This is a genomic window from Desulfurispirillum alkaliphilum (assembly GCF_055378285.1).
On sequence record NZ_AP042405.1, the window covers coordinates 1,452,501 to 1,683,186 of the forward strand.

Consider the following 230,686-nt stretch of genomic DNA (forward strand, 5'->3'; position numbering starts at 1 on the left):
ACCACCGAAGCTATAGGATCAACCAAGTTGTTGATCGGTAGAGGAGCGTTGTGTACAGCGATGAAGGTGTTTCGTAAGGAATGCTGGAGCGTACACGAGTGATCCTGCAGGCATGAGTAACGAAAAAATGGGTGAGAACCCCATTCGCCGAAAGCCTAAGGTTTCCTGTGCAATGTCAGTCAGAACAGGGTGAGTCGGCCCCTAAGGCGAGGCCGAAAGGCGTAGTCGACGGGAAACAGGTAAAAATTCCTGTACCACATATCAACACGACGCGGGGACGGAGAAAGGTATCCGAGAGAACTGATGGAAGTGTTCTTTGAAGGGTGTAGGCTCAGGTGTAGTGAAAAGCGCACCTGGTGAAAGCTGAGGCCTGATAACGAGAATCTTCTTCGGAAGATTCAAGTCGGAAATCCTCTGCTTCCAAGAAAATCCGCTAAGGTTCATTGATATGTGACCGTACCGCAAACCGACACAGGTAGGCAGGTAGAGAATACTAAGGCGCACGAGAGAACTCCAGCTAAGGAACTCGGCAAATTGACCCCGTAACTTCGGGAGAAGGGGTGCCCCATTATGGTGATAGGACTTGCTCCTTGAGCCAGAAGGGGTCGCAGAGAATAGTCCCAGGCGACTGTTTATCAAAAACACAGCACTCTGCAAACACGTAAGTGGACGTATAGGGTGTGACGCCTGCCCGGTGCCGGAAGGTTAAGAGGAGAGGTCAGCGCAAGCGAAGCTTTGAATCGAAGCCCCGGTAAACGGCGGCCGTAACTATAACGGTCCTAAGGTAGCGAAATTCCTTGTCGGGTAAGTTCCGACCTGCACGAATGGCGTAACGATCTGGGAGCTGTCTCGGCTGGAGACTCGGTGAAATTGCATTAGCGGTGAAGATGCCGCTTACCCGCAGCAAGACGGAAAGACCCCGTGCACCTTTACTATAGCTTGGCAATGATACTCGGTGTAGTATGTGTAGGATAGGTGGGAGGCGATGAAGCGTGTACGCCAGTATGCGTGGAGCCATCCTTGAAATACCACCCTTACTGCACTGGCTATCTAACTTACGCCCCTTATCGGGGTGAAGGACATTGTCTGGTGGGTAGTTTGACTGGGGCGGTCGCCTCCGAAAGAGTAACGGAGGCGCGCGAAGGTTCCCTCAGGACGGTTGGAAATCGTCCATCGAGTGTATTGGCATAAGGGGGCTTGACTGCAAGACCCACAAGTCGAGCAGGTACGAAAGTAGGTCAAAGTGATCCGGTGGTTCCGCGTGGAAGGGCCATCGCTCAACGGATAAAAGGTACGCCGGGGATAACAGGCTTATCTCCCCCAAGAGTTCACATCGACGGGGAGGTTTGGCACCTCGATGTCGGCTCATCGCATCCTGGGGCTGGAGCAGGTCCCAAGGGTATGGCTGTTCGCCATTTAAAGCGGTACGCGAGCTGGGTTCAGAACGTCGTGAGACAGTTCGGTCCCTATCTGCTGTGGGCGCAGGATATTTGAGAGGATTTGTCCCTAGTACGAGAGGACCGGGATGAACGAACCTCTTGTGCACCGGTTGTTTCGCCAGAAGCACCGCCGGGTAGCTATGTTCGGAATGGATAACCGCTGAAAGCATCTAAGCGGGAAGCCAGCCTCAAGATAAGATATCCCCATGAGAGTCCAGGAAGACGACCTGGTTGATAGGCTGGATGTGTAATCACCGTAAGGTGTTCAGCAGACCAGTACTAATTCTCCATTGTTCTTTTTCTGGCTTGATGCGCACCGTGCATTTTTTGATCTTGACGCTTCAGATCAAAAGAGATACAACCCTGAGTGTTTGAAAGAAACGCATATTCAACTCGACTGCCAGTCAGTCACGCAAAACCGTTTTTAACCGTTTTGCCTGGTACCTATAGGGCAGAGGCCACACCCGTTCCCATTCCGAACACGGAAGTTAAGCTCTGTTCCGCCTACGATACTTGGGCTTAAGCCCTGGGAAAATCGGACGGTGCCTGGCAAAATTTTTTTTATAGGGGGCCTGTAGCTCAGTTGGCTAGAGCTCCCGGCTCATAACCGGGCGGTCCTGTGTTCGAGTCACAGCAGGCCCACCATATACTCAAAGAGTTGACGATTGTATCGTTGGCTCTTTTTTTGTTGTAACTGAAGTTTCGTACCCCCGAAGCGGTAGGTTGTCGCCGCCGACCTGGATACCATACTTGGATGGCCAAAATGGTTCTGCACAGACTGCGTTTCCTGACATTGCCCTCAACTTGTTTGTGAGTTTCTTTTGCCACTTTTTACCCGCAAAAAGTGACTGGGAAGCGACCCCCAGTGCTATCCTTTTCAGCCGTCCGCTTGCCTGAACTGGGGACCGCAAACAACCGCCCTCCGTGGCCTTTGGTTTGCGGTTGCCGCCCTCGTGGCGGCAACCCTGCGGGTCCATAGCGTTATGCAGGCAATTGAAAAGCTCTCAGGTGCAAGGCGCGAGCAAGGTGAGGAGTGAGGCGTACTTCCTGTACGTCGCAATGACGAGCACTTGTGAGCAACGCCGCAGATGAGGCTTTTCAGCAGCCTGACAGTCGGCGCGTCCTGGCTGGGAAAGAACACGGGGGAGAGGCAGAAGCAGGCCGTTCCCCCCTGAGCCCGTCCGGTGAGTGCGACGCCTGGCTGGCAAGACCCGAACGGGACACTCACAGGAAGTGAGTGGTCCGGCAGCACTGCAGGGATGCAGGGGTCAGGCAACGCAAAGAGGCCCAGGTGCAAGGCGCGGGCAAAGCGAGGAGCGAGGCGTACTCCCTGTACGTCGCAGTGACGAGCGATGACCGGCAACGCAGCAGATGGGCCTCTTTGAGCAGCCTGCTGCCGGATCTCCAGAACAGGCGAGCAGGCGATCCGGAAAAACGGGCGTTCGGGGGGCGCGTTTTTGCGTCCTTTTTGCGCGGTCAAAAAGGACAATATCCAGAGGCGAAAAGTGGAATACCAGATAAGTCAAGCATTCAAAATCAATACAGTTTCCGCGCGATAAATGTCAGAATAATAGCACCTTAACCCAAGACAACAAGATGCGAAACTTGAGTAGCTCTTTACGGAGTGTTGATACTCGCGCCAGCATTCCTCCCAGAGACGCTCACTTTCGTCCGTGGCTCGAGTCTCTGCCGCTCACCATCCGGGCTCGCTCTCGGAATACTGGCGCTCCTGCTGAAAAAAAAGCAGGGTAGCCGTGAATGGTTACTTTTGTTTTTGTAATTCATGTTACTGCAGGGTTTGCGGTGAACCATAAAAAAGGCCACTGGTATGAATCACCAGTGGCCTTTTGACGTGTTTCTGTTTTGTGAAGCAGCCGTTTGCTAGAGGTTGTAGAAGGTCTGCAGGCCAGGGTAGAGGGCTTCCTCGTCAAGCTCTTCTTCGATGCGCAGCAGCTGATTGTATTTGGCGACTCGGTCACTGCGGGATGCTGAACCGGTTTTGATCTGTCCGGCATTGGTGGCCACGGCGATGTCGGCTATGGTAGTGTCTTCTGTCTCCCCGCTGCGGTGAGATATCACACAGGTGTATCCAGCTCTTTTGGCCATTTCAATGGCTTCAAGGGTTTCTGTCAGGGTACCGATCTGGTTTACCTTAATGAGGATGGAGTTGGCGATGCCGCGCTCAATGCCTTCAGCCAGTATACTGGTGTTGGTGACAAAGAGGTCGTCGCCAACGATCTGAATGCTGTCACCGAGCTTTTCTGTCAGGATAGCCCAACCGTTCCAGTCGGATTCATCGAGGCCATCTTCCAGGGATATTATCGGATACTTGTCGGCCAGAGACGAATAATAATCGACGAGCTCTTCAGAGGTAAAGGTTTTGCCTTCACCGCTGAGCACGTACTTGCCATCCTTGAAGAACTCACTGGCGGCGGCATCCAGGGCAAGGCAAATATCTTCTCCTGCCTTGTATCCGGCTTTCTCAATAGCCTCCATAATGACCTGGAGGGCTTCTTCATTGCTGGCCAGATTGGGGGCGAAGCCACCTTCATCGCCAACAGCGGTACTCAGGCCGCGATCCAGCAGGACTTTTTTCAGGGCGTGGAAAATTTCAGCGCCCATGCGCAGCGCTTCGCGGAAGCTTGGAGCTCCCACTGGCATGATCATGAATTCCTGGATGTCGACGTTGTTATCGGCGTGGCTCCCCCCGTTGAGGATATTCATCATGGGTACAGGAAGAGTGCGGGCGTTGACACCGCCAATATAGCGATAAAGGGGCATGCCGCAGTATTCAGCGGCAGCTTTGGCGCACGCCAGGCTTACTCCAAGGATGGCGTTGGCGCCCAGCTTGCTTTTGTTTTCCGTTTGATCCAGTTCGCGCATGACATTATCAATAAAGGCCTGTTCGCGAACATCGGTGCCTGCCAGCGCTTCAGCAAGAATTGTGTTTACATTTTCAACGGCACCTTCAACTCCCTTGCCCAGGTAGCGTTCCGTGTCATTGTCACGGAGCTCAACGGCTTCACGGGAGCCAGTGCTGGCACCACTGGGTACTGCGGCGCGCCCTATGTGTCCGCTTTCAAGGATAACTTCCACTTCTACAGTGGGATTGCCGCGGGAATCAAGGATTTCGCGAGCGTAAATGTCTTCAATAAAGGGCATGGAGTCCTCCGCTTGTCTGTAATGACAAAAAGTATATACGCTTTGCTGTAAGTTACAAGTGATTTTGCGGACCGGTGGAAGGGAGGCTGCCACTCTTTTCTTGGTGGGCAAGTCTTTGTCCTTTGCAAATGTAACGCGTTGCGATATAGTTACCTATCAACGTGAGGTGATGGATTGTGAAGGTCTTTGTGCGGCGATTTTGTGTGTTCATGCTTGTGCTCTGCAGCGGTATGGCGTGGGGTACGGAATACCATTTGGGTTTCGTCAGAGAACACTCTCTGCTCTCCTACCAGGTAGATGAGGAGATGCTGCACGTCGGGGCCTACTTTGAAACACCCTATTCGCTGTTCCACCGCGGCGCGAGTTCACTTCAGATACGCAGTGGCTACACGTACTCAGAGCCGCCGTTTTTCGGTGATAACCTGACGGGGAAAGCCGACAGACTGACCCATGAAGATCGCAGTGCTCTCAGTGCCTATTATATTCAACTGGACGACACGGTGCGTGAGGGTCGTCTCTCCCGTCAGCTCCGTTACCGTTACGACCGGGATAATGCCACAGACACCTCCTTTTCAGCAGCTCCTGTTGGAACGGCGTCAGCACCACAGCCAGTTGATTCCTCTTTGCCACTGAACGGTGCTCTTTATCGGCACACGCTTTCGTATTCGCTGGGATACGATGTGCTGGAACGCAAAAGCGCTTCTGTCCATATGAGTGGCAAGATGGGGGGGATTGCGGCTGGCATGACTGCCGATGGCGTCAGTGGAGTGCATGAGCCCTTGTCATTGTTTTCCGATGATGTGCATTTCGGGTATATGTATGGCGTCGAAGGTTCCCTGCGTATCCTGGACAGCGGTCGTTTCAGCCTGACCGGTGTTGCGTCACTGGAGTACTACACCCTGCTTTCTGACAATCACTCTGAGTCACGGTTTCTCGCTCTTGATCCCGGACTCATTCCCGGGCGTGATATGTCATTCTCCCTGAGTGTTCAGTATCGTTTCTGAACACCTCTGAATTTTTTCTCGTATTGGATCCCTGATGTCAAACATGGATATTTTTTTGTCTCAAGTGCAGAAACCATCACGTTATACGGGTGGTGAGCTGAACGCTGTTCTGAAAAAACCTGGTCCTGATGACCTGCGTATTGCCCTGTTCTTTCCTGATGTGTATGAAATTGGCATGAGCCATCTGGGGCTGAAGATCCTCTATCGCGTTCTGAACTCCATTGATGGAGTCTTTGCTGAGCGTGTCTATTCGCCCTGGTCAGATATGGAAGCTTTTCATCGCAGCAGTGGTGAAGGGCTGTACTCCCTGGAGACCCAGACACCTTTGGGCGCATTCGATATCATAGGTATCACCCTGCAGTATGAAGTCAGCTATACCAATGTGCTCAATGCACTGCAGCTCAGCGGTATTCCGATGCGCGCTTCCGACCGTGAAAAGGGGAGCTGGCCACTGATCATGGGTGGTGGTCCGGTGGTATTCAACGCTGAGCCGGTTGCTCCTTTCTTTGATCTTCTCTTTGTGGGCGATGCCGAGGAGGAGATATCTCACTTCGCCAGAGCTCTACTTGCCCACAAGCGAAGTGGTAAGTCGCTGAAATGGCAGGAGATATTTTCTGATTTTATGGGGCGAAAAGGCTACTACTTTCCGGCGCAGTTTGTCCCCTCCTACCGCGATGAGCGCTTCAGCGGGGTCACCCCCCTGATTTCCGGGTACGAGCAGGTAACCAAGGCGCTCGTGACCGACCTTGAGGAAGCGCCCTATGACACCAGGCCCGTCGTTCCCTACATGGAAACCGTTCATAATCGCGCCGTGGTGGAAATCTCCCGTGGCTGCACCCGTGGCTGCCGCTTCTGTCAGGCCGGCATGATCTACAGGCCCGTGCGGGATCGCTCCCCCCAGGCGATTGCCGAGCTGGCCCGCTGTACCCTTGACGCCTCGGGCTTTGATGAGTTGAGCCTGCTTTCACTTTCCGCTACCGATTACCAGCATATTTCTCCGTTATTGCGAGATCTGATGCTCGAATATGGCCGCAGCGGCGTTTCTGTCTCCCTGCCCAGTCTGCGGGCTGGAACTCTGAGCGATGCGTTGCTTGATGAGTTGCGCAAGGTTCGCAAGAGCAGTTTCACCATAGCCCCAGAAGCGGGTACACAGCGTATGCGTGATGTTATCAACAAGGGCATCGACGAAGAGGATATTCTGGCGACGGCCAGAATCATCTTCCAGGCAGGTTGGAAGCGGGTAAAGCTCTACTTTATGATCGGGCTGCCCCTGGAGACCACAGAAGATGTGGCGGGTATCGCGCACCTGGCCGTGAAAATCCAGCAGATTGCCCGTGAAGCGGCCGGCAGATCCGCGCAGGTGATAGTCAGTGTTTCCCAGTTTATTCCCAAGGCACACACCCCTTTCCAGTGGTGGACCATGGACGATCGTGAAACCCTGAAGGCCAAGCAGCGTGTCATTGAGGATATCCTGCGCCCCTATTCAACAGTGCAGTATAAATTTCACGATGCCCGCACCGGCTTGCTGGAAGCTGCCCTGGCCCGTGGAGACCGGCGCCTGGCCGATGTGCTGGAGAGGGCGGTGGAACTGGGCTGCCGTCTTGACAGCTGGAGTGAACACTTTCGCTTTGACCTGTGGCAGCAGGCTTTTGCCGACTGCGGAACAAGTCTTGATCGCTGGGCGTATCGACAGTATGACCTGAATGATCCCCTGCCCTGGGATCATATCGACAGCATGATCAGCAAGACCTGGATGCAGGAAGAGTGGCAGCGCGCGTGCCAGGAGCAGGTAACTCCCGACTGCCGTTTTGATCGCTGCAGCCAGTGTGGTGTCTGTGGTGGCGAGGTGCGGTTGCGTCTGAATCGACGCCAGGGGTTGGACATCAGTGAACGCGAAACCACTGCAGAAGAGAATCTGGCTCAGATGGCCATGGTGCCAGTGACCACCCTGCGCATTCGTTATAAGAAAGAGGGTATGGTACGCTTCCTCAGCCACCTGGAAACCGTGAAGTCGGTAACGTCCGCCATCCTGCGGGCCGACCTTCCCGTTGCCTATACCCAGGGTTTCAATCAACATGTGAAGCTCAGCTTCAGTGACGCGCTCGGCCTTGGCATCCAATCCTACGCCGAGTATATGGATATCGCGCTGGTGGAGCAGATCGACCCAACCGAAGCCATGGCGAGACTCAACCGTGAACTGCCACCTGCGCTGGCAGTGCTGGATGCCCGTACCGGCACCTTTGCCAAGCTCTCCGCCGCACACCACAGCACCACCTATCAGGTGAACCTGGACGTGGAGAACGGGCAGCACCTGCATGCAGCGCAGTGGCTGGTGCGACGGGAAAACAAAAAAGGCGTCCGTGAAATAGACATCAAGCCCCACTGCGCGATCATGGGGACCCGCCCCCTGCAGTTTGCTATCCACAGCAACCCTGACGGGGTTACGCCAAAGCCCGTGGAAGTGCTGGAGTATGTCAGTGCCCTGCCCCGTGAGCAGCTCAGCAGCTTTGTCATTACGAAGATGCAGGTGGTAGGCGAAGGCGCTTTCTGAAAATGCCCTGGCCATGACCACGCGGCACGTAACAGAAGAAAAAAGGGTCACACGCGAAGTCCGGCTGCCGGTTAGCGCGAGTAGATGAACTGCCCTCCCAGGGAGTAGATAAACACCCCGTTGATGGTCAGGCGCTCCAGCGGGTCGGGCAGGGGGGCATAGGGGGCTGCGTCGCGCACTGCTCGCAGAGCCGCGTTGGCCAGGTAGACGGACTGGCTTGGATTGCGCACCAGCTCAACCCCGTCCAGCTCGCCATTTTTTCTGATATGAAAACGCAGCAGGACAATCCCCTGTTCGCCCTCCTGGATGGCGGCGCGGGGGTAGATCCAGACGTTTTCGATCTTGCGTTTGAGTTGCCAGAGAAAAGAAGCGTACTCCAGGCGGTAAAAACCGTCCTCGAAGGTGATGACGTCTTCGCTTTCCGTTGCCGGATCCTGCTCGTGGCCGAAGAGGTCGTCCAGTTGACGTAAGTCAGCCTCGGACAGTCGGTAGGGATCGAAGGGGAGCGATTCATCGGCGCTGCTCTGCTCTGCCATCAGGTCGTCCATGGTGATGGATCGACGGGGCAGAGAGACAGTGGGAGCTTCTGCTGGTGGTTCTTCAGCCGCTGACTCTTCCGGCTGATCACGTTCAGGAAGGGGCTCAGGGTCCGCTGACTCCACAGACTCCACGGGAGGGCTGACGAGGGCAGGCGGCGCCACGGGTTCGAGCACGTGGGGCTCGACAACAGGGAATTCCGGAGTATGGCGGAAGTAATCAACTTCTATGGGAACCAGCCGATCTGCTTCCTCCGTGTCCAGAGGAAGCAGAAGGCCGATGATGATATGCAGCAGCAGTGAACATGCCAGCAGCCAGGAAAAACGCATGATAAAAAACCTTGCCCTCGTGTCGCATTACCCCGAGCATACGCAAAAAGGTGTGAGCCTGTAAAGGTCACGGCCTGCTTGGAGAGCCTCGCTGCTCTTGTGCTCCGGGTCAGAGAATATTGGCGGCCAGCTCAGCCAGCTCGCTGCGCTCACCTTTGATCATGGTGACGTGGCCAGCGATATGCTGCCCTTTGAAGCGTTCCACGATATTGGAGAGGCCGTTGGAAGAAGAGTCCACATAGGGGTTGTCGATCTGGTACGGGTCGCCCGTAAAGACGATTTTGGTGCCATTGCCCGCCCGGGTGATGATGGTCTTGATCTCGTGGGGCGTCAGGTTCTGTGCCTCATCCACAATAAAGTACTGGTAGGGCAGGCTGCGGCCGCGAATATAGGTCAGCGCTTCAATTTCCATAATGCCCTGGCTGAACAGCTCCTGGTAGCTCTTGCGTTCGTAGTCCATCTCCGGGGCACCGATCAGAAAGTCCACATTATCGTAAATGGGTGTCATCCACGGCTGCAGCTTGTCTTTGATATCTCCGGGCAGGTACCCGATATCCTTGCCCATGGGGAAGACCGGACGCGAAACCAGCAGCTTCTTGTATTTCCCTTCATCCGCCACTTTCTTCAGGCCAGCCGCAATGGCCAGCAGCGTCTTGCCGGTGCCTGCGATACCCACCAGGGAGACCAACTTGATATTGTCATCCAGGAGCAGGTCAAAGGCATAGCGCTGCTCTTTGTTGCGGGGGTGAATTCCCCAGATACCCTGTTCCGGGTAGTCGTCAAAAACCTTGCGGATCTCATCAGTATTTTTGAAATAGCGCCCCAGGGCGGAGTTCGAGGGGTTTGCCTCGTTCTGCAGCAGGAAAAACTGATTATCATAGAACGTCTGGTCCTTGGGCAGAATATCCGAAGCCTTGATCTTGCCCTGACTGTGCATTGCCTGAATCACATCGCTGGAAGTGAACATATCGTGGCTGCCCATGTACAGCTCACGGATATCGATCTTGTCTGATTCGTAGTCTATGGAAGGCACGCCGCAGGCGTCGCCTTTGATGCGCAGGTTGGTATCGCGACTGACGAAAACGACATTTTTGCCTTCCTGCTTCAGCTGCAGAGCCATGGACAGAATGATATTGTCAGCAGCATCGCCGCGAAGGGCCTTGGGCAGCAGGCGCATGGCCTCATCGGAAGCCATGAGGACAGAAATCTTGGCGTCATTGTCTTCGGGAAAGAGGACAACACCCTCATGAATATTTCCCTGGGAGCGTATCTGGTCCAGCATGCGGCTGAATTCTCGGGCGCTGCGACCAAGCTGATCCATGTTACGTTTGAACTTATCCAGTTCTTCGATCACGGAAATGGGAATGACCACATCGTTACCGTTGAAGTCGTAGATGGCGCGGGGGTTGAGCAGGATAACGTTTGTGTCCAGGATAATGGTCTTCTTGTCTGGCATGTTCCACTCCACGGAAATGGTATAGGCGCAGAACCGACTATAGCCCGAGATGCAGATGGAGAAAAGATAAACTTGCACACCCGGCCAGGAGCGAGCGAAAATACCGCGCTGGTGGGTCTTGGTGCAAAGCATGATTACCTGAATAACCAACATTTTGTCTTTGCGGCCCCCTGGGGCGACAGGGAGACAAAAAAGCATTGACAATGGCCAGGCAATACTGCTATAACCCCGTCCGTTGCCTGCAAGGGCGGCCTCTGTTCCCCGATAGCTCAGTAGGTAGAGCGAGTGACTGTTAATCACTTGGTCGCTGGTTCGAGTCCGGCTCGGGGAGCCATACTTACAAACCTTTTGGTTTATAGAAAAAGCCCGAAACCTCTGTTTCGGGCTTTTTGCGTACTGCTTCGATATCAAGCAGAGAACCACCGGTGGCGAGGTATGTTCGGTACCACCACGTACCTCGCACCGGGAGAATTTATGTTAACTGCTTGTAGTCGTTGTGCGTCTTGAACTCATCAGCCAGAGCGGTGGCATGCATTGCCTGGCGCTCCACCTCCGTGGTGTGCTCCACCAGTTCGCGGGCCGTCTCGGCACTTCTCTGGACCTCTTCGGTGATGCCGGCAATGGCAAGAGAGACGTTGGAAAGCGATTCTGTCTGGTTCTCTATCTGCCTTTGAGCCTGAGTGTTGACGGCGGCAATCTGTTCGAGTTTTTCCAGCACGGTGCTGAAGAATCTGTCCACAGCTTCAAAGCGCTCAACCCCTGTCTGCACATTGTCGCTGGTAGTTTTCATGCTGGCGTTGGCGATGGCGGCTTCACTTTGCAGGCCGCCAAGGATGGCGGATATCTCTGAGATGGCTTCCTGTGTCCTCTCTGCCAGCTTGCGCACTTCATCGGCCACTACCGCGAACCCTCGCCCGCTGTCACCGGCTCTGGCCGCTTCAATGGCCGCGTTGAGAGCCAGCAGGTTTGTCTGGTCGGCGATATCATTGATGGTGCCAAGGATCGTAGTGATCTGATCCGTTGACCCTGAGAGGTTGGCGACCGTTGCGGAAAGGGAACTGGCATTTTCGCGGATATTTTCCATGGAAAGTACCGCTGCGCTCAGATTCTCCTTGCCCTGCTGGGCCATGGAAAGCGTCTGGGAAGTGCTGCTTGCGGCATCACCCATGGCGTTGAGCACATCGCTGGAGGCGTTTCCGATCTGCTCTATGTGGTCAGCGCTTTGCTTGAGTTTATTGCTCTGGGCATCGAATGTAGCCGAGAACTCCGTCGCCATGGACGCGATGACGCGGTTGCGGTGCGCGACGTCGGAAAAGTTCTCCTTCAGCGTTTTCAGCAATCCACCAAGGCTGGTTATGAAATGATTAATGGCGCTGGCGATGGTGTGGATTTCGCGATGACTTGCCGCAGGCAGTTCAATGGTGAGATCCTTTTGTGACGACTGCAGGATGCGGGCGTACCTGGAAACGGGCTGGATGATTCCGCGCTCAAGGAAGAGGTGCAGAAAAAAGCTCAGCAGGAGAATGAAGATAACAATAACCAGAGCGGCGGTGATGAAAAGCGTCCGATGAAGGCCCTCAACCGATTCCCGCGCGATATCCAGTGGAACGGCCACCGAAATAATTCCCCGGTGATCGCCCTCGCGGAAATTGAACGCCCGATCGCCATAGTCCGCCAGCAGGCGATTATACAGCGGTGTCGGTACTTCCTGGTGGGGAATGCCGTGGCAGGTCAGACACGCCTTTTCCACGCGCAGTGGTAAAGCATAGAGAATGGCGTCGCGACCCTCGTGGACTCCCAGCTCCCAGTACTCGGGAAGCCCCTGATTCTGGATACGCTCAATCATGAGGAGCTCGTTTTCGTTAGGCGTGTTCTGGGGGTTGCGGTAACGCAGAGAAGTCTGCTTGATGTAGAAGTCGCCCATCTTGCTGAAGTTCTCCGCCACCTGACCAGCCGAAAAGGCAGGGGTCGCCGCCCACTGGTTTATGGAAGGATCTGAGAAGGTTACATGGGGGGCAATTCTGGCCATATAGTGGCGCATCACCGAAAGCTGGAGAGCCATTTTACGGGCTTTGTCGACATTCTCGTCAATGGAGTAGGTGTCAATGCGCTGTTGTCCGATGAATCCCAGTGTGCCAATTGCCAGAATAAGCATGGTCGCTACAATAATGGCCAGTTTAATTTTCATACCCATATTTTTTGCGCTCCGGAAAATTTTGCAGTTACACTGCAAGCGGACTGCCACTCAGTGATACTTATGGATAGGCGTTATAGGGGCAGCGGGCTGAATGAAAAATGACCGGCACCCGGGAGTTTTTCTCTCGCATCCGGGAAGTGCGTAATCGGAAAGTGGCAAAGGAGTATCCATCTGTACGCCTTGAAACCTCATGGGCGGTGCGGGTAACAGTTGACAAACTTTGTCATTTTCGGCAACACTGCCCCAAACGGAGGTAAGTATTGTGGCGCACACCAGCAACAGCCCGGAATCACCGGCAGTACTGTTGAGTCAGGCCCTTCTGCATGAACTGCTGGACGGGCTTCTGCCTGCCGGGGAAGTCTACAGCGCACTGACCCTGAACCCATCCCATGGCCGGGAAATCGACCAGTACTTTCCCAATGCCAAGACCGCCATACCACATCCCGAACAGCTTGAGTTCTTTTCCAACTCAGCGTACCCTCAGCATCCCCTGAACTTTCCCTCCAGCTCCTTTGATATCCTCTTTGCCGTTGATTGTTTTCAGCATTACTGCCGCCCCTCTGAAGCCTTTTGGGAGATGGTGCGTCTCCTGAAATTCGGTGGATTCTATGTGGTCAGCATGGCTCAGGGAAATGAAGGCATGCTCCCGCAGAAGTTCTGGACCCCTTTTCGCGAGTGTGTACAGGTGAGGGAACTTGATCACGGAACGGTGCGATTTTTCGTATTCCGCTGGGACCAGCCCAAAGTGAAGGCCTTCGAACCCGGCACCTTCCTGTGGCCCACCGTTATGCCCAAAGCCCAGCAGGTGGTGCTCGGACAGCGAGCCGATGCCATAAAGACCCCCTACTACTTTTTCTACGGCACCCTCATGGAGCGCTACGCCAACTATCGTCGCTATTTGCGCAATCAGGCCATCACCCGGCAGATAGCCTTCTGTCCCGGGAACCTCTATGCGCTGCCCATGGGTTTTCCGGGGCTCGTGCGTGACGACGACCTGCCGCCGGGACAGGTTGCCGGCGAACTGATGACCTTTGCCAATCCCTACAGCGTACTGCGGGCGCTTGATCGCCTGGAAGAGTACTTTCCCGATCGGCCTGGAAGCAGCATGTACACTCGTCAGCTGCTTCCGGTCAGGGTACTGGTGAAAGAGAACGGCAAAGAGCGTTTTGCGCGGAGGCTGGCCTGGGTGTACGTCTTCCCGGATCGCAGCCGGCACTTTATCTGTCAGGGGCAGGACGTGCACATCGCCTGTGGAAGCTGGAAAGCCTATCGGCAGCCCCTCCAGGGAGAGTGGCAGCGGGATGATATTCATCTGGCCAGGGATTTCTACCTGGTGGATCCCGATGGTGGCAGAGCAGGTGATGAAAGAATTGAAGTTCAGCAGCTCCCATGCTGGCGCAGATGCCAGAGCCGACGGCTCTGTCCATGGAACTCGCAGACGACAGCGTGAGAACTACTCAGGAAGTATCTTTTGTCGCTGGTGCAAAGTGGCGCGCAGAACCTCGCGGTACTCCGCCAGGTTCTGGTGGGAACCCTCCTTCGCAAGGCCATCGATGACATGGTTGCAGAAACGGTCGATTGTCTCAGCAGGAACCCGGCGCGGATCCCCTGACCACTGGGTGAGCCCGGCAATCACATTGAGATCCTCCTTTCTGGTGCGAAAGGCGAAGAGAAAACCCTTGAGGCACATCAACAGCACCTCCAGGGGGAAACTCTGCTGCCCCCTTGGAAGCAGCCGAATGAAACTGAACTCCACCACCGTGTGCAGAAGATTATCCCGCCCACTGCGATGCTGGCGTTTATGGGCCAGCCCGCGAATCTCATCCCGGCCAATGCGCCGCTCCATCAGGTGACCATCGGGACCAGGGCCGAAGTCTCCCCCCAGAATAAACAGACACTTGTAGTCCTCCAGCGTCGCCGGAATATCCAGACACCGGGAGTACTCCATATTGACATGCATGCTGAAGGGCGTGACATCATGGACAAACTCCATCAACTCTTCCACCACCTGGGCCAGCAGACCGATATCCCTGGTGAACGGCAAGGTGCGCTTGCGGGCGTAGTCCAGGCGTACCAGACTGTATTCAAAAAATCCCCCCACCCGGAAGATCGGCAGGTGCAGGTACTTGCGCCAGGTGATGTGGTGGTCCAGATACCCTCCAAGGCGCCAGCATACCTGATCCAGGAAGAAGTCGTGGTAGTACTGCATGTTGTGGAAGCGCGCATCATGGCGCCAGTACGCTGGCCCTTTGAAATTGGCAAAACGGATATCCATGGGAGCAAACTGGCCCAGGTTGCTCAACTCCAATTCCGCGCCCATGGGCGTGTTGCCCGGGCGCATACGCTGGCGCAGCTCAGAAATTGCTCGCTGCACCCCCTTGCGGGAAAAGAGCTTACGTGCAATATCAAAGGCCATGACGCACAGGATATAGTAGCAGCCCATGCGCTCATGCCAGGCACGCTCAACCGTGGCGCTGATCTGCTGATGCAGCTCCGTACGGTGAGTGTTCAGGAACCTCAGCGCCACGGTTATGGCCGCGCTGTCTCGCACACAACCAGTGGAAGGGCCGGGCAGCTCAAGGCCCAGGTGACGCTTGGTAAACATCACCGTGGCCCCCAGAATATAGTGACGCATGACCAGATTCAGATAGTTTTTCGCCACCGTGGCATCAATGCGCCAGGCAGATGGACGCAGTTGCAATCGGCGGTCAAGCTTGCGCATGGACTGTTCGAAGGTATCGGGACGGGTTTTGCGGCGCAGGTAGACACCCAGGAATTCCTGGCAGATCAGGCCGTGCTCCTGTGGGTGAAAGCTCTCGTACACGGTTTCATAGAAAGTATCAGTGAACTGTTGAGGAAAGTATCCTGGCATGGTGCCCTTCCTGAAAAGTTTACCAGTCAAATTAGTCATACGGCATACTTTCTGTGCAGTGTAACGCTTCACACCGGAAAGGTCGAGGGAATTCTGCAGAAAAGCCAAAGGCCACGAAACCGCAGGGAAAATGCAGAAGGGAGTTTACTGCAAATGAACGCGAATAGACGCGAATGGAAAGACAGGGGCAATTCAAGGGCAGGTAACCATTCAGGGTTTTGGAATGCAATAAAGGGAATTTCCTCTCGCAAAGCCGCCAGCCGCGAAGTCGCCAAGGAAAAGCAGCAACGAGTGACAGCTCAAAAACGAAGAGATTTTCACACAAAGCCCGCAAAGGCGCAAAGAAAGGCAATAAGGGAAAGGCAGTTTCTACCGCGAATGAACACGAATATGCACGAATGGGGGAAATTTCACGCAAAGACTGTGGGGAGGGGAAATCGGAAGAGCTTAACCACGGAAATCACGGAAGACACGGAAGTTACCGCGAATAGACGCGAATGGAGAGACAGAAGCAGGCCGTTCCCCCCTGAGCCCGTCCGGTAAGTGCGACGCCTGGCTGGCAAGATCCGAAGGGACACTCACAGGAAGTGAGTGGTCCGGCAGCACTGCAGGGAGGCAGGGGTCAGGCAACGCAAAGAGACCCAGGTGCAAGGCGCGGGCAAAGCGAGGAGTGAGGCGTACTCCCTGTACGTCGCAGTGACGAGCGATGATCGGCAACGCAGCAGATGGGGCTCTTTGGGCAGCCTGCTGCCGGATCTCCAGAACAGGCGAGCAGGCGAGCCGCAAAAACGGGCGTTCGGGGGCGCGTTTTTGAGTTCTTTTTGCGCGGTCAAAAAGGACAATACCCGGAGACGAAAAATGGAATACCAGATAAGTCAAGCATTCAAAATCAATACGGTTTCCGCGAGGTAAGTGTCAGTATGATAACAGTTTAACTCAAGGCAGCAAGGTGCGAAAGTTGAGTTGCAAAGGCAGAATCTCAAATGAGGGTCGGCGCAATGAAGAGATCGGCAGGCAATTGAAAAACCCTCATCTGCTGCGTTGCAAATGGGAATGCTGCAGCCTGTCAGTGGATCTGGTAGGTCAGGACAATATCCCCCAGGTCGGTGGCGTCAATGCCATTTTCCACACTGACCTTCAGGTAGTACAGGCTGTCCAGCAGGTTGCCGTCGATCAGTTCCACCAGGCCCATCAGGTAATTGATGGTGGGCATGTTCGGATAGCGGTTGAGGCCACGGAAAAGCTCCTCGCGGGCCATAAAGTGGCGGCCGTACATCAGGTGAATTTTCGCCAGATTGTAGTAGGGCATGGGGTTTGACGGATTAATTTTTGAGGCCACTTCAAATACTTCGCGGGCGAAGTTGTAGCGCCGGAACTGCTGATTGGCGTAAGCGTAGTTCATGGCGACGATAAAGTTGCCCTGGTCTTCTTCCAGGGCGCTTTCATAGGCTTTCTGCAGGTTTTCATAGTCGCCCACATCGGCGAAGCTGTTGCCCAGATTGTTCAGGGCGGCAATGGAGGGCTGGATGGCGGCCGCTTCACTGAAGTAGCGATTGCCGCGCTTATGCTGCTGCATGCGGCTGAAGGCTATGCCGATCTTGGTGCTGGAAAGGAAGTTGGCTTCCTGGTTATACAGACGCTGGAACGCTGCCATGGCTTCAGTATATTCTTCGCGCAGCAGGGCGCGGTCGCCGCTGAGCATGATAAAGCGCGGATTCACCTGGAGTCTTGGTGGAATGGCAAAGGTTTCTCCTGTGAAAACTTCCCGCATCAGCAGGCCCTCGTAAAATTCAGGGAACTGCTCAGGGAGATCCTGAAAGCGCTCGTCACGCGTGGCGATCTGATCATCCTGGTAGAGGAACTGGGCAATAGCTGCCAGCAGCGCCAGTCGGGGGTCGCTGATCTTCGGGTCATAATCTTCCAAAGAGCGCTCGCGCATTTCATTATAGGCGTTGACAATGCTGTTCTCCAGGCCCTGCATGGCAAAAACCACTGCCTCATCGTCGCCGCGGCGGGCATCCATGACGGCCAGATTGATATCCACTTCATAGAGCTGTGGAGCCGCTGCCTTTATCTCGTGGTACATTTTTTCCGCTGTGCGGTCAGATCCCATCTTCTGATAGGTCAGGGCGATATTGTACTGGATAATGGGATTGCCCCGCTCCTGGGCGGCCGCCTGCTGGAAGTACTCCAGGGCGCGCACCAGGTCGCCGGAGAGGCTGCGTTCCACACCCTTGTTATTCAGGCGAGCGGCGTCGGCGTGCTGGGTGGCACGCAGAAACTGGCGGTATGCCACCCGATAGAGAGACTGCTCATAGCTGGAAAGGGCGCTTTCCTGAATGCTCTGCATTCGATCCGTTTCCAGCAGGAAAGGACGCGCGTACTCCAGGTAGCGTTCCGTTACCGAGGTGAAAGGCGAAAAAGCGTAGGTCAGCCGGAAGGTGTAGCGATCGGATATCAGGAAGCGTGGCACATATTCGCGTTTCGCGGTGGAAACACCTTTGGCCAAAGCGCCCTCGAAGTGCTCCACGGCCTGGCTGATATCATAGCTGCCCAGATTCTCCAGCATCAGCGCGTAATGGGCTTTGGGCCCTATGGGGTTGGCCGTTGAGCGGGAGACCTGCTCCATCACGGCCCGGCCCTCTTCCTTGCGATTGCGTTCCAGCAGGAGTTTTCCCAGATAGTAGCGGGCGATGTCATTGTCCTGCTGGCGCAGGTGCTCCTCGGCCAGGTCGAAGGCCCTGAGTTTGCGCAGGTACTCGCCGCGCAGGGCGTTGCTGATGGGCTCATTGGGGTGGTATTTCAGCAGTGATTCCAGGGTATGGCGGGCTTCACGCAGATCTGCCTGAATCAGCTGCAGCGAGGTATAACCCCTCAGGGCATGCAGATTTTCAGGATTGCGGCGCAGAAGGCGCTTCAGGCGCGAAAGGGCCAGGCTCTCCTGCCCCTGCAGGAACTGCGCGTAGGAGGTCAGTTCTTCGCCACGGGGGAACCAGGGTTCCGTCGCGAAAATCTGCTCCAGCATCTCCTCCATTTCCGGGTAGCGCATCAGAACAAAAAAATACTCCGCCAGTTTTTTCAGCGGATAGGTGGAACTGGTGATATTGGACGCCGACACATAGGCGTTGATGGCGTCCTCGGGGCGATTCAGGTCGCGGAAGGTATCACCGATGCTGATGAAGACGTTGGGCGTGCGCTGCACCTGCTGAGCGCGGCGGAAAAACTCCAGGGCATCCAGCTGGTTGCCATTCTTGCGGTAGGCCATGCCCAGATTCATCAGCACTTCGTAGTTATCGGGATCGGCGCTGAGAATTTCCCGGAAGCCCTGGATGGCCGCGTCATAATCACCGGTGATCAGCAGCAGCGAGTTCTGATTGGCCATGGCCTGGGTGTTGGATGGATTGAGATCAATGGCACGGGTATAGTGGCGCCTGGCATTGGCGTAATCGCCCAGATACAGGTAGGCGTTGCCCACGTTGTTATGGAATTCGGAATTGTCCGGGTCAAGGCGCAGAGCCTGCAGGTGGTACTGCAGCGCCTCCACATTGCGACTGACCTCATGGAGGGCAAGCCCCAGAGCGGAATAGGACTCAGGCAGTGAAGGCCGTGCGGCAATGGCCCGCTGGAAGCTTTCAATGGCCTTTTCAAAGTCGCCCAGTTCGGTATAGATAACCCCCAGGTTATGGTAGGCCAGGGCGGCATCGGTGCCGATGGCCAGGGAGTATTCATTTATGGCGCGGCTGTAGTCGCCACTGAGGAAGTACTGATCGCCACGCTCCAGGTGAATACTGCGACCCCATGGCTTCTCGGGCTCCTCCCGCTGTCCGCTGACTCCCAGCAGCACCGTCTGTGGATCTTCCACCGGCTTTTCGTACTCAGGCTCTTTGGTCAGCTGAATGACAGCCATGATCAGACCCACAAGCACAGCAACCCCCAGCACCGAGCCGCCATAGATCAGCATGCCCTTGCGGCTGTGAGGGTCGGGGATTTTCAGAACGAAGCGCGTTACCCGCTCATTGTCCCGCAGAACCGGAACCTTCTGCAGCAGACGGTAGAACAGCGGCGCGTGATCGTCATCATCCAGAAAAGCCAGTTGGTCGTGGAGCTCCTGACGAGCCATGGTGTCTTCCTCTCTCTTCTATCGCAATTCCACCGCCGCAAAAGCCGGGCGCAGCACAGTGACTTTCAGGGCCCTGGCAATGTGCTGTGCGCTCACCCCATCGATGGCTTCCCAGTAATTGGCGTACTCATCCCACTGCCCGTAGACAAAGGCGCGACCCAGCTCGGAAGCCATGGAGCTGACCCGCTGCTGCCGGAAAATCTCCCGGGAACGCATACGGTCTTTGGCAGAGGATACTAACCTATCGGCTTCTCCCGTTAAAAGTTGAGCGTAAAGCACCTCCAGGCGATCAATCAGCATGGCGTGCACCTCGTGGGCGCTGAGCGCTTCGTCGTAGGCCGCACTCAGGAAGAATGTTCCCGCCACAGCCCCCGGACTGTAGCGGCCAATGGCGCTGTGCAGCAGGCCTGTGTCCACAAAATCTGTGGTGAATACGGCGTTGACACCACCGGAAAGTATCTCGGAGAGCACCGCCAGGGCGTAGGAGTCCAGCTCATAGGCCGCCGGTGCCCGGTAACCGATGGCAAGGGAAGGCACCTGCACCCCTGGATGCTCAATGGAGCTGAAGTGGGGGCGAACCAGCAGCGCAGGGCGCTGCACAGATGGACGCTCGCGCACCACGGGCACCGCAGCATCCTGCACCACCGCGTCAATGGCCGCCAGCACCGCGTCGCGCTCAAAGCCCCCCGCAACCACAATGGCCAGATTCGCCGGATGGTAAAGACGGCGGTGGAACGCCTGCAGCTGAGCCCTGTCAAAGGAGTTGACCGAATCAATCGTGCCCAGAATGTTGCGGCTGTAAGGATGGCCGCGAAACAGCTGCGCTGACAACGCCTCGAACTGACGGGCGTAGGGGTTATCCAGGGACTGTAGAATTTCTTCCACCACCACCGGCTTTTCCTTTTCAATCTCAGCGGGAATCAGGGCCGGGAAGAGCACCATATTACCCAGAATCTCCACCGAACGAGGGGCGAAACGATCCGCCGCCGTAATATGGTAGAAGACGAAGTCCTTGCCCGTGGCCGCATTCATGCGCCCGCCAAACCCCTCCACCAGGAGCTCCACCTCTCCCGGTGCCAGATCGCGGGCCCCCTTGAAGAGCACGTGCTCCAGGAAGTGGGACATGCCATGCTCCACCCCCTGTTCATACAGGGAACCCGCCCGCAGCCACAGATGCACCGAAGCAACCGGCCGCTCCGGCTCATGCTTCAGCACCACCGTAGCCCCCGACGGATGATGAATGACCTCGAAAGCCCCGGCGCTGAAAACCACACCAAGACAGATCGCAACCGCGAGAAGAGCTTTGCATATCACGTTCACATTTGACTCCTTAATTCCCCTTGAATATTCTCTGCGTTCGCCATCGGGGCTCGCTCGCGGAACGCCGGCGCTCCTGCTGGAAAACCCCCCAGCCTTCCAGGAATCGTCCGGCTTTGATTGCTCCCCGCACGGGTGCCGTGTACAATACTCCCCACGTTTTACTGTATTCCCGCCATGGAGGCAATGGCGAGTCCTTGCACCATTGGCAACCACGTACTCTCAGGAGGAGGCCAGCCATGTCGCTCTACCGCCTGTTCTTCTTTTCCCTGATCCTCTTTGCCGGCCTTGGACTGGGGCTCTTTTCCCAGCTTGCCGCCCAGCCGGAAGCCAGTTCGCCCCGCATTGTGGTCATTGACCTGGAAGGCCCCATCGGCCCGGCAGTTGGTGACTTTGTGAAACGCTCCCTGCAGAAAGCCGCCGATGAACAGGTGGACGCGGCCGTGCTGCGCATGAACACCCCCGGCGGGCTCGACAGTTCCATGCGCGATATCATCCAGGCCATTCTGGATTCCCCCGTTCCCGTTATCAGCTATGTGGCCCCCACCGGTGCCCGCGCCGCCAGTGCCGGTACCTATATCCTCTACGCCAGCCACGTGGCAGCCATGGCTCCCTCAACCAACCTGGGAGCCGCCACGCCCGTACAGATCAGTGGCGGAGGCCCCCTGGGGGGCGCCGACGATGACGACAAGGACGGCGAGAAAGCCGCCAGCGAAGACGCCATGGGGCGCAAAATCGTCAATGACGCCGTGGCCTATATACGCGGTCTGGCCGAACTGCATGGCCGCAACGCCGAATGGGCCGAAGAGTCCGTGCGCGAAGGCGCCAGCCTCACCTCGTCGGAAGCCCTGGAGAAAAACGTCATCGACATCATCGCCGAAGACCTGGACAGCCTGCTGTCCACCGTGGATGGCCGCACCGTCAAGGTACTGGGTAAAGAGCACACCATGCATACCGCCGACGCCCAGATTACCCATATCGAAGCCGACTGGCGCACCAAATTTCTCGCCGCCATCACCCACCCCAATGTGGTCTACATCCTGATGCTGGTGGGTGTATACGGCATCATCTTTGAACTGGCCAACCCCGGCTCCTTCGTGCCCGGTATCATCGGCACCATCTCCCTGCTGATCGCCTTCTACGCCTTTCAGGTGCTGCCCGTCAGCTATGTGGGCGTGGCCCTGATCCTCTTCGGCATGGCTCTTATGGTTGCCGAAGCCTTTGTGCCCAGTTTCGGCGTCCTGGGAATCGGCGGGCTGATCGCCTTCGTCTTCGGCTCCATCCTGCTCTTTGACACCGACATCAGCCCCGGCTTTGCCGTTTCCCCCGCCCTCATCGCCGCCTTTGCCATCCTCAGCATTCTGCTGCTGATCTTTGTGCTGGCCATGATCCTGAAAGCCCGCAAACAGAAAGTCGTCAGCGGAGCCGAAGAGATGATCGGCAGCATGGGCACCGTCAAGACCAGCAGCGGCACCACCGGCTACGCCTGGATACACAGCGAGCTGTGGAAAGTGCGCAGCCCGCAGCCCCTGCAACCCGGCCAGCAGGTGCGAGTCACCGCCATGGATGGACTGACCCTGGAAGTGGAGAGCATGGGAGAGGGAACCGGAAACAGGGAAGAGCGTTAACCACGAAACACTGACAGCCTGCTAATCATACCTTTGAAAACCTGAACATACTCTTGGAGGAAACACCATGATTTTCGAGTATCTGCTCTATCTCATCATCATCTTCGTCGGTCTTTTTCTGGCCAGTGCCATCCGTATTCTGCGCGAATACGAGCGGGGCGTCATCTTCATGCTGGGTCGCTTCTGGAAAGTCAAAGGCCCCGGCCTGATCATCCTGATCCCCGCCATCCAGCAGATGGTCAAGGTGGATCTGCGCATCATCACCATGGACGTACCCAGCCAGGACGTCATCTCCCAGGATAACGTTTCGGTACGGGTCAACGCCGTGCTCTACTTCCGCGTTGTCGACCCTCAGAGGGCCGTCATCCAGGTGGAAAACTACTTTGACGCCACCAGTCAGCTGGCCCAGACCACCCTGCGCTCCGTACTGGGCAAGCACGAGCTGGACGAAATGCTCTCCGAGCGTGACAAGCTCAACAACGACATCCAGGACATCATCGACGCCCAGACCGACTCCTGGGGGATCAAGGTCACCAATGTGGAAATCAAGCACGTGGACATCAACGAGAGCATGGTGCGGGCCATCGCCCAGCAGGCCGAAGCCGAGCGCGCCCGACGCGCCAAGGTTATCCACGCCACCGGTGAACTGGAAGCCTCGGAGAAACTGCGCCAGGCCGCCGATGTGCTCTCCGCCAATCCCCAGGCCATCAACCTGCGTTACATGCAGACCCTTACCGACATCGCCGGAGAGAAGAACAGCTCCACTATCGTCTTCCCCCTGCCCATTGACCTCATGAGCGCCTTCACCAAAGTCGCCAACGCCATGGGCGGAACGAAGAACGGCGACAAAGCCTGAGAAACCCTGATACCAGCAGCCCCGGTCACACCGACCGGGGCTTTTTTTTGTGGGTGAACCCTGGCGAGGCAAAGGCAGGGGGAAATACAGGCGGAACCGCAAATGAACGCGAATATACGCGAATGGGGAGAGAACAAAGGTCGAGTCTCATTCCAAGCCGTCCGGGAAAAGCGTAAGCCGTCGCATAGATGAGACCAGGAGATAGGGAAGAATTATCCGCAGATTGACGCAGATTCACGCAGATGGATACAGAGAAGCCGTGGAAGCAGGTTCTCGCCGGGGCGCAAAGACGCCAGGAAGAGAGTTGACCACGAAATACACGAAAGGCACGAGAAGAGAGGCACAGAAGGCGCTTTTTCATGAAGCTGCTGAAAAGTGCTGAGAGAAAAGGCAGGGGCAGACGCAAAAAAATCCCCCGCCAGAGTGGCGGGGGAGAGTGTGAAGACTCAGCGACTGCGTGAAGGAGTTGATCTGATGGCTGATGGGGTGATGCTTTCCCCGAGCAGGGGCGCGGTGCCCTTCTGGCGCACGATGCGCACGTCATCAATCAGCCAGCCTCGGAAGCCATTAAACAGCCCATCGTTGGTGTCGAAGTAGAAGCGCACCTTGATGGTTTTGCCCGCCACGTCATTAAGGGGGATATGCTCCTGCCACAACCAGGCCGGTGCCGAGTTAAAGCCGGTATTGCTGAATGGCAGTGGACTGCGATCAATAGTGCCGGTTTCCGGGTCACTGAAGGGATTCAGGCGGGCTATGGATTCCCAGGTGGTGCCATTGTCACGGGAGAGCTGAATGGTCATCAGGTCGAAGCCACTTTCGTTGGGATTGACCGACTCTATTTCCCACCAGGTCTGGAAGGTCAGGCTCACTTCCGTGGCGTTGGCAGGCATAGTGATGGAAGGGGACGTGAGGGCCCCACCATTGGACTCCATTGAAGTGCCTCCGTCGAAACTCCCTTGATTTGAATTGGTTTCACCCAAGAAGTTTCCGGTGCCAGGGTCTCCGTACCAGTAGGCGCGGCTGCCCTGTGCGGGCACGGGCACTTTCCCCTCGGAGCTGTCGTTGGGGGCCAGTTTGACCAGATCATTGGTAAATGCCTGGTTTGTGATTGCTGGTGTTGCGGAACGCAGGTTCCAGCGTGGTTGTTGATCGGTTGCGGCCACCAGGTTACAGGTGGAGTCGTAGTGGTGGTCATAATCGTACTCTTCTTCAGGAAAGAGTTCATCCCAAAGCGCGTCACATTGCGTATCGGTGAGTCCAGTGCAGTCAGGGTAATCGAACTCAAAGTCGTAATCCTCGTCAAAGTGAGAGTCCGGGTCACAAACCTGCACCAGCCACTGTCCAGCGGTGGTGGAGGTAGTTTCAAAGGTCTCCCGGAATATGGCGGTGGAGGTTGCCGTTGCCAGTTTGAAGTTTACTCCCGTCTTAGCGGTTCCCGAATTTACCTCAAAGTCGAGCTCCTGGGTGGTGTAGCCGGGGGCGCTGACAATCAGGGTGGCGTTTTTCAAGGCCTCTTCCAGGTTCGTGTTGGCATTTATCAGCAGGCTGTACTGCCCGTTGTTGATGGTGAGCGCCGATACAAATACTCCGTTGGTGGCGGCACCACCGGACAGGGCCACCTGGGCTCCAATGATGGCCTTGTTCTCTGTATTGGTGACGCTGCCCGAGATGGTGGCGATGATCGCGTCCACCTTGGTGTAGGTGTCATTATTCCCCTTGATCAGAGGTGTGGCTGCTTCTATGGCGCTGTTGAAGTTGTCTTCGCCAACCTCAATGGTTATGGTGACAGGGTCGCCTCCGTCGAGCTCAATGGTAAGGGTGTACTCCCCCGGTTCCAGGCCACCGGGAAGAATTATATTGCCATCGGCGTCAATCGGTCTGGCATTAATCTTTCACCAGCCCCGCCACCTTGGCGGGGCTGGTGAAAGATTAATGCCAGACCGATTGACCGGCGTTTGTCGCGGTCCATCCAAACCAGGCATCGAAGAGATCATCGTGCTCGCCGCTCAGTCCCGGGATAACTCCCCGTGCCTTGCCGTCGTGGGCTTGAACGTTGACGTTCGCACCATCGACGGCCCAGGTGCCAAAGCGCAGGTTATCCTTCACATTGCTCCAGGAGGTATTCTGGCCTGCCACAAAAGCCCGTGCGCCATAGTGGCCCACAAAGTAAATGCCGACGGGAGCGCTGAATGGCCCCTCACTGATGTTCACCACATTCAGAGGCTGGTAGTCTCCCTGACAGTTGGAGAATCTGAGAGCCAGTTCAAAGCTTCCGTTACCTTCCAGGCCCAGTACGGGGCGTGATTTTTCCTGAATGACCAGGGTTTCGACGATCCTGGGCCTGAGAGTGAATTTTTCCTGGTGGTTTATGTAGAGTTGGCAATTTCCATCATACAGAGCGTCAAATAAATCTACCTCTCCATCGGACAGATCCCAGATCAGATCATCAAGCTCCCATATGGCGTCTTCGGGCAGATCAGAAATGTTATCAGAGGTAAAGGTTCCCTCCAGATTGCCCTCTTCCGGGCTGAGGACATAGGTCTTACCTATGGTCAGGTTCAGTGGCACCAGTATATCCAGCTCCTCCTGGCCATCCCAGACGTCCATGAAGGCCAGGTACTGGACGCCATCCTCAACAACAATTTCATAGCGTGTTTGCCAGGAGTTTACGCCATAGCCAGACTCATGGGGGGCGATCAGGGTAGTTGGTGATGAATAAGAACTTGTCCATAAATAATCATTGACCCGAGCAATGTTTCGCTGTAGAATGATCCACAAAAGATCATTCATGGCGGTGATTTATGTCTAAAGTGCAATCATGGGAAGTTTCAGATGCCTTCTGGCAAAGAGTTGAGCCTTTACTGCCAATCCAGCAAAGAGATCCTGACAAGATCTACAAGCGCAAGCCTGGTGGTGGGCGCAAGCGACTTGACCCCAGGAAGGCGTTTTCCGGCATTGTCTATGTGCTGCGCACCGGTTGTCAGTGGAAAGCGATACCCAAGGAGCAGTTTGGTTGCGCCAGTGCAGTGCACAAGTACTTCATTGAATGGAGTAAGGCCGGTGTATTCGAAGCTATTTGGCGTCAGGGGCTGGCTGAGTATGACGAGATGGAGGGGATAGCTTGGGAGTGGCAAAGCATAGATGGCGGAATGTACAAAGCTCCAATGGCTCTTGAAACCGTAGGGAAGAACCCGACGGATCGGGGAAAAAAACGGGAGCAAGCGTCATGTCCTGGTGGACGGTCGTGGCGTCCCGTTGTCCATCGTCGTAACCGGAGCGAACCGGCATGATGTGAGCCAGCTTGAAGCCGTTCTTGATGGCGTAGTCTTCGAGAAGCCTGCAGAGCAGGAGCAGCATCTTTGCGCAGATTGTGGCTACAAGGGAAAGCCGGCGCTCAGCAGCATTCTTCAGCGCGGATACATACCCCATGTAAAGCAGCGAAAAGAAGAGATCGAGGACAAGAAGCGTGACCCATCAAAGAAGGCGAGGCGCTGGATAGTGGAAGCATCTATTTCCTGGTTCAACCGTTTCAGGAAGATTCATGTGCGCTTTGAGAAGCTTGAGGTCACTCACTACGGATTGACGTGTCTCGCGGCGGCGATAATCACATACAGGAAAATCGGCGTAATTTATGGATAAGTCCTAAGTGTAACCATAATAGGATTCATTGTAAAAGCCCTGTGCGTCCCAATCCCACTCCCATTCTCCATTGTCCTTCCAGCCTTCCTTGACGAAGTAGGCTGCTTCCCTCTGGATGCGATCACCATTGATTTGACTGTTGACAGAGAAGGTTCGCTCTTCCTCAAGCTCTTCACTATCAGAATAGCGGTCGTAGTTGATGGACCAGGTACCGGGGTTGCCGATGAAGTTGGCCAGGGAGATTACCTGAACCGTGCCGAAGTTCGGCTGTGTGGCTTCAACGGTACCACTTTCTGTTACGGCAATTTTCCCAGTGGTATCTTCAGTGACAAGGCTAGTAAAAGCCTCAGACCCTGTCTGGGGTGTCGCGTCTACGTTTCCAGTTGTTTCGTCAACTGCGAGGTCCACCCTATAGGTGCCACTGGATAAACTGAAGAGGCCGGTGTTTCCACCTACTCTCAGGATGCCCAGGAAGTTGAAGTTCGCCCCCATGATGTAGAGGGTGTAGCTTGCGCCTCTGGTCAGGCCATTGTCGCCGCTGAAATCGTAATTGCCCTCGCCGTCAGTTTTCACGACGAGCAGCCCGCCCTCGGTATCAAGAGCGGCGACAAAGCCATTAAAGCCGCTATTAGCACTTGAAGGGCCTGTACTTGCTGTTGTGACCAGACCGCTGAGCTGAACCGTGTCTCGCGGCGCGGGCTCACCCCCGCCTCCGCCGCCGCTGCTGCTTCCCCCGCAGCCAACCATGAACAGTGCTACTGCCAGCACGGAAAAACAGGTAAGTATCCATTTTTTCAATGAAACCTGGGTGTCCATGACTCTCCTCCATTTGTTTGGTGTGAAAATATAATGACGTTATTGCCATGGCTTCGAATGTACGCTTTGAGAGTAGGGAATTCAACATGAAAGTCACAATTTGCGGGTTAAAAAAATGTAATGGGCGCTCTGGCGACGTGAAACCGCGTTTCAAGGGAGTTTCAGCCAGTGAAAGCTCTTGGCGGTGGTGTTGGTAATCGTATACGATCTTTGGTTGAAGTTTGCGGTTGGCACGGGCATAATGCGGGGAGAGTAGAGAGTAGGCAAGCTGCTGAAAAACCCTCATCTGCTGCGTTGCCCGCAGTCGCGCGTCACTGCAACGTACGGAAAGTACGCTTCATTCCGCGCTCAGTGAGCGCAGCAACGGGCAAGAGACGGCTGTTTTTTACTCTTCAAATCTGCGGTAATCCGTGTAATCTGTGGATGGAAAAAGAAGTTGTCCACTTTCGCTGATTTTTGCAGATAAAGGCGAAAGGCTGCGGGGAGAATATTAACCGCAAATGGACGCCAATAAACGCAAATGGGATAACCTGGGCTTTTCAGACAGAAAGGCCGTTTCTCTCGCGGAGGCGCAGGGAAAAAGGGCAGTCAGATACATTTCCCCCCTTGTCTTTTCTCCGCGTGATCCTGCGCTTCGGGTGAGCAAAGCGAACGGGCGAGAGTCATTGCCTTTCTTTGTGCCTTGGTGAACTTTGTGTGAGCAGATGTTTTTCTGCCTTTCTGTGTATGATTTTTTCTGGATATATCTTTATTGAAAAGGAGTTTTGCATGGCTGCAGTGAAGAAGATTGCCGTTCTGCCCGGCGATGGTATTGGTCCCGAAGTGATGGATGTGGCGGTAAAGGTGCTGGACAAGGTGGCTGCCAAATACGGGGTGAGTTTTGAGAAGGAGTTCGCCGATGTGGGTGGTATCGCCATCGATAACCACGGCACGCCTCTGCCTGAGAGTACCCTGAGCCTGTGCAAGGCTTCCGATGCCATCCTGTTTGGTTCCGTGGGCGGGCCCAAGTGGGAGTCGCTGCCCCCCGAACAGCAGCCGGAGCGCGGTGCTCTGCTGCCCCTGCGCAAGATCTTCGGCCTCTACGCCAACCTGCGTCCGGCCATTATCTTTCCAGCCCTGACTGGCGCTTCCACCCTGAAGGAAGAGTGCATCAGCGGTGGGCTGGACATCCTCATCGTGCGCGAGCTGACCGGCGGTATCTATTTTGGTCAGCCCAAGGGCCGCGAGGATAAGCCCGAGCGCAAGGCGTTTGATACCCTGGTGTACAGCGAGTCGGAAATTGCCCGCATCGCCCGCGTGGCCTTTGAAGCCGCCATGAAGCGCAATAAGAAACTCTGTTCCATCGACAAGGCCAATGTCCTGACCACGTCGGTGCTGTGGCGCGAAGTGGTGCTGGAAGTGGCCAAGGATTATCCACAGGTAGAACTGAGCCACATGTATGTGGACAACGCCGCCATGCAGCTGGTGCGCAACCCAAAGCAGTTTGACGTGATTCTGGCCGACAACATGTTCGGCGATATCCTCAGCGACGAAGCGGCCATGCTGACTGGCTCCCTGGGCATGTTGCCCTCGGCTTCCATCGCCGAATCGGCTTTCGGCCTCTATGAGCCCTCCGGCGGCTCCGCGCCCGACATCGCGGGCCAGGGCATCGCCAACCCCATTGCCCAGATTCTCTCCGCCGCCATGATGCTGAAGTTCTCCTTCGGCATGATTGAAGCTTCCGACGATATCGAGGCCGCCGTGCGTAAGACCCTGGATCAGAACTTCCGCACCGGAGACATCTTCTCCGAGGGCATGACACGGGTGAATACAGTACAGATGGGCGAAAAGATCATCGCCAACCTGTAACTCAACTTTCGCACCTTGTTGTCTTGAGTTAAGCTGTTATTCTACTGGCGTTTATCTCGCGGAAACCGTATTGATTTTGAATGCTTGACTTATCTGGTATTCCACTTTTCGTTTTCCGGGTATTGTCCTTTTTGACCGCGCAAAAAGGACACAAAAACGCGCCCCCCGAACGCCCGTTTTTCCGGCTCGCCTGCTTGCCTGTTCTGGAGATCCGGCAGCAGGCTGCTCAAAGAGGCCCATCTGCTGCGTTGCGGGCATCGCTCGTCACTGCGACGTACAGGGAGTACGCCTCCCTCTTCGCTTTGCCCGCGCCTTGCACCTGGGCCTCTTTGCGTTGCCTGACCCCTGCCTCCCTGCAGTGCTGCCGGACCACTCACTTCCTGTGAGTGTCCCGTTCGGGTCTTGCCAGCCAGGCGTCGCACTTACCGGACGGGCTCAGGGGGGAACGGCCTGCTTCTGTCTTTCCCCCGTGTGCTGGCCCAGTCAGGACGCGCCGACTGTCAGGCTGCTGAAAAGCCCTCATCTGCGGCGTTGCTCACAAGTGCTCGTCATTGCGACGTACAGGAAATACGCCTCACTTCTCACCTTGCTTGTGCGGGACTTGTCTTCATAACTGCATTCCGGGGAGGATCATGTTTCGTCTGGCTACTCCTTCTTTTGTCTATCCCACGGGTCGCTGCTGTAATGCCTTGCATCTTGCGGGGATGGTGGACGAGGTGGAGCTGTTGTACTGTGAGCACGGTGAGCTGATTGATCCCTGGGAGATCGAGGTGCTGCGCCGTCTGCCCGTCGACTATCACATTCACCTGCCCATGGATCTTGAGCTGGACAGCCCGGCGGCCTGGCGGCGCATGCACGCCATGGCTGATATGCTGGAGGTTCTGAGCCCGACGACCTACACGCTGCATCCCGCCGCTGGCCCGGAATTTCTGGCCGGGGTGCGGGATTTTGCGTCGCGCTTTCCGGGGCGGGTCAGCGTGGAGAATGTCAATGGCGATCTGGAGGTTTTCTGGCAGCTGGAGCACGATGATCACCTGTGCTACTGCCTGGATGTGGGGCACGCGGTGCTCTTTGGCACTTCGGTGGCAGGCTTTCTGGAGCGTTGGGGCCACAAGGTCAGCCACTTTCACCTGCACGGTGTGGACGGGGATCGTGACCACCGGGAGCTGCGCCACCTGGATGAGGCGGTGCTGGCGACGGTGGTGGACTTCGCGCGCCGCCACCGGCGGGTCATCAGTCTGGAAGTCTTTGGCATGGAGCCTTTTGTAAACTCACTGCAACACTTAAGGAATTTCTGTGAGCAGAACCATAACCCTGATTAGTGGCGGCGTGGGCAGTGGTAAGACATCCCATGCCCTCGCCCTGGCGGCTCCTGCTGCCCGCAAGGCGTATATTGCCACGGCACCGCGCAACCTGGATGGCGAGATGGATGCCAAAATCCTGCGCCATCAGGCGGAGCGCGACGAAACCTACTTTACCATCGAGGAGCCTCTTGACCTGGCAGCAGCCTGTCGTCAGGCCGGAGTGGATGGGGCAACGCTGATCATCATCGACTGCCTGACCCTGTGGGTCAGCAATATTATTTTTCGTGAGGAAAATGGCGAAGCGCGGCTGGCAGATCTGCTGGAAGAACTTGGCAGGCTGCAGACTGACCTGGTGGTCGTCACCAACGAAGTCAATCTGGGAGTGATCCCCGCCGATGCCACCACCCGCCGCTACTGCGCGCTGCTGGCGCGCGTCAATCGCCGGGTCGCCGAAGCGGCAGACCGGGTACTCTTTATGGTCAGCGGCATTGCCATGGGGGTGAAATAGGGAAGCGTCCCCAGTGCTGTCCTTCTCAGCGCCCGCTTGCCTGGAATTCGCAATTCTTCGGGTTAAGAGCGTTCCAGTCTTCACGTCCTGGCTGGGCCAGCACATCAGCAGGCTGCTGAAAAACCCTCATCTGCGGCGTTGCCCGCAGGACGCTCACACGCTGCAACGTACAGGGAGTACGCTTCACTCTGAGCTGCACCTGAAGGTTTTTCAATTGCCTGCCTGGTTTGAGGTATTGCATAAGCTATTGGCAGAGGCAGGCTGTTCATTCCCCCCTGAGCCCGTCCGGTGAGTGCGACGCCTGGCTGGCAAGACCCGAACGGGACACTCACAGGAAGTGAGTGGTCCGGCAGCACTGCAGGGATGCAGTGTCTGCCGGATCTCCAGAACAGGCGAGCCAACGAGCCGGAAGAACGGGCGTTCGGGGGGCGCGTTTTTGTGTACTTTTTGTGCGGTCAAAAAGTACAATATCCGGAAACAAAAAGAGGAATACCCGATAGTCAAGCATGAAAAATCATTACGGTTTCCGCATGGTGACATCAGAACAATAATGTCTTAATCCAGGACAGCAAGATGCGAAACTTCAGGTAAAACACCGATGTGCTGTTTCAGGCGCGAACACGAGCCACGTGCTTGCAGCGTTCAGCGAGTACCTTGCGCCCGTATCACAGGGGTGTCCCCTGTCCCGGCAGGATCACCACGGCTGCCACAAAAAGCACCAGCTCGCATGTTTCACACAGGGCTCCCAGCATATCTCCGGTGACTCCACCGATCATGCGGCGGTACCACCAGAGTACCAGCGCCACAAACACCACGAATACTGCCAGGAGTGCCAGGGTGATCTGATGCCCTGCCCCCAGGAGGACAGACAGGGCCAGAAACTGCACCAGCAGCCAGGGTGTCCGTTTTCCGTAAAATGAGCTTGCCAGTCCTTCCCCGCGGGCATAGGGCAGCAGGTGCATGGCAACTACCATGGACAGGCGCGCCAGTACGGGTACTGCAACCAGAATCCACAGGTTCTCCAGGTGCATGAAGGCGTAGAGCTTTCCTCCCAGCAACAGCACAACTGCTACCACTCCCATGGTGCCCACATGCACATCCCGCATGATTTCCAGTTTGCGTTGGCGGTCGCGATGGGAGAAGAGGGCATCGGCGCTGTCGGCCAGGCCATCCAGGTGCAGCGCCCCGGTGATCACCACCAGGTAGAGCACCATCAGCAGGGGGGCGATTGATGCCGGAGCCAGCCAGTGTACCAGTGCCAGGCCACAGCCAATCAGCAGTCCCACCCAGCCGAATGAGCGCACCGACGCTGATCCATCAAAGGAGCTTCCCGGGATACGTATGATTGTCAGAAAACCAAGGGCACTGAGGAAACCCTTCATCCTATTCTCCTTTTGCAGGCTGCTGAAAAACCCTCATCTGCGGCGTTGCTCACCAGTGCTCGTCGCTGCGACGTACAGGAAGTACGCCTCACTCCTTTGCTTGCGCCTTGCACCTGGGCATTTTTCAATTGCCTGCGCGTTGGCGGCTCCTATACCTGGTGCAGGGACTCCCACTGGGCCATCTTCTCTTCCAGGGCTGCTTTGGCGCTTTCCCGTTCTTCGGAAAGGGTGCCGAGGCGCTGGAAGTCGCTGGCGCAGTTTTCAATTTCCTCTTCCAGCCGGGCTATGCGCTCTTCCAGCTCCGCGATTTCCTCTTCCACACTGGCGACTTTGTAGCGATCCACTTTTTTGGTTTTGCGGCCGGGCTCTTCGCTGGGTGTGGTTGCTGGTGTACTGTCGGTGGGTGAGCCTTTCAGGTGGTCCTGGTACTCCTGGTAGCTTCCCCGGAATATCTCCAGCTTGCCCTGATTGATGATAAAGAGGCGGGTGCAGACGTTTTCCAGAAAATAGCGATCGTGGGAGACGGCCAGCACGGTGCCGGGGAATTCGCGTATGCCTTCAATGACGGCTTCGATGCCTTCTATGTCCATGTGGTTGGTGGGCTCGTCCAGGATGAGCAGGTTGCCGCAGTCCATTTCCAGGCAGGCAAAGCTCAGGCGTGAGAGTTCGCCGCCGCTGAGGACGCCCACGTGCTTGAAGTGCTCTTCGCCCCGGAACTGGTATTTGGCCAGCAGGGTGCGCAGCTCCTGGTCGGTGGCCAGGGGGCGGATCTCCCGCAGCTGCTGAATGAGGTTGAGCTGGGGGTTGAGTTCGCGGTGTTCCTGGGAGAAGTAGCTGATGCGCACCAGGTTGCCCAGGTGAATGGTGGCGCTGTCGGCTTCTTCGGCTCCGGCCAGGATGCGCAGCAGGGTGGATTTGCCACTGCCATTTGGCCCGATGATGCCGATGCGTTCGCCGTTGTCCACCTCCAGGTCGATGCCGCGCAGGATGGGGGTGGTGCCGTAGGTTTTGGTAATGTGGCTGGCTTTGAGCACGGTCTGGGCGCTGGGGAGGTATTCCGGGGTGAAGCGGGTGCTGAAGCTCTTTTTCTGGTCGATTTCCACATCATCGTGGGCGTTTTGCAGGCGTTCCAGCTGCTTCTGGCGGCTTTGGGCCTGGGTGTGGTTGCGCCAGGACTTGAGTCGGCGGATCAGCTCCTCTTCCTTGCGCACTTTCTCTTCATAGGCCTGCTGATTGCGCTGGATGTCCTTGTAGCGCACTTCCCGCTGCTCCAGGTAGTGCTGGTAGCTGCCGCTGTAGCTGTAGAGGTTGCCGCCGTCCAGCTCCACAATGCGGGTGGCGATGTTCTCCATGAGCTTGCGGTCGTGGGAGACGATGAGCAGGGTTTTAGGGTACTGGCGCAGGAACTGTTCCAGCCACTGGATGTTGCGGATGTCCAGGTGGTTGGTGGGCTCGTCCAGAATCATGATGTCCGGTGACTGGGCGATGAGGCGGGCCAGGGCCAGGCGGTTCTTCTGTCCGCCCGAGAGGGTCTGGGGATCGCGCTGGAAGTCGTCGTTGCCAAATCCCATGCCGTGGAGGACGCTGCGGGTGACGGCGTCGACGCGGTAGCCGCCGTAGGTGTTAAAGGTGTGCTGCAGCTGATCCATCTGCTCCAGCAGCCGGATCATCAGTGCTTCGTCATTATAGACTTCCGGACGGGAGATGCGCTCCTGCAGCGCGGTCAGTTCCTCTTCCTTTTCCAGCAGCCAGGCGAAGGCGTTCTGCACGGTGGCGTAGACGGTTGGGCCGAAGTTTTCCAGGCGCTGGTCAAGGTAGCCGATGCTGCCTCCTGCACGGACGGAGCCGCTATCGGGCAGTGTCTGGCCGGTGATGATTTTGAGGAGGGTGGTCTTGCCGGAGCCGTTGATACCCACCAGGAAGGCTTTGTCGCCGGGGTGAATGCGCACATTGCACTGGTGGAAGAGGTCGCGGTTGCCCAGAAACTTTTCCAGTTCCTGTATTTCAAGCATGGTTTCTTCTCTTTCGCAGGTTGAGTTTTCGTGCTACGGAAACAAGCCACAAGGGATCTCCCTTGTGGCTTGCGGGGTTTGTGCAAAGAGGTGGGCAGGATGCTCAGTTTTCCCGCTTTACCATGCGCTGGGCGGCGCGCAGCTGAGCGGCTGAGGGTCTGCCCTGGAAGCCCTTCTGGTGGCGGGTCATGGCGGGGCCGGTGGGCAGCTCCAGCATGAACTGGTACCAGTTTTCGCCAAAGGCTTTCATCTTCATCTTCCTGCCGTTCTGCAGGGCGGCGAGGTTCTGCTCCAGCGCCTCCGATGTGGGATTTTTCTTGTTGCCTTTGCTCAGGATTTCGATAGCCGCTTCCCGTTCGCCGATTTCCACGAGGCACCAGGCATAGACGGCCCAGATGATGGGGTGCTTGGGGTTGCTCTTCACGGCTCTGTTGAAGACGTTCTTCATGGCAGTGTAGTTTTTTTCCCGGAAGTAGATGACCGCCAGCATGGCCACACCGATCCAGTGGCGGGGAATGCCCTTGTTGAGGTACTCCTTGGCCTTTTCATACTCTTTCTGCAGGTAGTAGATGACGCCGATCTGGCTGTTCATCTGCTTGTCCAGATGGAGCTGCCAGTTCTTGAGGCGTTTGCCGTCCTCAAGAATGCGGATGGCGCGGGCGTAGTTGCCTTTCTGCAGGGCTTTTTGCGACTCTTCAAAGGGCTTTGTAAGGAAGGTCATGAATTTCTTGCCGAGGAAATACATGATGATGGCGGTGATGACTATGGAGAGAATAGAGGCCAGCCACAGGGGCATGAAAAAGTTCAATCCGGCTCCGATGGCAAGCCAACAGATGATCATGATAGCAATTGTGTACATAGTGTTACCGTATCCTGAGGTTTATAAGGTCGTTCCCGTGTCTACGGGTTGAGGTCATCAATGTAGATTATGCCCTTTGTTTCCGGCAGCTTCTCGTCACTGGCGCTGCTCTGGCCACCACTGCGGGGTGTCGGGGATGCGGGTTCCGCACTGCGGGCGGGGGGGCGTGGTGGTGTGGCCGCGTTGCTGCTCCTGGGGTTCAGCGACGAGTAGCGTATGCTCACCGATGAGCCACCGAATCTGGTGGTAATGGTGATCAGCGCCATGGCGCCATCCTTGTAGTAAAGCTTGTTTATCTGGTTGGCCGAGATGGAGGTTGAGTCCAGGGTCCAGCCGTTGCGGGGCATTTCCCGGCGGTAAATGGCCACGACGGATTCAGAGGCGATGCGCCCGTCGTAGGTGCGTCCGGCGAGGATCATGCCGTTTTTGGTTTCGAAAAGGTAGGTCTGATCCTCCGCCAGGCGGTAGTCGGCGGGAACAGGGATATCCCGCAGGAAGGTGTCGCTGACAATAATGGGCGCGGTGGCTGTCTGGGTGGGGGTGCGGTCGTGGGTGCCGCTGCCCGTGGCAGTGGCTGAAGAGCGGCTGCTGCCCGAGGTGGCAGTGCAGCCCGCCATGATGAATGTGACCGTGAGGAGGCCGGCAATGGCTCCGGTGCGCAGCTGGCGTAGCATATGTTTCCTTTGTGCGGTTGAGGTGTGTTGTCATTTTTTTCAACCCTTACTTGTACCATGGAATAATGTCAGGGGCAAGATATCCACGCTGGCGCAGGATGGAATCCCGCAGGCCTTTGGCGCTGATTTTCTGGTTGCGGGGATTCTTTCCTTTCACGTGCCGAGGCGAAAGGAAAAACCGGGAGTGCCTGCTGCCTTTGGCGGCAGGTTCTGTGATTTCTGAGACATATCCGAGACAAACTGGCCTTTTCCATTGACTCGCTTTCAAGGCTTTCCGTAGAATGTATTATTTTGGTTGTTGCAATGGGTAAAACCTATCATTTTTGACATTGCACAACGGGATACAGTGAAAGTCAGGGTATTCGGTACATTATGGATGTTTTTCCACGCTCTTCCATGCCTCTGAAACAGCAGGTCTGGGTGGCGCTGCAGCACCTGGCGGTGTTCGCGGCGCTTGTTATTCTGATTCTGCTTTCCACCACGCATTTTCGCGAAACCCGCGTGAATGATTATCTGCGCTTGAAGAGTGAACACCTGCATCAGAGCTATCTGGCGGTATATCAGCATTTTCAGCAGCTTGGCAGTGCCATGGTTCTCTCCATGGGCACCGATGAAAAACTGCAGCGTCTCCTTGCGGATGAGCGCACAGCGCAGCAGGGCGATGCATTGGCCGCTCTGCTTGATTCTCGCCTGAAACAGCTGCGTGCCGAGGGCTTTTCGGCGCTTCACTTTGTGGATGCCAGCCGCCAGCCACTGTATTCGTTCCGTTTACGGTCTTCAGGGCCGTTTCAGGTGATGGTGGGGGACGATTCGGCTGGTGAGGTGAGGGCTGTGCCGGGTGCACTGCTGATCTTTTTCGGCGCCCGGGACGCTTCTGCGCCAGCGATTATGCTGGAGCTCCCCCTGGAGAGCGTTTCACGGGGGATGGAGAGTTTCTATCGCGGTTCTTTTGCCTTTACTCCGCCTCTGGCCGAGGTGCATGAGGTATCGGAGACGGCTCTGTGTCAGACGCTGCCCCCCGAGGCAAGCGCGATTACGGGAAAACGGAAAATGCGGGATTTTCTGCGCAGTATTGAGAGGCAGATGGGCAACCAGCGACCTTTTGCCACCAGTGTTCGCTTTGGACAGAAACGCTATACCTATACCTTTTTGCCAGTTCACCTGGCGCAATCTCCGGACTTTCTCTTCCACTATGAAGACGATGTCTACGTTATGGAGTACTACCACAACTATTACCTGCTGGTGTTCCTCTTTACGCTGATCGCGTTTACGGTGGTGCTGGCCAATTTCAGCCGGGTGCGCTCCCTCTACACCCTGCGACAGCAGCGTGATGAGCTGGCGCGTGTCGGGGGGCTGCTGAAGGGCACGACTGACAGTATGGTGGAGGGGTTGCTGATGATAGATGGCAGTCGTCGTATCACCTACTGCAACCGCGCGGCGACTCTGCTTCTGCATGCGACGGAGCAGGAGCTGCTGGGCAGAACCCCCGATGCCTTTTTCTTTCACGCATCCTCTCCGTGGGAGGTGCCCCAGGAGATTTTCTGTGTGGCTGACGCCGTGAGCGACGAGAGCATGGGAACCGAGTGCGAAGCGCTGGTGATCTCCGATGGTGGGCAGCGGCGCTATGTCTCCTATATTACGACACCCCTGCAGGATGGTGCGGGTATCAGTGGCGGCCATGTCATGGTCTTTCGCGATATCAGCCAGCAAAAAGATGATCAGGAGCGCATTCGCCTGCTGACAGAGGCATTCGTGCAGACGGACAGCATGATTCTGATTACCAACCATCGGGGCATCATCGAGTACGCCAATCAGGCGTTTTTTGCCCAGACGGGATATGACCGCGAAGAGGTTATCGGCAAGTCGCCACGCTTCCCCAGTCCCAGTGTGGAGTCGGAGATCTGGAGCGTGATCAGCGCTGGTCAGACCTGGCGTGGCGAGATGGAGAGTCGCAAGAAAAACGGCGAGAGTTACTGGACATCCATGTCAGTGACTCCCATCAAGGACACCCATGGGCATGTGACCCACTACGTGACCGTGGAAGAGGATATGACCGAGCGCAAGGCCATGGAGGACGCGCTGCGCGAGGCCAAGAATGTGGCCGAAGAGGCCAGCCGCGCTAAGAGTATTTTCCTGGCCAACATGAGCCACGAAATCCGCACCCCCATGAACGGGATACTGGGCATGACGGAACTGGCGCTGCAGACCGAACTTTCCACGACCCAGCGGCGCTACCTCACTATCGCCCACAATTCGGCGAAGTCATTGCTGGTGATTATCAACGACGTGCTGGACTTCTCGAAGGTGGAGGCTGGCGAAATCCGGCTTGAGCAGACCAGTTTCGATCCTGTTGAGACCGTGGAAAACGTCATGCAGTCCATTGCCTACAGCGCCTACAGCAAGGGCATTGAGCTGATGAGCCACATCGACCATCGCCTGTCGCACTACCTGGTGGGCGATCCCACCCGGCTGCAGCAGATTCTCAATAACCTGCTGGGCAACGCGGTGAAATTTACCGATACCGGCCACGTGCTGCTGGATGTGGAGGTGCAGGGGGAATCTGATAGTGAGGCGCATCTGCATTTCCGGGTCATTGACACGGGAATTGGTATTCCCGCCAATAAGGTCGACAGTATTTTCGAAAGCTTCTCCCAGGTGGAGGCCTCGGATAGACGCAAATTTGGTGGCACCGGGCTGGGGCTGGCCATTACCCGGAAGCTGGTGCACCTGATGAATGGGCGCATCTGGGTGGAGAGTCATATGGGAGAAGGCAGCATCTTCCACTTTGTCATCCCCTTCCGCAAAGGCGACAGGCTGCCCGATATTCCCTTTGATATCTCTGCCGAGCAGGCGGCCAGGACGCGTATTCTGGTTGCCGACGACAGCGAGATCAATCGCCGCATCCTGGTGGAGATACTGGAACGTCGCCAGCTGGGGGTCGTCGAAGCCATCGATGGTGATGACGCGCGTCAGAAGCTGCAACAGGCAGTGGATGAGGGGCGACCCTTTGATATGCTCATTCTGGATCATTTCATGCCCGGTATTCGTGGGGTGGATCTGGCCAGGGAGCTGCATCAGCATAAAGGGCATCGCAATCTCCCCATTCTCCTGCTGCCTTCATCCATGGACAGCGATGATCTGGTGCGCATGGACAATTGTGGCATGTGTTTTCACCTGCCCAAGCCCATTCGTTACCGGCAGCTGCTGCAGGCGGTCAACACCTGCCTGGACAAGCAGGGCAAACCGGGGCGCAGATCAGCAGCATCGGCCTCACGAGCCCTGGATGGCCAACTGCTGCTGCCGCTGAATCTGCTGGTGGTGGAGGACAATCCCATTAACCGTGAGCTGGCGGTGACCATACTGCGCCAGCAGGGCCACCGCGTGGTTGAGGCGGAAAATGGCTCCGAAGGTCTCAGGCGCATGACCCAGGAAAAATTTGACCTTGTCTTTATGGATATACAGATGCCGGTCATGGATGGCCTGACAGCGGTAAAGATTCTGCGCTCCTGCGAAAAGGGCATCGGCATGCCGGTGGAAGAGTATGGTGATGTGAGCGTTCCCCTGTGCAGTGCTGTAGCGGGAACCTATACTCCCGTTATCGCCCTGACGGCCCATGCGATAACCGGCGAACGGGAAAAGGGGCTGGCCGCAGGGATGGATGAGTATCTGACCAAGCCTTTCCAGGCGCGGGAGATTGTCGATATCCTCTGGCGCTTTGCTCCCGAAGAATGTCGGCAGTCAGCCGAATCCGGACAGCCGGAGGGCTGGCATGCTCGCAGTGAAAGCAGCATGTCCATTCCCCATGGCGCCACTGCCATCAATATGGAGCAGGTCAAGCGCCACCTGATGGAAACCTATTTGATTCCTGAGGAGAAAATCGATAACCTGCTGGCCATTACGGTGCGCTCTTTTACGACGCAGCTCGCTGCGTTGAAAGAAGCTTGCCGGGAGCAGGACAAGGACCGGATATCCACGGCAGCCCACACCATAAAGGGGGCGCTGCTGAATATCGGCCAGCGCCAGTGGGCTGAGGTGGCGGCCAGCATTGAGCGCCACAAGCCACGTGACATGGATGAGGGTCGCGTACTGGGCTGGATTGAGCAGCTGGAGACGGGCCTGAGTCGCATCGTGGAAAAAGGCACCCACGACGATCGCTGACCCTTGCCTTTACCGAAGCCATGCTGGTAACGGGCGAAGGGCTTTTGCAGCCTGTTCATGGCTGCGCAGGAGTTTAACTCAAAAATATGGAGATGTATCATGCTGAGAATGATTCAGGTTGTTCTGTTGCTGTTGCTGGCACTGCCCGCGTGGGCTGCCCAGGGGCAGGTGCTGCCAGTTCGCGAGAATCCCGAGAACCCCATTGCGCATATTCACACCACCATGGGCGATATCTATATTGAACTGTTTCCCGCCGCTGCTCCCCGCACGGTCCAGAATTTTATGGAGCTGGCCAGAACCGGTTTTTACGAAAACACGATTTTTCATCGCGTCATCGATGGCTTCATGATTCAGGGAGGTGATCCCACGGGTACCGGAACCGGCGGCCCCGGCTATTCTTTCGCCGATGAAATCAATGCCCGCGCCCTGGGGCTCGACAAGGAAAAAGTGGTTCAGGGCGGTTACCTGCCCCATCCCTCCCTGGGGGTCAATTCCCAGGAGGAGTTCCAGCAGCTGGTGGTTCTTCCCCTGATCTTCGCTTTGGGCATCAGCTCCCAGGAAGAACTTGACGCGCGCCGCGAGGAAGTGGAAAGGACCCTCTTCTCCATGAGTCTCAAAGACGCCTATGTGAACCTCGGTTACGAATATAGTGAGAATCTGCCTTCGCGTCCGCTGGTAAAGGGCGCCCTTGCCATGGCAAACTCCGGACCGGCTACCAATGGTTCGCAGTTTTTTATCACCCTGGATGGGACTCCCTGGCTGACGGGCAAGCATACCGTATTCGGTCAGGTGCTCTTTGGCATGGATGTGGTTGAGGCGATTGGCAAGGTGCGCGTGGATATGAGTAACCGCCCACGCCAGCAGGTGAGCGTGCGCTCTGTGGAAATCCTGGATCAGCTTCCACCCCTGCTGCTTCAACTGGGCAATGGAAATCAAAATACGCGTTCAACCCCTTGACATTGCATTGACTTGAGGATATAGTTTTTCGGTTTTACACAGGTGGGACCAGAGAAGAGTCCGATCTGGGCCGGTTTTCCCCCCGTTTACTGGCACAGTTCAGATGTACGGTAAATTATTGCCCATCATAAGAAGAGGTTGCGATGAAGACCTATGTTTCCAAGGGAGATATCGAGAAAAAGTGGTACCTGGTTGATGCCGAAGGCAAGAGCCTTGGTCGCCTGAGTACTGAAATTGCGCGTATTCTGCGCGGCAAGCATAAAGTTACCTTTACTCCCCACATGAATGACGGTGACTATGTTGTTGTGGTCAACGCTGACAAAATTGAAGTTTCCGGGCGCAAGGCCGAGCAGAAGGTCTACTACCACCACACCTGGTATACCGGTGGTCTGAAGGCAGAGGCCTACAAGGACCTGCTGGCCCGCAAGCCCGAAGAGGTAATCACCAAAGCCGTAAAGGGCATGCTGCCGAAAAACAAACTGGCTGACAAGATGATCAAGCAGCTGCGTGTATACGCCGGTCCTGAGCATCCCCATGCCGGTGCCAATCCCCAACCATTGAATTTTTAAGCCGAGGGAGCATACATGTCGGAACGATACTACGCTACAGGAAGAAGAAAAGCCTCCATTGCCCGTGTATGGCTTACACCGGGAAATGGCAAGATGATCGTCAACCATCGCCCTTTTGAAGAGTACTTTGCTCGCGAAACGGTCAAAATGGTGGCAAAGCAGCCCCTCAGCCTCACGAAGAACCTGGAGAAGTTTGACCTGTACGCCACCGTAAGCGGTGGTGGACTGTCTGGTCAGGCCGGCGCCCTGCGCCTTGGCATTGCCAGAGCCCTCTCCAAAATTACCAAGGATCTGCGCTCTGATCTCAAGCGCGGTGGCTTTCTTACCCGCGACGCGCGTATTGTCGAGCGCAAGAAGTACGGTCGCCACAAGGCCCGTCGGGGACACCAGTTCTCCAAGCGCTGATACGTTTTTCGCTGTATCCCACACAAAAAAAAGCCCGGTGGAGTTTCCACCGGGCTTTTTTACGTTCGGGAAAAGGGCTTCAGTGGCCGAAGATAAACTTGTCGGCCAGCTCAACCAGGCGGCCGATTTCCGGCTTGGTGATGGTGTCGTTGGCGCCGATGGCCAGGGCCTTGCGGCGGTTTTCTTCACTCATGATGGAGGAGAACATCAGAATAGGCAGATCCGCGTAGGCATCGCGTTCACGCAGGCGCTTGACCAGGTGCATGCCGTCCATGCGCGGCATTTCCACGTCACTGATGAGCAGGCTGACCAGTTCGGATATGGGCTGGTGTTCGGATTTGGCAGTCTGTTCAAATTCCATGAGAATATCGTAGGCCTCTGCGCCATCCTGGGCGGCCAGTACATTGTAGCCGGCGGTGCGCAGGGTGGTTTCAATCAGCTTGCGGATAAAGGCGGAGTCGTCGACAACCAGCAGGGTCTTGGCCTGGCGGCGCGAAACCATGGCTTCATCCTGGAGAATCCGCTTGTCCAGGGAAACGTCGTAGCGTTCCATGCTCTGTTCGGGGTTGATGTCGGCAATGATCTTCTCGAAGTCCAGAATCATGATGAGGCGGTTCTCCATGCGAACCACGGCAACGACACAGTCGCTCTCGCGGCTTTCCAGGAACTGGCTGGGTGATTCCACGTTTTCCCAGGAAATGCGGTAGATGCGGCTGACAGAGTCTACCAGGAAGCCGTTGAACATCTTGTTGAACTCGGTGACGATGACCCGTTTGCTCTGCAGGTCGTCGTGAACGGGAATTTTCAGCCAGTGGGCCAGATCCACCAGGGGAATGAGGCGGTCGCGCAGGTTAAAGATGCCGACAACGCTGGGGTGCGCGTTGGGGTACTCGGTGGTCTCAGGTACCTTGATGATTTCGCGCACTTTGGCGACATTGATGCCGTAGTGGGCGATTTTTTCCTGACCATCAGGCATCTGCTTGCGTAGCTGAAACTCAATGATCTCCAGTTCGTTGGTGCCGCTTTCCAGGAGAATGGCTTGTTTTTCTTGGCTCAGGCTGCTCATGTTCAACCCCTTGGTATTAATTTCATGCTGTGTTTTCGGGAATCATCATCCACTTTAAAGGCATCGAGATGATGCTGTACGTCTGCTGAGAGTCTGGCCAGGTCCCGGGACGCGAATGCCACCTCTTCCGAGGCCTTCGCGGTCTCTTCCGAGGTTGTTGATATGGACTGAACATCCTCGGTGATCTGCTCGGAAGTCTTGGCCATCTGTTCAACAGCGGCCACGTTCTGTTCTATAAGCTGCTGCAGGTTTTCCATGCCCTGCAGTACGGTGGTGAATGCTTCGTCAGCCTGACGGGAGAGAGACGCGCCGTGCTGAACGCGGTCGTTGACGGTTCCCATGGATCTGGTGACCTGATTAACGCCCGACTGAATGGTTTTGACGATCTCAATGATCTCCTGGGTGGAGTTGGTGCTGCGTTCCGCCAGCTTGCGAACTTCGTCGGCGACCACGGCAAATCCCCGTCCTGCGTCGCCGGCGCGGGCAGCTTCAATGGCAGCATTGAGGGCCAGCAGGTTGGTCTGATCGGCGATATCGTTGATGACCTGAATCACTTCCTCAACCCGCTTGCTCTTCTCTTCCAGGGATTGGGCGAAGGATGCGGTTTCATCTACTTCGCGGGCGATGCCCTCCATTTCGCTGGTGGACTGCTGGACAATTTCCCCACCCGCCTTGGCGGCGTCAAGGGCCATGTTGGCATTATTTTCCACGTCACCCATGTTACGGGAGACTTCGCCGACGGTGTGGGACATCTCGTGTATGGCCGAGGCAATCTGAGTAATGGTTTCTGACTGCTGCCCCATGCTGGATGACATCTGGGAGGATGTGCTGCTGAGTTGCTCGCTGGCGGAAGCGACACCTTCCACGGAGTTGCGCACGTTGATGACTGTCTGTTGGGTCTTTTCCAGGAAGGCGTTGATGAAGCGACTGACCTCGGTGAGTTCGTCGCGCCCCTGGAGGGGCAGACGGCGGGTCAGGTCGCCTTCGCCCTGGGAGAGTTCCATGGACACTGCGGCAATACGGTTGGCGGAGCCCATGATGGCGCGCAGCAGCAGGACCATGGGGATAAAGAAGACGATCACCAGGGCGGCTACGAATATGGTCATGCGTCCGACCTCTGACCAGAAGGCGGACTGGATATCGTCGTTATAGACACCGGTGCCGATGATCCAGCCCCAGGGCTCGAAACCGATGACATAGGAGGTTTTTTCCACGGGGGTGTCATGGCCGGGTTTGGGCCAGAGATAATTGACGTGACCCCGTCCGTTTTCGCGCACGGTGCGGACAAATTCCACGAAGAGGCGGTTGCCGGTGGGATCCTCAAAGGAGCTCAGATCCTGGCCGTCCAGGCGGGGGTTTATGGGGTGCATGATCATGCGCGGCTGCATGTCATTAATCCAGTAGTATTCCTGCCCCTCGTAGCGCAGGGATTTTATTGCCGTGAGAGCGGCGGTTTTCGCTTCGTCCATACTCATCTTGTTTTCGGTGGCCTGGCGGTGGTAGTGGGCCAGGACGCCGTGCCCCACCTCAGCCAGCTGCTTGATGGTCACCTCGCGGGTCTCTTTGAGGGTTCCATGGAGGGTGCTCAGGGAAATGCCGATCAGGATGAATGTTCCCATGGCGGCACAAACCAGGAAAAGAAAGAGTTTGCCTTTGATCGTTCTGAATATGTCAAGCATGGCGACTCCGAAAAAAGGATGGTGTGGCAGACTCATGTCCTGCGGAAACTATATTTTATAAGCGAAAAGCGTCATACTGTAAATGTTTTTTATGATCGCCACCCGGTGGTGGGGCGGACTGTGGAGATATGTGGAATTGCTCCGCGGAACCGCGAAATTTGGTGCATCGTGTCTCGTTCGGAATCGCTTGACATGTTTTAATATGTAAAGTAACTTAGCGCGCTGAAATAAGGCCGCGTTTTTGCGGCGATCTGTTTTCCGGTTAACAATTTAGCGCTCTGGAGGTGTATCATGAAGAAAATACTGTATTCTTTTCTGCTGGCTCTGGTCTGTACGGCGGTTGCCTGGTCCCAGGTGGTCAACGTCTACTCCTATCGTCAGACTCATCTGATGGAACCCCTGCTGGAGGAGTTTAAACGGGAAACCGGCATCGACTACCGTCTGCTGACCGGAGCGGCCGGCGGCCTGCTGGAGCGCCTGGTGCGTGAGGGTGCCAACAGTCCGGCTGACGTATTGATTACGGTGGATGCCGGCAATCTGGTGGCTGCCAAGCAAGCCGGCGTGCTGCGCTCCATAGAGTCGGACATTCTCGATGTCAGCATCCCTGCCCACTACCGTGATGCCGATGGCCAGTGGTATGGGCTCTCTGCCCGTTCCCGCGTTATCTTCTACGCCCCCGACCGCATTGACCCCGCGCAGATATCCAGCTACGAGGCGCTGGCTGATCCGAAACTGGGCAAGCGCATCTGTGTGCGCAGCTCGTCCAACGTCTACAACCAGTCCCTCATGGCAGCCATGATTGCGCACCACGGAGCCGCCAAAGCGGAAGAGTGGGCTCGCGGACTGGTAAACAACTTTGCCCGTCAGCCCCAGGACAATGACACTGCCCAGATTCGTGCCGTTGCCGCCGGACAGTGTGATGTGGGCATTGCCAATACCTATTACTTCGGTCGTCTGATTGCCTCTGACGCAGCGGCTGATAAGGATGTGGTGGAAAAGGTGGCGCTGCTTTGGCCCAATCAGGATGATCGCGGTGCCCATATGAACCTCAGCGGTGCCGGAGTGACCAAGAGCTCGCGCAATGTGGATGCCGCCATCAAACTCATCGAGTTCCTCGCCAGTGAAAAGGCCCAGACCATCTACGCCGAACACAATAACGAATATCCCGTCAATCCCAGCGCTGTCCTCTCCGGTCCCATTCAGAGCTTCGGCGAGTTCAAGGCCGATACCCTGAACCTCTCCGAACTGGAGAAATACCAGGCCGAGGCCGTGCGCATTATGGATCGGGTGGGCTGGCGTTAATTTCTGGTAATTTTCCACCTTTCCCTGTATAGTTTTGTGGTTTTCCGCTGGCTGGGTATTGCCCTGTCAGCGGATTATCATTTCTCCCGTACACTTCACGGGGAGATGCACCGCAATTACGGGTTACCTGGAATGAGCTTCCCATGAATATGCAACGTCGTCGCTTTTTTTCTCCCTGGGCCCTGGCCACCTGGATCGTTGCCCTGCTTGTGGCAACACCGGTTCTGGTGGTGCTGGGGTATATTTTTGTGCCTAACAGCGAACTGTGGAGCCACCTGGCTGCCACCGTACTGCCCCGCTATATCGCCAATTCTCTGTGGCTGATGGTGGGAGTCGGCTCAGGAACCCTGCTGATCGGCGTTGCCTGCGCGTGGCTGGTGACCATGACCAGTTTTCCCGGCCGTCGCTTCTTTGAGTGGGCTTTACTGATGCCCCTGGCAGTTCCGGCCTATGTCATCGCCTTTACCTACACCGGGCTGCTGGATTTTGCCGGGCCGGTGCAGACCCTGCTGCGGGAAACTTTCGGCTGGCGCAGCGCCGCTGAATACTGGTTTCCCGAAATACGCTCCCTGCCCGGTGCCATCATCATGATGACCCTCGTATTCTATCCCTACGTATACATGCTCTCCCGCGCCTCCTTTCTGGAACAGTCCATCAGTGTACTGGAGGCCAGTCGTACCCTTGGACGCAGCTCCTGGAGCAGTTTTTTCCAGGTGGCGCTGCCCATGGCCCGCCCCGGCATTGCCGGTGGCCTGGCATTGGTGCTGATGGAAACCCTCAACGACTTTGGCACGGTGGATTTTTTCGCCGTCGATACCTTTACCACTGGTATCTACCGCACCTGGCTCGGCATGTGGGAAGTGGCAGCCGCAGCGCAGCTGGGTGCCATGCTCATGGTGTTCATCTTCGTGCTCATCGCCCTGGAGCGCTGGTCCCGTGGCAAAGGAAAGACCACCAACAATGCCGGCTCCTATCGCAGCATCAGTCGCTATCAGCTCAGCGGCTTCAAAGCTGCGGCGGCCTGTATTCTCTGCTTTCTCCCCGTTTTTTTCGGATTTCTGCTGCCCGTGGGAGCCATGGCCTACTGGACCGTGATTTCCTGGGGATTTGTGGATAGCCGCTATGTGGTCATGGCCAGGAACAGTTTTGCCCTGGCGGGCATTGCCTCGCTCTTTGCCGTTGGGGTTGCCGTGCTGCTGGCATATGGCCAGCGACTGCAGCCTGGGAAGTCCATGGGCTTTGCCGTGCGCCTGGCCAGCATGGGATATGCCGTTCCCGGCGCGGTGATTGCCCTGGGCGTCATGATCCCCTTCGCGTTTTTTGATAACACCCTCGACAGCTTTATGCGCCAGTGGTTCGGCATTTCCACCGGACTGCTGCTGACCGGCACCTGGACCGCCCTGATCTTCGCCTATGTGGTGCGCTTTCTGGCGGTCTCCCTCAATACCATTGAAGCCAGCCTGGGCAAGATCACCTACAGCATGGATGGCGCCTCCCGCACCCTTGGCCACACAGCCGGGCAGACGCTGCGCAGGATCCATACGCCCATCATGCGTGGCAGCCTTCTCACCGCGGCCATTCTCGTCTTTGTGGACGTCATGAAAGAGCTGCCCGCCACCTTCATGATGCGCCCCTTCGGCCTGGAGACTTTAGCCATACGCTCCTATGAAATGGCCAATGATGGTTTTCTCATCGAATCATCCAGCTCTTCTCTGGCCATTGTGGCCGTGGGGATAATTCCCGTAATACTGATCAGCGTGGCCATAGCCCGCTCCCGTCCAGGAGGAAAACGCACATGAGCCAGAAAAGCGAAGCTCAGGTTCTCGATATACGCGGTGTAAACCACGCCTATGGTGATCTGAAAGTACTGAAAGGGGTTGACCTGCAGGTGGCCGCCGGTGAGGTCATCTGCCTGCTTGGACCTTCGGGCTGCGGCAAAACTACCCTGCTGCGCCTTATTGCGGGGCTGGAGGTGCTGCAGCAGGGGACCATCAGCATTGCCGGTTCCACGGTTGCCAGTTCCAGCGCTCATACCCCACCGGAAAAGCGTGGCATCGGCTTTCTCTTTCAGGATTTTGCTCTCTTCCCCCACCTCAGCGTCCTGGAGAACACCGCCTTTGGCCTGGTGAGTATCAGGTCGCGGGAGGAGCGCAACAACCGGGCCATGGAAGCGTTGAAGCGCGTTGGCATGAGCGCCTACGCGAAGTCTTACCCGCATCAGCTTTCCGGCGGGCAGCAGCAGCGGGTTGCCCTGGCCCGCGCCCTGGCACCACGTCCCAGTATCGTGCTGCTGGATGAACCCTTTTCCAGTCTGGATACGCGGTTGCGTTCCCAGGTGCGCGATGAGACCCTGCACGTGCTGAAACACAGTGGCGTCGCCACGGTCATGGTCACCCACGACCCCGAGGAAGCCATGTTCATGGGTGATCGCATCGCCCTGATGAACAAGGGAGTCATCGTCCAGGTGGATGGCCCCGTGAACCTCTTCTACCGCCCTGTCAACGCCTTTGTGGCAACGTTTTTCAGCGATGTGAACCGTATCGAAGGAGTGGTGTGCCAGGGGAAGGTCGCGACACCCTTCGGGGCTTTGGATGCTCAGCACATTCAGGACAATACCGTTGTGGATGTCCTCTTTCGCCCGGACTCCCTGCGACTGGACATCGCCCAGTGCGATATCCACGGGGTCATCGGCGAAGTGACCGCCTCGCGCATGCTCGTGGGCAGCACACTGGTGCACCTGCGCCTGGAATACTGCGCCCCTTCCTGTCCTATGCACGTTCACGCCCGTATCAGCGGGCGCTTCCCCCACCCAGACGGCACCAAGCTCTGCGTCAGCCTTGATCCCGACGATGTCTTTATCTTCCCCATTGAAGATGGAGATGAACACGATTGCCAGCCCTGCTGCGATGTGGCCGGGCAGAACGCGGGCCTGAACTGCCCGGTTTCGGCACATGTACCAGCGGGCCAGGGGCTGTAACGTACGTTTTTCATCCTTTGCTTTGGATGTAAAGCGTTAAATAACGGTTATTTGATGTGAGTAAATTGCTTCAATTTCTCCTGTCCTTTTTTGGTGCGGCCAAAAAAGGACCAAAAAAACCGCCCCCCGAACGCCCGTTTTTGCGGCTCGCCTGCTCGCCTGTTCTGGAGATCCGGCAGCAGGCTGCTCAAAGAGGCCCATCTGCTGCGTTGCCGGTCATCGCTCGTCACTGCGACGTACAGGGAGTACGCCTCGCTCCTCGCTTTGCCCGCGTCTTGCACCTGGGCCTCTTTGCGTTGCCTGACCCCTGCATCCCTGCAGTGCTGCCGGACCACTCACTTCCTGTGAGTGTCCCTTCGGGTCTTGCCAGCCAGGCGTCGCACTCACCGGACGGGCTCAGGGGGGAACAGCCTGCTTCTGTCTTTCCCCCGTGTTCTTTCCCAACCAGGACACGCCGACTGTCAGGCTGCTGAAAAGCCCTCATCTGCGGCGTTGCTCACAAGTGCTCGTTGCTGCGACGTACAGGAAGTACGCCTCACTTCTCACAGACATAGTGGCAGACTGAGCGTTGCGGTTTATTCCTTGCGCTCCACAAAGCATTTGTGCTTTCCCTTCTGAATCATTTTCAACGCCCCTTCCTTCTGCAGGCTGCTGATGGCGGCAATCACTTTCGCGTCGCCGTGCTGGCGAAATTTTCCCGCTATTTTCTCTTTGGTCTTCGGGTTCTGGCAGTATTCCAGTATTTCGCTGGCCAGCAGGCTGGTCGTTGAAGGGAGTGGTTTGCGGGGAAGGACGATGGTGGCGCCGGGGTTGCCTCCGGGGGCGGGCTCAAAGGTGAGGTGTTCAGGGTGGGCTGCCAGCAGGCGGTGCAGGTGTCGGCGGATCACGCCCCCTTCGCCACTGGAGCCATAGCCGTGGATGATTTCCATGGGGTGGCGTTCACCACTGCCAATGGCACGGTTATAGTGCTCCACAAAGAGATCGATGGCGGCTATGGGGCTGAGGTGGTGCAGGTCCAGGGACATGGCGACTCCTTGCCGGTGAAACGAAGGCGAGGGGGAGTTAGGGGGCTTCTTCCTTGTCCAGTCCGAATTTACGGCGCAGCCTCTCCGTCGCGCCATTTTCGCTGTAAGGGGTGAAGACGATCGTCAGGGTGCGGGTGATGCCGATGACCAGCAGGGTCAGGGCCAGCAGGCCGATCTCGGTGGCGCTGAGCTTGTGGGCGTAGACGGCGATCATGATTTCCCGCAGCATGAAGACGATGGCGACATCCATGATTGTGGTCAGCTTGAGGCGTTTGATTTCAAAATATTCCACAATGCTCTTGAACAGTTCGATGACGATGAACATGGACAGGATGTTGGTAACTACCACGGGAAACGCCTGGGCTACGGTGATGTCGCGGGTGAAGAGGCTGGAGATGTCGATGAAGATATTGGCGAAACCCAGTATCAGGGCGATGACCACCAGGGGAACCATGAGCTTGAAAATGAGGTCATTGACCTTCTGGAAAAAAAACAGGGAGGCGTTTTTACTGAAAATGGCCATTATGGAGTCCTTGTGGCAGAGGCGATGCACTGGTGCAGCGCTTCGTGAATATGTCCGTTGGTGGCGATGATACCATCGGTGAAGAGGTCGTGATCGTGGCCGGCGGTGTCGCTGACCCGGCCACCCGCTTCCTGCAGGATGACGATGCCGGCGGCAATATCCCAGGGTTTCAGGCCCCACTCATAGAAGCCATCCAGCACACCTCTGGCCACAAAGCACAGATCCAGGGCCGCGCTGCCGCAGCGGCGCACTCCCTGGGTGCCCTGCAGGACACGGTCCAGCACATCCAACAGCAGACGGCGGCGTTGCGGGGACTCCACCACGCTGTAGGGAAAGCCGGTGGCCAGCAGGCTCTGGCGGAAGACTTCAGTGGAGCTGACGCCGATGGCACTGCCATTGAGATAGGCGCCCTGACCGCTGGCGGCGTGGTAGAGTTCATCGTTATAGGGGTTGTAGACAATGCCCCATTCCGGCTGGCCATCGCGGAAGGCCCCCACGGAGATGGCCACGAAGGGGAAATCGTGGGCGAAGTTGGTGGTGCCGTCGATGGGGTCGATGTAGATGGCCCTGGCAGGGGCTTTGCCCGAGGAGATATCGGCGCTCTCTTCCGCCACAATGGTGTAGTCGGGAAAGAGTTCCGCCAGTCCACGCTTCAGGTACTCCTCCACGGCCAGGTCGGCGGAGGTGACCAGGTCGATTTCGCCCTTGAAGTGGATGTCCTTCGGCTTGCTGATGAAGTTGCGGATGATGGTGCCCGCCTGCCAGACCAGGTCGATGGTCTGGATGTTCATGGACGGAGTGTTCATATGGATGGTCCTTCCTGCGTTTCCAGGGTCTGATCCTCCCGAATCTCAAAGCCATTGAGCATGTCGATCAGCAGTCGCAGCCGGCCGAGGCTGCGGCGGTCAAAGTGCAGTTTCAGCCGCGGCAGGTGCAGGGTTCCGGCTTCTTCCTGTTCTTCGGGGAGCGGTCCGGTGGCTTCAATGGTGCCCGAGACGAGGATATCCTTGAAATCGTGGTTCAGGAAATCCAGCTGCTCTGCCGTCAGGGGCGAGTTCATGCGGATAACCAGGTGATCGCGTACGTAGCGGTAGGAGTGAAAGCGCTTGTAGAAGTGGAGTATTTCGCTGATGGCGTCATCGATGCTGTTCATGATGGTGTACAGGTGCATGTCGTCTTCGCTGATCAGGCCGGTGCGATAGAGGTGCACGCGCATGTACTCTTCCAGGCCGCGCCACAGGTTGTTGCCGGTGGGGTCGATGAAGATGACCGGAATGATATTGGACTTGCCCGTCTGCACCAGGGTCAGGGTTTCAAAGGCCTCATCGTGGGTGCCGAAGCCGCCGGGGAAGAGCACCACGGCACTGGCTTCCTTGAGGAAATTCACCTTGCGGGTGAAGAAATATTTAAAGTTGATGAGCTTGATGTCGTTGTGAATCCACTGGTTGGCCGACTGTTCAAAGGGGAGGTCGATGCCGACGCCGAAGGAGTTGTCGGTTCCCGCGCCCTCATTGCCCGCCTGCATGATGCCGCCACCGGCACCGGTGATGACCATGTAATCCCACTGGGATATCTTGCGGGAGAACTCCCGCGCCAGTTCGTAAGCGGGCTCATTATCCTTGATGCGTGCTGAGCCGAAGACGGTGACCTTGCGCTTGTCGGTGTACCTGGCGAAGAGATTGAAGGAGTAGCGCATCTCCTTGATGGTATTGTTGATAATCTTCAGATCACCTCGCCCCATGTTATCGCCGGCGGCTTTCAGGGCGCTGAGAATCATTTCGCGAATGATCTCGGTGTTTTTCTGGCAGCCTGTCATGGCGATCAGCCCTTCGATGAGCGTTTCTATTTCGCCATTGTGCTTGTCATAATTGAGTTTCATGTGGGTACCCTTGTGTGACGGTAGCGCGTGCGGTATCGCCCGACGTGCTGGCGTGCCCTGGAGTCAGCGGCAGCATGCGTGGGCAGCATACGCTTTTCCGGAGCACGAGTGAATATGGAATTGTAAAGAGAAAAAGAATTTCTACTGAACCTGCAGCAGAAATCCCTTGAGGTACTCCCCTTCGCGGTGGCCCAGGATTCGGGGATGATCCATGCCAGCGCCGAGCCGATGCAGAACTCGTACCGTCTTGCCGCTGTCCATGGCGGCCCAGCGCAGCACTTCCTCGAAGCGCTGAATATCCATGTGACCACTGCAGGAGAAGCTCAGCAGATGCCCGCCGGGGCGGAGTTTTCCCATGGCCAGCAGGTTGATGTCCTTGTAGGCGGCTTCAGCCTGGGCGATCTTGTCCGCGCGCTTCACGAAAGGGGGCGGGTCGAGGATGATGGTGTCATACTGCTCCTGATCACTGCGCAGGAAGTCGAAGACATCTTCCTTGACCATGATGTGGGAGGAGTCGTCCATCTGGTTCAGGCGTATATTGGTGCTGAGCAGGTGCAGGGCGGTGGCGCTGACGTCGACGCTTTTGACCAGGCTGGCTTCGCCTCTCAGGGCATTGAGGGAGAACCCCCCCGTGTAGCAGAAGCAGTTGAGCACCTCGCGCCCCTGGCTGAGCTGGCGCAGCAGAAGGCGGTTATCGCGCTGGTCAAGGTAAAATCCGGTTTTCTGTCCCTCCAGGGGCTGCACCACATAGGTGATGCCGTTTTCACGCACCTGCAGGCTTTCCGGCAGGGTACCCCACAGGACGCCGCTGGAAGGGGCCAGGCCCTCCATCTGGCGGACGCTGCCATCGCTGCGCTCGATAATGGCAATTGGCTGCAGAACCAGGCGCAGCTGTTCCACGATCTGGGTGCGTCGGGCGTCCATGGCCGCAGTTGTGATCTGCAGCACCGCCACGCTGTCGTAGATATCCACCACCAGGCCGGGTACACCGTCACCTTCGGAGTTCAGCAGGCGATAGCAGTTGGTCTGAGCGGGGTTCAGCAGTTCCAGACGCCTTGACTGAGCCTCGCGCAGCACCTGTTCGAGGTAAGCGCCGTCGCACTCGCGTTCAAGGCGGGAAAACATGCGGATGCGAATCTGGCTGTCGGGATTGTAGAGGCCGCAGCCAAGAAAGGCTTCGCCCTCGTAGACCGCCACCGTATCGCTGGCATCCAGGGGCTCTTCCGTGCGGGCAATGGCACCACTGAACACCCAGGGGTGGCCGCCTACAATGTGTTTACGTGCCTTGGGCTTGATCCAGACGCGTTTCATAAAGGGGAGGTGAGCACTTTGTCGACGCGGTGGATCTGCGTGCTTTCAAAGAGTCCTTCGCGGGTATAGGGGTCGTCTTCCATGATCTCCTTCACCATATCCAGTGAGTCGGTATGGAAGAGGATCAGGCTGCCGATCATGTTTTCGTTGCTGTCGTCCTTCAGGGGACCACCAAAGGCGATCAGTCCTTCCTCATGGAATTTTTTCAGGCGTTCCACGTGGGCCTGGCGGTTGCGTTGGCGGATGTGGGCCGAGTCAGCTTTGTCTTTTCCCATAAATACTATCATGGCGTACCTCGAAAAATATATTTGCTGCCAAAAAAATTGATGACCATGTGAATTGACGCAATCAAGCATGATAGCAGATTTTCCCTGAAAGGGGGAGGTGTGTTCGGGGATTTTCTGGCCAGTGGCGCGAAGAGAAGGACGTATCCGCACAGCAGCGCGCGGGTGAAACATTCCTACTGGCGCACCCCGCGCAGGATAATTCGGAAACGCGCGCCGTTTTCGGTGTTTTCGGCGCTGATTTCGCCGTTGTAGGAGTCTTCCACGATACGGCGGACCACATAGAGCCCCATGCCCTTGTCCCGTGATCGGAATGAGGTGGTGACATAGGGATCGAAGAGCTGGGGCAGGATCTGCTGGTCAATACCCCCCAGGGTGTCTTCCATGCATACTTGCACGTTCTGCCCATCAACGGTGGCTGCGATGGTTATGGCACCGTCCCGGATATTGCGTTCACCCATAGTGGAGACGGCATTGCGCAGGAGTTCCACGAAGATTTCAATGAGGTCATTGCGATTGACGGTGACGATCAGGGCTGGGTCGATCTGATTGTGTATCTGCAGCTTACGGGAGCCTTCACTGGAAAGGAAATGCGCAGCCTGGTCGCACAGGCTCGACAGCGCGAAGGCGCTGCGCTCGATGTCATTGGACTGGTAAAGCTCGGTAAACTGCGAAATGGTCTCCGAAAGGCGGAAGATCTCCTGCTGGCCCGCCCGAATGCGCTCTGTCAGAATTTCTGCGGTCAGCTCACCTTCCTGGAAGAGAATCTCTATCTCATCAAGGGTGAGGGAAGCTATATAGAGGGGCTGGCGCCACTGATGGGCCAGATTGACCATCAGATTCAGCAGCGAGTGGCGGCGGCTCTGTTCAAAGAGCATGCGCTCCTGCTGGCGCACCGTCTGCACCGCTTCGGCAATCTGGTCCTCCTGGCGCCGGAGAACCTGCTCCAACTCATCCTTCGCCCTTTTGCTCTCGGTGATGTCGCGCACCAGTGCCAGAAAGTGGCCGGGTTCGCAGGGAACGAGCCGGCATTCAAAGAAAGAGAGCTGACCGCTGATTTTCAGCTGGTAATGGAAAAGATGCAGCCGCTCGCCATTGCCGATACCGGCAATGGCCTCCATGGTCTGGCGGGCAGCCTCTGGCGGCAGAATTTCCGTGACAGGCCGACCCAGGAATTGCCGGGATGGCATAAGCTGTGGTCCGGCCAGGTCAGTGGCGTGAAAATCCAGAAACACCCCCTGTTCGTCCAGAGTAAAGATCATGTCGGGCATGGCGGCAAGCAGAGCCTGGTTATGGGCCTGGCTTTCGCGCAGTTCGTCAATGGTTGCTGTCAGGTGCTGCTCGTTGCGACGCAGCTGTGCTGTCTGGCTGGCCACCACCCGCTGCAGCTGAACGTTCCAGAGTACCACCAGGGCAATGCCGCCAAGGAGGGCCAGAGCGTAGGGCCACAGCTCAATCCAGTTGATGCTGCGCCCTGGAATACTGGTGCCGAGCCACTTCTGATTCAGCCTGTCCAGCATGCCGCTGGAGAAAGCATGGTCAATGCCTTTATTGAGTATCGATTGCAGCATGGCGTTGCCATTTTTGACGGCCATGCTGTTGAGGCCGATGTAGAGCGGCTCACCCACAATCTTCATGCGGTCGTAGAGATTGTGGCGGTAGAGGTGGTAGAGTACGATCTGTTCATCGCCGATGACGGCGTCTGCCCTGCCTCGAATCACGGCTTCCGCCGCCTCGGCAAAACTGCCCGTCGGCACGATCTCGAAGTCAATATTCTGCTGCTGCAGGAACTCGGCGGCGTAATCGCCGCGCTGCATGGCAATGCGTTTACCGTGCAGATCTCGCAGCCCGCGGATATCTGGACGGTCGGCGGCGATGAAAATGGAAGCGGGAACCTCGAAGATGGTCTGGGTGAAGTCAAAGGTCTCATCGCGCAGCGCACTGTAAAAAAAACTGGTCAGCACATCGGCCTCACCCGACAGCACCGCCTGTTGGGCTTCAAGAAACTCCATATCCAGAAAGCGTGCGTGAAAACCTATTTCTGCACTGATCCAGCGTGCCAGTTCGATCATCATCCCATTGCGGGTGCCGTAGTCGTCGCTGAATTCGAAGGGGGGGTAGTTGGTCTGGCTGACAAAGACGACCTCCTGGCGCTGAGCCAGGAAATCGCGCTCGTCATCGGAAAGATGCACGGCGCTGTGGGCGTTGACAGAAAAGACACCGCCATAAAGCAGCAGTGCGCAGAAGAAAGGCAGCAGGGTATGGAAATATAACCCGCGTATCTGCATGTTCTCCCACCGTAAGGTATGTTGATTCTTCCTTGTGACACATAAGAAAAGGTATGGTTAATTTGTAACACGGGTTTTGTGTTTCCACAATATGAATACCGAAGTGCTGATGTACATCTGAAGTTTCGCATCTTGTCGTCTTGGTTTAAGCGTCATTATTCTGATGTTTATCATGCAAGAACCGTATTGACTTTGCATGCTTGGCTCATCTGGTATCTTTTTTCGCTTCCGGATATTATCCTTTTTGACCGCGCAAAAAGGACTCAAAAACGCGCCCCCCGAACGCCCGTTTTTCCGGTTCGCCTGCTCGCCTGTTCTGGAGATCCGGCAGCAGGCTGCTCAAAGAGGCCCATCTGCGGCGTTGCCGGGCATCGCTCGTCACTGCGACGTACAGGGAGCACGCCTCGCTCCTCGCTTTGCCGGCGCCTTGCACCTGGGCCTCTTTGCGTTGCCTGACCCCTGCATCCTTGCAGTGCTGCCGGACCACTCACTTCCTGTGAGTGTCCCGTTCGGGTCTTGCCAGCCAGGCGTCGCACTCACCGGACGGGCTCAGGGGGGAACTGTCTGCTTCTGCCTCTCCCCCGTGTGCTGGCCCAGCCAGGACGTGCTGACTGGAACGCGGTAGACCCGCAGGGTTGCCGCCACGAGGGCGGCAACCGCAAACCAAAAGCCACGGAGGGCGGTTGTTTGCGGTCCCCAGTTCCAGGCAAGCGGACGGCTGAGAAGGACAGCACTGGGGGTCGCTTTTGCGCCACTTTTGGCGAGTCAAAAGTGGCAAGGAAAATTCCTGAGTAATGGAATCGGAATGTCAAAGACTCAGTCTGTGCAGAACTATTTCCGCCATTCCAGCATGGTATCCGGGTCGGTGCCGGCAATCTGCCGTTTCGGGGGCGCGAAAGTTGAGTTATACTTCCTTTACGTAAAGGCTTCGAGAGAGTGAAAGGGATGGAGTACTGCATGACAAGACGCTTGCTGAGCACATTGAGCCTTGTTCTGATAATGGCCACCGCTCAGGCGACTGCGCGGATGAATGAACCCTGGGATGAACCACGGCCATCGGGAGTGCAGCGCCCGGAGGTTTCAGATTCCTTTGGCAGCGCCATGGGGGTCAGTCTCATCCGCCTCTACCAGCGTACGGCTTCACGGGTGGATACGGACCGCAGCAAGAGTTACCCCGTATCCAGTCGCTATGCCATTCAGGCCTTTGAACAGCAGGGGTTCTGGCTGGGGATGTTCCTGACGGCGGATCGACTGATCCGCGAGATTGACCCCTCCACAAATCCCCATCGCATCTATGAAAATGGCCGTCAGTATATCTATGACCCACTGGAGGCCAATGTCTGGTGGTAGGTATCTTTCAGCGGCCTGCTCGAGGAGGAGCATATGACACCCGCAGTTCTGTCTGCCAGAAAAGCTGGCATTGAGTTTGTGATGCACGAGTATACCCACGACCCCTCCCATGCTTCCTACGGTGCCGAGGCCGCGCAAAAGCTGGGTGTTTCCGGAGAGCGGGTTTTCAAGACGCTGGTGGTCCAGCTGGATGGAGGAGGCTTTGGGGTCGCGGTGCTTCCGGTGGACTCCAGGCTGAGCATGAAGATGATGGCCCGTGCCCTGGGCGTCAAAGGAGCGGAAATGGCGGCCGCGCACGATGTGGAACGGGTGACTGGCTATGTGCTGGGTGGCGTGAGCCCCCTGGGGCAGAAAAAACGCCTGAAGCTGGTTCTCGACAGCTCGGCCCAGGAATTTTCCACGGTGTTTGTCAGCGCCGGGCGACGTGGGCTGGAGATTGAGCTGGCACCCGCTGACCTGCTGAGGCTGACGGGGGGAACGCTGGCAGCGATTATCCAGGGTTCCGGGTAAGCGGTGTGCTCGTTACTGTACAGTTTCACGCAGGCTGACTTCCACCACGAATTTCCCGATACCCTCCACCTCAAAGGGCAGGACAATGCACTGGGTGTTGCGTGGTGGCGTGAGTTTGTGATCGCGCCCGGTGATCACACTGGGGATGGATATTTTGAAGCGTACGCCAGTGGTGCTGAGCTCGCGCTTGGCACCACCGCTGACAATATTGGCGAATTCCCCCAGGGCGTCCAGTACCTCTTCGTTGATGGTAGACTTTTCTTCGCCGGTGAAGGAACTGACAAATCTGAGGGCCACCTCACGGGGGAAGCTGATGGCAACGGTTCCGTGCACATCGCCATTGACGCCGATGATGGCCGTGATGTCGTAGGTGGGTTGAACACCCTCTTTGAGAAATATTTTATCGCGCTTTGGCGGCACCTTGATGATGGATGCCAACACGCTGATGGTGGACGCTACAAATGGATTGATGAAGTTGGCATTCATGGTACCGATTCTCACCTTTGGTGTGGAAGTGCTTGTCCACATGGGTGTCATCGCCCCGGGGCGGCAATGGGTGCTGAGAATATAACACAGCAGTTCCATTTTGGGCGATGAATGAATCAATATACCATATTGCGTCAGTTGCAAAGAGATGAACCCGTGGAACAGTCCTGATAAATGTGCCGAAGTTCCCGATTGGTAAGATTGCGCTTGCGGCGCAGGGCTTCGGATTTGACACGGGGCATCATGCGGCTGATGGTCTCCGGTGTGCTGGTCAGGCCCAGCAGTTCCAGCTTGTGATGCAGCACGGAGCTGCCACTGTGGCTGCCTACCACAAGACGGCGTTTCAGGCCCACTTCTTCAGGGGTGAAGGCTTCGTAGTTGGCGGGATTTTTCAGGACGCCATCGGTATGGATGCCCGACTCGTGGGTGAACATGAACTGACCGATGACGGGCCGGTAGGGCTCAATAGTCCGCCGTGCCGCCTGGCTCACCAGCTCCGAAAGGGGGCGCAACTGGCGGGTGTCGTAGGGGCAGGGCTGTTTCCACACGTGCTTGAGGGCCATGATGACTTCTTCCAGGGGGGCATTGCCCGCCCGCTCTCCAAGGCCCATGACGGTGGTGTTGATATAACGGGCGCCAGCCCGCACGGCGGCCAGGGCATTGGCGGTGGCCATGCCGAAATCGTTGTGGGTGTGGATTTCCACATCGATGCCGCTGCGCTCGATGAGGGTGCAGATCTTTTCGTAGGTGCTGAAGGGGTCCAGTACGCCGACGGTATCGCAAAAGCGCAGGCGGTGACCGCCGTAGTTTCGGATGACCTGCGCGTACTCCACCAGAAAGTCCATATCGGCCCGTGAAGCGTCTTCACCGCCAACTGACACATAGAGGTCGTGCTTTACGCAGTACTCCAGCACCCGCTTGAGCTGATCCAGCACCCAGGCGCGGCTCTTTTTCAGCTTGCCCTGAATCTGGATATCCGAAAGGGGCAGAGAAATTTCCACTGCCCGCGCTCCGGCAGCCAGCGAGGCCTCTATGTCAGAAACCAGGGCGCGGTTCCAGGCCAGAATACGGGCCTTGAGCCCCAGTTCCATGATGGCGCTGAAGGTTCGACGCTCCTGCGCATCCATAACAGGAATTCCCGCTTCAATCTCTTCCACCCCCAGGGCATCCAGTTTGCGGGCAATGGCCAGCTTTTCATGGTGGCTGAAACAGACCCCCGGAGTCTGAGCGCCATCGCGCAGGGTGGTGTCGTCTATGTGGATGTGCATACGGTTCTCCTTATTTTTCTGGCAATTACCACGCGGGCGCAGTATTGGTTTTGCATGCTTGACTTATCTGGTATTCCACTTTCCGACTCCGGATATTGTCCTTTTTGACCGCGCAAAAAGGACACAAAAACGCGCCCCCCGAACGCCCGTTTATCCGGCTCGCCTGCTCGCCTGTGCTGGAGATCCGGCTGACACTGCTTCCCTGCAGTGCTGCCGGACCACTCACTTCCTGTGAGTGTCCCCTCGGGTCTTGCCAGTCAGGCATCGCACTCACCGGACGGGCTCAGGGGGGAAGCCTGCTTCTGCCTTTCCCCCGTATGCTGACCCAACCTGAACGCGCCGACTGTCAGGCTGCTGAAAAGTTTCATCTGCGGCGTTTTTTCGCTGCTTTCCTGGCGATGTTGCAGGCTTTGTGTGAGGCCGGGCTTTACCGCATGAGAGTACTGTAAAGGTGATTATTCAATCCCGATGCCAAATCGCGTTTCTCCTGCTGAAGCCCATTGCGGATCGTCAGCTTGTGTCATTTTTGTGACAATTGTCAGGAATTGTCAGCTTTGTCCCCCTGGGGGATAGTGCTCCATGTGATTATAAAATAAGGGAAAAACTGAATGGCACCGGGATTGCTCTCTTGTGGGGCACCTCCCGGCAGTGTGTCAGGGGGAATGACTCTCCTGGAGGACACCATGCCAAACGGACAATGTGAACAGCGCCATGCCAAAGAGCAGCAGCGGATGGCTGATATAAAAAAACGCATAGCCAACCATCCCTGCTTTTGTGCCAAAGCCCATGGAAAGTATGCCCGTATTCATCTGCCCGTTGCTCCTGCCTGCAATGTGCAGTGCAACTACTGTAATCGTAAATACGACTGCTCCAATGAGTCACGCCCCGGCGTGACCAGCCGAGTGATAACCCCGCAGCAGGCACTGGAGAGGGTGAAGCTGGTCCAGGAGAAGTTGCCGACTCTGAGTGTGGTGGGTATTGCCGGTCCCGGTGATGGCCTGGCCAATCCCGATGCCACCCTGCGTACCTTCGAACTGATTCGTGAGCACGATCCCAACCTGAAACTGTGCCTGAGCACGAACGGGCTGATGCTGCCGCGCTACGCTGCTGATCTGGTGCGCCTCGGGGTGGAGCATCTGACGGTGACCATGAACGCGATTGATCCCGCTATCAGTGCTTCCATCTACAAATGGGTGGCGCTGGACGGCAAACGGTATTACGGCGAAGAAGGTGCTTCCCTGCTGCTGGAGCGGCAACTGGAAGGCATTGGTCGCACGGTGGAGCTGGAGGGTATTGTGAAGGTGAATACGGTGTTGATTCCCGAAATCAACGGCAGCCATATTCTGGAGGTATCGAAAAAGATCCGCGAGCTGGGTGTCTTTATCCACAATATCGTGCCCCTGATCTGCAAGCCGGAGCATGGGACGTACTTCGGCGAGATCGGCCTGCGGGAGCCGGACACAGCGGAGTTGGATCAGGCTCGCGAAGCGGGCACGGCGGTCATGGGCAGTTTCTCCCGGGTCATGAAACACTGCAAGCAGTGCCGTGCTGACGCGGTGGGCCTGCTGGGTCAGGATCTGGAACTGAACTTTCAGGAGGTAGGACAATGAGCGGACGTGTGATGGAAGGCAAGATTATCAAAGGTGTGGTGGAAGACCTGGACCGTGGACATGGAATGGCCAGTGTCACCATCCGCTCCGGCAAACGCATTTTCAGTGTGTTGATGCCCACTTCAGAAGTGCTGACGGCCGGAGTTGAGCTGAACCGCGAGGTCTTCTGCATGATCGAGGGCAAGGATATCACGCTGTTCCGGGATGTTCAGGACTTCTTCCGCCTCTATGGACAGGGCCGCCACAATATGGAATTCCATTTGCCCCAGCCGCGTCTGTTGTAAGAGCGTCGGCTTTGCTGAACCTAATGCCAGGAGCTGCTGTCTTTGGGCTGCCGCAATATGGCATAACCCTGTGGGAGGTATGGTATGCCAGCCACCAATGTTATAGATCCACCAGTATCAAGATCACCCCAGCGAAGTGCCCCCATGAATAATCGCATTAGTTACTATAAGCTTTCTCTCGACACGATTTATGAAATCAGCCGGGTGCTCTCCTCATCCTACTTCCGCAACAACGCGCTGAAAAACGTGCTGGCGGTGCTGGCCAATGCCTTTAACATGAAGCGAGGCATGGTGCTGCTCTATGATGATGCCATCGACCAGCTTTCGGTGGCGGTTTCCATGGGTATATCTCAGCAGGAGCTGGAAAAACTGCGCTACCGTTCCGGCGAGGGCATTGTGGGCAAGGTGTTCAAGCTGGGCATGCCCATTCTGATTCCCGATATCAGCGAGGAGCCCACCTTCCTCAACCGCGCCGGACGCGACCTGAAAGATGAAAAACTCAGCTTCCTGGCGGTACCCATCGTGGGCGAAAAGTCCCGCATTTACGGTGTGCTGGCCGTGGACCGCAACGTTGGGGATATCTACAGCTACTCCAGCGAATTCAACCTGCTGAAGATGATATCCTCGCTGCTGGCTTCCTTTCTGGAGAAGATCAGGACCATCGAGGACGAACGTCAGAAACTGCAGGAGGAGAAGAGCCGCCTGCAGAACGAAGTGGTCAGCAAGTTCTCCTTCCAGGGGCTGGTGGGGCAGAGCAAACCCATGAAGCGGGTTTTCGAGAAGATCAACATGGTCGCCAGGGCCCGTTCCACTGTCCTGATCCGAGGCGAAAGCGGCACGGGTAAGGAGGTGGTGGCCAAGACCATCCACTTCAACAGTGACCGCGCCAGCAAGCCCTTTATTGCCGTCAACTGTGCCGCTATTCCCCACGACCTGGTGGAGAGCGAAATGTTCGGTTATGAGAAGGGCGCTTTTACCGGCGCGTCGGGCCAGAAGAAGGGCAAGTTTGAGCTGGCCGATGGCGGCACCATCTTCCTGGACGAGATCGGCGACATTCCCCTGGCGGCCCAGAGCAAGCTGCTGCGCATTATTCAGGAACGGGAAGTGGAGCGCCTGGGGGGCACCAGCACCATCGCGGTGGATGTGCGCATCATTGCCGCCACCAACAAGAATCTTGAAGATGAGGTGAAGGCCGGTCGCTTCCGCCTGGACCTTTACTATCGCCTCAACGTGGTGACCATCTTTCTGCCCTCCCTGCGCAAGCGCAAGGAGGACATTCCCCTGCTGGCCAACCATATCCTGCAGCGGCTGAACAAGGAGTACGGCCGCAAGCTGGATATCAGCCCCGCCGCCATGAGCGCCCTGGCTCGCTGCAACTACCCCGGCAATATCCGGGAGCTGGAAAACTGTATAGAGCGCGCCGCCCTGTCCGCCGAAGGCAACTCCATTCAACCCACTGACGTTTCCTGCATGCGTGGCGAAGTGTGCTACTCCCATATCATCGAGTCAGTCCTCAACGAGGAATTCAACCAGCCGGCTCCGCCTGTTGGCGGAGCAGCAGGAGCGTCCGCCCCTGCTGTCCCGCCAGCCATGGATCTGCCCCGCCAGGTGGCGCCGCCCCAGGCGGCGATTTCCGCCAATGAATATGAGCGGGTGCTTCAGGCCCTGGAGGAAGCCGGCTGGGTGCAGGCCAAGGCCGCCCGCTTGCTGGGCATGACCGTGCGCCAGCTCAACTACCGCATTAAAAAGTACGGTATCGAACTGCGCAGAATCTGATCATGGCGGGCTCCCGTACAACCTGTATCGTTGGCGCCGTGCGCCAGTGACCTTTCCACCTGCTGGTCCGATTCGGGTATTTCCGCATACCGTCAGCGCTCCAGAAATATTCGCGTATGGCGAAAAAAGAATTGATGCATTTTAATGAATGGCTATAATGTCATGAAAATGTTCGTGAAATGTCTCACGAAGGCAGTGCGTCTGAGCCCCCGCCAAGGGGGTATTCTTTATAATCTGGAGAGAGTGTATGAAGCGTGTGTTGTCGGTTTTTTCGGTCTTCTTTTTCGCACTGGCTCTGGCGGGTTTCGCATCAGCGGGACTTGACCATTCCATGTTTATTCAAGGTGAGTTCAAAAGTGGCCCTGAGGTCACCAAAAAGTGTCTTGAGTGCCACTCCCAGCAGGGCAGGGATTTCATGCAGACCGCGCATTGGAAGTGGGCCGGGAAGCCAAATCATGTCAAGGGAATGGAGTCATCCAAAGAGGAATACGGTAAGCGTAACATGATCAACAACTTCTGTATTTCCGTTGAAGGTGGCACCAATCCCCAGAATATGGCCAGCTGCACTGGATGCCATGCTGGTTATGGCTGGAGAGACAGCAGTTTTGACCACAGCAACCCCGTCAATATCGACTGTCTTGTCTGTCATACCAGTGAAGGCGACTACTTCGGTGCCAAGCGCAGTGGTGGAGCTGGTACGGTCAGTAAAGCCTATGTGGAAAGTGGTGGACTGTTGAAGGCCGCCCAGAGCGTGGGCAAGCCATCCATGATTAACTGCGGCACCTGCCACTTCTACGGCGGTGGGGGAGATGCTGTCAAACACGGCGGCTTGGATTCATCGCTGTACACGGCGAATCGCAGCCTGGACGTTCACATGAGTGCCCCAGCCAACATGACTTGCGTTGACTGCCATACCGCCGACAAGCACCGCGTCAAGGGAGCCTCCACCATGATGGCCACCCACGAGGGCCGGGTCAGCTGCACCGACTGCCACGCTGATGTGCACAAGAGCAACCCCCTGATGGCCAAGCACCTGGATGCCATCGCCTGCCAGACCTGTCACATTCCTGCCCACTCCCGTGGTCAGCACTCCAAGGTTCTGTGGGACTGGTCCACTTCCGGTAAGAAAAAAGATCCCGAATGGGAAGGCGACCACGACCGCGAAACCTACTATCCCACCAAGGGGACATTCGAGTGGGGCAAGGACGTGATGCCCGCCTATCTGTGGTATAACGGCCAGATAGAGCGTTATATGAAGGGTGACAAAATCGATCCCAAGCAGTTGACCTCCATAAACAAGCCTGTGGGCGACATCAAAGACAAGAAGGCCAAGATCTATCCCTTCAAGGAGCACCTGGGCAATCAACCCTATGACACCCGTCACCTCTACCTGCTGACGCCGCACACCTTCCAGGGTTACTGGAGCCACCTGGACTGGCAGAAGGCTCTGGTGGAAGGAGCCAAGGGGGCTGGTATGGAATACAGTGGTTCCTTTGATTTCGCCAGGACCATCGAGTATATCTCCGTCAGCCACCAGGTAGCTCCCAAGGAGCAGGCCCTGAAATGCGCCGATTGCCACAGCCCTCAGGGTCGTCTGGACTGGAAGGCGCTGGGATACGGCTCTGATCCCATGACCGGCGGTACCTCGCGGAATAAATGACCATGACCTGTTTTGCTTCGGGTGGGCCGTAAGGCCCACCCTTTTTTCGTTGGCATGGGGATTTTCCATAGTCAGCACCGGTATTTCATGGCATGATAAGCGGATATACTACTGTGCCCCAGGGCGAATTCAGCAAGAGAGTATGCTATGCAAACCTATACCTATGGCCCCTACGGTGGAGCCTATGTTCCGGAAGTGCTGCATCGGCCGCTGGCCGAGCTCACCGAAGCCTTTGGAGAAGCCCTGCGCGACCCCGCGTTTCTGCAGGAATTTCAGCATATCCTCACCCATTATGTGGGGCGCTCCACACCCCTTTTTCATGCCGCCAATCTCAGCCGTAAATATGATTGCCAGGTGTACCTGAAACGCGAAGACCTGGCCCATACGGGAGCTCACAAGATCAACAACACCATCGGCCAGGCGCTGCTGGCCAAGCGTATGGGAAAAAAACGGGTCATTGCCGAAACCGGTGCCGGTCAGCATGGCGTCGCCACGGCTACGGCGGCGGCTCTGCTGGGTCTGGAGTGTACGGTCTTCATGGGCAGCGTGGACGCCAGACGCCAGGAGGCCAACCTCTTCCGCATGCGCCTGCTGGGCGCCCAGATCCAGCTGGTGGAGTCGGGCTCCAAAACCCTCAAGGATGCCACCAGCGAAGCCATTCGCAACTGGATTGCCACGGCTGACGACACCTATTACATCATCGGCTCGGCCCTGGGCCCCTCACCCTATCCAAAAATTGTGCAGACCTTCCAGTCGGTGATTGGCAGCGAAATCCGCTCCCAGTTCTACCAGCAGCACCTGCGCCATCCCGATGCGGTCATCGCCTGCGTGGGTGGTGGCTCCAATGCCATTGGTACCTTCAGCGGTTACTATGAAGATCGCGATGTCAGGCTCTACGGTGTCGAGGCTGGCGGCTGCGGCCTGGCCAGTGGCCAGCACGCGGCCCCCATCAGCGAGGGCAACAAGGGTATTCTGCACGGGTTTTTCTCCTACTTCATGTGTGACGAAAATGGCAATATCCGTGACACCCACTCCGTCTCTGCCGGTCTTGACTATCCTGGTGTCGGCCCTGAACTGGCCTGGCTGGCCGACAGTGGACGGGTGGAGTATATCGACGCCACCGACGAACAGGCCCTGGCCGCCTGCATGGAGCTGGCCCGCTGCGAAGGTATCCTGCCCGCCCTGGAATCCAGCCACGCCATTGCGGCTATTCCTGTGGTTGCGGCCAAGCATGGCCCTGGCTGCCATATCGTGGTTACTCTCAGTGGCCGTGGCGACAAGGATATGGGTATTCTGCAGGAGAAACTTCAGCCATGAGCGCCGAGGGGCTGCCAATCTGGGGCGAAGGCTCGCCCCAGGCTCCGGCGGGATCGTCGGAGGAGCTCCTGCGGCAGCTGCGTGAACGCACCAAGGAACTGGAGTGCCTGCACTCGCTCTCTCGGCTTATCGCCGATAGCAGTCTTGATCTGGATCGCCTCTTTCAGCACACCTGTGAGCTGATCCCCGCCAGCTGGCAAAACCCCCACCAGACCAGTGCCTCAATTCAGTTTGACGGAAAAATTTTTCAATCGGGAAACTTTGCTGTCACCGCCACCTGCCTGCAGGCGCCTCTGTGGGTGCGCGGAGTCCTGCGCGGGCGCGTTGAAGTGTGCGTGATCGTCGCCGCCGATGAGCCCGGTGCCCAGGCAGCGTTTCTGCCGGAAGAGCGCTCCTTGCTGCAGACTATCGTCACCTCTCTGGAACGGGCGGTGCTGCAGGTGGAGTCGGAACGGGACCTGCAGTATCGCCAGGAGCTGGCCCGTCAGATCATGCTCCTGTCGGCACGTTTTATGGCCGCGTCCCCTGCCCGTCTCGATGGCACCATCGAGGACGCCCTGTCCCGTATTGGCGAGCTGTGTCGCGCGGATCGCTCCTATATATTCTTCTTTGATGACGCCATGACCACCATGGATAACACCCACGAATGGTGCGCCGCTGGCATTTCGCCGGAGCGGGAGAATCTGCAGTCGGTGCCCTGCTCCCTCTTTCCCGCCTGGATCAGTACCCTTGCCCGGCGGGAGAATATTCTTATCCCCGAAGTTGCCACCCTTGGCCCGGACTGGCAGGCGGAGCGGGAAATTCTCGAACCCCAGGGGGTGCTTTCACTGGCGGTGGTTCCCCTGTGGGGAAATCACGGGCTGATGGGCTTTCTTGGGTTTGACTCCGTGCGCAGCCTGCGCCAGTGGCAGGAGGACGAAGTATCCCTGCTGCGGGTTCTGGCCGACCTGATCGCCAGCGCCCTCGACCGCAGTCGCAGCGAAACCTTTCTGCGCCAGGTGCGCAGCACCACCGCCAGCAATATCATCACCGCCATCGCCCACCACTGGCGCCAGCCCCTGACCGCCCTCTCCCTGGCCCTGCAGGATATGATCGATACCCAGGATTACGGTGAAATGGATGCCCGGTATCTGCGGCAGGGAGTTGGTGAAGCCCTTGGCAAGATCGAGGAGATGTCGGAAGTTATCGACCGCTTTGACCACTTTCTGCGCCCCAGGTACGATGCGGGTGCCTTCTCCCCGAATACCAGTATTCATGAGCTCCTGAAACTGGTGGGCAGCCAGTTCAGCGCCGAACGCATTGAGCTGGAGTACGACGCGGAGCGCCCTCAGGCACTGGTCCGGGGGTATGAGTACGAGTTCACCCAGGCTCTGCTGGCAATTCTCTCCAACGCCCGCGAAGCCATAGAACGCTATCGGGCCAGGAAGCCTTCCGCTCCTGTCCGCATCCTGATTGAAAGTACTACCGACGCTGCTTTCATGCGTATCCGCATCACCAACACCGGAGAGCCCCTGGCGGCCCACGCCATGGAGCAGATGTTCATGCCTTATATCTCCAACCACCATATGATTCCTGGACGCGGCCTGGGTCTCTACTTTGCCAGAATCGCCATTGAGGAGAACATGGGTGGCACAATCAGCGTGGAAAATACCATCGGTGGCGTGCGCGTGAATATCAGCCTTCCCCTGTGCCCGGAGGATGGCACGACCTGATCAGCTCACCTCGCTTACGAATTTTCTCACCAGTTCGAAGTACTCAGCAGCATTCACCAGCATGATATCGTTGTGATTGCCATTGGCGAAAACGCGCAGCTGTTTTTTGCCACCCGCCCACGCATGCAAACGCTCCCCATGACTGACATCCACCAGCCCATCATGGCGCGTATGCAGAATCAGCGTCGGCCCCCCATAGCCGCCAATCTTGGCCCGGTGGTCAAGGCGCTGGCGAACCTCCAGCTGCAACTGTTCCAGAGTCGTGCCCATTTCACCGGGGCTGACCCGCAGCAGAATGCGCTCCAGGGGATCGGCAATACCGCTCTCCAGAATCAGACCCGCCGCCGTGGGGAAGCGGTGCGCCGCCTCCAGGGCAAAGATGGAACCCACCGAGCGGCCGAAGAAGATAAGCTTTTCGGCAGGCTCGCCGATGGCATTGACCATGGCCACCACATCGTCCAGCATCTCGCCAAGCTGGGGCGAACCATCGGACATGCTGTAGCCCCGGTATTCGGCGATAAACACATTGGCTCCCATGGATTCCAGAATATGCAGGAAGTCGCCCAGATAGTCGCTGACCACCTCGCCATTGCCGTGAAAGTGCACCACCGTAGGCGCACCGGGCAGGGGACGGTGGGAATAGCACGAGAGGCGAACGCCCTCCCGCTCCACCCAGAAGGGATTGGGGAAGGGAATCCTGGTGGGGAAGAAGTAGCGCTGGGCGATGAGAGGATGGTTCAGTACCTGGGGCATTCTGCTCTCCTTTTGCGGGCAATCAGTTTTTGGTTCACAGAAAAACGCCCAGCTGCGCTGCAGCGTCATTCAATCTTGTTCACACACGGTTCGGAGGCTGTCGCGCAACAAGGTGCTTCACTTTTGCACCTTGTTGCATTGGCTTAAGTCTTTTTTTGATGCTAATTAACGTGTGTTGGCAGTTTATCTTTCTGGATATTGTCCTTTTTGACCGCACAAAAAGGACACAAAAATGCGCCCCCCGAACGCCCGTTTTTCCGGCTCGTTGGCTTGCCTGTTCTGGAGATCCGGCAGACACTGCATCCCTGCAGTGCTGCCGGACCACTCACTTCCTGTGAGTGTCCCGTTCGGGTCTTGCCAGCCAGGCGTCGCACTCACCGGACGGGCTCAGGGGGGAACGGCCTGCTTCTGCCTCTCCCCCGTGTGCTGGCCCAGCCAGGACGCGCCGACTGTCAGGCTGCTGAAAAGCCTCACCTGCGGCGTTGCTTACCAGTGCTCGTCGCTGCGACGTACAGGAAGTACGTCGCACTCCTCATCTTGCTTGCGCCTTGCACCTGAGAACTTTTCAATTGCCTGCATAACGCGATGGACCCGCAGGGTTACCGCCACGAGGGCGGCAACCGCAAACCAAAAGCCATGGATGGCGGTTGTTTGCGGTCCCCAGTTCCAGGCAAGCGGACGGCTGAAAAGGACAGCACTTGGGGCCGCTTCCCAGCCATTTTGGGCGGGTCCAAAGTGGCAAAGGAAATTCCTGAGCAATGGAATCGGAATGTCAAAGACTCAGTCTGTGCAGAACTATTTTCGCCATTCCAGCATGACATCCGGGTCGGCGCCGGCAATCTGCCGTTTCGGGGACGCGAAACTTCAGAATGTTGTATTTTATTTCGAAACCGATATACACTGTAACATATTCCAAGCCCAAGCGGAGACCAGCGTGGCCATTTTACTGATTTGCACCTTTACCCTTCTCCTGAACATTCCCCTCGGCTATCTGCGCCAGAATTACGCAAAATTCAGCATCGGCTGGCTTGTCTGTATTCACGCCTCAATTCCCCTCATCATCTACCTGCGAGTCCTCAGGGATCTGGGCTGGGGATACATCCCCCTGACCATCGCCGCCGCCGTGGCCGGACAGATGGTGGGCGGCAGCCTGCATCGACGTCGCCATATGGCAGCTTGAAGGGTAATCGCCTCAGAGCCTTTCCGCGAACGCGCGCAAGAAGCACAAAGCCAATTCTCACGCAACGCCCACCAGGGAAGACCATTGGAAGAGTTCCTTCACCGCGAATAGGCTCAAATGGACAAGCGGCTGTATCTGTCCGTGGGGTATCGGTGAGCGTTGGTTATTGTACAACAGGTACGCAGACGGCTCTTTCTTTCGAGCGCCGCTTCACCTGAAGGTCAAACAGTGGTAGATTTTCCTTGCCCGTAAGGAGGTTTTCTCAATGGATATCCCACGAATTTTCAACATCAGCGAAAGCGCCCATCGCATCCATAACCCCTTCACACCGGAGAAGTTCGCCACACTCGGCGCCGTGCTGCGCCTGGAGCCGGGAACGCGCGTGCTCGACCTTGGCAGTGGCTCCGGCGAAATGCTGTGCACCTGGGCACGCGATTACGGAATTACCGGCGTCGGCATCGACATGAGCCAGCTGTTCAGTGAGCAGGCGAAACTCCGCGCCACAGAACTTGGCGTCGCCGATCAGGTCGCATTCATCCATGGCGACGCAGCCGGTTACGTAACCGACGAAAAATGCGGTGTGGCAGCCTGTGTGGGTGCTACCTGGATTGGCGGGGGAGTTGCCGGCACCATAGAACTCCTGAAAAAGAGCCTTCACACTCACGGAATCATCCTTATCGGCGAGCCTTTCTGGCGGCAATTGCCGCCGACGGAAGAGGTTGCGAAGGAGTGCTTTGCCACCGCCATCTCCGACTTCCTCACACTTCCTGAGCTTGTCGCGACTTTCGACGAACTCGGCTACGACCTTGTGGAAATGGTCTTGGCAGACCAGGAAGGCTGGGACCGGTACGAGGCAGCCAAGTGGCTCACCATGCGTCGGTGGCTTGAAGCAAACCCCGAAGACGACTTCGCGAAAGAAGTTCGGGTTCAACTGACCACGGCACCAAAGCGTCATGTCGCGTACACGCGCGAATACCTCGGCTGGGGCGTATTTGCTCTGATGGAGCGGTAATGGAGGCGCTTTCGGTGGAGAAGTCAAGTGCATGACAATGCGTGGTTCATCTCAAGACGGAAATATCATGCTGGAGATAGCGTTGGCTTTTCGGTGACCGCTCCAAATGGCCAAGACAATGCAAAGAGAGGAAAGTAGTTATCTGATGAAGTGTCTTGTCGTGAAAGCACATCCTCTTCCAGAAAGCCTGTGTTCGTTCTTAACGCAGCGCGCGATTCATATGCTTGAAACGGCGGGGCATTCGGTAGAGGTGGAAGATCTGTATGCTCAGGATTTTGTGGCTTCGCTTACAGAGGCAGAGCGCCACAGCTATTACGCCGTTCATGAGTACCATGTGCAGCAGGTGGCGCCTCAGGTGGAGCGCCTACTCAGTGCTGAGGCGATTGTGCTGGTGTTTCCCACCTGGTGGTTTGGTTTTCCCGCTATTCTTAAAGGTTGGTTTGATAGGGTGTGGGTGCCGGGAGTGGCGTATGACCACGAAGACCAGTTCGGCCCAATTCAACCGAGATTAGTGAACCTGCGCCATATGCTGGCGATAACGTCGCTCGGTGCACCATGGTGGGTTGATAAACTTGTGTTGAGGCAACCAGTTAAACGGATTCTGAATGCAGCCATCATCGGTGCTTGCGCTCCGCAATGCCGATTGCAGATGTTGTCGCTGTATAAGAGCGAGCAACTCTCGACGGCGCAAGTTGAAGCATTCGGAGCCCGTGTTGACAGGACGCTACAGCGCTGGCCTCTCTGATTCGTTTTGTACGTTGCAATGACGTGCGACTGCGAGTAACACCGCAGATGAGGGTTTTTCAGCAGCCTGCAAAAAAGATGGCATCAATGCCAAAAGGGGGACTCCCGATGAAACCACGTATCAGTATGCTCACACTTGGGGTGAGGGATCTGGAGAAGTCCATTCGGTTTTATGAGCAGGGTCTTGGACTGCCTCGCATGCCATCTCCACCGCAGGTGGCATTCTTCACCCTGAATGGCAGCTGGCTGGGTCTTTATGGTCGGGAAGCCCTGGCGGAAGATGCGGGTGTCTCTGCGGAAGGGAGTGGCTTTTCCGGCATTGCCATGGCCCATAACGTGGACAGTGAGTCTGCGGTTGACGATGTGCTGGAGCAGGCGGTGGCTGCCGGTGCGCAATTGGTTAAACCCGGTCGGAAGACGTCCTGGGGCGGCTATGCGGGGTACTTCGCCGACCCGGATGGCTACCTGTGGGAAGTGGCCCATAATCCCTTCTTCTGGGTTGGCCCGCATGATGAAGAGGGCTGAGAGGGCCTTCGTATGCTTTGCCCCCATGCGTGTTTTTTCTTTCCCATGCCAGGGAAAGGCGTGAGCCTGCCGATAATTTCTGGTACTCTGCGTGATCCCATATTTGAGAAAAGGAGCTTCGATGACTGAAAAAATTCGTATCGGCATAGTGGGCCATGGCAATCTGGGGCGCGGTGTGGAAGTTGCGCTGACTCACTGCCCGGATATGGAACTGGTGGGGATTTTCACCCGCCGCGAGCCTTCAGGTATAACCCCTGTGGGTGAGGCGGTCTCCGTCTATTCCCTTGATTCCATCGATGATTTTCGCAACGCCATTGATGTGCTTATCCTCTGTGGTGGTTCCAAGGACGATCTTCCCCGGCAGTCCCCGGCGCTGGCTGCCAGGTTTAATATTGTGGACAGCTATGACACCCACAACAAGATTCCGGAGTTTTATGCGGCTGTGGATGCGGCTGCCAGCTCAGCTGAGCGTACTGCTGTCATCGCGGTGGGCTGGGATCCGGGTATGTTTTCCATCAATCGTCTGTATGGCGAGGCCATTCTGCCCGAAGGGGAAACCTACAGTTTCTGGGGCAAAGGGCTGAGTCAAGGGCATTCCGATGCGGTGCGCCGGGTTCCCGGTGTTAAAGCTGGCGTCCAGTATACCATTCCTTCAGAGAAAGCTATCGCACGGGTTCGCGATGGTGAGCAACCAGCGCTGTCCACCCGCGACAAGCATGTACGTGAGTGTTTTGTGGTGCTCGAAGAGGGGGCTGATGCGGAAGCGGTCAAGCAGGCTATTGTCACCATGCCGGACTACTTTGCCGACTATGACACCATAGTGAACTTTGTCTCTCGGGAAGAGCTGCAGCGCGACCACTCAGCCATGCCCCACGGTGGTTTTGTCATCCATTGCGCCCAGTCGGCCAGCGGGGTGAAGCAGGTCATGGAGTTTTCCCTGAAACTGGACAGCAATCCCCAGTTTACCGCCAGCGTCATGGTTGCCTATGCCCGTGCCGCCTATCGGCTTCATTGCGCGAAGGAGTATGGCGCGCGTACCGTATTTGATATTGCTCCCGGCCTTCTTTCACCAAAGAGTCCGGCGCAGCTGCGTAAAGAGCTGTTATAATTTACAGCTGCCGATCAACCCCCACTGCTGCATGTCAGTTGGGGGTTGTTTTTTTGTGAGGGGGAGTCTTTATCTCTCCTGTTCTCGTCGATCGTGTTTATTGACGGAATAGTCCCCCCGTTCCCCGCTGATTTGCAGCGAATTTTTCCCATCACTTTCCCTTGTGCTATGCTGTGCAGAAATCAACCAACATATGGAGCAAGACCATGAAGCATGTTGTCATTACGGGTGCCAATCGGGGTATCGGGCTGGAGCTGGCAAAGCTCTATGCTGCCAAGGGCTGGAAGGTGACGGGAGTGTGCCGGGAGGGTTCGGCGGAGCTGTCGTCGGTTGCCTTTCAGGTTATCGATCATGTGGATGTGACCCGCGAGGCTGATGTACAGCGTCTGGCGGCAGCGCTGAAGGGGCAGGGGATCGACGTGTTGATCAACAACGCGGGACTGCTGCAGGATGAGGTGCTGGGCCAGCTGGATTTTGATTCCATCCGCCTGCAGATGGAGGTCAACGCCTACGCGCCTTTGCGGGTGACGGAGGCTTTGCTGCCGAACCTTGGCGAGGACGGAAAGATTGCCAATATCACAAGTCGCATGGGTTCCATTGCCGATAATGATTCGGGCGGACGCTATGGTTATCGTGCTTCCAAAGCGGCGTTCAATGCCTTCGGGCGCTCCCTGGCCATGGACCTGAAGCCCCGTGGCATTGCGGTGGCCCAGCTGCACCCGGGGTTCGTGAAGACGCGCATGGTGAATTTCGGCGGGCTGATTACCCCCGAGGAGTCGGCCAGCGCCCTGTATCAGCGTATTGAAGAGCTCAATCTTCAGAACACGGGGTCTTTCTGGCACTGCAATGGAGATGCGCTTCCCTGGTGATACAAACGCTGTGCTATTTCGCTGTCTTCTTCCTCGACATATCCACAAAGTTTCGTATACAATGTGAAGAAAAGTGCAGAATATGCATGGAATGTGAATTCCGGCAAACCATAAAGGAGTGACGCTATGCCCGATTTTGTGTATCAGGAGCCTTTTCCGCTCAGCAAAGACAACACGAAGTACTACCTCGTCCCCGATTCCAAGAAGTATGTGAGCGTTTCCGAATTCGATGGGAAACCGGTGCTGAAGGTGGCTCCCGAGGGGCTGACCGTTCTGGCCAAAAACGCAATTCGTGATGTTTCCTTCCTGCTGCGCGTTGAACACAACGAGCAAGTGGCGAAAATTCTCAGCGATCCCGAAGCTTCCATGAATGACAAGGGTGTGGCCATCGCCTTCCTGCGCAACGCGGAAGTGGCAGCCAAGTTTCAGCTGCCCACCTGCCAGGACACGGGTACCGCGACGGTTGTGGCCAAAAAGGGCCAGCAGGTCTGGACGGGAGCCAATGACGAGGAGCTCCTCTCCAAGGGTATTTACGAAACCTATGCCGAAGAGAACCTGCGCTACTCCCAGACGGTGGCTCTCAACATGTACGACGAGAAGAACACCGGCACCAACCTGCCTGCCCAGATCGACATCATGGCCAGCTCCGGCGATGAATACAAGTTCCTCTTTATGACCAAGGGTGGCGGCAGCGCCAATAAGACCATGCTCTATCAGGAGACCAAGGCCCTGTTGACTCCCGAGAAGCTGGAGAAGTTCCTGGTGGAGAAGATGAAGTCCCTGGGAACGGCGGCCTGCCCCCCTTACCATATCGCCTTTGTCATTGGCGGCACCAGCGCCGACTCCTGCCTGAAGACGGTCAAACTGGCCACGGCCAAGTATCTGGACAACCTGCCCACCACGGGCAATGAGCATGGCCAGGCTTTCCGCGATGTGGAGCTGGAAGACAAACTGCTCCAGGCGGCCCAGAAGCTGGGAATCGGCGCCCAGTTCGGTGGCAAGTACTTCGCCCACGATGTGCGCGTCGTGCGCCTGCCCCGCCACGGTGCGTCCTGCCCGGTGGCCATGGCGGTTTCCTGCTCCGCCGACCGCAACGTCAAGGCCAAGATCAACAAGGATGGCCTGTGGATTGAGGAGCTGGATCGCGACCCCGGACGCCTGATTCCCCAGCAGTTCCGTGGCAAGCACAGCCACGGCGTGAAAATCGACCTGAATCAGGGTATGGAAGCGGTGCTGGCCGAACTGACCAAGCATCCCGTCTCAACTCCCCTGCTGCTGAACGGAACCATCGTGGTGGGCCGCGATATCGCCCACTCCAAGTTCAAGGAAATTCTGGACGCGGGCAAACCCCTGCCTGAGTACCTGAAAAAATACCCCATCTACTACGCTGGCCCCGCCAAGACACCTCCGGGAATGCCATCGGGCTCCTTCGGCCCCACCACGGCCGGACGCATGGACAGCTATGTGGACCTGCTGCAGTCCCATGGTGGTTCCCTGGTGATGATCGCCAAGGGCAACCGCAGCCAGCAGGTCACCGACGCCTGTAAAAAGCACGGTGGCTTCTACCTGGGCTCCATCGGTGGCCCTGCCGCGCTGCTGGCCGACGAGAATATCAAGAAGGTCGAGTGCATCGACTTCCCCGAACTGGGGATGGAAGCGGTCTGGAAGATTGAAGTTGAGGACTTCCCCGCCTTTATTCTGGTGGATGACAAGGGGAATGACTTCTTCAAGCAGATTGGCTGCTAAAAACCTCCATCTGCGGCGTTGCCCGCAGTCGCTCGTCGCTGCAACGTACGGGGAGTACGCTTCGCTCCTCGCTCCTCGCTCCTCGCTCCGCTGGCGCCTTGCACCTGAAGGTTTTTCAATTGCCTGCGCGTTTTGAGGTATTTCAGCAAGCCGTTAAAGCATCCATCTTTAACACTGCCTGACTGGTACCGTTCGGAGAGACGCTTCACCCCCGGCCCAGCCGGGGGTTTTTTATTGCCTGATACCCCCAAGAGTGGTACATCAGATCTCAGTAGAGAATGATTACTGAAAAAGGATTGCATATGCAGCTCAAACCGCTTCTCTTCCCCACGACAGATCGCACCTTTCCCGGCAAACGCTGGGTGAAAATCGCCCTGCGCAGCCTGCACATCTGGGCGGTGGCCGTGGTGGTGGGGGCCTATCTCTTCGGCATTCCCCAGTCGGCCTGGTATCTGTGGCATCAGATGTTTATCCTGACCGGTTTCGCCATGATTGCCCTGGATGGCTGGAGCAATGGTGTCTATTTCCTGCAGCTGCGCTGGTATGTGGTCATGGTGAAGATGGCGCTGCTGGCGTTCCTGCACCCCTGGTACCCGGAGCCCTTTTATTTCCTGGCGGGCATTCTCATTGTCTCTTCGGTGATTGCCCACGCGCCGGGTGATGTGCGCTACTTCTCTCCCTGGCATATGCGCCGACTGGAGCGTTTGTAACGCTTCGACCCGATTATTCGCGATTCTGTTTTGGCGCTCACTGGGGCTTTTCTGTTACACGGTCCCGTGGTAAGGTGGTGCGAAAAGGACGCGAATAATTTCGGGAGGCTTCATGATACGATTTCTCGGTTCACTGTTGGTCTTTTTCGCTTTTGGAGCGACGAAGGGCCTTGCAGCTTCATCATCCCATGCTTCCGAACTTCACCACTTCCATGTGGAGGAGGTGGTGGGCGGTCTCAGTCATCCCTGGTCCATTGTCTTTCTGCCCGATGGGGAAGTGCTGGTGAGTGAACGTCCCGGACGCCTGCGCCTTATCCGCGATGGCAGGCTGGAATCCATTCCGGTGCGTGGTCTGCCCCGCATCGACCCCAACGGACAGGGTGGGTTGCTGGATCTGGCCCTGCACCCCGACTTTGCCGAAAATCGCTGGCTCTATTTCAGCTATGTGGATCGTACCTCGGCGGGCTTCACCACCAATATGGCACGGGGCCGCTATCTGGATGGTCGCCTGACGGAAGTGCAGGTGCTCTTCACCGCTTTTCCCCGCAGCAGTGGCGGACGTCACTTTGGTGGGCGCATTGTCTTTGATGCCGCAGGCTATGTCTACCTCAGCATTGGCGATCGTGGCCAGATGGAGCGGGCCCAGGACTTCAGTGATCACGCTGGCAGTATCATCCGCCTCCACGACGATGGCCGCATCCCCGCCGACAATCCCTTTGCAGATGAAGCTGATATGAAACCGGAGATTTATGCCACGGGAACCCGCAACGCCCAGGGCATGGCCATGCATCCGCTCAGTGGCGAAATCTGGATGCAGGAGCACGGCCCCAGGGGCGGCGATGAGGTGAATCGCCTCATCGCTGGCGCCAACTACGGCTGGCCCAAGGCCACCCACGGCATCGACTACGATGGCTCCACCATTACCCCCCACACCGAGCTCCCCGGTATGGAGTCGCCCCTGTGGCACTGGACGCCTTCCATCGCTCCTTCGGGCATGCTCTTCTACGCTGGCGACATGTTTCCCCACTGGCAGAATCAGCTCTTTATCGGTGCCCTGCGCGGCCAGCTGATTTCTCGTCTGGAGACCAGTCAGGACGAGATGGGCCAGTGGCAGGTGCAAGAGGTGGAGCAGTTTTTTGAAGGGCAGAGCCGCATTCGCGATATTCGCCAGGCTCCCGATGGAAGCATCTGGGTGCTGACCGACCACAATCCCGGACAGGTGCTGCGCTTGATCCCCGTTTTGCCGTAACGACTTTACCTGACATTAAAATGGCATTTTGTGACAAAACCCCTTGTGATAATTCATCCTGGGGCATACAATGATTTCAATGTCCTTCATTGTCTGCAGCTTATGACGCTATCGCGGGGGTATGCCATGCCGAACAGGTACAGGGAATTTGTTGCCGGAAAAGCGCTGCTGCTTTTCCTTTTTTTGACGTTGAACGCCCAGACAGCCCTGGCGGCCTTTAACCTGGGAGGGCTCGAAACGTACCATCCGGGGGCCGTGGGATTCCCCACCCCTGAGAGCCGGCTGCAGTGGGGCAGCACCTACGAGATCACCTGGGACACCAGCCGGCTGACCGGTGACAGGATCTGGATTTATCTGATTTCTGATTCGCACTATGGCCCGATGCCACACTATCTGCGCGACCTGGAAGACCATCCATCCCATGGCTATGATCCCGGAAATCAAGATGGCGAAGACGCTCTCCAGATCCTGGAGGGATTCTCGATTGGTGAGCTGGTTTACCCTGATCCGCCGAATACCGGCTCCTATGTATTCCTGCAGGACCCCAGTATCTATCCTGATGAGCAGAAGAAACTCCTCCTCCTGGACTCCGAAGGTAACTGGGCCATGAGTGGCGGCGTCTTCATGGTGGTGCCTCCCCTGCCTGACATCCGGGAGTACGGGATCCACACCTTTCGGTCAGAATTTGACGGTCACACTCCCGTCGCCCTTTGGAACACGACGCTCTTTATGGGGCAATACGAGGTTGACGAAATAACGGAAGTCACCACACTGAGCATAGGTCGCATGGACCTGGAGGATGTTGCTGAACCCGGTGCATTGGAACCTGTGTACACCTTTGACTGCGCAGATCCTTCCTGTGTATACGAGTACTTTTCCCTGCGCTCCCTGGAACTCGTGGGTGATCTGCTGCTGGCCAGCGTCAGGACCAATTACGGTACCTCTGAAGAAGAGGTGCGCCTCCTTCTCTTTGATGCCGCTGATCCAACTGTTCTGCCATACGAGCGGTTACTGGATTCCAGCGGGTTTAATGACGGCACCCTGGCGCTTTCCGGCAATCTGCTGGCGGTAATCACCCGCCAGGGGAGTGACAGCAGGGTTCAACTGCTGGAGGTGAGCTCTGGTCCACAGATTACTCCGGTCAGCACCATCATATTCCCCAGCGAATACCTCCATTCCCTGAGCTTTTCCGCTGATGGCAGCCTGCTTGCCATTGGCAGCCTGGGGAATCGTTTTTTCCTCTACGATGTCTCCAGCCCCGCTGAACCGGATCTCCTGGTCACGGAAGAGCTGGGAAGCCACAATCAGGTTACCGTCCGCTTTGGCGAGAGCAACTGGCTGATGGTGATGTACGATATCTACGATGGCATGGAGGGCAGCACTTATTATGTCCGCCTCTACGACACGGGGGATCCTGAAAGTATGATTCCGAGCGATGAGCTGCAATTGCCCTTGGGGCTGTATGCTACCCACATTGAGGTGGCCGGTGATCGCCTCTTTCTCCTGTATGATCAGGCTGAGTATTTTTTTGACACTGAAGGGGATACCGCAGAACGCGAATACGCCCTGCTCTCCGTTTATGCCTACGACCAGGGCCAGTTGCTGAAGCTGGGGGGGCAGGCCTATACTCCATCGACATCGTATGTCGATGTCGATGGCCTGTCTGTGGTAGCCAACGCGAACCGTCAGATGGTGTTTATGTCCCTGAGTCGCGAAGGTAATTCTTTCCTGCGCCTCTACGCCACTCCGGCTTTCTCCGACCCCTTGCCCACTTCGGGTGTGGATACTGCGCTGCTGAACTCCCTGCGTGGCGCCCTGGGCAAGAGCGATATCACCATGGCCGATGTGCTGAGTACCAGAACCCTCAGCCTCACTGGCGTTGAGATCAGTGATCTGAACGGGCTGCAGCACTTTGTCAACCTGCAGGAGCTGAATCTGCGCGGGAATCTGAATGTCAGCGATCTGCAGCCACTCACGTATCTGAATCAGCTGCAGTGGTTGAGCCTTGGCGGCAGTAGTGTCGACGATCTCAGTGCCCTGGCAGCCCTGCCGGGCCTGAAGACCCTGGCGGTGTGGGGCACCGGGCTGACGGCTCTGGATATTGGCGGCATGGCGCACCTGAAGAACCTCTATGCCAGCCACGGGGAGATTGCCGACGTCACTTCACTGCCTTCGGGGCTGGAGGAACTCTACCTGGACGGCAACAATCTGGAAGACCTGGACTTTCTGACGGGCCTGCCTCTGCTGCGGGTGCTCTACCTCGGGAATAGTCAGATCAGTGATCTTGCTCCCGTCTCTGGCCGTAGCGGTCTGGAAGTGCTGCAGATCAGCGGAAATGTTATTTCCGACCTGAGCCCCTTGAGCACACTGACCAATCTTCAGGAACTCTATGCCAGCGAAAATGACATTGCGGACATGGCGCCCCTGGTGGGGTTGAGTCAGCTGCGTGTGCTGGATCTGTGGGGGAATCAGATTGAGAGTCTGCCAGCAGGTCTCAGTGGCCTGAGCTCCCTGGAAACCCTGAATCTCGGCAATAATCAGCTGACGGATATTGGCGGCCTGGCCGCGCTTTCCACCCTGAGTATCCTGCACCTGGACAGCAACCAGATCAGCGATGCCAGCGCCCTGGTACCTCTGGCTCCACCGCTGCAGTGGCTGAACCTCTTTAACAACCCCCTCAGCGAGCTCTCCGGCGCTTCGGTAGACATGCTGCGCCTGACGGGGGTGACCGTGGTGCTGACGGACACGGAGGGTGCGGGCAGCAGTGGCAGGGCTCTGGTGGTTGATGGCGACGGGCAGAGCAGTCAGAGCCAGTGCTTTATCGCCACCGCCGCTTACGGTTCGGCCCACCATTTTGATGTGCAGATTCTGCGTCAGATGCGGGATCGCTTTCTGCTGACTCACCCTGCCGGTCGCTGGCTGGTGCAGGAGTACTACCGGCTCTCTCCACCCGTGGCGCGCGCTATTGACGGCAGTGACGGGATGATGCTGGCGACCCGCCTGCTGCTCTCCCCGGTGGTGGCCCTGGCCTACGGCCTGGTGTACTGGCAGCAGAGTCTGATGGTTCTGCTCTTCGGCCTGCTGACGCTTGGCTATCGGTGGCGGCGCGATCAACGGGTTGATGCGGTACTGTTGAGCGGGAGGTTCTCATGAGATATCTGTTCTGTCTGATCTTCCTGCTGATTCTTTTGCCCTTACCGGCTCTTGCCACTGCTCCCGCGCCCGTGGGTACGGTGATAGGCATGGAGGGGCAGGCCTGGGCTGCCACCGATGGCACGCGGCGCGGGCTGCGCCTTCAGGCGAAGGTCCATGCCGGAGAAGAGCTGCTGACGGGTGACAACAGTAAGCTGCAGATCCTCTTCAACGATGATTCCATCCTGAGCCTTGGCTCCCAAAGCAGCATGGTTATCGACCGCTATGTGTATGATCCGGACCGTGCCGTCAATTCGGGACTGGTGCAGCGCATGCAGCGGGGCACGTTCCGCACGGTCACCGGACGCATTGCCGAGCAGAATCCTGAAAACTTTGAAATTCAGTCACCCCTGGCCGTTATCGGCATTCGGGGAACAGATATCGTGGGTATGATCAATCCCGATGGCACCCATCAGGAAATCGGTACCATGAGCGGACGTATTCAGCATATGAGCCATGGGCAGATCCAACAGGTCACGCCTGGCAACTCTGTGGTGGCAACGCCCAGCGCCTTCACCTATGGCCCCATGAGCCCCGGTCTGCTGGCAGCTGCCATGGATCTTGGCAGCGTGGGTTTTGGCGATGCCGACAATGGAGGTGCTGCCGGGGAAGATGAAGCCACAGAAGAGGGCTCCTGGCCTGGGGATGAAAGTGACGATGGGGCCGAGGGTGATGGCTCCGATGGTCATGGAAGCCTGCTCCTGAAGGAGCTGGCTTCCATGGGGCAGCAGGCCGAAGAGATCAGCTCTTCCCAGAAAGGCATCGGAGTTCAACCAGTTCCGGTGCTGCATCCCGGAGGCAGTGGCCTTGCCTATGACCATGCCATTGCCGTGGCGGACCCGGAGGGTTCTCCCTGGAATCCCCACAGCCACTACACCTATGGAGAGACCGCCTTCATGGAATGGGGTTACTGGGCAGAAGAGCCTTCGTCCCTGGCGAATCGCGTCTATGATGTGCGCGGCAGCCTGATCTCCACGGAAGAGGTCAACCGCATGCGCGATGAGAATATCACGGCCACCTATTCGGGAACTGCCGAGGGCATCTACCGCGCCCTTGGGGAGACGGGGTACGCTGAGCTTGCCACGGGAAGTTTTTCGGGAGTGGTGAATTTCGGCAACAGCAGCCTGAGCAACTTCCGGGTGGAGTTCACGGGAGTGGACGGTTCCAGCATTGAACTGAGCGGCGGGCAGGGCGAACTGGTGAACGGTCAGTACCAGCTGAGTATCCATCAGTTCGAAACCGTGCGTCTGCCCCATGTGGACGTGAACGATGGCTTTCTCAAGGGCGGCATCTTTGGCCCAGGCGGAGCGGGTACCGGTGGAATCTGGGAGCTGCGCTCCGGGAACAGCTCCACTGACGCCCGGGCAACGGGTACCTTTGAAGGGGTGCGTCCATGATGCGTCGGATCACTGCTCTGCCATCGCTGCTGTTGTTGGGAAGGTCTCTGGTATGTGCCCTGGGTATCTTTGCCTCAGTGGCCACTGCGCAGCCTGCCTCGCAGCAGGAGCCTGCCCGCTCAATGGAGGAGATTCGTCAACTGCTGCAGGAGAATCAGGCGGAAAAAGCCTGGCAGCAGGCATCGGCCTTGATGCACCAGTATCCCCTGAACCACGATGTCAATTTCTACTATGGCCGGGCAGCCTATGCCACCGGGCGTTACGCCCATGCGCTTTTTGCCTATGAACGCCTGCTGGGACGCAATCCCCTGGCCCATCGGGTGCGCCTGGAGACGGGGCGCACCTATCTGGCGCTGAATCAACCGGAGAATGCCCAGCGACACTTCGAGGAAGTGCTGCGTCACGATCCACCACCGGCGGTGCGGCGCAATGTGGAGCACCTGCTGGAACAGGTTTCCCGCAAGCAGCAGCCGGGGCGACTCAGCGGCAGCCTTTCCGCAGGGCTCTTCCATGATTCCAACGTGAACTTCGGCCTGAGTTCTTCCCTGGGCAGTGATCTGGATCAGATTCTGGATTTTTCCTCTCTGAAGTCCCGCAGCGACCAGGGTGTTTTCGCGATGGCCGGCGTGGTGTACGATCACCGGCTGGCAACGGTTGCGCCCTGGTATGTCACAGGTGGCGCCCAGTACTACCATCGGGGACATCTGGACGAGGATGACAGCGATCTTGGCTACGCGCGCCTGTTTGGTGGCTTCTGGACGACGGGAGCGCGTTCCATGACCCAGATGCTTCTGAAGTACGAAGATATTCGACTTGGCTCGGAAAAGCTTTCCACCATAGTGGGCCTCGAGCCCACCTACGTCTACAGCATAGCGCCTGAGCTGCGTTCTCTTACGGCCCTGGTCGTGGAGCGCCGGGATCAGCGGAACAATGAACGCGACAGCGACTATCTGAGTCTGCAGGAGACCCTGCGCTGGCAGTACCACGAAGGTGGCGACAGCATCAGTGGCAGCCTGCGACTGGCTTTTGATGACGCCGAAGAAAAGGAATATTCATCGCGCCTGTGGGAAGTGCGCCTGGAGCATGAGCGGCGGGTGGATCTGTGGTCGGGGCGAGGGCTCATGGGTGCCCACTACCGTGAAGTGGTTTATGGGAGCGAAGGAAGGGTTCCCGTGGACAGTCTTGGCACCCTGGTGAAGCGCGACGACACCCAGATCGCCCTCTATGCCTCTGCGCAGCGTGAACTGCGTCTGGGGCTCCTGGGGGAGATCCGTCTGCAGTACACCGACAACGACTCCAACCATCCCCTGCAGCGCTATGACAAGACCGTGTTCAGTGTGGCGGCACACTATCGGTTCTGAGTGCAGGCTGCTGAAAAGTCCTCAAGCTGTGGCAAGTGTAAAAAAGCCGGATCTGATAATTCAGATCCGGCTTTTGGCGTATGTTGTACACAGGCAGAAACCGCTTTCCGCACAGCTCCCAGACCGCGCTCGCCATCCTGGCTCGCTCTCGCTGTGCGGGACGCGGTTTTCCATACTCTTTCTGTCAGCAGCACATGAGGTTTCTCAGCAATCTGCTATGCCTGTGACTGCTGTATGCGAGCGAAGGTTTCCAGGTTATGCAGTGAGCTCAGGTGAGCGGCGATCATGCGGAAGAGGCCGGTGGCCATGAGGTTGGCCTGGGCGTCCTGGGGCAGCCGGGCGATTTTTTCTTCACTGATGCGGCTGAATCCGGACAGTCGGCAGGTCTCGTTGCCCACTTTCAGGTCGGCGTGCATCTCTTCAAACAGATCGAGGCTTTCCATGTGGTTCATGAAGCGTCGGGTTCGCTTCTGGGCTTCGTGGTACTCCTTGAGCATGCCCAGCACCGCTTTCAGAAAATCGCTGGCTTCGCCGTTTTCAAGGAAGAGCGGGTGGCCATGCTCCCGGCTGACAGCCCTCGAGGCGTGGTCAATGGCGGGTACCACCTGCTCACCGCTTTGCATGAAGAGAAAGGGGTAACAGCGCACATAGGCGGGAATATACATGCCGGTGCGCCAGTTTCCTTCACCGTCCACACACAGGTTGCGGCTCTGCTGAATGCCCAGCAGGCACAGGGATGTCATGGTGCCGCTGGCGGGATCTTTCGTGAAGACAATGGGAACGGATTTGGCTGCTTCTTCATATTCATCCACGGCCAGGGTGGCGGAGTGCAGGCCGGCGGCATGGGGATAGGTGGAGAGAGGGGTGACCTTGAGGTCCTTGTCGCGCTGATTTTCAATGGGCATGGGCTGTACGAACATGGGATCTCCTTGGGTGAGGTGGTGCATGGACAAAAAAGGCCTGGTGTTCGGGACTACCGCTGTATGTTATGTGGAAGTGTCACGGGAAGTCTGCCAGGCGGTGACGATCATTTCAATACCCTGTTCAATGCCAGTGGTGCTCAGGTCGATTTCCCGCATCTGCAGTCGGTTGCGAAACCAGGTCAGCTGGCGCTTGGCGTAGCGGCGGCTGTTTTTTTTCACTTCTGCGATGCAGCTTTCCAGACTGGCTTCACCATCCAGGCAGGGCAGCAGCTCCGTATAGCCAACTACGGGAATCTGCCTGAAGTCGTAGCCGCGGTTGATGGCTTCGCGGATCTCTTCGATCAAGCCTTGCTCCAGCATGGTGTCTACCCGCTGATTGATGCGTCCATACAGCTCCCGGCGTTCGCGGGTCAGCACAAAGTTCAGGGCCGGGTAGCGGGGCTGCTGCCGGGTGATGTCGCGGAAAAAGGTGCTCATGGGGCGACCCGTCTGCAGGTAGATTTCGTACCAGCGTATCAGGCGCTGAGTATCGCCGGCCTTGAGCTTGGGAGCGTACTCGGGGTCCTGAGTACAGGCCAGGGCGTGAATGGCGTTGCGATCATGGGATACCGCTTCGGTGGCCTGGTTGCGGCAGACGGGATCAATGGCGGGGGTGGAGATCAGTTCAAACTGCAGCGCTTCATAGAACAGGCCGGTTCCCACCGTGAGAACCGGAACCACACCATTGTGCAGGAGCTGATTGATGGTCTGGGTGGCTTCGCGGGCGTAGCGGTGGGCGTGATAGGTCTCGCCGGGGCCTGCCACGTCCAGCATGTGGTGAGCAGTGCCGTCAAGTTCGGTGGCATCGGGTTTTGCGGTTCCGATGGAGAGGTGGCGGAAGACCTGGCGGCTGTCACAGCCCACGATGGCTCCACCAACGCGCCGGCAGACTTCCGTTGCCACCTGGGTTTTGCCGACGGCGGTGGGGCCAGCGATGACAATTATCTGAGGAACTGTTTCCACAATTGCTCTCTGCTGTAGGATATCAGGGTAGGTCTGCCATGGGGGCAGGTGTAGGGTTGGCGGCACTGAAAAAGTCGCTGCAGCAGTTCTTCCATCTGCTGGTGGTTGAGGGTCTTGTTGGCTTTGACGCTGCGGTGGCAGGCCATGGTCTTCATGACCAGCTGCCGGAAGGATTCCTGGGCTGATTCCGGCTGGTCGTCTTTCTCTTCGCCTGCCCTGCTGCAGATTTCCCGGATGGTGTCCATGGCCTGCTGGGGGGGGAGGTCGAGGGGTGCTTCCACCAGGCAGGCAGTGTCATCGATGATATCAATGGTGAAGCCCATGGCCTGCAGCTGGGGCATATGGGTGTTCAGGGTCAGTTGCTCCTGGGGCGTCAGTCCGATGGGGTGCGGGAAGAGCAGGGGCTGCTGTTCCACCCGATTATCGGCGTAGAGGTCGGAAATTTCCTCAAAGTTGATGCGTTCCATGGCGGCGTGCTGGTCCACCAGGATCAGCTCCTCGTCTTTGATGCCGACAATGAAGGTGTCCTGGAACTGTCCGAGGATCTGGAAATCGGCTGTCGATGGCGCGGCGGATTCCCACAGCGGCGTCTCGCCGTAGGGTGAGGCGGGTTGCCCGTGTCGGACGGGAAGGTGTGACGGTGGGAGTATCGCTGGTGCTGGTTCGCTGATCTGGCCACCAAAGTTTCGGTGGGGGGCGCTGCTGCTCCATCCACCGGTGCTGGGAAAGCCTCGTGACACGGCGGGTGCCGGGGGCTCCGGGCTGCTGTGGAAGGGAGTTTCGCCTTCAATGAGAACCTGGCGGATGGCCTGCTCAAAGAGTCGGCCCAGAGCACCTATATCGAAGAAACGTACTTCCGTTTTGGTGGGGTGGACATTGACATCCACCAGGGCGGGATCAATGTTCAGAAAGAGGGCGCCGAAGGGATGGCGTCCCTGGGGTATGAGGTGGCGGTACGCCCGCTGCAGCCAGGCTCCCAGCAGGCGGTCCTTCACGTGGCGGCGATTGACAAAGAAGTAGAGGGAGTCGCGGCGGCTGCGGGTGTTGTCGGGGCGCGAGAGGTACAGGTGGAACCCGGTTCCGTCGTCCTGCTGCGAGCGGCCTTCGCGCAGTGCGGCGGCGTTTTCGCGGCCGAATACCTGTCGGATGCGTTCGTCGATGGTGGCGGGTGGAAACTGGAACTGCGCACGGCCATCGACGCTGTAGCTGAAGGCGGTCTGGGGGTGAGCCAGGGCAAATGACTGCACCAGAGATGTGATGAGATTCTGCTCGGTCTGGGGGGTGCGTAGAAATTTTTTGCGGGCCGGGACATTGTAGAAAAGGTCGGCGATCTCGACCCGTGTACCGGGGTTGGCTCCCTCTTCCCGGACTTCCGTCATTCTGCCGCCCTCAATGTGCAGGCAGTGGCCGGTCAGCTCGTCTGGCTGGCGGGAGGTGATGTGCATGCGGCTGACAGAGGCGATGCTGGGCAGGGCTTCACCGCGAAAGCCCATGGAGTGAAGCTGGGTGAGGTCGTCAAAGGAGCGGATTTTGCTGGTGGCGTGTCGCTCCACACAGAGCATGAGGTCGTGTCTGGCCATGCCGCAGCCGTCATCGGTAATGCGGATGCGCTTGATGCCACCACCTTCAATGGCAATTTCCACCCGCCTGGCGTCAGCGTCAAGGGCGTTTTCCACCAGCTCCTTGACGACGTTGACCGGCCGCTCAACCACTTCTCCGGCCGCGATCTGGTTGATGACGGTGTCGGGGAGTACACCGATCTTCATGGAGAGAAGAGGGAGATGTCCAGGGTGCCGACATGGAAGAGCAGGCCGTACTGGGCCTTGATCATGTCGTAATGGGCTTCGGCCAGGGCGCGTTCCGCGTTGCTCAGGCTGAGCATGGCATCGAGTACATCCAGGTTGGTGGATTTGCCGACCTCAAACTGCAGGGTGGTCATGCGCAGATTTTCCCGGGCATAATCCATACGACTGGAAGCTTCTTCCAGCTTGTACTTCAGCACGTCGATAGTATTGAGTTCCTGATTGACATCCAGCCGCACGTTCTCTTTGCGCTGCAGGATGCGGTGGGAGCTTTCAATGATGTTAAATTTGGCCTCACGGTAGGAAGCGATGCGGGTGCCCCCTTCCAGTATGGGGATGGAAAGGTTCAGGCCTGTGTAGACGATGGATTCGGAGCTCTCCTCGAAGTCGGGTATGGAGTAGCGCACGAAGGCGTCCAGGCGGGGGTAGTAGGCACTGACCCGCGCGCGCAGATCGTCGTGGCTGTACTCCAGCAGCGCTTCTTCGGCCATGAGGTCGTTGCGGTTGAGGTTCGCCTTCACCAGCCAATCGTCAAAGCTGGAGGCAGGGAGCTCCGGCAGGTGCAGCTCACCGACGATGCGAATTTCGTGGGTGCTCCCAATGATATTGTTGAGGCGGGTGTTCAGGGTGGAAAGGTGGCTCAGGCTCTCGAAGTAGTCTGCCCGACCTTCGCTGAGGGCCATCTGGCTTTGCAGCAGGGCAGTGCGGGCGATTTCGCCGACTTCCAGGCGGATGCGCGACTTGTTGACGTGCTCCTCAAGTCGCTTCACATTCTCCTGGTTGACCCTGACCATCTCCTGGGCCTTGCGCAGGTCTGCGGTGATGTCGATCAGCTGTTTGAGGACCTGCTGCCGGGTGAAGCGCACGCTGAACTCGGCGGCTTCCTGGAGATGTTCGCTTTTGCGTCGTTCTGCGCTGGCTTTGCCGCCGGTGTACAGGGGCTGGGTCACGCCGGCTCCAAAGGTGCGTTCTTCACGGTCACCCTGGGTGTATTGCAGCTCGGCGCTGGCCCTGGGCAGCAGGTAAGAGCGGGCCTGAATTTCACTGAGCTGGGTTTTGCGCTGAGAAATCTCCTCCAGCAGGATGGCCTTATTGTTTTCCAATGCCAGGTGGTAGGCTTCCACAAAACTGACTTCCCGTACATGGCCGTTGGCCAGGGCTGTCGCGGCGCAGAGAAGGGCGAAGAAGGCAGCCGGAACAATGCGGTTTCCCATGGGAAAATCCTTTATCAGTTGGCAATCGCACGGGTTTTGCGGTGGTTTTCGATCATGTCGGCAAATCGTTTGAACAGATATTCACTGTCGTGGGGTCCCGCGCTGGCTTCCGGGTGGTACTGCACCGTGAAGAGGGGATACTCCTCGTGGGTAATCCCCTCGACGGTGTTGTCGTTGAGATTCAGATGTGATACGCGCACCTTGGGTGGAAGATTGGTGGGATCGACCGCGAAACCGTGGTTCTGGCAGGTGATTTCGATTTTATCGGTGGCCAGATCCTTGACGGGCTGGTTGGAACCGCGGTGTCCGAATTTCAGTTTGAAGGTCTTTGCGCCCAGGGCAGTGCAGGTGAGCTGGTGACCAAGGCAGATGCCAAAGAGGGGCAGCTTGCCGATCAGCCTGGCGATGTTGGCGTGGGCGTAAGTCACGGCGGCGGGGTCGCCGGGGCCGTTGGAGAGAAAGACGCCATCGTAATTGCCCTGCAGGATTTCCTCGGCGGGGGTAAATGCCGGAAGGACGGTGAGGTCAAAGCCGTAGTGGGTCAGCAGGCGCAGCATGTTGTACTTGATGCCGAAGTCGTATACTGCCAGACGGTAACGGTTGGGCGATTTGGATGGGGGAATAAACCCTTCCCCAAGCTTCCAGATACCCTGATCCCAGGTATAGGGCTTCTGGCAGGTGACCTTGGCTACCAGATCCTTGCCTTCCATGGGAGCAACCGCTGCCGCGCGCTTTCTGAGGTCGTCGATGTTGTGTTCGCCCGTGGCGATGATGCCTGGCAGGGCGCCTTTTTCGCGGATATGTCGCACCAGGGCACGGGTGTCAATACCATGCACTCCCGGGATGCCATGCTTTTTCAGGAACTGACTGAGGGTCTCCTGTGAACGGAAGTTGGAGGGGATATCCACATACTCCTTGACCACAAAACCCTGTACATAGGGGCGATCCGATTCCATGTCCTCTTCGGTGATACCGTAGTTGCCCATCATGGGGTAGGTCATGGTGACGATCTGGTCGACGTAGGACGGGTCGGTAAGTACTTCCTGGTAACCGGTCATGCTGGTGTTGAAGACCACTTCGCCTTCACTGATTCCTTCGAATCCGAAACCTTTTCCGGTGAAGCATCTTCCGTCCGCCAGGACTATATAGCCTTTCATGGTGTATTCTCCTTAAATGGTAAGTCTATCGGGGAACGCGAAGCGCGTATTTATCAAATCAGGAAGTATACGCCCTTGAAGGAGGTTGTTCAAGGTGCAAAGTATGATTTGCGCCAATCCCCTGCGGTTGACAGAAAATGCGGGGCGATGGGGGTTGCGGGCCGCCTCAGCGTGGCATTTTCCGGCTTTTGCGATCCTGCAGGAAGATGGATATGACCAGGGCAAATCCCCAGGCCGCGGCAATCACAAAAAAGACCATGGCGATGATGGGATAGCCGAAGACCGTGTGATCACTGGGAACATTGGTGAGCATGGCAGCGCCCAGGATAAGCGCCGCCAGGACGATTCCCATGGTTACGCGGTTGGTCATGCTTTGCAGGTGCCCCATCAGGCGGCTTTCGTCAAAGGCGCGCACCTTGACCTCGACTTCATTGCGGGAGAGGGACTCCGTGAACTCGTTGAGACGGCGGGGAAACTTTTCCATGAGTTCGCGGCCTTCAAGGAGGGAAGAGAAGGCCCTGGCGCTGGAGAAGCTCTTGAGCAGGTGACGGCGCAGGATGGATTCGCTGTGCTCTTTCAGTGCCTGCGCGGGGTTAAAGGCCGGGTCAAGCACGCGCCCGATTTCATCCAGGTGCAGCAGCGCCTTGCCCAGGGTGGTCAGCTCCGGTGCCGGCCGGATATTGTTGGCGGTGGCAATGCGAGCCAGCTCCATGACCACATGTCCGGCCTGCATCTGGGCTACGGTGGCGTCCTTGTACAGCAGCACCATATCGCCGACCTGGCGGATGAACTTGTTCTCATCCAGCCCTGGCAGGCGGGTGGCAATCTTGAGGGAGATTTTGGCCACTTCATGGCCATCGCCTTCACTGAGTGCCAGCAGCAGCTTCAGCAGGTTTTCCTGGCTGCGCGGGGCAATGCGGGAGACCATGCCCAGGTCCAGCAGTATCAGCTTTTCCGTGTCGGTGATGAAGATATTGCCTGGATGGGGGTCGGCGTGGAAGAACCCTTCCACCAGCACCTGGTCCAGGTAGGACTTGAAGAGCTGTTCCGCCAGCTCCCTGCCCTGGGGGAAACAGTTGTTGCGCAGCCCAGGGTGGTCCTGAAGGGGGACTCCCCGGACGTATTCCATGGTCAGGACTTTTGAGGTGCAGTGGCTGTCGATGGGTCTGGGAACGCCCATATCAGGGTAAGGCTGCAGGATTTTCCCCATGATAAGCAGATTCTGCTGCTCCAGGGTGTAGTCAAGTTCCCGCAGCAGTGTTTTGCGGAATTCGTCCACCATCTCCTCGAACATATATTTGCGGCCGATCTCCGTATGGCGATCCACCGTGCCGGCGATTTCCTGGATGATATCCAGGTCTTCCAGAATAATTGACTGGATAGCCGGGCGCTGAATTTTGACGGCTACCTGCTGGCCGGTATGCAGATGGGCGCGGTGAACCTGGCCAAGGGAGCCGGCGGCCATGGGTGTGGACTCAAAGTCGGCAAAGAGCGTCGCGATGGGGTGCCCGAGCTCCTGGACAATGGTTTTTTCCACATCATGCCAGGCAAAGGGCTCCACCTCGTCCTGCAGTCGGGAGAGGGCTTCAATGTAGGGTTTTGGCAGGAGGTCAGCGCGGGTGGAGAATATCTGTCCCAGTTTGACGAAGGTCGGTCCCAGCAGCTCAAGATCGCGCACAAACTGAATGGGATCACCCTTGAGCTTCTGGCTGCCGATGACCTCGCGCTCAAGGCCAGTGCCCCGGATGAAGTCGCGGTTGGCATGCTTGATGAGAAAACGCACGATATCTTTGTAGCGGCGTATCTTGCGTGGGCGGGGGAAGAACACGCTGACCTCCTTGGGTAGGGTTTTTGTAGATTACCTGACCTGTGGGCGCTGGTCAAATACTGCGATGCGCGAAGCGCTTCCCACAGAGGGCGGAGTCTGCTAGAGTATATTGGCCAGACTGTTGAAAAGCCCTGTCCGCGGCGTTGATCGCAGTCTTCTTTTCACCAGCAGTGAAAATCCCATCACCAGCCTTGGGAGAAGCCCATGACACGCTCAGCCCAATACGAAGTCTCTATGCAGATGGCCTTGAATCTCGCCCGCAAGGGGCTGGGGTTCACCTCCCCGAATCCGGTGGTGGGGTCTGTGATTGTCGATGCTGCAGGCGCCATTGTGGGAATGGGGTATCACGCGAAGGCGGGCATGGCTCACGCCGAGGTGGTTGCCCTGAAAGACGCTGGCGAAAAGGCACGGGGGGCGACCCTCTATGTGACCCTCGAACCCTGCTGTGTGCAGGGGCGCACACCTCCCTGCACCGATGCCATTATCCGCGCTGGTATTCAGAAGGTGGTCTATGCCGCGCAGGACCCGAATCCCGCCGTGGCCGGGCGCAGTCGCGCCATTCTCGAGGCGGCCGGCATCGCCGTTGAATCCGGCATCCTGGAGCCGGAGGCGCGCTACCTCAACCGTCACTTCAACAAGCATATCACCCGGCAGATGCCCTATATTACCCTGAAGTCGGCCATCACCCTCGACGGAAAAACGGCGGTGGCCAATGGGCAGTCCCGCTGGATTACCGGTGAAGAGGCCCGTCAGGATGGCCACTTTCTGCGGGGGATTCACGACGCCATCGCCGTAGGCATCGGAACCATCATCGCCGACGACCCTCTGCTGACCTGCCGTCATGGGGGCAAAACAGCGTTGCCGCACCCCGATGTGGTGATCTTTGACACCTTTTTGCGTACACCGCGCAACGCCGCCGTGCTGCGGCCTTCTGAGGCAGAGCGCCGCGTTATCATTGTCACTTCTTCCACCATGATGGAAAGCGACACGGCCACACGCCTTCTTGGAGCGGGTATCCAGCTGATTGGCCTGCCGCCGGCCAGCCAGGGGCTGCCTCTGCAGCAGGCATTTGCTGCGCTGTACGAACAGTACGGCATCACATCGGTGCTGGTGGAGGGTGGCGCGGGGCTGACCTCGGCTATTATCAAGGAGACACTGGAAGATGAGCATGTGATTTACATGGCACCAAAACTCTTCGGAGATGAGGGGATGACCTGGAGCGGATCCCTGAAGGTGCCGACGCCCGATAAAGCCTATCAGCTTCGCCTTCACTCGGTGGAGCGCCTTGGCAATGATATCAGGATATGTGCCCACAGGAGGGAACATGGAAATCTTTGAGCTGGAAGGCCATGAGTACATTGAACTGCACCATCTGCTGAAGATCATGGGATGGTGTGAAAGCGGCGGTCACGCGAAGTCGGAGATCGCCGGGGGAGCTGTCAGCGTGGATGGCGTTCAGGAGCTGCGCAAGCGCTGTAAGGTTCGGGCCGGGCAGCGGGTTGACTATGCCGGGCAGCAGATCCAGGTTCGCTGACGGTTGCGAGTCGCTTCCATCTGCAGGTCTGCCTGCGGAATCCGGGAGGCACTTTTCAATGCAGCGCCTGTTTGCTATGCTACGTTGTCGAATTCAGGTTTCGTATCCTTAAATACAGAAAAAGGAGAATCTGCCATGGGTGGAAAAGTCGCGAAAATAGGAATGCTGTTGATGATTCTGGCGGTGGTGGCAGGCTGTGGGAAAAAAGCCGGTGAAGTGCTGGAGTGCACCTATCCCGATGCTCCGACCGTGCAGGCGCCCTTGTGGGTTTGTGGCTATCCTGTGGAGGGCATTGAGGTCTCCGCAGTGGGATCGCATCCGGTATCGGCTGCCGGGGTGAACTTCACTCAGACCATGGCCGAGGCTGCTGCCATGGAGCGACTGGCCCGCTCCATGCAGGTGCATGTGGCTCAACGTATTCAGCGCTATACTGAAACCACGGGCGTCGGTGATGCCGAGACGGTAGACACTGTCAACCAGTCGGTTTCGCGTCTGCTGACATCCCAGAACCTTCATGGGGCCAAGCGGTACCGCATTATCACCAGCCCGGCCAATACCACCTATGTGCTGATGGGGCTGGACGCCGCCAGTCTGGAAGAGCTGACTCGCCAGACGCTGCAGACCAGCATGAATAATGATCAGGCGGCCTGGCAGCAGCTGCGTGCCCAGAAAGCGCAGGAAGAGCTGCTGCGTGAGCTGACCACCATGCCCTGATCTCAGGTTTCGCCTCTGTAAAAAAGCCTTCCCCAAGGGGAAGGCTTTTTTCTTTTTCAGGAACAGAAGGCTTCTGCGTCACAGAAGCGGTGTTTCTGCCGGCCATAAATCTGATACTTCTCGTGTCCCTTGCCGGCGATGACCACCAGATCATCGCCAGTTGCCAGCTCTCTGGCGCAGGTAATCGCGCGTAGACGCTCATGGATCACTGTTGTCCTGCCCATATCCATGGCGGCAATAATCTGGGAGATAATATGCTGGGGATCTTCGGTGCGCGGGTTGTCGTCGGTGACAATGCAGATATCCGCCAGCTCGCTGGCGATGGCGCCCATGAGAGGGCGTTTGGTTTTATCACGGTCACCGCCGCAGCCGAAGACGACAATCAGCCTGCCGTGGCAGATCTCCCGGGTCGATTTCAGCAGTTGCTCCAGAGCGTCGGGGGTGTGGGCATAGTCGATGATGCCATGGCGGCCATTGTGGGAAATGGGCATGAAACGCCCTTCTATGGGGCGCAGTGCTGCTATGGCCCGGGCAACCTGCTGGCGTTCCTGCCCTTCATGGTGGCAGAAAGCGGCGACGGCCTGGACGTTTTCCAGGTTGCCACGGCCTCGCAGGGGGCTGCGGTAAATCTGCCCCTGCAGGCAGAAGCGAATTCCTTCCGGGCTTACCTGCTGCTCCGTCGTGGGGATGTCAGCGTCTTCCCCGGGGCCGAAACTCAGGACGCCGGGCAGGGGGGGCAGCTTCCGGGGGATACGCCTGGTGTGCATGATGGCGTAGGGGGGAGCAGGTGTGAAGAGCCGGAGTTTTGTCTGCAGGTAGTCGTCCATGGTGCCGTGGAAATCCAGGTGATCCGGGGTGAGGTTGGTGAATATGGCGCCGTGGAACCTGATGCCCTGTACGCGGCCCAGGGCGATGGCATGGGAAGAGACCTCCATGAACACATACTCCACATGGTGCTGGAGGCACAGGTGCAGGATATGCTGGAGCGTGGTGGCACAGGGTGTGGTGTTGGCAAGCTCCGCGGACGGCCCACCATCAATGGCATAGCCGAGGGTGCCGATGGTGGCGGTTCGGCGGCCCAGGGCCTGGTAGACCTGACGGAGGTAGCTGATCGTGGAGCTTTTGCCGTTGGTTCCGGTGACGCCGACGACTTTCAGGGCGGCAGACGGGTTGCCATAGGCGGCCACGGCAATGGTGGCTTCCCGCTCCGCCAGATCGGGCAGGACCAGGGTGTTGGGCCCGTCAACGGGGTACTGGCACAGGGCTCCGGCGATTTTTCCGGAGCTCAGCAGCTCGGGCAGATGGAGGTGAGGGTCGAACTGGGAACCGGCTATGGCGATAAAAAGACAATCGGGGCTGATATCACGGGTATCGCGGCTCAGGCGGCTGAATTCCACATCCACTTGAGGATGAGGCAGGCCAAGCTGCTGGCAGAGTTGTTGAAGTCGCACGGGGAATTCCTTGGATCAGTTTGATTTACGGTCAGGTACGATGGTGTAGTAGTTGATATATTTGCCGGCAATATCGCGAAAAAGAGGTGCCGCAACCGCGCCGCCATAACTTGAAACATACACCGGGCCCTCGGCGTTCTGCTGTTTGACGGCGACTTTGGGCTCATCGATGAAGACGCCCATGACGACCTGCGGCTGCTCATAGGGAAAAAAGCCCACAAAGCTCGCCAGGTGGCGGTCGCGGGTATAGCCTTCCACCGGATCGAGCTTCTGGGCGGTGCCTGTTTTGCCACCGATAGTGAAGTACTTGTGGCTGGCATTGCGGCCCGTGCCTTTTTCCACTACGCGCAGCAGCAGCGATTTCATGGCGTCAGCGGTTTGCGGGTCAAGGATTGCCTCCCATTCGCGACCCTGGTTGGCTCCTTTGAGGATCGTTGGCTGCACCAGGTATCCGCCATTGATGGCGGCGGCATAGGCCCGCACCATCTGCAGGGCATTCACACTGATTTCATAACCCATGGAGAGGGATGTCTGGGAGAGTCTGCTCCACTGGCTGGGCGGCCGCAGCAATCCCGCCGATTCCCCGCTGAGTTCAATGCCGGTGGCAGCGCCGAAACCAAAGTCACGAATAGTGCTGTGAAAGACCTCTGCCGGGATCTGGGCGGCAATTTTCGAGGTGATGACATTACTGGACTGTCCAAAGGCTTCGGCCACCGATGCCCAGCCCATGGGGACCGTGTCGCGGATGGTGCGGTTGCCTTCGCGATATTCGCCGTTTTCGCCGAAAAAGATGTCCTGCAGGGTGATGCTGCGACTCTTGAGAGCGGCGGCGTAGGTGATCAGCTTGAAGGTGGAGCCGGGCTCAAAGGTGTTGGCAATGGCATCGTTGCGCCAGCGCTGGCGGGGATAGTTGCTGAAGTTGTTCGGGTCGTAGCTGGGCCATGAATAGATGCTGAGTACTTCGCCGTTAAAAGGATCCATGGCGACGACGCTGATGGCCTTGGCTTCGTGCTCCTGCAGAAACTGCTGGACGGAGCTTTCCACAAAGGCCTGCAGGCGGCTGTCCACGGAGAGGGTCAGCGGTGGTTTTTTCAGGGAGTTCTGCTGGGTGGAGATGGGCTCCAGCATAATGTCGCGGCGTCGGGCGTCGCGGTAGACGGCCACCCGGACTTCCTGTCCTTTCAGGCGTTCGTCGAAGCGGTGCTCGATGCCCTCCAGCCCCTGGATGTCAACACCGGTAAAGCCCAGAAGTTTGCCGAAAAGATCGCCATCGGGGTAGAAGCGGCGTTCTCCCTCCAGGAGTCCGACGCCCTTGATGGTGCCAATACGCGATGCTACCAGGGGATCCACATTGCGGGCAATCCAGAAAAAACCGGTCCTGCCTGCGATACGGTTATAGATGGGGCCGTAGTCCGCCATGCCCATGGCCTGGGCGATGCGGCTGGCTGCGTCACGGGTATTTTCGATTTCGGAACCGATACCGTAAATAGAGTAGGCCTTGGTGCTGACGGCTAGCTGAAAGCCGTGGCGATCGGCGATATGGGCACGATTCTGGCGTATGGTGAAGTCTTTGTCGTATTGCGCGGCCAGGCGACTTTTCCAGGTCTGGTGATTCACAAGCTGTTTTTCCGCCAGGTGGTAGCCGATGGCGAGAACCAGAAACGCCAGTACCAGGTACTGGGCAACCTTGAAGGTCTTAACGTGGGGTGTCTGCAAGTTCGTTGGCCCTGAGGATGGATTGGTTCAGCAGGTACTCAAGCTGATCGGCAGCAGGATAAACCATCCCGTGTTCTTTTGCCAGCATTTGGATGTATCCAGGGGAACCAAGCTGGTAAAGACGGGCTTCCAGTATGCCCAGGCGGCTCTCCTCCTCAAGGATCTGACGCTGGAGCCCGGCGACCTCGTAGCCTGTGGCGATGATGCGGGTCTTGACCCACAGGCTGAGGATAACCGTGGTGATGAGGATCAGGACAGTCGCACTGTAGGCGAACTTCCTGATTTTTGCCTCATGGGTGGGAGTGGTGCGGAAGGGGAAGACGGCCATATGGGCGCTTAGCGCTCCGCGCTGGCCAGTTGGATATCCAGCTCATCCAGTTGCGCCCTGAGCATGCCCCGTTTGGCCAGGAAGTCATTGCGATGCTCGCTGGCAACAGACTGGGCAGCTGAAGAGGATGCCAGCGCCTGCATGGGATCCTGGAGTCGTCCGTTGCGAATGACGCGGAAGTCCAGGTGTGGACCGGTGGCGACTCCGGTTGCGCCAACGTAGCCGATGATATCGCCCTGGCGAACCCGGCTGCCGTAGTTGACCGCATAGCGGCTGAGGTGCAGGTACTGGGTGTGGTAGCCGTTGGCATGGGAAAGGGTGATCATGTTGCCCGCTGGTCCCTTGCGTCCGCGGAAGATCACCTGCCCGTCAGCCACAGCGTAGACTGGAGTGCCGGTGGGGGCCACCAGGTCTACGCCACCATGGAAGTGCCGCGTTCCGTAAACGGGATGCACACGGTAGCCGTAGGGGCTGGAAACACGGGAGTAGTTGACTGGACGATTCAGGAAGAAGCGCTGCATGGAGTCTCCCTTTTCGTCATAATAGCCAACTACCCCCTGGGGATCCTGGTAACGATAGGCTGTGTAGGTATTATTGCGAATGGTTATTTCAGTTGCCAGTATGTTGCCGACGCCGACATACTGGTCGTTCAGCCATTTTTCTTCAAAAATGATCCGGTACTGGGAGCCCGGCTGGATGTCGCGGTTGAAGTCGATGCGCCAGGAGAGCACGTTCTCCAGCTGCGTAATCAGTCCGTAGCGACCATTGCGCTGGAGTTCATTGGCCAGATTGCTGGTGATGATGCCTGTCAGGTTGGACGTGCGGGTGTCATAATCCTGGACTTCCTTGGATACGTGAAATTCTTCGGACACCACATCCCATTCCACGTGCAGGGTGATGGAGCGGCTCTGGTGATAGGTGAAGCGGCGGAAATTTCCCTCATCATCCCGCGCTACCGAGTACTTCTGTCCGGCGCGGAAGCTGCGGGTGGAGAAAAGCCCGTCCAGTTGTGTGGTAATCCCGTGAATTTCCAAAGGCGAGAGCCCCTGGGCTGCCAGGATGCTGTAAAGAGAGTCACCGCGCTGCACGGTGCCTTCCGTAGTGTGCAGGGTTTCCGGGATTTCGCCTTTTTCAATCTCCACGAAATCCGGCTCTTCGGTGAAGCCCTGTTCATCCTCATAATCAATCAGGGCCGGGCGGTGGAGTTTATCGAGGGCGGAGAGCACGGGGTTGTCTCTGACAAAGGATTTGCGGATGTTCATTTCAGAGGAGATGATGATGTTGGCGCCGAATCCTATGATAAGACCGGTTCCGATAACCATGAAAAGCTTGAAAAGAATGTGTGGCTTATTCTTTCTCTGTCCCCTTTGTACGACGATCGGCTGCCTCGAAAACCTCATCCCCACTCCCCTTTTGAATGATTTGAAGCAATATGCCTCAAAAATCCGGGCAGAGCAAGAAATTTTCCGTGCCCGGATTTGAAACTGTCATGCGCGTTGCTGGTGTTCTATTCGCTGAAGACGCCGATCTTGCGGAACCGGTCATAGCGATCTTGTGTCAATTCATCGGCGGAAAGCTTCTGCAGCTCCTGCAGATGACGGTTGAGGGCCTCTTTCAGGTTGGCGTAGACGACGGCAGGATCGCGGTGGGCTCCACCCATGGGTTCCGGGATTACCTCATCGATAACACCCAGCTTCAGGAGGTTCGGAGCAGTCAGCTTCAGCGCCTTGGCGGCCTTTTCGCCCTGGGTGCCATCTTTCCAGAGAATGGCGGCGCACCCTTCCGGGCTGATAACAGAGTAGATGGAGTGCTCAAACATCAGCACGCGGTTGCCCACGGCCAGGGCCAGCGCGCCTCCGCTGCCGCCTTCGCCGGTGACGACTGATATGATGGGAACCTTGAGCCCAGACATCTCCAGAAGGTTGCGGGCGATGGCTTCGCCCTGTCCGCGCTCTTCCGCCCCTATGCCGGGATAGGCGCCAGGAGTGTCAACGAGGGTGATGATAGGCAGATTGAATTTTTCCGCCAGTTTCATGAATCGCAGGGCTTTACGGTAGCCCTCGGGATTGGGCATGGCGAAATTGCGACGGATATTCTCTGCCGTGTTGCGCCCTTTCTGGTGGCCGATAAGCATGACGCTCTGTCCTTCAAAGCGACACAGTCCGCCAACGATGGATTTGTCGTCGGCGAAAGCGCGGTCGCCATGCAGCTCCTGGAAATCGGTGAAAACGTGTTCGGCGAAATCCAGAGTGTAGGGGCGTGCTGAGTGGCGGGCTACCTGCGTGCATTGCCATTCGGTGAGATTGCCGTATATTTCCTCTTTGAGGGATTCCATCTTGCGGTTGAGTTTTTCAATCTCGGTGGAGAAGTTCAGGCCTTCCTGGGATGCGAATTTTTCCAGATCTTCTATTTTCTTTTCCAGCTCCACGATGGGGCGTTCGAATTCAAGGGCATTGGTTATCATTGCTTTTCGTCCTCCTTGTGGACATAATGTAACATAATACAATAACGGGAAAAAAGCGCGAAGTTGTGAAAAAAGGCTATTCCAGCCAAAAAATACTGATGAATGGGGCGTTTTTCTCTTAAGATGAGGGAAAAGCTCTTTGAGTGAAGGACAGAAATGAAACAAATCGCCCTTATCGTCACGGGAGCTTCAGGGGGCACCCTGGCGCTGGAGGCCATGGATGCGCTGGTTGCCCAGCATATCCAGTGCCATGTCATCTGTACGGAGCAGGCCCAGGTGAATTTTTGCATTGAAGCGGGAATGAGCATAGAACAGACGCGCTCCCTTGGCCAGGGCGAGCGTGAAACGCTGGTTCAGAAGCTGTTGCCCGACGGAGTGCACATCCATGATAACAGCAGTTTCTTTTCTCCCCTGGCCAGCGGCTCGGGAGTACCTGATGGCCTGGTGGTGCTGCCAGCCAGTATGGGCTATTGCGCGCGGGTCTGCCAGGGGCTTTCCGGGACTCTGGCAGAGCGGGTGTTTGACGTATGCCTGAAAGAGCGGCGTCCCATTGTGGTGGCACCCCGTGAAACCCCCCTGAATTCAATTCACCTGGAGAATCTGCTGAAACTCAGCCAGCTGGGCGTGGGCATTCAGCCGTTTATGCCGGAGTTCTACTCCCAGAGCCAGGGGATGCCTGGCCAGGTACGACGCTATATTGCGCGCCTGCTTGGTGGAATGGGCATAGAGCTGCCCCTGAATCGCTGGGCACTGGATGACGCCGTGGGCTGCTTTGCCTGCGGTCAGCACAATACCGTTGGACTGCAGCTGCAGTTTGAGGTTGATGCCCAGGAACTGCAGTCACAGGCAGGACTGCGGCTTTCCAAAGCGTTCGCCTCCTACGACGGCATTATTCATGGCGGCATCCTCAGTACGGTGCTTGATGAGGCCATGGGGAAAATTCCAGCCTCACTGGGGCATCCCATGGTGACCTGTGATCTGCAGGTAAAATTCTTGCGCCCACTGCGGGTACTGCAGCAGGCGTATGTCACGGGATCTTTCACTCACCGAAAATGGAAGACAGGACGAGGGGAAAGTACCATAACCTGTGGCCGTGGCGATGTTATTGCCACGGCCACAGGTCGGTTTCTGTGTAGAGTATAGAGGGCTGCTCAGCTGTGGCTGCCGCCCTGACAGCAGGAAGTCTTCTTGGGTTCACTGCTTCCAGTGGAGCAGCACCCTCCACCTGAAGCGCATCCGCAGCCACCAGTTGCCGTTTTGCGTCGAAAAACCCGCCAGTAAAGATAGGTGCCTGCAAGTGCTACTGCCGCAAGCGTTACCACGACATCAAGAATTTCCATGCTTTTCTCCTGTTACCGGTGCAATACAGCCTGTTTGTCCGATGAGAGTTTACTGTCCTGATCGCTGCAGGAACGCGCTATGGGAAACAGATCCTGCAGGTTGAGCATGACAGAGTTGTGGCACTCGTCACAGTTCAGATGGCAATCCATGTTCGCGCCCCTGACTCCAGTGTTTTTCATAAGTGCTTTGCGAAGGGTCATATTCTTTGCAACCATACTGCACCCCCACGTGTAAAGAATCAGCAAAGGTTACTCCCTTGCTGATTCTTTTTGTAGTGCACTTTTCGCTAGTTGTCAATCATTAAGTTAGCGATACCTAATAAATTATTTTCTGCGCCCTGGGCCCCGTGTGAGAATTCAGCGCATTTCGGCGATGCTCAGGGTGCTGCGGAATATGATAGTGCGCACCCAGCGGCCGTGGTCGCCATCCACTTCGGCTGCGCCGACACTGTGCCGAACTTTGATGATGGTGTTGCGGGAAGGATCAAGGGTGACGGTGACCCTGCCCTGCTGATCGCTGGTGGCACTCTGGTACTGTTTGTCATCATGGAGTGACTGATAGGTTCCCTTGGTACGGTCAACCTGAGTGATGATTTTCAGTTCGGCTCCGGCCAGTGGCTTGCCGAAGTAGTGAATCTGCAGGGGGACTTCGGTGACTCCGGGAGCAGGGAGTTCCAGGGGGGTGATTTCCAGTTCAAGGCCGGCGGGGGCCGGTGCCTCGGATGCGGGGCCTGCCAGCAAGAGAGTTTTGCCGAAATCACGGTACTGGCTCATGCGATGGCGGGCCGGTTCGCGGGTGGCCAGCAGAGTGTGGACGCCCTGCTGGGAAAACTCCCACTGCGCCTGTTGAAATGTTCCCTTGTGGTCAGTATTTACGGGGAGCACCTGGCCGTCAGGCTGCTGAATGCGCAGCGTCAGCTCCGGTGAGTCACGCTTTTCCACCGGTTCTTCAGGGTCAGCCCAGAACAGAGTGATCGCGGCCTCTTGGCCGGTTTCCACGCTGGCAGGAGCCTCAACCCAGGTGCAGTGTGCTGTGGCGCTGGAGACCAAAGAGGTGAGCAAGGTGATCAGAAATCCAAGGTGCAGGAGTTTTTGCTTCATGGGTGCGTCCTTTGTAGAAGAGGGTTGTTATGGGGATGGGGTTCTGGCGGGCACGCGAGCATGCCCCAGGCCCCAGTGGGCGAGCAGGTAGAGCGCGCTGATCAGAAAAGGCAACCAGAAGGTGACCAGCCGCAGGATGATGGCAAATGCCATGGACTGGTGCATGGCAATTTCCAGGGGTAGCAGCAGGAAGACGACCGTGGCCTCAAAAGTTCCCAGTCCGCCTGGAGTCAGGGGGATCATGGCCACCATATAGGCCAGGAAGGTGACCGTGGCAATGTTGATCAGATCTGCTTCCAGGCCCATGGACAGCGCAATGATGGCGGCTTTGGCTGGAAAGAGAAACCACAGGGTAACTGACAGGAGAAAGTGTCTGCCCAGGCTGCCCCTTTTTTTTACCTGTGACAGCGCGTTTTCCAGGGAATGCAGACTCTGGCTGAGGGTGTGTACCCATTTGGCGGGAAACACTTTTTCCAGCCAGACCGCCAGGCCGGCAGGGGCGATGAATACGGCACAGATCAGCAGGAAAACTGGGAGCAGGATCATGCCGCTGGTGGCCACCAGCCAGCCCTGGGGTGTGGAGATGCCATTGGCGATCACATAGAGGGAGAGGGAGACGCCTACCAGGAAAAGCAGCGGGCCGATACTGACGACTTTCTGCAGTCCAACCAGTGCCACTGACTGGACAGTGGTCCATCCGAAAGCGCGCTTGAGCAGATAGGCTTTGACGACCTCACCACCGGTTTTCATGGCCGGTGTGACACTTTCAAAGAACGTGCCCGACATGTTGATATGTACCATCTGGTGAAAGCGGCAGCCGCTGTGGATATGGTGACCCAGCAGTTTCCACTGCCAGGATATCATTGTTACTGTCAGCAGCTGCAGGGTAAAGGCAGCGACCAGCCATTCCGGCTTGGCCATCAACAGGCTGGTGAGAAACTCCTGGGAGTCAGCCTGCCAGATAAGCAGTGCGGTGAGCGCTATGCCTGTCGCCAGCAGCATGTATTTCACCGGGAAACTCCTTGCGGTTTTTTGTGAACAGGAGGGTGCCGTCGACTGCGTTCCCCTTGCGGTCGCACTGGGAGGCATATGCGCGGGGGAGACCGCAATAGCAGCTTTTCAGGAGGGCGTTGGGATGGCGCACCAATATACGGGCGCCGCGGGGAGCGACCGTCCATATGTTGCGCAGAATGGCCTCCTGAGGTTCAGCCTGGCGCGCAATATGGATGACCTGGAAGTGTGAGGCGTCGTAGCTGCACCCGTCACCCAGGCAGACCTCCACAGAGTTTTCCATTCCCATGACCCGGACAATCTGCTGCGCCGTGTGCACTGCTGCCGGATCGCAGTCTATGACCACCACATGGGCGCCCGTACAGCGGGCGATCTCTATGGCGGTGCAGGGGAGGGGGCCTCCTCCGATACACAGGACGTTGTCTTCGCTTGAAATAAGCCCGGAGCGCACTTCCTTGCTGACGATGCGATGATAGTACTTCTGCTGCAGTCTGATCAGCCATGGGCAGAGGACAAGGATTCGTTCTGTCGTTTTGGTAAGGCGCACCATCGCTTTCATGGCTGATTCCTGTTACAGCAGTACCAGCAGCAGCTGGCCGATCTTATTGAGGAGCCCGCCAAAGACAAAGGCTGCCAGGGTGGTCAGGAGAAGGATCAGCAGGCCGATCTTCAGGCTGAATTCTTTAATGATGATTGCCGTTACTGTCAGGCAGGGGAGGTAGAACAGGGCAACGACAGAGCCTACCATCAGCTGGAGTATGCTCAGGTCGAGTCCCAACAGGGGCAGTACCGCCAGTTCGCGTCGGATAATGCCGAGCATCAGTGCCAGGGTCGCTTCGGCCGGCAGACCAAGCCAGCCCACCACGATGGGTGCCATGAAACCTGATACCACGCCGAGGACTCCGGTTTCGGCAATCAGGGCAGCTGCGCCTATACCCAGGATCATGGGGATTTCCGCCTCCAGCAGAAACTGCTTGATGCGAATCCAGATTTTTTTCAGCAACGATTTGCCATCGGGCATGAGCAGGTTGGGGATTTCCATGAGCATGGGGGCTACAGTTCCCGGCAGCATTCTGGTCATCAGGCTGCCCACGAGAAACATGGCTCCGAAGGAGATGGCATAAACGCCCAGCAGTGCCGCCATGGAATGGTCACCCAGCAGGACGATGAAGGCTCCGGTCTGGGCGGTACAGGGGACGGCCAGGGCGACGAGTCCGGTGATCATCAGGCGCTCTTTGTTGCTGGTAGCAGCCTTGGTGCCGATAATGGCGGGCACGGCACAGCCGTACCCCATGAACATGGGGACTATGCTGCCGCCCTGCAGGCCCATGGCGCGCATGACGTTATCCAGCAGGACACCCAGGCGTGGCAGGTAACCACTGTCCTCCAGGAAGGAGAGCACGATGTAAAAGAGGGCCACGTAGGGCAGGATCAGGGCGATAGGCCATTCGATACCCTTAATGAGCATGCCGTATTCGCCAACGAGCACATTGCGCAGGATGCCCTCCGAGACCACGCTGGAGACGGCGGAGGTAATGGCGGGTGCCACGTAGTTGTTGAACAGAGGCAGCAGGATTACGGCCCGCAGAGCCTTTCCACCGCCTACCACGAGGCCCAGGGCAATGATCAGGACGATCAGGGCGATGGGGAGTCCGGGCAGGGGGCGAATCGTCATCTCTTCAAAGCGATCCCACAGGGTCATGGGGCGGGATTCGTTACGCTGGGCTATCCGGGCAATGCGGGATGCTTCGTCCCAGAAGCTCTGAAAGCTCTCAGGAAGAGTCACTGCCTTGATGGTCTGCCCTTGGGCAGCCTGCAGGGTCGTGTCCAGGAGAGTCTTCAGGCCTTCGCCCTTGACGGCCGAAGTGGCGATAACGGGAGCGCCCAGCTCTCTGGCCAGGGCGTCTGTGTCTATGGTGATTCCCTTGCGGCGAGCCACATCGCTGAGGTTCAGGGCGTACACCACGGGCAGCCCGGTCTGCCGTATCTGCAGGGCCAGGGGCAGATTGCGCTCCAGGTTGGTGGCATCGAGGACGCAGAGCACCACATGGGCTCCTTCTGCGAGGAGTTTGGTGGCAACCTCTTCAGCGGGAGATGTGGCTTCCAGGGAGTAAGTGCCGGGAACATCCGTGAGCAGTGCCTTTTTGCCGTGGTACTGGACGATGCCATGGGTGTAATTGACGGTGGTGCCAGCGTAGTTGGCGGTACGCACGTTCATGCCGGTCAGCCGAGAGAAGATAACACTTTTCCCCACATTGGGATTTCCCATGAGCAGGATTTTCAGGGCCTCTTCGCCGGGGGCCAGGGAAATGGGCTTCGGGTTGCCGTGGCAGTCCACTTAACCTACCTCCCGGATACTGATCTGCTCAGCTATGGACTTGGAGATGGCCAGACAGCGGTCACCGAGCTTAATGGTGACCGGACCGCCAAAGGGCTGGCGGGAGACGATGGAGAGTTCAACACCTGAGCGGATTCCGAGGGACTGCAGGAGCTTTTCGTCGGGGATACTTTCAAGGATGCAGCGTTTCTTTCTGGGAGCGGTGTACAGAGTGCAGGATTTCATATGTTTCTCCTGGATGACATTATTCATTAAGGGAAGAGTTCTTAGTTGATCTGAACATTTTGCATAAAATACTCTCGACTGCAAGAGTTAAGTTTCACTAATTCCGATAGTGGTTCCTGTTATTGATATAAGTGCTTCAGAGGCGGTTCTCTTCCCTAACAGGGAATTCTCTCACCTCTTTGGACGGTTTGACTGGCTGATAGAGCTGGTGGTGCCAGATGGAGCTGGCAACCAGGGCGATACCGGCACCTGTGTGCAGGCGTTTGGCCATTTTGCCTTTCATGAACAATGCGGTGATAACCGTCAGGCCGAGGCTTGCGGTCATGGCAAGTTTGGCCAGCTCACGCTGGGAATGTTTCGGAGGCTTCTTCATAGGGTTCACCTGTGGATGGTGCTTTGATGCTGTTTCTGGGGCTCTGCATGGCATTGCGGCCACCCAGGGCGGCATTCAGCAGGATGCCGATAGTGGTTCCGTTATGGAGCACTGCCGTTGCCATGGGTGAGATGCGCCCCATGGCGGCCAGCAGCATGATGGCGCTGTTGAGTCCAATGGTGAGGCGGTAGTTGGTGGTGACTCTTCTGAGCGTGGAGGCTGCCAGGGCGCGGATATCGCTGACCAGCAGAATGTCGTCGTGCAGCAGGGCGATGTCTGCGCTGATGCGGGCGATATCGGCCCCTTTCTGCATGGCGATTCCCACATCGGCCAGTGACAGGGCCGGGGCGTCGTTGATGCCATCTCCGACAAAGGCGCAACGGAGTCCACGATCTTTGTAACCCTGCACGATGGTGGCCTTTTGTTCGGGGTGCAGTTCATAGTGGCACTCGTCAAAGCCCAGTTCACTGGCTATCTCCAGAGCCTTTTCCCGGCGATCCCCTGTCAGCAGAACCATATACTGCACTCCCAGGGCGCGCAGATTGGCCATCAGGCGGGGGCTTTCCGGGCGCAGTTCATCCTTGAGGCAGATGATTCCCAGCAGTTTGCCGTCATAACCGATATAGAGGGGCGTTATGCTTTCGCCATAGTGGCACTGGATTCCGGTAGTGCTGTCGGGGAAGCGAATGCCTTCATCGTCTTCGAGGAAATGGCGGCTGCCGATGACGACTTTTTTGCCATCAACATAGGCCATGACTCCATGGGCTACGATAAATTCCACTTCGCTGTGGTGGAAGTGCTTGCGGCTGGAGGAGTTCTGCTGGGCGGCCTTGACCACTGCCTGGGCGATGGGGTGGAAGTAGTGCTCCTCTATGGAGGCTGCCAGATTGAGGACTTCCTCACTGCTCCAGCGGCTGTCCAGGGAGACGGTGTGCAGTACTTCCAGGTCGCCGGAGGTCAGGGTGCCAGTCTTGTCAAAAATAAAAACCTCCGCCTGGGCCAGGCTTTCCAGGGCGCTGGCACTCTTCACCAGCACCTGGTGGGCGCCGGCGCGGTACATGGAAGACTTGAATGCCACAGGAGTTGCCAGCTTCAGGGCGCAGGAGTAATCGGCCTGCAGAACGGCGGCCACTTTTGCCAGGTTGCGGCTGAGGACATAACTTGCCGAGGCCAGGCCAATGGAGAAGGGGACCAGGCGATCAGCCAGCCGGATGGCGTTAAGCTGCGCCTGGGACTTTGACTGCAGGGAGTTTTCCACGTAACGGGCGATGCGGAAGGAGACCCGCTCCTGCCCAACCTGTTCGGCGTAGACATGAACCCGGCCTTCCTCCACGATGGTTCCAGAAATCACGCGGTCTCCCCGCGCCTTGGCCACCGGCAGGGCTTCGCCGGTCAGGGAGACCTCGTTGATGGAGGCCTGCCCCTCCATGACGGTGCCGTCCACTGCCACAGTTTCCCCGGCCTGGGCGATGACGATGGTGCCCTTGGTAACCTGGGTAGCATTGACGAGGATGTCTTCGCCGTTGCGGTGAATCCAGACTTCTTCGGCTTCAGGTTGAACCAGGGAGAGCAGCAGTTCATCGGACTGGCGGTCGATGCGGTGGCCGATGTATTCCGCCAGGGAGATCAACAGGTTGGTCACATGGGCAGCCGTGTAGTCGCGACGACCGACAGAAATGGCGATGGCCGTGGCCTCCATGGCTTCCGAGGTCATCTTGCCCTTGAGCAGGTGACGCCCTCCCTGCAGAAGCGCTGCACTGCAGGCCATCAGGGTGAAGGCCGCCCGCAGGGGAGGGGGGAGCAGCGGAGTCAGGGCAAAGGCGACCAGGCCTTTAAGGACGCTGTGCACCTGCTCGGAACTCTGCAGATGAGCGGCAGTGTCCAAAGCGGCGAACGTATCGGAGCGGATCTCCCTCAGGAGGGTGAGAATATCCGGTACCTGGTGAACCTGGGGATCGAAGACGATGCGGATGGTGCGGTTGACCCGACCGAGCTCAACGCGATTCACCCCGGCTTTCAGCTCCAGCAGGCGCTTCAGGGAGTGCTTGTCGAAGGCAACCTGCTCTCGGTAGCGCAGGCGAACCCGTTGTCGTGTCTGGTGGATGATTTCCAGGGAGTGAAACAGTGGCATCAGTCCTCTTGCGCCATCCTCTCCTCTTGTGCTTCAGCCCGTGCGTCTTCGACTTTTTCCTTGAGTTCCTCGACGCTGGAGGCCACCTGGGTGAAGAGGGCGACGCCTGCTTTGATTATGGTCTGTTGCGCTTTTTCGTTCGTCAGCAGAAAAGTGGCTGCTGCGCCGATCAGCAGGCCCTTGATGAAGCGGTCGCTCTGGCTTCCGCCGAAAAGGGCTGAGCGGGCACCACCCATAAGGCCGCCGGCTTGAGCAGAGTGGTGCTGCAGGTAAGGGTTGTGCATGGTGGAGTTTCCGGGGTTGTAGCCGTAGGCTGAAGAATATTCCTGTTTATGGTCGGACATGGTGCTCTCCTGATGATATGGATTTAGGGGGTGACTTGGCGTTCGATGCGGATGGTGAGCGCAGGAGTCCCATGAGTGAAGCTCCGGTCAGCACCACGGCTACGCCCGCCATGGGTTCACGGGATGCAAAGCAGTTGTAGGCGAGGGCGCCGCTGCCAAGGGCTATGCCTCCCTGGAGTCCGTGGAGCAGGGCGTGCTCAGGGAGGCTTTTGTCGCGGGTTGGGTCATGGCGGGCAATTCCCAGGAGGCCATGGCTGATGACACCGGCCCAGAAGACAGCAGCGGGGTTAAATGGTCTATTCATCGGCAGCGGGTTTCCGGGTACGGCGGCTGCGCTTGGCTGGAGGCTGCTCCTCTGTGGTGGCGGGCAGTTCCGAGGCGGCAGAGGCGTCCGCAGCACTTTTGCTCTCCTGGTGCTCATCGTCCGGGGTCTGCATCTTTTCGCGAATGCATTCAGCCGTGGCTCTGGCGGCTTTGATTCCCTCATCCACGTTTTCCTTCAACAAAAGCTGTCCACGATCAAGGTACTCTCGTGTACGCCGGTTGTTGAGCAGCAGAACCGCTGCAGCTCCAACGACCGCGCCCAGTACAAAGTGATAGGCCATCGGGTTACTCCTCTTCCTGTTCCTGACGTATCAGGGTCTGTTTTAGCAGCCACAGGGCACCGGCACCCAAAAGGGCTCCGCCCAGCAGTGGTCCATTTCGACGGGTAAACAACTCTGTCAGACGCTGGGGATCGGGAGCGCTGATCAGCTTATGAACTTCTTCTATGAGTGCCCGCGGGTCGGGCGACTGCAGGTGATCGATCCCGCTGCGCAGGGAGGGCAGATTTTCCTCGGCGATGCTTGCCTGAATGCGAAAGAAAGTGTCACGGACAATCGTATCTTCCGTGCAGGGAAGAAGGCAGTCATAGAGGTGCATCGTCCAGGACTCAGCGACGACAGCGCTCTCCACCCACTCCAGCAGGTTTTCCTGTGCGTCCAGTGCCTCCGGGTATGGTGGCGGGGCCTGCGGTGAATGTTGTTCCAGAAGCCACAGCAAAGCGGCTTCCTGTTGCTGGCGACGGTATTGAATGGAGCGCAGAAGCTCGTCCGATCCCCAGCGACGAAGTGCGTTCCCATAAAAAACCAGGAGGAACCGAGTATTCTCCAGGGCTTTTTGCAGGGCCTGTTGCTGCGGGGAGCTTTCGGCGAGCGGATCGGGGCAGAAGCAGAAGACGGGATCTTTCACGATGGTGACACCTCCCTGGTGAAGTACTCCAGCAGAGGGGCTACATTGCCGCTGCGCAGAGCATCGAAGTGTTCAAAAGCCTCAGGGGTACGTTCGTAGGTGATAGTGGCCGAGCCGGCCAGTGGGTTGAGCTTTACCTGAAGCACGCCGCGCAGCGCCTCTATCTGGGTCTGCGTGCTGGCGGGGTCGCTGGTCAGCCATTGTGGAGCGCGTCCTTTGATTTTCAGGCGGATGCGTCCCGGTATATGGTGGGCAACCTGAACCCTTTCAAAAAGGGTCAGCAGTTCTTCGCGTCGGGTTTCCGAGAGGAGAGACATGAATTCACCTGTGGTGCCATTATCGTGCTCAATGCCCCTTGCCATTTTTGTGCTGGGGGAGAGACTTATAAGGGTATATCTCTGAGAGAGTAATTGCACGAAGTTAGTCTTGTCAAGCTCTATTCATGCGCGTGTAGATTTAAAGCTCGTCCTTGAGGTTGCCCGTTGTGGTGGATGGCTGGGGTATCCAGAGAAGAAGACGTGCTCCGGTGCCAGGGATGTTTTCGGCCCGCAGGGTCCCCTGGAGCTTCTCTTCCACGATGCGCCTGGCAAGGTGCAGCCCGATACCCATGCCCCGCTCCTTTGTGGAAGTGAATGGTTCGAACAGGCGCGATGGCAGCAGGTCGGGGTCGATGCCTCCGCCATTGTCGCGAAACTCAATGGAGATGAACTGCTGTTGCCCGCTGATGGTGATGTGGATGACGGGGTGCGGGGTGGCCCGTTCGCGGAAGACATCGATGGCGTTGTTCAACAGGATCATCACCACATGGCGAAATTCACCGGCGCTGCCCCGGATATTCATGTTCGGCTCTCCATGGAGGCGAACGACCACCTGGTGCTGCAGGAGCAGGTTTTTCAGCATTCCCAGGGTGATCTCGATAGCCTGTTGCGGGGCGAAGCACTCTCCCCCTGCACCCGGACTGGTGAAGTCGCGGAAGTCCTCCACGGTCTGGGCCATAAAGCGCAGGTACTCCATAATCTGGGAAACATTGCCACGAATGCAGGTTGCCGGAGTCGATTCCTCTTCGCAGATACAGGCCAGATGCTGCGCTGATACCCAGAGGGCGTTCAGGGGCTGCAGCCACTGGTGTGCGATGGCGCTGACCATCATGCCGACGCTGGCCAGCCTGGCCTGCTCGTCCAGGGTGGAGCGGAGTCTTTGATTTTCTGCCTGTAGTGCTGCCAGCTGTTTTTCCAGGTCCGTTGCGTGGTTCATGGTTGTGACACCTCCTTGTGACATGGGGAATGATTTATTAGCCCCGATTAACAATCGAGTATATCCGTGGAGTGATTGCCGGTCAACTGCAGAAAAGTGAAGGAATGCACAGGGTGATAGTGGCGAAAATGATCATTAGGGGCGACTAAATATATTCTTGACGTCAATCGACGTTATGGTATGTTGAATGTTCATTTCTGGACATGCGGCACCAGATGCACCGAAATTCCTTGTGGAGAAGCGTATGTTCCCTCATCAGGAAACTTCCCCCTGCCGGTGTGGCCGCGCAGCAGACGCAGCGCTCCCTGAGGTTCGCTGTAAACGCTGCAAACGACTGCTCTTTAAGGGGTATGTCGTGGAAGTTGAAATGAAGTGCCCCAAGTGCGGGGCCATACAGCGTTTTGACTACGCCTATCAGTGCAGGGAGCGTCACCCGGATCCGAGTTGACTATCGTTGCTGACCTGAGTGCTGCAAGCACCTCTTTCCCGAGGATTGTAAATCCCGAACCACTACCACGCGTCATCTGTTCAGCCTGTGCTGAGCCGGTGCTTCAGGGTCTGGATTATGCAACCACCTTCTCACGCGTCACCCATGTCGGGTGTATCACCAGTATCAGCTGTTATTGAACGTTTTTATGCGCGCACCGATGGCGACCCCCTTGCTGGCGCTTTTCAGAAAAAGGCTGCCGTGCACGCCGGCATGCAGATGCCCAACCTGGATGTCACAAAGTTTCAGGAGGTATTCCGCGCGCTCATGGCCCGACCCCGTTCCGGCAAAAGTGCAGCGTACATCAGTATTCCCTTCTGCAAGACCCGTTGCCTCTATTGCGGTTTTTTCAACCGCTTTCACCGGGATGACCTGGAAGCCGCCTATGTGGATGCCCTTATTGGCGAACTGAAGCAGAGCTCCAGTGATCCGGCCGTGACCTCCGGTCCTGTCCATGCCCTCTATCTGGGGGGAGGGACGCCCAACGCCCTGAGTGCAGAGAACCTCAGGCGGGTGCTGGATGCGGCCACCTGTTACCTGCCCCTGGCCAATGACTGTGAAATCACGGTGGAGGGGAGAATACACGGTTTCGGTCAAGACAAAATTGACGCCTGCCTTGAGGGGGGTGCCAACCGTTTCTCCATCGGAGTGCAGAGCTTTGACACCAATGTGCGGCGCAGCATGGCTCGCATTGATGATCGGGAATCCGTTCTGCAGGCACTGGAGCGCCTCATGGCCACCGATCAGGCGGCAGTGGTGATCGACCTGGTATACGGGTTTCCGGGGCAGACCATGGAAATATGGGAGGAGGACGTGCGCACTGCCGCTTCTCTGGCTCTTGATGGTGCCGACCTGTACCAGCTGAACGTATTGCCCCACAGTGAGCTGGCCAAGCGTATGGCTCAGGGTGCCATTGAGCCTGCCGCCGACATGACCCGCCAGGCCCGCATGTTTGCACAGGGGCTGGACGTCATGGAAGCCAATCGCTGGAGACGCCTTTCCGTCAGCCACTGGGGTCGCACCACCCGCGAGCGTAATCTCTACAATCAACTGGTCAAAAACAAAGCCCATATCCTGGCCTTCGGCTGTGGCGCCGGCGGCAGTCTGCACGGTCACGGCTATTTTGTCGAACGCGACCTGGAACGCTATCTGGACAGTATCCGGGAGGGCCGCAAGCCGCTGGCCATGGTTACCGCCCGTCCCGATACGGATCGGGAGGTGACGGGAGCGATCACCGGTGGCTTCGATGTGGCCGCCCTGAATCTGCAGCAGCTGGCTGCCCTGCTGGGAACGGAGCTTCTGGAGCGGTGCCTGCCCCTGTTTGAACAGTGGGGCAAGGCGGGCCTGCTTGAGCAAAGTGGGCACTGGGTGGTGCTGACTCGGGCCGGGCAGTTCTGGAATGTGACCATGGCCCAGTACCTGCTGGAATACCTTGCCAGTCTGCGAGAACCGACCATGCCAGCGGCAATGGGGCAGTGAACATGAGCCATGCCCGTTGCATGGAAATTCAAACGAGTGGAGTGTGGATATGAGTATCAAACGAGTCGGTGCCCTGTGTATGGCGGGGTTGATAAGCGCTGCAGCATTGCCGGTTCAGGCACAGGAGGAAACAGGCCAGCGTGGGGTGACGGTGACCGCTACCCGCGCTGAACGGGAGCTGCTGGAGGTTCCCGCGTCGGTAAGCTCGGTGAGTTCCGAGGAGATCCGGCGCGGCGGTGCCGCAGTGGTGGCTGAGGCCCTGCGGGACATTCCCGGCGTGGAGGTGCACGATGGTTCCGTCAGTGGTGCCAAGCGCGTCTTTATCCGCGGCGAGTCGGGAGCGCGGGTTCTGATCCTGATTGATGGCCAGAAAACTTCAGAGCAGAAGGCCATGACCGGTGCGGTGTTTCTGATGGACCCGGCCCTGATTGAGCGCATCGAGATCATCAAGGGCCCGTCATCGGTGCTCTACGGATCTGAAGCCATTGGTGGCGTGGTGAATATTATCACCAAAAAAGGCGGTGAACGCCCGGTGCAGGTTGATGTGGGACTCTCCTATGATTCCTCCACCGAGGGAACCCGCCAGCACCTTTCGGTCTATGGCAAGAGCGGCCGCATGGGGTACCGGGTGGGAGGCGCCTGGTCGGACCACGATGACCGCGACACCCCCGGTGGCACAGCAGATGGAACCGCCTATAAAGAATCCAGCATCTTTGCCTACATCGATTACCAGGGTGACGACTTCATCGTCGGTGGCCGCTATGACACCTACAATGGCGATTATCGCACCTATGTCCCGGAAGGCACCATCTCCGGAACCATGGAGCATTTTGCCCAGGATCTGCCCGAGTGGTCGCGGGAGAAAGTGTCGTTCTTCTATGAAGCGGAGCATCTCAGTGACGCCCTGGTGAAGCTGCGGACCGACGCCTACGCCCAGAACACCTATAAGGATTTCCGCATGGATATGGATGTCAGGCCCATGCCTGCGGTACAGATTCCCCTGCAGATGCGTAACCGCACGGAAAACGATCAGGACACCTACGGCCTGGCGGTACAGACCGACTGGCTGGTGGCCGATGATCACTATGTGATTGCCGGGGTGGAGCTCATCCAGGATCGCCTGAAGGCAGACGAGTTCAGGCGCCAACGGGGGCCATGGGCGCCTATGCCCCCGTTCAACGCGCAGCCGCAGGAATTTGTGGAGTCCAGCTACACCAATAAAGCCAAAAGTGACTTCTACGCCCTGTATGTGCAGGACGAGTGGAGCCTCAATCCCGATACCATTCTGACCCTGGGCCTTCGTCAGACCTGGGCTCGCAATGAGTTGACCTCCGCCGAGGAGCCGGGACTGGAAGAGGACTCCAGCCGCGACAGCAAACTGGTGTATTCCATCGGCCTGACCTGGCAGGGACTGGAGGACACGGCTCTGCGGGCCAGCTATTCCCAGGGCTACCGGCTGCCTACCCTGCAGCAGCTCTTTATCGGCACGGTTCACGGCAGTCAGAATCCCACCTACAGCAACCCGGATCTGGAGCCGGAGACCTCCGACAACGTTGAGATCGGCCTGCGCCACTTTGGCCAGAACCTGCTGGTAGACGCCGCCCTCTTTGCCAGCAAGACCGAGGACTACATCACCACAGCGGCTCACCCGACCATAAACAATGCCAACACCTTTGCCAATGTGGACAAGGCCTCCACCCACGGTATGGAGGTTGCGGTAGCCTATCTGGTGGAATCTTTGAACCTGACTCCCTACGGCTCAGCCACCTGGCTGAAGCGCAAGTTCGAGTCGGAAGACCTGAACACCTGGAAAACCGGGAATCCCGAGCTGCAGGGCCGCATCGGCCTGCGCCATGAGCGCGCCATCGCTGCTGGTGTGGACGCCAATCTGGACGCCTATGTGCGGGCAGCAGGCAAGGCGGAGCGGGAAAACTCCGATGGTACCATCGACACTGATGATTCCTGGCAGACCCTGAATCTGACCATGGGATTCACCTTCGGCAGTCGGCAGCAGTATGAGCTGAATCTCAACCTCAACAACCTCACCGATGAGAAGTATACCGTCTCCCAGGAGTCCATTCCCATGGCTGGCCGACACTTCGTCGTCGGTATCAGTGGGGCCTTCTGATGAGCAATGCCCAGGTTCTTACCCTCAATCGCTACTGGCAGGTACCGGATCTGGTGGTGGTGGGGATATTTGCCGCTGTGGTCAAGGTATCCAGTATTCTGGTGGCCCTGATGGGCGGCGGCATGAACCCCCTGACCCTGATCCTCAAAAATGTGATCTTCACGGCTTTGCTGGTGGTGATGCTCTACAAGGTGCGCAAGTTCGGTACCCTGACCCTCTTTCTCGTCATCAGCGCCATTATCTCAGCCCTGATGCTGGGGGGCAGCCTGGTGCTCATTCCCGCCTCCATTCTGGCGGGGCTGATTGCCGAGGGAGTCATCATGGCGCTGGGTGGCTATCGCTTCACCTGGAGCATCATGGTGGGGGTGGCTATCTATGACCTGCTCTCCAAGACCATTGGCCTTGGGTTTTCCTGGCTGATGATGCGGGAGGAGCCCCGCATCATCGCCATGGTCGCCGTTATCGTGGCCATCGGGTACATCGGCTCCATTATCGGTCTCTTTGTGGGCCGCTATTTTGTCAAGGAGTTGCGCCATGCCGGCATTATCCGCCACTGATATCCGCCGCGATGAAACCCCGCTGCACCAGCTGGATGTGCGCACCAAGATGCTGATCAGCCTGGTGGCCGCCATTGTGGTCATCATTCTCAGTAACCCCTGGATTCTGGCTTCCCTGGCTATTGCCAGTGCCATCTACGCCTTTTTGTCACGGCGCTTTGGCGTTATCGCCATTGCCTACGGAGTGTTGGGTCTCATGTGGCTGATGGCCATCGGCTTTCTCTACTTGATGGGCCTGTTCCTGCCGCGCTTTGGTGCGTCAGGGCTTGATAGCCTGCTGGTGCCCTTCCTGCGCTCCGCAGTGCTCATGAACACCTTGCTGGCCATGGCGCTTTCGTCACGGGTGCAGGGCATCATGACGGCGCTGAAGACCCTGCGTCTGCCCTACTGGCTCTATATCCCAGCCACGGTGATGATTCGCTTTATCCCTTCGTTTCTCGAGGATATCAAACAGATATCCGAATCCCTGAAAATCAAAGGATACCGTCTGAACCCCCTCTTTCTGCTGCGCCATCCCCTGATGGGCCTGCGCCTGCTCTTTATTCCCATCCTCTTTCGGGCTCTGCGCACGTCCGATGAACTGGGCATGGCGGCCGAACTCAAAGGAGTGGGCTACAGCAGGGACGTGAGTCGTTACCGCACCAACACCCTCACCTGGCGCGACGCCGTGGCCGGAGCGCTGTTTTTTGCCATGATCACTGCTTCCCTGGTGGCCCATGTACAACTGCCTTCCCGCAGCATCATGGGGATGTAAGGAGTATGTATGATTACCTTTGACGCCGTGAGTTATACCTATCCCTTTCAGAGTACCCCCGCTGTGCGCGACCTCAGCTTCCACGTGGCCCCCGGCGAAGCCGTGCTGGTCACCGGAGCTTCGGGCTCGGGCAAGTCCACCATCATCCGTCTGCTCAATGGCCTGGCGCCCTGGTACTTCCAGGGCGATCTGCAGGGCACAGTGAGTGTCAATGGTCACGACAATCGCCAGCGCTCCATTCACGGGATCAGTCGGGATGTGGGCACCCTGTTCCAGGATCCCGAGCAGCAGTTCTTCGCCCTCAACGTGGAAGACGAAATGGCCTTCGCCCACGAGTGGCGCAATACCCAGCCCAGCCTGATGCAGCGCCATATACAGGTGGCCATGGAGCAGTTTGGCATCACGAGCCTGGCGGGTGCCAGCGTCCATCACCTTTCGGAAGGACAGAAGCAGAAAGTGGCCCTGGCTTCGGTCATGTCCCTGGCTCCCCGGATTCTTATTCTGGATGAGCCCAGTGCCAACCTGGATCCTGAATCGACAGCAGAACTGGCCAAGACCCTGCTGGAACTGAAACAGGCGGGAATGACCCTCCTGATCGTTGATCATCGCCTGTACTGGCTGCGCGAAGTGGTGGACCGGGTGATTGTCATGGAAGGCGGGAGTATCGTCGAAGTGACCGACTACTGCCGCCTGGACGAGCGCGCGCTGCAGTCCCGCTACGGGCTGCGCAGCACCCGGGTTGATGATGTTCGCGCTTCCCTGGGCAGTGTGGCCGATACCGACCCGTTTATAGACGTGCAGGAGCTTCACTTTGCCTATCGCCGTAACCCGCCCCTGTTTCACGGCGAGTCCTTCCGCCTGCCCCGTGGCGAAATCATCGGCCTGCTCGGTCCCAATGGCGTGGGGAAAACCACTTTCGCCCGCCTGCTTACTGGCCTGCAGAAGATGGATCGGGGCAGTATTGCCCTTGGCGGGGAAAAGGTCAGCGCCCGCGAGCTGCTGCGCCGCACCAGCATTGTGCTGCAGAACACCGACCACCAGCTGCATATGAAGACCGTGCGTTCGGAACTGCACTCGGCCGCTGCCAGCTCCCACGCCGGTGTCCGTCCCGCAGAGGTGGAAAAGCTGCTGCGGGAGTATCGGCTGGAGCACCTGGCCGAGCGCCACCCCCAGTCTCTCTCCGGCGGAGAGCGCCAGCGCCTGGTCATCGCCTGCGGACAGATCCGCCAACCCTATATCTTTATCCTGGACGAGCCCACCAGCGGGCTCGACGGGGAAAATATGGCCATTATCGCCGACAACCTGGCCCGTTTTGCCGGGCTGGGGGGGTGTGTCCTGCTCATCAGCCACGACCTGGAGCTGCTGCAGCGGTCCTGCACCTGCAAGCTGGAGCTGGGCGCACCAGCAGAAAAAGACCTCGTGAACGTATCCTGAAAAATCCCATAAGGAGCCATGTCAATGACATCAGTGCCAGAAACCTTACAAGACGAAATACGAGCCATTGTTGAAAAGAACCCCAGCATCATGCTTTCCCAGCTGGCCCGCGAGCATGGCCTGGAAGAAGGCCAGATCATGCCCCTGCTGTCCCCGGACATGGCAGTTGCCGTACCCGCAGACCATTTTATGGATCTGTGGAAGGAAATATCGCAATGGAAACGCATTACCTTTATCGTCGTCAATGAAGGCATGGTGGTGGAGGTGAAAGGCACCCTGCCCCAGGGCAGCAGCGGGCATGGCATGTTTAATCTGCACGAGGCCGACAATCCCCTGGGCGGACATATCTTTATCGGCAAGCTGGGCTCCATCTGGCTGCTGTCCAAGCCCCACTTCGGGGTGGAAAGTCACAGCGTGCACTTCTTCACCCGTGAGGGCAAGCCCATGTTTGCCGTCTATGTGGGGCGTGATCCCGAAACCCGCCAACTGCTCGACGAGGTAAAAAACCACTTCCTCACGCTGAAAGCCAAATATGGAGACCATTCATGAAAGCCCTGGTTGCCTATTCCAGCCGCACTGGCAATACCCGCATGATTGCCGACGCCATTGCTCCGGTTTTGCCCGGTGACGTGGAAACCGTCTCCGTGGAGTGCGCCCCTCAGACCCTTGACCATGATTTTGTCGCCATCGGCTTCTGGGTGGATAAAGGGGTGCCCGATGAACAGGCTCAGGAATTCATGAAGCGTCTCCGGGGAACGGTGGTTGGCCTGTTCGGCACCCTGGGGGCCTGGCCCGACTCCGATCATGCCCGTGAGTGCATGGAGAGTGCCGTGCGCATGATGGAGGAGAATGACAACCGCGTCATCTGCCGCTTCATGTGCCAGGGCAAGGTGGATCCCAAGGTGGTGGAGGCCATGGCCCGCTACGCGCCGGAGCGCCACCCCATGACTCCGGAGCGCAAGGCGCGTCTGGAGGAAGCTGCCAAACACCCCGATGAAACCGATACCATGAATGCCGCCAAGGTCTTTTCTGCGGCCGTGAAAGAGTACTTTGCGCTGGCGGGACGCCCCTGATGGAATTTCTGCTGACCCTGGCGGGCTTCATTGGCCCCATTGGCGTTATCCTGGTGGTACTGGGCGGCATCGCCACCTACCTGTGCCTGCGCAACGGCATCTACCTGCACCTGGTGGGCCGGGATTTCTGCCGCCGCTTTGACAATCTGGGCAATCGCCAGCAGGGCTACATTGACGAGCTGTGCGGCACCACCACGAATCCCCTGACCCAGATTGTGGCCAGTGTGGTGAAAACCCACGCTGAGCACTCCCAGGATCTGCGGGCGGAAGTGGCTTACCTCTTCCACCGCAACTTTGAGCGGGTGAACAAGCACGTGACCTACCTGCGGTTGATTGCGGTGATATCACCGCTGCTGGGGCTCATGGGCACCATGGTGGGCATGGTGCGGGTGTTTCAGGAGATTGCCGCCAGTGCCGTTCCCCAGCAGGATATGCTGGCCGCCGGTATCTGGGAGGCCATTCTGACCACTATCCTGGGGCTGGGCATCGCTGTGCCCACCCTGGTGTTCTACTATGTGCTGAGCCTGAAACTTAAAGGCTTTCGCATTGAAGCCATTGAGCACAGCTACCGGGCAGTGGAGCTGCTGGACGTGCGCTGCCCGGTGGAGCGGGAGGCATCCTGATGCACTGTCCCTTTGATCATGACGACGATCTCATGGATGAGCGCATCGACCTGACCCCGCTGATCGATGCGGTTTTCCTGCTGCTTATCTTCTTTATCATGGCCACCACTTTTCTGCGCCCGGCCCTGGAAGTCAGCCTGCCCGACAGCGAGAGCGCGGCAACCCTGGAGCAGCGCGATTGGCTGGTAATCACCATTGCCAGGGATGGGAACATCTACCATGGCGATGACGTGATACCGCGCTCGGAAGTGGCGGCACTGCTTCAGCATCACCCCGACAAACCTCTGAACTTTTATGTGGATAAACATGCGCCTTTTGAATCTTTCGCCCATGTGGTGGATCAGGCTCAGGCCCAGGGAAGAGTGGACTTTGTGGTCACGACTCTTCCCCATGACCGACGCTGAGTCGTATGAACGCCTCAGCTCCCGTCTGGCCCTGCTGCTGACCGTCCTGCTTGGCATCAGCCTGCTGGCAGCCATGGCTGCCCCTGAGCCTGCGGCGCGTGAGCCGCTGCGCCCACCGGCGCAGCCACTCACCATGGCCTTCGCGTCACCACCTGCGTTGCCGGAGATTCCCAGTCCCCCACCGCCACCGGTCGTCAAGCCCGTGACCCTGCCCGAACCACCGGCAGAAAGAGTTCCGGTGAACCCCGTGCCGGTTCCCGCAGAGCCGATACCGGAAGTTGCGCCTGAACCCGAAACTGTCGTTCAGGAAGCTGAACAGGAACAGGTTCCGGACGAAGTAATTCCGGAAATTGCCGAAGTGCCACCAGCGGATTTTGAAGCGGTGGCTGAGGCGAATGCCCCCGTCAGCCAGGCTGCGCATGAATCCCACCGGCAGGCAGACCTGCTGGATGAATTGCTGCGCGCCGTGGAGTCGGAGAAGTTCTACCCCCTGCCAGCGCGGCGCATGGGCCTGGAAGGGGAGTTGATGATTACGGTCACTCTCGACGAACAGGGTCGCCTGGTGGAGTTTCTCATCGAAGAGCAGGGCAGCCACCGCCTGCTCAGACGTGCCGCCGAACAAACCCTGGAGCGGGTCGCCCGCTCCTTTGTGGCCGACCTTTCCGGGTCATCACCGGAGTCCCTGCGCTTCCCCCTGCGCTATGTGCTTGAGTGAGAAGCGTGGACTGCCCTGTTTTCCGGTGGGTTCAGCATTTTCCTTCAGGCCGTCACGATTACGATTGGCTGGCGGCCATTGCAGGACTCAGGGCTGAGCGCATGGCGGTGGCGGCGCTGACCATGTTATGAATGCTGGCGCGAACCTCTGGCCAGGTGCGGGTTTTCAGTCCGCAGTCCGGGTTTACCCAGAGGCGTTCTGCGGGAAGGATCTGCAGCGCGCGGCAGAGGAGACTGGATATCTCTTCCACCGATGGAATGCGTGGACTGTGGATGTCCCAGATACCGGGGCCGATGTCATTGGGATAGCGGACATTCTGGAAGGCCTGAAGGAGCTCCATGTGGCTGCGGCTCGCTTCAATGCTTATGACATCGGCATCCATGAAAGCCAGCCATTCCACAATGTGATTGAAATCGCTGTAGCACATATGGGTGTGAATCTGTGTGTGCTTCCGGACTCCTGAGGTGGTCAGTCGAAAGGCATCAACAGCCCAGGAAAGAGAGTCGCGCCACTGTTCCCGTCGCAGGGGAAGTCCTTCGCGCAAAGCGGCTTCATCAACCTGGATGATTCCTATACCAGCCTCTTCCAGATCAAGCACTTCAGCGCGCATGGCAAGAGCCAGTTGCAGGCACGTCTCGCGGCGTGGTTGATCGTCGCGTACAAAACTCCAGTTCAGCAGGGTTACCGGGCCGGTAAGCATACCTTTGACCGGTTTTCCTGTCAGGGATTGAGCATACTGGGTCCATTGTACGCTGATGGGATGCGGTCGCTCCACGTCGCCGTAGAGAACCGGTGGTTTGACGCAGCGGCTGCCATAGCTCTGTACCCAGCCGTGGCGGGTAAAACAGAAACCCTCCAGGTGCTCAGCAAAGTACTCCACCATGTCGGTACGTTCGAATTCTCCATGCACAAAAACATCAAGGCCGGACTCTTCCTGGAAGTCAATGACCTGACAGATGTATTCCTTGATCGTCTGTTGATAATCTTCCGCGGTTATGTGCCCCTGGCGGAAGCGATGACGGACTGCCCGGATTTCCGGTGTCTGCGGGAAAGATCCTATGGTCGTAGTCGGCAGCAGGGGCAGGTTGAAACGTTCACTCTGGGCGAGGCGCCGCTGATCAGAGGTCTCCTGACGCACAGAGATTTCGGGGGTGAGGGCTTCCATCTGGTGTCGTACGGATTGACGCCTGACGCGTTTGCTGCCTGCCCGTGCCGCCAACGCCTGGCGATTCTCCTCGAAGGATGCCGCGACTGGTTTGCCGGCAAGGGCGGAGCGCAGCAGATTCAGTTCGCCGCACTTCTGGCGGGCAAAGGCAAGCCAGTTGAAAATTTCCGGATCCAGCTCATGCTCCAGTTCAAGGTCAACGGGAACATGGAGTAAAGAGCAGGAGGTTCCCAGCATGACCTGCTCTTCGCCAATCCACTGTGACGCGTATTCGGCTACCTCGCGTGCCTGGTCAAGATCGGTGCGCCACACATTGCGGCCGTCCACCAGCCCCAGAGAGAGATACCTGGATGTTGGCCACTGGCTCAGGAGGGCGGGCAGCTGATCCGGCGCGCTTACCATGTCGACATGCAGGCCAGCGACAGGCAGATCCAGAGCCAGTTCCAGGTTTTCTTCCAGGCCGCCAAAATAGGTGGCTACCAGTATCCGCGCCGGGTTTGCCGCGTTTTGCAGGCGCTTGTATACGGCCGTGAATTCAGCACGGGCCGCCCTGGGGAGATCACTGGCCAGGATGGGCTCATCCAGTTGAATCCACTGGCAGCAAGCGGCAAGTCGGGTGAGAATAGTCTCGTACACTGAGACGAGGGCATCCAGATGCTGCCAGCGGTCAAAACCTTCCACCGTCTCCTTGCCCAGGGCCAGAAATGTGAAGGGGCCGGGGAGTACGGGCTTGGCGGGAAAACCTGCCTGGATCGCCTCTTCAAGGTGATCAAAAAGATCACTGCTGGAGAGCCGGAACTGCTGCTTTGGAAAGAACTCCGGCACGATATAGTGATAATTGGTATTGAACCATTTCGTCATTTCCATGGCTGGAGCACTCGCATTGCCCCTCACTCCACGTGCCATAAAGAAGCGCGTATCCAGGTCTGCCTGTTCACCTTCCCGGCGGAAGCGTTCAGGTACTGCACCCACCATGGCGATCATGTCGAGCATGTGGTCGTAAAAGGAGAAATCTCCTACGGGCACCAGGTCAATACCGGCGCGCCTCTGAAGTTGCCAGTGCAGACGGCGCAGAACGCGGCCATCGGCCTGAAGGCTCTCCAGGGTGGCTGTTCCCTTCCAGTAGGCTTCAAGAATGGTTTTCAGTTCACGGCGTGAACCCATACGGGGAAATCCAAGTGTGTGCGTCAGCATAGTCAGCTCCTTTTCTGGAATTGGTACCCAAAGTAAAGGCACTGACAGCGCTCAGCGTGCATATTCCCGATGACGGACATACACGCAGAAAACGCAAAACCCATCCCCTGCTGGCAGGAAATGGGTGTAAGGAAGAGTTATCGCGAATCTGCAGCGGTGTTCAGCCATGAGCAGAATTCGTGTACCCCTGCTCTACACCCTGGCGCGAGGTGCTGTCAGGCCTGAGAACAGGGCGTCTTCTGGCTTCCGGCTTTTTTCGCTCCATGGCCTTCCCAGATAACTATCCAGTGACCATGCAGCATGTGTCCGGTTACAGCGGCGCGTCCGCGACGGATTTTCACCGTCTTCCGTTTCCTGCTCTCGAATCTGTAATGGGAGGGAGGGTTTTCACCAGTAATACGGGATCTGCCCTCATCTGTCTCTATGGATACCGCACTCTGGCATGGCAGGTCAACCGGTAAAATGCAATTGGAATGGCGTGCCATTCCTGGAGTCACGCTTTGGTGGTTCTGCCTTCTGCGGGCATGGACATTCTCAACGGAGGAAGGTATGGTGAATTTTCTTAGGAGGCATGTTTGCCTGGAGGTGTCATGGGCTCTCTGAGTTTTTCAGGTCGCCGTGTACAAGTGTTGCGTTTTCTGTTGGTGTTCTCAGTGATCCTGGGAGTTTACGCCGAAGTGTCCGCTGGGAGCCACGCGGTGGATATTCACCTGCAGACTGCCACGGGTACGCTGCGCGGTACCCTGCAGTTGCCGGAAGCGGCGGGGAAAACGGCGGCGGTGGCGCTGATTATTGCTGGTTCCGGTCCCACGGATCGCGACGGAAACACCGTGGGGCTGCCGGGGCGAAACAACAGTCTGAAGATGCTGGCTGAGGAGTTGGCGCGTGCGGGCTATGCTTCCGTGCGTTATGACAAGCGGGGCATCGGGGCCAGCAACCAGGCGGCACTGGATGAGTCGCAGCTACGGCTGGACACCTATGTTCAGGATGCCGCCAGCTGGATGGAAATGCTTGTCGCCGATTCGCGTTTTGACTGTGTTGTGGTTATCGGTCACAGCGAGGGAGCCCTGATCGGCATATTGGCAGCTCAGCAGCAGCCACACTGCGCCCGTGTCACCCTTGCCAGCCCGTCAGGAAGTGCCGCAGATCTGCTGCGCCACCAGTTTCCGGGCTTTTGCCGACGGATCTTGAGCGTGCAGCGGCGGCGATTATCCGGTCCCTCGAAATGGGGGAGACGGTGCCGGTTGTGCCGCAGGAACTGGCCCTTCTGTTCCGTGAGAGTGTGCAGCCATACCTGATCTCCTGGTTTCCTTACCAGCCTGCCGAGGAGCTGCAGAAACTGAGTACTCCCGTTGCCATCTTCCATGGGCAGACCGACATGCAGGTGCCGGTCGCTGAGGCTCAGGCGCTTCAGGCGGCGAATCCCGACGCGCGGCTTCATGTGATTCCCGGCATGAATCATATTCTCAAGCTGGTTGAAGACGATCCGCAGGCGCAGCGGATTTCCTATGAAAATCCGGATGTGCCGCTGGCACCGGAACTGGTGCGGCAGCTGGTGAATTTTCTGAATGAAGCCCTCGTGCCAGCAGAGGAGCTGCCATAGGCTCTGCGAACCTGCAGAACCCAGATATCCCATCCGGGAGCCGGTATGGCTGCTGTTGCCAGAATATGCAGAGGAGATAGCCCGCACGTGTCTGCGTGTTCCGTGGTTGATTCCTCCGGCGGCCTGTGTCACTGTACGGTCTTCTGAAGGCAGAGGCAGGAGGTTTCGTGTGCGCGGCGGCAAAAGCGACTCGGGTTTTCACACCATGAAGAATATGGCGGAGCTGCCCGCCGATCTGCTTGACACTTACCTGGAGCGATGTCAACGGCGAACAGCTGACAAAAATGGCATCCTCTTCGGCCCTCACGAGGCTCCCGACTTTATCTACATGGTGTTGCAGGGCAGTGTGCGCATCTTCCTGAGCTGCCCCAACGGCAAGGAATTCACCATATCCGTTTTGCAGCGCGGCGGTGTCTACAGCGGTCATGCGCGGGGGTTCGGCATGGCCATGGCCGCGCAGACCCAGATTGCCCTGGTGCATGTCAGCGATTTTCGCGAAATCATGGAGCAGAACCCGGCCTTTATGCTCAGTGTGGTGGCCATCCTGGGTGATGCCCTGAAAAATACGGTAAATATTATTGAAAACCTGGCATTCCGCGAGGTGGACAAGCGGCTCATGCACTACCTGGCTGAAGCCATTCGCCGCAGTGGAGAGCCGGTGCGCGAAGGTATTCTCCTGGATATGGGTCTGACCCAGGAGCAGATTGCCACGGCCATTGGCAGCACGCGGCAGACGGTCAGTTCCCAGCTGCGACAGCTGGAGAACAAAGGCATTCTGCGAACCCGCAGCCGGAAAATCCTCATCCTTCAGCCCGCGTATTTTCTGGAGAGCACGGCGGATTCCCCCTCCCTGTAGCCGCTTGCAAAAAATCCCCACAAGTGTCGTGCCGGTGACATTTTTCCCTTTGGTGTCTGTGCTAGATGATGCGTAACTCGATTTCTCTTCAAAATCTGGAGGTTACGCCATGAAGAAAGCACGTACCGTCGAAGAAGTGAGTATGGATCCGGCCGTGCAGCAGCTGCTGACCAAAGCGCGCCAGGAAGGTGTGGAAACGGCCTTTGATCGGGCCGATGCCCATACCGCCTGCGGTTTTGGCGCTACAGGCGTTTGCTGTAACCACTGCCTGGAGGGCCCCTGCCGCATTGCGCCCAATGGAAAAGGCCCCCAGCGGGGAATTTGCGGAGCCTCCCTGGATACCATCGTGGCCCGCAATTTTCTGATGAAACTGACCGAAGGCGCGGCTCCCCATGCCGAACATGGCCGTGAAGTTGCCCTGGCTCTGCTGGAAGCCGCAGAGGGCAAGGCGCCCTACGAAATCCGTGATCCCCAGAAGCTGCTGCGCGTTGCCGATGGTTTGGGCATTGAAACCCATGGGCGCGAGGTGAATGAAATTGCCAGGGCGGTTGCCCTGAAGGCGCTGGAGGACTTTCAGCAGCAGACAGGTGTCCTCAACTGGCTGCGGTATCGTGGACAGAAGAAGTCTGTTGCCAAGTGGGAGGAACTTGGGCTGCTGCCCGTCAACGCGCACCTGGAAATCGCCCAGTCTGTGACCAGGACGGCCATGGGCTGTGACGCCGACCCGCTGAACCTGTTGCTGGGTGGCCTGCGCATGGGACTGGTGGATGGGTATTCCGGTCTGCACATGTCCACGGATCTGCAGGATATCCTGTTCGGCACCCCTACGGCAGTCAAGGCGGAGTACAATATGGGTGTCCTGGACGCGAAGAAGATCAATATCGCCGTGCACGGTCACCTGCCCCTGCTGTCGGAAAAGATTGTCACCTGGGCGAAGCAGCTGCGACATGAAGCGCTGGCAGCCGGTTCCGAAGGGATCAATCTGGTTGGGGTCTGCTGCACGGGCAATGAGCTGCTGATGCGCCAGGGTGTCCCCGTCGCCACCAGCTTTTCCAGCCAGGAGCTGGTGATTGTCTCCGGCGTGCTGGAGGCCATGGTGGTGGATGTGCAGTGCATCATGCCCGGTATTCAGCAGGTGGCGGAGTGCTATCACACGGAAATCATCACCACCCTGCCCTATGTGAAAATCCCCGGTGCCCACCACGTGGACTTCCATCCCGACAATGCCGATGAAGCGGCTCAGGCCATTGTGCGTCGCGCCATCGCCAACTATGGCAAACGCAATCCCGATAAGGTTGCCATTCCCACCGTGAAAACCGAAGCCTACGCCGGATTTTCCGTGGAGCAGATCGTCGGTGCCCTGAGTGCCCTCAATGAACAGAACCCGCTGGCCCCACTGCTGGATGCCATCGTCTCTGGCCAGATTCGTGGCGTGGCGGCTATTGTCGGCTGCACCAATCCCCGCGAGCAGCAGAACGTGGGCAATGTGGCCGTGGCCCGCGAGCTGCTGAAACACAATGTACTGGTAGTGGCTACCGGCTGCTCTGCCCACTCCCTGGCCAAACACGACCTGATGAATGAAAAGGGCCTGGAGTACTGTGGCGAAGGCCTGCGTACCGTGCTGAAAGCGGTTGGCAATGCCGTTGGCATGGAGAGTCTGCCGCCCACCCTGCACATGGGCAGCTGTGTGGACAACTCCCGTCCCGCCGATCTGCTGACGGCCATCGCCGATACCCTGGACGTCCCCATCGGACAACTGCCCGTGGTGGGAACCTGTCCCGAAACCCACAGCCCCAAGGCCCTCTCCATCGGAACCTACTTCCTGGCTCACGGCGTGGATGTCCATGTGGGCGTTTCCCCCCAGGTCAAAGGATCGGAGTGGGTGACCCAAACCCTGACCGGTGACCGGACAGACGAAGAGCTCAATCTGGACAAACTGTTCGGTGGCAAACTGATCTACGAAACCGATCCCTTTCTGGCAGCCCAGAAAATGCTTGATCGCATCGACCTCAAGCGCCGCGCCCTGGGGCTGTCCGTCGCCGGAGACGCCCCGCAACCAGAAGATACCGTGGAGCACCTATGAAAAGCGGATTGAAACTTGCCATCTCCGGCAAAGGCGGTGTCGGCAAGACCACCATTGCCTCATCCCTGTGCCATATTCTTGCCCGCCAGGGCAAACAGGTTTTCGCCATTGACGCCGACCCCGATGCCAACCTGGGCATGGCCCTGGGGTTTCCCCCACAGGCGCTGCAACAGGTGGTCACCATCGCCCACGATCGTCAGCTTATTCGAGAGCGCACCGGTGCAGAACCTGGCTCTGCCGGCCAGTGGTTTTCGCTGAATCCGTCGGTTGAAGATATTCCCGAGCGCTACGTGGTCAGCCAGGATGGCATTCGGCTGCTGCAGATGGGCGCGGTCTCAGCGGGGGGCAGCGGCTGTGCCTGCCCTGAAAACACCCTGCTGAAAACCCTGCTCAACCACCTGATCGTGGATGAGCAGGACGCGGTGGTCGTCGATATGGAAGCGGGGCTTGAGCACCTGGGTCGGGGTACGGCCCAGAGCGTTGACGCTCTGCTGATTGTGGTGGAACAGGGGCAACGCAGCCTCACCACGGCCAGAACCATAGTGAAACTGGCAGAGGATCTGGGCATACCCCGCGTCTACGGCATTGCCAACAAGCTGGTGGACACGACCCTGGATGTCCTGCAGGGACAATTGGGCAGTGAACTGGAGCTTGTGGGAGCCATTCCCTATACCCCGGCTGCTGTCACCTGCGACTTCCAGGGGCGCCGGGTGGTGGACGCCTGTCCCGCTCTTGTCAGTGAGGTGGAGCAGGTGCTGCACAGAGTCCAGATTCGCCTCTGATTCGCGTCACAGCCTCTGACTTTTCTTGACACTCCTTCCCCCTTTTGCTATAAGCCTCTGGTTTTGCGCCGGAGGCTTTTTTGAACCGGCAACGATGGTCCTGGGACGATCGGATTTCACACACCACAGGAGGCAGCGAACCGCAATGGACAGTTCCAGTAGCAGTTCCAACCCGCCGTTGCGAAGCTCCATGAGCTTTCGCGACCAGTCGATGAACCTCCCCGGCCACAGCTGCCGCGGTGGTGTGTGCCGTGCACGGGGTATTTCCAACCAGCCCCGAAGGTAAGGGCGTGCGCCGCCTGCAGCGGATTGTTGCCGGGCAACAACCGTGGAGGCGCCCATGCACAAAGAAACGCTCTACCTCACCTTTCTCGAACTCTTCCAGAATCAGTTTTCCCCTGAAGATGAAAAAAGCATTCTCGCGCTTGTGGAAAAGCACCACGCCGCTGACCTTGCCAGCGTGATGGATCAGCTTGAGCCTGACCAGGCTGCCCATGTGCTGCGGTGCATGCAGACCGTGAAGCAGGCGGAAGTCTTCGGCTACCTCAGTGCCAGTGTCCAGCAGACGCTGGTGGATCAGCTGGACATTCACCAGATTACCCGCATCATCAGCGCCATGGATGCCGACGACCGGGCCGACTTCTACAACAACCTGGACAGCGAGCACCAGCAGGCCATTCTCCCCGGCCTGGCCCAGGCGGAACGCGAAGATATCCGCAAACTCTCCTCCTATGCTGAGGGGACGGTCGGCGCCATCATGACCTCCGATTACGCGGCACTTCCCCTGAACCTGACTGCCGCGCAATGTATCGAGCGCCTGCGCCATGAAGCACCAGACAAGGAGACCATCTACCACGCCTTTGTCATTGACGGCGAGCGACGCCTGCTGGGGGTGGTGTCACTGAAGGATCTGATCCTGAGCAAGCCCGGAACCCCGGTGGCCGCGCTCATGAATACGGACGTTATCTCCATCAACGCCCGTGACCCCCAAAGCGAAGCTGCCCGCAAGATCGCCAAGTACGATCTGCTGGCCCTGCCCGTCATTAATGGCGACGACAAGCTGGCCGGGATCGTCACCCACGACGACGCCATGGACGTGGCCGAAGCCGAAGCCACCGAGGATATCCACCGCATGGGGGGTGTTTCCCACAAATCTCCTGGACTCAGCAATGTGAACATGCTGGAGGCCAGCACCTGGCTGATCGTGCAGAAACGCATCCCCTGGCTGCTGGTGCTGGTGTTTATGAACATCTTTTCCGGTGCGGGAATTGCCTATTTTGAGGATACCATCGAGGCCGTGGTGGCCCTGGTCTTCTTCCTGCCGCTGCTCATCGACAGCGGTGGCAACGCGGGCAGCCAGTCCTCCACCCTGATGATCCGCGCCCTGGCCACTGGCCGCGCCCATATGAAAGACTGGTTCCGGCTGCTGGGCAAAGAGGTTGGTGTGGCTCTGGTGCTGGGCGTGGGCATGGCTGTGGCTGTATCAGCAATCGGTATCTTCCGCGCAGGCCCTGAAGTGGCCGCCGTTGTCGCCATGACCATGGTATGTACCGTGCTCTTCGGCTCCCTGGTGGGCATGTCCCTGCCCTTCATTCTGAGCAGACTGAAGATGGACCCCGCCACTGCCAGCGCTCCGCTGATTACCTCCATTGCCGACATCGGGGGCGTATTGATTTACTTCTCCATCGCCACCTGGTTCCTGCGGGACATGATTGTGGCAGCTGGCGGATAGGAGCGCGCCATGATGGTCATGCAAACCGCTGGAAAAGCTGACCGTCGATTACGTCTGGATCCGTCAGTATGTGCTGCGGGTTGGGACGCCCATCTCACCTGAAGGCATCGCACGCTGTTAAAACGACTCCCGAAAGAGCCGTATCATGTCTTCCAGAGCGCTTTGGCACTTGGCACTCAGCCCCTCGCCCATTCCCATGTCAAAGGCGGGAATACGCGCCAGCCAGGCTGGCGGAGGCGCAGCGCCCAGCTGACAGGCCAGGGACAGGATCTCCTGGGGGCTCATATGGTGGCTGAAGGAGCCGGGTGAAGCCGAGGCGGCTGCCAGGGGTTCCAGGCGCGGAGTGGCGGTGTCCAGTGCGGCATCGGCAAAGATGATGGCCTCTGTGCCGGGTGTTGCCACCAGAACGGCCAGCTCGGGGGTGAGCTGGTGGCTGCGCTCAATGCGCAGCTCATGGGCGGGGTAGTGCTCTTCCAGGCGCTGTGCCAGTTCCAGCGCCGCGCCATCGTCGCGGCGCAGCGGATTTCCCCAGGCCACCAGCAGCTTCATCAGCGCTGCACATGCTGCAGGAGCCTGCCCTGGCTGTCCAGCAGCTCCACATCCAGGGGCATGCTGCCTGTGGCGTGGGTGGAACAGGAGAGGCAGGGGTCGTAGGCGCGAATACCGTGCTCAATGCGGTTGAGCAGACCCTCTGTGATCTCCTGGCCCCGCAGCTCCGCCTGGGCGATCTGCAGGACGGTGCGGTTCATGGCCCGGTTGTTCTGCCCCGTGGCGATAATCAGGTTCACATGGGTCAGCAGGCCGTTTTCATCCACCTTGTAGTGGTGGAAGAGGGTGCCGCGGGGGGCTTCGGTGACGCCGATGCCCTCTTCGTGGTTGACACTGGCATGGCTGCGCACGTGCTCCTCGCCGAGGACGGGATTCTCCAGCGCCTGCTGGATGGACTCCAGGGCGTGAAGGATCTCGATCAGGCGGGCCTGGTGGTAGAGAAAGCTCTGCAGAACCGGCCGGCCACCTTTGCCCCACTGGCGGAAACGGCGCAGTTCCCGGTCTGCCAGGGGCGTGCTGGCAAAGTCGGCCACATTCAGCCGTGCCAGGGGGCCCACCCGGTACATGCCCCGATCCTGTTCATAGCCAGCCGGTTTATAGTAGGGAAATTTCAGGTAGGTCCAGACCTCTTCCCCTTCACCGATCAGGGGCAGGAAACGCGCCGGGTCGCACTCCTCAACGTTTTTACCACTGCTGTCAATCAGTCGCAGGTTGCCGTCGTAGTGCTCCAGGGCGCCATTCTCACCCACCATTCCCAGAAACATGCTGTCAAAATTACCATAGGCTGCCGCTTCGCGCCCGTGCCGTTCCAGTACTTTATTGCCAAGTTCCAGAGCGCGGGTGGCAATCAGCAGGGCTTCCGGCAGATCCCGGGCGATGGTGTCCCGTCCGCTGGAGGAGAGAGGCTCGCGTACTCCGCCGGGAATCGCCCAGGCTGGGTGAACACTGCGATCTCCCAGCAGGCGGATAAGCTCCTGCCCGAACTGACGCAGGCGAATGCCGTCGCGGGCCAGGTCGGTATGACTTTCCATCAGACCGAAGATATTGCGCGTGGCTGGATCACTCTCCATTCCCAGCAGCAGGTCGGGGCCACTGAGGTGAAAAAAGCTCAGGGCGTGGCTCTGGACAATCTGGGCCCAGTTCATCAGGCGACGCAGCAGCTTCGCCGCTGGCGGTATGCGCACCCCCAGAATGGCATCCCCCGCCTTGGCCGAAGCCAGGGTGTGGCTGACGGGACAGATGCCGCAGATACGGGCCGTGATGCCGGGCATCTCCTGGAAACTGCGCCCGATGCAGAACTTTTCAAAGCCGCGAAATTCGGTGACATGGAAGCGGGCATCGGCCACTGCCCCGGCATCATCAAGCTGCAGGGTGATCTTGGCGTGACCCTCAATGCGGGTGACGGGTTCAATGGTGATGGTTCTGCGCATGGTGCCTCCGCTCGAATGGGTGACGTGCGGTTAAGGAAAAACGGCTTTTCACAGCCTCCTGAAATGCCTCAAACAAGCAATCTGTTAAAGTCTTTTTTGGCAGAGCTCTTGCGTGGGCTCTGTTGTTGGGTGAAAGAGTAGCATAGCTTACCAAAAAAGAAAAAACACTACTTCTGCAGCAAAGCGGTTTTGCTGAACCGCACTGCCGGTTGCGCAATCATGGTCAGTCCGGTTTCCTGTGCTTTGCGGAGGGTTTCGGCGAATGCGGTTTTGCTGACATGTATGGGCGGTTCCACGAGAAAAAGAAGGCCCTGAGGCTTGAGCAGAGTGCACAGATCGCGCAAAAGCAGCGTCTGGTCTGCGGCTTCGTGAACCATATAGAAGGCCAGAATGAAATCCACAGGTTCGGTGAGCCCTGTGGTTGTTTCGCGGCACTGGTGGAAAACAATGCGGCTTTCCAGGGCAGTTCCCCTGACCTTATGCCGCAGCTTCTCCAGCATGGCAGGCTGAATGTCGCAGGCGATGACCCGGCCGCGATCGCCAACCATGTCTGCCAGGTCAGTGGTAAAAAAACCGGGACCGCAGCCGATGTCAAGGACGGTCATTCCTTCCCGGACATAGGGAGACAGCATCCTGCGGGGATTCTGCAGCAAACGGCGGAAACGGTTATCGAGACTCCCAGCCCGCTGTGCCGGACAGACCCTGGGGGGTGCGCTTTCCATGGAAACTCCTTCTTGCTTTTTTAAATAGGGTTTATCAGTGATACACCCTTGCGGGGGAACAGAAATACCAGTTGACGCGCGAGCCGGGCCTTCCCGATCGAAATTTCTTCAGTTCCCCTGGTGAGCTCCTTCAGACAGAGGCTGGCGGCTTGCGCTGCATCCATGGCTCGAACCGTTCCGGGCAGCTGCCCCTTGTGGAAAGGGGTATTCACCAGGGGCAGTATAACCTCGTGAACGCGTATTGGTGTAGCGCGCAGTGACCAGCGCAGGCTCTGGGTGTAGGAGTGAAGTGCCGCCTTGGCAGCGCAGTAGAAGGGATATGAGGCTTTGGGGAGAAAAATCAGCCCGGTGGTGATGTTGACGATAGTTGCCGCACCCTGGCTGCGAAAGTGTGGCAGGAAATTTTCACAGAGGAGCACAGGGGCAAGAACATTCAGTTCAAAGTCGGAATACAGCGCGTCTTCGACCCCACACCGCTTTTGCGGATCAATGACCTGTCGCCCGCCAGCGTTGTTGATCAGGACACTTGTCTGGGGGAAGTCGGAAAGAACGCGGTCAACCAGGGTGTTCCGCTGTGCTGCCACGCTCAGGTCAGCCGATATGGTGACAATTCCCGGCAACGCTTTTTTTGCCTGAGCGAGCTTATCGGCGTTTCGACCACAGATGATCACCGTGTTCTCGTCTTTGAGTAAACGGGCGAGCTCAAAGCCGATACCTTCACTGCCACCGGTAAGCAGAATGGTTTTTCCAGAGATTTTCATCGGGAGCCTCCATGGGAGAGTTTGACCCGAAGTATAACGCTGAGGAGATACGGGGACATTATCCCTTGTTAATTTCGGTGTAACCCATGCGTCTGCGGATGCGCGAAAGGCTGACTTCGGTGATGCCGATATAGGAAGCTATGTGATAGTTGGGGATGCGGCTGGCAATATCCGCATATTCCTGCAGGAATTTTTGGTAACGCTCCTGCGCAGAGAGCAGCAGAAAATCCGCTTCCCGGCGCTCCTTTTTCAGCGCCAGCTGCTCCAGCAGGTATCTTACCAGCTCCCCCCATTCCGGGTGCAGACGGCAGAGCTCCTGCAGATCCTGATACTCCAGGAACAGGCACTGGCAGGGCTCAAGCGCCTGAATAAAAAAAGGGGATGGTTCACCGGCTACCAGGGAACTGATACAGCTCAGCACCTGCCCTTCTTTGGCAAAAGATTTATTGAACTCCTCTCCTGAGGGTGTCAGATAGTAATAGCGCGCAAAGCCCTGCAGGAGAAAACCAACGGTGCAGACGCGCTTCCCGGCCTCGATAACATGTTCACCAGCAGCAAAGCGGCGTGCCGAAAACCGCGCCCCGGCAGCCTTCCAGGCGGACGATGAAAAGCGGATCCGCTGCGCGAGCAGGGAGTGCAGATGTTCAAGCAACTCAGAGACGCTTCCAGCAGGAGTATCCTTCATGTCACCACCACCGTGTTTTCGGGAAATGTCGATTCAGAAGGAGATATGGAATGTTTCCGGGATCGTGTCAAGGGCCAGGGCCTTCAACCATGCCCCATGAAAGATTTGGGATGGCGCTGTGGTTTTGTAATGTCGCAGATGGAGATTTTCTGTAGTCTCCTAATGGATTGTTACCAGGATTCCGATAGGATACACTGTATCCATCGTGACCATAGTGTTTACAGGAGGATCTGTGAGCCTGCGACAGAAAATTCTGCTCTTGAGCTTCATGGCGATAACCGGCATGTTTCTTACCATTTGGCTGCAATACGGTAACTTTATCATTCAGACCCGCGCTGTGGAGCGGGTCAGCGCGAACGTCCAGACTGTCAGCGCTCTTTCAGGAGCCGTGCACGAACTGCAAAAAGAGCGAGGGCAGGCTGTCACAGGGCAATACCAGAATCTGGATCGCCAATTTCGCCACACAGATGCCGCCCTCGACACCCTGGAGAAGACACCAGTGCCGCTGCCCGGTTTTCGTGAACGACTTGACGCGGTTCGGCACAGCACGCTGCAGCAGTCAGCGGGCTTCGCTGACATACGGCTGGAGTACACACAGCTTCTGCGCCAGCTGCTGGACGCCATGGATACCCTTACCCATGAACCACGCCTGACCATTGCCGCCAGTGACATCGATGCCCATCGTCATCTGATTGAAGCCAAGGAGTATCTTGGTCAGCTCCGCGCCACCCTGGGACAGATTCTGGAAAGCGAACAGCCGGAACCCGTTGCGTTGCGCACGCTGTTCAGCCTGAAGGGGCTCTATGATGAGCAGGTGCGACGGCTGAGAGGCAAAGCGTCTGCCGAGCTCTCCCATGCCTTTGAGGACAAGTGCCGTGATCAGGCCAATGAGCGCATGTTTCAGGCTCTGGAGCATATCATGGCCCATGGAGTTGTCCCCACATCCCTGACCACCATGGGCTGGTGGACCACTTCGTCAATGGTTATCAATAACATGAAGTCCCTGGAAGAGCTCTCCCTGGAAATCATCAGACAGCACACCCATGAAGAACTCAGTCAGCTGCAGTCGTCAATGCATGTGGGAATGGCAGTTGTGTCTGTTGCCGCCCTCGCGGTGCTGTTTCTGACGATATCCGCCACCACCAGTCTTTTACGGGCACTGAGTGCCGTCTTGTCCAGTATTGACCGCATTGTGCGTAACCAGGACTTCAGCAGCCGCATACCCACCCGTGGGCCGAATGAAATTACCCATATTGCCACCACCTTCAACACCCTGCTTTCCCTGGCGGAGGCCCTGATACAGGAGAAAGAAACCCTGGCGATTACCGATCCCCTTACGGGCATCTCCAACCGGTTGCAGTTCACTCGGGTGCTGGATGACGAAGCCGCCAGAAAGCGACGCAACTCCACCCCCATGGCGCTGATCATGTTCGACATAGACCACTTTAAGCGAGTCAATGACACCTGGGGTCACAACACCGGGGATGCCGTACTGAAGGAAATTGCCAGGATTGTCAGCGCGGGGATTCGCGCAAGTGACGTCTTTGCCCGCTGGGGTGGCGAAGAATTCGTATTGCTGCTCAGGGACAATGACTGCAAAGCTGCCAGGATCGTTGCGGAAAAACTGCGGCAGCAGATAGAATGGCATCCGTTTCCCATCATAGGGAACCTGACCTGCAGCTTCGGCGTGACCGCGTGGCAGCCCGATGACGATGAAGCCGGGTTTCTGGCCCGTGCCGACAAGGCCCTGTACGCCTCGAAAGCCGCCGGGCGCAACCAGGTCTCCTGTGAAAAACATGGACGCCTGGATTGCAGCAGCGACGGGCTTTGCTGAAGGCTACTCTTGCCGCCCGTGCCCTACAAAAATAAGGTTGTCCGTATCAAACCCGCGAGCCCTTGCCGCCGACAGGAACTTCTCCATCATTTCCTGTTCCACGGTTGGCGTGCGCGACAGGAACCAGAGATACCCGGTGTTGGGACCAGAGATAAAGGCGTACTGGTAGTTCTCGTGATCCAGCTCGAAAATCACATAGGAACCGTAAAAGGGGCCAAAGAAGGAAACCTTCAGGAAACCCTCCGAATCACTGTTCACAAAATAGGCTTTGCCCACAGCTTCTTTCCACTGGTTTTTCGACTCCGAGAACCCGCGATTGAGCACCTGTATACCTCCATCGTCCCGCAGACAGTACTCAGCCGTAACCCCGCTTAAGCCCCGTTCGAACGAATGATCCAGACGCGCGATCTCGTACCAGGTTCCCAGATAGCGCTCCAGCTCAAAATCCGTAACAGGCTGGACAGCTTTCGGCATCCCCAGACACCCTTTGAGCAGAAGAGCACTGAAAAGCAGTAACAGTTTTTTCATATGAGATTCTCCATTCGCGATGCCTACAGGTATTCTCGCTGCCGCATTCAGTGAAGTTCTGCAGAATAACCGGCAGGGTGAATAAGCTGCCGGGTGACTCTTTTACGGGAGGACCTGCTTTATGGCGGCAAACAGGAAGAGTGGATAGGCACGCCTTTCTCCGTTCGCACCCTTTTTGACTATTTCGTGATAGCGCTCAGCGCTGTGAACGCGAAAGCCGCTTTCAGCTGCGATTTCGGACAGCTCCTCAGTATCAAATCCATTGTGACCACTGAATGATGACATGTGCTTGTGGAATGAACCGTCTTCCTTGGCCAGATCGGCAATAATCAGGAAGCCTTCCGGTTCGAGGGCCTGGTAGGCCTCAGTAAAAAATGCTTTCACATCGGCCATGTGATGCAGAACCATCAGCGTGGCGATCGCTGAATGGTGCGAAACCACATCGGTCAGACTGTCCCCGTGGCAGGTTTCGACATTGGTTATACCCTGTTCGGTGATCTTCTCGCGGGCCACCCGCAGCATTTCCGGCGAAGAATCGACCAGGAGAACGCTGGCGAAGGTATCCTTCAGCTGCAGGCCGAGCAGGCCGGTGCCACTGCCAAAATCCACCAGGCTGTTGCGATTGACGAAGGGGAGTTCCCGGATTCTTTCCGCTGTTACCCTTGCCCGCTCAACTTTTGCGGGGTCATGATCCCATTTGCTGGCGGCAGCGTCAAAGTGACTGCTCATAATGCCCTCCCTGCAGCGCCACTGGCGCATTGTGATGATGAAGCAGGGTAAGGTATCTGGCGACAAATGACCAGTTCCGTTTTCTGTGGCCCGTACCCAAGCAGGAGGTCGAGGTGAAAACCAGGGATGTTGACCGTGAATGAACGCGAATGAACGCGAATGGAAAGACAGAGTCTCACGCCCGTTCGCAGCGCTCACTCAAGGCGCAAAGCCGCAAGGGGGGCAAAGGGAGATTGCCTGTTCAGGGGAAATTTCTATGGAAAAACGCGTAGCCAAACGGCAAGCCACGTTTTTATTGAATTGCGACGAAAAAGCGTACTTTCATGAAAGGCGCTGCCAATCGCTGAATATTTCCGAGCAATAAACCCGCACATCGACAGGAGATCATGCCATGCCGGTAGTGAGCGCCAGTGAAGCCCGTGCCAATGTGTATCGGCTTACTGATGAGGACGCACACTCCCATCAGCCTATAACCATCACCGGGAAAAGGAATAAAGCCGTTCTTGTTGTCGAAGAAGACTGGGATTCCATTCAGGAAAGCCTGTACCTGCTCTCCATTCCCGGTATGCGCGAATCCATCCGCGAAGGCATGCAGACCCCGGTGGAAGAGTGCAGCGAGGAATTGGACTGGTGAATTGGAAGGTGGCCTTAAAACCAATTGGGCGGAGTTCTTTTACGACGCCCTGTCGCCGCAGAACAATCGCCTGGCCGTGCCGCTGCCCCGCACATAGTGCAGCCCCCGCTCCCTGGCCGCATCACGCAGGCAATGGTAGGCTCCCATGAAGGTGGGGAAACTGCCGCCCTCACCCCGCATCTGCCTGGTAAAGCGCTCACTGTCTATGCCCATGCGCACCAGAATCGGGGGCGCGTCCTCATCCATGGCGCAGGCCTTGTCAGCCCGCACATTGCGCGCTGTCCAGTCAACCAGTTCCATATAATCCACGGTGGTAAAGGGCAGTAGAGCGTCATCAGTCCCACTGTCGTTAAAACCCAGCAGAGGCGGACACTGAGCCGCTGCCTCTTCACCCAAAGTCTTTCCCCAGGCCTCTATGCGTGCCTGGATGGAGGAGAAGTCGGAATGCTCTGGCGAATCGGCAATCCCCGCCCGAATGGCATTCAAATCCACATAGGCCATGCACGTCAGCAAACCGTATTCATCCAGCAGCGCCTGGGTGCGAAATCTTCCCTCCCAGAAACGCCCCTTGCAATTATCCTCTTTGTTGGCCTGCCGGGCAATCCACTCATTGAGACTGCGCATAAACCAGGAAATATCATACAGGCGGGGCCGAATATCCCGAATCAAAGCCGCCAGCATCTGCTCCTGCACCGTGCTGAGCTTCTGCCCCGCCAGGAACATCCTGATCAGCGGATTACCGGAAAAAAGCACATTCCAGCGCCCAAGCACCTCATGGTCGGACATCGCTTCCACCCGCTCCCGGTCAACCCGCAGAACCAGGTGGTAGTGATTGCTCATCAAAGCATAAGCGCAGATATCAATGGCAAAGACCTCAGTCAGCATCCCCAGCCGATCCAGAATCCACTGCTTGCGATGGTCAAAACTCTGCCCCGTTACGCTGTCGGTGCCACACAGAAAGGCCCTCCGCACACAGCGACTGACGCAGTGATAGTAGGGCGTGGAATCCAGGGCAATAATCTGACTTCTGGCAATGGTCATGTGGCACCTCCTGCTGGGAATTTGGTGGTTGAGTGTATCGAATATATGGCGGAATCATCAAGGACAAAGTGGGTGTCCTTTAGTTTGCCCCCACACAGAAAGGCCCTCCGCACACAGCGACTGACGCAGTGATAGTAGGGCGTGGAATCCAGGGCAATAATCTGACTTCTGGCAATGGTCATGTGGCACCTCCTGCTGGGAATTTGGTGGTTGAGTGTATCGAATATATGGCGGAATCATCAAGGACAAAGTGGGTGTCCTTTAGTTTGCCCGTGAGGTGACCCTACCCTTGCTTAACGCATTCCAGCGGCTGGTCGATTTGCTTGCAGACGAACAGGACATCCCTATTCTTGCACCAACGATCCAGCGGGAAATCGTTTACCGGTTGCTTGTGGGTGATCAAGGCGCGCGTCTGCGCCAGATTGCATCGATGGGGAGTCCGAGCCAGCAAATCGCAAAAGCAATCGACTGGCTGAAAAGCAACTTCAAACAGCCGCTGCGAGTTGAAGATCTTGCGGCCAAGGCCGGGATGAGCACATCAACCTTTCATCACCATTTTCGATCCATGACCGCGTTAAGCCCTTTGCAGTTTCAGAAAAATCTGCGCTTACAAGAAGCCAGGCGGCTGATGCTCGCCGAGCGCCTGGACGCAGCGACTTCGGCCTTCCAGGTCGGATACGAGAGTCCTTCGCAATTCAGCCGCGAATACAGCCGCATATTCGGCGCACCCCCTTTAAAGGACATCACAAACTTGCGTCAAATGGCCTCCATCGCGAAATAATCGGGAGCCGGTCGAACAACCGAAGCGTGGCGTATCACTCTCCTGCTGTCTGCGGGTATCGGTCAGTAGATCGGCAGTGCCCCGGTCAGCACTTCGAGGGCTGGGAACCCGGCTCGATTTTGTGGCCAGTATCGATGCAAGCAGGAGCATTGATTGAACGTCAGGTATTTGTTGTAAATTCTCATCATCTGTGTATGTTTGAAGACGGTTCGCGATAAAGAGGCTCTATGGATTCGGCAACAACAGGTGCTGGAACTTGCCAAAGGGAAAGGGATTATTCGGGTCGAGGACGTCAAGGCAGTGGGGACTCCCCGAAATACCTGTACAAGGAGAAGGTTTCCTGGGGAAGAGTGCTGTAGGTATTCAGAAACATCTCATAAGCGGTGTTGCGGTTAAAGTCTGCAGTCCTGCGAAGACGGTGGCTGATTGCTTCAAGCTCCGAAACAAGATCGGCTTCGATGCCGCCATTAAAGCACTCCGCGAGACGTGGCGTTCGCGCAGGATCACCATGGATGAACAGGTCGAAGCCACCAGAGTCGACAGAATGTCGACAATCATGCGCCCATACCTGGAGACAACTGTATGAGCCAGAACAAGAAAAACCATTTACCTTCAGATTGCAAAGGTCACAGCGGACTGCGGCGCAGCGGTGCACCACCTGGGCCTCGAAAGGCTGACCTGAGACGCGCAGCCTTGGTTGAAGTCGCAGGGAAACTATTCGTGGAAAAGGGTTACGAGGCAACGACAATGGATGAGATCGCTGCCGCCGCCAATTTTGCCAAGGGGACGCTGTATCATTACTTCTCCAACAAGGCTGAACTACTTCGGGTTTTGCGTGAGGTTTTTGAAAACGATGTCATGGAGCGGGTCAGGGTACGCGTTGAAAGCTGTCCGGTCGGCGATTGGCGAGGACGCGTCATTGCCTGGATCGAGGCAACGGTCGAGGCTTACTTCGAGTTGAGAGAGCTTCATGACGTCGTGATCTACAGCCTGGGAATGCCGTTTCGACACACTATGGCCAAAGCCAGAATCACACGGTACCTTACAGAGCTGATTCGTGATGGTGGCGAAGCAGGGGCGTGGCAAGTTGATGACGAGCGCTGGACTGCTGTGGTCATGTTTTACGCCTTTCGCGGCGCCTGCGACGAGGCCATGATGGGTGCAGAGTCTGCCGAGGACGTCTCCAGAAAACTCAACGTTCTGTTTCTGAGAATTTTGCGTGTGAAAGGATGAGGAGCGGCCTGGATGGGATCAGGCTGTCTGGGAAGGTGCCACCTTCAAACCTGGGGATCCCCTTTGACAGATGATCCGCGCAAGCTTGAGGTGACATCCGAAGTGTTTTCTTTATTGCCTGGAGTCCTGAAGAGATTGCCAGATGGGACGCTCCAGAAAACTCCCTTCTACGTTGCTCTCCATCTCGAGAAAGAGTTCCCAGGGCATGGCAAACGTCAGATACTCCGCGCCCATGAGTTTGCGAACATACTTTCTGGCTGAAACGTCGGTCAGCCCCACGATTGCCCGGGGGTTCTCCGACTCGGCTTCGCGCCAGGGAAGAATGCCGATGGTCTGACACCCGGCAGCGTAGGGAATAGCAACGTTTTCCATCCCTTTTCTGGCGTAATTGGCAAGGATAACCAGGGCGGACAATTGATCGGCATCCACGGCAAACACTACGTTCTCCGGTTTCTCTGCCGCTGGATCTGTATCGGAAAGTGGCGTAAAGAGTACATAGCGGGATTTTGCTTCCGTCATAGGCAGATTTTCAAGCCACTGATCAACCAGTTCCGGGGTTTTCACATACCTTTCACCTTCCAGGAAGTCGTCAGCAAACTCTTTTCCCGCAGCGTCGGCAAGAGCCTCTCCAACTTGCTTCCCCTTTTCCCATTCCTTATTTCCAGATGACAGAAAACGGGTAAAACAATCGACTCCCCCCGGAAACTGTTCATAGGCATTGCCGAATCCCAGGCCAACGCCGCCACCCCAGCAGCCGTAGGTCTGTGCGTCAAAAACCGTGCTTCTGCCTCTGAGCGCATTGGCAAACATTGACATCACACATCCCCACTTGCCGGGCTTGAACTGCGGTGCACCTTCCGGCTTTTCATCAGTCAGCAGAATCGCCACTGGGTTGTGTTTGAGTCCAATGGCTTTAGCGATTTTTGATTCCATGGGTTTTCTCCTTCCCTGCTTGGGTTCTTAACGGATCATACACGTATCGATTGCACTCCAGGAGCTAAACCTACAGGAAAATCGACTATGAGTCAACTTAATGGGCTGCCAATGATGCAGCTTTCCGGACGAGCTTCGGACTTGATCCGGAGAAAACAGAGAATCAGGGGGCCAAACAGAGAAAGAAAGGCTGGAGGATGGGGGAAATCGATGGTGCGGAGAGGTGCTCTGGAAAGATGTGAAACGGGCGCAACCACTTTAGAAACAAGGGGAAAAAGAAAACCCGTCACCCCGGGAATGACCCCAGAGAGACGGGTTTGTCTTTTTTTCAAATGGTGGAGGGCGCGGCGACTTGGCGCAAAACAGTCTCCGCCCTCGACTTGCCCCGTAAGCTATTGATGTAACATCAGAAACAATGCTCGCCGACATCCAGCGGCGATTCATGTCAAAGGAAGTGTTTTTCTTCCCCGACTTCCCAGCACCGGACGACGGTAACGGGTTTGCTGTTCAGCCGGACACCGGAAATCGCGCTCCAACTTGCCCGTCTTATTGCCTCCCACCGACATCGTTTCGTTGTATTTTCACCCGATCCGTGGCATGGATTGTCGACCTCTTTCCGGTTGAATACGCCGGAGGGTTGAAACCGGGTCTTTCCTAGGAGTCTGTCGAACTCACGTGCTTTAGTTTGATATGAACTATAGTTTTGATATAATTCTCCCATATCCTTATTCCAATATCAGAGGCACTCCCATGGGCACAGACTTCGTTGATACCGATCGCAGTACACCGTTTATCATGCCCCCTTCAGTTGATGACTGGCTCCCGGAGGGCCATCTTGCCCGCTTTGTGGTTGAAATAGTGGATCAGCTTGATGTGCGCAACTTGACAGACCAATATGGCGGCAAGGGCGGCTCTAAAGCTTATCCGCCTCGCATGATGCTTGGTCTGCTTTTTTACGCCTATGCCACGGGCACCCATAGCAGTCGTCAGATAGAGCGTAAGACCTATGAGGATATCGCCTACCGCTATATAGCCTGCAACCACCACCCTGATCACGCCAGCATCTGCAACTTCCGCCGTCGCTTTCTGCGTGAAGTAGAGCAGTTGTTTGTGCAGGTTCTGTTAATTGCCCATCAGATGAGTGTGCTGAAGATAGGAGTAGTCAGTCTTGATGGCACGAAGATCAAGGCCAACGCATCCAAGCACCGTGACCAAATACATTGATTGCATAAAATTTATCTTTCGTAATAAGGGCAAAGAGTAGAGGGCCGGTTCTCTCAATGAAATTTCCGTTTAGCGCCTCGCCCAAATGAAAATGGTGGACTCCCCAGTCATTTAACAACGAACTCAAGTTTCGCACCCTTGAAAGAGCATGCTGACGACGCAGTCTTTGATTCTCTGCTGGAATGCAGCGATTTGTTCTACAAAGACAGCAGTGCTTGACTTCAATATCTCGCCGCAGAGCTCATAGACGAACTCAATGTACTGATCGAGATTAAAAAGCACACTGAGTGTTTGCAGCTCGCACTCGGTTTTCTCGAATAGGGTTCCTTTGTAGCGATAGTCTTCTTCTTGTCGCTGCATGATGGTGAACACGATGCTCCTGATCATGCTGATGGTTAAAAAGCAGATATTTGACTCAAAGTTGCGGCACTGGCTTTTGCCAAAGTCCCAGGTGTGCTTGAGCTCCTTAAAAAGCGTTTCTATGGACCAGCGATTGGCATAGGTATCTATAACTTCCTGCTCGCTGTGGTGGGTCAGGGTGCTCAGCAGGATAATAGGCTTGTAGTGGCTGCGCTTGTCTACAGGACGGCAGAACACCAGCTTTACCGGAGTATTGCCGAAGTCTGCTCTTATGGAGCGAACTTCCACCTCCACATTGCGCACGGTGATGACTTTTGCGCGCAGGCTGGGAACAACCGTATTCCAAAGCTGCTGTGTTGCGTAAGGTTTCCCTTGGCAGGTCACCATGATCGTCCTTGTCGCTTTGAGCTGAGCGCAGACGTTGTAGCCGATCTCGTGGTAAATCTTGCCCACCAGTTTGGGATAGCAATACCAGCTGTCAAAGAGTACCGCATCGGCCTCAACTCCCTGGTTCCGGGCTCTTCTCAGCATTTCCAGCACCAGGTCGGTTTTCTTCATTCCCACTTCCATGCGACGTCTTGCTGCATACGAGCGCCCATCAAGATCAGCAGGTTCCAAATGCTCACTGACCCGGTTCGCTGAAGACTTGATGGCAAAGTCCATGGGGATAGTGGAAGTTCCATCGGTGTAGCTCAGGCACGGTATTTCGAAACCCATGGTTGAGCGCTTCTTGCTCTTGTCGAATATCCAGCTCAGGTACTCAATACGCTTGCCGGTCTTTTCCAGCTGGGAGTCGTCAATAGTCAGGTAGCGTCCACTATCCGGATAGTATTTACCCAGGATGCCAACAGCGCGCATGGCAACACACAAAAGCAGTTTGCGCCAGTGAATGCACTGGCGCTGTGCATAGCGGTAGGCAGTGTCCTTCTTCAGGCTGAATACGGAGCCCTGTGCTTTACGCACAAACCTGGCTATCGTGCTGGAGGTAAATACTGCCATAAACAGGGAGACAAAGACCTTCACCCCATCTTCGCCCTGCTGCTTGTTCATGCCACACTTCCTGGCCAAACGCTGAAAGTCCAGCATGCGCAAAACCCGTAATACTTCGAACTGTTCAAGAAGACGCGCTTGCAGTTTTTCATCACTCAGGGTAACTTTTGCCATTGATGACCTCCTGTGGCTTGGATACTCGTTTTGTGTTAACTCAAGTATACCAAATTGCGGGGGTCATCGCTAGTTAAATGCTAGCTTTTAAAGACCTTGCGCTAGAATCAAAGGATGCGAAACTTCAGAACGAATCTTTATTATTTAGCCTGCCGACTAACTTGCTCAAATTTGGAGTGACATCTCCACCAGATTCAACTACGGCTCTCAAGCGTTCCCAACCAGCCTGAAGGTCTACCGGGCACGTAAAAGCATCAGAAACTTCAACGCTTCTTTTTCGGTTCATCCGGTTAAAGCGTACTTTGAGTGGTGGAGGGCCTTTATTCTGAGCTCGAAGAATTCCATATCTCTGTATCCATAGGCTTGCCTTTTGAGGGTATCAATTTTGTTGTTGATCCCCTCAAGTGGTCCTGTTGATATGGGGTGATCATACCAGTTCAGGATTCCCTCTCGGTGCTTCTCCAGCGTTTTGGCCATTTTCTTCAATCCTTTGATAGCTGATGCTTGAGCCCTGTTGATCCAGTCATCGAGGAATACCGTGGCAGTTACCTTGTCAGTTTGTTGCCATATCTGGCGGAGATCTTCTTTCATGTAATAGGCAACCGCCAATGGTCGATTGGCCTGCAGGGCAAGTTCAAGGCGTTCATGATCACTGGTTTGCTCGCCAATGCTCTGCGGATTTTTGAGAAGCATCCAGCGAGTGCCTTTGAGAATGCTCCTGTCATGCTGACTTGTGAGCTCATGGTACAGCTCGCGGCGAATATCGGTAAGGCGTTCATTCATAAGCTTGACGACATGGAAACGATCAAACACCAACGCAGCAGATGGAAGGTGTTCGAGCACTGCCGACCGGTAAGCCGGACTCATGTCAGCAGCAACGGCTTTGATAGATGACTTGCGACGACCAAGGCGTTTCCAGAAACCATCAAGCGCTTCTGCCTGTTTGCCTGCTCCAACGTATACGACCCTGGCTGAACCAAGGTCAATGACGAGAGTAATGAAGCCATGTTTGCGTCCGGTGTATTTCTCATCAATGGCGATATACTCAAGCCCAGCAAGTGAAGGGCTACTGTAGTGATGATGCAGATACTGCTTGAAAATGGACTTGACCAGGTCCCAGCCTATACCAAGAAGCCGTGCTACATCAATGAGGGTCATAGCTTGGGCAAGGGAGACCACATACCGAGCAAATGCATGGGTGTAGGAACACCGTGGAGAGGCTATTTTCAGACTCACCCGCCTGACGCTACCGCACTGAAGGCACTGGATGCGTGGAACGTGGACGTGCAACCAAGTGGACTTGATCCCCAAAGGCAAACCTCGTAACCGACGAATGCTACTGCCGCGTAATATGACAGAACGGCCAAGGCACGCAGGGCAGCGAATCAGCTTTTTACGGGGCCGGACATGGAAATTGATGGTATTGCCGCAATACTCTGTGCGGATGTAATCGTAGCCAGCAAGGCCGTATGCATGGTAAAGAACACTGGTGAGCATGGTGCTTCTCCCGGAATTATTTGGTTGTAATCCCGATAAGTGGCACCATGCTCACTTTTTTGTCAATGTATCCTCAATACGGAAGAGCCTCTTTTTCTTTGATCGGGCCTACGTTTTTCAGCGTTAAAGTACACATAAGGCAACTCCTCTTCCGTGACGCCAGAAATATCATACCCCCAGTGATTCTGAAGAATGTCTTTAAGGATATTTAACCAGTCACCAAAAAAATCTGAACTTAGCTGCATTGGTACTCCTTGTAGGCATAACTACAATTAGGCGTCAAAAGTGACGCTATGCACTTTCTCAAAAACCGTACAAAGTGACGGATAAAAATTCCCGCCAGGTTGTGCGCCTTGTAACTCTTTTATAATCTTCGATTTTCCTGTCAATCTTGCATCCAGGCAGGTTTCTCGGTCAAATCCACAACAAGAAAAACCGTATTGCTGAAGCGCTGGATTTCCCAGCCAGTCGATTCAGTCCGTATATTACCAGAATAAATGTTACAGTGAAACGGTTAACAACGACAGAATTGACAGATGTGTGACATATCCCCATTCGCGTATATTCGCGTCCATTCGCGGTTGTGATCGGTTGTTCCGTTTTTCCGCATCCGTCTTCATCCGAGTCCATCCGTGGTTACAAACGGCTGCCCAGATTTCCCCTGGCGTCTTTGCGCCTTGGCGTGAGGAACTGACTTTCTGTATTTGCCGCTATCTGCGTTCATCTGCGGATGAAACGCCTTTCCTCTTTCCGTGCCTATCCGTGCCCATCCGTGGTCAACTCTCTTGCAGGCCGTTGAAAAACCATGCTTGCTGGATCAAAGAGTATTGGGCTCCTCTGCTATTCGCGTCCATTCGAGTTCATTCGCGGTAGAAATCTTCCCCTGCCTTTCACCCAAACACCCTCTGCTCCACCTCAAGTTCCACTGGCTTTCCAGCCAGCAACGCTTCGACAGCTTGCCAGATGGCCTGGGGTTCTGGTGGGCAGCCGGGGATAAATCCATCCACTTTCACCACCTGATGGATGGGCAGTACTTTGGGCAGCAGGGCGGGGAGTTCCTTTACGGCTTCGCTGCCATGGGGGGCGGTGCCGGGTCCGGCGTGGTAGACGGCGTTGAGGAGGTCGCTGACGGGGAAGAAGTTGCGCAGGCTGGTGACGTTGCCGGTGATGGCGCAGTCGCCGAGGCTGACGAGGGTGGTGGTGTGCTGGCGCACTTGTTCCAGCAGTTCCAGGTTTTCCACGTTGGTGATGGCACCTTCGGCGATGGTGATGTCCACGGCCTTGGGGAATTCCTTGGTGTCGGCGAGGGGGCTGTAGACGACTTCCACGTGCTGGGCGAGGTCCAGCAGTTTTTCGTGGAGGTCCAGAAAGCTCATGTGGCAGCCGGAGCAGCCACCGAACCAGACGGTGGCGAGGCGCAGTTTTTTGTTCATTTCTCTTCCCCCTTTGCCTGCTTGGTGTGAAGTATTTCAGCAAATCATGTTATCGGCAGAAAGTATGGCTCCTGCGGAATGCTCGAAAACGTGTGATCATTCAGGATTTCCGAATACGCAAAAGATAATTTTCTCTCGCAAAGCCGCAGAGAACGCAGAGTAAAGCAGCGAAAAATCTCTTCCTTCTTCCCTCCGCGCCCTCTGCGCCTTGAGTGAGCGCAGCGAACGGGCGAGAGATATGGTTTTCGCTTGACTGCCTTTCTTGGTGTCTTTGAGGGCTTTGTGTGAAAACGGATTTTCCGCTTTCTGCGAAAATCTGCGGAGAATTTCTTCTCTTCCATGGCTTTGCGTTGTTGCGAGTTGTCCAGTTATTTCTTTTTTTGCCTGTTCCCCATAATCCTTTCCAGGAACGACTTTTCCTTCTGCATTTCACTGACGGTGGCGCCTTTGCGGAAGAGGGCTCCGGTGGGGCAGAGCTGGACGCATTTGCCGCAGTCGGTGCAGGTGGTGCTTTTGCCCCAGGGGCGGTCCAGGTCGGCGACGACGCGGCTGGTGAAGCCTCGTCCGGCGATTTCCCAGGTGCAGGCGCCTTCCACGTCGCGGCAGACGCGCACGCAGCGGGTGCAGAGGATGCAGCGGTTGTGGTCGAGGCCGAATCGGCTGTGGCTGGTGTCCATGGTGAGTTGGGGGAAGAGGTAGTCGAAGCGCACGTGGTCGACGCCGAGTCTGGCGGCGTTGCTTTGCAGTTCGCAGTGTCCGCTGAGGACGCAGACGGCGCAGGCGTGGTTGCGTTCGGCCAGCAGCAGTTCGATGATCATGCGGCGGTATTCGTTGAGGCGGTCGTTATGGGTGGTGATGACCATGCCTTCCTGGGCTTCGGTGGTGCAGGCGGGTTGGGGGCGTCCCCAGCCCTGGATGTCCACGACGCACAGGCGGCAGCCGCCCCACTCTTCCAGTCCTTCGGCGTGGCAGAGGGTGGGCAGATCGATGTTGTGTTCACGGATGACTTCCAGCAGGCTCTGGCCGCTGCGGGCGCTGAGGAGTTCGTTATTGATGGTGAGGGTGATAACGGACATCAGAGGGCCTCCCCGTTCAGTCGTCCGGCGGCAATACGCCGCAGGAGTTCGTCGGCCATGTGCAGGTGGGGGACTTCGCTCATGGAGCAGATTCCGGCGGGGCAGTGGCGTTTTTCAATGTGGGCCAGGTATTCGTCGCGGAAGTACTGCAGGGTTCCCAGCACGGGGTTGGGGGCGGTGATGCCCAGGCCGCACAGGGAGGTGTCGCGCACCATGGCGCACAGGTTTTCCAGGTGGTCCATGTCCTCGATGGTGGCGCTGCCGTTGCCGATGTTGGTGAGCAGCCGGTAGAGCTGGGCGGTTCCGGCGCGGCAGGGGGTGCACTTGCCGCAGCTTTCGTCGAGGCTGAATTCCATGAAGAATTTGGCGACGTCTACCATGCAGGTGTTCTGGCCCATGACGATCAGGCCGCCGGAGCCCATGATGGAGCCCAGTTCCTGCAGGCTTTCGTAGTCCATGGGGGTGTCCAGGTGCTGGATGGGGATGCAGCCGCCGCTGGGGCCGCCGGTCTGGGCAGCTTTGAAGGTTTTGCCTTCACCCAGGCCGCCGCCGATGTCAAAGACCACTTCGCGCAGGGAGATGCCCATGGGCACTTCGATGAGGCCGGTGTTTTCCACTTCGCCGCACAGGGCGAAGATTTTGGTGCCACGGCTCTTGGGGGTGCCGATGGCGGCGAAGGCTTCCCAGCCGTCGCGGACGATATTGGCGACGCTACCGAAGGTTTCCACGTTGTTGATGAGGGTGGGGCAGCCCCACAGGCCCCGCTGGGCGGGGTAGGGCGGCCTGGGGACGGGCTGGCCGCGTTTGCCGGTGATGGAGGCCATGAGGGCGGTCTCTTCGCCGCACACGAAGGCTCCGGCTCCGATGCGCACTTCCAGGGTGAAGGAGAAGCGGCTGCCCAGCACCTGATTGCCGAGGATTCCCGCTTTCTGGGCGTCCTTGATGGCTTTGCGCAGGCGCTCGGCGGCAACGGGGTATTCGCCGCGCACGTACAGGTAGCCGTGCTGGGCGCCGCTGGCGTAACCGGCGATGGCCATGCCTTCCAGCAGGCGGTGGGGGTCCGATTCCATGAGGGTGCGATCCATGTAGGCACCGGGGTCGCCTTCGTCGCCGTTGGCGACGACGAATTTGCGTTCGCCGGGGGCCTTGCGCACCAGCTGCCACTTGACGCCGGTGGGATAGCCGCCGCCACCCCGGCCCCGCAGGCCGCTTTTGGTGATGGCGTCGCACACTTCTTCGGGGGTCATTTCGGTGAGGGCGAGGGCCAGGGCGCTGTAGCCTCCGGCGGCGATATAGTCGTCAATGTTTTCGGGGTCGATGAGGCCGCTGTTCTCCAGTACCAGCTTGTGCTGCCGCTGGAAAAAGGGCAGGTCGGTGGAGACCTGCTGCTGGGTGGGAAGGGTGCCGGTGCGGGCGTAGTGCTGCACCAGCTCCACGGCAAATTCGCCGGTAACGTGCTCGTACACGGTGTCAGCAGCGCCAGGCTGTTGCACGGTGAGCACGGGTCCGCGACTGCAGGGGCCCATGCAGCCAGTGGCAACGGCTTCAATGGCCATGTCGGCCTGGTGTTCGGCCACGGCACTTTCCAGGGCGCTCTTGATGGCGGCTGCCCCCGAGGAGAGGCAGGGGGTGCTGCAGCAGACGAGGATGCGCAGCTGGCACTGCTGGCGTTTCTGGGCCAGCTCTTCGGCTCGTTCCTGCAGTTCCAGGCGGTTCATGTTGGTTCTCCCCTGCCTGCGGCTATGTGCTGGCGGAGCTTTTCCAGCGTTCCTTCAGGGGTTTCGCGGCCCAGCACTTCGTCATCCAGGGTCAGCATGGGGGCCAGGCTGCAGTTGCCCAGGCAGCGGGCCGCGCCCAGGCTCAGCTTGCCGTCGGGGGTGGTTTGTCCGGCATTGATGCCGTACTCCTTTTCCACGGCGCTGACGATCTCCCCCGCGCCTTTGACGTAGCAGGCGGTGCCGGTGCAGACGATGCAGCTGTGTTCGCCACGGGGGCGCAGGGAGAAGAAGTGGTAGAAGGTGGCCACGCCCATGACCTGGCTTTCGGGCAGGTCCAGCTCGCGGGCCACGTGGGTGAGGATCTCCTCGGGCAGGTAGCCGTAGGCCTCCTGGGCGGTATGGAGGACTTCAATCAGGGCGTCGGGCTGGCGGGCATAGCGCTTGAGGGTGCGCTCCACCAGGCGTATACGGGGATCATCGGTGGTGGCTGAACCGGGGGAGGGGGCGGTGTCTGGCATGAGCTCTCCTTCTGCAGAAAGCAGGACGCGTGACGTTGACCATTTTGTAATCGGGTCGCCAAAAGAAATTCATGTGTAACACAATTACCATGGGCGGTGGAAAGGGTCAACGCAGATCGGCGTTTGACTTTTATAGACGACTGGTCTATTTTTCCTGCATGGAAACTATACACGAACCAAAACGCCGGGGCCGCCCCCGCAAAGATGACACCAGCCGTGGGGATGTCCGCCAGGCTCTGATCCGCTCGGGCATGGAGATATTCACCGAGAAGGGATTTGCCACCGCCGGGCTGGACGAAATCCTGAAGCGGGTGGGTGTGCCCAAGGGGTCATTTTACTACTACTTCGCCAGCAAAGAGGAGTTTGGCCTGGCGGTGATTGACGCCTATGCCGCCTTCTTCCTGCACAAGCTGGAGCGCTGGCTGGGCAATGAAAAGCGCTCGCCCCTGCAGCGCATGGCGGACTTCGCCGCCGATGCCATGGCCGGGATGGAGCAGTACGACTTTCGCCGGGGCTGCCTCATCGGCAACCTGGGCCAGGAGGTGGGTTCCCTGCCCGAGCCGTACCGGGCGCGCCTGGAGGAAGTCTTCACCCAGTGGCAGCAGCGGGTCGCCCGCTGCCTGGAGGAAGCGCAGCAGCAGGGAGCCATTGGAGCCGATGCCGACTGTGAGCAGTGGGCGGAGTTTTTCTGGATCGGCTGGGAGGGCGCGGTGCTGCGCGCCCGGCTGGTGCGCAGCGTGCAGCCCATGGAGCAGTTCAGCGGGATGTTTTTGCGGATGGTGGCAGGTGGCAGGAATGTGTAACGTTGCATGAGCGCCAGTGCTCCTCCCAGACCAACTCGCTTTCATCCATGGCGAGACGGTCTGCCGCTCGCCGTCCAGGCTCGCTCTCGGAGCATTGGCGCTCATGCCGGAAATATCGATCGGGGCCGCTGTGTATGGTGGCCCATATGTTTCATATCAGGTGATCGTGTAAGGAGGAAATCATGCGAGCACTACTTATCGAAAAGGACGACCAGGGATATCGCGCTGCGGTGCAGAATGTGGATGAGGCTAACCTGCCAGCGGGTGATGTGACGGTGGAGGTGGCGTACTCGACCCTGAACTACAAGGACGCCCTGGCGATTACGGGCAAGGGGCCGGTGGTGCGCCAGTTTCCCATGGTGCCGGGGATAGACCTGGCGGGAAGGGTGACCCAGAGCGACAGCCCCGATTTCAAGCCTGGCGATGAGGTGATTCTCAACGGCTTTGGCGTGGGGGAGCTGCACTGGGGCGGCCTGGCGGGCAAGGCGCGCGTGAAGAGCGAGTGGCTGATTCCGCTGCCCAAGGCCTTCAGCGCCCGTCAGGCCATGGTGATTGGCACGGCGGGTTATACGGCCATGCTGTGTGTGATGGCGCTGGAGCAGCATGGAGTGACCCCTGAGCGTGGCGAAGTGCTGGTGACAGGGGCTGCCGGTGGCGTGGGCAGTGTGGCCATCGCCCTGCTGGCAAAGCGCGGCTTCACGGTAGTGGCCTCCAGCGGGCGTTCGGAAGAAGCGGAGTACCTGCGCACCCTGGGGGCGGCGGAAGTTCTCGACCGCTCCATACTGTCGGAGCCCGGCAAGCCTTTGCAGAAGGAGCGCTGGGCGGGCGTGGTGGACGCGGTGGGCAGCCATACCCTGGCCAATGCCTGCGCCAGTACCCGTTACGGCGGCGTGGTCACCGCCTGTGGCCTGGCCCAGGGCATGGATTTTTCCGCCACCGTGGCACCGTTTATCCTGCGCGGCGTGACCCTGGCAGGCATCGACAGCGTCTACTGCCCCCGTGAAAAACGCCTGCAGGCGTGGGATCTGCTGGCCCGTGAACTGGACCCCAAACTGCTGGAACTGGTAGCGCGGGAAATCAGCCTGGAAGAGGCCGTGGCCGTCAGTGGGGAGCTGCTGCAGGGGAAAGTGCGTGGACGAATTGTTGTGGACGTAACCCGCTGACATTCTGCTCGCTCGGTGAGCGTCTGGCATCTGGATAATTTTCTGTAAACGGATGTTTTCCTGAGCTTGTTTTTTGCGGATTATAAGCTAAGCTTCGCACCCTTAACATCGCGTGTAATCGCTTTAGTTGTGTATTGTCCTTTTTGACCGCGCAAAAAGGACACAAAAACGCGCCCCCCGAACGCCCGTTTTTCCGGCTCGTTTGCTCGCCTGTTCTGGAGATCCGGCAGACGCTGCATCCCTGCAGCTCTGCCGGACCACCTGCCTCCTGCAGGTGTCCCGTGCGGGTCTTGCCAGCCAGGCTTCGCACTCACCGGACGGGCTCAGGGGGGATTTGCTCCTTCTGCCTCTCCCCCGTGTGCTGTCCCAGCCAGGATGCGCAGACTGGAACGCGGTAGACCCAAGGGGTTGCCGCCACGAGGGCGGCAACCGCAAACACAAGCCAGGGATGGCGGTTGTTTGCGGTCCCCAGTTCCAGGCAAGCGGACGGCTGAAAAGGACAGCATTGGGGGTCGCTTTTGTGCCACTTTTGGCGAGTCAAAAGTGGCAGGAAACCCCTTGAGCAGTAGAACAAGCTACCCTGTATTCCATCAGGGTTACATCGAAATTTTACTGTTTTAGAGTGCGTAACTTGAGTTACAAAAAGAGGCCAGCTTCTTATTGGAAAGAGGAGCTGGGCTTTTGCGTTTGAAAAGGGGCGGCACGCGGGGAGGCCGGAGAAACGTTACTCCTCCGGCACACACAATTCCTTGCGGGCAGCGGCCTTGATGGTCCTGGTGCCAACGATGACGATGACCAGCGCCAGCAGTATCAGCAGGGTGCTTGCCAGTGTTGCGAAAAAGGCGCTGCTGGTGAGGCTGGCGTAGAGGAAGCTGGAGAGGGACGCGGCGGCCAGGGGGAAGGTGTAGGCCCACCAGGAGAGGAAGAAGGGCAGCCGCACAAAGCGGTCGGTGAAGGTGAGCACCAGCAGGGTCATGAACAGGCCGTGGAAGTAGAGCACCTGGGCGAAGGCGTCCAGGCTGCCGGTCAGCTTGATGTAGGCGATAAAGCCCACGGCGGGTGGGGCGATCAGGATAAAGAGGGTGGGCAGAAGCTTCGGCGGCAGGCCGTTGTGGAAGATCACCCGGTTGAGGGTGATGCCCAGCAGGGCGAGCCAGAAGATGATGCCGACGCTGAAGAAGAACCAGGAGATTTCCACGGGGGCGTGGCTGACACCGGCCACGGGCACCAGGATGGTGCCCACCACCGGGATAAACCAGGCGGGGTTGAAGGTCTGCATCTGCAGGCCACGGAAGAACCAGACCCGCAGGGTGCGCAGCAGGAAAAACAGGTGCAGCAGGGTTCCGGTGTACCACAGGATTGCTGAAAGTCCGTGGTGGCTCTCCAGGTAGCCGATGGACAGCAGCAGCAGGGATATGGATATGGCGGGGAAGAAGTTCATGCGCACGGGGTGCTGGTACTCCTTGTTGACTTCGGCGGGGTACCTGGCCCATTTGGCCAGGTAGGCGATGCTGAGCACCACAAACCAGGCGCTGACGGCGTACAGGAGTATCTGGGACCAGAAGGGATCACCATGGCGATGCTCGAAGTGGGCCAGCGCCATGGCCAGGCCGGTCAGGCCCATGACGGAGCCGTAGAGGGGTATGGGTAGATTTTCCAGGCAGAGATTGTTTTCCTGAGCGGACATGGATTCCTCCGGCAATGCAGAATGGGGCAGTGAAATTGAAATCTGCGTGTAAATATGGCGAAATAGCCATGTCAATGCAAGGGGAAAACATGGCCCCTGCTCTTCGTGACAGCAGGGGCGTGGCGGGTAAAGTCGAAAACTACGGGAAGCTCAGGATTACCCGGGCCTGTTTGCCCTCACGTACGCTAAAAGCCAGTCCCTGGCGATCACCGTTGGCGCGGGTCGCTGTCACGTAATAGTCACCGCTTGGCAGATCTGTAATGACCCAGGGTCCGTCAGCTTTTCCCTGAAGCTGCACATCACCATCGGATCGTCTGATAGTAAACGCCATGTTCGCCAGGTAGGGGCCGCTGCGCTGGGAAAAGATGATCAGGGTGTTGCCATCGGGGACATTCAGTCGTTCCTCTTCCCCTACACCTCCGCTCCAGTAGTTCCCATAGGCAACGTTTGCGGCGGTTGCCAGTGTCATCAAAAGGCAGAGAATCCACAATATACGCTGAGGGAAAACCATAACAGACCTCCATGGAAAGGGTTTGCGTTCTGGTTGTTTGTGCTGTTTCTTTGCTCCTGTAAACCCGGGTCGCGGTTGCGGAGTTGTGGGGGCGTTGATGCGTTCAGTTTTCGTCTTTCTCCAAAAAAAGCATAGGCTTCTGGGATATTCTCTCAAGGGTTTTCGGTGATATTCCCCGCAACCTGCATGTGGTTGCGGGTCAGGGGATAGTCATTCTGCAGGCCCTTACTGAAGAGAATCTGGTAGAGGCGGGTCTGGCCCCACTGGAAGGTGGCCTGGCAGTAGTGGAAGTAGATGCGCCACATGCGCACGAAGCTTTCATCGGTCATGGCCTGGATTCTGTCCACCTGTTGCTCAAAGCGGTGAATCCAGTGGCCCAGGGTCAGGGCATAGTGCAGGCGCAGGTTTTCCATGTCCAGGGCCACCAGGTCACGGTTGCCCATGGCTCTGAGTATCTCGTCCAGCAGGGGAATGTAACCGCCGGGAAAGATATAGCGGGATATCCAGGGGTCGCCTCTGTCGTTTTTGCCGATACCATTGTCCTTGCCGATGGTGTGGAGCAGGCCCAGGCCTCCGGGTTTCAGGAGCGCATGCACCTTTTGCATGTAGGTTGGTATGAATTTCTTCCCCACGTGTTCGAACATCCCGATGGAGACAAATTTGTCAAATTGGCCCTCAGTATCGCGGTAATCCTGCAGGCGCACTTCAAGTTGATTTCCCAGTCCTTCGCGCTGGATACGTTCGCGGGTGTACTCGTACTGTTGCTCTGAAAGGGTTATTCCCCGAACGTGCGCCTGGTAGTGGCGGGCGGCATATACCATCATGCCACCCCAACCGCAGCCGATATCCAGCAGGGTCTCTCCCGGCTGCAGGCGAAGCTTGCGGCAGATCAGCTCGTACTTCTGCTGCTGGGCCGCCTCCAGGCTGTCCTGAGGTGTCCGGAAATAAGCACAGGAGTAAGCCAGGCTTGTATCAAGCCACAGCTGGTAGAAGTCATTGCCGTGATCGTAGTGAGAGGAAATGTTGGTCCGTGACTGGTGAATGGTGTTAAGGGAACGCAGGTGTTCAAGGAAGATGCGGGCTTTGGTGCTGACGGGGATGCAGGTGTCCCGGAAGCGCCTGTCCATCCCCAGGCGCAACAGCTGCTGGATGTCGCCCTCTATGTCGATGGTGCCAGCCATGTACTCTTCGCCGAAGCCCAGTGAGCCTTCGCGCAGCAGGCGGCGTGCCGCCTGTTCGGAGTGGAGGTGCAGGGTAAAGCAGGGTGGATGGTTGCCGATGGTGACGGTTCTGCCGTTCCACAGTCGGAAGGCGCCGTTGACTTCCGGATAGCAGTGGGCCAGTGCCAGGACGACGTCCTCGAAGGTTTTGAGCATCTGAAGAACCCTCCGTGCGGTGCTTTGGACGGTTGTGCAGAGTGAAGATAGGACCATTCAGATTTCGGTGTCGGCAGTACGAGATTACCACAGAAAAATGGCCTTTTTCAATGGAAGCCCCCGGTCATTATCCGTCAAACGCTGTTCCATTTTTTCTCGACTGGTGGTGAACTTGTGCATGCAAAACGCGATTTTCATGGTATGATTCATGGATAGTTCACTCTGGAGGAGGCCTCGCCCATGCGCAAAATACTTTTGATTCTGTTTGCTCTGTTGTTTTTTCCCTTCCTGGCCATTGGTTCCGAAGATCCGACGGCTTCCTGGCAACCTAAATTCGACCCCAGTGGCGCCAAATACACCTATATTCTCTCCAATGTTTCCCACCCTGCAATTGAAGGCGTAGCGGTGGGCTATCGCATTCGCGACCGGGTGTGGGAGCGCACCAATGGTCAGCTTTATGTGGATTTCCGCCCCCTGGCCCAACTGGGTGGCGAGCGCGATGTGCTGAGTAAACTGCGCATGGGTGCGGTGCACGGTATGCTCTGTTCATCGGTGGCGGCGGCGAACCTGAATGACCGTCTGGGCCTGGTGAATCTGCCTTTCGTCATCAACAGCTTTGACCGCCTGGAGGCCTTCCGGGAAAATGAGGAACTGTTCAGTACCTTTCAGGAAGCGCCTCTGCAGCAGGGGGTGCTGGCTATCGACGTGACCACCTACGGCACCTACGGCTGGGCGTCCCGCACGCCGGTGAATACGCTGGAAGAGGCGCGGCGGGTAAACTTCCGCATTGCCGAGGCTCCAGTGAATATCGATATCTACCGCGCCTGGAACCTGCGCTTCACCGTCATGCCCTGGCCCGATGTCCCCCAGGCCCTGCAGACCGGCGTTATTGACGGGCTGGATCACACCCCCACCACGCTGAATATTTCGCGCAAGTTTGATATCGCCAAGCACTACACCCATGTGGATTACGCCCAGGGCCTCTATGTGCACCTGACTAACAAGCGCTGGCTGGACCGTCTGCCTGAGGATATCCGTGAGATATTCCTGGAAGTGGTGGCCGAGGAAAGCGCCATTGCCCGCCAGAAGGGTCGTCAGCAGCAGGAAGACCAGATCGCGGCAGCCAAGGCAAACGGAGTCACCTTTGTGCGCTTGGGTGAGGAGGATCTGCAAACCCTGGAGCGTATGGCCAAGCCGGTGTATGAGCAGTGGGAGCCCCGCATTGGCAGCGAGTACGTTCAGCAGGTGCGGGAGTACCTGAAGGACAAGTAGCCAAAGGCGCGACATGTTCCCGTGAAGAGAATACAGAAGGAATCCCCCGACGATTGTCGCCGGGGGATTCTTTTTTTGCAGGCTGCTGAAAAACCTCATCTGCGGTGTTTTCGTAGTCACTCGTCATTGCAATGTACGGGGAGTATGCTTCATAACTCGCTCCGCGAGCGCCTTGCACCTGAGTATTTTTCAACTGCCTGCTTGTTTTATGTATTTCAGCAGGCTATGAGAGGTGGATTTGTCGGTTGAGGCTGCGCAGGGCCAGGCTGTCCTCGTACTCCTCGATGATGGTCAGGGAGCAGTGGTCCACCCGCATATGGGAGAGGGCGCGCAGAGGGCAGTGCAGCAGGTGCGCCACGACGACGCGGATCACTCCTCCGTGGCACATGATCAAGGAGTTGCCGGCCGGGGCGCTGCGGCGCACTTCTTCCCAGGCGGTCTGCACCCGTCCGGTGAACTGGGCCAGGCTTTCGCCCTCTTCCACCTCCAGCCAGTTGCGTCCCTTGGGGTGCAGGTGCGGGTACTGCTGCAGCACCTGATGGAATGGCAGTCCTTCGGCTTTGCCCATGTTCTTTTCGCGCAGTCCCGGCAATACCAGGGGATCGGGAAGGCGAGCGCCGTGCAGGGCCATGGTCTGCAGGGAGTGGTGGCAGCGCTGCAGATCGGAGCTGTAGCAGGCGTCAAAGGCGAGCTCCAGGGTGTTCAGGTGGTGGGCCAGCCTGCCGGCCTGCTGGTGTCCGAGGTCTGAGAGTCCGGGGTCGAGCCAGCCGTAAAAGATTCCGTGGAAGGCTTCTTCCACTTGCCCATGGCGGGCCAGATAGTAGGTCTTGAGGGGGGCAGCCGTTGGCATATCATTTCCTGTTTGTGGTATATTTTCACAATGGTCAACGGTTTCCCGTGGACAGAAGGTCTGTTTCGGTTTACTGTTGGCGCATTTCAGGACAGGGGGTTGTCAGTGCTTTCCATACTCTCACGCAACGATGCTCAGTTTGATGCAAAGATATCTCACATTCTCTCCCGGGGCCAGTCGCAGGACCAGGCTGTGGAAGAGGTGGTTCGCACTATACTCGAAGATGTTCAGCAACATGGCGACGAAGCCCTTATACGGTATACCAGCCGTTTTGACAATCTGGATCTGAATGCCACGGGCCTTGCCCTCAACGGCGGCACCATCGAGGCCTGCCGCTCCGAAATCTCCACCCGGCAGTACCAGGCCCTGGAAAGGGCGGCAGCTAATATCCGCTCCTTCCACGAGCGGCAGAAGCGTAACAGCTGGATGGAGCAGGATCCAGTGAATGGTAATATCCTGGGCCAGCGTTACCGTCCGCTGGACTCCGTGGGGATCTATGTTCCCGGTGGCAAGGCCGCCTATCCCAGCAGTGTGCTGATGAACGCCATTCCGGCTCAGGTTGCCGGGGTTGAGCGGATTGTCATGGTGGTGCCAACGCCCGATGGGTATGTGAATCCGGCGGTGATGGTGGCAGCCCATATCGCGGGGGTGTCGGAGATCTACCGGGTGGGCGGAGCCCAGGCGGTGGGGGCCCTGGCCTATGGTACCCAGACCATTGCTCCGGTGGACAAGATTGTCGGCCCTGGCAATATCTATGTGGCTACGGCCAAACGCATGGTCTTTGGCCGCGTGGATATTGATATGATTGCCGGGCCCAGTGAAATACTGATTATTGCCGACAGGGGAGCGGATCCCCGTCATATCGCCATTGATATGCTCTCCCAGGCGGAGCACGATGAGCTGGCCTCGGCGGTATTGATTACCGACTGCGAAGAGCTGGCCCAGAAAACGGCCAAGGCCCTGGAGGACGAGCTGGCCATTCTGCCGCGTCGTGATATTGCCCGCAAGAGCCTGGAGAGCTATGGCGCCATCATTGTGGTTCCCGATCTGCTGGAGGCTGCCCGGGTCAGTAATCAGATTGCGCCTGAGCACCTGGAGCTCTCGGTAGCCGATCCTTTCTGGCTGCTGCACGCTATCAAGCATGCGGGCGCCATCTTCATGGGATACCACACCAGCGAAGCGGTGGGTGACTATATCGCCGGCCCCAACCATGTTCTGCCCACTGGCGGAACAGCGCGCTTTTTCAGCCCCCTCAATGTGGATGACTTTGTCAAGAAATCCTCGCTGGTGTACTACACGCCCATGGGCCTGGAAGAGGTGGCCCGCGATGTGGAAATTCTCACCGCCATGGAAGGGCTGGATGCCCATGGTCGCAGCGTCAGTTACCGGGTGAGAAAGTAGGGGGACATGGACTATCCCTCTTTGGTGGCCCTGGCGGAGGATATTGCTGCCAGGGCTGGCCGCACACGGGTGCGCGATATCATTATGGTGGACTGGCACCAGCTCTTCCTGCGCCTTGATGACGTGGATGTGCAGATCAGCGCCCACTCCCATCCCAACTTTATGGTTCTGGTTCCCCACTCCCCCCGGACTTCCCGTGAGTACCCCTTTGCCCGTGCCCTTGAGACACACCTGAAGGGTACCTACCTGCTGCGTTGCAGTGTGCGGGAGCATGAGCGGATTCTTCGCCTGAGCTTTGGTTCGGTGCAGGGTCAGATCAAACGCAAGTTCCACCTGGTGGTGGAAATCATGGGTCGCCATTCCAATGTGATTCTGCTGGATGAGGACAAGCTGGTACTGGCAGCCCTCAAGGAGAACTGGGATGTCTCCACCGCACGGCCACTGCTGACGGGGCAGCCCTATCAGTTTCCCCCTTCCCAGGGGCGCCGTTTTCCGGATTCGCCGGAGGACTTCCGCGATGGCGCCGTGGCCAGGCGTGAGCTGTGTTTCCCCCCCTGGCTGATCGATTACTTCTGCCGCTATCCCGAAGATTTTCCCGCTTACCGCGATGCCCTGGAGCGCCGGCAGTTCGATTTTGCGCGGGTGGATACGGGTGGGAAGCTCTGGGCCAGTGTGGTTTCCCTGCCCCACGCCCGGACGGTGGAGACCTTTGACAGTGTCAGCGCCATGGTGCTTGGCAGTGCGGTGGAACGCGAGGAAAGTGCCCTGGAGCGCCGCCGTCGCCGGCTTGTGCGGCGCATGGAAGATGCCATAGTGGCCCAGCAGGCGAAGATGGAGCTGTTGCGGCGTCAACTGGAGCAGCATGGTGACACTGGCGCGCTGCAGCGGGAGGCGCAGCTGATTAAGGATAACCTGCACCGCCTGCGGGGTGGTGGCCGGGTACGCTGCCATGACTACGCGCACAATACCGATGTCGAGCTGGAGCTGCCCCGCGATATCCTGCCCCGCGTCTATATGGAAAAGCTCTTCCGGCGTATCCGCAAATATCACCTTTCGCTGCCCCATCTGCAGCGTCAGTTGGAGAAATGTAAAAACAGTGTCACCTATCTGGAGCAGGAGCGTTACTATGCATCCTATCTTCAGAGCCTGGAAGAAGTGCTGCACAAGGAGCGGGAGCTGTTTCCCCGCCGGGGAGTCACCGAGCGTCCGGGGAAGCGTTCCGTCAGTCGTGAACGTGAACGGGTAAAAAAACTGGATTTTCGTGGATACCTGTTATATGTAGGGCTTTCCAGCGCGGCCAACGAAAAGGTGACCTTTGGTGCCCGTCCCGACGACTGGTGGTTTCATGCCAAGGATATTCCCGGTGCCCATGTGGTGCTGGCGTGTCACAACCGCCCTGCTCCCGACGAGGAGAGTATGGCCATGGCAGCGGCGCTGGCGGCCTTTTTCTGTCGAAACAGTTCTGAGGATAAGGTTTCCGTCGATTACACCCAGCGCAAACACGTGCGCAAACCAGCGGGCACACCGCCGGGAACGGTGTACTATACCCACTTCAAGACACTGCTGGTGGGGCGGGAACAGATGGACGCGGCCCGCGGGTTTCTGGAATCATCCAGCGAAACGGTGAGCTGATTGTCGATTGGTGATCATTCTGGTAAAACACGATACAATTGAAACACATCAACCTGAAGGGCGTTATATGGAACAAACAGCTTCGCACCTTTCTTCTGCTCCCCCCGTACGCCTCCTGATGGGCATTCACTGCCACCAGCCCTACCAGAATTTTTCCTGGGTTCTCGAAGATGCCTGTACCAAAAGCTATGAACCTTTCCTGCAGACCTGCCTGCGCTATCCCGATTTCCGCTTTGCCCTGCACTACAGCGGCTGGCTGCTGCAGTGGATTCAGACCAATCGACCTGCGGTCTTTGACCTGATCGGTGAGATGGCATCCCGTGGGCAGGTGGAGATATTCACCGGGGGCTTTTTTGAGCCGATTCTCGCCTCCATTCCCCACAAGGATCAGGTGGGTCAGATAGAGATGCTCAGCAGCTATATCCAGAGCAATTTCGGCCAGACGCCCAAGGGCCTGTGGCTGACGGAGCGTATCTGGGATAGTTCCATTGTGCCAGCAGTGGTGCAGGCTGGTGTGGAGTATGCCATTGTCGATGACTATCATTTTATCAGCGCCGGTTTTGAACCGGGTGCCCTGGACGGTCACTATGTGACGGAGGAAGGGGGGCGCTGCCTCAAGCTTTTCCCCATCAGTGAAAAACTGCGCTACACCATTCCCTTCAAGAATCCCGGACAGACCATAGATCACTTGCTGGAGCACGCCCGTGAGGACGGTTCATCGGCCCTGACCTTCTTTGATGATGGCGAGAAGTTTGGTGTCTGGCCCCAGACCAATGAGTGGGTTTTCGGCGAGCGGCGCTGGCTGGAGGAGTTCATCGAGACCGTTCTTGACCATCCGCGCGTGCGAGTGGAAAGCTTTGCCGACTATGTGTCTGATCAGCGTCCACGGGGTATCGCCTATCTGCCAGTGTGTTCCTATTACGAGATGGGAGCCTGGACATTGCCCTCACGCCTGGCGAGTCGCTTTGATGAGTTTTACCACAGGGTGAAAAAAGAGGACGAGGCCACGGCTACGGCCTTCGTCAAGGGGAGTATCTGGAAGAACTTCCTGGTGAAGTATCCCGAGTCCAATAATATTCACAAGAAAATGCTGCGTCTGGCATCCCTGCCCCTGGGGCTGGAGGCCCGCGAAGCGCTCTATCAGGGGCAGTGCAACGATGTCATGTGGCATGGGGTCTTTGGCGGTCTCTACCTGCCCAACCTGCGATTCAACGCCTATGAGGCGCTTAATCGCTGCGAGCGCCTGGCGGGGCGATCCGGTGTCTTCGTGGGCGACTTCAACTGTGATGGCTACCCGGAGGTGCTGGCACGCACCCAGGCATACTTCGCGTCTCTTTCCAGCCGCGAAGGCGCTCAGCTTTACGAACTGAGCTGCATGCGTTCACTGGTGAACGTGCTCAACACCCTGACCCGCCGCCATGAGGCCTACCACGACAAGCTGGGCAAGCCGGCAGCCGGTGAGGTGCCGGAGACGGTGGAAGATGCCGATGGTATCGCCTCCATCCATGACCTGGTTGCCGACGAGCAGATGGAGCTGCCGCCGCTGCACTATGACTGGCATCAGAAGTACTCCTTTGTGGACCACTTCATGGCGGAACTGCCCACGGATGAATCCTTTGTGGCAGCTGATCTGAAGGAGCAGGGGGACTTTGCCAATCAGCCTTTTGCCGTAATTCACCAGAATAGTGGTGACGTGCTGCTGCGGCGCTCTGGAGGCCTCTATCGCTGGGCGGAAAAACTGGCGGGCATCACTGTTGAAAAGCGCTACCAGTTTCTCAGCCAGAGCGTTCAGGTGGATGTGTGTGTGGAATCGGATCGTGATATTGAGACTTTCTACGGCTGTGAGTTGAACTTCCATATTCCTTCGGGTGTTGAGCAAAGCCATATAGAAATTCATGGAAATAAATTCCCGAAAGACCATACTTTTACCTTTGATGATGTGCGGGATTTCTGCCTGGAGGACGGGCTGTTTCACACTCCCCTGAGGGTGCATGCCTGCACGGCCCAGCGTCTGTTGGGCTTTCCGGTGATGACGGTGTCACAGTCGGAAGCCGGGTACGATGCCACCTACCAGGGCACCTCCTTCTTATGGTGCCGTCTCCTGACACTGCGCGCCGGAGAGCGCCAGAAAATGAGCTTTCTGCTCAGCTTCGGAGGGTGAAGCGATGACGACCAAGCTCAGACAGGATCCCATGGGACGCTTTGCGGTAGTCTACGAGCCTGGTCTTGCCCGGCTGCCGCTGCTTTCAGGGCCTGGTAACGGCAGTGCGGATGACGGGGAGCAGAGCGTGGCCTGCCCTTTTTGTCCTGGAAATGAGCGCTACTGCCAGTTTTCCATTGATCAGTTCGGGGAGAAAAAAGACTGGAAGCTGCGGGTGATTCCCAATCGCCTGCCGTTTTTTTCCGTTGAAGGTGGCGAAGAGGCTTTCCCCGACGGTATCTATGATATCAATGGTGGTGCCGGTGCCCATGAGGTCATCATCGAAAGTCCAGAACACGGGCTCACGCCCTTTGCCTTTACCCAGGCGCAGTGGTGCGACATTTTTACCATGACAGCGCGCCGTCTGACGGATCTGCGCCAGGACAGCCGCTTTCAGTATGTCAGTTTTTTTCGCAATTTCGGTGTTCAGGCGGGTGCCGCCCTCTCCCATCCCCACAGCCAGATTCTGGCGCTGCCACTGGTGCCGCCGGAGGTGCAGCAGAAGCTGCGGGCCTTTCACCGCCATCAGGAGCACAAGGGGCGATGCCTGGCGTGCGATATCGTGCACCACGAAACCTCGGCGCGCAAACGCATCCTTGCGGAAAATGAGTCCTTTGTGGCCATGGCTCCCTATGCTTCGCGCCATCCCTTCGAAATGCATGTCTACCCCCGCCGGCATCAGGGTTTTTTCGAGTCCATGAGTCCTGAGGAGCAGGTGCTGTTCAGCCGCATCATAGCTGATCTTATGCAAAAGTTGCAGAGAGTACTGGCTGAGCCGCCATTTCATATGATACTGTTCAATCGTCCGGTCCCTGCTGAGGGGAGCCGGTTTCACTGGCACATGGAAATTCTGCCCCGGGTGTTTGCGGCGACGGCGCTGCAGGAGGGGACGGGAATCTATATGAATCCGGTTACTCCTGAGGAGGTGGTCAAGGTGGCTGGGAGCCGCCCTGCCCAGGGTTTTGATGACCAGATCGATGACAATGGCATTGGATAAACTGTTGGTTCTGTTTCACGGATTGTTGTACCGGGTTTACCTCGAGAGCTGAGGAGGGTGATGTGGATAAATTGCTGGAGTTGCCGCGGGAGGATCTGATCAGGATAGCCAGGGGATTGAGCATCGCGGGACGTTCACGTATGTCAAACCGCGAGCTGGCCGAGGCCATTTATCGGCTTTCCCTGGAAGTTGGCGTTTCATCGTTTTTTCTTCACCGCTCTGATGACAGCCACCTGCGGGTGGAATACAACAATATATATCTCCCCATGGAGATTGGCCGTAACCGTGCCTGTCTACTCTATCGTGACCCACTGTGGGCCTATGTCTACTGGGAAATGACTCGGGATATTCTACCCGATGGCGACTCCTACAGTTTCACCCTGAAAATCATGGACAACCATACCCGGCAGGAGCACGTGCAGATTGGCGAGGTGGAGCGCGTCGGGCGCTGGTATCTGAACCTCAATGCGCCGGAACGTGAGTTTTACGCGGTGGTGGGTGTCACGTTCACCAATGGCGATTTTCTTGAGCTCGTGCGTTCCAATATCATCAAGATGCCGGCGGTTGGCTTTTCCGATGACGCGGAGCAGGTGGTCTTCTATAACCGTAAGACCGGATCGCGACAAGTTGTTGACAGTGATGGCGCCTCTGTGGGTGTTGGCGCAGAACTTGGCTTTTACCATGACAGCTCCATTGCTATCCACCGGCGCTTTCCCGGCTCATCAATGAACTTCAGTTCACGGGCTGAAGACGACGGGAGCGAACATGGCAACCAATAACCACCGTGGCTACCTTGGACTGGTGCTGCACTCCCATCTGCCCTTTGTGAAACATCCCGAACATGAGCGGTTTCTTGAAGAGAACTGGCTCTATGAGGCCATGACGGAAACCTATATTCCCCTGCTGATGGCCCTTGCCAGGCTGGAACGCGATGGGGTGCATACGGCCATAACCCTTTCAGTGACACCACCCCTTGCCAATATGCTGGAAGATCCGCTGTTGAACAGTCGCTATGAAAAACATATGCTGCTGATGCTCGAGCTGCTGGAAAAAGAGCGTCTGCGTACGGTTAACGACCCGGCAATGTCGGACGTTGTCCGCTTCTACCGTGAGCGTTTTCAGTCGATTCTCGACTACTACCGTCACGATCTGGCGGGCAATATTCTCAATGGCTACCGCCACTTTCAGGCTACGGGTGCCATTGAGATCATAACCTGTGCGGCGACCCACGGTTTTCTGCCGAATCTGCGCATGACACCGCGCAGCGTTCAGGCTCAGATTGCCCTTGGGGTCAAGTCCCACAAGCGTATTTTCGGCGTTCACCCCAGGGGAATCTGGCTGCCGGAGTGCGCCTACTACGAAGGCCTGGAAGAGGTTCTGAAGGAGCACGGTCTCGAGTACTTTCTCATGGATACCCATGGCGTGCTGTTTTCGCGGCCCCGCAGTATTTACGGAAACTACGCGCCCGTGTATACGCCCAATGGCGTTGCGGCCTTTGGACGGGATCAGGAGTCCAGCCGCCAGGTGTGGTCCAGCAAGGAAGGATATCCCGGCGATTTCCGCTATCGCGAGTTTTACCGGGATGTGGGCTGGGATCTGCCCTACGAGTATATCAAGCCTTACATCAACCCTGACGGACAGCGCATATTCGTTGGGCTCAAGTACTATCGCATCACTGGTGAAGGCGACCACAAAGAACCCTATGTGCGCGTTGAAGCCATGGAGGCGGTGGCTGAGCACGCCGGCAACTTCCTTTTCAATCGCGGGGCTCAGGTGAACTACCTGCACGATGTGCTGCGCAAGGAACCTCTGGTGGTCTGTCCCTATGACGCCGAGCTTTTCGGTCACTGGTGGTACGAGGGTATTGATTTTATCTACTACCTGCTGAAAAAAGCCCACTACGACCAGGATGCCATCGCGCCGATTACCCTGTCAGGTTATCTGGACAGGTATCCTGAGCATCAGGTGGTGCAGCCGGCGGCCTCCACTTGGGGCGACAAGGGCTATAATGAAGTCTGGCTCAATAACAGTAACGACTGGATTTACAAGTATCTGCATGATATCAGCATTCGCCTGAGTGAACTGGCCAACAAGTACCAGTACAGTTCTGACCAGACACAGGTCCGTCTGCTCAATCAGATGGCCCGTGAACTGGTGCTGGCAGAGGCCAGCGACTGGGCTTTCCTGATGACGACCCGCACCGCTGCCGAGTACGCTTCCAAGCGTACCGTAGAGCACATTGAAAATTTTCGCCGTCTGGCGGACATGCTTGAGGGCGGGCAGGTGGAAATGGATGCCCTGGAAGAGCTGGAGTATAAGAATTCGATTTTCAGCCAGGATATGGATTTTCGCCTGTATTGTCCCTGAGTGGAGATCAGACCACCCTGTAACCCGCCTTCGGTATCTCATCCGGGGGCGGGTTTTTTCATTCTTCTTATGGGCGACTCAGAAAACCTTTCCATGGATTGAAAATATTTCTGCTGGTGGGCTCCGGAAAGCAGGGTGATTCAACCTGGTTCCGCGCCGAAGAGGCTTGAGATGAGGCGACCGTAGTCACTGCCGGAAGAGGCGCCTGTGGACTCAAGGTACATCAGGTAGGCGTAGAGATGGCGGTAGCCTTTCATGCTGGGGATGATCTGGCCGTGGGATATGATGATATAGCGGTGTTTGGCCAGCTCAGCCAGTTCCGGGCGCTCAAGGCTCTTTTTATCGGAGAGCAGTTTCAGCAGCAGGGGGACATGGCGGTACTTTTCCCGGATATAGGTGCCCCGTTTTTTTTGTAACTCTTTGTTTTTCTGACCAATGGCTTTAAGGGTGTCCTGGATTACCTGCTGCCTGTTCATGTTGGCCTCTGTTTTGCACCTGTGAGGGGCATGTTCTGACAACCGGAGGAGTTGATACCATGATACCGGCTACTGTCAATGATATGTCCGTGGTCTCGCCGCACCACAGCAAGAAAAACGAGAACCTGACCGACGAGGAGCGGGGACAGATCCTGCGATCTGCCCAGCATTTTGAGTCACTGCTTGTGAACATCATGTTCACGACGATGAGGAAGACCATAGCAGATGGTGGACTGATTGAAAAGTCCAACGCTGAGGAGATCTTCACCTCGTTTCTGGACACCGAATTCTCCAAGACAGCCAGTACCAGCACTACTGGGGGAATGGGGCTTGCGGGAATGATGTACGAGCAGCTGACGGGTGAACCCCTGAAACACGCACCTTCCCTGGGGGATGTGAGTCAGTTTGACTCGCGGCTGAGTTTTGGCTTCTCCGGCGCGCCTGAGCGCTTTGGGGCGTCCCAGCCCCTGAAGGTGAACCAGAAGATGCTGGAGGACTTCTACCTCGCTCGTTGAGGTTTTCCCTGAACCCCGTGCCTGGGTGGCAGGTCATTGAAAACAATTTGTGTGTGTCAGCCGGAAAAGAATTCCGCTGGCTTTTGATGTGTTGTGTTTGTCGGATTTTCCGGAAGTGAATTTTTTTGAAAAAACAGGTAAAGTTTTTTATCTGGCTTCCGATAAGAGAGACAGGCAGGAATACAACAAAGGAGGCACACAATGAAAGTCAATGGCTACGGCTCTTCTTCTATTGACGCCTACCTGAAAAACAATCGCACCCAGGGGAAATCCCGTGGGGACGAGGCAGTTCAGGGTAAGGAAGGCGCTGGGGGAAATGCCGATAAAATTCACTTTTCCGGCACGTATATGGATGTCGCCAAGGCAACCAAAGTCGCTTCAGATGCGCCAGAGGTGCGTGATGAGCGGGTTGAGACCCTGAAGGCAGCCATTCAACGTGGAGACTATCGCTATAATCTCGATATGCTGGCGGCGAAACTGGCAGAGGTACTTGGCAAAAAGTAGCGGGTAAAAGGTGCAACCGATATGGAGGTGACCTTTGAGTACGCACAAGACTGGCTCGGCTACACTGGCGGAGCTCTATACCTATTATGCACAATTGCGCGATATGCTGCAGGAAAACCGCGAGCATATTGTCAAGGGGGATGTGCAGGGCGTTGATCGGGTAAGTAACCTGATGGAGACCCTGGTGCTGAAAATCCGCCTGCTGGAGGATACCCTTGACAGCTTTATGAAGGACTACGCTTCAACCCACGATGTGGAGTGCAAGCTGCTGGCGATAGCAGCCCACATGGAGCCGGAGGGTGGAGATTTCACCGATGAGCTGGTTCGCCTGAGCGAGCTGGTCAAGGATGTTGACCGTCAGACGTACATGAATCGTCAGATTCTGCACAGTGCCTTGAAGGTCAATGGACACTTTCTCTCCCTTGTGGATAACGAGCTGAAATCGTCGAAGCAGTATGCGTCCGATGGCGCAGTGACACAGAAGCGTCAATCACTTTTCATGAGCCAAAAAGTATGACCGTGGGCTGCTGATCCTTCGCGTGAAGGATTACAGCCTGCGGTTTTGTGTATAAGGAGCTGGTTATGGGAACCTTTCAATCCCTGAATGTTGGTCTTTCCGGTGTGCTCGCCAGCCAGAGCGCCCTGATGACCGTTGGTCACAACCTCAGTAATATGAACACCGAAGGCTTCAGTCGACAGAGAGTTGTGCTGCAGGCCAACCAGCCACTGCGTATTTCAAGTCTGCAGTACGGTCAGGGAGTCAATCTCAGCCAGGTGCAGCGGGTCCACGATGATTATGTGCAGCAGTCCCTGCGGGCCGCCATCACCAAGAGTGGGCAGTACGAAGCCAACTACATGGCCTATAATGAAATTGAAATGCTCTTCAATGAGACTGAAGGCATGGGACTTGGATACTCCCTGACCCAGTTCTGGGACTCATGGCACGATTTGGCCAATGCGCCCACGGACACCTCCCAGGAAGCCGCCTCCAAACGCTCCACGGTTATAGAGTCAGCCAATTTTCTGATCAATACCATCCAGGGTACCTACCAGCAACTCAATGACCTGCAGGCCCAGTACACCGGCCGGATCGACAGTATGGTCAACGATGTCAACTCGCAATTGCAGTCGCTGGCTGCACTGAACGTGCAGATCGGCAAGACGACGGCTCTGGGTAATCCGGCCCATGATCTGCTGGATCAGCGAGATATGATCCTGAACAAGCTGGCGGAGTACCTTGATGTCAAAGTGGACATCAATGACCAGGGGCAGGCGACGGTCTTCCTTGACGGCAAGACGCTGGTGGATCGTGACCACGCTGCGAAACTGGTTAATAAACGCACCGGTGAGTTCAGCAGCGAACTTCTGTTCGAAAGCCCTTCCGGTTACACCAGCAAGATTACGAACTTTTCCAATAATGGTCAGATCGGCGCGTATATGGAAATGCGCGATAAGACAATTCCTGGCTACATCGAAAAACTTGATGATCTTTCGCGTACGATTATCGAGGAGGTCAACAAGGTTCACGCCAATGGCATGGTGACCAAGCCTTTCGGTGCGGTATCTTCCCAGTACAGCGTTGAGAACAGTCGCACTCCGCTCAATGACAATACGCCCTTTCAGATTCAGAATGGCAGTTTTCAGCTCAAGGTCTTTGACCCTGCGGGGGGCGAACTGCAGACCTTTGAGATCCGCATCAACGAGGGCGACTCCCTGCGCCAGATTGCCATGAAGCTGGATCAGGCCGACGGGGTGGCGGAAGGCGGGCTCTTCAGTGCCAGCATTAATGCCGATAATCAGCTGGAAATCCGTGGTAACAACGGGAATACCTTTGTCCTGTACAACGACACCAGCAACGCGCTGACAGCCATTGGGCTGAACACCTTCTTCAAGGGGCACGACGCCAAGAGCATCGGGGTCAACAGCTATGTGGCAGAGGATACGACTCGCCTTGCCACCAGCTTCAGTGGTGAGCCGGGTGACAACCGCAATGCCAATCTGATTGCCGAGTTACGGAATGCCAAGGTCATGGGTGGCATGACCATTGGCGAAAACTATAATCATTTTGTCAGCAAGATCGGCATGGACGTGCGAATCAATATTGATTCACTCCAGACCACCCAGCTGATTCGCTTCCAGATCGAGGTGAAACGCGAAAGTATCTCCGGCGTCAATGAAAACGAAGAACTGACCAATATGCTGAAATTTCAACGCTCCTTTGAGGCATCATCACGCTTTATTACCACCATTGACCGCCTGCTTGACAATATCGTCAATCGAATGGGCGTATAGAAACCCGTGAAAGAGAACGGGTAAAGGGGAAAACATGCGAGTCACCAGTAATATGCTCTCCCTCAATTTTCTGGGGGGGATAAACCAGAGCCTGAACCGGATGCTGGAGAATAATCTTCAGATCGCCAAAAACCGCACATTGCTGGCTCCCAACAATGATCCGGTGCGCATCAGCCAGGCTCTCTCCTTCCAGAACAGCATTGATCTCTTTACCCAGTACCAGCGCAATATCTCCAATGCTCAGACGTGGCTGAATCTTTCCGATGGCAGCCTGCAGTCCATGAGCTCTATCCTGCAGATGGCCAAGAACAACTATGCCCTGGCTGGCGCCTCCGACTCCATGTCCCCCGATGCCCGCAAGGCGCTGGCCAATGATGTGGAAGCCATGCGCAACGAACTGATCAGCCTTGGCAATACCAAGCACCTGGATCGCTATATCTTTGGCGGCTATCAGACGCGCAATGAGCCATTCCAGGAGCGCAAACAGGAAATCGAAATCATCCGCCAGGGTTCCTATATTGGAACCGCTGGCGCTGGGTTATATACCAAGGGAGTTTTCTCTGATCTGCCTGAGCTCCCCAAGGGCGACTATGAAATCCTGATCAGCTATGACGAGAACTCCAAGGTAGCGACCGTGTCCATGACCGATTCCCAGGGGCGCGCGGTTTCCCTGGATTCCAATGGTTCGGACAACAGCGGCAACGGCAAGATGAATAATCTGACCACGGTTTCCCGTTACCAGGTGAATCCGGGTGATTTTATCGATACCGGTCGGGGAGTTGCCATCGAAATACCCAAGGGCTTCACGGGTGGGCAGCGTATCCAGTTCAGCTACAGCCCCGGTGACAGCCTCTCCTATCTCGGTGATGATGGCCTGATGAAGGCACAGGTAGGGGTCAACGACCAGGTGAACCTCAATGTGCCGGGCAATAATATCTTTTCCCAGACCGCCAAGCGCATAGAGACCACCTTTGTGAACTTTGCCAATGGCGCGCCCATTAAGAACATCACCCTTTTTAAGGATATCGATAACGCCAACGTGCAGAAGGGCGACACCATCTCCTTTAACGGCTTTGACCATTCGGGCAACCGCATTGGTGCTGCCCGCATCATGTCGCCCAAAGCCGCTTTGCTTGACCACACCAAGACGACCGCGGCAGAACGCAGCTTTTCCTTATACTACGGCAACAATCAGCTTGATGGTGTAACCAAGAACATCACCATACCTCAGAATGGCTACGCCAGCACCGATCGTCTGGCGTTTGCCATGCAGACCGCCATCAATGAAGCCATTGCGTCCCAGAACAACCATCCCGTGTACTTCAGCGGTGGTATGAACGCGGCAGGAGCTGCCGTTGGGCCGCTCTATGATGATGGCCTCGGCACGGTCAATAACCGGCTTTTCACGACGGGCAATATCGCCTACGACCAGTACAAGCAGATCACTATCAAAGCCGTCAATGATGCCGATATCGGCACGGGCGGCCCGGTCACTTTCCAGATCTTCGGCTTTGACGAGAAGACCCAGTATACGGACACTGGTGCCCTGAACTCTGCGTCTGCCAGCTTCCTGGGGGAGATGACCATCGACAACCCCCAGGTAGGCTTCAAGTACAGCATCAAGGATGATGGTATTGTCAGTGGTACGGATTTTGGTCTGAATATTGGCTTTCTGGGCGGGCAGACAATCAGTGCCGGCATGACCTTTGACTTTGCGGCAGCCACGGAGCCAGCCGTTGACAGCTTCGCCTACACGGGCGGTGGCGGCAACCTCGATGGCTTGCTGCTCAGTTACGACAACCTGCGCTACAATGGTTCGGCCATTCAGGATATCGTCTTCAGCAGCGCCGGCGATCTGGATATCCCTCCGGGCGGCAACCTGAACTACTTTATCACCACCGATACGGGAACCTATTCGGGTTCGCTGACCCTCGGCCCCGATGTGTATCAATATCCGGTGGAGATCCCCGGTACCGGGGCCACTATCCGTCTGGATCAGTCGGTGGGGAACTTCAGCTTCAGTGGCGGTGCCACGGCGACCTACGTCTTCGACAACACCCGCACCCTCAGTCCCAATCTCAATATCAGCGGTTATACCGGCGATGGCGAGACGCTGATTCTGCGCGCCCGTTCGGCGGTCACCTCGGGCGGCACCTTCCAGCCGGGCAACTACTCTGCGGCCGGGACTATTGACTTCAGCCTGGGTGGTGGGTTCTTCGATGTGATGGACAACTTCGGCAATGTCAAGGAGACGGTCTATATCTCCGGTGATGGCCGCACCAGCCTCAGCAATGGGGTACAGATATCCTTTGACCCGAATTCGGTCTTTGAGATTGGTCAGACCCTGAGCTTTAATGTGCTTCCCCAGGATATGGTGAATGTACGCTCCGATGGCAGCAATATCCTCTTTGAAAGCCGTGATGTGGGCGAGGATATCACCATGAGTATCTTCGCTGACCCCATGTCGAAGCTGGGGCTTGACCAGAACGTCATTACGGCGCAAGGGGCGAATATCAATTACGTCATCGATCCGGAAAAGCCCGTTGAGGATATGCTGCGCTTTGTGGAAAACCTCTATGGCAACACCATAGACGCCTACATCACGGAAAACGGCAAGCTGGCTTTTGTGGATCTGCACGCTGGTCCGAGTCGCCTTGAGGTCAATGTGAGCACCAATAACGAAGGTGTGCGCCATGTGACTCCGCTGACACGACTGAATCCCCTGGGAGGCCAGTTCAACGACTACTATATTAGCGGAAACTATACCGCCCGCGATGACAATCGCTGGAATATCAGCCTGCATATGGCAAGTGGCGCGGGAACCGCTGGTATAGTGGGTATGGATGAAGGCATTCTGCTGACCATTGAAGACAAGTACGGCAATAAACTGCTGGAAAACTATTCCCTTGACCCCAGTACCTACTACGGGCAACCGATCAGTGTGGCCAATGGTCTGAATATTCGCATCCCCATGGGGACGGCGGTGACAGAGGGCCTGACCACCAGTGAGATAGCCCTCAAAGGCAATGGCTCCCTGGCATTCGGCTCCTCGGCTACCACCCATGAAGGCTATGGGGTGGACATCTTCCGCAGCCTGACGAATCTTGAGGACGCCCTGAACCTGGATATCGGTCAGCCGGGCATCAAGGCTCCTTCGGAATGGGCGTTTGGCTCCACGACGGTGCCGGCCATGATGGGGGACTTCACGGGGAACTATAATACCCAGTGGACGTTCGATATTGACAAGATCTACGCCAGCAGCGAGAGCACCGAAGATATCAAACGCCAGGTGGAATACACCAGGCGCTCTGATCTCTCCAGTGCCGATGGCACCATCAGCGCCTTCGACAGCACCACCGGCCGTTACCACCTGAGCGCCATGGGTTCGCTGCAGATCACCTACTACAATCCTCCCTCGGCAAATGGGGGCGGCAATTATGTGACGACCCAGGTTCACCTCTCAAGCAGTCCTTCGGGGGGGATATTCTCTTCCCTCCAGGAGATAGAGGACTATATCAATTCCGAACTCAAAAAGGACTCCACGGCGGTTGCCAACAATATCCAGGTGAGCTTCAAGGGGTCGCAGGCCGGCGATAATGTCATGTTCAGTGTGACCGGGAACGGGAATACGAATATCCAGGGTGTGACGACCAGCTCACCAGCTTCCGCCTATGGCACCCTGGGCTACGACAATGGTCTTTTTGGTGGCTCCTATGCTTCGGCGGGGGGAACCGCGTCGAAATTTGATTTTGAGCTGAATTTCAACGGCTTCGAGGTGGACCAGCGGACCATGCGTATTCCCTTTGGCGATGAAGTGATCAGCATTGCCATGGAGGACTACACCAAATCCTCTTCCGCTGCCGCTACCCTGAAGCTGGACTTCACCCGCAATGAAGATGGCACCATGCGCACCACAGCGGAGATTCAGGCCGCCATCGCCACGTCACTGCAGATGGCGCTGGATGAGCACTTTGGGGGTGAAGGCAAATCCCCCATCGAAGCTTCGATAGTGGGCCTGGGCACCAATGCCGACCCCTTCAGCCTGCAGCTTGATCATGGGGGAGTGCCACTGCAGGGCCTTGACGACACCCATCTGGATTTGTTCGGCAAGCGAAGGCCGGGTGCCGCAGCGGAGATGGTGGTCTACGATTTCAAGGGCGACCATGTGCGGCGCATCACGGTGAACACGGCGCACGACGAAGTCTTTGTGCGCGATGGTGTGAGCCTCTCCTTGTCCGAAGGGAGCCTGGTGGCCAAGGACAAGTTTACGGTGGCCATGGGAACTGGCGCTGCCAGCGAAGTGGGTCAGCTGGAGCGGGCTCTGGATCAGGTGCTGGACGCGCTGGCTTCGGTGGGCTCAACCTCTCACCGCATTGAGCTGCTGGATCAGCGTTATGAAAATACCAATGTCATGCAGAAGGAATTCACTACCAAGGCTCTGGGCGGCACTATGGAAGACATGATCGCCGTGGCCACGAAGCTGGAACAGAACCGGATTGCCTATGAATCGGCTCTGGCAGTGCATGGCAACACTTCGCGTTTGAGCCTGCTGAACTATATCTGATTTTCTCTTTGCAGAGACTCAGGTGGGTAGCCAACCTTTTCGCGGGGCGAGGATTTCCTTGCCCCGCTTTTTCTTTTCCGCTACATAGAAACCCAGCAAAAATGAAGGAATTCCGTTGAAGCACGTTACCATGTATACTGACGGCTCCTGTCTGGGGAACCCAGGCCCGGGAGGCTATGCCGCTATTCTCCACTATCAGGATAATCGCGGTGCTGAACACGAGCGCATCATTTGTGGATCTGCAGAGCATACGACGAATAATCAGATGGAACTGATGGCGGTAATCGAAGGGCTCCGCGCCCTGAAATCCCCATGTTGCGTCGATATTTATACGGACTCAAACTACGTGCGCCAGGGGATCACGGCCTGGATATTCCAGTGGAAGCGCAATGGTTGGAAGACGGCGGGCAGAAAACCCGTTGCCAACCGGGAGCTGTGGGAAGAGCTGGATTCCCTGATAACGCAGCACCAGATCCAGTGGCACTGGGTCAAAGGACACAGCGGGCATGAAATGAACGAGCGATGCGATGACATTGCGCGCCAGCAGGCCCAGCAGATGAAAGACCAGATGTAACCAGAACGCCCGGAGATATGTGTGGATATTCACTGCCTTTTTCACCAGAATCAGCTGGATTACGACGGCACGCAGCTGCGGGAGCTCTTTGCCCGCACCATGGGGTGCCCCGCGGGGAACAGCGCCATCGTCTTTCGCGGGGCGTGTCATGTGGATGTGGCCCACCTGGTGGACAGTGCCGATGCCCTGGCACAGCAGCCCATCCATTCCGATGATATGCTGCATGTGATCATGGAGTTCTTTTCCGTCGATCTGCTGGCGACCGTCTACCTGCAGCGCCTGTTCATGGTCTGCGTGCTGGAAGAGTTGCTTGGGCGTGGTGTCCCGGCGCTCAGGCGCGGTGACGATATCTTTGTTGACCACCGGAAATTCTCCGTCTCCATTGCAACGGCTTCGCGGGTATCGACACTGATCCATGTGGGAATGAACATCTCATCCCGCAACACACCGCTGCCCACCGTGGCCCTGGGCGATCTGGCCATAGAGCCCTGGGAATTCGCCCGGCATGTTCTGGATCGCTTCAGCCGGGAGGTGCGCAGCTGCTGGGAGGCTCGCTGCAAGGTATGGGGGGTCTCATGAACGCCATGATCCAGGAGATGTTCTGGTCGGTGCAGGGTGAGGGGCCCCGGTGCGGACGCCCTCAGCTCTTTGTGCGCCTGCATGGCTGTAACCTCACCTGCTCCTACTGTGATACTCCGGCTTCTCTGATCCCACGGGCTCCGCAGTCTTTCCCCTGGCATGGCAGGACGGTGCCCAATCCGGTGCCCCTGGAGTTTCTCCAGACCCTGGTTGCCCCGGAGCTCCCCTTTGTGGAAAGTGTCAGCATCACCGGCGGTGAGCCCCTGTGCCAGGGGGATTTTGTGGCGGCTTTTGGCCGCTGGCTGTGCCAGGACATGGCCATGGAGGTGCTCCTGGAAACCAATGGGACTTTTCCTGGCTGGCTGAAGGAAAACACCGACAGCTTTTCGCTGGTTTCCGCGGATCTGAAATTCCCCTGGGCGCAGCAGCACCGGGACACCGCCGGCGAGTTGCTGGACTTTCTGCAATCCCGCCAGCAAAGCTGCCAGGACTACTGCAAGATCATCTGCGATGACGCTTTTCTCGCCTGTGCTTCCCACTGGCTTGATCATATGGTGGAGCGGGGAGCGCGCTTTCCCGTGGTGCTGCAGCCTTTGACAGCAGCCGATGGAAGCTGTCGAGGCGTCGAAGAGTCCATGAAGCTGGTCAGAACCTATACCGAACGTGGACTGCGCATCTGGCTTATTCCCCAGATGCACCACCTGCTGGGGGTACAATGAAGAAACTGTTTCTCTGCGCTGCTTTCATCCTGCTGTGGGCCACTGTCGCGGCGGGCATGTCCCGGGAACTGGTACAGGAGTCCTTCCGGGTGGAAAACGAAGTGGCCTACGTGCAACTGCGGGTCGATCACCTGTTTACCCAGGATATCGTGGACGCCATTACGGCCGGGCTGCCGGTGCACTATCAGTTTGAAATCCAGCTGCACCGGCGTCGCACCCTGTGGTTCAACGCTACTGAACGCACGGTGACCGTGCGCAAGGGCATTTCCTATGACGCCCTGCGCCGGGTGTACACGGTGACCACGGCCAAAAGCGGGATGGAGGATGTACGGGAGTATCGCGATCAGCAGCGGGCGTTCAGCTACTTTCAGAACAGTTCCATGGTCAGTATTGACGGCTTTACCGCCAATCACTTCCTTGTGGCTCGTGCCTTTCTGAAAGAGTTTTCCCACTGGTTTCCCCTGAATCTGATCGTACGGACCTTTGCCGACTGGGAGTTCAGCACCGGCACACTCACCATCCAGAATACGCAAGGGCAGGGACAAAGATGAAGAAGCGCACCATTGCCTTTTTTACGCTGACAGGACTGCTGCTGATTTCCCTGGTGGTATTCAATGCCTTTTTTGTGCTGGGTGAACGGGGCAGTACTCCCAGCATCTCCTTTCTCAGCTTTCTGTATGTGAACTTCTTTCTCTGCCTGGTTCTGGCGTTTCTGGTCTTCCGCAACTTTGTGAAGCTGCTGATCGAGCGTCGCAGCCGCTACTTCGGTGCCCGTTTTCAGACACGCCTGGTTCTTATATTCACGGCATTGCCCCTCTTTCCCACCGTTTTTCTCTTTTTTCTGTCCAGCGGTATCGTTTCCACCTCCATCGAAAAGCTGATCAACGAAAATGTCGAGCAGAGCCTGGAATACGGGATCAGTGTGGTGCAGATGTACTACGATCGACTGGAGTACGAAGTGCTTGCCAAGAGCCAGCAGGTGGAGGGATATGTGGACGCGGCTGCCCTGGAGGATCTGTCCAGGCTGGATGGACAGTTCCGTCAGGCGATTTTTCGCGAGGGGCTCTCCTCCGTGGTGCTGTTTAACTGGCAGGGGGATATGATCACCTTCATGGGAGACCCCCTGGCCAAGATTCCCAACTTCTGGAGCCAGGAGATCTACCCCTATACCTTTACCAGTGAAGGAGCTTCCGAGGTATTCGCGGTGCGCCGTCTGCTGCTGCCCGGACTTGAACACCCGCTGTTTCTGCTGACATCCATGCGCGCTCCCGAGGAGCTTTCGCGCCAGGGGTTCGCCCTGCAGGAGACCCTGAAGAACTACAAAGAACTCACCATCTACAAAAATCCCATGAAAGTGGGATACTACTTTGCCCTGGCACTCTTTTCCATGCTGGTGCTCTTTGGCTCCATGTGGGCGGGCATGTTTATCGCGCGCCGTATTACCGTGCCGATTCAGGAGCTGGCGGAAGCAACCCGCCAGGTGGCCGAAGGCAACATGAACGTCCAGATCAACGTACGGGCCGAGGATGAAATTTCCGTGCTGGTGGACTCCTTCAATCGCATGATCCGCGATCTGCGCCGCTACAAGGAAGCCATGGAGAGCAATAACCGCGAACTGATCAAGACCAACATTGTGCTGGAAGAGGTGCGTCGCTTTCAGGACGTGCTGCTGAAAAGCATCTCCACCGGCGTTGTCTCCATCGATGGCAAAGGGGAAATCTCCTTCATCAACGACACCGCCCGCCAGATGCTCGGCATCAGCAAGGAAGAGGAGATAGCCGACGATATCCTGCAGGAGAACTACCCGCTCTACCTGCTCCTCAGTGCCGTTGACATCATGAAGACCCAGGGTGAACCCTCCATCAAAGGGGAAGTGGAAATCATGGTCAACGAAAAAAAGCGCAACCTGATCTTCGAATCCATCGCCCTCTATACCACCGAAGAGAAACGCTATATCGGTGAAGTTATCGTCTTCGACGACATGAGCGCGGTGGTGCGCTCCCAGAAGGCCATGGCCTGGCGGGATGTGGCCAAGCGCATTGCCCATGAGATCCGCAACCCCCTGACCCCCATTAAGCTCAACGCCGAGCGGCTGCTGAAGAAGTACGACACCATGGATCCCGGCGAATTCCACCAGGTGCTGGAACGAAGCTGTGGTGCCATTATCGACCAGGTGGATACGCTGCGCATGCTGGTGGACGAGTTCTCCCAGTACGCGCGCATGCCCAGGGCCAGCCGGAAACCTGAATCCATAGTGCCCATTGTGGAGCGCTCCATCGAACTCTACCGCAATTCCCATCCCGCCATGACCTTCAAACTCACCATCCATGGTGAGATACCGCTGCTGATGCTGGACAAGGAGCAGGTGTCACGGGTTATGGTGAACCTGCTGGAAAACGCCGTCTTTGCCACCGCTGACAACGGCCAGGTGGATATTCTCATCGAACGCCGGAAGTATGCCGTGGAACTCAAGGTATGCGATTCCGGTGGCGGGATACCCGAAGGAGTGGCGGAGAAGATATTCTCACCCACCTTCTCCACCAACCCCAAGGGCAGTGGACTGGGGCTCGCCATCGTACAGCGCATTGTGGAAGACCATTCCGGAGTCATCAGCGTCAGCAACGAACCCCAGGGGGGAGCCTGCTTTACCATCGAGTTCCCCATTTCATCATCAGAACAGGAGCAGGGCCTTGAAGTATAAAGTACTGATCGTGGATGACGAAGTCTCCATCTGTGAAGTCCTCAGCGATATCCTGGCCGACGAAGGCTACCAGGTGCGCGCCTGCCAGAGCGGCGAAGAGGCCCTGGAGCTTTTTCCCCTGTTCACGCCCGATGTGGTGCTGCTGGATGTGTGGCTGGGCGGGATTGACGGCATCACCACCCTGCAGAAACTGCGGGCCATGGACAACACCCTGGGCGTGATCATGATGAGCGGGCACGGCACCATTCACACCGCCGTCAAAGCCACCCGCGAAGGCGCCTATGACTTTGTGGAAAAGCCATTCGCCATGGAGAAAGTGCTCATCAGCGTTAAAAATTTCCTGCAGTACCGCCATACCCTCAACGAAAATGCCTCTCTGCGCAAAACCTTCAACAGCAAGTACCGTATCGTGGGCAGCAGCCCGGCGATACGGCAGATGCAGGAAGTTATCAAACGGGCCGCCCCCTCCAATGGGCGGGTGCTCATTCAGGGAGAAAACGGCACCGGCAAGGAACTGATCGCCCGCAATATTCACTTCGGCAGTCGCCGAGCCGCCGGCCCCTTTGTGGCGGTCAACTGCGCCGCGATTCCGGAGAATCTCATAGAAAGCGAACTCTTTGGCCACGAAAAAGGCGCATTCACCGGAGCGGCCCAGAAAAGGCAGGGCAAGTTTGAGCTGGCCGATGGCGGCACCCTTTTCCTGGATGAAATTGCCGATATGTCACTGAACACCCAGGCCAAAGTACTGCGGGTGCTGGAAGACCAGATGGTGGTACGCCTTGGCGGCAGCGAAGTGTTCCCCGTTGACGTACGCATCATCAGCGCTTCCAACAAGAAGCTGACCGAACTGGTGCAGCGGGGGGAGTTTCGCGAGGACCTCTATTACCGGCTCAACGTCATCCCCATCGAGATTCCGCCCCTGCGCGAACGCCATGAGGACATAGAGTTTCTGCTCAACCACTTCCTGGAAGTCATCTGTGCCGACGAAGGAGTGCCACGCAAAACCGTAAGTTCCCAGGCCATAGAAGTGCTGCTGCGCTACCCCTGGCCCGGCAACGTTCGCGAGCTCAAGAACCTGGTGGAACGCCTGGTCATCATGGTTCAGGACAGCACCATCGACATTGGGGACCTGCCCGAAGAGTATCGGCAGACCGAAGGCGATCGCTCTGCGGGCAGTCTGACCGGAGCCGTCGAAGGGATCGACAACTTCCGCCAGGCCAGGGAGGATTTCGAGAAACTCTTTATCGCCGCGAAACTGCGCGAGTGTGAAGGCAACGTCACCAAGGCAGCGGAACTGATGGAAATCGACCGGGTCCACCTGCACAAGAAAATCAAGCAGTACGGCATAAAATAAGCCAGCGGATGAGCAGGTACCGGCTTTGGGTCCCCTGCTGCAGGCCAATCTCGGCTTGTCAAATTATGGGAAATATATAATGATAATGCCCGCGTTCAAAAGACCGGATGAAGATACTGTCAAGGAGAAGCCGCGTATGGAAAAGAAGATACTGCTCAGCGAATCGGAAATGCCCCGCCATTGGTACAACATCATTGCCCACATGCCCAATCAGCCGGCACCTCCCATGGACCCCTCCACCGGTCAGCCAGCGGCTCCCGAAAAACTGGCACGGATTTTTGCCCCCCAGCTGCTGGAACAGGAAATGGGGCAAGGCGGCGCGTACATTGAGATTCCTGAAGAAGTCTTCGACACCTACCGCATCTGGCGTCCAGCACCCCTGATCCGTGCCACCGAGCTGGAAAAACTGCTGGATACCCCCGCCAAAATTTACTACAAATACGAAGGCGTATCGCCAGCCGGCTCCCATAAACCCAATACCGCCATTCCCCAGGTCTATTACAATAAGCTCAACGGCATCAAGCGCATCGCCACCGAAACCGGAGCGGGCCAGTGGGGCACCTCCATTGCCTTTGCCACCCAGCGCTTCGGCCTGGAGTCCATCATTTACATGGTGAAAGTCAGCTATGAACAGAAACCCTACCGCAAGGCCATGATGGAAATGTGGGGCGGCAAGGTGATCCCCTCGCCCTCAACCACCACCGCCTGTGGCCGGGCCATGCTGGCAGAAGACCCCGACTCCAACGGCAGCCTGGGAGGCGCCATCTCCGAAGCCCTGGAAGACACCCTCTCCCGCGAGGACACCCGCTACTGCCTCGGCAGCGTGCTCAACCACGTGGCCCTGCACCAGACCATCGTGGGCGAAGAATCCATCAAGCAGATGGAAAAAGCCGGCGACTACCCTGATGTCGTCATTGGCTGCGCCGGTGGTGGCTCCAACCTGGCGGGCATCGCCTTCCCCTATATCCGCGAGAATATGCTCAGCGCCAGGAAAACCGAAATCATCGCCGTTGAACCCACCGCCTGCCCCACCCTGACCAAAGGCACCTACACCTACGACTTTGGCGACGTGGCCCAGCTCACTCCCCAGCTGAAAATGTACACCCTCGGCTCCAAATTCATGCCCGCCGGCATCCACGCCGGAGGACTGCGCTACCATGGCATGAGCCCCCTGGTCAGCCAGCTCTACCACGAAGGCTACATGAAAGCCGAAGCCTATAATCAGCTGGAGTGCTTTGAAGCCGCCGCCATGTTCGTGCGCACCGAAGGCATCCTGCCCGCCCCCGAATCCAGCCACGCCATCAAAGCCGCCATCGTCCAGGCCCTCAAAGCCAAAGAGGAAGGCACCTCGAAAACCATCCTCTTCAACCTCAGCGGCCATGGACACTTTGACATCGCCTCCTATGAGAAGTACTTCCAGGGCGAGCTGATCGCCTACGAACACCCCGAAGCCGAAATTGCCAAGTCGCTTGGGAAGTAAAGCAGTACCCTGTTGAACAACCAGGAAGGAGCTCAGAAGTTGCGCCTCCGGTGCCTCTTATTCCAGCTTGTCTGTTTGCCGGATCTGAAAGCCCGGCAACAGACTGCTGAAGAGCTCCAGTCAGCTGCCCCGTGTGGTTACTCACCTTACGGAGATGTGTGGGGAATGTGCTTTATTCATGGTTGCGTGGACTCAGGGAGGAGTAGCAGGTCGTGAGGAAAAGCGCCTGGCTTTTTGTGCTGTATTGTTTTTTTGTATCTGGGATAACGGGTGCCAATGCAGTTTCAGAAGACCTGAGTACCCAGGAGTATCTGCGTCAGCAGGAGCGAGAGCGCTTGCTGAGGGAACAGCAGGAACCACGGCAGGATATTTACCTGGATCCACAGCCATTGCCGATGGATGCGTATATTCCTGTCGAAGAGTCCCCCTGTTTTCTCATCACTCAACTTCTGCTTGAGGGCACTGGAAATGAAGCCTTCTCTTGGGCGCTGGCAGCTGCTAATCGACCAGATGACCCTGCAGTTGGGCGATGTCTTGGTGCGCAAGGCATTGCCCTGGTGATGTCGCGTGTTCAGAATGCGATCATTGGCCGAGGCTATATCACTACCCGTGTCCTTGTGGCGCCGCAGGATCTGACGCAGGGGATCCTCACCCTGACAGTCATTCCTGGATACGTTCACGAAATTCGGTTTACTATCAGAACGCCGAATCAGACCGTTCTCAGAAATGCCTTGCCCATCCGACCTGGTGATGTGCTGAATTTGCGTGACATTGAGCAGGGACTGGAAAACCTGAAGCGCTTGCCATCAGCAGATGCCGATATACAGATAACCCCTTCCGCCAGTACGGACCCCACCGGAGCAACAGGCCAAAGTGACCTTTTGATACACTACCAGCAAATTCGCCCCTGGCGCCTGTCCCTGTCGCTGGATGACGCTGGTTCGGATGCAACCGGAAAGTATCAGGGAAGCGCGACTTTGGCCTATGATAACTGGCTGCTGCTGAATGATCTGATGTATTTCAGCTTCAACCATGATCTCGGCGGCGGCGCTTCGGGAAGTCGTGGCCATCAGGGCAATACCTTCCATTATTCAATACCCTTTGGTTACTGGCTCTTTTCCACAACCCACTCAAGCAGCGATTATCACCAGTCGGTTGCTGGTCTGAATCAGACCTATGTGTACAGCGGTGAAAACCACCAGACGGAAATGAAAGCCGCAAAGCTGGTCTGGCGCAATACCTATAACAAGCTGACTCTCCACCTGCGCGGATTTCACCGCAGAGCGCGTAATTATATTGATGATACGGAAGTAGAAGTACAAAGGCGTATTGTCAGTGGCTGGGAAGCTGGATTGAATCACCGCGTCCATCTGGGAAGTGGCATACTGGATGGCAACCTGACGTACCGTCGTGGCACTGGTGCACTGGGTGCCATACGTGCGCCGGAAGAAGAATTTGGTGAAGGTACTTCACACTTCAGGATTGTTCATGCGGATTTTCACCTCAATATTCCCTTTCAGCTGGGAGAGCAGCCTCTGCGCTACAGCCTGTATGGCCGGATGCAACGTGAGCAGTCACGGCTGTTGCCCCAGGAACGCTTTTCTATTGGAGGGCGCCATACTGTACGGGGTTTTGACGGGGAGTCCAGCCTGATGGGTGAACGTGGACTCCTTCTTCGTAATGAACTGTCCATACCCCTCGGACAGTCAAAGCAGGAAGTGTACCTTGGACTGGATGCAGGCCGAGTGGACGGTCACACTACACGCTACTTACGCGGACGCGATCTGGCAGGCGCTGCCCTTGGAATCAGAGGGGTTTTGTGGGAAGTGCATTATGAGTTCTTTGCAGGCGTGCCGCTGCATAAACCAGACAATTTTAAGACAGCGGACGCAGCAGCGGGATTTAATTTTCGTTATACCTTTTGACATGGATTCAGGTTCGTAGTAAAACGGGAATGAATTGTGACAGTCGGCGCAACGGCAGGAATTCATTCATCTTACGTACATTGCTATGGGGCAGAACCATATGAATCACTGGAGTGTCCGACTTTTTGCCGCTATAAGTAGCTTACTGCTGAGTTATACTCTGGTCGCCGAAGCGCAGGTAATAGCAGATCCTGCTGCCCCTGGAAATCAGCAACCCACCATTCTCCAGGCCCCCAATGGCACTCCTCTCATCAATATCCAGACCCCCGGTGCCGGTGGTGTCAGCCGCAATACCTACCGCCAGTTTGATGTCCAGCAACAAGGGGTTATCCTTAATAACAGTCGTACGGCAGTACAGAGCCAGCTGGGTGGCTGGGTTCAAGGTAACCCCTGGTTAAATCAAGGCGAAGCTCGAGTCATATTGAATGAAGTCAGCAGCAACAACCCCAGTTATCTCAGAGGTTATGTTGAAGTAGCAGGGCGCAACGCAGAAGTCATTATTGCCAATCCCGCCGGTATTCAGGTTGATGGTGGTGGCTTTATTAACGCCAGTCAGGCCACTTTAACAACCGGTACACCCGTGCTGCAGGGTGGCAACCTGGAATATTACCGTGTTCATGGTGGTACGATCCGTATCATCGGGAAAGGTCTTGATACCAGCCAATCTGATTACACCCACCTGCTGGCCCGTGCTATTGAACTGAATGCGGGGGTCTGGGCCAGGAATCTCCAGGTAGTGACGGGTACCAATGATGTTGCGCACGCTACGGGTAAAGTTCTCCAGGTTCGGCCATCTGGAGCGGGACAGCCTGCAGGCAGCTTTGCGCTGGACGTGGCTCACCTTGGGGGCATGTATGCCGGTAAAATTACCCTGGTGGGCACTGAGGCGGGCCTGGGCGTACGCAATGCCGGGCATATCGGTGCCAGTGCTGGCCAGATTACCCTGACCTCCGAAGGTCAGCTGCTCAACAGTGGCACCCTTCTGGCTGCGACCCATGAAGCGACTTCCGGTCATGTGGTTATCGACACCCGTGACGGCATCACCAATGATGGTGGAACCCTCTACGCCGAAGGCAATACGCAGCTGAGCACTCGGGGAGATATCCACAATGCCCATGGTGGTATGATTGCGGCCATGGGCTATGTGGCGTTGCAGGCAAGCGGAAGCAGCAGTCGCATTCAGGGCGATGACGACTCAACCCTGGTTGCTGGCCTGCTTGGCTCAGGTCAGTTAGACAGCGCATCCCCTCCGCGTCACCTCAGCCTCGAGGCTACTCAATCCATTAATGTTGCCGGGCAGAATCTTGCCACCGGCAATATTACCCTGCGGGCAGGTAGCCTTAACCTTACAGACAGCCAGACCAGCGCCCAGCAGATTACCGCCACTGCCCTGACTGGCGATGCCCGCTTTACCCGCGCCCAACTGACAGCCAGTGAGCACCTGCAGGTGCAGGCGCAGAAAACGTTCCACACCAATCAGGCTGACATCATTGCCCCTGAATTACTGATCCAGGCGTACAGCCTTGATAACACCGAAGGCAGCATAATCCAGACCGGTAAGAGAAACCTGGAGTTGGATCTGGCAGGGGAGCTGACCAATATCAGTGGTTATCTGGCCACCAACAGCGATGTGCTGACCATCCAGGCTGACAGCTTAAACAACACCGATGGACAGATCATTGCCACTCAGCTGGCCAGCTTTCACACGCAGCAGCGTCTTAATAACTCGGCTGGCCAGCTTACCGCCAACCATGGACTGAGTCTCCGTGCTGGTGAGCTCATCAACCACACCGGCCTTATCCAGTCAACGGCTGCAGGCGCTGTCATCCAGGTCGACGGCCTGTTCGACAACAGCGGGCAACTCCAGTCCAGAGAAGATCTCCGTATTCAGGTCGGAAAACTGGACAACAGCGGCAATCTTTATACATCTGAGGGGAACCTCCAGCTTGACGTTACTAGCCTGGCAACGAACTCTGGCCTGATTGCCGCCCGGCAGGACATCGCCTTGTCGGCACAGGAGCTTCTTGGAAGCACCGGCAGTACCATGGTAGCCGGTTTACTGGCCGATGGCCTTCTTGCAGAAAGCGGAAGCCTGGAACTTCGTATCCAGGAAGGACTGACTCACCAGGGGCAATTACTGGCTCCGGATGCCCTGTATATCAGCGCCACTGATATACAGCTGGGTCCGGGGCAGCTTCATGCCGAAAACCTGGAACTGAATGCCACCGGACAGATCACCCTGCAGCAGGCCACACTCACCGCCGGCCAGACACTTGTCGTGCAGGCCCAGGAGTTCAGGAACCAACAGGGCCTCCTGCAGGCTGGAGATCAGGCGACCTTGACCAGCCAGGGCGACCTTGTCAACCAGGGCCATATCCTGGCTGCCGGCACGATGCTCCTGGAAGCCAAAAACCTCGAGAATACGGCAAATACTGCCTCAATACTCAGTGGCGATGCCCTGCATCTGAATGTTCATGGACAACTGATCAACTACGGACAGATCCAGTCAGTGGAAGACCTGCAGTTTCAGGGTGAATCCCTGGAAAACCGTGGTGCTGATGCAGCTATCATAAGTGGGAGCAACCTGCAGCTGTATACCACGGCGCATCTCCTCAATCAGGGGCAGCTTCAGACGGCGGGCAGTCTGAAGCTGGACGCTTCCTCCGTGGACAATCTTGGTGAAGATGCCACCATCAGTAGCGGCTCAACCCTAGATATTCGCCTGCAGGACAGGCTGACCAACCAGGGTCGGATTCACGCAGTGGGGGATGTGCACCTGGATGTCCAGACATTTGAAAATGCCGCTTCCGCCCTGTTGATCAGTGGGAGTGAAGTGCAGGTGAACATTCAGGAGCACCTGTCTAACCAAGGGCAGATACAGGCAGCAGGTAAGCTGCGACTGGATGCTCAATCTCTGGATAATCAGGGTGCTGATGCTGCCATCGTTGCCGGTGATACTGCAGACATTCGTTTGCAGCAAAGACTGTTGAATCAGGGCCAGATACTGGCGGCCAATCGCATGCAGGTAGATGCCAGAACGTTTGATAACGCAGTGTCTGCTTTGTTGGCGGGCGGCAGCAATGTGCAGTTGAATGTTGGAGAACAGTTGCTCAATCATGGGCAGATTCAGGCTCTAGATGGCGTACAGCTCGATGCCCGGACATTTGACAACACAGCCACTGCTTTGCTGATAAGCAGTGGAGATATCCGGCTGACCCTGCAGGACAGCCTGACCAATCGGGGTCAGGTTCAGGCAGTGGGTGACCTGCAACTGGATACCCAGACGCTGTCTAACCTGGGTGCAGCCGCAACTCTTACCAGCAGTGGTATCACCAGCATGCAGCTGGGTCAGACCCTGATGAACCAGGGGCAGATTCAGTCTGCAGGTGAACTGCTTCTGGATGCCCGAATACTTGAAAACACAGCAGATGCCCAAATTCTTAGCGGCAGTACTCTGACCCTGACGATCCAGCAGGAACTGGCAAATCAGGGCCAACTTCTGAGCGCAGATGACCTGCAACTCGAAGCCCGGATATTTGACAATGCGGCCACCGCTTTACTGGCCAGCGGTGGAGAAACCCGGTTGACCCTACAGGACAGCCTGACCAACCGAGGAAAGATCCAGGTGGTGGGAAATCTGCAGCTGGAAACCCAGGAGTTGAACAACCTGGGTGCAGCCGCAACTCTTACCACTGGCGGCACCACCAGTATCCAACTGAGCCAGACCCTGACGAATCAGGGACAGATCCTTGCTTCAGGCGATCTGCAACTGGAAACCCATTCACTGAGCAATGCCACCAGTGCGACCCTTGCCAGTGGTAGCGAAGCCACATTTATCATCCAGCATGGATTGGATAACCTCGGTCAGCTGCTGGCGTCTGGTGATCTGCTGATACAGGCCAGAGCGCTGGAGAACACTGCCAGTGGAGAAATAGCCAGTGGAGGCAGAGCCCAGTTGAGTATTCACAATGGCGTGGTGAATCAAGGGCAGATCCTGGCCGAGGAAGAACTGCACCTCACCGCTGAAGCACTGGATAACCAGTCCAGCGCCCTGCTTGTCGGTGGTGGCCAGGTCGCGCTTGCCATCAGCCAGGGACTGCAGAATTCTGGCCAGCTGCTGACTACCAGTAACCTGCAACTGCAGGCTGGAACATTAATCAATACCACAGGAGCGGAAATAACCAGTGGTGACAGCGCAACCGTGACGATCAGCCAGGGACTGCAGAATTCTGGCCAGATACTGGCAGCCAATAGCCTGCAGTTACAGGCCAGAACGCTGAATAATGCAGCAAACGCGGAAATCGCCAGTGGTGGTTCTGCCACCCTGAACATCCAGCAAACCCTGGATAACCGGGGATCACTACAGGCGCTCAACACCCTGTACCTGCATACACATTCCCTGATCAACCGAATTGAAGCAGACATTACCACCAATGGCAATGCTCAGTTGGAAATACAGGAAAATCTCACCAACCAGGGCGAAATTCAGGCTTTCGGTAATCTGGAACTCAACGCCAGGACGCTGCTCAATGACACCAATGGGAAGATCACCGCTGGTAACCTGTCTGTGACCCTGCAGGATAAGCTGACCAACCATGGGACATTGCTGGCTGCTTCACAACTGCATATCCGGGCTCGGGAACTTGATAACAGCAGTCAGCAAAGTGAAATAGCCAGTGGCAACAAGACAACTCTGGAAATTGAGGAGACCCTGACCAACCGTGGCCTGATTGACGGAGAGACTACCCACCTGCAGGCCAGTACCCTTGAGAATATCGGTACTGGACGAATTTACGGCAACCTGCTGGCCATTGCCGCCAACAGCCTTACCAACAGAGAGGAAACCCACGGTTCCGTGACAACAGCCGGCACCATCGCCGCCAGGGAACGCCTGGAGCTGGGAGTACAGAACCTTTACAACCGTGAGCAGTCCCTGATCTTCAGCGGCAATCACATGAATATCGGCGGTGCGCTGGACGCGGCCCTGAATGCCATCGGAGAAAGCACCCAGCTGCACAATGCCAGCGCCACCATCGAAGCCCTCGGTAACCTGCGCATCTCAGTCAATACCCTGCGCAACACCAATGAGCATTTTGCCATTGACCGCGTACAGACCATGTCAGACACGCCGATGGTCTTTATCCAGCCCAAAAATTCAATTCATAAAATCCCCCTGGAAGACCTGTTCTGGAAGAGCTGGAGCCGGGCCGGGGAATATCGCTATAAAACAGATAACTACGATGACGATGGCGGTATTCTCGGCGCCACCGCCATCCCCCGTGTTGGTGAACAGGACTGTGAAGGCGAAGATGAAGCCACCGAAGTCTGCTGGCCGATCCCCGGCTCGGAATACCCGCACGATGACCCTGCCTGGGAATACTTTCAGATTGCCGCCCCTGTCGCCGCGCCCACACCGCCAGCTCAGCCAGCTGAACCCAACTCTGCCGGTCAACAGGCCTGTGTGGAAGGTGCCGGCTACAACGCGCAGGCCTGCGCCGACTACACCCTGGCACTGGCCCAGTACACGGCAGACCTCCAGACATATCAGAGTGACTTGCAGGACTATCTCAACGCCTATGCCACCTGGGCAATGGAAACCGACGAACGTTACGAGCAACTGGACGCCAGGATCGAGACCTATAACGAAAGCTTTGCCAGCCACAAAATCCGCAGCTGGACCCAGTACGAAGTCGTCCGCAGCGAATGGGAAGACCAGGTGGTATCTTCGGCACCAGGCCAGATCCTCTCCGGTGGCAACATGCACCTGATCAGTAGTGGCAGTATGGTGAACGACAAGAGCCACATTATTGCCGGTGGTGCCCTGGCCGGCGAACTTGGCCGACTGGAAAACCTTGATGCCACGGGCTTGCGTATCATCAGCGAAAGTGGCACCAGCCGTGATAGCTGGAGCAACTGGCGGGGTGGAGTCAAACGCTATCATGAACGCAAATGGGGTTCACGGGTTGATTACAACCCCGTGGATGAGATCCAGACTATCACTTTACCCGTGACCAGGCAGCAGGCTAATGCCAATGACAACGGTACCGGTTATCAGGCAGGTGGCATTACCACAGTGGACATTACCCCGGGCAATCTTGTTGCGCCCGGCCGGAACATCGACATCACCCCAGTGGGCACAGTTGCTGCTCAGCCAGGATGGGAAGGATTGTCACAGGTACACGTCAATGATCCTGGCCGCCCCGATCTGGAAGCAATTGGTCACGACTCCCTCCAGTCAAATCCGACAGACATCAACCTGACCGGCATTGATCGACCTGCTCCACAGGCAATACAGGGCTTGTCCGGCCCTGGCACCCAGCTGCAGGTGCGTACCACCCCGCCGAACATCACACCACCCAGTGCGAGCCTGTACCGCCAGCAGCCCGACCCCTCGGCCAGCTACCTGATCGAAACCGACCCTCGCTTTGCCAGCTACCAGGATTGGCTGGGCTCCGACTACATGCTGGAAAAACTCAAAGTCGACGGGGACCAGACCCTGAAACGGCTTGGTGATGGTTTCTATGAACAGCGGCTGATCCGCGAACAGATAACCCAGCTGACCGGCTCCTCCTTCCTGGGTAACCACAGCAATGAACAGGCCCAGTATCAGGCCCTGATGAACGCTGGCGTCGCCTTCGCCCAGGAACACCAGCTGATCCCCGGCGTTGCTCTGAGCGCCGCGCAGATGGCGCAGCTGACCAGCGACATCGTGTGGCTGGTGGAGCAGCAGGTTACCCTCAGCGATGGCAGCATGCAGAGCGTACTGGTACCCCAGGTGTACGCCCTGGTGCGCGAAGGCGACCTGGATGGCAGCGGCGCCCTGCTGGCCGGCCACAGCGTCAACCTCAACATAGAAGGCGACCTGATCAACAGCGCCAGTCTGGCTGGTCGCACCAGCGTCACCATCGACGCCAGCTCCATTCAGAACCTCGGCGGTCAGATCCAGGGCGACGACCTGAGCCTGAGCGCCCTGGAAGACATCCACAACCTTGGCGGGCAGATCCGCGCCGACAACAGTATGAACCTGAGCGCCGGCCGCGACATCATCATCGAAAGCACCACGTACTCCGGCCTGAATGAAGTTGGCCGCTCCAGTTTCTCGCGCACCGACATCGACCGCATCGCCGGGCTGTACCTTGGCAGTAACGCTACCGGTGGCATGAACCTCAGCGCCGGCAACGACCTGACCCTGGTTGCCGCTCAGCTCATCAACAATTCGGACAGCATCACACAACTCAAGGCTGGTCAGGATATACACTTAGAAACCCTCCAGGTGAGCTATGCAGAAAACAGCATTCTGAACAGCAACAACCGTCTGCAGCAATCCAGTCTCCAGGATATTGGCACCCAGATATCAACACAGGGTGATATCCTGTTGCATGCTGGCCAGGACATCAGCCTGCAAGCCGCCAGCGTGAACACTGCGCAGGGCGATCTGACAGGTATTGCCGGAGGTGACATTTACATAAGTGCAGGCCAATATTCTCAGAGCTATGAAGAAGCTCGCCAGCATACTCACAGTGGAACAGTGCAAAACAGAACCCGTTCCAGCCTGAATGCCTTTGAGAGTACCAGCGCTATCGGCAGCAGCCTGGATGCAGCCAATATCACCCTGATCGCCGGGCAGGATCTGACCATTACCGCCAGTAGCCTGGTCGCGGACCACAACGTCACCTTGGCTGCTCTCGAAGGCGATGTCTCGCTGCTGGCCGGAGAAAATACCTACAGCACCAGTAATCTGCGAGGAGAAAAACGCAGTGGCCTGTTGAGCGGTGGCCTGAGCCTCACCCTTGGGAGCCAGGCGCTGACCCAGGCACAAACCAGCCAACATACCAGCGCCGCTGGCAACACCATCGGCAGCCTCAATGGAGACATCAATATTCAGGCCGGCGGACAATACATCCAGGTGGGTAGTGACCTGATTGCATTGGATGGCGATATCAGTGTTCTGGCCCAGAGTATTGCCATCAGCGAAGCACGGGAAACCAGTGAAACCACCCAGGAAACCCGTTTCAAACAAAGCGGGCTGACCCTGGCCCTGAGCAGTCCGATCATTGATGCCGCACAAACCGGTCAGCAGATGTATCAGGCCAGCCAGAACACCAGCAGCGACCGTATGCAGGCCCTGGCCGCCGGCGCTGTTGCCCTGAACCTGCACAACAACGCCGACAAGCTGTCCGAAGCCGGCCAGGCCCTGGCATCCGGTGACGTGGGCAACGCCATCAGCTTGAGCCTGAGTGTAGGCAGCAGTCGCAGCAACAGCAGCATGACCCGGACCAGCGACACAGCCAAAGGCTCCAGCCTCACCTCGGGCGGCGACATCAGCCTGATCGCCAGCGGAGCCGGTGAGGACAGCAACCTGCTGATTCAGGGCAGCCACATCCAGGCCGGCAATAATACCCTGCTCTTTGCCGATAACGCCATTGACCTGCTGGCCGCCGCGAACCACGCCAGTCAGGAAAGCGACAGCAAAAGCAGCAGCGCCAGCATAGGCATAGGCATCAGCCTTGGCAGTGACGGCTTCCGGGGCGGTATCACCGTCAGCGCCAGTGCCGCCCGTGGCAATACTGATGGCGAAGACCAGTACTACAGCAACAGCCATGTCAGTGCCGGCAACCAGCTACATATCCATTCCGGTGGCGACACTAACCTGGTCGGCGGCGTTGCCAGCGCCAACCAGGTATTGGCTGACATCGGCGGTGTACTCACCATCGAAAGCTTGCAGGATACGAGCCGCTACGACAGCAAAAGCCAGAGCGCTGGCGGTTCTGTCACCTTCGGTCCCGCAGGTGGCGTCAGCGCCAACTACGGCCAGGGCAACATCGACGCCAGCTATGCCAGCGTGAACGAACAAAGCGGCATCCAGGCTGGCGACGGCGGCTTCCAGATCAATGTGGTGGGTGACACCAGTCTGATCGGCGGGGTGATCGGCAGTACCCAGGAAGCCGTGGAAAGTGGAGTGAACCAGTTTGAAACCGGCGGAGAACTGCACACCTCAGATATCCAGAACCACATGCAGTACTCAGCCAAATCCATCAGCGTGGGCACCGGCGGCGCCGGCTATGGCAGTGAGAGCGCCAGCCAGCAATCCACCAGCCAGGCCGGCATCAGTGGAGTGGCAGGTAATGCGGAAGTTCGCAGCGGCGATGCAGGCAGCGGGCTGGCAAACACCTTTGATGCCAGTAAAGTTCAGAAGGAACTGGACGCCCACGCCGCAATTACCGCCCAATTTGGTCAGCAGGCATCCACCGCCTGGGGCGACTACGCGAACCAGCAGTTTCTGGATGCGGTCACTCATGGTGATGAGCAGAGCGCAACCTGCTGGGCGCCCGACGGGAGCTGCCGCGCCGCTGGTCACATGCTGGTTGGTGGTGCCACTGGTGGCCTGGATGGTGCCCTGGGTGCAGGCTTTTCCAGCGTGAGTGCTCCTCACGTGCAAGCATTCTTCATTAAGCAGGGCTTGCCCGCCGAAGCTGCCGCCGCGCTGACTGAACTTACTGCCCTTGGCGCGGGAGCGCTGCTGGGTGACGGTGAAGGCGCCGTGGCGGGTTACAACGAAGCCAGCAATAATGCGGTGCAGTTTATGATGCCTGCCGGTGGACCTGTAGCTGCCAAAATGTGCCTGAGCTCGCCAGCCTGCGTGAAAGCCGTGATTATGGTTGGAGGCGCAGTTGCCGTCGAGGCGATGGTATTGCTGCTGCCAGAGGATGAGTTGGGACAGATGCAGGTTCCTGGATTTGGTGAAGGTTTGAGCCCGCAGGAAACCTGGAGCACCATCCTGCTCATGGCGGATGTTTACGAATCTCTTCGCCTTGGCCTTGGCGGAAAACCTGCAACGAACGCTGAAGATGTATCCGGTACGCCTGGATATGGTGTGCAGGATGCAAGCCTTGGCGATCTCTCTTCCCCTCTTGCCGGGGATCAGGGGTTGGGGAATGTGTATAGTGAAAACCGCCAAGAAAGCGGTTCTGGAATGCTTGGACAGCATGGCACTCAAATAGGTGGTAGTATTACGCTTTGGCATGGGAATGGGAAGGAAAGGATAGATGTTGAAAATCCAAACCCGGGTCAACGTCCAGGTCAGATTCATTATCAAGATAATAAAGGAAATAAATATATGTATGACCATGTGACAAATTCTTTTCCTGATGCGCCGCGATCAGTGAATAAATTGTTGCATAACCCCGATTTTGTGCGTGCAATTGAAAAAGGGCTACATAAATATCTTGGAGAGTGAAATGGTTTTAATGAACAATAAGATGAGAGATGAGATTATTGCAATTAATCTAAATGGTAGGTCAATGCCAAAAAGACTCGCGAATATATTGAGCCATGGATTTTTAGAAGAAGAGGGTTGTTTTTTTCTCGCTTCACTAAAAAAAAAGTCGGGAAATGTTACTTTAAAAAGGTGCCATGACCATACTGGGTATGAATGTTTTGTTAATTCCATACATATTGATGACTATGTGAATGGTGATTATCTTGTATATGCTTTTTTATTTGTCGAGAAATGTTTTAATTATTGGAATAAATTAGGGAGAGATGAGGTATTAAACGCTGTAATATCAAAAAATAGATTTGGTTCTGTAGTGAAAATCCACTTAGTGAGAGAAGGGCAGTCATGGCTGAGTAATGATATTGAGGGGTATCGAGAAGAGGCTATTCTTTCAATACATTCAAGCGAATATTTGCGTTGTTTGTTATTGTGAGATTTGCACGAATGGGGCGTTGAAAGAAAAAGCAAAAGAAGCATTGGAGAGCAATAGTGTGCGTCCAGAAATATCACGCTGGCCGAGATGACTTATAGGAGGTGTTGTGCGTAGTAATGTGAAAAAATACTCTTTATTGAATGATATCGTGAAAAGCCTCGATAAGGATCATTTCGTTGGCAAAAATATCTATAAATACGAGAATTTTTTTATTTCATTCTCTCTAGGATTGGGAGTTCTGGATTAAAGAATAAAGATAATTTTTATATAGTTTCAATTCTTTGGGCAGTGAGTGATGGAGCTGCTAAAAGAGCTATTTCTATGTGTATAGAAGAAGATGATAATTCTCAAGCAAGCCCTCCTGCTGGCTTTATAGTTAACTTGTTTGATTTTAGGTATGGGTATATTGAAAAATGGGTTGATAGTGAGTGCTGTAATGTACTGGAGTCTGCGTTTTATCGAATGCAGGATGGGGTTTTTGTTAGTAGGAAAATTGAAACAGAAAAATATGTTTTTTACTTTAGAGATAATTGTTCTTCAAATATAGAGGATGTTGCCTATGCTACTCTTAAGAAATTATAGATATGCTAACTTTCTACAAAGCAGTTAGCGAAATTGCCGAACCAAGTAAGTGGTTAAAAGGGAATTAAACTGCTTCTCCTAATGATAGGGCAGCAGCAGAGGATTAAAGTGGGCCCAGTTGTCCAGACATATTTCAAGGAAGTTTAAGTTTTCTTATTGCAGCCTATGCCGCAAGCTTTTCCTCTTTTATTCTAAATACTGACATGTACATTTTGTCTGGTGTTCTGTAGTCAAGAGACTGATGAAACCTTCTGCTATTGTAGAAGGTGAATGTAACTCCTTCGTATACGCGACAGATAGAAACGAGGGTATTCTGCAATAATATGGAAATACATGACTAAGCGCATAAATTCCGTAATCAAGCAAGTCCTGTTCATTGCCTGCATCCTGTTGCTGTGGGCAGAGCCTGGGTTTTCCGCTGTTTCCAGGGTTCAGCTCGTTCGTGATTCGCTTGCTCAAAACGCCAACGCCGGCATCCAGCAGCATTATACCATCTACCATGACGAGAACTTGGGGTTCCTGAACTTTGCCGAAGCCCTTGACCAGACTGCCAAAGGCACCCAGCTCAAGAACGACCTGCTGCGCAACCCGGAGAACCATCACATCCTGGAAGGCCTGACCAGTGGCGATCCAGAGCTTTACGCTCAGGCCATGCAAGACCTGGGGCACCTGGCCCAGGCCAGATTCGGCCTCGATCTGAGTGACATCACCTTCTACGACGCCCAGCAAACCACGAGTCTCTCCCTGGCTGACACCATCCTGAATGATGTCAGGGGCGGCGCAGTTGCCGTCGAGGCGATGGTATTGCTGCTGCCAGAGGATGAGTTGGGACAGATGCAGGTTCCTGGATTTGGTGAAGGTTTGAGCCCCCAGGAAACCTGGAGCACCATCCTGCTCATGGCGGATGTTTACGAATCTCTTCGCCTTGGCCTTGGCGGAAAACCTGCAACGAACGCTGAAGATGTATCCGGTACGCCTGGGTATGTCGTCAATGATGAGGGTTTGGGGAGCGTTACGACCCCCATTCCTGACTCCCAGGGGCTGGGGAATGTGTTGGCGGAGGGTGGGGAAAACAGATTTTTGCCAGATCGTCCCTTGCCAAGAGACGAACATGGAAAAGCAATACCTGATGTTGAGTTACCGCATACTCAATTAGGAACCAAAGAAGGGAGAAAAGGTGATTATTTACAAGCACGTGAATGGAATTATGATACGAATGGGAATCTAGTGCCAAAACGAGATATTGACTTTACAGATCATGGAAGGCCACAAAAGCATGTGAATCCTCATCAGCATGACTATGTGCCCAACCCAACTGGTGGGACACTCCAGCGTAGTCGTAAGCCTAAACCTCTGGAGTTACCATGATGAGTTTTTACACGTTTCCATCCTTTAGAGATAATGGTACGTTAGTGCAACTAAATGACTTCCTGCGCATGATTCCAGAAAACGATTATATATGGAAAATAATATTTTTTGAGGGTATAGGAACTGCTCCTGAAAATTTGCGAATGGAAGAATTTGAAGCTTTAGTTGAAGCAAAACCCGATGGGTATAGTATGACATGGTCAGAGATTCAAATATTTGCTTGTTCACTAGAGCAAACTATTGATTGTTTGATTGTGGCTGGGAAAACAGACCCAAAAATTATTGGTGATAAATTGATGAAGGAAAGTTTTATTGATAGTGAGATAATCATTGAGGCATTCGACAGTACTGAGTGGGCAGTTTGGGCTAAGGATCAGAACTTAATGAGAAAGCTTAAGTCTACTTATTATCAAGCTGGTAGTCAACCTATAGGATTGCAATCGTATCGTGGGCCAGCTGTCCCTTTCTGAGATGAAAAGAAATAATGGAGTTGCTATTTTCTATTTCAGCTAATGCTGACACCCAATAGTTTAATCCCTCTCGACTCCAACACGAAGATCGTGCAATGAATCAAAAACCAAATTAAGATGAGTGCTGCCTAGTTGGAAGCTGGGTAATGAAAGATGGCGTTATGGTTCAAGACACAGTAGGCGAGCATATACAGTGGTTAATCGATTTTTTCTTCGAGCAGGTTGCAGTGGATGGAAAGAATTGGTCTACTTTGTATAGGGATCCTGATGATGGAAGTTATTGGGAATTGATTTATCCTCGAAGCCATATGCACGGTGGTGGACCGCCAGCACTTCAGCGTATAACTGAGAATGATGCTTGTGAGCGCTACAGTATTTCAAAGTGACATGGCGTCGCCTTGAAATAGTCAACTGGTAATAATAGTGTCAGTTATTACGTTGTGAACTCCTTCATAATTCAAAGTACGCTTTAACCGGATGAACCTAATAATCCATCAACAGGAGTAGATGGCTCCATATACCATGGGGGAGCTCATTCACAGACCCGTTTGCCAGTCGGTGATGGATTAGAGTCTCACTGTAAGCTTCCCCCTATACCCGACAGGTAGAAATTAGAGTATTCTGGAATTCTCCAGGAGGCTCATGATGAAGAAGTCCCGTTTCAGTGAATCGCAGATAGTGTCTATTCTCAAGGAAGTGGAAGCTGGCTTGCCGGTGAAGGAGGTATGTCGCAAGCACGGCATATCAGATGCCACGTACTATAACTGGAAATCCAAGTATGGTGGCATGCAGGCGTCAGATCTTCGTCGTATGAAGGAGCTTGAGCGAGAACTTTCCAAGCTTAAGCGAATGTATGCGGATATGGCTCTTGAGAATCACGCTCTTCGTGACTTGATCGAAAAAAAGCTCTGAGGCCGAGCGCGCAGCGTGATGCTGTAGAGCACCTTATCAGCGAACACCGTCTTTCTGTGCAGCGCAGCTGTCAGTGTGTCGGTCTGTCGCGCTCGGCCTGGTATTACAAGCCCAAAGAGAAGCCTTCTGATGATGCTGTGATCGAAGCTATTCATAAGGTACTGGAAAGCAAACAACAGTGGGGGTTCTGGAAAGTATGCCAGAGTCTTCGTAGAGAACACCCCTGGAACCATAAGCGCATTTACCGCGTATATCGCCTCCTGAAGCTGAACTTTCGAAACAAGGGGAAAAAGCGCCTGCCCGCTCGGGTGAAGATGCCACTGCTTGCTCCGCCACAGCCAAATCAGACCTGGTCTGCTGATTTCATGAGCGATGCGCTGTGCTCTGGACGGCGTTTTCGGACATTGAATGTCCTTGACGACTGTAACCGCGAAGTGGTTCACATCGAAATTGATACCTCAATAACTGGCAAACGGCTGATCCAGGTCTTTGAGCGCCTGCGCCAGGAACGAGGACTGCCGCAGGTACTGCGGACCGACAATGGCCCCGAATTTTTGCAGCATGAATTTGTGAACTGGGCGCAGGCCATGGGAATGAAGATGCAATACACACAACCGGGAAAACCAACCCAAAACGCTTACATTGAGAGGTTTAATCGCACCTACCGTAATGAATTACTCGACCTGTACATGTTCCGTAATCTCAACGAAGTGCGTGAAGCGACCTACTGGTGGATGATTGGCTATAACGAGGAGCGGCCTCATGACGCTTTAAATGGCATGACACCAGTGGAATACCTTGAAAAAATCAAAAAACAGGACTCTAATTTTAAACTGTCCTCTTGACAGGGAAGCTTACATCACCCATCTTCCTGCTGACTCTGTAACTTCAGTTCCACGAGCACAAGGACCTGCAATTCAAATGGACCCTGCTGATCACAGGGTAACTTCTAGTCATGGAAGTCAAGGTTTGGCTGGAGCAGAATATCGAGCAGAGATTGGTGATCTCATTGAGCAGGGCAGAATGCGTGATGCAATGGCTATTGAGATTCGAGATGTTCGTAGAGCGTCTAATGAGGTATCGGGGGATCAAACAAAATATAACCAAGCATTGCGTGAAATGTTAAACTATGCTCGCGAGCAAGGCCTTATTGATAAATAGGTGAAAAATGATTTTTGAATTGAAGCCTTATTCTGGAATTGGTCCTTTGCGATTTGGTATGTTGGAAGATGATGTACTAAGTCTTTTGGGAATGCCTATATCAAGAACAAAAAATAGAAGGAATGAGATTGAGGCAAGGTATAGTGATATTTTTATTCGATTTTCTTCTGATGGCCATGATTTGGTAGAGGTTGGATTTCTTGCTTCTTCGAATTTGATTTTTAATAATATTGATATTTTCAATGAAGATAACTCGTTAGAAAGTCTAATTGCTTTAGATGGGGATGTTCGTGAGTATCTTGGGTTTATTGTTTTTTTTAATCTTGGTTTGACGCTTACCGGGTTTCATGATGAGGATTATTTTCAGAGAGCTGCAACTTGCTTTTCTTACGGTCGTTGGGATCAGCTTAAATCAGCTATGCTTCCATTCGATACGTCCATTTGAAGGATCTACAAATGTGTAAGCTTCCCGGTCAAAGGGACGGTTTATGATTGGAGTCTTATTGTAATTTTCCTTTATATACGGCAGACAGAGACGAGAATATTTTATATTTGAGATTCTAGATATAGAGGCGAAGGGGAAACTATCCATCTTCCATTCCGGTATCAAAATTGAATTCTTGGATTTCTGATATAGTTGATGCAGTAAATGATTTGCCGGATGGGGTGTTGAAAGAAAACGCAAAAGAAGCATTGGAGAACAATAGTGTGCGTCCAGAAATATCACGCTGGTCGAGATGACTTATAGGAGGTGTTGTGCGTAGTAATGTGAAAAAATACTCTTTATTGAATGATATCGTGAAAAGCCTCGATAAGGATCATTTCGTTGGCAAAAATATCTATAAATACGAGGATTTTTTTTATTTCATTCTCTCTAGGATTGGGAGTTCTGGATTAAAGAATAAAGATGATTTTTATATAGTTTCAATTCTTTGGGCAGTGAGTGATGGAGCTGCTAAAAGAGCTATTTTTATGTGTATAGAAGAAGATGATAATTCTCAAGCAAGCCCTCCTGCTGGCTTTATAGTTAACTTGTTTGATTTTAGGTATGGGTATATTAAAAAATGGGTTGATAGTGAGTGCTGTAATGTACTGGAGTCTGCGTTTTATCGAATGCAGGATGGGGCTTTTGTTAGTAGGAAAATTGAAACAGAAAAATATGTTTTTTACTTTAGAGATAATTGTTCTTCAAATATAGAGGATGTTGCCTATGCTATTCTTAAGAAATTATAGATATGCTAACTTTCTACAAAGCAGTTAGCGAAATTGCCGAACTAAGTAAGTGGTTAAAAGGGAATCAAACTGCTTCTCCTAATGATAGGGCAGCAGCAGAGAATTTGATAAAAGACATGCGAAATGCATTGGGCTTAAGAGATGAATAAGCAATGTAATGAATTTGTAAATAACATTACTTCAATATCGGAAGGCCTAATGCTAGAAAAACAGAACTGTATACTTTACTGGCTACCAGATAGTCCGCCATTGACAACACTCTTTTCGTCTTTAGGTTATAGGATTGCTAAGGATTATATTTCAATGAGCATAGATGTCAAAAAATATATTTTTGAAGAAATTGAGAAGGCTATGAACAGTGGAGATGATGATTTAGAAACTGCAGTTGCAACCGGGTTGATTGAAGCAATAATATCTGAAAAACTCAATAATAAAGAATATAGTAATAGGGAATCTTGGGAATCTATGGTGAGGATGTTTGGAAAAAAAACATTGCATCATGCGAATGCTTGGATTGGATATTGAAGCTTCGGTTCTGAATTGCCAGTTTATCTTTGCCCGCAGGTTGTTTCTGTTGGCCTGCCAAGGGGTCTGTCAATAATTTTGTGTAAGTGGCGTCAGCGCCAACTACGGCCAGGGCAACATCGACGCCAGCTATGCCAGCGTGAACGAACAAAGCGGCATCCAGGCTGGCGACGGCGGCTTCCAGATCAATGTGGTGGGTGACACCAGTCTGATCGGCGGGGTGATCAGCAGTACCCAGGAAGCCGTGGAAAGTGGAGTGAACCAGTTTGAAACCGGCGGAGAACTGCACACCTCAGATATCCAGAACCACATGCAGTACTCAGCCAAATCCATCAGCGTGGGCACCGGCGGCGCCGGCTATGGCAGTGAGAGCGCCAGCCAGCAATCCACCAGCCAGGCCGGCATCAGTGGAGTGGCAGGTAATGCGGAAGTTCGCAGCGGCGATGCAGGCAGCGGGCTGGCAAACACCTTTGATGCCAGTAAAGTTCAGAAGGAACTGGACGCCCACGCCGCAATTACCGCCCAATTTGGTCAGCAGGCATCCACCGCCTGGGGCGACTACGCGAACCAGCAGTTTCTGGATGCGGTCACTCATGGTGATGAGCAGAGCGCAACCTGCTGGGCGCCCGACGGGAGCTGCCGCGCCGCTGGTCACATGCTGGTTGGTGGTGCCACTGGTGGCCTGGATGGTGCCCTGGGTGCAGGCTTTTCCAGCGTGAGTGCTCCTCACGTGCAAGCATTCTTCATTAAGCAGGGCTTGCCCGCCGAAGCTGCCGCCGCGCTGACTGAACTTACTGCCCTTGGCGCGGGAGCGCTGCTGGGTGACGGTGAAGGCGCCGTGGCGGGTTACAACGAAGCCAGCAATAATGCGGTGCAGTTTATGATGCCTGCCGGTGGACCTGTAGCTGCCAAAATGTGCCTGAGCTCGCCAGCCTGCGTGAAAGCCGTGATTATGGTTGGCGGCGCAGTTGCCGTCGAGGCGATGGTATTGCTGCTGCCAGAGGATGAGTTGGGACAGATGCAGGTTCCTGGATTTGGTGAAGGTTTGAGCCCCCAGGAAACCTGGAGCACCATCCTGCTCATGGCGGATGTTTACGAATCTCTTCGCCTTGGCCTTGGCGGAAAACCTGCAACGAACGCTGAAGATGTATCCGGTACGCCTGGGTATGTCGTCAATGATGAGGGTTTGGGGAGCGTTACGACCCCCATTCCTGACTCCCAGGGGCTGGGGAATGTGTTGGCGGAGGGTGGGGAAGGTGATTTTGTTGATTTAACAACTCCGCAGGGTAGAATACATATTTTGGATGGTGATGATAGAGGAGGTGGGCATAGAGCAGGCCGAAATGTTCCGGGAAAAAGTGAATTTCCTTCGGATTGGTCTGATGACAAAGTGATACATGTAATTGCAGATATTGCTACTGATCCTAATTCTCGACACACGAATCTTGCAAATGGTAGAGCTATTGTGGAGGGCGTAAGAGACGGTATTGAGGTACGCGTTATTGTGGGGAGCGATGGTAATATTGTTACTGGCTATCCAACAAATTTACTAAGGAATCCTTAATGAATAATTCTTTTGTTCACGATTATGACTCTGTAGAGTCGCTACTTTGTGAACTTTTGCGTATTATAGAAGACATCCCTTCAGATGGTGAGTCATTGACATTAATTCACCATTTTATTGGTTTTGCAGAGTATGGGCTTGCCTTTGAGCTAATCGTGGAGCTAGTTTTGGAAGAAAAAAAACAAATTCCATATTTGGTAGTTGATATATGTGAAAAACTGGTTGTTCTGATGAAGTATTCAGGTGATGAAATAGACTTATCGGCACTACGTGAACTTTGCTTAGATGCTTGATGTTTCATGTGTATAGTGGAATTCAAACTTCCCCTATGCGCGACAGACAAATACGAGGATATTCTGCAATAACTTGGAAATACATGACTGACTGCATAAGGCCTATGATGAAAAGAATTCTGCTCTCCGCCTGCATTTTGTTGATGTGGTAGAGCCGGGTATTGCCGCTGACTCCAGACTCCAATTGCCCGTGATTCGCTATTTGGAAATTCTCATGGTAGCAATAGTTAAGATTTAATACCTGAGAATTATGAAGGAAGAATAAGATCAGATAGTGCATGGGGCAGTGGTCAGGCGAGTATGTTAATAAAGTAACCGGAGGCAATAGCCATGAATAAATTTCGCAGTGTAAGTTATGCTGTTTTTTGTTTTATTTTCTTGTCGGGATGTCAATCTATCGAGGCAGTATATAGGTTTGGTGACATATTTATATTGGGTGCTCCAAGAGAACTGACCTGGGAGAAAAGAGATGCGCCTATATCCCAGGTTTATGCTGATTCGCTATGTAAGCTTCCCTGTCAAGAGGACAGTTTAAAATTAGAGTCCTGTTTTTTGATTTTTTCAAGGTATTCCACTGGTGTCATGCCATTTAAAGCGTCATGAGGCCGCTCCTCGTTATAGCCAATCATCCACCAGTAGGTCGCTTCACGCACTTCGTTGAGATTACGGAACATGTACAGGTCGAGTAATTCATTACGGTAGGTGCGATTAAACCTCTCAATGTAAGCGTTTTGGGTTGGTTTTCCCGGTTGTGTGTATTGCATCTTCATTCCCATGGCCTGCGCCCAGTTCACAAATTCATGCTGCAAAAATTCGGGGCCATTGTCGGTCCGCAGTACCTGCGGCAGTCCTCGTTCCTGGCGCAGGCGCTCAAAGACCTGGATCAGCCGTTTGCCAGTTATTGAGGTATCAATTTCGATGTGAACCACTTCGCGGTTACAGTCGTCAAGGACATTCAATGTCCGAAAACGCCGTCCAGAGCACAGCGCATCGCTCATGAAATCAGCAGACCAGGTCTGATTTGGCTGTGGCGGAGCAAGCAGTGGCATCTTCACCCGAGCGGGCAGGCGCTTTTTCCCCTTGTTTCGAAAGTTCAGCTTCAGGAGGCGATATACGCGGTAAATGCGCTTATGGTTCCAGGGGTGTTCTCTACGAAGACTCTGGCATACTTTCCAGAACCCCCACTGTTGTTTGCTTTCCAGTACCTTATGAATAGCTTCGATCACAGCATCATCAGAAGGCTTCTCTTTGGGCTTGTAATACCAGGCCGAGCGCGACAGACCGACACACTGACAGCTGCGCTGCACAGAAAGACGGTGTTCGCTGATAAGGTGCTCTACAGCATCACGCTGCGCGCTCGGCCTCAGAGCTTTTTTTCGATCAAGTCACGAAGAGCGTGATTCTCAAGAGCCATATCCGCATACATTCGCTTAAGCTTGGAAAGTTCTCGCTCAAGCTCCTTCATACGACGAAGATCTGACGCCTGCATGCCACCATACTTGGATTTCCAGTTATAGTACGTGGCATCTGATATGCCGTGCTTGCGACATACCTCCTTCACCGGCAAGCCAGCTTCCACTTCCTTGAGAATAGACACTATCTGCGATTCACTGAAACGGGACTTCTTCATCATGAGCCTCCTGGAGAATTCCAGAATACTCTAATTTCTACCTGTCGGGTATAGGGGGAAGCTTACAGCTATATTGTTTGAAATGGGCAGCTGTTGAGGTTCTTGATGAAGCAGATGTGCCCATGGTTGTATCAGATATCTCAAGCCTGTGTATGCTAAGATTAGGGTATCAATATATCAGACACCCAGAAGGGTATTCTGTAGAATGCCCCTATTTTTATAAAGGATTTTCGTATCATAGTGTTGGCTGTAGATCCCTTAGAGGAGAGTTATCATTAGGTGATTGGAGTGAGTATATTCCTGAGATAGATATTTTGATGAAAAATACGATTGATCGGTATGTTAAGCAGGGTCGCCATGACACTCCCACCTTCCCAGATGTTTATGGAAAAGTAATTGTTGATCCTCTTGATGATCCTCATCGTCATGATGGGTTTTATAAAGAAAAGATAATTCAGTATGAAAAGTGGATATCTCATCCGAAGTCAAGCTGGACTAGATTGAGAAAAGGAAAGCCCTACTATGACTCCACTTATTATCATACCTTTGCCCATGATCACTGGATTCACGAAGATTATAATAGGAAGCAGACTTTTCAACTTATATATGTCGATGATTATTGTGGTTATAATGATATATTTCCGCGTAGTGGCGATGAAATTCCTGATGATGAAAATATACGATGGTTAATATCAGAAAAACGAGTTTCTAATTTTGAGCAATGTATGATGAATCATGGTTTTGTTTATTATGATAATTTGCCTGGTGGATTAGGTGGTAGGTGTAGTTTTGAAAGGTATGAAAATTTGCCATCATGCAAGCATTTCGATAGCCAATTAATCGCTCCGCATCGTGGGGAAGTCTCTTCAATTGCGAATCCTTAGCAATGCCCTTGATCGGAGGTCAAGCTATATGGCAAAATTCTCTATTAAGAATGTCTTGATGCTTTTTATTGTTCTTATTTCCGGATGTTCTTCATTTACGCATCTTAGAATGCTTGCTGAAGCCTCTGATAACTCAGAAAGAGCAAGGTTGCGAGTCATTGCAGAGTACCCTGGGTTAATAATGGCAACGCCAAATAAGAATTGCTTTGATAGATCTGATCCAGATTCAGGATCTGTTGTCTTCGGTAGAACATTTGGCGGGCGTGCTTATCATAGCAAAAGAATAGGGATGCCTGATGCATCCGTAAAGGGAGATAGTATTTCATCAGGTGAGCTTTATGTTCTTGCAAATTTACCATTTACTTTAGCTTATGTTCACGGATTTTATCGTGGAAAAATTTATGATTGCAATATTTATGTAACATTTGTTCCGTTAGCTGGTCATGATTATGAAGTAAAGGCATCGCTTAACTCATCAAATTGTTTTTTATCAATAAGTGATTTAACTAATTCAAGACCTGTTTATTTTTATGACGCTAATTTGTGTGGGAAATGATACATAGAAAGAAGGGAAATGCTATCTTTTGGGCTCCTCAGTAGAATCTGTGGGTCGGTTTTGGTTCCGGTAAATCTCTAAGCTCTTGAAATGAAACAACTTTCAGGTGTAAGCTTCCCCCTATACCCGACAGGGAGAAATGAGAGTATTCTGGAATTCCCCAGGAGGCTCATGAGGGAGAATTTGCTGACGGTGCTCCCATTTGCAACTCTTCTCTTGACAGAAAAGCTTATATTAGAGGTAAAGTATTTTTCTGATGCGGAAGCACCTGTGGTGAAGATGCAGAACTTTTTCGAAAGGGCTACCATGCTAACTAAACGAATCATCCCCTGCCTCGATGTGGACAAGGGGCGGGTGGTCAAGGGTATAAACTTCGTCAACCTGGTGGATGCCGGTGATCCGGTGGAGGTGGCCCGTCGCTACGATCTGGCGGGGGCTGATGAGGTGACGTTTCTCGATATCACGGCTTCCAGCGATGCCCGTGGCATTCTGCTGGATGTGGTGCGCCGCACGGCGGATCAGGTCTTCATCCCTTTGACGGTGGGTGGTGGCGTGCGGGAGCTGGAGGATATCCGCCAGCTGCTCAACGCCGGTGCCGACAAGGTGAGTATCAACACGGCGGCGGTGAAAAATCCCGAATTCGTGCGCGCTGCCAGTGAGCGTTTCGGCAGCCAGTGTATTGTGGTGGCTGTCGATGGCAAGCGGGTGGGAGACCACTGGGAGATTTTTACCCACGGTGGGCGCAATGCCACGGGTATCGACGCGGTGGAGTGGTGTCAGCGCATGGAGTCCTACGGCTGCGGCGAGATTCTGCTGACCAGCATGGACTGTGACGGTACCAAGAATGGCTACGACCTGGAGTTTACCCGGGCGGTTTCCACGGCGGTGGGTATTCCCGTCATTGCCAGTGGTGGCGTGGGTAACCTGGAGCATATCTATGATGGCTTTGTGGAGGGTAAGGCCGATGCGGCCCTGGCGGCTTCCATCTTCCACTTCGGCATGTACACCATCGGCGAGGCCAAGGAGTATCTTGATCGCCGTGGCATTCCCGTGCGTCTGCCTCGTCCATGTGGCGCATAGAGGGCAAACGCTACATTGGCCTGAATGAATACTTCCGTTTCCACTTCGGCACCAGGGTCTACAAGGTGCCGGTGGATGCGGGTTTTTCCTGTCCCAATCGCGAAAGCCGCCAGCAGGGCGGCTGTGTCTACTGTTCCCCTTCCGGCAGTGCGGCGGCCATTGCTGCCGAGCATGATTCCATCACCGAACAGGTGCAGCGGTCCATTGCCTCTCTGCGTCGCCGCCACAAGGCGCGCAAATTCCTGGCCTACTTTCAGGCTTATTCCAATACTCACGCGCCGGTGGATGAGCTGCGCCTGCTCTATGACCGGGTGCTGTCTCTGAGTGAGGACTTCATCGGCCTGTCCATCGGTACCCGTCCCGACTGCATGGACCATGAGCGCCTTGATCTGCTGGAGTCCTACCAGCGCCGGGGCTGCGAGCTGTGGGTGGAGTACGGGGTGCAGAGCCTGAAGGAGGAGTCCCTGGAGTTTATTCGCCGGGGCCACGATGTGGATACGGCTCTGCGGGCTATCGAGGCGACTCGCCGGCGGGGAATCAAGGTGTGTGCTCATGTCATCTTTGGCCTGCCCACGGAGAGCCTGCAGGAGAGTGTCGAGGGGGTGAGGCGGCTGGGAGAGCTGGGCATCGACGGAATCAAGATCCATATGCTGCATATTATGGAGGGTACGGAGCTGGCCCGTATGTATCGTCAGCATCCTTTTCTCTTGCCGTCTCTTGAGGAGTATGCCGATGCGGTTGCGCAGGCTATTGGTGCTCTGCCTCCGGGCTGCATTCTCCACCGTCTGACGGGTGATGCTTCGTCGCGGGAGCAACTGGTGGCTCCAGCCTGGATTGAAAAAAAACAGCGGGTGCTTGACGCCATCGACAACTCCATGGCCCGCAAAGGAATATCGCAGGGCGATTGTCTGTTGTAGTGGTAATGTGGCGTGATTTTGAGACGCGCCTGAGACTTTCGGTTATTCACAAGTGCCTGTGTTTTTAATGAGTTATACTTCGATTCTTCGCAAATCCCCATGGATTCTTGGCCACGGAATGTGGCGTTTTTTTGGTTGTCCGGTAGCAGGCAAGATGATAGTATTTCCTTCCTTTGAGGGAACAAGGGGCAGGCCGATGGGCTTGCCCCTTTATTTACCTTATCTTCTGCTACTGGGCAGGGAATTCACCACGGAGGAGAGAAGTCATGACGGTAGAGACGCGGAAAGTATCACTGACGGAGACGGCGGAAACAGTTCTGCAGCGACGCTATTACCTCAAGGATGCCCAGGGTCATCCCGTGGAAAACTGGGAAAAACTCTGCCGCCGGGTGGCCAACGCGGTAGCGCTGCCTGATCGCGAACTGGATGATTACGAGGAAGTTCGCGATCATTTCTTCTCCCTTATATACAGTCTGGATTTTCTGCCCAACTCTCCGTGCCTGATGAATGCCGGGACCGGCATCGGCCAGCTCTCGGCCTGCTTTGTTCTGCCTGTGGAAGATTCCATGGAGGGGATTTTTACGGCGGTCAAGAACGGCGCTCTCGTGCACAAAACCGGTGGTGGCACTGGCTACTCCTTCTCGCGTCTGCGCCCCAGGAACGCCACAGTCAGCTCCACCCAGGGTGTGGCCAGCGGTCCCCTGAGCTTCGCGGCGGTGTTTGACGTGGCGACGGAAACCATCAAGCAGGGTGGCAAGCGCCGTGGTGCCAACATGGGGGTCATGCGCGTTGACCATCCCGATATCATGGATTTTATCTGCGCCAAGGAAGATCAGACGCGCTTTAATAACTTCAATTTCAGTGTGGCCATTACCGATGAGTTCATGCAGGCCCTCTATGACGAGCGGGAGTACGCGCTGGTTGATCCGGTCACCAAGGAGATCGTCAGTTCCCTCAATGCCCGCACGGTCTTCGACAAGATTGTAGACCTGGCCTGGCACAATGGTGAGCCGGGGGTACTCTTCATCGACGCGGCCAACCGTGCCAACCCGACTCCCCAGCTGGGCGAGTTTGAGGCCACCAACCCCTGTGGTGAGCAGTGGCTGCTGCCCTATGAGAGCTGTAACCTGGGCTCCATCAACCTGGGGAACTTCGTGGAGGGTGGCCGTGTTGACTACGATCGCCTGGCCAGGACAACCCGTCTGGCGACGCGCTTTCTGGATAATGTGATTGACTGCAATGTCTTCCCGATTCCCGAGATCAAAGAGATGACCATGAAGACCCGCAAGATCGGCCTGGGTATCATGGGCATGCATGATATGCTGATTCAGATGGGGCTTTCCTATGCTTCCAATGAAGGGCGCAAGCTGTGCGCCGAGGTGATGAAGTATATTCGCACCATCTCCGAGGAGACTTCCATTGAGCTGGCCAAGGTCAAGGGGCCTTTTCCGGCATTCGACCCGGCAATCAATACCTATACGCCCCGACGCAATGCCGCCCTTACGTCCATTCAGCCTACGGGAACGGTTTCCATGATCGCTGACTGCGCCAGTGGCTGCGAGCCTTACTTCTCCATTGTCATGGTCAAGCACGTCATGGATGGCGACAAGCTGTTGATGGTCAACAAGCATTTTGAGGAAATTGCCCGCGCGGAGGGCTTCTACTCCACCGAGCTCATGGCCCGCGTGGCCGACAGTGGCACCGTGGTGGGGCATGAAGAGATTCCGGTGAAGTGGCAGGAGATCTTCTGCACGGCCCAGGATATCACGCCTTCCGATCACATTCAGATGCAGGGAATCCTGCAGCAGAGCGGAGTGGACAGCTCCATCAGCAAGACCATCAATATGCCCAACACGGCCACCAAGGAAGATGTGCGCCTGGCGTACCTCATGGGCTATGAAATGGGCTGCAAGGGCCTGACGGTCTATCGTGATGGTTCGCGCGATGGGCAGGTGCTCAATACGAAGTCCGCTTCGGAGGCGTCCCAGAAGGAGGCCATGGTCAACTCCCAGGGCCTTATCGGCAAGCAGGGCCTGCCTGACGAACTGAGCGCCAAGCGCTACCGCCTCAAGGACCCCGACCATAATAATGTCTACATTATTATATGCTTCGATGAGAACGAGAAGCCCATGGAGGTCTTCGCCAAGTTCCCCTTTGAGAATCGCATTGACCTCAAGGACAAGTCCACCATGTGGACCACCACCTGCCGCCTGGTCTCCCTGGCGCTGCGCTACAACATTCCCATGGAAGAGATCATCAAGCAGCTGGACCGCTCCAGCGGTCATATGCTGGATCTGCCTGCTCAGCTGGGCAAGCTGCTGAAGTCGTTTATGGCGGGAACCCAGAATGGTTTCCACAGCAAGTGCCCCGATTGCGGCGGCATGCTGGCCTTTGAAGAGGGCTGCGAAACCTGCCACAGCTGTGGCTACAGCAAGTGCTCCTGATGGGCTCCGGTGGATGAGCCATGGGGTATAAAAATCTCCAGTCGTGTGTGGCGGATCTGGAACGCCATGGAATGCTGATTCGCATTGATGAGCCTCTCAGCCTGAATATGGAGGTTGGTGCTGTGCAGCGTCGGGTCTATGCCGCTGGCGGTCCGGCCTTGCTTTTCACCAATGTAAAGGAGACGGCGTTTCCCCTTCTGGGCAACCTCTTTGGTACCCTGGAGCGTACCCGCTGGATTTTTCGGGATACGCTGGATGTCATAGAGAGCCTGGTGCGGTTGAAGCTTCACCCCATGGAGGCTCTGCGGCATCCGCTGAAATTTCGTGGCGCGCCCATGGGGGCGCTGCATCTTCTGCCCCGCCGTGTATCCGGGGGGCCGGTGCTTGATCGCACCATTTCCTCTTCCGAGCTGCCGCAGCTGGTTTCCTGGCCCCGTGATGGCGGAGCGTTTATCACGCTGCCCCAGGTCTACTCGGAGAGCCTGCAGAGCCCTGGCCTGCGGGGTGGCAACCTGGGGATGTACCGGGTGCAGATCTCCGGCAATGAGTATTCCCCCGATCGTGAAATGGGAGTGCACTACCAGATACACCGCGGTATCGGAGTGCACCACCGTGAAGCCATAGAGCGTGGCGTGCCTCTGCCGGTCAATATATTCGTGGGGGGAGCGCCTTCCATGACCATGGCTGCGGTTATGCCTCTTCCGGAAGGTATGCCGGAACTCTCCTTTGCCGGGCTGCTCGGTGGCCACCGCGTACCAATGGTTACGCGGGCTGGAGGCCTGCCCTTTCCCGCCCAGGCGGATTTTGTGATCCGAGGGACCATTGATCCGGCCAAGGTAAAGCCTGAAGGCCCCTTTGGCGACCACCTGGGCTACTACAGCCTTGTGCACGACTTTCCGGTTCTTGATATCAAGGAGATCTTCTGCCGTCGCGATGCCATCTGGCCCTTTACGACGGTAGGGCGCCCTCCCCAGGAGGACACCTCCTTCGGTACCTTTATCCACGAACTCACCGGTGAGTTGATCCCGACGGTGCTCCCGGGTATCTGCGAGGTCCATGCCGTTGACGCGGCGGGAGTACATCCGCTGCTGCTGGCCATAGGCAGCGAGCGCTATACTCCCTATAATCCCCTGAGTGAACCCCAGGAGTTGCTTACGCAGGCCAATGCCATTCTCGGCCATGGCCAGCTGTCGCTGGCGAAGTTTCTGTTTATCGCAGCCCGCGAGGATAATGCCGACCTTGATACCCACAATATCCGCGAGTACTTCACCCATGTCCTGGAGCGCGTCGACTGGCGTCGGGACGTGCACTTCCAGACCATGACGACTATTGATACCCTCGACTATACCGGTCACGGACTCAATCGCGGTTCAAAGGTGGTTATCGCGGCTGCTGGAGCGCCACGGCGCTGTCTTGAGGGCACGCTGCCCGCCCAGATGGAGCTTCCGGCAGGGTTCAGGCGCCCTACCGTGGCCATGCCGGGCATTCTCGTGATCAGTGGGCCTGCCTGCACTGCTCGAAAGAAGCAGGGAGGTGATCCTGATATCAAGGAGCTCTGCCGCGTGCTGCGGGAGCACCCGCTGCCCGAAGCCTGCGCCATGGTTGTCGTGGTTGATGACAGTGAGTTTGCCGCCCGTACCGAAGAGAATTTCCTCTGGGTTACCTTTACCCGCTCAAATCCGGCCACGGATATCTATGGAGTGGGCGCCTTCACCGAAAACAAGCACTGGGGGTGCACCGGCCCATTGATTATTGACGCGCGTACCAAGGCGGGACATGCGCCTGGTCTGGAGGAAGACCCTGCTGTGACCAGACGGGTTGAAGAGCTGGCGGCACAAGGTGGCCCTTTATTTCAGGTAATTTAGTTGACACTTTGGGCAAGTTGTTGGATAACAGTGCAGACCGTGTCGCACCAGCCTGAACGGGGCTGGGTATGAAAGGCTGCGCAGGTTCCAAAAAAGGATTGACAGCGGGAAACTCCCTGGTATATACCTTGTCTGTTTTGTTTTTGGGCCCAAGTAGCTCAGTAGGTTAGAGTACGTCCTTGGTAAGGACGAGGTCGGCGGTTCGAATCCGCTCTTGGGCTCCACAACGCTGCTATATCAGATTCGCGATATATGGAACGATTATGTACTTGAACATTCGAGGAGGATTTACAGATGGCAAAAGCAAAGTTTGAGCGCACAAAACCGCACGTCAACATAGGTACCATCGGACACGTTGACCACGGAAAGACCACGCTCACTGCTGCGATTACAACGGTCTTGGCTAAAGCTGGCGGCGCTCAGGCCATAGCTTATGACCAGATTGACAAAGCTCCTGAGGAAAAAGAGCGCGGCATCACCATTTCCACGTCACACGTTGAGTATGAGACGGCAAACCGTCACTATGCCCACGTTGACTGCCCCGGTCACGCCGACTACGTAAAGAACATGATCACCGGTGCCGCTCAGATGGACGGCGCTATTCTGGTTGTTTCCGCAGCTGATGGCCCCATGCCTCAGACTCGTGAACACATCCTGCTGGCCCGTCAGGTTGGCGTTCCCAAGATCGTTGTTTTCCTGAACAAGGCTGACATGGTCGATGACGAGGAGCTGCTTGAGCTGGTTGAAATGGAAGTTCGCGAACTCCTCTCCGAGTACGATTTCCCTGGCGACGATACCCCTATCGTTACGGGTTCTGCTCTGCGTGCCCTGGAAGACCCTGAGGGCGACTGGGCTCAGAAAATCCTTGACCTGATGGCTGCGGTTGATGAATACATCCCGACTCCTGAGCGTGAAACTGACAAGCCCCTGCTGATGCCTGTGGAAGACGTGTTCTCCATTTCCGGCCGTGGTACCGTTGTTACCGGTCGTATTGAGCGCGGTATTGTCAAGGTTGGCGAGGAGATCGAAATCGTTGGTATCCGCGACACCCAGAAGACCGTAGTTACGGGCGTAGAAATGTTCCGCAAGCTGCTGGATCAAGGTCAGGCCGGCGATAACGTTGGTATCCTGCTGCGCGGCGTGAAGCGTGACGATGTTGAACGTGGTCAGGTTATCGCCAAGCCAGGTTCCATTACTCCTCACACCCAGTTTGAAGGCGAAATCTACGTTCTGACCAAGGAAGAAGGCGGACGTCACACTCCATTCTTCAGTGGATACCGTCCTCAGTTCTACTTCAGAACCACTGACATCACTGGTATCGTAACGCTGCCTGAAGGCACTGAGATGGTTATGCCCGGTGATAACCTCAAGGTTACTGGCGAGCTGATCAACCCCATCGCGATGGAAGAAGGCCTGCGCTTCGCTATCCGTGAAGGCGGAAGAACAGTTGGTGCCGGTGTTGTAACCAAGATCCTCAAGTAAACCTGACGGATAAACTATTCTGATAACAGGGGTGCGGTGCTCCGTGGAGAACGCACTCCTTCTTTTTGTGGAGAAAACACCATGCGAGATATTATTACCCTGGCTTGTGAGGTCTGCAAGAACCGCAACTACACAACCACCAAAAACAAGCGTACCATGACAGACAAGCTGGAACTCAAGAAGTACTGCAAGTTTGACCGGAAGCATACGCTGCATCGTGAAACGAAGTAATTGATCTGTTTTTTATGAAGTGGAAAAGAGCGGTACAATGAAAACAGTGGAATTTCTCAAAAGCGTCAAAAGTGAGTTCGGGAAAGTTGTCTGGCCGAAGAAGGATGAAGTCAAGGGCATGACACTGGTGGTACTGGTGCTGGTGGCCTTTATGACAGTGTACTTCGGTGCGCTGGATGCCGTGTTTTCCCGGATGATTTCACTGCTTATCGGATAATTCCTCAAGGAGACACGCTCAATGGCACTTTCTTGGTACGTGATACATGCATATTCCGGGTACGAGAACAAGGTACAGGAAGCTCTCGAGGAGCGGGTCAGCAGCCTTGGGCTTCAGGATAAGATCACTCAGATCCTGATTCCCACGGAAAATGTTGCCGAGTACAAGGGGGGCAAGAAGAAAATTGTCACCCGCAAGCGATACCCCGGGTACGTGTATGTGCAGATGGAGATGGATAAGACCACCTGGCACGTGGTGAAAAACATTCCCAAGGTGACCGGCTTTATTGGCGGGAACAAGCCTGTGGCTATTCACGACTCTGAAGTGCAGAAGCTGATCGAGTCTGACAAGCGACTGGTGGAACCGAAGGTGGAGTTTGTTGAACGGGATCCAGTGGAAGTGGTCGAAGGGCCATTCCACGGGTTTAATGGCGTGGTTACACACGTCGATCACGAGCGCAAGCGGGTGAAGGTGAACGTGAGCATATTTGGCCGCGAAACCCCCGTTGAGTTCGAGTACACGCAAATTCAGAAGATATAAATTGACATACAGGTAGTCCCAGGGGGCTACACGGAGGCAAAATTATGGCCAAAAAAGTAATTGGCGAAATCAAGCTGCAAATTCCTGCCGGTGGAGCAAATCCTGCCCCTCCCGTAGGTCCCGCCCTCGGTCAGAAGGGCGTGAACATCATGGCATTCTGTAAGGAATTCAACGCCAAGACAGAAAGCCAGAAGGGGATGATTATCCCCGTTGTCATCACGGTTTTTGAAGATCGCTCATTCACCTTTATCACCAAGACTCCTCCCGCCGCGATTCTGCTCATGAAGGCTGCCGGACTTGACAAGGGTTCAGCGGAGCCCAACAAGAACAAGGTTGGCAAGGTGACCAAGGCTCAGGTACAGGAAATCGCTCAGCTGAAGATGCCTGACCTGAACGCTCACACGCTTGAAGCGGCAATCGCAACAATCGAAGGCTCAGCGCGCAGCATGGGCCTGGTGGTGGAGGAGTAATCAATGGGAAAGAAATTTAACGCAGCTGTTGCGAAAGTAGATAAAGACAAGCGCTATACCCTGGAAGAAGCCCTGGAGCTCTGTAAGTCGCTGGCATTTGCCGGGTTTTCCGAGAGCGTGGACGTGGCAGTTAACCTTGGGGTCAATCCCCGTCACGCCGATCAGATTGTTCGCGGCAGCGTGAGCCTGCCCCACGGCACCGGCAAGGACGTTCGCGTTCTGGTTTTTGCCAAAGGGGAAAAAGAAAAGGAAGCGCGTGATGCCGGAGCGGATTACGTGGGTTCTGATGACCTGGCCCAGAAGATCACGGGTGGCTGGCTGGAGTTTGACAAGGCAGTGGCCACGCCTGACCTGATGGGTCTTGTGGGGAAACTGGGTCGTATCCTGGGGCCGCGCAGCCTGATGCCGAACCCCAAGCTGGGAACGGTTACCTTTGACGTGGCGAAGGCCGTCAAAGACCTGAAAAGTGGTATGATCGAGTATCGCACCGATAAAGCCGGAATTATCCATGCTCCTGTCGGGAAAGTGAGCTTTGAGCTTGACATGCTGCGTGAAAACGTGTTAGCTATTGTGGATGCCTTGATTAAGGCGAAGCCCGCTACCGCGAAAGGAACCTATGTTCGCGGGATCACCCTTTCAAGTACCATGGGTCCAGGGATCCGGCTTGATGTGAACGCGGTGCTCCAGAATCGATAATCTGATATCGCAGAACCAGGTGCGCAGTTCTTAATAGCGTAAGCTGCCTGGGGAGATGTCATCAATATAACATTGATGCCTCCATGCGTATGCATAGGAGGCATTTCTTATGGAGTGTGTTACTTGAAAACAGAAACTTTGGAAAAGAAGCAGAACGTCGTCAGCCTTGTGGCTCAGAAAATTGAGCAGAGCGCTGGTGTTATTCTGTGTAATTATTCCGGATTGACCGTTAAGGGTGCTGATGAATTTCGGAGTGAGCTGCGCAAGCTGGGTGCTGGCTACGGTGTTGTGAAAAATACCATGCTGCGTCGGGCGCTGCCGGATGTGGAAGGACTCGATGAGCATCTGCATGGGACCACTGGCGTGGTGTATACCGGTGACGACTTTGCCGCTGCTGCCAAGTACGTCAGCGAGTTTTCCACCAAGTCCAAGGAAGTTATTACCATCAAGTGTGGTGTGATGGATGGCGCGGTGCTCAGCCAGGCTGATGTCGTCGCTATCAGTAAGCTTCCTTCCCGCGAAGTGCTGCTGGCAAAACTGCTCGGAACGCTCAACGCACCTATCACAAACTTCGTCGGCGTTCTGGCTGGCGTGCCTCGCAAGTTTCTCTATGCGCTTAACGCGGTCAAAGAGAAAAAAGAGCAGGAATAAACGATTTTGTGAGTCAAATGCCTTAATCGCTGCATAAGCGTTTATTGATAAGATAATATACCCTGGAGGATATTCATGGCTATCAGCAAAGAAGATTTCATTTCTTACCTCGAAAACATGAGCGTTCTGGAACTGGCTGAACTGGTAAAGGAACTTGAAGAGAAGTTCGGTGTTTCCGCTGCTGCTCCTGTGGCTGTCGCTGCTGCCGGACCCGCTGCCGGACCCGCTGCTGCTGAAGAGGAAAAGACTGAGTTCGACGTTATCCTGGCCAACGCCGGTGAGAAGAAAATTAACGTTATCAAAGTTGTGCGCGAAGTGACCGGTCTGGGCCTCAAAGAAGCCAAGGATCTGGTAGAAGGCGCTCCCAAGGCAGTTAAAGAAGGCGTGAGCAAGGATCAGGCCAACGAACTGAAGGCGAAACTTGAAGAAGCCGGTGCCAAGGTAGAAGTAAAATAAGTGTTACTGCACTTTTAAGTTGAATGCCTTATGCGGCACAGGGGATGCGGCGGAAGCCGTCGCTCCCCCTGTGCTTGTTTGTGCTTGTAAAATTTGCCCAAACTGTTCATACTCACAGGTTGGCGCATAATGTGACAGGGAACGTTGTTCCTGATGTGATTCCCCCAACCCCATACCGTAACAGCAGGGAGTTACCATGGCGTTTGCTCAACAGCAAAATCGCAAAGTGACCTTTCGGAAACGGCACAACTTTTCCCGTATCCCCAATATTCTGGATATACCGGATCTGAATGCCATTCAAAAAGAATCATATGTAAAATTTCTTCAAATGGGCAAGGATTTCCAGCAGCGCAGTGACATGGGTCTCGAGGCGGTCTTTCGCAGCGTGTTCCCTATTCAGGACTACAATGAAACCGCCCAGTTGGAATATATCAGCTACTCCCTGGGAGAGCCGAAATATAATGTCAATGAGTGTCAGGATCGTGGTGCCACCTTCGCGGCTCCTGTCAGGATCAAGGTCCGCCTGGTACTCTTTGAGCGGGAAGGGTCAGCTGCTCCCGGCGAGCGTCCGGTCAAGGATGTCAAGGAGCAGGAAGTCTATCTGGGAGAACTCCCCCTGATGACCGACAAGGGGACCTTTATTATCAACGGCATTGAGCGGGTTATTGTCAGCCAGCTTCACCGTTCACCTGGTGTCTTTTTTGAAGACGATGGTGGCAAGGGCGGTGCCAATGCCAAGGTGATCTACTCTGCGCGTATCATACCCTATCGTGGCTCCTGGATGGATTTTGAATTTGATGCCAAGGATATCCTCTATGTCCGCATCGACAAGAAACGCAAGTTTCCGGCCACGGTTGTGCTCAAGGCACTGGGGTACAGCGAACGCGATATTCTCAGCCACTTCTACACCAATGAAACCATCCGCGTCGGTGAGGATGGTTCGGTTGAGAAACTGACCGACCTGGCAAATCTTTATAATCAGAAACTGATGCAGGATATCCTTCACCCTGAAAGTGGTGAGGTGCTGGTAAAGGCTGGACACAAGATAACCCGCGGCAATATTCGTAAGCTCACCAACGCCAATGTGCAGAGTATCCGGCTCGATCGCATGGAGGTAGTGCGTGACACGTCCTACTTCGCCGAAGATATTTACGATCCCTCCAGTGGCGAACTGCTTGCCTCCATTAACCAGCCTGTCACCGATGATATCTACGACCTGCTGCTTGAACGAGGGGTGCGCGAATTCGCCATTCTCTTTATCGACAATATCAAAAGTGATACCTCCATACGCGACACCCTGGCGGCTGACAGCAAGGTGACTTCGGCGGAAGAAGCTCTTATCGAGATATTCCGCAAGATGCGTCCAGGTGAGCCTCCCACGGTAGAAGCGGCTACACAGCTGTTTGACAACCTGTTCTTTGTCGCCAAGCGGTATGACCTCAGCCGCGTCGGGCGTCTGAAAATCAACCGTCGCCTCGGCCTTGAAGTTCCCATGGATGTCACTACCCTGACCCGTGAGGATATTCTGCAGGTCGTCAAGACCCTCTCCGATATCAAGAACGGAAAAGGTTCCGTCGACGATATCGACCACCTCAGCAACCGACGCATCCGCAGCGTGGGCGAGCTGCTGGAAAACCAGTTCCGCATCGGCCTGGTCCGCATGGAGCGCACGGTGAAGGAGCGCATGAGCATTCAGGATCTTTCGGAGCTTTCGCCCCAGGAACTCCTGAACTCCAAGCCCATCGTGGCTTCCATTAAGGAATTTTTCGGTTCTTCCCAGCTCAGTCAGTTTATGGATCAGACAAATCCCCTGGCCGAAATCACGCACAAGCGCCGGCTCTCGGCCCTTGGTCCTGGTGGTCTGACCCGTGAACGGGCGGGTTTTGAGGTGCGTGACGTTCACACCACGCACTACGGACGTATCTGCCCCATCGAAACTCCGGAAGGCCCGAACATCGGTCTGATAACCTCTCTGGCAACCCATGGACGTATCAACGAGTATGGCTTTATCGAAACGCCTTACCGGAAGGTTGAGAAGAAAAAGGTAACCACGCAGATCGATTATCTCAGCGCCATTGACGAGTATGGTCAGATCATCGCCCAGGCCAATGAGCCCCTCGACAAGGGCAACTGCTTTGTCAACGAGCTGGTTTCCGCCCGTGATGAGGGTGAATTCGTTATGACTGAAGCGGAGAATATCACCTACATGGACGTTGCACCGGTACAGATGGTGTCTGTGGCCGCCGGCCTGATTCCCTTCCTGGAGAACGATGACGCCAACCGCGCTCTGATGGGATCAAACATGCAGCGTCAGGCAGTTCCCCTGCTGCGCACCCAGTCGCCTCTGGTCGGAACCGGCCTTGAGCGCAAGGTGGCTGTTGACAGCGGCGCTGCCATAACGGCTACCCGTGGCGGAACCATTGTCAGCGTTGAAGCGGACAAGATCATTGTCCACGTCAATGAGAGCGAAATCGCTCCCGGCGAAGGTCGCGTTGATATCTACAACCTCATCAAGTTCCGACGCTCCAACCAGAATACCTGCATCAACCAGACGCCCATCGTATTTCCGGGCGATCAGGTCAAGGCGGGCGATGTCATCGCCGATGGTCCGGCCACCGAGTCTGGTGATCTGGCCCTGGGCAAGAACGTGGTTGTCGCCTTCATGCCGTGGATGGGCTACAACTTCGAGGACTCCATCCTCATCTCCGAACGCGTGGTGCTGGAAGATGTCTATACTTCCATTCACATCGAGGAATTTGACGTGGAAGCCCGTGACACCAAACTGGGTCCGGAAGATATCACCCGCGATATTCCCAACGTGGGTGAAGACGCCCTCAAGGATATTGATGACTCCGGTATCATCCGCATAGGCGCGGAAGTGAAAGCCGGCGATATCATGGTTGGGAAAGTAACTCCCAAGGGGGAGACGCAGCCAACACCTGAAGAAAAGCTCCTGCGGGCGATCTTCGGCGAGAAGGCTGGCGAGTTCCGCGACGCATCCCTGACCGTACCCCCCGGTATTGAGGGGACCATCGTCGACGTGAAGGTCTTCACCCGTCGCGGTACGGAAAAAGACGACCGCGTCAAGGATATCGAGGAAGAAGAAATCAAGAAGCTGGAAGTCGACTATCAGGATGAGTGCACCCTTATCCGCAAGGAGCGCCTCAACAAGATACGTCGCCTGCTGGTCGGCAAAAAGCTCGCAGACGACCTGGTGCTGCGTGGCAAGATACTTGGACGCGAAGGGGAAGCCATCACCATGGAAATGGTGGAAAAGCTCACCCTCAACGAGCTGCTGGAAACCCCCGTTGAAGACAGCGAAGGATTTATCCGCAAGGCCGAGTCCATCCGTGAAATTACGGAAGAGCAGCTGGAAAAAACCCACGAGATGTACACGGAGAAAAAATCCCGTGTCAACATGGGCGACGATCTGCCTCCCGGGGTCTTTAAAATGGTCAAGGTCTATGTTGCCGTCAAGCGTAAGCTGAAAGTCGGCGACAAGATGGCCGGGCGCCACGGCAACAAGGGTGTTGTTTCCCGCATCCTGCCCCAGGAAGACTTGCCCTATCTGCCAGACGGAACTCCCGTTGACATCGTGCTCAACCCCCTGGGTGTTCCCTCCCGTATGAACGTGGGGCAGATTCTTGAAACCCACCTGGGCTGGGCTGCCAAGGCTCTGGGTATGCACGTTGCCACCAACGTGTTCGATGGCGCCAATGAAGGCGATATCAAGGAACTCCTGCGCAAGGCCTATGATGGCAATGACACCGGTCAGACCGATCTCTACGACGGACGTACCGGCGAGAAATTTGACCAGCCGGTGACCGTCGGCGTCATCTACATGCTGAAGCTGCACCACCTGGTTGACACCAAAATTCACGCCCGCAGCACAGGGCCGTACTCGCTGGTTACCCAGCAGCCCCTGGGCGGTAAAGCGCAGTTCGGCGGACAGCGATTCGGGGAAATGGAAGTCTGGGCCCTTGAGGCCTATGGAGCCTCCCACTGTCTGCAGGAGCTGCTCACCGTGAAGTCGGATGATGTCAACGGACGTACCAAGATGTACGAGGCTATCGTCAAAGGGGAAAACACCCTGACACCTGGCCTGCCTGAGTCCTTTAACGTACTGGTGAAGGAACTGCAGTCTCTGTGCCTTGATGTGGAGCTTATCTCCACGGACGAGGCGGTGGAAGTTGAAGCCGGCGAAAGCAGTGAAGTGCTGACGGAAGAGTCAGGCGAGTAAGTCCTTTTAAAGACCTTATACAGCGGTTGGCGTAGCGACGCCGAACCAGGATATGCTGGAGGAAACCTTGGATATCCGAGCCATGAATGAAAAGAAAGCCTTGCCCTTTTTCGATGCCATACAGATACGCCTGGCATCGCCGGAGAAGATCCGCTCCTGGTCCCACGGTGAGGTGACCAAGCCTGAGACGATCAACTACCGCACGTTCAAGCCGGAGAAGGATGGCCTTTTCTGTGCGAAAATCTTCGGCCCTGTGAAGGACTGGGAGTGTAACTGCGGAAAATACAAGCGTATGAAGCACCGTGGCATTGTGTGCGAAAAGTGTGGCGTGGAAGTAATCCAGTCCAAAGTTCGTCGCGAGCGCCTCGGCCACATTGAGCTGGCGTGCCCAGTCAGCCACGTATGGCTTTTCAAGGGCTTGCCCAGCCGTATCGGTACCATCCTGGATATGACCCTGCGTGATCTGGAAAAGGTTCTGTACTTTGAGGAGTACATTGTCCTCGATCCCATGCAGACACCCCTCGAAGAGAAGCAGCTCCTCTCGGAAGAGGCCTACTACAATGCCGTCGAAGAGTTCGGCTATGGTTCCTTTGTCGCCGACATGGGAGCGGAGGCCATTCGCGAGATGCTGCGCAAGCTGGATCTGGACCTGCTGGCCATTGAGCTGCGCCAGGATCTGCAGGATGCCACGTCCGTGCAGAAAATCAAAAAACTGACCAAGCGCCTGAAAGTGGTGGAGGCATTCCGCAAAAGCGGCAACAAGCCCGAGTGGATGATCCTGGAAGTCATTCCGGTCATCCCCCCCGAGCTGCGCCCCCTGGTTCCCCTGGATGGCGGACGTTTTGCCACCAGTGATCTGAACGATCTCTACCGGCGCGTCATCAATCGTAACAACCGCCTCAAGCGCCTGATGGAGCTGCAGGCACCGGATATCATTATCCGCAACGAAAAGCGCATGCTGCAGGAAGCAGTAGACGCCCTCTTTGACAATGGCAAGCGTGGACGCGTTCTGCGCGGCCCCAACAAGCGTCCCCTGAAATCCCTGTCCGATATGCTCAAGGGCAAGCAGGGCCGTTTCCGTCAGAACCTTCTGGGTAAGCGGGTTGACTACTCGGGCCGCTCCGTTATCGTTGCTGGTCCCGAGCTGAAGATGTGGCAGTGCGGTCTGCCCAAGAAGATGGCGTTGGAGCTTTTCAAGCCATTTATCTTCCAGAAGCTGGAGCAGAAAGGCTATGCAGCCACCATCAAAAGTGCCAAGAAGATGGTGGAAAAGAATCGCCCCGAAGTATGGGATATCCTGGAAGAGGTTATCCGCGAGCATCCCGTGATGCTCAACCGTGCACCAACCCTGCACCGCCTTGGTATCCAGGCTTTTGAGCCGGTGCTGATCGAGGGCAAGGCCATCCAGCTGCACCCGCTGGTATGTACCGCCTTCAACGCCGACTTTGACGGTGACCAGATGGCGGTTCACGTGCCCCTCTCCACCGAGGCGATCCTGGAAGCGCGTATTCTGATGCTCGCCTCCAACAACATTCTGTCTCCGGCGAGCGGCAAACCGATTACCGTACCCACACAGGACATTGTTCTGGGGTGCTATTACATGACCCGTGAAAAGCGTAATGCCCGTGGCGAAGGCATGGCCTTTGGTTCTGTTGAGGAAGTGGAAACCGCTTACTCCCTGAACAAGATTGATCTGCACGCCAAGATTACCTGCCGTCTGAATGGCGGTCGCTTTGAAACCACCGTCGGGCGCGTTCTCTTTTCCCAGTGCCTGCCGGAGAACATGGGCTTTGAACTGATCAATAAAACCCTCAACAAGAAGGTACTGCTTGCCATCGTCGAGCGTTGCTACCGTGAAAACGGCAATGCTCAGACCGTTCTCTTCCTTGATCGCCTCAAGGAAATGGGCTACCGCTATGCCACCAAGGCCGGTATTTCTGTCTGCCTTGACGACATGCGTATTCCCGATAACAAGCAGGCCCTGGTGGAAAAGGGCATCAATGAAGTTGCCGAAGCCAACATCAAGTACCAGGAGGGTATCAGTACCTTCGGCGAGAAGTACAACCGCACCATTGGTATCTGGTCCGATATCACCGAGAAAATCGCAGACGAGATGATGAAGGCTCTGGGCAGCGAAGGTGGGGATGCCTCCTCATCCAACCCCCGTGAGCGCAACTTCAACTCCATCTACGTGATGGCTGACTCCGGTGCCCGTGGCTCCAGACAGCAGATGCGTCAGCTGGCCGGAATGCGTGGTCTGATGGCCAAGCCGGATGGCTCTATTATCGAGACGCCCATCATGGCGAACTTCCGCGAAGGGTTGAGCGTTCTGGAATACTTCATCTCCACCCACGGCGCCCGGAAGGGTCTGGCGGATACGGCTCTGAAGACAGCCAACTCCGGTTATCTGACCCGTCGTCTGGTGGATGTGGCCCAGGATGTAATCATCACCGAAGCCGATTGTGGCAGCAACCGTGGCATGGTGATCACCGCCTTCATGGAAGGCAGCACCATTATCGAAAGCATCGGCGAGCGTGTGCTCGGACGGGTCACCCTCGACGAGGTGGTGGATATCCATGGCGATGTCATCCTGCCCAAGGGCCACCTGATTGACGAAGACGATGTGCAGCGTGTTGAAGAAGCCGGAATTGAGAAAATCCGCGTGCGCTCTGTCATGAACTGCCAGGCCCAGTCCGGCGTATGTGCCCAGTGCTATGGCCGTGACCTCTCCCGTGGCAGCCTGGTCAGCATCGGCGAGGCTGTCGGCGTAGTGGCAGGCCAATCCATCGGTGAACCCGGTACGCAGCTGACCATGCGTACGTTCCACGTTGGTGGTGCTACCAGTCAGAAGGCCGAAGAATCCATGGCTCACGCCAAGGCTTCCGGTACCGTAAAATACATTGACCTGATGACCGTGACCAATCGTGCTGGCAAGACAGTTGCCATGAGCCGTAACGGACTTATGCTGATCCTGGATGAAGGCGGCAATGAAATTGACTCCCACAAGGTGACCTACGGTGCCCACGTACTCGTTGCTGACGGTGCCGCGGTATCCCAGGGGGAAAAGCTGCTGGAATGGGATCCATTTGCTGCGGTGATTATCACCGAAGTCAGCGGTATTGCCAAATTCGGTGACATTGTCGACGGTCAGACCGTTAAGGAAGATGTGGATGCGGTGACGGGCATCAGCCGCCGTACCGTACTTGAGCACTCCGAAGAGCGACGACAGCCCCGGGTGTCCATCAAGGGCAGCGGCGATGAGACGCTGCGTCGTTACTTCCTGCCCGGTGGCAGTACCATTCAGGTGGCTGAAGGCACGGAAGTGCTTCCCGGTGATATTATCGCCAAGATTCCGAAAGCGGCCACCAAGGCCAAGGATATCACGGGTGGTCTGCCACGGGTTGCCGAGCTCTTTGAAGCCCGCAAGCCCAAGGATCAGGCGATCGTCAGTGAAATAGATGGTATTCTGAATATTGGTGGACTGGTGCGCGGCATGCGCAAGGTCACGGTTCGCAACGATGATACCGGCGAACTGAAGACCTACTCCATCCCCCGTAACCGTTATATCAACTACCTTGACGGTGATATGGTCCGCGCCGGTGACATGATCGTTGACGGTGCCATGGATCCCCATGACATCCTGAGTATCAAGGGCGTCGACGCGGTGCAGGAGTACCTGACCAATGAGATCCAGGAAGTGTACCGATCCCAGGGCGTTGGCATCAATGACAAGCACATCGAAGTGATTATCCGTCAGATGCTCAAGAAGGTGCGCATTACCGATTCCGGTGATTCCGACTTCATGGTTGACGAAGAGCTTGAGTGGTTGAACGTTGAGAACAAGAACCGCGAGCTTGAGCTTGCCGGAAAGCTGCCGGCCAAGTACGATCGCATGCTGCTGGGCATAACCAAAGCCAGTCTGTCCACGGAGTCGTTTATCTCGGCAGCTTCCTTCCAGGAGACGACGCGGGTTCTGACAGAGGCCAGTATCTCCGGTAAGATCGACCACCTCAACGGCCTGAAGGAAAACGTCATCATGGGACGACTGATTCCTGCTGGCACCGGGGTGAAGTCAAATAAACGGTTTACGTACAGTAAAACATCCTAAGTCCTGCTGACGGGTCTGTGGTTGACAAGGAAAACAGCGGGCTCTCCTTTCGGGAGATGCCCGCTTGTTTTTTCAACCAGGGGCGCGCAGTGTCAAAGGCAGGCACCAGTGACCAGAATACCTTTGAGAGAGGTTACGTGTGACACCGAAGAAAATTGTTGAAGTATCAGTAATCGGTAAGGATAAAAAGGGCGTTATCGCCACCTTCACATCGCTGCTTTTTGACTGTGGCGTCAATATTGAAGACCTTGAACAGACGGTACGGGAAGACTTCTTCCTGATGCGTATCAAGGGCGATATCAGCGGTCTGACGGTCAGTCTGACCGGCCTCGAAGGGCTCCTGAGCGAGGCAGCCAAAAAGCTGGACATGGAAGTGTCCCTCAACACCCGGCAGTCCTCCGGCATCAAGCGCATGGCGCTGATGGTCACCAAGGAAGCCCATGCTCCCGAAGCCATTCTCGCGGAAATCAAGGCAGGGCGCATCCAGGCAGAGGTGGCCGTGATGATCGGCAACCGCGAAGAGCTGCGACCGCTCGCCGAGCGCGAGGGAATCCCTTTCTTCTGCTTCAGCTCCAAGATCAAGGAAGAGAACGAGCACAACATTATCGAGCTGCTGCGACAGCCCGAATACAACGTGGATCTGATCGTGCTGGCCCGCTATATGCAAATTCTCTCACCGGAGTTCACCTTCCGCTATGAAGGGAAAATCATCAATATTCACCCCTCGCTGCTGCCCGCCTATCCAGGAGCCCGTGCGTACCGTCAGGCCTATGACAATGGCTCAACGGTGGCCGGAGCCACCGCCCACTTTGTGACCATGGATCTCGATCGTGGCCCGATCATCTACCAGGAGGCCTTCTACATCGACAAGTCCAGCGATACGCTCCAGGATGTGGTGCGTCGCGGCCAGGATCTGGAGAAGCGCATTCTGTCACGGGCTGTGCGCATGTTTGTGGATGAGGAACTCTATATGCACTGGGGCAAAGTCTACTGGCGCAAATCCCCCTACAACGACGGTACCTGTCCGGAAGTCGGCCATCTTCCTTCGATTTCCTGACAGAAGTGCCGGCTGTTTGGCGGCAGCCGCAGAGTGTGGTATCCTCATTGCTGCAGGAAAATTGCGCTACGCGCATGACGCGCGCAAGGAGCTGAGTTCTTGTCTTATTTAGTGTATGCCAGAAAATACCGGCCGCGCACCTTCGCTGAAGTTGTCGGTCAGCAGCATATCTCGCGCACCCTGCTCAATTCCATTCGCGGCGGGCGGCTGGCCCATGCGCTGATTTTCAACGGTCCCCGTGGTGTGGGGAAGACCTCCATGGCGCGCATTCTGGCCAAGAGCCTCAACTGCATGGCGCCGGCTGAGGGGGAGCCCTGCGGCACGTGTGAAAACTGCGTCGCCATTGATCAGGGAGCATTTCTTGACGTGGTGGAGATTGATGCTGCTTCCAATCGCGGCATTGATTCCATGAAGACCCTCATTGAAGAGGTCGATTATGCCCCCGCCATGGGGCAGGTCAAGGTCTATATCATCGACGAATTTCACATGCTCACCCGTGAGGCTTTCAACGCTTTTCTGAAAACCCTCGAAGAGCCGCCCCCCCATACCGTGTTTGTGCTGGCGACCACGGATCTGCACAAGGTTAATCCCACCATACTCTCACGCTGCCAGCGTCACGATTTCCGGCGCATACCACGGGATGAGATGGTTCAGGCTCTGGCCCACATCCTGGGTAACGAGGGTATTGCATTTGAGACCGACGCCCTGCAGATCATCGCCACCACCAGCGAGGGCTGCATGCGCGACGCGGAATCCATCCTTGATCGCGTCGTCAGTTACTGTGGTGAACGTATCAGCGCCGCCGATGTCATGGAGCTGGTCGGCATTGCGACCCATGGCATGGTGTTTGGAGTCTTCCAGGCCATTGCCGCTGGCGACCTGCCACGCATACTGACGCTGATTGAACAGGCCAATGAGACCGGCGCCGATATGCGCCAGCTTTGCCGGCAGCTGCTGGAGACAACCCGCCTCGTCTACCTGGCGACCCAGGGCATTATACCCGTGAGTGATGAGGAGTCGGTGGAGCAGCTGCAGCAGCTGGGGAAAGCCTTTGATACCCTGCAGCTCGATGCCATCTACTCCATGCTCCGCGAATGTTTTGTGGAGATCACCCACTCTCCTTTTCCCCAGTACGATCTGGAATTCTGTCTGCTCAAGAGTGCGCGCCTGCTGCCCAGTGTGGAGGTTGAGCGGCTGATCGGCGCTCTGCAGGCTCCTGAACCATCAGTGGTGCCAGCCCCGGCCGCACCTTCCACGGAAAAAAAAACTCTAAAACCAGCTCAGCAACCCCCGCAGACCACGGAAGCACTGCACCGTGAGCTTGTCGGGATTCTTGATGAAACCCATCCCCATGTGGCCGCTTTTCTGCGCCACAGTCGTCTGGAACAGAAGGGCTCACAGCCCGACACCTATATTCTGAAAACGGCTCCATGTAACCACGACCTCATGGGGCAGGACAAACGCGGACTGCTGGCACAGCATATTGCGCAGTTGCTGGGCAGGCCCTGTCAGCTGGAAGTTCAGGTTGAAGCCGCTCCGGATACGCTTGCCAGGCAGGAAGAGCGCCAGCGTACCGATCTGCAGGAGCACTTCCGGCGGGAGCTGATGGGCGATGAAATCTACCAGGGCCTGGTGGAGCGCTTTCAGGGATCACTCATGGACCTGCGGGTTCTGGATGACGCCACGCCACCGGATATTGAAGATGAGAACGACTCGCAAACGGACCTTCACGGCGAAGGTACTTGAATACCTATGATACACAGGAGAATCACATGAAAGGTTTTGGCGGCGGTATGAATATGCAGGCCATGATGAAGCAGGCTCAGGCCATGCAGGAGAAGATCATGAAACTGCAGGAAGAAGTGGAACAGCAGACCGTGGAGGTCTCTGTTGGTGGAGATGTGGTGCGGGTAGTCGCCAATGGCAAGGGAAAGATCATCTCCATGGAAATTTCGCCGGATATCATCGATCCCTCGGATCCCGAAATGCTGCAGGATATTATTATCTCCGCAGTCAATGAAGCCCAGGAAAAGGCAGCGGCCCACACCCAGGAGCAGATGTCCAAGGTAACCGGAGGAATGAAGCTGCCCGGCTTCATGTAAGCGCCATGTACGCACTTCCCAGTGTAGAGTTGCTGGCGCAGGGGCTGGCGCAGATTCCGGGTATTGGTCAGAAGACCGCTGAGCGATTTGCCCTTGAGGTGGCCGCCATGGCCCCCGCGAAGCGACAGGCCATTGTCCGGGCTTTTGAAG

General features: G+C 56.3%; 188 protein-coding genes, 3 tRNA genes, 2 rRNA genes, 3 pseudogenes and 1 riboswitch (2 of these 197 only partly in view). Of the genes and pseudogenes, 122 read left to right on the forward strand and 74 right to left on the reverse strand.

Annotated features, from left to right (window positions below; all coding sequences use genetic code 11):
* The 3 genes from ACZ46I_RS06585 to ACZ46I_RS06595 all read left to right on the forward strand — a co-directional run.
* A 23S ribosomal RNA gene (locus ACZ46I_RS06585) occupies window positions 1-1,742 on the forward strand; it begins 1,148 nt to the left of the window's first position.
* 133 nt (window positions 1,743-1,875) lie between these two features.
* A 5S ribosomal RNA gene (rrf, locus tag ACZ46I_RS06590) occupies window positions 1,876-1,990 on the forward strand.
* Between the two features lie 17 nt (window positions 1,991-2,007).
* Window positions 2,008-2,084 (forward strand) — tRNA-Ile (locus ACZ46I_RS06595).
* A gap of 1,236 nt (window positions 2,085-3,320) precedes the next feature.
* Here ACZ46I_RS06595 and eno read toward each other — a convergent pair.
* The gene (gene eno, locus ACZ46I_RS06600; RefSeq protein ID WP_013506717.1) at window positions 3,321-4,601 is read right to left on the reverse strand and encodes a phosphopyruvate hydratase; all 1,281 of its coding nucleotides are present in this window, start codon (window positions 4,599-4,601) and stop codon (window positions 3,321-3,323) included.
* Between the two features lie 254 nt (window positions 4,602-4,855).
* On the opposite strand from eno, the gene ACZ46I_RS06605 reads away from it, so the two are divergent.
* Both ACZ46I_RS06605 and ACZ46I_RS06610 read left to right on the forward strand, forming a co-directional pair.
* The gene (locus ACZ46I_RS06605; RefSeq protein WP_156788068.1) at window positions 4,856-5,605 is read left to right on the forward strand and encodes a hypothetical protein; all 750 of its coding nucleotides are present in this window, start codon (window positions 4,856-4,858) and stop codon (window positions 5,603-5,605) included.
* 64 nt (window positions 5,606-5,669) lie between these two features.
* Window positions 5,670-8,156 (forward strand): TIGR03960 family B12-binding radical SAM protein, encoded by a 2,487-nt coding sequence (locus ACZ46I_RS06610; RefSeq protein WP_232218770.1) that lies wholly within the window; start codon window positions 5,670-5,672, stop codon window positions 8,154-8,156.
* Between the two features lie 71 nt (window positions 8,157-8,227).
* Here the strand turns inward: ACZ46I_RS06610 and ACZ46I_RS06615 are convergent, their stop codons facing one another.
* Both ACZ46I_RS06615 and ACZ46I_RS06620 read right to left on the reverse strand, forming a co-directional pair.
* Window positions 8,228-9,022 carry a TonB family protein gene (locus ACZ46I_RS06615; RefSeq protein WP_464281830.1) on the reverse strand — a complete coding sequence of 265 codons (795 nt, stop codon included), beginning with the start codon at window positions 9,020-9,022 and terminating at the stop codon, window positions 8,228-8,230.
* 109 nt (window positions 9,023-9,131) lie between these two features.
* A complete protein-coding gene (locus ACZ46I_RS06620) occupies window positions 9,132-10,478 on the reverse strand; it encodes a PhoH family protein (protein ID WP_041726914.1) in 1,347 nt (448 codons plus the stop codon).
* 258 nt (window positions 10,479-10,736) lie between these two features.
* On the opposite strand from ACZ46I_RS06620, the gene ACZ46I_RS06625 reads away from it, so the two are divergent.
* Window positions 10,737-10,812: transfer RNA gene (locus tag ACZ46I_RS06625), tRNA-Asn, on the forward strand.
* Window positions 10,813-10,950: 138 nt separating this feature from the next.
* Here the strand turns inward: ACZ46I_RS06625 and ACZ46I_RS06630 are convergent.
* Window positions 10,951-12,672, reverse strand: a complete 1,722-nt coding sequence (locus tag ACZ46I_RS06630) for a methyl-accepting chemotaxis protein (protein WP_464281831.1) — start codon at window positions 12,670-12,672, stop codon at window positions 10,951-10,953.
* 265 nt (window positions 12,673-12,937) lie between these two features.
* Between ACZ46I_RS06630 and ACZ46I_RS06635 the strand changes: the two genes are divergently transcribed.
* Window positions 12,938-14,125, forward strand: coding sequence for a gamma-glutamylcyclotransferase (locus ACZ46I_RS06635; protein WP_013506711.1), 1,188 nt, complete (start codon window positions 12,938-12,940; stop codon window positions 14,123-14,125).
* A gap of 3 nt (window positions 14,126-14,128) precedes the next feature.
* On the opposite strand, the gene ACZ46I_RS06640 is transcribed toward ACZ46I_RS06635, so the two are convergent.
* From ACZ46I_RS06640 to ACZ46I_RS06650, 3 genes are all read right to left on the reverse strand, one after another.
* Window positions 14,129-15,547 carry a hypothetical protein gene (locus ACZ46I_RS06640; RefSeq protein WP_464281832.1) on the reverse strand — a complete coding sequence of 473 codons (1,419 nt, stop codon included), beginning with the start codon at window positions 15,545-15,547 and terminating at the stop codon, window positions 14,129-14,131.
* Between the two features lie 1,066 nt (window positions 15,548-16,613).
* On the reverse strand, window positions 16,614-19,667 hold the full coding sequence (locus tag ACZ46I_RS06645; protein WP_464281833.1) for a tetratricopeptide repeat protein: 3,054 nt from the start codon (window positions 19,665-19,667) through the stop codon (window positions 16,614-16,616).
* Window positions 19,668-19,685: 18 nt separating this feature from the next.
* Window positions 19,686-20,987: a M16 family metallopeptidase gene (locus ACZ46I_RS06650; RefSeq protein WP_464281834.1), complete on the reverse strand. Its 1,302-nt coding sequence runs from the start codon at window positions 20,985-20,987 to the stop codon at window positions 19,686-19,688.
* A 236-nt stretch (window positions 20,988-21,223) separates the two neighbouring features.
* Between ACZ46I_RS06650 and ACZ46I_RS06655 the strand changes: the two genes are divergently transcribed.
* Window positions 21,224-22,612 (forward strand): NfeD family protein, encoded by a 1,389-nt coding sequence (locus ACZ46I_RS06655; protein WP_464280305.1) that lies wholly within the window; start codon window positions 21,224-21,226, stop codon window positions 22,610-22,612.
* A gap of 67 nt (window positions 22,613-22,679) precedes the next feature.
* On the forward strand, window positions 22,680-23,468 hold the full coding sequence (locus ACZ46I_RS06660) for a slipin family protein (RefSeq protein ID WP_226507929.1): 789 nt from the start codon (window positions 22,680-22,682) through the stop codon (window positions 23,466-23,468).
* 446 nt (window positions 23,469-23,914) lie between these two features.
* Here ACZ46I_RS06660 and ACZ46I_RS06665 read toward each other — a convergent pair whose 3' ends face one another.
* Window positions 23,915-25,159, reverse strand: a complete 1,245-nt coding sequence (locus ACZ46I_RS06665; protein ID WP_464280306.1) for a carboxypeptidase-like regulatory domain-containing protein — start codon at window positions 25,157-25,159, stop codon at window positions 23,915-23,917.
* Between the two features lie 238 nt (window positions 25,160-25,397).
* Window positions 25,398-26,258 (reverse strand): hypothetical protein, encoded by an 861-nt coding sequence (locus ACZ46I_RS06670; protein WP_464280307.1) that lies wholly within the window; start codon window positions 26,256-26,258, stop codon window positions 25,398-25,400.
* Window positions 26,259-26,269: 11 nt separating this feature from the next.
* Here ACZ46I_RS06670 and ACZ46I_RS06675 point away from each other — a divergent pair.
* A protein-coding gene (locus tag ACZ46I_RS06675; RefSeq protein WP_464280308.1) for an IS5 family transposase occupies window positions 26,270-27,107 on the forward strand; the annotation gives its coding sequence in 2 pieces (ribosomal slippage) (window positions 26,270-26,674 and window positions 26,676-27,107; 837 coding nt in all).
* A 3-nt stretch (window positions 27,108-27,110) separates the two neighbouring features.
* Here the strand turns inward: ACZ46I_RS06675 and ACZ46I_RS06680 are convergent.
* Window positions 27,111-27,923, reverse strand: coding sequence for a hypothetical protein (locus ACZ46I_RS06680; RefSeq protein WP_464280309.1), 813 nt, complete (start codon window positions 27,921-27,923; stop codon window positions 27,111-27,113).
* A 768-nt stretch (window positions 27,924-28,691) separates the two neighbouring features.
* Here ACZ46I_RS06680 and leuB point away from each other — a divergent pair.
* From leuB to ACZ46I_RS06695, 3 genes are all read left to right on the forward strand, one after another.
* Window positions 28,692-29,771, forward strand: coding sequence for a 3-isopropylmalate dehydrogenase (gene leuB / locus ACZ46I_RS06685; protein ID WP_013506703.1), 1,080 nt, complete (start codon window positions 28,692-28,694; stop codon window positions 29,769-29,771).
* Between the two features lie 632 nt (window positions 29,772-30,403).
* Window positions 30,404-31,093 (forward strand): cobamide remodeling phosphodiesterase CbiR, encoded by a 690-nt coding sequence (cbiR, locus tag ACZ46I_RS06690; protein ID WP_464280310.1) that lies wholly within the window; start codon window positions 30,404-30,406, stop codon window positions 31,091-31,093.
* A complete protein-coding gene (locus ACZ46I_RS06695) occupies window positions 31,068-31,583 on the forward strand; it encodes a bifunctional adenosylcobinamide kinase/adenosylcobinamide-phosphate guanylyltransferase (RefSeq protein ID WP_464280311.1) in 516 nt (171 codons plus the stop codon). The genes cbiR and ACZ46I_RS06695 overlap by 26 nt, the downstream gene beginning before the upstream one ends.
* Before the next feature lie 665 nt (window positions 31,584-32,248).
* On the opposite strand, the gene cobS is transcribed toward ACZ46I_RS06695, so the two are convergent.
* From cobS to ACZ46I_RS06715, 4 genes are all read right to left on the reverse strand, one after another.
* Entirely contained in the window at window positions 32,249-32,965 is a 717-nt protein-coding gene (cobS, locus tag ACZ46I_RS06700) for an adenosylcobinamide-GDP ribazoletransferase (protein ID WP_464280312.1), read from the reverse strand.
* Between the two features lie 149 nt (window positions 32,966-33,114).
* A complete protein-coding gene (locus ACZ46I_RS06705; protein WP_464280313.1) occupies window positions 33,115-34,977 on the reverse strand; it encodes an ABC-F family ATP-binding cassette domain-containing protein in 1,863 nt (620 codons plus the stop codon).
* Between the two features lie 103 nt (window positions 34,978-35,080).
* Window positions 35,081-35,836, reverse strand: a complete 756-nt coding sequence (locus ACZ46I_RS06710; protein ID WP_013506698.1) for a tetratricopeptide repeat protein — start codon at window positions 35,834-35,836, stop codon at window positions 35,081-35,083.
* Between the two features lie 41 nt (window positions 35,837-35,877).
* Window positions 35,878-36,510 carry a hypothetical protein gene (locus ACZ46I_RS06715; protein WP_226507923.1) on the reverse strand — a complete coding sequence of 211 codons (633 nt, stop codon included), beginning with the start codon at window positions 36,508-36,510 and terminating at the stop codon, window positions 35,878-35,880.
* A gap of 372 nt (window positions 36,511-36,882) precedes the next feature.
* On the opposite strand from ACZ46I_RS06715, the gene ACZ46I_RS06720 reads away from it, so the two are divergent.
* From ACZ46I_RS06720 to rpsI, 4 genes are all read left to right on the forward strand, one after another.
* Window positions 36,883-40,668 (forward strand): hybrid sensor histidine kinase/response regulator, encoded by a 3,786-nt coding sequence (locus ACZ46I_RS06720; protein ID WP_464280314.1) that lies wholly within the window; start codon window positions 36,883-36,885, stop codon window positions 40,666-40,668.
* 99 nt (window positions 40,669-40,767) lie between these two features.
* On the forward strand, window positions 40,768-41,625 hold the full coding sequence (locus ACZ46I_RS06725) for a peptidylprolyl isomerase (RefSeq protein ID WP_464280315.1): 858 nt from the start codon (window positions 40,768-40,770) through the stop codon (window positions 41,623-41,625).
* 143 nt (window positions 41,626-41,768) lie between these two features.
* Window positions 41,769-42,194, forward strand: coding sequence for a 50S ribosomal protein L13 (gene rplM / locus ACZ46I_RS06730; protein ID WP_013506694.1), 426 nt, complete (start codon window positions 41,769-41,771; stop codon window positions 42,192-42,194).
* A 15-nt stretch (window positions 42,195-42,209) separates the two neighbouring features.
* Window positions 42,210-42,599, forward strand: a complete 390-nt coding sequence (gene rpsI / locus ACZ46I_RS06735; protein ID WP_013506693.1) for a 30S ribosomal protein S9 — start codon at window positions 42,210-42,212, stop codon at window positions 42,597-42,599.
* Window positions 42,600-42,678: 79 nt separating this feature from the next.
* On the opposite strand, the gene ACZ46I_RS06740 is transcribed toward rpsI, so the two are convergent.
* Complete coding sequence (locus ACZ46I_RS06740; RefSeq protein WP_013506692.1) at window positions 42,679-43,665, reverse strand: chemotaxis protein; 987 nt, start codon at window positions 43,663-43,665, stop codon at window positions 42,679-42,681.
* A 2-nt stretch (window positions 43,666-43,667) separates the two neighbouring features.
* Window positions 43,668-45,344: a methyl-accepting chemotaxis protein gene (locus tag ACZ46I_RS06745; protein WP_464280316.1), complete on the reverse strand. Its 1,677-nt coding sequence runs from the start codon at window positions 45,342-45,344 to the stop codon at window positions 43,668-43,670.
* A gap of 291 nt (window positions 45,345-45,635) precedes the next feature.
* Here ACZ46I_RS06745 and ACZ46I_RS06750 point away from each other — a divergent pair, with 291 nt between their 5' ends.
* The 3 genes from ACZ46I_RS06750 (at window position 45,636) to ACZ46I_RS06760 (ending at window position 49,623) form a co-directional block, all read left to right on the forward strand.
* Window positions 45,636-46,646 carry a Fe(3+) ABC transporter substrate-binding protein gene (locus tag ACZ46I_RS06750; protein WP_464280317.1) on the forward strand — a complete coding sequence of 337 codons (1,011 nt, stop codon included), beginning with the start codon at window positions 45,636-45,638 and terminating at the stop codon, window positions 46,644-46,646.
* A gap of 143 nt (window positions 46,647-46,789) precedes the next feature.
* Window positions 46,790-48,445: an ABC transporter permease gene (locus ACZ46I_RS06755; RefSeq protein WP_013506689.1), complete on the forward strand. Its 1,656-nt coding sequence runs from the start codon at window positions 46,790-46,792 to the stop codon at window positions 48,443-48,445.
* Entirely contained in the window at window positions 48,442-49,623 is a 1,182-nt protein-coding gene (locus ACZ46I_RS06760) for an ABC transporter ATP-binding protein (protein ID WP_013506688.1), read from the forward strand. The genes ACZ46I_RS06755 and ACZ46I_RS06760 overlap by 4 nt, the downstream gene beginning before the upstream one ends.
* 575 nt (window positions 49,624-50,198) lie before the next feature.
* Here ACZ46I_RS06760 and ACZ46I_RS06765 read toward each other — a convergent pair.
* From ACZ46I_RS06765 to ACZ46I_RS06795, 7 genes are all read right to left on the reverse strand, one after another.
* Window positions 50,199-50,648 (reverse strand): Smr/MutS family protein, encoded by a 450-nt coding sequence (locus ACZ46I_RS06765; protein ID WP_013506687.1) that lies wholly within the window; start codon window positions 50,646-50,648, stop codon window positions 50,199-50,201.
* Window positions 50,649-50,685: 37 nt separating this feature from the next.
* Window positions 50,686-51,171, reverse strand: a complete 486-nt coding sequence (locus ACZ46I_RS06770; RefSeq protein ID WP_013506686.1) for a phosphate-starvation-inducible PsiE family protein — start codon at window positions 51,169-51,171, stop codon at window positions 50,686-50,688.
* Window positions 51,171-51,977, reverse strand: coding sequence for an inositol monophosphatase family protein (locus tag ACZ46I_RS06775; RefSeq protein WP_464280318.1), 807 nt, complete (start codon window positions 51,975-51,977; stop codon window positions 51,171-51,173). Before ACZ46I_RS06775 ends, ACZ46I_RS06770 begins: the two co-directional genes overlap by 1 nt.
* Window positions 51,974-53,050, reverse strand: a complete 1,077-nt coding sequence (locus tag ACZ46I_RS06780) for an LOG family protein (RefSeq protein ID WP_226507917.1) — start codon at window positions 53,048-53,050, stop codon at window positions 51,974-51,976. The genes ACZ46I_RS06775 and ACZ46I_RS06780 overlap by 4 nt, the downstream gene beginning before the upstream one ends.
* Before the next feature lie 141 nt (window positions 53,051-53,191).
* A complete protein-coding gene (locus tag ACZ46I_RS06785; protein ID WP_464280319.1) occupies window positions 53,192-54,361 on the reverse strand; it encodes a class I SAM-dependent rRNA methyltransferase in 1,170 nt (389 codons plus the stop codon).
* Complete coding sequence (locus ACZ46I_RS06790) at window positions 54,358-54,648, reverse strand: YciI family protein (protein WP_013506682.1); 291 nt, start codon at window positions 54,646-54,648, stop codon at window positions 54,358-54,360. Before ACZ46I_RS06790 ends, ACZ46I_RS06785 begins: the two co-directional genes overlap by 4 nt.
* A 173-nt stretch (window positions 54,649-54,821) precedes the next feature.
* A complete protein-coding gene (locus tag ACZ46I_RS06795) occupies window positions 54,822-56,933 on the reverse strand; it encodes a transporter substrate-binding domain-containing protein (RefSeq protein WP_464280320.1) in 2,112 nt (703 codons plus the stop codon).
* Window positions 56,934-57,890: 957 nt separating this feature from the next.
* On the opposite strand from ACZ46I_RS06795, the gene yidD reads away from it, so the two are divergent.
* Together yidD and ybaK are read left to right on the forward strand one after the other, a co-directional pair.
* Window positions 57,891-58,283 (forward strand): membrane protein insertion efficiency factor YidD, encoded by a 393-nt coding sequence (gene yidD / locus ACZ46I_RS06800; protein WP_013506680.1) that lies wholly within the window; start codon window positions 57,891-57,893, stop codon window positions 58,281-58,283.
* Window positions 58,284-58,316: 33 nt separating this feature from the next.
* The gene (gene ybaK / locus ACZ46I_RS06805) at window positions 58,317-58,793 is read left to right on the forward strand and encodes a Cys-tRNA(Pro) deacylase (protein WP_013506679.1); all 477 of its coding nucleotides are present in this window, start codon (window positions 58,317-58,319) and stop codon (window positions 58,791-58,793) included.
* Between the two features lie 12 nt (window positions 58,794-58,805).
* Here ybaK and ACZ46I_RS06810 read toward each other — a convergent pair whose 3' ends face one another.
* Window positions 58,806-59,279 (reverse strand): chemotaxis protein CheX, encoded by a 474-nt coding sequence (locus ACZ46I_RS06810; protein WP_013506678.1) that lies wholly within the window; start codon window positions 59,277-59,279, stop codon window positions 58,806-58,808.
* A 134-nt stretch (window positions 59,280-59,413) separates the two neighbouring features.
* Window positions 59,414-60,547, reverse strand: a complete 1,134-nt coding sequence (gene nifV, locus ACZ46I_RS06815; protein ID WP_013506677.1) for a homocitrate synthase — start codon at window positions 60,545-60,547, stop codon at window positions 59,414-59,416.
* Window positions 60,548-61,230: 683 nt separating this feature from the next.
* Between nifV and nifB the strand changes: the two genes are divergently transcribed.
* The 6 genes from nifB (at window position 61,231) to ACZ46I_RS06845 (ending at window position 68,906) form a co-directional block, all read left to right on the forward strand.
* Window positions 61,231-62,157 (forward strand): nitrogenase cofactor biosynthesis protein NifB, encoded by a 927-nt coding sequence (gene nifB, locus ACZ46I_RS06820; protein ID WP_464280321.1) that lies wholly within the window; start codon window positions 61,231-61,233, stop codon window positions 62,155-62,157.
* Window positions 62,154-62,441: a hypothetical protein gene (locus ACZ46I_RS06825; protein ID WP_464280322.1), complete on the forward strand. Its 288-nt coding sequence runs from the start codon at window positions 62,154-62,156 to the stop codon at window positions 62,439-62,441. The genes nifB and ACZ46I_RS06825 overlap by 4 nt, the downstream gene beginning before the upstream one ends.
* Before the next feature lie 144 nt (window positions 62,442-62,585).
* Window positions 62,586-64,217 (forward strand): nif-specific transcriptional activator NifA, encoded by a 1,632-nt coding sequence (gene nifA / locus ACZ46I_RS06830; RefSeq protein WP_464280323.1) that lies wholly within the window; start codon window positions 62,586-62,588, stop codon window positions 64,215-64,217.
* A gap of 247 nt (window positions 64,218-64,464) precedes the next feature.
* Window positions 64,465-65,877 carry a tetrathionate reductase family octaheme c-type cytochrome gene (locus ACZ46I_RS06835; RefSeq protein ID WP_464280324.1) on the forward strand — a complete coding sequence of 471 codons (1,413 nt, stop codon included), beginning with the start codon at window positions 64,465-64,467 and terminating at the stop codon, window positions 65,875-65,877.
* A 147-nt stretch (window positions 65,878-66,024) separates the two neighbouring features.
* Window positions 66,025-67,194 carry a tryptophan synthase subunit beta gene (trpB, locus tag ACZ46I_RS06840; protein WP_464280325.1) on the forward strand — a complete coding sequence of 390 codons (1,170 nt, stop codon included), beginning with the start codon at window positions 66,025-66,027 and terminating at the stop codon, window positions 67,192-67,194.
* Window positions 67,191-68,906 carry a sensor histidine kinase gene (locus tag ACZ46I_RS06845; RefSeq protein WP_464280326.1) on the forward strand — a complete coding sequence of 572 codons (1,716 nt, stop codon included), beginning with the start codon at window positions 67,191-67,193 and terminating at the stop codon, window positions 68,904-68,906. The genes trpB and ACZ46I_RS06845 overlap by 4 nt, the downstream gene beginning before the upstream one ends.
* On the opposite strand, the gene ACZ46I_RS06850 is transcribed toward ACZ46I_RS06845, so the two are convergent.
* Window positions 68,907-69,659, reverse strand: a complete 753-nt coding sequence (locus ACZ46I_RS06850; RefSeq protein ID WP_464280327.1) for an alpha/beta hydrolase — start codon at window positions 69,657-69,659, stop codon at window positions 68,907-68,909.
* Window positions 69,660-70,593: 934 nt separating this feature from the next.
* On the opposite strand from ACZ46I_RS06850, the gene ACZ46I_RS06855 reads away from it, so the two are divergent.
* The 12 genes from ACZ46I_RS06855 to ACZ46I_RS06910 all read left to right on the forward strand — a co-directional run bounded on the left by ACZ46I_RS06855 (window position 70,594) and on the right by ACZ46I_RS06910 (window position 84,752).
* A complete protein-coding gene (locus ACZ46I_RS06855) occupies window positions 70,594-70,839 on the forward strand; it encodes a hypothetical protein (RefSeq protein ID WP_013506668.1) in 246 nt (81 codons plus the stop codon).
* A 265-nt stretch (window positions 70,840-71,104) separates the two neighbouring features.
* Complete coding sequence (locus ACZ46I_RS06860; protein WP_464280328.1) at window positions 71,105-71,851, forward strand: SAM-dependent methyltransferase; 747 nt, start codon at window positions 71,105-71,107, stop codon at window positions 71,849-71,851.
* A gap of 145 nt (window positions 71,852-71,996) precedes the next feature.
* A complete protein-coding gene (locus tag ACZ46I_RS06865) occupies window positions 71,997-72,596 on the forward strand; it encodes an NAD(P)H-dependent oxidoreductase (protein ID WP_464281844.1) in 600 nt (199 codons plus the stop codon).
* A 107-nt stretch (window positions 72,597-72,703) separates the two neighbouring features.
* Window positions 72,704-73,120, forward strand: coding sequence for a VOC family protein (locus tag ACZ46I_RS06870; RefSeq protein WP_464280329.1), 417 nt, complete (start codon window positions 72,704-72,706; stop codon window positions 73,118-73,120).
* A 121-nt stretch (window positions 73,121-73,241) separates the two neighbouring features.
* On the forward strand, window positions 73,242-74,228 hold the full coding sequence (locus tag ACZ46I_RS06875) for a diaminopimelate dehydrogenase (RefSeq protein WP_464280330.1): 987 nt from the start codon (window positions 73,242-73,244) through the stop codon (window positions 74,226-74,228).
* Between the two features lie 206 nt (window positions 74,229-74,434).
* Entirely contained in the window at window positions 74,435-75,097 is a 663-nt protein-coding gene (locus ACZ46I_RS06880) for an SDR family oxidoreductase (RefSeq protein ID WP_464280331.1), read from the forward strand.
* A 126-nt stretch (window positions 75,098-75,223) separates the two neighbouring features.
* Window positions 75,224-76,843, forward strand: coding sequence for a fumarate hydratase (locus ACZ46I_RS06885; protein ID WP_013506661.1), 1,620 nt, complete (start codon window positions 75,224-75,226; stop codon window positions 76,841-76,843).
* A 302-nt stretch (window positions 76,844-77,145) separates the two neighbouring features.
* Entirely contained in the window at window positions 77,146-77,553 is a 408-nt protein-coding gene (locus ACZ46I_RS06890) for a hypothetical protein (protein WP_013506660.1), read from the forward strand.
* Between the two features lie 112 nt (window positions 77,554-77,665).
* On the forward strand, window positions 77,666-78,802 hold the full coding sequence (locus tag ACZ46I_RS06895; protein ID WP_013506659.1) for a PQQ-dependent sugar dehydrogenase: 1,137 nt from the start codon (window positions 77,666-77,668) through the stop codon (window positions 78,800-78,802).
* A gap of 126 nt (window positions 78,803-78,928) precedes the next feature.
* On the forward strand, window positions 78,929-81,955 hold the full coding sequence (locus ACZ46I_RS06900; RefSeq protein ID WP_464280332.1) for a leucine-rich repeat domain-containing protein: 3,027 nt from the start codon (window positions 78,929-78,931) through the stop codon (window positions 81,953-81,955).
* Window positions 81,952-83,391, forward strand: coding sequence for a FecR family protein (locus ACZ46I_RS06905; RefSeq protein WP_464280333.1), 1,440 nt, complete (start codon window positions 81,952-81,954; stop codon window positions 83,389-83,391). The genes ACZ46I_RS06900 and ACZ46I_RS06905 overlap by 4 nt, the downstream gene beginning before the upstream one ends.
* Complete coding sequence (locus ACZ46I_RS06910; protein ID WP_464280334.1) at window positions 83,388-84,752, forward strand: surface lipoprotein assembly modifier; 1,365 nt, start codon at window positions 83,388-83,390, stop codon at window positions 84,750-84,752. The genes ACZ46I_RS06905 and ACZ46I_RS06910 overlap by 4 nt, the downstream gene beginning before the upstream one ends.
* Before the next feature lie 215 nt (window positions 84,753-84,967).
* Here the strand turns inward: ACZ46I_RS06910 and ACZ46I_RS06915 are convergent, their stop codons facing one another.
* The 6 genes from ACZ46I_RS06915 to ACZ46I_RS06940 all read right to left on the reverse strand — a co-directional run bounded on the left by ACZ46I_RS06915 (window position 84,968) and on the right by ACZ46I_RS06940 (window position 92,678).
* On the reverse strand, window positions 84,968-85,672 hold the full coding sequence (locus tag ACZ46I_RS06915; protein WP_013506655.1) for a SapC family protein: 705 nt from the start codon (window positions 85,670-85,672) through the stop codon (window positions 84,968-84,970).
* 66 nt (window positions 85,673-85,738) lie between these two features.
* Window positions 85,739-86,677: a tRNA (adenosine(37)-N6)-dimethylallyltransferase MiaA gene (gene miaA / locus ACZ46I_RS06920; RefSeq protein ID WP_464280335.1), complete on the reverse strand. Its 939-nt coding sequence runs from the start codon at window positions 86,675-86,677 to the stop codon at window positions 85,739-85,741.
* Window positions 86,656-88,443 carry a DNA mismatch repair endonuclease MutL gene (gene mutL / locus ACZ46I_RS06925; RefSeq protein ID WP_464280336.1) on the reverse strand — a complete coding sequence of 596 codons (1,788 nt, stop codon included), beginning with the start codon at window positions 88,441-88,443 and terminating at the stop codon, window positions 86,656-86,658. Before mutL ends, miaA begins: the two co-directional genes overlap by 22 nt.
* Entirely contained in the window at window positions 88,440-89,693 is a 1,254-nt protein-coding gene (locus tag ACZ46I_RS06930; RefSeq protein WP_013506652.1) for a TolC family protein, read from the reverse strand. The genes mutL and ACZ46I_RS06930 overlap by 4 nt, the downstream gene beginning before the upstream one ends.
* Before the next feature lie 14 nt (window positions 89,694-89,707).
* Window positions 89,708-90,850: a glutamine-hydrolyzing carbamoyl-phosphate synthase small subunit gene (gene carA, locus ACZ46I_RS06935; RefSeq protein WP_013506651.1), complete on the reverse strand. Its 1,143-nt coding sequence runs from the start codon at window positions 90,848-90,850 to the stop codon at window positions 89,708-89,710.
* Between the two features lie 166 nt (window positions 90,851-91,016).
* Window positions 91,017-92,678 carry an ABC1 kinase family protein gene (locus ACZ46I_RS06940; protein WP_464280337.1) on the reverse strand — a complete coding sequence of 554 codons (1,662 nt, stop codon included), beginning with the start codon at window positions 92,676-92,678 and terminating at the stop codon, window positions 91,017-91,019.
* Window positions 92,679-92,882: 204 nt separating this feature from the next.
* Here ACZ46I_RS06940 and ribD point away from each other — a divergent pair, with 204 nt between their 5' ends.
* The 3 genes from ribD (at window position 92,883) to ACZ46I_RS06955 (ending at window position 94,926) form a co-directional block, all read left to right on the forward strand.
* Window positions 92,883-94,016 carry a bifunctional diaminohydroxyphosphoribosylaminopyrimidine deaminase/5-amino-6-(5-phosphoribosylamino)uracil reductase RibD gene (ribD, locus tag ACZ46I_RS06945; RefSeq protein ID WP_013506649.1) on the forward strand — a complete coding sequence of 378 codons (1,134 nt, stop codon included), beginning with the start codon at window positions 92,883-92,885 and terminating at the stop codon, window positions 94,014-94,016.
* Window positions 94,003-94,212, forward strand: a complete 210-nt coding sequence (locus ACZ46I_RS06950; protein WP_013506648.1) for an RNA-binding S4 domain-containing protein — start codon at window positions 94,003-94,005, stop codon at window positions 94,210-94,212. Before ribD ends, ACZ46I_RS06950 begins: the two co-directional genes overlap by 14 nt.
* A gap of 135 nt (window positions 94,213-94,347) precedes the next feature.
* The gene (locus tag ACZ46I_RS06955) at window positions 94,348-94,926 is read left to right on the forward strand and encodes a hypothetical protein (protein WP_013506647.1); all 579 of its coding nucleotides are present in this window, start codon (window positions 94,348-94,350) and stop codon (window positions 94,924-94,926) included.
* A gap of 56 nt (window positions 94,927-94,982) precedes the next feature.
* Here ACZ46I_RS06955 and ACZ46I_RS06960 read toward each other — a convergent pair whose 3' ends face one another.
* The 5 genes from ACZ46I_RS06960 to ACZ46I_RS06980 form a co-directional block, all read right to left on the reverse strand.
* Window positions 94,983-96,377 carry a UDP-N-acetylmuramoyl-L-alanyl-D-glutamate--2,6-diaminopimelate ligase gene (locus ACZ46I_RS06960; protein ID WP_464280338.1) on the reverse strand — a complete coding sequence of 465 codons (1,395 nt, stop codon included), beginning with the start codon at window positions 96,375-96,377 and terminating at the stop codon, window positions 94,983-94,985.
* A gap of 15 nt (window positions 96,378-96,392) precedes the next feature.
* The gene (locus tag ACZ46I_RS06965) at window positions 96,393-98,093 is read right to left on the reverse strand and encodes a peptidoglycan D,D-transpeptidase FtsI family protein (RefSeq protein WP_464280339.1); all 1,701 of its coding nucleotides are present in this window, start codon (window positions 98,091-98,093) and stop codon (window positions 96,393-96,395) included.
* Window positions 98,074-98,421, reverse strand: coding sequence for a hypothetical protein (locus tag ACZ46I_RS06970; protein WP_013506644.1), 348 nt, complete (start codon window positions 98,419-98,421; stop codon window positions 98,074-98,076). Before ACZ46I_RS06970 ends, ACZ46I_RS06965 begins: the two co-directional genes overlap by 20 nt.
* 8 nt (window positions 98,422-98,429) lie before the next feature.
* Window positions 98,430-99,743 carry a M23 family metallopeptidase gene (locus ACZ46I_RS06975; RefSeq protein ID WP_198007088.1) on the reverse strand — a complete coding sequence of 438 codons (1,314 nt, stop codon included), beginning with the start codon at window positions 99,741-99,743 and terminating at the stop codon, window positions 98,430-98,432.
* Window positions 99,744-99,928: 185 nt separating this feature from the next.
* Entirely contained in the window at window positions 99,929-100,885 is a 957-nt protein-coding gene (locus tag ACZ46I_RS06980) for an acetyl-CoA carboxylase carboxyltransferase subunit alpha (RefSeq protein WP_464280340.1), read from the reverse strand.
* 156 nt (window positions 100,886-101,041) lie between these two features.
* Between ACZ46I_RS06980 and ACZ46I_RS06985 the strand changes: the two genes are divergently transcribed.
* The gene (locus ACZ46I_RS06985) at window positions 101,042-102,028 is read left to right on the forward strand and encodes a UbiX family flavin prenyltransferase (RefSeq protein WP_464280341.1); all 987 of its coding nucleotides are present in this window, start codon (window positions 101,042-101,044) and stop codon (window positions 102,026-102,028) included.
* 8 nt (window positions 102,029-102,036) lie between these two features.
* On the opposite strand, the gene ACZ46I_RS06990 is transcribed toward ACZ46I_RS06985, so the two are convergent.
* From ACZ46I_RS06990 to ACZ46I_RS07055, 14 genes are all read right to left on the reverse strand, one after another.
* On the reverse strand, window positions 102,037-102,225 hold the full coding sequence (locus tag ACZ46I_RS06990) for a FeoB-associated Cys-rich membrane protein (RefSeq protein ID WP_156788064.1): 189 nt from the start codon (window positions 102,223-102,225) through the stop codon (window positions 102,037-102,039).
* Between the two features lie 357 nt (window positions 102,226-102,582).
* A complete protein-coding gene (locus ACZ46I_RS06995; protein WP_013506639.1) occupies window positions 102,583-103,326 on the reverse strand; it encodes a DUF4198 domain-containing protein in 744 nt (247 codons plus the stop codon).
* Between the two features lie 27 nt (window positions 103,327-103,353).
* On the reverse strand, window positions 103,354-104,328 hold the full coding sequence (locus ACZ46I_RS07000; protein WP_464281845.1) for a lysylphosphatidylglycerol synthase transmembrane domain-containing protein: 975 nt from the start codon (window positions 104,326-104,328) through the stop codon (window positions 103,354-103,356).
* Window positions 104,276-104,896 carry an SAM-dependent methyltransferase gene (locus ACZ46I_RS07005; RefSeq protein WP_464280342.1) on the reverse strand — a complete coding sequence of 207 codons (621 nt, stop codon included), beginning with the start codon at window positions 104,894-104,896 and terminating at the stop codon, window positions 104,276-104,278. The genes ACZ46I_RS07000 and ACZ46I_RS07005 overlap by 53 nt, the downstream gene beginning before the upstream one ends.
* A gap of 12 nt (window positions 104,897-104,908) precedes the next feature.
* Window positions 104,909-106,675, reverse strand: a complete 1,767-nt coding sequence (locus ACZ46I_RS07010; protein WP_464280343.1) for a FeoB small GTPase domain-containing protein — start codon at window positions 106,673-106,675, stop codon at window positions 104,909-104,911.
* Entirely contained in the window at window positions 106,676-106,900 is a 225-nt protein-coding gene (locus tag ACZ46I_RS07015; protein ID WP_464280344.1) for a FeoA family protein, read from the reverse strand. It abuts the gene before it with no gap.
* Between the two features lie 136 nt (window positions 106,901-107,036).
* Window positions 107,037-107,273, reverse strand: coding sequence for a hypothetical protein (locus ACZ46I_RS07020; protein ID WP_464280345.1), 237 nt, complete (start codon window positions 107,271-107,273; stop codon window positions 107,037-107,039).
* Window positions 107,242-109,404, reverse strand: coding sequence for a heavy metal translocating P-type ATPase (locus ACZ46I_RS07025; RefSeq protein WP_464280346.1), 2,163 nt, complete (start codon window positions 109,402-109,404; stop codon window positions 107,242-107,244). The genes ACZ46I_RS07020 and ACZ46I_RS07025 overlap by 32 nt, the downstream gene beginning before the upstream one ends.
* Entirely contained in the window at window positions 109,404-109,748 is a 345-nt protein-coding gene (locus ACZ46I_RS07030; RefSeq protein WP_464280347.1) for a YtxH domain-containing protein, read from the reverse strand. Before ACZ46I_RS07030 ends, ACZ46I_RS07025 begins: the two co-directional genes overlap by 1 nt.
* Window positions 109,735-110,052 (reverse strand): hypothetical protein, encoded by a 318-nt coding sequence (locus ACZ46I_RS07035; RefSeq protein WP_013506631.1) that lies wholly within the window; start codon window positions 110,050-110,052, stop codon window positions 109,735-109,737. The genes ACZ46I_RS07030 and ACZ46I_RS07035 overlap by 14 nt, the downstream gene beginning before the upstream one ends.
* Entirely contained in the window at window positions 110,045-110,353 is a 309-nt protein-coding gene (locus ACZ46I_RS07040) for a YtxH domain-containing protein (protein WP_013506630.1), read from the reverse strand. Before ACZ46I_RS07040 ends, ACZ46I_RS07035 begins: the two co-directional genes overlap by 8 nt.
* 4 nt (window positions 110,354-110,357) lie before the next feature.
* Entirely contained in the window at window positions 110,358-110,978 is a 621-nt protein-coding gene (locus ACZ46I_RS07045; RefSeq protein ID WP_013506629.1) for a hypothetical protein, read from the reverse strand.
* Window positions 110,975-111,295, reverse strand: a complete 321-nt coding sequence (locus ACZ46I_RS07050; RefSeq protein WP_041726049.1) for a hypothetical protein — start codon at window positions 111,293-111,295, stop codon at window positions 110,975-110,977. Before ACZ46I_RS07050 ends, ACZ46I_RS07045 begins: the two co-directional genes overlap by 4 nt.
* A 139-nt stretch (window positions 111,296-111,434) precedes the next feature.
* Window positions 111,435-112,232, reverse strand: coding sequence for a sensor histidine kinase (locus tag ACZ46I_RS07055; protein ID WP_464280348.1), 798 nt, complete (start codon window positions 112,230-112,232; stop codon window positions 111,435-111,437).
* Window positions 112,233-112,476: 244 nt separating this feature from the next.
* On the opposite strand from ACZ46I_RS07055, the gene ACZ46I_RS07060 reads away from it, so the two are divergent.
* The 11 genes from ACZ46I_RS07060 to ACZ46I_RS07110 all read left to right on the forward strand — a co-directional run bounded on the left by ACZ46I_RS07060 (window position 112,477) and on the right by ACZ46I_RS07110 (window position 121,886).
* Window positions 112,477-112,680 (forward strand): Com family DNA-binding transcriptional regulator, encoded by a 204-nt coding sequence (locus ACZ46I_RS07060; RefSeq protein WP_013506626.1) that lies wholly within the window; start codon window positions 112,477-112,479, stop codon window positions 112,678-112,680.
* A 117-nt stretch (window positions 112,681-112,797) separates the two neighbouring features.
* Entirely contained in the window at window positions 112,798-114,198 is a 1,401-nt protein-coding gene (hutW, locus tag ACZ46I_RS07065) for a heme anaerobic degradation radical SAM methyltransferase ChuW/HutW (RefSeq protein ID WP_156788062.1), read from the forward strand.
* 49 nt (window positions 114,199-114,247) lie between these two features.
* Window positions 114,248-116,326, forward strand: a complete 2,079-nt coding sequence (locus ACZ46I_RS07070; protein WP_464280349.1) for a TonB-dependent receptor plug domain-containing protein — start codon at window positions 114,248-114,250, stop codon at window positions 116,324-116,326.
* Window positions 116,326-116,883 (forward strand): MptD family putative ECF transporter S component, encoded by a 558-nt coding sequence (locus ACZ46I_RS07075; protein WP_013506623.1) that lies wholly within the window; start codon window positions 116,326-116,328, stop codon window positions 116,881-116,883. Before ACZ46I_RS07070 ends, ACZ46I_RS07075 begins: the two co-directional genes overlap by 1 nt.
* Window positions 116,861-117,637: an energy-coupling factor transporter transmembrane component T family protein gene (locus ACZ46I_RS07080; protein WP_464280350.1), complete on the forward strand. Its 777-nt coding sequence runs from the start codon at window positions 116,861-116,863 to the stop codon at window positions 117,635-117,637. Before ACZ46I_RS07075 ends, ACZ46I_RS07080 begins: the two co-directional genes overlap by 23 nt.
* Window positions 117,638-117,646: 9 nt before the next feature.
* Window positions 117,647-119,071: an ABC transporter ATP-binding protein gene (locus ACZ46I_RS07085; protein WP_464280351.1), complete on the forward strand. Its 1,425-nt coding sequence runs from the start codon at window positions 117,647-117,649 to the stop codon at window positions 119,069-119,071.
* 24 nt (window positions 119,072-119,095) lie between these two features.
* Window positions 119,096-119,620 carry a heme utilization cystosolic carrier protein HutX gene (hutX, locus tag ACZ46I_RS07090; protein WP_464280352.1) on the forward strand — a complete coding sequence of 175 codons (525 nt, stop codon included), beginning with the start codon at window positions 119,096-119,098 and terminating at the stop codon, window positions 119,618-119,620.
* A complete protein-coding gene (locus ACZ46I_RS07095) occupies window positions 119,617-120,144 on the forward strand; it encodes a flavodoxin family protein (RefSeq protein WP_464280353.1) in 528 nt (175 codons plus the stop codon). The genes hutX and ACZ46I_RS07095 overlap by 4 nt, the downstream gene beginning before the upstream one ends.
* Complete coding sequence (locus ACZ46I_RS07100; RefSeq protein ID WP_013506618.1) at window positions 120,144-120,767, forward strand: MotA/TolQ/ExbB proton channel family protein; 624 nt, start codon at window positions 120,144-120,146, stop codon at window positions 120,765-120,767. Before ACZ46I_RS07095 ends, ACZ46I_RS07100 begins: the two co-directional genes overlap by 1 nt.
* Window positions 120,767-121,171, forward strand: coding sequence for an ExbD/TolR family protein (locus ACZ46I_RS07105; protein ID WP_464280354.1), 405 nt, complete (start codon window positions 120,767-120,769; stop codon window positions 121,169-121,171). The genes ACZ46I_RS07100 and ACZ46I_RS07105 overlap by 1 nt, the downstream gene beginning before the upstream one ends.
* A complete protein-coding gene (locus tag ACZ46I_RS07110; protein ID WP_464280355.1) occupies window positions 121,137-121,886 on the forward strand; it encodes an energy transducer TonB in 750 nt (249 codons plus the stop codon). Before ACZ46I_RS07105 ends, ACZ46I_RS07110 begins: the two co-directional genes overlap by 35 nt.
* A gap of 58 nt (window positions 121,887-121,944) precedes the next feature.
* Here ACZ46I_RS07110 and metE read toward each other — a convergent pair whose 3' ends face one another.
* Entirely contained in the window at window positions 121,945-124,245 is a 2,301-nt protein-coding gene (gene metE, locus ACZ46I_RS07115; protein WP_464280356.1) for a 5-methyltetrahydropteroyltriglutamate--homocysteine S-methyltransferase, read from the reverse strand.
* 212 nt (window positions 124,246-124,457) lie between these two features.
* Window positions 124,458-124,631: riboswitch (cobalamin riboswitch) on the reverse strand.
* A 267-nt stretch (window positions 124,632-124,898) separates the two neighbouring features.
* Between metE and ACZ46I_RS07120 the strand changes: the two genes are divergently transcribed.
* The 6 genes from ACZ46I_RS07120 to mgtE all read left to right on the forward strand — a co-directional run bounded on the left by ACZ46I_RS07120 (window position 124,899) and on the right by mgtE (window position 131,301).
* A complete protein-coding gene (locus ACZ46I_RS07120) occupies window positions 124,899-125,543 on the forward strand; it encodes an alpha/beta hydrolase (protein ID WP_464280357.1) in 645 nt (214 codons plus the stop codon).
* Complete coding sequence (locus ACZ46I_RS07125) at window positions 125,528-125,848, forward strand: alpha/beta fold hydrolase (RefSeq protein ID WP_464280358.1); 321 nt, start codon at window positions 125,528-125,530, stop codon at window positions 125,846-125,848. Before ACZ46I_RS07120 ends, ACZ46I_RS07125 begins: the two co-directional genes overlap by 16 nt.
* A gap of 169 nt (window positions 125,849-126,017) precedes the next feature.
* Window positions 126,018-126,704, forward strand: coding sequence for a Crp/Fnr family transcriptional regulator (locus ACZ46I_RS07130; protein ID WP_013506613.1), 687 nt, complete (start codon window positions 126,018-126,020; stop codon window positions 126,702-126,704).
* A gap of 109 nt (window positions 126,705-126,813) precedes the next feature.
* Window positions 126,814-128,787: an anaerobic carbon-monoxide dehydrogenase catalytic subunit gene (gene cooS, locus ACZ46I_RS07135; RefSeq protein WP_464280359.1), complete on the forward strand. Its 1,974-nt coding sequence runs from the start codon at window positions 126,814-126,816 to the stop codon at window positions 128,785-128,787.
* On the forward strand, window positions 128,784-129,569 hold the full coding sequence (locus ACZ46I_RS07140; protein WP_226507885.1) for an ATP-binding protein: 786 nt from the start codon (window positions 128,784-128,786) through the stop codon (window positions 129,567-129,569). Before cooS ends, ACZ46I_RS07140 begins: the two co-directional genes overlap by 4 nt.
* Before the next feature lie 340 nt (window positions 129,570-129,909).
* Window positions 129,910-131,301 (forward strand): magnesium transporter, encoded by a 1,392-nt coding sequence (mgtE, locus tag ACZ46I_RS07145; RefSeq protein WP_013506610.1) that lies wholly within the window; start codon window positions 129,910-129,912, stop codon window positions 131,299-131,301.
* A 117-nt stretch (window positions 131,302-131,418) separates the two neighbouring features.
* Here the strand turns inward: mgtE and ACZ46I_RS07150 are convergent, their stop codons facing one another.
* The 5 genes from ACZ46I_RS07150 to ACZ46I_RS07170 all read right to left on the reverse strand — a co-directional run bounded on the left by ACZ46I_RS07150 (window position 131,419) and on the right by ACZ46I_RS07170 (window position 135,448).
* Window positions 131,419-131,850, reverse strand: coding sequence for a hydrogenase maturation protease (locus ACZ46I_RS07150; protein ID WP_226507884.1), 432 nt, complete (start codon window positions 131,848-131,850; stop codon window positions 131,419-131,421).
* Complete coding sequence (locus ACZ46I_RS07155) at window positions 131,850-133,280, reverse strand: Ni/Fe hydrogenase subunit alpha (protein WP_013506608.1); 1,431 nt, start codon at window positions 133,278-133,280, stop codon at window positions 131,850-131,852. The genes ACZ46I_RS07150 and ACZ46I_RS07155 overlap by 1 nt, the downstream gene beginning before the upstream one ends.
* A gap of 167 nt (window positions 133,281-133,447) precedes the next feature.
* Window positions 133,448-134,002 carry a class I SAM-dependent methyltransferase gene (locus tag ACZ46I_RS07160; protein ID WP_013506607.1) on the reverse strand — a complete coding sequence of 185 codons (555 nt, stop codon included), beginning with the start codon at window positions 134,000-134,002 and terminating at the stop codon, window positions 133,448-133,450.
* Window positions 134,003-134,022: 20 nt separating this feature from the next.
* Window positions 134,023-134,763, reverse strand: coding sequence for an SDR family oxidoreductase (locus tag ACZ46I_RS07165; protein WP_464280360.1), 741 nt, complete (start codon window positions 134,761-134,763; stop codon window positions 134,023-134,025).
* Window positions 134,764-134,821: 58 nt separating this feature from the next.
* On the reverse strand, window positions 134,822-135,448 hold the full coding sequence (locus ACZ46I_RS07170) for a Crp/Fnr family transcriptional regulator (protein ID WP_464280361.1): 627 nt from the start codon (window positions 135,446-135,448) through the stop codon (window positions 134,822-134,824).
* A gap of 232 nt (window positions 135,449-135,680) precedes the next feature.
* Between ACZ46I_RS07170 and ACZ46I_RS07175 the strand changes: the two genes are divergently transcribed.
* On the forward strand, window positions 135,681-137,282 hold the full coding sequence (locus ACZ46I_RS07175) for a diguanylate cyclase (RefSeq protein ID WP_464280362.1): 1,602 nt from the start codon (window positions 135,681-135,683) through the stop codon (window positions 137,280-137,282).
* Between the two features lie 3 nt (window positions 137,283-137,285).
* On the opposite strand, the gene ACZ46I_RS07180 is transcribed toward ACZ46I_RS07175, so the two are convergent.
* Both ACZ46I_RS07180 and ACZ46I_RS07185 read right to left on the reverse strand, forming a co-directional pair.
* Window positions 137,286-137,810, reverse strand: a complete 525-nt coding sequence (locus ACZ46I_RS07180) for a lipocalin family protein (RefSeq protein WP_464280363.1) — start codon at window positions 137,808-137,810, stop codon at window positions 137,286-137,288.
* Between the two features lie 102 nt (window positions 137,811-137,912).
* Window positions 137,913-138,539 (reverse strand): class I SAM-dependent methyltransferase, encoded by a 627-nt coding sequence (locus ACZ46I_RS07185; protein WP_464280364.1) that lies wholly within the window; start codon window positions 138,537-138,539, stop codon window positions 137,913-137,915.
* Between the two features lie 391 nt (window positions 138,540-138,930).
* Between ACZ46I_RS07185 and ACZ46I_RS07190 the strand changes: the two genes are divergently transcribed.
* Window positions 138,931-139,173, forward strand: a complete 243-nt coding sequence (locus ACZ46I_RS07190) for a type II toxin-antitoxin system Phd/YefM family antitoxin (RefSeq protein ID WP_464280365.1) — start codon at window positions 138,931-138,933, stop codon at window positions 139,171-139,173.
* A 39-nt stretch (window positions 139,174-139,212) separates the two neighbouring features.
* Here ACZ46I_RS07190 and ACZ46I_RS07195 read toward each other — a convergent pair whose 3' ends face one another.
* Window positions 139,213-140,214, reverse strand: a complete 1,002-nt coding sequence (locus tag ACZ46I_RS07195; RefSeq protein WP_464280366.1) for a transposase — start codon at window positions 140,212-140,214, stop codon at window positions 139,213-139,215.
* An 89-nt stretch (window positions 140,215-140,303) separates the two neighbouring features.
* Window positions 140,304-140,396, reverse strand: a pseudogene (locus ACZ46I_RS07200) (transposase); the annotation flags it as partial.
* A 92-nt stretch (window positions 140,397-140,488) separates the two neighbouring features.
* Here ACZ46I_RS07200 and ACZ46I_RS07205 point away from each other — a divergent pair.
* Window positions 140,489-140,995 (forward strand): annotated as a pseudogene (locus ACZ46I_RS07205) (AraC family transcriptional regulator); the annotation flags it as partial.
* A 582-nt stretch (window positions 140,996-141,577) separates the two neighbouring features.
* On the forward strand, window positions 141,578-142,228 hold the full coding sequence (locus ACZ46I_RS07210; RefSeq protein ID WP_464280367.1) for a TetR/AcrR family transcriptional regulator: 651 nt from the start codon (window positions 141,578-141,580) through the stop codon (window positions 142,226-142,228).
* 111 nt (window positions 142,229-142,339) lie between these two features.
* Here the strand turns inward: ACZ46I_RS07210 and ACZ46I_RS07215 are convergent, their stop codons facing one another.
* On the reverse strand, window positions 142,340-143,161 hold the full coding sequence (locus tag ACZ46I_RS07215; RefSeq protein ID WP_464280368.1) for a DUF169 domain-containing protein: 822 nt from the start codon (window positions 143,159-143,161) through the stop codon (window positions 142,340-142,342).
* 750 nt (window positions 143,162-143,911) lie between these two features.
* Between ACZ46I_RS07215 and ACZ46I_RS07220 the strand changes: the two are divergent.
* Window positions 143,912-144,370, forward strand: a pseudogene (locus tag ACZ46I_RS07220) (transposase); the annotation flags it as partial.
* 138 nt (window positions 144,371-144,508) lie between these two features.
* Here the strand turns inward: ACZ46I_RS07220 and ACZ46I_RS07225 are convergent.
* The 6 genes from ACZ46I_RS07225 to hoxE all read right to left on the reverse strand — a co-directional run bounded on the left by ACZ46I_RS07225 (window position 144,509) and on the right by hoxE (window position 152,151).
* Complete coding sequence (locus ACZ46I_RS07225; RefSeq protein ID WP_464280369.1) at window positions 144,509-145,909, reverse strand: IS4 family transposase; 1,401 nt, start codon at window positions 145,907-145,909, stop codon at window positions 144,509-144,511.
* Window positions 145,910-146,191: 282 nt separating this feature from the next.
* Window positions 146,192-147,406 carry an ISL3 family transposase gene (locus tag ACZ46I_RS07230; protein ID WP_464280370.1) on the reverse strand — a complete coding sequence of 405 codons (1,215 nt, stop codon included), beginning with the start codon at window positions 147,404-147,406 and terminating at the stop codon, window positions 146,192-146,194.
* 890 nt (window positions 147,407-148,296) lie between these two features.
* The gene (locus ACZ46I_RS07235; RefSeq protein WP_464280371.1) at window positions 148,297-148,839 is read right to left on the reverse strand and encodes an NADH-quinone oxidoreductase subunit B family protein; all 543 of its coding nucleotides are present in this window, start codon (window positions 148,837-148,839) and stop codon (window positions 148,297-148,299) included.
* A gap of 368 nt (window positions 148,840-149,207) precedes the next feature.
* Window positions 149,208-149,915 carry a bidirectional hydrogenase complex protein HoxU gene (gene hoxU, locus ACZ46I_RS07240; RefSeq protein WP_464280372.1) on the reverse strand — a complete coding sequence of 236 codons (708 nt, stop codon included), beginning with the start codon at window positions 149,913-149,915 and terminating at the stop codon, window positions 149,208-149,210.
* Window positions 149,915-151,633: a NuoF family protein gene (locus tag ACZ46I_RS07245; protein WP_464280373.1), complete on the reverse strand. Its 1,719-nt coding sequence runs from the start codon at window positions 151,631-151,633 to the stop codon at window positions 149,915-149,917. Before ACZ46I_RS07245 ends, hoxU begins: the two co-directional genes overlap by 1 nt.
* The gene (gene hoxE, locus ACZ46I_RS07250; protein ID WP_464280374.1) at window positions 151,630-152,151 is read right to left on the reverse strand and encodes a bidirectional hydrogenase complex protein HoxE; all 522 of its coding nucleotides are present in this window, start codon (window positions 152,149-152,151) and stop codon (window positions 151,630-151,632) included. The genes ACZ46I_RS07245 and hoxE overlap by 4 nt, the downstream gene beginning before the upstream one ends.
* Window positions 152,152-152,309: 158 nt before the next feature.
* Here hoxE and acuR point away from each other — a divergent pair, with 158 nt between their 5' ends.
* On the forward strand, window positions 152,310-152,954 hold the full coding sequence (gene acuR, locus ACZ46I_RS07255) for an acrylate utilization transcriptional regulator AcuR (RefSeq protein ID WP_464280375.1): 645 nt from the start codon (window positions 152,310-152,312) through the stop codon (window positions 152,952-152,954).
* 182 nt (window positions 152,955-153,136) lie between these two features.
* Window positions 153,137-154,117: an acrylyl-CoA reductase (NADPH) gene (gene acuI / locus ACZ46I_RS07260; protein ID WP_013506587.1), complete on the forward strand. Its 981-nt coding sequence runs from the start codon at window positions 153,137-153,139 to the stop codon at window positions 154,115-154,117.
* Window positions 154,118-154,841: 724 nt separating this feature from the next.
* Here acuI and ACZ46I_RS07265 read toward each other — a convergent pair.
* The 3 genes from ACZ46I_RS07265 to ACZ46I_RS07275 all read right to left on the reverse strand — a co-directional run bounded on the left by ACZ46I_RS07265 (window position 154,842) and on the right by ACZ46I_RS07275 (window position 157,691).
* Window positions 154,842-155,804, reverse strand: a complete 963-nt coding sequence (locus ACZ46I_RS07265; RefSeq protein ID WP_464280376.1) for an SLAC1 anion channel family protein — start codon at window positions 155,802-155,804, stop codon at window positions 154,842-154,844.
* 139 nt (window positions 155,805-155,943) lie between these two features.
* Window positions 155,944-156,315: a hypothetical protein gene (locus ACZ46I_RS07270; protein ID WP_464280377.1), complete on the reverse strand. Its 372-nt coding sequence runs from the start codon at window positions 156,313-156,315 to the stop codon at window positions 155,944-155,946.
* 152 nt (window positions 156,316-156,467) lie between these two features.
* Window positions 156,468-157,691, reverse strand: coding sequence for a class I SAM-dependent methyltransferase (locus tag ACZ46I_RS07275; RefSeq protein ID WP_464280378.1), 1,224 nt, complete (start codon window positions 157,689-157,691; stop codon window positions 156,468-156,470).
* Window positions 157,692-157,931: 240 nt separating this feature from the next.
* Here ACZ46I_RS07275 and ACZ46I_RS07280 point away from each other — a divergent pair, with 240 nt between their 5' ends.
* Window positions 157,932-158,963: a TRAP transporter substrate-binding protein gene (locus tag ACZ46I_RS07280; RefSeq protein ID WP_013506583.1), complete on the forward strand. Its 1,032-nt coding sequence runs from the start codon at window positions 157,932-157,934 to the stop codon at window positions 158,961-158,963.
* A 223-nt stretch (window positions 158,964-159,186) separates the two neighbouring features.
* On the opposite strand, the gene ACZ46I_RS07285 is transcribed toward ACZ46I_RS07280, so the two are convergent.
* The gene (locus ACZ46I_RS07285) at window positions 159,187-159,813 is read right to left on the reverse strand and encodes a histidine phosphatase family protein (RefSeq protein ID WP_226507855.1); all 627 of its coding nucleotides are present in this window, start codon (window positions 159,811-159,813) and stop codon (window positions 159,187-159,189) included.
* Between the two features lie 105 nt (window positions 159,814-159,918).
* Between ACZ46I_RS07285 and hisD the strand changes: the two genes are divergently transcribed.
* The 6 genes from hisD to ACZ46I_RS07315 all read left to right on the forward strand — a co-directional run bounded on the left by hisD (window position 159,919) and on the right by ACZ46I_RS07315 (window position 168,410).
* Window positions 159,919-161,214 (forward strand): histidinol dehydrogenase, encoded by a 1,296-nt coding sequence (gene hisD, locus ACZ46I_RS07290; protein WP_198007085.1) that lies wholly within the window; start codon window positions 159,919-159,921, stop codon window positions 161,212-161,214.
* Between the two features lie 6 nt (window positions 161,215-161,220).
* The gene (locus ACZ46I_RS07295) at window positions 161,221-162,846 is read left to right on the forward strand and encodes an NFACT family protein (RefSeq protein WP_464280379.1); all 1,626 of its coding nucleotides are present in this window, start codon (window positions 161,221-161,223) and stop codon (window positions 162,844-162,846) included.
* Between the two features lie 67 nt (window positions 162,847-162,913).
* A complete protein-coding gene (locus ACZ46I_RS07300) occupies window positions 162,914-165,007 on the forward strand; it encodes an alpha-amylase/4-alpha-glucanotransferase domain-containing protein (RefSeq protein WP_464280380.1) in 2,094 nt (697 codons plus the stop codon).
* Window positions 165,008-165,011: 4 nt separating this feature from the next.
* On the forward strand, window positions 165,012-166,043 hold the full coding sequence (locus ACZ46I_RS07305; RefSeq protein ID WP_464280381.1) for a galactose-1-phosphate uridylyltransferase: 1,032 nt from the start codon (window positions 165,012-165,014) through the stop codon (window positions 166,041-166,043).
* A 62-nt stretch (window positions 166,044-166,105) separates the two neighbouring features.
* Window positions 166,106-166,822, forward strand: coding sequence for a DUF4912 domain-containing protein (locus tag ACZ46I_RS07310; protein ID WP_464280382.1), 717 nt, complete (start codon window positions 166,106-166,108; stop codon window positions 166,820-166,822).
* Window positions 166,809-168,410, forward strand: a complete 1,602-nt coding sequence (locus tag ACZ46I_RS07315; RefSeq protein WP_013506576.1) for a glycoside hydrolase family 57 protein — start codon at window positions 166,809-166,811, stop codon at window positions 168,408-168,410. Before ACZ46I_RS07310 ends, ACZ46I_RS07315 begins: the two co-directional genes overlap by 14 nt.
* Before the next feature lie 140 nt (window positions 168,411-168,550).
* On the opposite strand, the gene ACZ46I_RS07320 is transcribed toward ACZ46I_RS07315, so the two are convergent.
* A complete protein-coding gene (locus ACZ46I_RS07320; protein ID WP_464280383.1) occupies window positions 168,551-168,886 on the reverse strand; it encodes a hypothetical protein in 336 nt (111 codons plus the stop codon).
* Between the two features lie 59 nt (window positions 168,887-168,945).
* On the opposite strand from ACZ46I_RS07320, the gene ACZ46I_RS07325 reads away from it, so the two are divergent.
* The 26 genes from ACZ46I_RS07325 to ACZ46I_RS07450 all read left to right on the forward strand — a co-directional run bounded on the left by ACZ46I_RS07325 (window position 168,946) and on the right by ACZ46I_RS07450 (window position 204,910).
* Window positions 168,946-169,401: a rod-binding protein gene (locus ACZ46I_RS07325; RefSeq protein ID WP_464280384.1), complete on the forward strand. Its 456-nt coding sequence runs from the start codon at window positions 168,946-168,948 to the stop codon at window positions 169,399-169,401.
* Between the two features lie 201 nt (window positions 169,402-169,602).
* Complete coding sequence (flgM, locus tag ACZ46I_RS07330) at window positions 169,603-169,905, forward strand: flagellar biosynthesis anti-sigma factor FlgM (RefSeq protein ID WP_013506573.1); 303 nt, start codon at window positions 169,603-169,605, stop codon at window positions 169,903-169,905.
* Between the two features lie 34 nt (window positions 169,906-169,939).
* Window positions 169,940-170,422 carry a flagellar export chaperone FlgN gene (gene flgN, locus ACZ46I_RS07335; RefSeq protein ID WP_013506572.1) on the forward strand — a complete coding sequence of 161 codons (483 nt, stop codon included), beginning with the start codon at window positions 169,940-169,942 and terminating at the stop codon, window positions 170,420-170,422.
* 65 nt (window positions 170,423-170,487) lie between these two features.
* Window positions 170,488-172,197: a flagellar hook-associated protein FlgK gene (gene flgK, locus ACZ46I_RS07340; RefSeq protein ID WP_464280385.1), complete on the forward strand. Its 1,710-nt coding sequence runs from the start codon at window positions 170,488-170,490 to the stop codon at window positions 172,195-172,197.
* Between the two features lie 34 nt (window positions 172,198-172,231).
* Window positions 172,232-176,761, forward strand: a complete 4,530-nt coding sequence (locus ACZ46I_RS07345; RefSeq protein ID WP_464280386.1) for a flagellin N-terminal helical domain-containing protein — start codon at window positions 172,232-172,234, stop codon at window positions 176,759-176,761.
* 130 nt (window positions 176,762-176,891) lie between these two features.
* A complete protein-coding gene (rnhA, locus tag ACZ46I_RS07350) occupies window positions 176,892-177,335 on the forward strand; it encodes a ribonuclease HI (RefSeq protein WP_464281846.1) in 444 nt (147 codons plus the stop codon).
* A gap of 21 nt (window positions 177,336-177,356) precedes the next feature.
* Window positions 177,357-177,914: a DUF366 family protein gene (locus ACZ46I_RS07355; RefSeq protein WP_464280387.1), complete on the forward strand. Its 558-nt coding sequence runs from the start codon at window positions 177,357-177,359 to the stop codon at window positions 177,912-177,914.
* Complete coding sequence (locus ACZ46I_RS07360; protein WP_464280388.1) at window positions 177,911-178,633, forward strand: 7-carboxy-7-deazaguanine synthase QueE; 723 nt, start codon at window positions 177,911-177,913, stop codon at window positions 178,631-178,633. The genes ACZ46I_RS07355 and ACZ46I_RS07360 overlap by 4 nt, the downstream gene beginning before the upstream one ends.
* A complete protein-coding gene (locus ACZ46I_RS07365) occupies window positions 178,630-179,184 on the forward strand; it encodes a DUF4390 domain-containing protein (RefSeq protein WP_226507847.1) in 555 nt (184 codons plus the stop codon). Before ACZ46I_RS07360 ends, ACZ46I_RS07365 begins: the two co-directional genes overlap by 4 nt.
* The gene (locus tag ACZ46I_RS07370) at window positions 179,181-181,334 is read left to right on the forward strand and encodes a sensor histidine kinase (protein WP_464280389.1); all 2,154 of its coding nucleotides are present in this window, start codon (window positions 179,181-179,183) and stop codon (window positions 181,332-181,334) included. The genes ACZ46I_RS07365 and ACZ46I_RS07370 overlap by 4 nt, the downstream gene beginning before the upstream one ends.
* Window positions 181,324-182,688 (forward strand): sigma-54-dependent transcriptional regulator, encoded by a 1,365-nt coding sequence (locus ACZ46I_RS07375; RefSeq protein ID WP_013506564.1) that lies wholly within the window; start codon window positions 181,324-181,326, stop codon window positions 182,686-182,688. Before ACZ46I_RS07370 ends, ACZ46I_RS07375 begins: the two co-directional genes overlap by 11 nt.
* A 136-nt stretch (window positions 182,689-182,824) precedes the next feature.
* Window positions 182,825-184,168, forward strand: coding sequence for a TrpB-like pyridoxal phosphate-dependent enzyme (locus ACZ46I_RS07380; RefSeq protein WP_464280390.1), 1,344 nt, complete (start codon window positions 182,825-182,827; stop codon window positions 184,166-184,168).
* 395 nt (window positions 184,169-184,563) lie between these two features.
* Complete coding sequence (locus ACZ46I_RS07385) at window positions 184,564-186,093, forward strand: ShlB/FhaC/HecB family hemolysin secretion/activation protein (protein WP_464280391.1); 1,530 nt, start codon at window positions 184,564-184,566, stop codon at window positions 186,091-186,093.
* Window positions 186,094-186,193: 100 nt separating this feature from the next.
* On the forward strand, window positions 186,194-196,330 hold the full coding sequence (locus ACZ46I_RS07390; protein ID WP_464280392.1) for a two-partner secretion domain-containing protein: 10,137 nt from the start codon (window positions 186,194-186,196) through the stop codon (window positions 196,328-196,330).
* Between the two features lies 1 nt (window position 196,331).
* Window positions 196,332-196,802, forward strand: a complete 471-nt coding sequence (locus tag ACZ46I_RS07395; protein WP_464280393.1) for a hypothetical protein — start codon at window positions 196,332-196,334, stop codon at window positions 196,800-196,802.
* Window positions 196,803-197,123: 321 nt separating this feature from the next.
* Window positions 197,124-197,384, forward strand: a complete 261-nt coding sequence (locus tag ACZ46I_RS07400; RefSeq protein ID WP_464280394.1) for a hypothetical protein — start codon at window positions 197,124-197,126, stop codon at window positions 197,382-197,384.
* 333 nt (window positions 197,385-197,717) lie between these two features.
* The gene (locus ACZ46I_RS07405; RefSeq protein WP_464280395.1) at window positions 197,718-198,752 is read left to right on the forward strand and encodes a hypothetical protein; all 1,035 of its coding nucleotides are present in this window, start codon (window positions 197,718-197,720) and stop codon (window positions 198,750-198,752) included.
* Window positions 198,749-199,222 (forward strand): hypothetical protein, encoded by a 474-nt coding sequence (locus tag ACZ46I_RS07410; protein ID WP_464280396.1) that lies wholly within the window; start codon window positions 198,749-198,751, stop codon window positions 199,220-199,222. The genes ACZ46I_RS07405 and ACZ46I_RS07410 overlap by 4 nt, the downstream gene beginning before the upstream one ends.
* 146 nt (window positions 199,223-199,368) lie before the next feature.
* Complete coding sequence (locus tag ACZ46I_RS07415; protein ID WP_464280397.1) at window positions 199,369-199,608, forward strand: Imm27 family immunity protein; 240 nt, start codon at window positions 199,369-199,371, stop codon at window positions 199,606-199,608.
* 259 nt (window positions 199,609-199,867) lie between these two features.
* Window positions 199,868-200,979 (forward strand): IS3 family transposase gene (locus ACZ46I_RS07420; protein WP_464281847.1). Its coding sequence is split into 2 segments (ribosomal slippage): window positions 199,868-200,129 and window positions 200,129-200,979, totalling 1,113 coding nucleotides; the frame shifts between segments, so codons are not numbered across the junction.
* Complete coding sequence (locus tag ACZ46I_RS07425; RefSeq protein ID WP_464280398.1) at window positions 200,933-201,295, forward strand: hypothetical protein; 363 nt, start codon at window positions 200,933-200,935, stop codon at window positions 201,293-201,295. Before ACZ46I_RS07420 ends, ACZ46I_RS07425 begins: the two co-directional genes overlap by 47 nt.
* A 7-nt stretch (window positions 201,296-201,302) precedes the next feature.
* Window positions 201,303-201,740 carry a hypothetical protein gene (locus ACZ46I_RS07430; RefSeq protein ID WP_464280399.1) on the forward strand — a complete coding sequence of 146 codons (438 nt, stop codon included), beginning with the start codon at window positions 201,303-201,305 and terminating at the stop codon, window positions 201,738-201,740.
* 311 nt (window positions 201,741-202,051) lie between these two features.
* Window positions 202,052-202,528: a hypothetical protein gene (locus ACZ46I_RS07435; protein WP_464280400.1), complete on the forward strand. Its 477-nt coding sequence runs from the start codon at window positions 202,052-202,054 to the stop codon at window positions 202,526-202,528.
* Window positions 202,529-202,726: 198 nt separating this feature from the next.
* Window positions 202,727-203,053, forward strand: a complete 327-nt coding sequence (locus tag ACZ46I_RS07440; protein ID WP_464280401.1) for a hypothetical protein — start codon at window positions 202,727-202,729, stop codon at window positions 203,051-203,053.
* A 139-nt stretch (window positions 203,054-203,192) separates the two neighbouring features.
* On the forward strand, window positions 203,193-204,617 hold the full coding sequence (locus ACZ46I_RS07445; protein ID WP_464280402.1) for an EndoU domain-containing protein: 1,425 nt from the start codon (window positions 203,193-203,195) through the stop codon (window positions 204,615-204,617).
* The gene (locus ACZ46I_RS07450; protein ID WP_464280403.1) at window positions 204,617-204,910 is read left to right on the forward strand and encodes a hypothetical protein; all 294 of its coding nucleotides are present in this window, start codon (window positions 204,617-204,619) and stop codon (window positions 204,908-204,910) included. Before ACZ46I_RS07445 ends, ACZ46I_RS07450 begins: the two co-directional genes overlap by 1 nt.
* 518 nt (window positions 204,911-205,428) lie before the next feature.
* Here the strand turns inward: ACZ46I_RS07450 and ACZ46I_RS07455 are convergent.
* A protein-coding gene (locus ACZ46I_RS07455; RefSeq protein ID WP_464281847.1) for an IS3 family transposase occupies window positions 205,429-206,540 on the reverse strand; the annotation gives its coding sequence in 2 pieces (ribosomal slippage) (window positions 205,429-206,279 and window positions 206,279-206,540; 1,113 coding nt in all).
* Between the two features lie 77 nt (window positions 206,541-206,617).
* Here ACZ46I_RS07455 and ACZ46I_RS07460 point away from each other — a divergent pair.
* The 21 genes from ACZ46I_RS07460 to ACZ46I_RS07560 all read left to right on the forward strand — a co-directional run.
* The gene (locus ACZ46I_RS07460; RefSeq protein WP_464280404.1) at window positions 206,618-207,424 is read left to right on the forward strand and encodes a hypothetical protein; all 807 of its coding nucleotides are present in this window, start codon (window positions 206,618-206,620) and stop codon (window positions 207,422-207,424) included.
* A gap of 28 nt (window positions 207,425-207,452) precedes the next feature.
* Window positions 207,453-207,980 carry a hypothetical protein gene (locus ACZ46I_RS07465; RefSeq protein WP_464280405.1) on the forward strand — a complete coding sequence of 176 codons (528 nt, stop codon included), beginning with the start codon at window positions 207,453-207,455 and terminating at the stop codon, window positions 207,978-207,980.
* 306 nt (window positions 207,981-208,286) lie between these two features.
* Window positions 208,287-209,060, forward strand: coding sequence for an imidazole glycerol phosphate synthase subunit HisF (gene hisF / locus ACZ46I_RS07470; protein WP_013506562.1), 774 nt, complete (start codon window positions 208,287-208,289; stop codon window positions 209,058-209,060).
* A complete protein-coding gene (gene mnmL, locus ACZ46I_RS07475) occupies window positions 209,048-209,977 on the forward strand; it encodes a tRNA modification radical SAM protein MnmL/YtqA (protein WP_464280406.1) in 930 nt (309 codons plus the stop codon). The genes hisF and mnmL overlap by 13 nt, the downstream gene beginning before the upstream one ends.
* A 266-nt stretch (window positions 209,978-210,243) precedes the next feature.
* A complete protein-coding gene (locus tag ACZ46I_RS07480) occupies window positions 210,244-212,421 on the forward strand; it encodes an adenosylcobalamin-dependent ribonucleoside-diphosphate reductase (protein WP_226507844.1) in 2,178 nt (725 codons plus the stop codon).
* A 20-nt stretch (window positions 212,422-212,441) separates the two neighbouring features.
* Complete coding sequence (locus tag ACZ46I_RS07485) at window positions 212,442-214,286, forward strand: UbiD family decarboxylase (RefSeq protein ID WP_464280407.1); 1,845 nt, start codon at window positions 212,442-212,444, stop codon at window positions 214,284-214,286.
* A gap of 147 nt (window positions 214,287-214,433) precedes the next feature.
* A tRNA-Thr gene (locus ACZ46I_RS07490) sits at window positions 214,434-214,510 on the forward strand.
* Between the two features lie 70 nt (window positions 214,511-214,580).
* Window positions 214,581-215,768: an elongation factor Tu gene (gene tuf / locus ACZ46I_RS07495; RefSeq protein WP_464280408.1), complete on the forward strand. Its 1,188-nt coding sequence runs from the start codon at window positions 214,581-214,583 to the stop codon at window positions 215,766-215,768.
* Window positions 215,769-215,849: 81 nt separating this feature from the next.
* Entirely contained in the window at window positions 215,850-215,999 is a 150-nt protein-coding gene (rpmG, locus tag ACZ46I_RS07500; RefSeq protein ID WP_013506557.1) for a 50S ribosomal protein L33, read from the forward strand.
* 37 nt (window positions 216,000-216,036) lie between these two features.
* Complete coding sequence (gene secE / locus ACZ46I_RS07505; RefSeq protein WP_013506556.1) at window positions 216,037-216,216, forward strand: preprotein translocase subunit SecE; 180 nt, start codon at window positions 216,037-216,039, stop codon at window positions 216,214-216,216.
* Window positions 216,217-216,237: 21 nt separating this feature from the next.
* Entirely contained in the window at window positions 216,238-216,756 is a 519-nt protein-coding gene (gene nusG / locus ACZ46I_RS07510; RefSeq protein WP_013506555.1) for a transcription termination/antitermination protein NusG, read from the forward strand.
* A gap of 44 nt (window positions 216,757-216,800) precedes the next feature.
* Window positions 216,801-217,226, forward strand: coding sequence for a 50S ribosomal protein L11 (rplK, locus tag ACZ46I_RS07515; RefSeq protein ID WP_013506554.1), 426 nt, complete (start codon window positions 216,801-216,803; stop codon window positions 217,224-217,226).
* Window positions 217,227-217,229: 3 nt separating this feature from the next.
* On the forward strand, window positions 217,230-217,922 hold the full coding sequence (gene rplA / locus ACZ46I_RS07520; protein WP_013506553.1) for a 50S ribosomal protein L1: 693 nt from the start codon (window positions 217,230-217,232) through the stop codon (window positions 217,920-217,922).
* A 123-nt stretch (window positions 217,923-218,045) separates the two neighbouring features.
* Window positions 218,046-218,573, forward strand: coding sequence for a 50S ribosomal protein L10 (rplJ, locus tag ACZ46I_RS07525; protein ID WP_013506552.1), 528 nt, complete (start codon window positions 218,046-218,048; stop codon window positions 218,571-218,573).
* Between the two features lie 75 nt (window positions 218,574-218,648).
* Window positions 218,649-219,029 carry a 50S ribosomal protein L7/L12 gene (rplL, locus tag ACZ46I_RS07530; RefSeq protein WP_226507842.1) on the forward strand — a complete coding sequence of 127 codons (381 nt, stop codon included), beginning with the start codon at window positions 218,649-218,651 and terminating at the stop codon, window positions 219,027-219,029.
* Between the two features lie 196 nt (window positions 219,030-219,225).
* Window positions 219,226-223,269 carry a DNA-directed RNA polymerase subunit beta gene (gene rpoB, locus ACZ46I_RS07535; RefSeq protein WP_464280409.1) on the forward strand — a complete coding sequence of 1,348 codons (4,044 nt, stop codon included), beginning with the start codon at window positions 219,226-219,228 and terminating at the stop codon, window positions 223,267-223,269.
* A gap of 82 nt (window positions 223,270-223,351) precedes the next feature.
* Complete coding sequence (gene rpoC / locus ACZ46I_RS07540; RefSeq protein ID WP_464280410.1) at window positions 223,352-227,377, forward strand: DNA-directed RNA polymerase subunit beta'; 4,026 nt, start codon at window positions 223,352-223,354, stop codon at window positions 227,375-227,377.
* Window positions 227,378-227,516: 139 nt separating this feature from the next.
* Entirely contained in the window at window positions 227,517-228,434 is a 918-nt protein-coding gene (locus tag ACZ46I_RS07545) for a formyltetrahydrofolate deformylase (protein WP_464280411.1), read from the forward strand.
* A gap of 99 nt (window positions 228,435-228,533) precedes the next feature.
* The gene (gene dnaX / locus ACZ46I_RS07550; RefSeq protein ID WP_464280412.1) at window positions 228,534-230,180 is read left to right on the forward strand and encodes a DNA polymerase III subunit gamma/tau; all 1,647 of its coding nucleotides are present in this window, start codon (window positions 228,534-228,536) and stop codon (window positions 230,178-230,180) included.
* A gap of 26 nt (window positions 230,181-230,206) precedes the next feature.
* Complete coding sequence (locus ACZ46I_RS07555; RefSeq protein ID WP_013506546.1) at window positions 230,207-230,536, forward strand: YbaB/EbfC family nucleoid-associated protein; 330 nt, start codon at window positions 230,207-230,209, stop codon at window positions 230,534-230,536.
* Window positions 230,537-230,541: 5 nt separating this feature from the next.
* Window positions 230,542-230,686, forward strand: partial view of a recombination mediator RecR gene (locus ACZ46I_RS07560; protein ID WP_464280413.1) — the 5' end (the start) only. It continues 482 nt past the right edge of the window; 145 of the gene's 627 nt are visible here — the first part of the coding sequence; its start codon is at window positions 230,542-230,544; the stop codon falls past the right edge of the window.

Excerpts from the sequence above, each read along its gene's own strand:
- ACZ46I_RS07440 (WP_464280401.1), top strand. The coding sequence starts at position 202,727 with ATGCTAGAAAAACAGAACTGTATACTTTACTGGCTACCAGATAGTCCG.
- ACZ46I_RS06790 (WP_013506682.1), bottom strand. The coding sequence starts at position 54,648 with ATGATAGTATTTATGGGAAAAGACAAAGCTGACTCGGCCCACATCCGC.
- carA (WP_013506651.1), bottom strand. The coding sequence starts at position 90,850 with ATGAAAGGCTATATAGTCCTGGCGGACGGAAGATGCTTCACCGGAAAA.
- ACZ46I_RS07230 (WP_464280370.1), bottom strand. The coding sequence starts at position 147,406 with ATGCTCACCAGTGTTCTTTACCATGCATACGGCCTTGCTGGCTACGAT.
- ACZ46I_RS06870 (WP_464280329.1), top strand. The coding sequence starts at position 72,704 with ATGAAACCACGTATCAGTATGCTCACACTTGGGGTGAGGGATCTGGAG.
- ACZ46I_RS07025 (WP_464280346.1), bottom strand. The coding sequence starts at position 109,404 with ATGCCACTGTTTCACTCCCTGGAAATCATCCACCAGACACGACAACGG.
- mgtE (WP_013506610.1), top strand. The coding sequence starts at position 129,910 with ATGCACAAAGAAACGCTCTACCTCACCTTTCTCGAACTCTTCCAGAAT.
- ACZ46I_RS07190 (WP_464280365.1), top strand. The coding sequence starts at position 138,931 with ATGCCGGTAGTGAGCGCCAGTGAAGCCCGTGCCAATGTGTATCGGCTT.
- ACZ46I_RS07315 (WP_013506576.1), top strand. The coding sequence starts at position 166,809 with ATGGCAACCAATAACCACCGTGGCTACCTTGGACTGGTGCTGCACTCC.
- ACZ46I_RS07300 (WP_464280380.1), top strand. The coding sequence starts at position 162,914 with ATGGAACAAACAGCTTCGCACCTTTCTTCTGCTCCCCCCGTACGCCTC.
- ACZ46I_RS07305 (WP_464280381.1), top strand. The coding sequence starts at position 165,012 with ATGACGACCAAGCTCAGACAGGATCCCATGGGACGCTTTGCGGTAGTC.
- ACZ46I_RS06990 (WP_156788064.1), bottom strand. The coding sequence starts at position 102,225 with ATGGAAATTCTTGATGTCGTGGTAACGCTTGCGGCAGTAGCACTTGCA.
- ACZ46I_RS06755 (WP_013506689.1), top strand. The coding sequence starts at position 46,790 with ATGAATATGCAACGTCGTCGCTTTTTTTCTCCCTGGGCCCTGGCCACC.
- ACZ46I_RS07365 (WP_226507847.1), top strand. The coding sequence starts at position 178,630 with ATGAAGAAACTGTTTCTCTGCGCTGCTTTCATCCTGCTGTGGGCCACT.
- acuI (WP_013506587.1), top strand. The coding sequence starts at position 153,137 with ATGCGAGCACTACTTATCGAAAAGGACGACCAGGGATATCGCGCTGCG.
- ACZ46I_RS06950 (WP_013506648.1), top strand. The coding sequence starts at position 94,003 with ATGGAAATCTTTGAGCTGGAAGGCCATGAGTACATTGAACTGCACCAT.
- mutL (WP_464280336.1), bottom strand. The coding sequence starts at position 88,443 with ATGAAGATCGGTGTACTCCCCGACACCGTCATCAACCAGATCGCGGCC.
- ACZ46I_RS07195 (WP_464280366.1), bottom strand. The coding sequence starts at position 140,214 with ATGACCATTGCCAGAAGTCAGATTATTGCCCTGGATTCCACGCCCTAC.
- rplL (WP_226507842.1), top strand. The coding sequence starts at position 218,649 with ATGGCTATCAGCAAAGAAGATTTCATTTCTTACCTCGAAAACATGAGC.
- rpoB (WP_464280409.1), top strand. The coding sequence starts at position 219,226 with ATGGCGTTTGCTCAACAGCAAAATCGCAAAGTGACCTTTCGGAAACGG.
- ACZ46I_RS07215 (WP_464280368.1), bottom strand. The coding sequence starts at position 143,161 with ATGGAATCAAAAATCGCTAAAGCCATTGGACTCAAACACAACCCAGTG.
- ACZ46I_RS07380 (WP_464280390.1), top strand. The coding sequence starts at position 182,825 with ATGGAAAAGAAGATACTGCTCAGCGAATCGGAAATGCCCCGCCATTGG.
- ACZ46I_RS07360 (WP_464280388.1), top strand. The coding sequence starts at position 177,911 with ATGAACGCCATGATCCAGGAGATGTTCTGGTCGGTGCAGGGTGAGGGG.
- ACZ46I_RS07555 (WP_013506546.1), top strand. The coding sequence starts at position 230,207 with ATGAAAGGTTTTGGCGGCGGTATGAATATGCAGGCCATGATGAAGCAG.
- ACZ46I_RS07085 (WP_464280351.1), top strand. The coding sequence starts at position 117,647 with ATGATTACCTTTGACGCCGTGAGTTATACCTATCCCTTTCAGAGTACC.
- nifV (WP_013506677.1), bottom strand. The coding sequence starts at position 60,547 with ATGCACATCCACATAGACGACACCACCCTGCGCGATGGCGCTCAGACT.
- trpB (WP_464280325.1), top strand. The coding sequence starts at position 66,025 with ATGCAAACCTATACCTATGGCCCCTACGGTGGAGCCTATGTTCCGGAA.
- cooS (WP_464280359.1), top strand. The coding sequence starts at position 126,814 with ATGAAGAAAGCACGTACCGTCGAAGAAGTGAGTATGGATCCGGCCGTG.
- ACZ46I_RS07235 (WP_464280371.1), bottom strand. The coding sequence starts at position 148,839 with ATGAACAAAAAACTGCGCCTCGCCACCGTCTGGTTCGGTGGCTGCTCC.
- ACZ46I_RS06660 (WP_226507929.1), top strand. The coding sequence starts at position 22,680 with ATGATTTTCGAGTATCTGCTCTATCTCATCATCATCTTCGTCGGTCTT.
- ACZ46I_RS07415 (WP_464280397.1), top strand. The coding sequence starts at position 199,369 with ATGAAAGATGGCGTTATGGTTCAAGACACAGTAGGCGAGCATATACAG.
- ACZ46I_RS07430 (WP_464280399.1), top strand. The coding sequence starts at position 201,303 with ATGATTTTTGAATTGAAGCCTTATTCTGGAATTGGTCCTTTGCGATTT.
- ACZ46I_RS07285 (WP_226507855.1), bottom strand. The coding sequence starts at position 159,813 with ATGCCAACGGCTGCCCCCCTCAAGACCTACTATCTGGCCCGCCATGGG.
- ACZ46I_RS06995 (WP_013506639.1), bottom strand. The coding sequence starts at position 103,326 with ATGAAGCAAAAACTCCTGCACCTTGGATTTCTGATCACCTTGCTCACC.
- ACZ46I_RS07400 (WP_464280394.1), top strand. The coding sequence starts at position 197,124 with ATGTGTATAGAAGAAGATGATAATTCTCAAGCAAGCCCTCCTGCTGGC.
- ACZ46I_RS07480 (WP_226507844.1), top strand. The coding sequence starts at position 210,244 with ATGACGGTAGAGACGCGGAAAGTATCACTGACGGAGACGGCGGAAACA.
- ACZ46I_RS06705 (WP_464280313.1), bottom strand. The coding sequence starts at position 34,977 with ATGCTTGAAATACAGGAACTGGAAAAGTTTCTGGGCAACCGCGACCTC.
- ACZ46I_RS06655 (WP_464280305.1), top strand. The coding sequence starts at position 21,224 with ATGTCGCTCTACCGCCTGTTCTTCTTTTCCCTGATCCTCTTTGCCGGC.
- ACZ46I_RS06645 (WP_464281833.1), bottom strand. The coding sequence starts at position 19,667 with ATGGCTCGTCAGGAGCTCCACGACCAACTGGCTTTTCTGGATGATGAC.
- nifA (WP_464280323.1), top strand. The coding sequence starts at position 62,586 with ATGAATAATCGCATTAGTTACTATAAGCTTTCTCTCGACACGATTTAT.
- cbiR (WP_464280310.1), top strand. The coding sequence starts at position 30,404 with ATGTTTCGTCTGGCTACTCCTTCTTTTGTCTATCCCACGGGTCGCTGC.
- rpmG (WP_013506557.1), top strand. The coding sequence starts at position 215,850 with ATGCGAGATATTATTACCCTGGCTTGTGAGGTCTGCAAGAACCGCAAC.
- ACZ46I_RS07050 (WP_041726049.1), bottom strand. The coding sequence starts at position 111,295 with ATGTCTCTCCTCTCGGAAACCCGACGCGAAGAACTGCTGACCCTTTTT.
- ACZ46I_RS06765 (WP_013506687.1), bottom strand. The coding sequence starts at position 50,648 with ATGTCCCTGGACCTGCACCACCTCAGCCCCATAGCCGCCATCGATCTC.
- ACZ46I_RS07150 (WP_226507884.1), bottom strand. The coding sequence starts at position 131,850 with ATGAAGCTGCTGGTGGCCTGGGGAAATCCGCTGCGCCGCGACGATGGC.
- ACZ46I_RS07015 (WP_464280344.1), bottom strand. The coding sequence starts at position 106,900 with ATGAAATCCTGCACTCTGTACACCGCTCCCAGAAAGAAACGCTGCATC.
- ACZ46I_RS06750 (WP_464280317.1), top strand. The coding sequence starts at position 45,636 with ATGAAGAAAATACTGTATTCTTTTCTGCTGGCTCTGGTCTGTACGGCG.
- ACZ46I_RS07245 (WP_464280373.1), bottom strand. The coding sequence starts at position 151,633 with ATGAACCGCCTGGAACTGCAGGAACGAGCCGAAGAGCTGGCCCAGAAA.
- ACZ46I_RS07320 (WP_464280383.1), bottom strand. The coding sequence starts at position 168,886 with ATGAACAGGCAGCAGGTAATCCAGGACACCCTTAAAGCCATTGGTCAG.
- ACZ46I_RS07075 (WP_013506623.1), top strand. The coding sequence starts at position 116,326 with ATGAGCAATGCCCAGGTTCTTACCCTCAATCGCTACTGGCAGGTACCG.
- tuf (WP_464280408.1), top strand. The coding sequence starts at position 214,581 with ATGGCAAAAGCAAAGTTTGAGCGCACAAAACCGCACGTCAACATAGGT.
- ACZ46I_RS06890 (WP_013506660.1), top strand. The coding sequence starts at position 77,146 with ATGCAGCTCAAACCGCTTCTCTTCCCCACGACAGATCGCACCTTTCCC.
- ACZ46I_RS06985 (WP_464280341.1), top strand. The coding sequence starts at position 101,042 with ATGAAACAAATCGCCCTTATCGTCACGGGAGCTTCAGGGGGCACCCTG.
- metE (WP_464280356.1), bottom strand. The coding sequence starts at position 124,245 with ATGCTGACGCACACACTTGGATTTCCCCGTATGGGTTCACGCCGTGAA.
- ACZ46I_RS07450 (WP_464280403.1), top strand. The coding sequence starts at position 204,617 with ATGAATAATTCTTTTGTTCACGATTATGACTCTGTAGAGTCGCTACTT.
- mnmL (WP_464280406.1), top strand. The coding sequence starts at position 209,048 with ATGTGGCGCATAGAGGGCAAACGCTACATTGGCCTGAATGAATACTTC.
- ACZ46I_RS07080 (WP_464280350.1), top strand. The coding sequence starts at position 116,861 with ATGCCGGCATTATCCGCCACTGATATCCGCCGCGATGAAACCCCGCTG.
- ACZ46I_RS06680 (WP_464280309.1), bottom strand. The coding sequence starts at position 27,923 with ATGGACACCCAGGTTTCATTGAAAAAATGGATACTTACCTGTTTTTCC.
- ACZ46I_RS06980 (WP_464280340.1), bottom strand. The coding sequence starts at position 100,885 with ATGATAACCAATGCCCTTGAATTCGAACGCCCCATCGTGGAGCTGGAA.
- ACZ46I_RS07385 (WP_464280391.1), top strand. The coding sequence starts at position 184,564 with ATGGATGCGTATATTCCTGTCGAAGAGTCCCCCTGTTTTCTCATCACT.
- ACZ46I_RS07040 (WP_013506630.1), bottom strand. The coding sequence starts at position 110,353 with ATGGCCTATCACTTTGTACTGGGCGCGGTCGTTGGAGCTGCAGCGGTT.
- hoxU (WP_464280372.1), bottom strand. The coding sequence starts at position 149,915 with ATGTCCGTTATCACCCTCACCATCAATAACGAACTCCTCAGCGCCCGC.
- eno (WP_013506717.1), bottom strand. The coding sequence starts at position 4,601 with ATGCCCTTTATTGAAGACATTTACGCTCGCGAAATCCTTGATTCCCGC.
- ACZ46I_RS07465 (WP_464280405.1), top strand. The coding sequence starts at position 207,453 with ATGGCAAAATTCTCTATTAAGAATGTCTTGATGCTTTTTATTGTTCTT.
- yidD (WP_013506680.1), top strand. The coding sequence starts at position 57,891 with ATGACAAGACGCTTGCTGAGCACATTGAGCCTTGTTCTGATAATGGCC.
- ACZ46I_RS07070 (WP_464280349.1), top strand. The coding sequence starts at position 114,248 with ATGAGTATCAAACGAGTCGGTGCCCTGTGTATGGCGGGGTTGATAAGC.
- ACZ46I_RS06900 (WP_464280332.1), top strand. The coding sequence starts at position 78,929 with ATGCCGAACAGGTACAGGGAATTTGTTGCCGGAAAAGCGCTGCTGCTT.
- hutX (WP_464280352.1), top strand. The coding sequence starts at position 119,096 with ATGACATCAGTGCCAGAAACCTTACAAGACGAAATACGAGCCATTGTT.
- ACZ46I_RS06910 (WP_464280334.1), top strand. The coding sequence starts at position 83,388 with ATGATGCGTCGGATCACTGCTCTGCCATCGCTGCTGTTGTTGGGAAGG.
- secE (WP_013506556.1), top strand. The coding sequence starts at position 216,037 with ATGAAAACAGTGGAATTTCTCAAAAGCGTCAAAAGTGAGTTCGGGAAA.
- ACZ46I_RS07185 (WP_464280364.1), bottom strand. The coding sequence starts at position 138,539 with ATGAGCAGTCACTTTGACGCTGCCGCCAGCAAATGGGATCATGACCCC.
- ACZ46I_RS06720 (WP_464280314.1), top strand. The coding sequence starts at position 36,883 with ATGGATGTTTTTCCACGCTCTTCCATGCCTCTGAAACAGCAGGTCTGG.
- ACZ46I_RS06835 (WP_464280324.1), top strand. The coding sequence starts at position 64,465 with ATGAAGCGTGTGTTGTCGGTTTTTTCGGTCTTCTTTTTCGCACTGGCT.
- ACZ46I_RS06745 (WP_464280316.1), bottom strand. The coding sequence starts at position 45,344 with ATGCTTGACATATTCAGAACGATCAAAGGCAAACTCTTTCTTTTCCTG.
- nifB (WP_464280321.1), top strand. The coding sequence starts at position 61,231 with ATGCCAAACGGACAATGTGAACAGCGCCATGCCAAAGAGCAGCAGCGG.
- rnhA (WP_464281846.1), top strand. The coding sequence starts at position 176,892 with ATGTATACTGACGGCTCCTGTCTGGGGAACCCAGGCCCGGGAGGCTAT.
- leuB (WP_013506703.1), top strand. The coding sequence starts at position 28,692 with ATGGCTGCAGTGAAGAAGATTGCCGTTCTGCCCGGCGATGGTATTGGT.
- rplK (WP_013506554.1), top strand. The coding sequence starts at position 216,801 with ATGGCCAAAAAAGTAATTGGCGAAATCAAGCTGCAAATTCCTGCCGGT.
- ACZ46I_RS07180 (WP_464280363.1), bottom strand. The coding sequence starts at position 137,810 with ATGAAAAAACTGTTACTGCTTTTCAGTGCTCTTCTGCTCAAAGGGTGT.
- hisF (WP_013506562.1), top strand. The coding sequence starts at position 208,287 with ATGCTAACTAAACGAATCATCCCCTGCCTCGATGTGGACAAGGGGCGG.
- ACZ46I_RS06770 (WP_013506686.1), bottom strand. The coding sequence starts at position 51,171 with ATGGCCATTTTCAGTAAAAACGCCTCCCTGTTTTTTTTCCAGAAGGTC.
- ACZ46I_RS07000 (WP_464281845.1), bottom strand. The coding sequence starts at position 104,328 with ATGCTGCTGGCGACAGGCATAGCGCTCACCGCACTGCTTATCTGGCAG.
- ACZ46I_RS06905 (WP_464280333.1), top strand. The coding sequence starts at position 81,952 with ATGAGATATCTGTTCTGTCTGATCTTCCTGCTGATTCTTTTGCCCTTA.
- nusG (WP_013506555.1), top strand. The coding sequence starts at position 216,238 with ATGGCACTTTCTTGGTACGTGATACATGCATATTCCGGGTACGAGAAC.
- hoxE (WP_464280374.1), bottom strand. The coding sequence starts at position 152,151 with ATGCCAGACACCGCCCCCTCCCCCGGTTCAGCCACCACCGATGATCCC.
- ACZ46I_RS07100 (WP_013506618.1), top strand. The coding sequence starts at position 120,144 with ATGGAATTTCTGCTGACCCTGGCGGGCTTCATTGGCCCCATTGGCGTT.
- ACZ46I_RS07275 (WP_464280378.1), bottom strand. The coding sequence starts at position 157,691 with ATGCTCAAAACCTTCGAGGACGTCGTCCTGGCACTGGCCCACTGCTAT.
- ACZ46I_RS07225 (WP_464280369.1), bottom strand. The coding sequence starts at position 145,909 with ATGGCAAAAGTTACCCTGAGTGATGAAAAACTGCAAGCGCGTCTTCTT.
- ACZ46I_RS07055 (WP_464280348.1), bottom strand. The coding sequence starts at position 112,232 with ATGAACCACGCAACGGACCTGGAAAAACAGCTGGCAGCACTACAGGCA.
- ACZ46I_RS07060 (WP_013506626.1), top strand. The coding sequence starts at position 112,477 with ATGTTCCCTCATCAGGAAACTTCCCCCTGCCGGTGTGGCCGCGCAGCA.
- ACZ46I_RS07370 (WP_464280389.1), top strand. The coding sequence starts at position 179,181 with ATGAAGAAGCGCACCATTGCCTTTTTTACGCTGACAGGACTGCTGCTG.
- ACZ46I_RS07280 (WP_013506583.1), top strand. The coding sequence starts at position 157,932 with ATGCGCAAAATACTTTTGATTCTGTTTGCTCTGTTGTTTTTTCCCTTC.
- ACZ46I_RS07095 (WP_464280353.1), top strand. The coding sequence starts at position 119,617 with ATGAAAGCCCTGGTTGCCTATTCCAGCCGCACTGGCAATACCCGCATG.
- ACZ46I_RS07410 (WP_464280396.1), top strand. The coding sequence starts at position 198,749 with ATGATGAGTTTTTACACGTTTCCATCCTTTAGAGATAATGGTACGTTA.
- ACZ46I_RS06955 (WP_013506647.1), top strand. The coding sequence starts at position 94,348 with ATGGGTGGAAAAGTCGCGAAAATAGGAATGCTGTTGATGATTCTGGCG.
- ACZ46I_RS07390 (WP_464280392.1), top strand. The coding sequence starts at position 186,194 with ATGAATCACTGGAGTGTCCGACTTTTTGCCGCTATAAGTAGCTTACTG.
- ACZ46I_RS06760 (WP_013506688.1), top strand. The coding sequence starts at position 48,442 with ATGAGCCAGAAAAGCGAAGCTCAGGTTCTCGATATACGCGGTGTAAAC.
- rplM (WP_013506694.1), top strand. The coding sequence starts at position 41,769 with ATGAAGACCTATGTTTCCAAGGGAGATATCGAGAAAAAGTGGTACCTG.
- ACZ46I_RS07035 (WP_013506631.1), bottom strand. The coding sequence starts at position 110,052 with ATGAATAGACCATTTAACCCCGCTGCTGTCTTCTGGGCCGGTGTCATC.
- rpsI (WP_013506693.1), top strand. The coding sequence starts at position 42,210 with ATGTCGGAACGATACTACGCTACAGGAAGAAGAAAAGCCTCCATTGCC.
- acuR (WP_464280375.1), top strand. The coding sequence starts at position 152,310 with ATGGAAACTATACACGAACCAAAACGCCGGGGCCGCCCCCGCAAAGAT.
- ACZ46I_RS06640 (WP_464281832.1), bottom strand. The coding sequence starts at position 15,547 with ATGCCAGGATACTTTCCTCAACAGTTCACTGATACTTTCTATGAAACC.
- ribD (WP_013506649.1), top strand. The coding sequence starts at position 92,883 with ATGACACGCTCAGCCCAATACGAAGTCTCTATGCAGATGGCCTTGAAT.
- ACZ46I_RS06710 (WP_013506698.1), bottom strand. The coding sequence starts at position 35,836 with ATGTACACAATTGCTATCATGATCATCTGTTGGCTTGCCATCGGAGCC.
- ACZ46I_RS07170 (WP_464280361.1), bottom strand. The coding sequence starts at position 135,448 with ATGAAGGATACTCCTGCTGGAAGCGTCTCTGAGTTGCTTGAACATCTG.
- flgM (WP_013506573.1), top strand. The coding sequence starts at position 169,603 with ATGAAAGTCAATGGCTACGGCTCTTCTTCTATTGACGCCTACCTGAAA.
- ACZ46I_RS07325 (WP_464280384.1), top strand. The coding sequence starts at position 168,946 with ATGATACCGGCTACTGTCAATGATATGTCCGTGGTCTCGCCGCACCAC.
- ACZ46I_RS07210 (WP_464280367.1), top strand. The coding sequence starts at position 141,578 with ATGAGCCAGAACAAGAAAAACCATTTACCTTCAGATTGCAAAGGTCAC.
- ACZ46I_RS06620 (WP_041726914.1), bottom strand. The coding sequence starts at position 10,478 with ATGCCAGACAAGAAGACCATTATCCTGGACACAAACGTTATCCTGCTC.
- ACZ46I_RS07105 (WP_464280354.1), top strand. The coding sequence starts at position 120,767 with ATGCACTGTCCCTTTGATCATGACGACGATCTCATGGATGAGCGCATC.
- ACZ46I_RS07270 (WP_464280377.1), bottom strand. The coding sequence starts at position 156,315 with ATGGTTTTCCCTCAGCGTATATTGTGGATTCTCTGCCTTTTGATGACA.
- rpoC (WP_464280410.1), top strand. The coding sequence starts at position 223,352 with ATGAATGAAAAGAAAGCCTTGCCCTTTTTCGATGCCATACAGATACGC.
- hutW (WP_156788062.1), top strand. The coding sequence starts at position 112,798 with ATGCAACCACCTTCTCACGCGTCACCCATGTCGGGTGTATCACCAGTA.
- ACZ46I_RS06915 (WP_013506655.1), bottom strand. The coding sequence starts at position 85,672 with ATGTTCGTACAGCCCATGCCCATTGAAAATCAGCGCGACAAGGACCTC.
- ACZ46I_RS06785 (WP_464280319.1), bottom strand. The coding sequence starts at position 54,361 with ATGAAACGCGTCTGGATCAAGCCCAAGGCACGTAAACACATTGTAGGC.
- ACZ46I_RS07160 (WP_013506607.1), bottom strand. The coding sequence starts at position 134,002 with ATGGAAAGCGCACCCCCCAGGGTCTGTCCGGCACAGCGGGCTGGGAGT.
- ACZ46I_RS06795 (WP_464280320.1), bottom strand. The coding sequence starts at position 56,933 with ATGCAGATACGCGGGTTATATTTCCATACCCTGCTGCCTTTCTTCTGC.
- rplA (WP_013506553.1), top strand. The coding sequence starts at position 217,230 with ATGGGAAAGAAATTTAACGCAGCTGTTGCGAAAGTAGATAAAGACAAG.
- ACZ46I_RS07030 (WP_464280347.1), bottom strand. The coding sequence starts at position 109,748 with ATGTCCGACCATAAACAGGAATATTCTTCAGCCTACGGCTACAACCCC.
- ACZ46I_RS06895 (WP_013506659.1), top strand. The coding sequence starts at position 77,666 with ATGATACGATTTCTCGGTTCACTGTTGGTCTTTTTCGCTTTTGGAGCG.
- ACZ46I_RS07140 (WP_226507885.1), top strand. The coding sequence starts at position 128,784 with ATGAAAAGCGGATTGAAACTTGCCATCTCCGGCAAAGGCGGTGTCGGC.
- ACZ46I_RS07020 (WP_464280345.1), bottom strand. The coding sequence starts at position 107,273 with ATGAAGAAGCCTCCGAAACATTCCCAGCGTGAGCTGGCCAAACTTGCC.
- ACZ46I_RS06930 (WP_013506652.1), bottom strand. The coding sequence starts at position 89,693 with ATGGGAAACCGCATTGTTCCGGCTGCCTTCTTCGCCCTTCTCTGCGCC.
- ACZ46I_RS06860 (WP_464280328.1), top strand. The coding sequence starts at position 71,105 with ATGGATATCCCACGAATTTTCAACATCAGCGAAAGCGCCCATCGCATC.
- ACZ46I_RS06875 (WP_464280330.1), top strand. The coding sequence starts at position 73,242 with ATGACTGAAAAAATTCGTATCGGCATAGTGGGCCATGGCAATCTGGGG.
- ACZ46I_RS07165 (WP_464280360.1), bottom strand. The coding sequence starts at position 134,763 with ATGAAAATCTCTGGAAAAACCATTCTGCTTACCGGTGGCAGTGAAGGT.
- flgK (WP_464280385.1), top strand. The coding sequence starts at position 170,488 with ATGGGAACCTTTCAATCCCTGAATGTTGGTCTTTCCGGTGTGCTCGCC.
- ACZ46I_RS06865 (WP_464281844.1), top strand. The coding sequence starts at position 71,997 with ATGAAGTGTCTTGTCGTGAAAGCACATCCTCTTCCAGAAAGCCTGTGT.
- ACZ46I_RS06775 (WP_464280318.1), bottom strand. The coding sequence starts at position 51,977 with ATGAACACTCCGTCCATGAACATCCAGACCATCGACCTGGTCTGGCAG.
- ACZ46I_RS06975 (WP_198007088.1), bottom strand. The coding sequence starts at position 99,743 with ATGGTTATCGGAACCGGTCTTATCATAGGATTCGGCGCCAACATCATC.
- ACZ46I_RS06715 (WP_226507923.1), bottom strand. The coding sequence starts at position 36,510 with ATGCTACGCCAGCTGCGCACCGGAGCCATTGCCGGCCTCCTCACGGTC.
- ACZ46I_RS06725 (WP_464280315.1), top strand. The coding sequence starts at position 40,768 with ATGCTGAGAATGATTCAGGTTGTTCTGTTGCTGTTGCTGGCACTGCCC.
- ACZ46I_RS07155 (WP_013506608.1), bottom strand. The coding sequence starts at position 133,280 with ATGCGCAGAACCATCACCATTGAACCCGTCACCCGCATTGAGGGTCAC.
- ACZ46I_RS07265 (WP_464280376.1), bottom strand. The coding sequence starts at position 155,804 with ATGTCCGCTCAGGAAAACAATCTCTGCCTGGAAAATCTACCCATACCC.
- ACZ46I_RS06825 (WP_464280322.1), top strand. The coding sequence starts at position 62,154 with ATGAGCGGACGTGTGATGGAAGGCAAGATTATCAAAGGTGTGGTGGAA.
- ACZ46I_RS06615 (WP_464281830.1), bottom strand. The coding sequence starts at position 9,022 with ATGCGTTTTTCCTGGCTGCTGGCATGTTCACTGCTGCTGCATATCATC.
- ACZ46I_RS07395 (WP_464280393.1), top strand. The coding sequence starts at position 196,332 with ATGGTTTTAATGAACAATAAGATGAGAGATGAGATTATTGCAATTAAT.
- ACZ46I_RS06630 (WP_464281831.1), bottom strand. The coding sequence starts at position 12,672 with ATGGGTATGAAAATTAAACTGGCCATTATTGTAGCGACCATGCTTATT.
- ACZ46I_RS06810 (WP_013506678.1), bottom strand. The coding sequence starts at position 59,279 with ATGAATGCCAACTTCATCAATCCATTTGTAGCGTCCACCATCAGCGTG.
- cobS (WP_464280312.1), bottom strand. The coding sequence starts at position 32,965 with ATGAAGGGTTTCCTCAGTGCCCTTGGTTTTCTGACAATCATACGTATC.
- ACZ46I_RS07345 (WP_464280386.1), top strand. The coding sequence starts at position 172,232 with ATGCGAGTCACCAGTAATATGCTCTCCCTCAATTTTCTGGGGGGGATA.
- ACZ46I_RS07405 (WP_464280395.1), top strand. The coding sequence starts at position 197,718 with ATGACTAAGCGCATAAATTCCGTAATCAAGCAAGTCCTGTTCATTGCC.
- ACZ46I_RS06970 (WP_013506644.1), bottom strand. The coding sequence starts at position 98,421 with ATGGCCGTCTTCCCCTTCCGCACCACTCCCACCCATGAGGCAAAAATC.
- ACZ46I_RS07485 (WP_464280407.1), top strand. The coding sequence starts at position 212,442 with ATGGGGTATAAAAATCTCCAGTCGTGTGTGGCGGATCTGGAACGCCAT.
- ACZ46I_RS06850 (WP_464280327.1), bottom strand. The coding sequence starts at position 69,659 with ATGCCCCAGGTACTGAACCATCCTCTCATCGCCCAGCGCTACTTCTTC.
- ACZ46I_RS06780 (WP_226507917.1), bottom strand. The coding sequence starts at position 53,050 with ATGAAACTCAATTATGACAAGCACAATGGCGAAATAGAAACGCTCATC.
- ACZ46I_RS06740 (WP_013506692.1), bottom strand. The coding sequence starts at position 43,665 with ATGAGCAGCCTGAGCCAAGAAAAACAAGCCATTCTCCTGGAAAGCGGC.
- ACZ46I_RS06880 (WP_464280331.1), top strand. The coding sequence starts at position 74,435 with ATGAAGCATGTTGTCATTACGGGTGCCAATCGGGGTATCGGGCTGGAG.
- ACZ46I_RS06670 (WP_464280307.1), bottom strand. The coding sequence starts at position 26,258 with ATGAATGATCTTTTGTGGATCATTCTACAGCGAAACATTGCTCGGGTC.
- ACZ46I_RS06885 (WP_013506661.1), top strand. The coding sequence starts at position 75,224 with ATGCCCGATTTTGTGTATCAGGAGCCTTTTCCGCTCAGCAAAGACAAC.
- ACZ46I_RS07005 (WP_464280342.1), bottom strand. The coding sequence starts at position 104,896 with ATGAAAGCGATGGTGCGCCTTACCAAAACGACAGAACGAATCCTTGTC.
- ACZ46I_RS07295 (WP_464280379.1), top strand. The coding sequence starts at position 161,221 with ATGGACTATCCCTCTTTGGTGGCCCTGGCGGAGGATATTGCTGCCAGG.
- ybaK (WP_013506679.1), top strand. The coding sequence starts at position 58,317 with ATGACACCCGCAGTTCTGTCTGCCAGAAAAGCTGGCATTGAGTTTGTG.
- ACZ46I_RS06845 (WP_464280326.1), top strand. The coding sequence starts at position 67,191 with ATGAGCGCCGAGGGGCTGCCAATCTGGGGCGAAGGCTCGCCCCAGGCT.